199 protein-coding genes, 1 pseudogene and 1 riboswitch (1 of these 201 cut by a window edge) are annotated in these 230,686 nt (G+C 54.6%); of the genes and pseudogenes, 95 read left to right on the top strand and 105 right to left on the bottom strand.

What is annotated here, in order from left to right:
• The first annotated feature begins 183 nt into the window (after positions 1–183).
• Together narX and narL are read left to right on the top strand one after the other, a co-directional pair.
• The gene (narX, locus tag CKO_RS05590) at positions 184–1,980 is read left to right on the top strand and encodes a nitrate/nitrite two-component system sensor histidine kinase NarX (protein WP_012132180.1); all 1,797 of its coding nucleotides are present in this window, start codon (positions 184–186) and stop codon (positions 1,978–1,980) included.
• A complete protein-coding gene (gene narL, locus CKO_RS05585) occupies positions 1,973–2,623 on the top strand; it encodes a two-component system response regulator NarL (protein ID WP_012132179.1) in 651 nt (216 codons plus the stop codon). Before narX ends, narL begins: the two co-directional genes overlap by 8 nt.
• Here the strand turns inward: narL and CKO_RS05580 are convergent, their stop codons facing one another.
• From CKO_RS05580 to nasR, 7 genes are all read right to left on the bottom strand, one after another.
• Entirely contained in the window at positions 2,624–4,030 is a 1,407-nt protein-coding gene (locus tag CKO_RS05580; RefSeq protein ID WP_024130295.1) for a YchO/YchP family invasin, read from the bottom strand. It abuts the gene before it with no gap.
• 94 nt (positions 4,031–4,124) lie between these two features.
• The gene (locus CKO_RS05575; protein WP_012132177.1) at positions 4,125–6,737 is read right to left on the bottom strand and encodes a nitrate reductase; all 2,613 of its coding nucleotides are present in this window, start codon (positions 6,735–6,737) and stop codon (positions 4,125–4,127) included.
• Positions 6,734–10,801 (bottom strand): nitrite reductase large subunit NirB, encoded by a 4,068-nt coding sequence (gene nirB / locus CKO_RS05570; RefSeq protein WP_012132176.1) that lies wholly within the window; start codon positions 10,799–10,801, stop codon positions 6,734–6,736. The genes CKO_RS05575 and nirB overlap by 4 nt, the downstream gene beginning before the upstream one ends.
• A 9-nt stretch (positions 10,802–10,810) precedes the next feature.
• Positions 10,811–11,599: an ABC transporter ATP-binding protein gene (locus CKO_RS05565; protein ID WP_012132175.1), complete on the bottom strand. Its 789-nt coding sequence runs from the start codon at positions 11,597–11,599 to the stop codon at positions 10,811–10,813.
• Positions 11,600–11,609: 10 nt separating this feature from the next.
• A complete protein-coding gene (gene ntrB / locus CKO_RS05560) occupies positions 11,610–12,491 on the bottom strand; it encodes a nitrate ABC transporter permease (protein ID WP_012132174.1) in 882 nt (293 codons plus the stop codon).
• A 1-nt stretch (position 12,492) separates the two neighbouring features.
• Complete coding sequence (locus CKO_RS05555) at positions 12,493–13,752, bottom strand: CmpA/NrtA family ABC transporter substrate-binding protein (RefSeq protein WP_024130293.1); 1,260 nt, start codon at positions 13,750–13,752, stop codon at positions 12,493–12,495.
• Positions 13,753–13,993: 241 nt separating this feature from the next.
• Positions 13,994–15,190, bottom strand: coding sequence for a nitrate regulatory protein NasR (nasR, locus tag CKO_RS05550; RefSeq protein ID WP_012132172.1), 1,197 nt, complete (start codon positions 15,188–15,190; stop codon positions 13,994–13,996).
• A 73-nt stretch (positions 15,191–15,263) separates the two neighbouring features.
• Here nasR and CKO_RS05545 point away from each other — a divergent pair, with 73 nt between their 5' ends.
• From CKO_RS05545 to CKO_RS05535, 3 genes are all read left to right on the top strand, one after another.
• Complete coding sequence (locus CKO_RS05545) at positions 15,264–15,617, top strand: DsrE/DsrF/TusD sulfur relay family protein (RefSeq protein ID WP_012132171.1); 354 nt, start codon at positions 15,264–15,266, stop codon at positions 15,615–15,617.
• Positions 15,618–15,777: 160 nt separating this feature from the next.
• Entirely contained in the window at positions 15,778–17,562 is a 1,785-nt protein-coding gene (locus CKO_RS05540) for a methyl-accepting chemotaxis protein (protein ID WP_012132170.1), read from the top strand.
• A 210-nt stretch (positions 17,563–17,772) separates the two neighbouring features.
• Positions 17,773–18,018 (top strand): DUF1883 domain-containing protein, encoded by a 246-nt coding sequence (locus CKO_RS05535; protein ID WP_012132167.1) that lies wholly within the window; start codon positions 17,773–17,775, stop codon positions 18,016–18,018.
• A 30-nt stretch (positions 18,019–18,048) separates the two neighbouring features.
• Here CKO_RS05535 and CKO_RS05530 read toward each other — a convergent pair whose 3' ends face one another.
• Both CKO_RS05530 and chaB read right to left on the bottom strand, forming a co-directional pair.
• Complete coding sequence (locus CKO_RS05530; protein ID WP_048902386.1) at positions 18,049–18,744, bottom strand: gamma-glutamylcyclotransferase; 696 nt, start codon at positions 18,742–18,744, stop codon at positions 18,049–18,051.
• A 168-nt stretch (positions 18,745–18,912) separates the two neighbouring features.
• Entirely contained in the window at positions 18,913–19,143 is a 231-nt protein-coding gene (gene chaB / locus CKO_RS05525) for a putative cation transport regulator ChaB (protein WP_012132165.1), read from the bottom strand.
• A 271-nt stretch (positions 19,144–19,414) separates the two neighbouring features.
• On the opposite strand from chaB, the gene chaA reads away from it, so the two are divergent.
• The gene (chaA, locus tag CKO_RS05520; RefSeq protein WP_012132163.1) at positions 19,415–20,515 is read left to right on the top strand and encodes a sodium-potassium/proton antiporter ChaA; all 1,101 of its coding nucleotides are present in this window, start codon (positions 19,415–19,417) and stop codon (positions 20,513–20,515) included.
• Positions 20,516–20,620: 105 nt separating this feature from the next.
• Here the strand turns inward: chaA and kdsA are convergent, their stop codons facing one another.
• The 6 genes from kdsA to hemA are packed head-to-tail and all read right to left on the bottom strand — an operon-like array spanning position 20,621 to position 25,925.
• Positions 20,621–21,475: a 3-deoxy-8-phosphooctulonate synthase gene (gene kdsA / locus CKO_RS05515; protein WP_012132162.1), complete on the bottom strand. Its 855-nt coding sequence runs from the start codon at positions 21,473–21,475 to the stop codon at positions 20,621–20,623.
• Between the two features lie 35 nt (positions 21,476–21,510).
• On the bottom strand, positions 21,511–22,320 hold the full coding sequence (gene sirB1, locus CKO_RS05510; RefSeq protein ID WP_012132161.1) for an invasion regulator SirB1: 810 nt from the start codon (positions 22,318–22,320) through the stop codon (positions 21,511–21,513).
• Between the two features lie 3 nt (positions 22,321–22,323).
• Positions 22,324–22,716: an invasion regulator SirB2 gene (gene sirB2 / locus CKO_RS05505; protein WP_012132160.1), complete on the bottom strand. Its 393-nt coding sequence runs from the start codon at positions 22,714–22,716 to the stop codon at positions 22,324–22,326.
• Positions 22,713–23,546: a peptide chain release factor N(5)-glutamine methyltransferase gene (gene prmC, locus CKO_RS05500; protein ID WP_012132159.1), complete on the bottom strand. Its 834-nt coding sequence runs from the start codon at positions 23,544–23,546 to the stop codon at positions 22,713–22,715. The genes sirB2 and prmC overlap by 4 nt, the downstream gene beginning before the upstream one ends.
• Positions 23,546–24,628: a peptide chain release factor 1 gene (gene prfA / locus CKO_RS05495; RefSeq protein ID WP_012132158.1), complete on the bottom strand. Its 1,083-nt coding sequence runs from the start codon at positions 24,626–24,628 to the stop codon at positions 23,546–23,548. The genes prmC and prfA overlap by 1 nt, the downstream gene beginning before the upstream one ends.
• Positions 24,629–24,668: 40 nt before the next feature.
• Positions 24,669–25,925: a glutamyl-tRNA reductase gene (gene hemA, locus CKO_RS05490; protein ID WP_012132157.1), complete on the bottom strand. Its 1,257-nt coding sequence runs from the start codon at positions 25,923–25,925 to the stop codon at positions 24,669–24,671.
• A gap of 262 nt (positions 25,926–26,187) precedes the next feature.
• Here hemA and lolB point away from each other — a divergent pair, with 262 nt between their 5' ends.
• The 12 genes from lolB (at position 26,188) to CKO_RS05430 (ending at position 37,899) form a co-directional block, all read left to right on the top strand.
• Positions 26,188–26,811, top strand: coding sequence for a lipoprotein insertase outer membrane protein LolB (lolB, locus tag CKO_RS05485; RefSeq protein WP_012132156.1), 624 nt, complete (start codon positions 26,188–26,190; stop codon positions 26,809–26,811).
• On the top strand, positions 26,808–27,659 hold the full coding sequence (gene ispE, locus CKO_RS05480; RefSeq protein ID WP_012132155.1) for a 4-(cytidine 5'-diphospho)-2-C-methyl-D-erythritol kinase: 852 nt from the start codon (positions 26,808–26,810) through the stop codon (positions 27,657–27,659). Before lolB ends, ispE begins: the two co-directional genes overlap by 4 nt.
• A gap of 150 nt (positions 27,660–27,809) precedes the next feature.
• Positions 27,810–28,757 carry a ribose-phosphate diphosphokinase gene (prs, locus tag CKO_RS05475; protein ID WP_001518537.1) on the top strand — a complete coding sequence of 316 codons (948 nt, stop codon included), beginning with the start codon at positions 27,810–27,812 and terminating at the stop codon, positions 28,755–28,757.
• 124 nt (positions 28,758–28,881) lie between these two features.
• Positions 28,882–30,561: a C4-dicarboxylic acid transporter DauA gene (dauA, locus tag CKO_RS05470; protein WP_024130291.1), complete on the top strand. Its 1,680-nt coding sequence runs from the start codon at positions 28,882–28,884 to the stop codon at positions 30,559–30,561.
• 113 nt (positions 30,562–30,674) lie between these two features.
• Positions 30,675–31,235: a GNAT family N-acetyltransferase gene (locus CKO_RS05465; protein WP_012132153.1), complete on the top strand. Its 561-nt coding sequence runs from the start codon at positions 30,675–30,677 to the stop codon at positions 31,233–31,235.
• 200 nt (positions 31,236–31,435) lie between these two features.
• Positions 31,436–31,661: riboswitch (cobalamin riboswitch) on the top strand.
• A 199-nt stretch (positions 31,662–31,860) separates the two neighbouring features.
• Positions 31,861–32,910: an ABC transporter substrate-binding protein gene (locus CKO_RS05460; protein WP_024130290.1), complete on the top strand. Its 1,050-nt coding sequence runs from the start codon at positions 31,861–31,863 to the stop codon at positions 32,908–32,910.
• 66 nt (positions 32,911–32,976) lie between these two features.
• A complete protein-coding gene (locus CKO_RS05455; protein WP_024130289.1) occupies positions 32,977–34,041 on the top strand; it encodes a FecCD family ABC transporter permease in 1,065 nt (354 codons plus the stop codon).
• Positions 34,038–34,859 (top strand): ABC transporter ATP-binding protein, encoded by an 822-nt coding sequence (locus tag CKO_RS05450; protein ID WP_012132149.1) that lies wholly within the window; start codon positions 34,038–34,040, stop codon positions 34,857–34,859. Before CKO_RS05455 ends, CKO_RS05450 begins: the two co-directional genes overlap by 4 nt.
• 18 nt (positions 34,860–34,877) lie before the next feature.
• Positions 34,878–35,318, top strand: coding sequence for a pseudoazurin (locus tag CKO_RS05445; RefSeq protein WP_012132148.1), 441 nt, complete (start codon positions 34,878–34,880; stop codon positions 35,316–35,318).
• 31 nt (positions 35,319–35,349) lie between these two features.
• A complete protein-coding gene (petA, locus tag CKO_RS05440) occupies positions 35,350–35,901 on the top strand; it encodes a ubiquinol-cytochrome c reductase iron-sulfur subunit (RefSeq protein WP_012132147.1) in 552 nt (183 codons plus the stop codon).
• A 1-nt stretch (position 35,902) separates the two neighbouring features.
• On the top strand, positions 35,903–37,075 hold the full coding sequence (locus CKO_RS05435) for a cytochrome b (protein WP_012132146.1): 1,173 nt from the start codon (positions 35,903–35,905) through the stop codon (positions 37,073–37,075).
• Positions 37,076–37,080: 5 nt separating this feature from the next.
• Entirely contained in the window at positions 37,081–37,899 is an 819-nt protein-coding gene (locus tag CKO_RS05430) for a cytochrome c1 (protein ID WP_012132145.1), read from the top strand.
• Between the two features lie 50 nt (positions 37,900–37,949).
• Here the strand turns inward: CKO_RS05430 and ychH are convergent, their stop codons facing one another.
• Positions 37,950–38,228: a stress-induced protein YchH gene (gene ychH, locus CKO_RS05425; protein WP_012132144.1), complete on the bottom strand. Its 279-nt coding sequence runs from the start codon at positions 38,226–38,228 to the stop codon at positions 37,950–37,952.
• Between the two features lie 275 nt (positions 38,229–38,503).
• Between ychH and pth the strand changes: the two genes are divergently transcribed.
• Both pth and ychF read left to right on the top strand, forming a co-directional pair.
• Positions 38,504–39,088 carry an aminoacyl-tRNA hydrolase gene (gene pth / locus CKO_RS05420; protein ID WP_012132143.1) on the top strand — a complete coding sequence of 195 codons (585 nt, stop codon included), beginning with the start codon at positions 38,504–38,506 and terminating at the stop codon, positions 39,086–39,088.
• A 116-nt stretch (positions 39,089–39,204) separates the two neighbouring features.
• Complete coding sequence (gene ychF, locus CKO_RS05415) at positions 39,205–40,296, top strand: redox-regulated ATPase YchF (protein WP_012132142.1); 1,092 nt, start codon at positions 39,205–39,207, stop codon at positions 40,294–40,296.
• A gap of 259 nt (positions 40,297–40,555) precedes the next feature.
• Here ychF and CKO_RS05410 read toward each other — a convergent pair whose 3' ends face one another.
• The gene (locus CKO_RS05410; protein ID WP_012132141.1) at positions 40,556–41,536 is read right to left on the bottom strand and encodes a Shedu immune nuclease family protein; all 981 of its coding nucleotides are present in this window, start codon (positions 41,534–41,536) and stop codon (positions 40,556–40,558) included.
• Positions 41,537–41,893: 357 nt separating this feature from the next.
• Here CKO_RS05410 and CKO_RS05405 point away from each other — a divergent pair, with 357 nt between their 5' ends.
• A complete protein-coding gene (locus CKO_RS05405) occupies positions 41,894–42,811 on the top strand; it encodes a hypothetical protein (RefSeq protein ID WP_012132139.1) in 918 nt (305 codons plus the stop codon).
• 303 nt (positions 42,812–43,114) lie between these two features.
• Here CKO_RS05405 and ybtS read toward each other — a convergent pair whose 3' ends face one another.
• Genes ybtS through ybtP form a run of 4 tightly spaced genes read right to left on the bottom strand, consistent with a single transcriptional unit; the run spans position 43,115 to position 49,233 of the window.
• Positions 43,115–44,431: a yersiniabactin biosynthesis salicylate synthase Irp9/YbtS gene (gene ybtS / locus CKO_RS05400; RefSeq protein ID WP_012132137.1), complete on the bottom strand. Its 1,317-nt coding sequence runs from the start codon at positions 44,429–44,431 to the stop codon at positions 43,115–43,117.
• 27 nt (positions 44,432–44,458) lie between these two features.
• Positions 44,459–45,739 (bottom strand): yersiniabactin-associated zinc MFS transporter YbtX, encoded by a 1,281-nt coding sequence (gene ybtX, locus CKO_RS05395; protein WP_001286279.1) that lies wholly within the window; start codon positions 45,737–45,739, stop codon positions 44,459–44,461.
• The gene (gene ybtQ, locus CKO_RS05390; RefSeq protein WP_012131848.1) at positions 45,732–47,534 is read right to left on the bottom strand and encodes a yersiniabactin ABC transporter ATP-binding/permease protein YbtQ; all 1,803 of its coding nucleotides are present in this window, start codon (positions 47,532–47,534) and stop codon (positions 45,732–45,734) included. The genes ybtX and ybtQ overlap by 8 nt, the downstream gene beginning before the upstream one ends.
• A complete protein-coding gene (gene ybtP / locus CKO_RS05385) occupies positions 47,521–49,233 on the bottom strand; it encodes a yersiniabactin ABC transporter ATP-binding/permease protein YbtP (protein ID WP_001327262.1) in 1,713 nt (570 codons plus the stop codon). Before ybtP ends, ybtQ begins: the two co-directional genes overlap by 14 nt.
• A 256-nt stretch (positions 49,234–49,489) precedes the next feature.
• On the opposite strand from ybtP, the gene ybtA reads away from it, so the two are divergent.
• From ybtA to fyuA, 7 genes are all read left to right on the top strand, one after another.
• Positions 49,490–50,449: a yersiniabactin transcriptional regulator YbtA gene (ybtA, locus tag CKO_RS05380; protein ID WP_012131847.1), complete on the top strand. Its 960-nt coding sequence runs from the start codon at positions 49,490–49,492 to the stop codon at positions 50,447–50,449.
• Positions 50,450–50,639: 190 nt separating this feature from the next.
• Entirely contained in the window at positions 50,640–56,747 is a 6,108-nt protein-coding gene (irp2, locus tag CKO_RS05375) for a yersiniabactin non-ribosomal peptide synthetase HMWP2 (RefSeq protein WP_012132136.1), read from the top strand.
• Positions 56,748–56,834: 87 nt separating this feature from the next.
• Positions 56,835–66,326: a yersiniabactin polyketide synthase HMWP1 gene (gene irp1 / locus CKO_RS05370; protein ID WP_012131844.1), complete on the top strand. Its 9,492-nt coding sequence runs from the start codon at positions 56,835–56,837 to the stop codon at positions 66,324–66,326.
• Entirely contained in the window at positions 66,323–67,423 is a 1,101-nt protein-coding gene (gene ybtU, locus CKO_RS05365; protein WP_012132135.1) for a yersiniabactin biosynthesis oxidoreductase YbtU, read from the top strand. Before irp1 ends, ybtU begins: the two co-directional genes overlap by 4 nt.
• On the top strand, positions 67,420–68,223 hold the full coding sequence (gene ybtT / locus CKO_RS05360) for a yersiniabactin biosynthesis thioesterase YbtT (protein WP_024130222.1): 804 nt from the start codon (positions 67,420–67,422) through the stop codon (positions 68,221–68,223). Before ybtU ends, ybtT begins: the two co-directional genes overlap by 4 nt.
• Positions 68,224–68,226: 3 nt before the next feature.
• Positions 68,227–69,804 (top strand): yersiniabactin biosynthesis salycil-AMP ligase YbtE, encoded by a 1,578-nt coding sequence (gene ybtE / locus CKO_RS05355; RefSeq protein ID WP_012131841.1) that lies wholly within the window; start codon positions 68,227–68,229, stop codon positions 69,802–69,804.
• A gap of 130 nt (positions 69,805–69,934) precedes the next feature.
• Positions 69,935–71,956: a siderophore yersiniabactin receptor FyuA gene (fyuA, locus tag CKO_RS05350; RefSeq protein WP_012131840.1), complete on the top strand. Its 2,022-nt coding sequence runs from the start codon at positions 69,935–69,937 to the stop codon at positions 71,954–71,956.
• A 162-nt stretch (positions 71,957–72,118) separates the two neighbouring features.
• Here the strand turns inward: fyuA and CKO_RS05345 are convergent, their stop codons facing one another.
• From CKO_RS05345 to CKO_RS05325, 5 genes are all read right to left on the bottom strand, one after another.
• Positions 72,119–72,595, bottom strand: a complete 477-nt coding sequence (locus CKO_RS05345; RefSeq protein WP_024130286.1) for a GNAT family N-acetyltransferase — start codon at positions 72,593–72,595, stop codon at positions 72,119–72,121.
• 332 nt (positions 72,596–72,927) lie between these two features.
• Positions 72,928–73,596: an epoxyqueuosine reductase QueH gene (locus CKO_RS05340; protein WP_024130285.1), complete on the bottom strand. Its 669-nt coding sequence runs from the start codon at positions 73,594–73,596 to the stop codon at positions 72,928–72,930.
• 347 nt (positions 73,597–73,943) lie between these two features.
• Entirely contained in the window at positions 73,944–74,477 is a 534-nt protein-coding gene (locus CKO_RS05335) for a GNAT family N-acetyltransferase (RefSeq protein ID WP_024130284.1), read from the bottom strand.
• Between the two features lie 200 nt (positions 74,478–74,677).
• Positions 74,678–75,157: a GNAT family N-acetyltransferase gene (locus CKO_RS05330; RefSeq protein ID WP_024130283.1), complete on the bottom strand. Its 480-nt coding sequence runs from the start codon at positions 75,155–75,157 to the stop codon at positions 74,678–74,680.
• Positions 75,158–75,376: 219 nt separating this feature from the next.
• Positions 75,377–76,168 (bottom strand): PhzF family phenazine biosynthesis protein, encoded by a 792-nt coding sequence (locus CKO_RS05325; protein ID WP_012132129.1) that lies wholly within the window; start codon positions 76,166–76,168, stop codon positions 75,377–75,379.
• Between the two features lie 249 nt (positions 76,169–76,417).
• On the opposite strand from CKO_RS05325, the gene CKO_RS05320 reads away from it, so the two are divergent.
• Together CKO_RS05320 and CKO_RS05315 are read left to right on the top strand one after the other, a co-directional pair.
• The gene (locus tag CKO_RS05320) at positions 76,418–77,371 is read left to right on the top strand and encodes an NAD-dependent epimerase/dehydratase family protein (RefSeq protein ID WP_012132128.1); all 954 of its coding nucleotides are present in this window, start codon (positions 76,418–76,420) and stop codon (positions 77,369–77,371) included.
• Between the two features lie 56 nt (positions 77,372–77,427).
• Positions 77,428–78,405: an NAD(P)H-quinone oxidoreductase gene (locus CKO_RS05315; protein ID WP_012132127.1), complete on the top strand. Its 978-nt coding sequence runs from the start codon at positions 77,428–77,430 to the stop codon at positions 78,403–78,405.
• Between the two features lie 40 nt (positions 78,406–78,445).
• Here the strand turns inward: CKO_RS05315 and CKO_RS05310 are convergent, their stop codons facing one another.
• Complete coding sequence (locus CKO_RS05310; RefSeq protein WP_024130282.1) at positions 78,446–79,525, bottom strand: saccharopine dehydrogenase family protein; 1,080 nt, start codon at positions 79,523–79,525, stop codon at positions 78,446–78,448.
• Between the two features lie 325 nt (positions 79,526–79,850).
• Between CKO_RS05310 and CKO_RS05305 the strand changes: the two genes are divergently transcribed.
• On the top strand, positions 79,851–80,768 hold the full coding sequence (locus CKO_RS05305; protein WP_024130281.1) for a bestrophin family protein: 918 nt from the start codon (positions 79,851–79,853) through the stop codon (positions 80,766–80,768).
• A 12-nt stretch (positions 80,769–80,780) separates the two neighbouring features.
• Here CKO_RS05305 and moaA read toward each other — a convergent pair whose 3' ends face one another.
• The 4 genes from moaA to CKO_RS05290 form a co-directional block, all read right to left on the bottom strand.
• Positions 80,781–81,767 (bottom strand): GTP 3',8-cyclase MoaA, encoded by a 987-nt coding sequence (moaA, locus tag CKO_RS05300; protein WP_012132124.1) that lies wholly within the window; start codon positions 81,765–81,767, stop codon positions 80,781–80,783.
• A 73-nt stretch (positions 81,768–81,840) separates the two neighbouring features.
• Positions 81,841–82,014 carry a DUF2474 domain-containing protein gene (locus tag CKO_RS22270; RefSeq protein ID WP_012132122.1) on the bottom strand — a complete coding sequence of 58 codons (174 nt, stop codon included), beginning with the start codon at positions 82,012–82,014 and terminating at the stop codon, positions 81,841–81,843.
• On the bottom strand, positions 82,014–83,024 hold the full coding sequence (gene cydB / locus CKO_RS05295; protein WP_012132120.1) for a cytochrome d ubiquinol oxidase subunit II: 1,011 nt from the start codon (positions 83,022–83,024) through the stop codon (positions 82,014–82,016). The genes CKO_RS22270 and cydB overlap by 1 nt, the downstream gene beginning before the upstream one ends.
• 1 nt (position 83,025) lies before the next feature.
• A complete protein-coding gene (locus CKO_RS05290; RefSeq protein ID WP_012132119.1) occupies positions 83,026–84,432 on the bottom strand; it encodes a cytochrome ubiquinol oxidase subunit I in 1,407 nt (468 codons plus the stop codon).
• Positions 84,433–84,993: 561 nt separating this feature from the next.
• On the opposite strand from CKO_RS05290, the gene CKO_RS05285 reads away from it, so the two are divergent.
• Positions 84,994–87,282 (top strand): FdhF/YdeP family oxidoreductase, encoded by a 2,289-nt coding sequence (locus CKO_RS05285; protein ID WP_012132117.1) that lies wholly within the window; start codon positions 84,994–84,996, stop codon positions 87,280–87,282.
• Between the two features lie 201 nt (positions 87,283–87,483).
• Positions 87,484–88,386, top strand: a complete 903-nt coding sequence (locus tag CKO_RS05280; protein WP_024130280.1) for a LysR family transcriptional regulator — start codon at positions 87,484–87,486, stop codon at positions 88,384–88,386.
• Positions 88,387–88,417: 31 nt separating this feature from the next.
• Here the strand turns inward: CKO_RS05280 and CKO_RS05275 are convergent, their stop codons facing one another.
• Genes CKO_RS05275 through CKO_RS05250 form a run of 6 tightly spaced genes read right to left on the bottom strand, consistent with a single transcriptional unit; the run spans position 88,418 to position 94,360 of the window.
• On the bottom strand, positions 88,418–89,071 hold the full coding sequence (locus CKO_RS05275; RefSeq protein WP_012132114.1) for a helix-turn-helix transcriptional regulator: 654 nt from the start codon (positions 89,069–89,071) through the stop codon (positions 88,418–88,420).
• Positions 89,072–89,094: 23 nt separating this feature from the next.
• On the bottom strand, positions 89,095–89,613 hold the full coding sequence (locus CKO_RS05270; RefSeq protein ID WP_012132113.1) for a fimbrial protein: 519 nt from the start codon (positions 89,611–89,613) through the stop codon (positions 89,095–89,097).
• Positions 89,614–89,627: 14 nt separating this feature from the next.
• The gene (locus CKO_RS05265) at positions 89,628–90,560 is read right to left on the bottom strand and encodes a fimbrial protein (protein WP_012132112.1); all 933 of its coding nucleotides are present in this window, start codon (positions 90,558–90,560) and stop codon (positions 89,628–89,630) included.
• 29 nt (positions 90,561–90,589) lie between these two features.
• Complete coding sequence (locus CKO_RS05260) at positions 90,590–93,076, bottom strand: fimbria/pilus outer membrane usher protein (RefSeq protein ID WP_012132111.1); 2,487 nt, start codon at positions 93,074–93,076, stop codon at positions 90,590–90,592.
• Positions 93,077–93,101: 25 nt separating this feature from the next.
• Complete coding sequence (locus CKO_RS05255) at positions 93,102–93,779, bottom strand: fimbrial biogenesis chaperone (protein WP_012132110.1); 678 nt, start codon at positions 93,777–93,779, stop codon at positions 93,102–93,104.
• Between the two features lie 50 nt (positions 93,780–93,829).
• Positions 93,830–94,360, bottom strand: coding sequence for a fimbrial protein (locus CKO_RS05250; RefSeq protein WP_024130278.1), 531 nt, complete (start codon positions 94,358–94,360; stop codon positions 93,830–93,832).
• A gap of 377 nt (positions 94,361–94,737) precedes the next feature.
• On the opposite strand from CKO_RS05250, the gene CKO_RS05245 reads away from it, so the two are divergent.
• The 12 genes from CKO_RS05245 (at position 94,738) to CKO_RS05190 (ending at position 108,043) form a co-directional block, all read left to right on the top strand.
• Positions 94,738–95,400: a winged helix-turn-helix transcriptional regulator gene (locus tag CKO_RS05245; RefSeq protein ID WP_024130277.1), complete on the top strand. Its 663-nt coding sequence runs from the start codon at positions 94,738–94,740 to the stop codon at positions 95,398–95,400.
• 72 nt (positions 95,401–95,472) lie between these two features.
• Positions 95,473–96,105: a winged helix-turn-helix transcriptional regulator gene (locus CKO_RS05240; protein WP_012132105.1), complete on the top strand. Its 633-nt coding sequence runs from the start codon at positions 95,473–95,475 to the stop codon at positions 96,103–96,105.
• A gap of 242 nt (positions 96,106–96,347) precedes the next feature.
• A complete protein-coding gene (gene dhaK / locus CKO_RS05235; RefSeq protein WP_024130276.1) occupies positions 96,348–97,418 on the top strand; it encodes a dihydroxyacetone kinase subunit DhaK in 1,071 nt (356 codons plus the stop codon).
• Positions 97,419–97,429: 11 nt separating this feature from the next.
• Entirely contained in the window at positions 97,430–98,062 is a 633-nt protein-coding gene (gene dhaL, locus CKO_RS05230) for a dihydroxyacetone kinase subunit DhaL (protein ID WP_012132103.1), read from the top strand.
• Between the two features lie 10 nt (positions 98,063–98,072).
• Positions 98,073–99,506: a dihydroxyacetone kinase phosphoryl donor subunit DhaM gene (gene dhaM / locus CKO_RS05225; RefSeq protein WP_012132102.1), complete on the top strand. Its 1,434-nt coding sequence runs from the start codon at positions 98,073–98,075 to the stop codon at positions 99,504–99,506.
• Between the two features lie 187 nt (positions 99,507–99,693).
• Positions 99,694–101,406, top strand: a complete 1,713-nt coding sequence (locus tag CKO_RS05220; protein WP_012132101.1) for an alpha,alpha-trehalase — start codon at positions 99,694–99,696, stop codon at positions 101,404–101,406.
• A gap of 203 nt (positions 101,407–101,609) precedes the next feature.
• The gene (locus CKO_RS05215; protein ID WP_024130275.1) at positions 101,610–102,632 is read left to right on the top strand and encodes an ABC transporter substrate-binding protein; all 1,023 of its coding nucleotides are present in this window, start codon (positions 101,610–101,612) and stop codon (positions 102,630–102,632) included.
• Positions 102,633–102,658: 26 nt separating this feature from the next.
• Complete coding sequence (locus CKO_RS05210) at positions 102,659–103,618, top strand: FecCD family ABC transporter permease (protein WP_369701201.1); 960 nt, start codon at positions 102,659–102,661, stop codon at positions 103,616–103,618.
• Positions 103,615–104,373 (top strand): ABC transporter ATP-binding protein, encoded by a 759-nt coding sequence (locus CKO_RS05205; protein ID WP_012132098.1) that lies wholly within the window; start codon positions 103,615–103,617, stop codon positions 104,371–104,373. Before CKO_RS05210 ends, CKO_RS05205 begins: the two co-directional genes overlap by 4 nt.
• 9 nt (positions 104,374–104,382) lie before the next feature.
• The gene (locus CKO_RS05200) at positions 104,383–105,195 is read left to right on the top strand and encodes a class I SAM-dependent methyltransferase (RefSeq protein ID WP_012132097.1); all 813 of its coding nucleotides are present in this window, start codon (positions 104,383–104,385) and stop codon (positions 105,193–105,195) included.
• Positions 105,192–106,049 (top strand): ModD protein, encoded by an 858-nt coding sequence (modD, locus tag CKO_RS05195; protein ID WP_012132096.1) that lies wholly within the window; start codon positions 105,192–105,194, stop codon positions 106,047–106,049. Before CKO_RS05200 ends, modD begins: the two co-directional genes overlap by 4 nt.
• A gap of 23 nt (positions 106,050–106,072) precedes the next feature.
• On the top strand, positions 106,073–108,043 hold the full coding sequence (locus tag CKO_RS05190; RefSeq protein ID WP_012132095.1) for a TonB-dependent receptor plug domain-containing protein: 1,971 nt from the start codon (positions 106,073–106,075) through the stop codon (positions 108,041–108,043).
• Positions 108,044–108,098: 55 nt separating this feature from the next.
• Here CKO_RS05190 and CKO_RS05185 read toward each other — a convergent pair whose 3' ends face one another.
• Together CKO_RS05185 and CKO_RS05180 are read right to left on the bottom strand one after the other, a co-directional pair.
• Complete coding sequence (locus CKO_RS05185) at positions 108,099–110,213, bottom strand: TonB-dependent siderophore receptor (RefSeq protein WP_012132094.1); 2,115 nt, start codon at positions 110,211–110,213, stop codon at positions 108,099–108,101.
• A 276-nt stretch (positions 110,214–110,489) separates the two neighbouring features.
• On the bottom strand, positions 110,490–110,744 hold the full coding sequence (locus CKO_RS05180; protein ID WP_012132092.1) for a GlsB/YeaQ/YmgE family stress response membrane protein: 255 nt from the start codon (positions 110,742–110,744) through the stop codon (positions 110,490–110,492).
• Positions 110,745–110,947: 203 nt separating this feature from the next.
• Here CKO_RS05180 and ycgR point away from each other — a divergent pair, with 203 nt between their 5' ends.
• Positions 110,948–111,682: a flagellar brake protein YcgR gene (gene ycgR / locus CKO_RS05175; RefSeq protein WP_012132091.1), complete on the top strand. Its 735-nt coding sequence runs from the start codon at positions 110,948–110,950 to the stop codon at positions 111,680–111,682.
• 12 nt (positions 111,683–111,694) lie between these two features.
• Here the strand turns inward: ycgR and emtA are convergent, their stop codons facing one another.
• On the bottom strand, positions 111,695–112,306 hold the full coding sequence (gene emtA, locus CKO_RS05170; protein WP_012132090.1) for a membrane-bound lytic murein transglycosylase EmtA: 612 nt from the start codon (positions 112,304–112,306) through the stop codon (positions 111,695–111,697).
• A gap of 100 nt (positions 112,307–112,406) precedes the next feature.
• Here emtA and ldcA point away from each other — a divergent pair, with 100 nt between their 5' ends.
• Both ldcA and CKO_RS05160 read left to right on the top strand, forming a co-directional pair.
• Positions 112,407–113,321: a muramoyltetrapeptide carboxypeptidase gene (gene ldcA, locus CKO_RS05165; RefSeq protein WP_012132089.1), complete on the top strand. Its 915-nt coding sequence runs from the start codon at positions 112,407–112,409 to the stop codon at positions 113,319–113,321.
• A gap of 96 nt (positions 113,322–113,417) precedes the next feature.
• Positions 113,418–115,151 (top strand): potassium/proton antiporter, encoded by a 1,734-nt coding sequence (locus CKO_RS05160; RefSeq protein ID WP_024130274.1) that lies wholly within the window; start codon positions 113,418–113,420, stop codon positions 115,149–115,151.
• Here CKO_RS05160 and CKO_RS23785 read toward each other — a convergent pair.
• The 3 genes and pseudogenes from CKO_RS23785 to CKO_RS05150 form a co-directional block, all read right to left on the bottom strand.
• A pseudogene (locus CKO_RS23785) lies at positions 115,092–115,229 on the bottom strand (hypothetical protein); the annotation flags it as partial. The gene CKO_RS05160 and the pseudogene CKO_RS23785 sit on opposite strands and share 60 nt — an antisense overlap.
• 27 nt (positions 115,230–115,256) lie before the next feature.
• Positions 115,257–116,327 (bottom strand): catabolic alanine racemase DadX, encoded by a 1,071-nt coding sequence (gene dadX / locus CKO_RS05155; RefSeq protein ID WP_012132086.1) that lies wholly within the window; start codon positions 116,325–116,327, stop codon positions 115,257–115,259.
• A 12-nt stretch (positions 116,328–116,339) separates the two neighbouring features.
• Complete coding sequence (locus CKO_RS05150) at positions 116,340–117,638, bottom strand: D-amino acid dehydrogenase (protein ID WP_012132085.1); 1,299 nt, start codon at positions 117,636–117,638, stop codon at positions 116,340–116,342.
• A 322-nt stretch (positions 117,639–117,960) separates the two neighbouring features.
• Here CKO_RS05150 and CKO_RS05145 point away from each other — a divergent pair, with 322 nt between their 5' ends.
• Positions 117,961–119,493 carry a SpoVR family protein gene (locus tag CKO_RS05145; protein WP_024130273.1) on the top strand — a complete coding sequence of 511 codons (1,533 nt, stop codon included), beginning with the start codon at positions 117,961–117,963 and terminating at the stop codon, positions 119,491–119,493.
• 351 nt (positions 119,494–119,844) lie between these two features.
• Here CKO_RS05145 and fadR read toward each other — a convergent pair whose 3' ends face one another.
• Positions 119,845–120,564, bottom strand: a complete 720-nt coding sequence (gene fadR, locus CKO_RS05140) for a fatty acid metabolism transcriptional regulator FadR (RefSeq protein ID WP_024130272.1) — start codon at positions 120,562–120,564, stop codon at positions 119,845–119,847.
• Between the two features lie 222 nt (positions 120,565–120,786).
• On the opposite strand from fadR, the gene nhaB reads away from it, so the two are divergent.
• The 3 genes from nhaB to CKO_RS05125 all read left to right on the top strand — a co-directional run bounded on the left by nhaB (position 120,787) and on the right by CKO_RS05125 (position 123,454).
• Positions 120,787–122,331 (top strand): Na(+)/H(+) antiporter NhaB, encoded by a 1,545-nt coding sequence (gene nhaB, locus CKO_RS05135; protein WP_012132080.1) that lies wholly within the window; start codon positions 120,787–120,789, stop codon positions 122,329–122,331.
• 141 nt (positions 122,332–122,472) lie between these two features.
• Complete coding sequence (dsbB, locus tag CKO_RS05130; RefSeq protein ID WP_024130271.1) at positions 122,473–123,003, top strand: disulfide bond formation protein DsbB; 531 nt, start codon at positions 122,473–122,475, stop codon at positions 123,001–123,003.
• A 109-nt stretch (positions 123,004–123,112) separates the two neighbouring features.
• Positions 123,113–123,454, top strand: coding sequence for a TehB family protein (locus CKO_RS05125; protein ID WP_012132078.1), 342 nt, complete (start codon positions 123,113–123,115; stop codon positions 123,452–123,454).
• Between the two features lie 26 nt (positions 123,455–123,480).
• Here CKO_RS05125 and CKO_RS05120 read toward each other — a convergent pair whose 3' ends face one another.
• The 3 genes from CKO_RS05120 to CKO_RS05110 all read right to left on the bottom strand — a co-directional run bounded on the left by CKO_RS05120 (position 123,481) and on the right by CKO_RS05110 (position 125,043).
• A complete protein-coding gene (locus CKO_RS05120; RefSeq protein WP_047464034.1) occupies positions 123,481–123,927 on the bottom strand; it encodes a YcgN family cysteine cluster protein in 447 nt (148 codons plus the stop codon).
• A gap of 92 nt (positions 123,928–124,019) precedes the next feature.
• The gene (locus tag CKO_RS05115; protein WP_012132076.1) at positions 124,020–124,679 is read right to left on the bottom strand and encodes a fumarylacetoacetate hydrolase family protein; all 660 of its coding nucleotides are present in this window, start codon (positions 124,677–124,679) and stop codon (positions 124,020–124,022) included.
• A gap of 70 nt (positions 124,680–124,749) precedes the next feature.
• On the bottom strand, positions 124,750–125,043 hold the full coding sequence (locus CKO_RS05110) for a YcgL domain-containing protein (RefSeq protein WP_024130270.1): 294 nt from the start codon (positions 125,041–125,043) through the stop codon (positions 124,750–124,752).
• A gap of 125 nt (positions 125,044–125,168) precedes the next feature.
• Between CKO_RS05110 and minC the strand changes: the two genes are divergently transcribed.
• The 3 genes from minC to minE are packed head-to-tail and all read left to right on the top strand — an operon-like array spanning position 125,169 to position 126,982.
• Positions 125,169–125,876 carry a septum site-determining protein MinC gene (gene minC / locus CKO_RS05105; RefSeq protein ID WP_024130269.1) on the top strand — a complete coding sequence of 236 codons (708 nt, stop codon included), beginning with the start codon at positions 125,169–125,171 and terminating at the stop codon, positions 125,874–125,876.
• Between the two features lie 23 nt (positions 125,877–125,899).
• The gene (minD, locus tag CKO_RS05100; RefSeq protein WP_012132073.1) at positions 125,900–126,712 is read left to right on the top strand and encodes a septum site-determining protein MinD; all 813 of its coding nucleotides are present in this window, start codon (positions 125,900–125,902) and stop codon (positions 126,710–126,712) included.
• A 3-nt stretch (positions 126,713–126,715) separates the two neighbouring features.
• Positions 126,716–126,982 (top strand): cell division topological specificity factor MinE, encoded by a 267-nt coding sequence (minE, locus tag CKO_RS05095; RefSeq protein ID WP_003859937.1) that lies wholly within the window; start codon positions 126,716–126,718, stop codon positions 126,980–126,982.
• Between the two features lie 88 nt (positions 126,983–127,070).
• Here minE and CKO_RS05090 read toward each other — a convergent pair whose 3' ends face one another.
• A complete protein-coding gene (locus CKO_RS05090; RefSeq protein ID WP_012132072.1) occupies positions 127,071–127,988 on the bottom strand; it encodes a LysR substrate-binding domain-containing protein in 918 nt (305 codons plus the stop codon).
• A 103-nt stretch (positions 127,989–128,091) separates the two neighbouring features.
• Between CKO_RS05090 and CKO_RS05085 the strand changes: the two genes are divergently transcribed.
• Positions 128,092–129,174 carry a tartrate dehydrogenase gene (locus tag CKO_RS05085; RefSeq protein WP_012132071.1) on the top strand — a complete coding sequence of 361 codons (1,083 nt, stop codon included), beginning with the start codon at positions 128,092–128,094 and terminating at the stop codon, positions 129,172–129,174.
• A 34-nt stretch (positions 129,175–129,208) separates the two neighbouring features.
• On the opposite strand, the gene rnd is transcribed toward CKO_RS05085, so the two are convergent.
• From rnd to yoaA, 5 genes are all read right to left on the bottom strand, one after another.
• Positions 129,209–130,336 carry a ribonuclease D gene (gene rnd / locus CKO_RS05080; protein WP_080516651.1) on the bottom strand — a complete coding sequence of 376 codons (1,128 nt, stop codon included), beginning with the start codon at positions 130,334–130,336 and terminating at the stop codon, positions 129,209–129,211.
• A gap of 69 nt (positions 130,337–130,405) precedes the next feature.
• Entirely contained in the window at positions 130,406–132,091 is a 1,686-nt protein-coding gene (gene fadD / locus CKO_RS05075) for a long-chain-fatty-acid--CoA ligase FadD (RefSeq protein ID WP_024130268.1), read from the bottom strand.
• A 204-nt stretch (positions 132,092–132,295) separates the two neighbouring features.
• On the bottom strand, positions 132,296–132,877 hold the full coding sequence (locus tag CKO_RS05070) for a Slp family lipoprotein (protein ID WP_012132068.1): 582 nt from the start codon (positions 132,875–132,877) through the stop codon (positions 132,296–132,298).
• 99 nt (positions 132,878–132,976) lie between these two features.
• Positions 132,977–133,672 (bottom strand): tRNA (adenosine(37)-N6)-threonylcarbamoyltransferase complex dimerization subunit type 1 TsaB, encoded by a 696-nt coding sequence (gene tsaB / locus CKO_RS05065; RefSeq protein WP_012132067.1) that lies wholly within the window; start codon positions 133,670–133,672, stop codon positions 132,977–132,979.
• A 57-nt stretch (positions 133,673–133,729) separates the two neighbouring features.
• Entirely contained in the window at positions 133,730–135,640 is a 1,911-nt protein-coding gene (gene yoaA, locus CKO_RS05060; protein ID WP_012132066.1) for a DNA repair helicase YoaA, read from the bottom strand.
• A 129-nt stretch (positions 135,641–135,769) separates the two neighbouring features.
• Here yoaA and CKO_RS05055 point away from each other — a divergent pair, with 129 nt between their 5' ends.
• On the top strand, positions 135,770–136,114 hold the full coding sequence (locus CKO_RS05055) for a RidA family protein (protein ID WP_012132064.1): 345 nt from the start codon (positions 135,770–135,772) through the stop codon (positions 136,112–136,114).
• A 7-nt stretch (positions 136,115–136,121) separates the two neighbouring features.
• Here the strand turns inward: CKO_RS05055 and CKO_RS05050 are convergent, their stop codons facing one another.
• On the bottom strand, positions 136,122–136,301 hold the full coding sequence (locus CKO_RS05050; RefSeq protein WP_012132063.1) for a YoaH family protein: 180 nt from the start codon (positions 136,299–136,301) through the stop codon (positions 136,122–136,124).
• Positions 136,302–136,373: 72 nt separating this feature from the next.
• On the opposite strand from CKO_RS05050, the gene pabB reads away from it, so the two are divergent.
• From pabB to CKO_RS05030, 4 genes are all read left to right on the top strand, one after another.
• Positions 136,374–137,735 carry an aminodeoxychorismate synthase component 1 gene (pabB, locus tag CKO_RS05045; RefSeq protein WP_012132062.1) on the top strand — a complete coding sequence of 454 codons (1,362 nt, stop codon included), beginning with the start codon at positions 136,374–136,376 and terminating at the stop codon, positions 137,733–137,735.
• Positions 137,736–137,738: 3 nt separating this feature from the next.
• Positions 137,739–138,317: a CoA pyrophosphatase gene (locus tag CKO_RS05040; protein ID WP_012132061.1), complete on the top strand. Its 579-nt coding sequence runs from the start codon at positions 137,739–137,741 to the stop codon at positions 138,315–138,317.
• 184 nt (positions 138,318–138,501) lie between these two features.
• A complete protein-coding gene (sdaA, locus tag CKO_RS05035) occupies positions 138,502–139,866 on the top strand; it encodes an L-serine ammonia-lyase (protein ID WP_024130267.1) in 1,365 nt (454 codons plus the stop codon).
• 139 nt (positions 139,867–140,005) lie between these two features.
• On the top strand, positions 140,006–141,604 hold the full coding sequence (locus tag CKO_RS05030; protein WP_012132058.1) for an EAL domain-containing protein: 1,599 nt from the start codon (positions 140,006–140,008) through the stop codon (positions 141,602–141,604).
• Positions 141,605–141,630: 26 nt separating this feature from the next.
• On the opposite strand, the gene yoaE is transcribed toward CKO_RS05030, so the two are convergent.
• Complete coding sequence (gene yoaE, locus CKO_RS05025; RefSeq protein WP_012132057.1) at positions 141,631–143,190, bottom strand: CNNM family cation transport protein YoaE; 1,560 nt, start codon at positions 143,188–143,190, stop codon at positions 141,631–141,633.
• Positions 143,178–143,318, bottom strand: coding sequence for a protein YoaL (locus CKO_RS23780; protein WP_371320444.1), 141 nt, complete (start codon positions 143,316–143,318; stop codon positions 143,178–143,180). The genes yoaE and CKO_RS23780 overlap by 13 nt, the downstream gene beginning before the upstream one ends.
• Before the next feature lie 315 nt (positions 143,319–143,633).
• On the opposite strand from CKO_RS23780, the gene manX reads away from it, so the two are divergent.
• The 5 genes from manX to mntP all read left to right on the top strand — a co-directional run bounded on the left by manX (position 143,634) and on the right by mntP (position 147,824).
• A complete protein-coding gene (gene manX / locus CKO_RS05015) occupies positions 143,634–144,599 on the top strand; it encodes a PTS mannose transporter subunit IIAB (protein WP_012132055.1) in 966 nt (321 codons plus the stop codon).
• A 58-nt stretch (positions 144,600–144,657) separates the two neighbouring features.
• Positions 144,658–145,458 carry a PTS mannose transporter subunit IIC gene (gene manY / locus CKO_RS05010; RefSeq protein ID WP_012132054.1) on the top strand — a complete coding sequence of 267 codons (801 nt, stop codon included), beginning with the start codon at positions 144,658–144,660 and terminating at the stop codon, positions 145,456–145,458.
• A 12-nt stretch (positions 145,459–145,470) separates the two neighbouring features.
• Positions 145,471–146,322, top strand: a complete 852-nt coding sequence (gene manZ, locus CKO_RS05005) for a PTS mannose transporter subunit IID (protein ID WP_012132053.1) — start codon at positions 145,471–145,473, stop codon at positions 146,320–146,322.
• 55 nt (positions 146,323–146,377) lie between these two features.
• The gene (locus tag CKO_RS05000; protein WP_012132052.1) at positions 146,378–146,836 is read left to right on the top strand and encodes a DUF986 family protein; all 459 of its coding nucleotides are present in this window, start codon (positions 146,378–146,380) and stop codon (positions 146,834–146,836) included.
• A 421-nt stretch (positions 146,837–147,257) separates the two neighbouring features.
• A complete protein-coding gene (mntP, locus tag CKO_RS04995) occupies positions 147,258–147,824 on the top strand; it encodes a manganese efflux pump MntP (protein ID WP_012132050.1) in 567 nt (188 codons plus the stop codon).
• Here the strand turns inward: mntP and rlmA are convergent.
• The 6 genes from rlmA to mgrB form a co-directional block, all read right to left on the bottom strand.
• Positions 147,821–148,630 carry a 23S rRNA (guanine(745)-N(1))-methyltransferase gene (gene rlmA / locus CKO_RS04990; RefSeq protein WP_012132049.1) on the bottom strand — a complete coding sequence of 270 codons (810 nt, stop codon included), beginning with the start codon at positions 148,628–148,630 and terminating at the stop codon, positions 147,821–147,823. The genes mntP and rlmA overlap by 4 nt on opposite strands.
• A gap of 63 nt (positions 148,631–148,693) precedes the next feature.
• Complete coding sequence (gene ftsI, locus CKO_RS04985; protein ID WP_012132048.1) at positions 148,694–150,439, bottom strand: peptidoglycan glycosyltransferase FtsI; 1,746 nt, start codon at positions 150,437–150,439, stop codon at positions 148,694–148,696.
• Positions 150,440–150,658: 219 nt separating this feature from the next.
• Complete coding sequence (gene cspE / locus CKO_RS04980) at positions 150,659–150,868, bottom strand: transcription antiterminator/RNA stability regulator CspE (protein ID WP_001062678.1); 210 nt, start codon at positions 150,866–150,868, stop codon at positions 150,659–150,661.
• A gap of 12 nt (positions 150,869–150,880) precedes the next feature.
• A complete protein-coding gene (locus CKO_RS04975; RefSeq protein WP_001537930.1) occupies positions 150,881–151,024 on the bottom strand; it encodes a DUF2627 domain-containing protein in 144 nt (47 codons plus the stop codon).
• Positions 151,025–151,687: 663 nt separating this feature from the next.
• Positions 151,688–151,975: a YebO family protein gene (locus CKO_RS04970; RefSeq protein WP_012132046.1), complete on the bottom strand. Its 288-nt coding sequence runs from the start codon at positions 151,973–151,975 to the stop codon at positions 151,688–151,690.
• A 74-nt stretch (positions 151,976–152,049) separates the two neighbouring features.
• Entirely contained in the window at positions 152,050–152,193 is a 144-nt protein-coding gene (mgrB, locus tag CKO_RS04965) for a PhoP/PhoQ regulatory lipoprotein MgrB (RefSeq protein ID WP_024130265.1), read from the bottom strand.
• A 158-nt stretch (positions 152,194–152,351) separates the two neighbouring features.
• Between mgrB and CKO_RS04960 the strand changes: the two genes are divergently transcribed.
• A complete protein-coding gene (locus CKO_RS04960; protein ID WP_024130264.1) occupies positions 152,352–152,591 on the top strand; it encodes a YobH family protein in 240 nt (79 codons plus the stop codon).
• A 170-nt stretch (positions 152,592–152,761) separates the two neighbouring features.
• Here CKO_RS04960 and kdgR read toward each other — a convergent pair whose 3' ends face one another.
• Positions 152,762–153,553, bottom strand: coding sequence for a DNA-binding transcriptional regulator KdgR (gene kdgR, locus CKO_RS04955; protein ID WP_012132042.1), 792 nt, complete (start codon positions 153,551–153,553; stop codon positions 152,762–152,764).
• Positions 153,554–153,730: 177 nt separating this feature from the next.
• Between kdgR and CKO_RS04950 the strand changes: the two genes are divergently transcribed.
• Entirely contained in the window at positions 153,731–155,104 is a 1,374-nt protein-coding gene (locus tag CKO_RS04950; protein ID WP_012132040.1) for an MFS transporter, read from the top strand.
• A gap of 51 nt (positions 155,105–155,155) precedes the next feature.
• Here CKO_RS04950 and htpX read toward each other — a convergent pair whose 3' ends face one another.
• The 4 genes from htpX to CKO_RS04930 all read right to left on the bottom strand — a co-directional run bounded on the left by htpX (position 155,156) and on the right by CKO_RS04930 (position 159,578).
• A complete protein-coding gene (gene htpX / locus CKO_RS04945; RefSeq protein WP_012132039.1) occupies positions 155,156–156,037 on the bottom strand; it encodes a protease HtpX in 882 nt (293 codons plus the stop codon).
• A 191-nt stretch (positions 156,038–156,228) separates the two neighbouring features.
• Complete coding sequence (gene prc, locus CKO_RS04940; protein ID WP_012132038.1) at positions 156,229–158,277, bottom strand: carboxy terminal-processing peptidase; 2,049 nt, start codon at positions 158,275–158,277, stop codon at positions 156,229–156,231.
• Between the two features lie 19 nt (positions 158,278–158,296).
• Positions 158,297–158,983 (bottom strand): RNA chaperone ProQ, encoded by a 687-nt coding sequence (gene proQ, locus CKO_RS04935; RefSeq protein WP_012132037.1) that lies wholly within the window; start codon positions 158,981–158,983, stop codon positions 158,297–158,299.
• A gap of 97 nt (positions 158,984–159,080) precedes the next feature.
• A complete protein-coding gene (locus CKO_RS04930; RefSeq protein WP_012132036.1) occupies positions 159,081–159,578 on the bottom strand; it encodes a GAF domain-containing protein in 498 nt (165 codons plus the stop codon).
• Positions 159,579–159,707: 129 nt separating this feature from the next.
• Here CKO_RS04930 and yebS point away from each other — a divergent pair, with 129 nt between their 5' ends.
• The 5 genes from yebS to CKO_RS04905 all read left to right on the top strand — a co-directional run bounded on the left by yebS (position 159,708) and on the right by CKO_RS04905 (position 165,756).
• Positions 159,708–160,991 carry a membrane integrity lipid transport subunit YebS gene (gene yebS, locus CKO_RS04925; RefSeq protein WP_024130263.1) on the top strand — a complete coding sequence of 428 codons (1,284 nt, stop codon included), beginning with the start codon at positions 159,708–159,710 and terminating at the stop codon, positions 160,989–160,991.
• Positions 160,960–163,593, top strand: a complete 2,634-nt coding sequence (locus CKO_RS04920) for a PqiB family protein (RefSeq protein WP_012132034.1) — start codon at positions 160,960–160,962, stop codon at positions 163,591–163,593. The genes yebS and CKO_RS04920 overlap by 32 nt, the downstream gene beginning before the upstream one ends.
• A 76-nt stretch (positions 163,594–163,669) precedes the next feature.
• Positions 163,670–165,109 (top strand): 16S rRNA (cytosine(1407)-C(5))-methyltransferase RsmF, encoded by a 1,440-nt coding sequence (gene rsmF, locus CKO_RS04915; RefSeq protein ID WP_012132033.1) that lies wholly within the window; start codon positions 163,670–163,672, stop codon positions 165,107–165,109.
• A 116-nt stretch (positions 165,110–165,225) separates the two neighbouring features.
• Positions 165,226–165,462, top strand: coding sequence for a YebV family protein (locus tag CKO_RS04910; protein ID WP_024130262.1), 237 nt, complete (start codon positions 165,226–165,228; stop codon positions 165,460–165,462).
• A 102-nt stretch (positions 165,463–165,564) separates the two neighbouring features.
• Entirely contained in the window at positions 165,565–165,756 is a 192-nt protein-coding gene (locus CKO_RS04905; RefSeq protein ID WP_012132031.1) for a YdfD/YebW family protein, read from the top strand.
• On the opposite strand, the gene pphA is transcribed toward CKO_RS04905, so the two are convergent.
• Entirely contained in the window at positions 165,757–166,419 is a 663-nt protein-coding gene (pphA, locus tag CKO_RS04900; RefSeq protein ID WP_024130261.1) for a protein-serine/threonine phosphatase, read from the bottom strand.
• Positions 166,420–166,666: 247 nt separating this feature from the next.
• Here pphA and CKO_RS04895 point away from each other — a divergent pair, with 247 nt between their 5' ends.
• On the top strand, positions 166,667–168,754 hold the full coding sequence (locus tag CKO_RS04895) for a TonB-dependent receptor (RefSeq protein ID WP_024130260.1): 2,088 nt from the start codon (positions 166,667–166,669) through the stop codon (positions 168,752–168,754).
• Positions 168,755–169,123: 369 nt separating this feature from the next.
• Positions 169,124–169,315, top strand: coding sequence for a YlcI/YnfO family protein (locus CKO_RS04890; RefSeq protein WP_012132027.1), 192 nt, complete (start codon positions 169,124–169,126; stop codon positions 169,313–169,315).
• 666 nt (positions 169,316–169,981) lie between these two features.
• Here the strand turns inward: CKO_RS04890 and CKO_RS04885 are convergent.
• From CKO_RS04885 to yobA, 3 genes are read right to left on the bottom strand one after another with little or no spacing between them, the layout of a single operon-like run.
• Positions 169,982–170,320 carry a YebY family protein gene (locus CKO_RS04885; protein ID WP_012132024.1) on the bottom strand — a complete coding sequence of 113 codons (339 nt, stop codon included), beginning with the start codon at positions 170,318–170,320 and terminating at the stop codon, positions 169,982–169,984.
• A 16-nt stretch (positions 170,321–170,336) separates the two neighbouring features.
• Complete coding sequence (copD, locus tag CKO_RS04880) at positions 170,337–171,212, bottom strand: copper homeostasis membrane protein CopD (RefSeq protein WP_080516649.1); 876 nt, start codon at positions 171,210–171,212, stop codon at positions 170,337–170,339.
• Positions 171,212–171,586, bottom strand: coding sequence for a CopC domain-containing protein YobA (yobA, locus tag CKO_RS04875; protein ID WP_012132022.1), 375 nt, complete (start codon positions 171,584–171,586; stop codon positions 171,212–171,214). Before yobA ends, copD begins: the two co-directional genes overlap by 1 nt.
• Positions 171,587–171,726: 140 nt before the next feature.
• On the opposite strand from yobA, the gene CKO_RS04870 reads away from it, so the two are divergent.
• From CKO_RS04870 to exoX, 3 genes are all read left to right on the top strand, one after another.
• Positions 171,727–171,957: a DNA polymerase III subunit theta gene (locus tag CKO_RS04870; RefSeq protein WP_024130259.1), complete on the top strand. Its 231-nt coding sequence runs from the start codon at positions 171,727–171,729 to the stop codon at positions 171,955–171,957.
• A gap of 105 nt (positions 171,958–172,062) precedes the next feature.
• Positions 172,063–172,719 carry a carbon-nitrogen hydrolase family protein gene (locus tag CKO_RS04865; RefSeq protein WP_024130258.1) on the top strand — a complete coding sequence of 219 codons (657 nt, stop codon included), beginning with the start codon at positions 172,063–172,065 and terminating at the stop codon, positions 172,717–172,719.
• Positions 172,720–172,742: 23 nt separating this feature from the next.
• A complete protein-coding gene (exoX, locus tag CKO_RS04860; protein ID WP_012132019.1) occupies positions 172,743–173,405 on the top strand; it encodes an exodeoxyribonuclease X in 663 nt (220 codons plus the stop codon).
• Here the strand turns inward: exoX and ptrB are convergent.
• From ptrB to yebG, 4 genes are all read right to left on the bottom strand, one after another.
• Entirely contained in the window at positions 173,387–175,462 is a 2,076-nt protein-coding gene (gene ptrB, locus CKO_RS04855) for an oligopeptidase B (protein ID WP_012132018.1), read from the bottom strand. The two genes, exoX and ptrB, sit on opposite strands and share 19 nt — an antisense overlap.
• An 87-nt stretch (positions 175,463–175,549) precedes the next feature.
• Positions 175,550–176,209, bottom strand: coding sequence for a tellurite resistance TerB family protein (locus CKO_RS04850; protein WP_012132017.1), 660 nt, complete (start codon positions 176,207–176,209; stop codon positions 175,550–175,552).
• A 93-nt stretch (positions 176,210–176,302) separates the two neighbouring features.
• On the bottom strand, positions 176,303–176,659 hold the full coding sequence (gene yebF, locus CKO_RS04845; RefSeq protein ID WP_024130257.1) for a protein YebF: 357 nt from the start codon (positions 176,657–176,659) through the stop codon (positions 176,303–176,305).
• A 121-nt stretch (positions 176,660–176,780) separates the two neighbouring features.
• Positions 176,781–177,071, bottom strand: coding sequence for a DNA damage-inducible protein YebG (yebG, locus tag CKO_RS04840; RefSeq protein ID WP_012132015.1), 291 nt, complete (start codon positions 177,069–177,071; stop codon positions 176,781–176,783).
• Between the two features lie 132 nt (positions 177,072–177,203).
• Here yebG and purT point away from each other — a divergent pair, with 132 nt between their 5' ends.
• Positions 177,204–178,382 carry a formate-dependent phosphoribosylglycinamide formyltransferase gene (purT, locus tag CKO_RS04835; protein WP_012132014.1) on the top strand — a complete coding sequence of 393 codons (1,179 nt, stop codon included), beginning with the start codon at positions 177,204–177,206 and terminating at the stop codon, positions 178,380–178,382.
• Between the two features lie 87 nt (positions 178,383–178,469).
• On the opposite strand, the gene kdgA is transcribed toward purT, so the two are convergent.
• From kdgA to zwf, 3 genes are all read right to left on the bottom strand, one after another.
• Entirely contained in the window at positions 178,470–179,111 is a 642-nt protein-coding gene (gene kdgA / locus CKO_RS04830) for a bifunctional 4-hydroxy-2-oxoglutarate aldolase/2-dehydro-3-deoxy-phosphogluconate aldolase (RefSeq protein WP_012132013.1), read from the bottom strand.
• A gap of 37 nt (positions 179,112–179,148) precedes the next feature.
• Entirely contained in the window at positions 179,149–180,960 is a 1,812-nt protein-coding gene (gene edd / locus CKO_RS04825) for a phosphogluconate dehydratase (RefSeq protein WP_012132012.1), read from the bottom strand.
• A 233-nt stretch (positions 180,961–181,193) separates the two neighbouring features.
• On the bottom strand, positions 181,194–182,669 hold the full coding sequence (zwf, locus tag CKO_RS04820) for a glucose-6-phosphate dehydrogenase (protein WP_012132010.1): 1,476 nt from the start codon (positions 182,667–182,669) through the stop codon (positions 181,194–181,196).
• 357 nt (positions 182,670–183,026) lie between these two features.
• Between zwf and hexR the strand changes: the two genes are divergently transcribed.
• Together hexR and pyk are read left to right on the top strand one after the other, a co-directional pair.
• Entirely contained in the window at positions 183,027–183,896 is an 870-nt protein-coding gene (gene hexR, locus CKO_RS04815; RefSeq protein WP_012132008.1) for a DNA-binding transcriptional regulator HexR, read from the top strand.
• 123 nt (positions 183,897–184,019) lie between these two features.
• Complete coding sequence (pyk, locus tag CKO_RS04810) at positions 184,020–185,462, top strand: pyruvate kinase (protein ID WP_012132007.1); 1,443 nt, start codon at positions 184,020–184,022, stop codon at positions 185,460–185,462.
• An 84-nt stretch (positions 185,463–185,546) separates the two neighbouring features.
• On the opposite strand, the gene lpxM is transcribed toward pyk, so the two are convergent.
• From lpxM to znuA, 3 genes are all read right to left on the bottom strand, one after another.
• Positions 185,547–186,518 carry a lauroyl-Kdo(2)-lipid IV(A) myristoyltransferase gene (gene lpxM, locus CKO_RS04805; protein WP_024130256.1) on the bottom strand — a complete coding sequence of 324 codons (972 nt, stop codon included), beginning with the start codon at positions 186,516–186,518 and terminating at the stop codon, positions 185,547–185,549.
• 119 nt (positions 186,519–186,637) lie between these two features.
• Positions 186,638–187,957: a murein DD-endopeptidase MepM gene (gene mepM / locus CKO_RS04800; protein ID WP_024130255.1), complete on the bottom strand. Its 1,320-nt coding sequence runs from the start codon at positions 187,955–187,957 to the stop codon at positions 186,638–186,640.
• A gap of 15 nt (positions 187,958–187,972) precedes the next feature.
• Complete coding sequence (znuA, locus tag CKO_RS04795; RefSeq protein WP_024130254.1) at positions 187,973–188,908, bottom strand: zinc ABC transporter substrate-binding protein ZnuA; 936 nt, start codon at positions 188,906–188,908, stop codon at positions 187,973–187,975.
• Between the two features lie 78 nt (positions 188,909–188,986).
• Between znuA and znuC the strand changes: the two genes are divergently transcribed.
• Complete coding sequence (gene znuC, locus CKO_RS04790; RefSeq protein WP_012132002.1) at positions 188,987–189,742, top strand: zinc ABC transporter ATP-binding protein ZnuC; 756 nt, start codon at positions 188,987–188,989, stop codon at positions 189,740–189,742.
• Positions 189,739–190,524 (top strand): zinc ABC transporter permease subunit ZnuB, encoded by a 786-nt coding sequence (gene znuB, locus CKO_RS04785; protein ID WP_012132001.1) that lies wholly within the window; start codon positions 189,739–189,741, stop codon positions 190,522–190,524. Before znuC ends, znuB begins: the two co-directional genes overlap by 4 nt.
• A gap of 93 nt (positions 190,525–190,617) precedes the next feature.
• Here the strand turns inward: znuB and ruvB are convergent, their stop codons facing one another.
• The 6 genes from ruvB to aspS form a co-directional block, all read right to left on the bottom strand.
• Complete coding sequence (gene ruvB / locus CKO_RS04780; protein ID WP_012131998.1) at positions 190,618–191,628, bottom strand: Holliday junction branch migration DNA helicase RuvB; 1,011 nt, start codon at positions 191,626–191,628, stop codon at positions 190,618–190,620.
• Between the two features lie 8 nt (positions 191,629–191,636).
• A complete protein-coding gene (gene ruvA / locus CKO_RS04775) occupies positions 191,637–192,248 on the bottom strand; it encodes a Holliday junction branch migration protein RuvA (protein ID WP_012131997.1) in 612 nt (203 codons plus the stop codon).
• Positions 192,249–192,328: 80 nt separating this feature from the next.
• Positions 192,329–192,850 carry a crossover junction endodeoxyribonuclease RuvC gene (ruvC, locus tag CKO_RS04770; protein ID WP_012131995.1) on the bottom strand — a complete coding sequence of 174 codons (522 nt, stop codon included), beginning with the start codon at positions 192,848–192,850 and terminating at the stop codon, positions 192,329–192,331.
• 37 nt (positions 192,851–192,887) lie between these two features.
• Positions 192,888–193,628, bottom strand: coding sequence for a YebC/PmpR family DNA-binding transcriptional regulator (locus tag CKO_RS04765; protein WP_012131994.1), 741 nt, complete (start codon positions 193,626–193,628; stop codon positions 192,888–192,890).
• A 28-nt stretch (positions 193,629–193,656) separates the two neighbouring features.
• Complete coding sequence (gene nudB / locus CKO_RS04760) at positions 193,657–194,100, bottom strand: dihydroneopterin triphosphate diphosphatase (RefSeq protein WP_012131993.1); 444 nt, start codon at positions 194,098–194,100, stop codon at positions 193,657–193,659.
• A 1-nt stretch (position 194,101) separates the two neighbouring features.
• A complete protein-coding gene (gene aspS, locus CKO_RS04755) occupies positions 194,102–195,874 on the bottom strand; it encodes an aspartate--tRNA ligase (protein ID WP_012131992.1) in 1,773 nt (590 codons plus the stop codon).
• Positions 195,875–196,139: 265 nt separating this feature from the next.
• Here aspS and CKO_RS04750 point away from each other — a divergent pair, with 265 nt between their 5' ends.
• From CKO_RS04750 to cmoB, 5 genes are read left to right on the top strand one after another with little or no spacing between them, the layout of a single operon-like run.
• Positions 196,140–196,706 carry a hydrolase gene (locus CKO_RS04750; RefSeq protein ID WP_012131991.1) on the top strand — a complete coding sequence of 189 codons (567 nt, stop codon included), beginning with the start codon at positions 196,140–196,142 and terminating at the stop codon, positions 196,704–196,706.
• Positions 196,703–197,521: a DUF72 domain-containing protein gene (locus CKO_RS04745; protein ID WP_012131990.1), complete on the top strand. Its 819-nt coding sequence runs from the start codon at positions 196,703–196,705 to the stop codon at positions 197,519–197,521. Before CKO_RS04750 ends, CKO_RS04745 begins: the two co-directional genes overlap by 4 nt.
• A 51-nt stretch (positions 197,522–197,572) precedes the next feature.
• Positions 197,573–197,968: an MAPEG family protein gene (locus tag CKO_RS04740; protein ID WP_012131989.1), complete on the top strand. Its 396-nt coding sequence runs from the start codon at positions 197,573–197,575 to the stop codon at positions 197,966–197,968.
• A 40-nt stretch (positions 197,969–198,008) separates the two neighbouring features.
• The gene (gene cmoA / locus CKO_RS04735; RefSeq protein ID WP_012131988.1) at positions 198,009–198,752 is read left to right on the top strand and encodes a carboxy-S-adenosyl-L-methionine synthase CmoA; all 744 of its coding nucleotides are present in this window, start codon (positions 198,009–198,011) and stop codon (positions 198,750–198,752) included.
• On the top strand, positions 198,749–199,717 hold the full coding sequence (cmoB, locus tag CKO_RS04730; protein WP_012131987.1) for a tRNA 5-methoxyuridine(34)/uridine 5-oxyacetic acid(34) synthase CmoB: 969 nt from the start codon (positions 198,749–198,751) through the stop codon (positions 199,715–199,717). The genes cmoA and cmoB overlap by 4 nt, the downstream gene beginning before the upstream one ends.
• A 165-nt stretch (positions 199,718–199,882) precedes the next feature.
• Here the strand turns inward: cmoB and cutC are convergent, their stop codons facing one another.
• The gene (gene cutC / locus CKO_RS04725; RefSeq protein WP_012131985.1) at positions 199,883–200,629 is read right to left on the bottom strand and encodes a copper homeostasis protein CutC; all 747 of its coding nucleotides are present in this window, start codon (positions 200,627–200,629) and stop codon (positions 199,883–199,885) included.
• Positions 200,630–200,662: 33 nt separating this feature from the next.
• Entirely contained in the window at positions 200,663–201,232 is a 570-nt protein-coding gene (locus tag CKO_RS04720) for a VOC family protein (protein WP_012131984.1), read from the bottom strand.
• 238 nt (positions 201,233–201,470) lie between these two features.
• Here CKO_RS04720 and argS point away from each other — a divergent pair, with 238 nt between their 5' ends.
• Positions 201,471–203,204: an arginine--tRNA ligase gene (argS, locus tag CKO_RS04715; RefSeq protein ID WP_012131982.1), complete on the top strand. Its 1,734-nt coding sequence runs from the start codon at positions 201,471–201,473 to the stop codon at positions 203,202–203,204.
• Between the two features lie 285 nt (positions 203,205–203,489).
• Positions 203,490–205,331 (top strand): penicillin-binding protein 2, encoded by a 1,842-nt coding sequence (gene mrdA, locus CKO_RS04710; protein WP_012131980.1) that lies wholly within the window; start codon positions 203,490–203,492, stop codon positions 205,329–205,331.
• Positions 205,332–205,426: 95 nt separating this feature from the next.
• Here mrdA and bglB read toward each other — a convergent pair whose 3' ends face one another.
• From bglB to flhB, 5 genes are all read right to left on the bottom strand, one after another.
• Entirely contained in the window at positions 205,427–206,566 is a 1,140-nt protein-coding gene (gene bglB, locus CKO_RS04705) for a beta-galactosidase BglB (protein ID WP_012131979.1), read from the bottom strand.
• A 4-nt stretch (positions 206,567–206,570) separates the two neighbouring features.
• Complete coding sequence (locus tag CKO_RS04700; RefSeq protein ID WP_012131978.1) at positions 206,571–208,154, bottom strand: MFS transporter; 1,584 nt, start codon at positions 208,152–208,154, stop codon at positions 206,571–206,573.
• A 262-nt stretch (positions 208,155–208,416) separates the two neighbouring features.
• Entirely contained in the window at positions 208,417–208,809 is a 393-nt protein-coding gene (gene flhE / locus CKO_RS04695) for a flagellar protein FlhE (RefSeq protein WP_012131977.1), read from the bottom strand.
• Entirely contained in the window at positions 208,809–210,887 is a 2,079-nt protein-coding gene (gene flhA / locus CKO_RS04690; RefSeq protein WP_012131976.1) for a flagellar biosynthesis protein FlhA, read from the bottom strand. The genes flhE and flhA overlap by 1 nt, the downstream gene beginning before the upstream one ends.
• A complete protein-coding gene (gene flhB, locus CKO_RS04685) occupies positions 210,880–212,031 on the bottom strand; it encodes a flagellar biosynthesis protein FlhB (protein WP_012131975.1) in 1,152 nt (383 codons plus the stop codon). The genes flhA and flhB overlap by 8 nt, the downstream gene beginning before the upstream one ends.
• 510 nt (positions 212,032–212,541) lie before the next feature.
• On the opposite strand from flhB, the gene CKO_RS04680 reads away from it, so the two are divergent.
• From CKO_RS04680 to CKO_RS04665, 4 genes are all read left to right on the top strand, one after another.
• On the top strand, positions 212,542–213,117 hold the full coding sequence (locus tag CKO_RS04680) for a fimbrial protein (protein ID WP_012131973.1): 576 nt from the start codon (positions 212,542–212,544) through the stop codon (positions 213,115–213,117).
• A gap of 149 nt (positions 213,118–213,266) precedes the next feature.
• The gene (locus CKO_RS04675; RefSeq protein WP_012131972.1) at positions 213,267–213,959 is read left to right on the top strand and encodes a fimbrial biogenesis chaperone; all 693 of its coding nucleotides are present in this window, start codon (positions 213,267–213,269) and stop codon (positions 213,957–213,959) included.
• Between the two features lie 8 nt (positions 213,960–213,967).
• Positions 213,968–216,511 carry a fimbria/pilus outer membrane usher protein gene (locus CKO_RS04670; RefSeq protein WP_048902384.1) on the top strand — a complete coding sequence of 848 codons (2,544 nt, stop codon included), beginning with the start codon at positions 213,968–213,970 and terminating at the stop codon, positions 216,509–216,511.
• Positions 216,501–217,658 (top strand): fimbrial protein, encoded by a 1,158-nt coding sequence (locus CKO_RS04665; protein WP_024130251.1) that lies wholly within the window; start codon positions 216,501–216,503, stop codon positions 217,656–217,658. The genes CKO_RS04670 and CKO_RS04665 overlap by 11 nt, the downstream gene beginning before the upstream one ends.
• A 44-nt stretch (positions 217,659–217,702) precedes the next feature.
• Here CKO_RS04665 and cheZ read toward each other — a convergent pair whose 3' ends face one another.
• The 6 genes from cheZ to tar are packed head-to-tail and all read right to left on the bottom strand — an operon-like array spanning position 217,703 to position 223,998.
• Entirely contained in the window at positions 217,703–218,347 is a 645-nt protein-coding gene (gene cheZ, locus CKO_RS04660) for a protein phosphatase CheZ (protein ID WP_012131968.1), read from the bottom strand.
• A gap of 10 nt (positions 218,348–218,357) precedes the next feature.
• The gene (cheY, locus tag CKO_RS04655) at positions 218,358–218,747 is read right to left on the bottom strand and encodes a chemotaxis response regulator CheY (protein WP_012131967.1); all 390 of its coding nucleotides are present in this window, start codon (positions 218,745–218,747) and stop codon (positions 218,358–218,360) included.
• 16 nt (positions 218,748–218,763) lie between these two features.
• Positions 218,764–219,813: a protein-glutamate methylesterase/protein glutamine deamidase gene (gene cheB / locus CKO_RS04650; RefSeq protein ID WP_012131966.1), complete on the bottom strand. Its 1,050-nt coding sequence runs from the start codon at positions 219,811–219,813 to the stop codon at positions 218,764–218,766.
• The gene (cheR, locus tag CKO_RS04645) at positions 219,810–220,676 is read right to left on the bottom strand and encodes a protein-glutamate O-methyltransferase CheR (protein ID WP_024130250.1); all 867 of its coding nucleotides are present in this window, start codon (positions 220,674–220,676) and stop codon (positions 219,810–219,812) included. The genes cheB and cheR overlap by 4 nt, the downstream gene beginning before the upstream one ends.
• A gap of 19 nt (positions 220,677–220,695) precedes the next feature.
• On the bottom strand, positions 220,696–222,297 hold the full coding sequence (gene tap, locus CKO_RS04640; protein ID WP_048902383.1) for a methyl-accepting chemotaxis protein IV: 1,602 nt from the start codon (positions 222,295–222,297) through the stop codon (positions 220,696–220,698).
• 42 nt (positions 222,298–222,339) lie between these two features.
• Positions 222,340–223,998, bottom strand: coding sequence for a methyl-accepting chemotaxis protein II (gene tar / locus CKO_RS04635; RefSeq protein ID WP_012131963.1), 1,659 nt, complete (start codon positions 223,996–223,998; stop codon positions 222,340–222,342).
• Between the two features lie 404 nt (positions 223,999–224,402).
• On the opposite strand from tar, the gene CKO_RS04630 reads away from it, so the two are divergent.
• Positions 224,403–225,671, top strand: coding sequence for a dicarboxylate/amino acid:cation symporter (locus CKO_RS04630; protein WP_012131961.1), 1,269 nt, complete (start codon positions 224,403–224,405; stop codon positions 225,669–225,671).
• Between the two features lie 158 nt (positions 225,672–225,829).
• Here the strand turns inward: CKO_RS04630 and cheW are convergent, their stop codons facing one another.
• The 5 genes from cheW to flhC form a co-directional block, all read right to left on the bottom strand.
• The gene (gene cheW, locus CKO_RS04625; RefSeq protein ID WP_024130249.1) at positions 225,830–226,333 is read right to left on the bottom strand and encodes a chemotaxis protein CheW; all 504 of its coding nucleotides are present in this window, start codon (positions 226,331–226,333) and stop codon (positions 225,830–225,832) included.
• A gap of 21 nt (positions 226,334–226,354) precedes the next feature.
• Positions 226,355–228,388: a chemotaxis protein CheA gene (cheA, locus tag CKO_RS04620; RefSeq protein WP_024130248.1), complete on the bottom strand. Its 2,034-nt coding sequence runs from the start codon at positions 228,386–228,388 to the stop codon at positions 226,355–226,357.
• Positions 228,389–228,392: 4 nt separating this feature from the next.
• Complete coding sequence (motB, locus tag CKO_RS04615; RefSeq protein ID WP_012131957.1) at positions 228,393–229,319, bottom strand: flagellar motor protein MotB; 927 nt, start codon at positions 229,317–229,319, stop codon at positions 228,393–228,395.
• Positions 229,316–230,206 (bottom strand): flagellar motor stator protein MotA, encoded by an 891-nt coding sequence (gene motA, locus CKO_RS04610; protein ID WP_024130247.1) that lies wholly within the window; start codon positions 230,204–230,206, stop codon positions 229,316–229,318. Before motA ends, motB begins: the two co-directional genes overlap by 4 nt.
• A 123-nt stretch (positions 230,207–230,329) precedes the next feature.
• Positions 230,330–230,686: the 3' portion of a flagellar transcriptional regulator FlhC gene (gene flhC, locus CKO_RS04605; protein WP_024130246.1), read on the bottom strand. Its footprint extends 222 nt past the window's final position; only the last 357 of its 579 coding nucleotides appear in the window; its start codon lies off the right edge, out of view; the stop codon is at positions 230,330–230,332.

The raw sequence follows: 230,686 nt of genomic DNA, 5'->3' as shown, positions 1-230,686 counted from the left end.
CCCCCCGGCTTCGCGATCCCCTCCCACCACCAGCAATTAAGAGGTAACTCGTTATAGGTATGGGTATACTCCAGGGTATGGCTGAGAATAACGTCACTGTCGAAACGCCCCTCGGTGAGCATCCCGGCAGAATCGTCATTCATTAAGGTTTCCTGAGCAGGAAGCCTGAAGGAAGAAGTCTACATGTTTAAACGTTGTCTCTCTCCACTCACGCTGGTCAACCAACTGGCGCTTATTGTTCTCCTGTCCACCGCTATCGGTGTGGCGGGCATGGCTATCTCTGGCTGGCTGGTTCAGGGCGTACAAGGCAGCGCCCATGCGATCAACAAGGCCGGTTCGCTGCGTATGCAGAGCTATCGTCTGCTGGCAGCAGTGCCGCTGAGCGCCCACGACCAAAAGCTGCTGGATGAGATGAAACAGACGGCGTTCAGCCCTGAACTGACCCGCGCTGCGGAACGCGACGGGCAACAAGAGCAGCTTCGCGCGCTACAGGACTACTGGCATACGGAACTGGCGCCAGGGCTGCAACGCGCGCAGGACAGAAACGCCGTTGCCGGCGATGTTATGCGTTTTGTCACCGGTCTGGATCGGTTAGTCACCGCCTTTGATCACACGACCGAGCTGCGCATTGAGCGCGTGGTGATGGTGCATCGGTTAATGGCCATCTTTATGGCGCTGCTGTTCGTCTTTACGATCATCTGGCTACGAGCGCGCCTGCTGCAACCGTGGAAACAACTGCTTTCGATGGCGCGAGCCGTCAGCCAGCGCGACTTCACCCAGCGGGCGCATATCAGCGGGCGCAATGAGATGGCGATGTTAGGCTCAGCGCTCAACAACATGTCAGAAGAGCTGGCCGAAAGTTACGCCGTACTGGAACAACGCGTGCAGGAAAAGACAGCCGGGCTGGAGCATAAAAACCAGATCCTCTCATTCCTGTGGCAGGCCAACCGCCGCCTGCATTCCCAGGTGCCGCTGTGCGAGCGCCTCTCCCCGGTGCTGAACGGCCTGCAAAACCTGACGCTGCTGCACGATATTGAACTGCGGGTTTATGACCTGGAAGATGAAGATAATCATCAGGAGTTCACCTGCCAGTCCGACAGCAGTTGTGATGACAAAGGGTGCCACCTCTGCCCGCGCGGCGCGCTGCCCGCGATCAACGGCGGCACCACGCTGAAATGGCGACTTACCGATGCCCATACGCAATACGGCATTCTGCTGGCGACGCTGCCGCACGGGCGCCATCTGAGTCACGATCAGCAGCAGATGATTGATACGCTAGTCGAGCAATTGACCGCTACGCTGGCGCTGGACAGAAATCAGGGACGCCAGCAACAGTTGATTGTGATGGAAGAGCGTGCCACCATTGCCCGCGAACTTCATGATTCTATTGCACAATCGCTCTCCTGCATGAAGATGCAGGTCAGCTGTCTGCAAATGCAGGGCGCGACGTTGCCGGAAAGCAGCCGCGAGTTGCTCAGCCAGATCCGCAACGAACTGAATACCTCCTGGGTACAGCTACGTGAACTGTTGACCACCTTCCGGTTACAGTTGACCGAACCCGGCCTGCGGCCTGCGCTGGAGGCGAGCTGTCAGGAATATAGCGCCCGATTTGGTTTTACGGTGAAGCTGGATTATCAGCTCCCGCCGCGACGGGTGCCGTCGCATCAGGCTATCCACCTGTTGCAAATTGCCCGCGAAGCGTTAAGTAACGCCCTCAAGCATTCCCATGCCGATGAGGTGGCCGTCGCCGTGGTGCAAAATGGCAATCAGGTCAAACTGACAGTAAAAGACAACGGCTGCGGCGTACCAGAAAACGCCGAGCGCAGTAACCATTATGGCATGATTATTATGCGTGACCGCGCGCAGAGCCTGCGTGGCGATTGTCGTGTACGCCGTCGTGAGACGGGCGGTACGGAAGTTGCTGTCACCTTTATTCCCGAAACAAACTTCACAGAAGTCCAAGGAGATACCCATGAGTAATCAGGAACCGGCTACCATCCTGCTGATCGACGATCATCCGATGTTACGGACCGGTGTTAAACAGCTTGTCAGCATGGCGCCCGATATTAGCGTGATCGGCGAAGCCAGTAATGGCGAGCAGGGTATTGAGCTGGCAGAGTCTCTTGATCCCGATCTGATCCTGCTGGATCTGAACATGCCGGGCATGAACGGTCTGGAAACCCTGGATAAGCTGCGTGAGAAATCACTGTCAGGCCGTATCGTGGTATTCAGCGTGTCCAATCATGAAGAAGACGTGGTGACGGCGCTGAAGCGCGGCGCAGACGGCTATCTGTTAAAAGATATGGAGCCGGAAGATCTGCTGAAAGCCTTACAGCAAGCGGCCGCTGGCGAAATGGTGCTGAGCGAAGCGTTAACGCCGGTTCTGGCCGCCAGCCTGCGGGCAAACCGCGCGACCTCTGACCGCGACGTGACCCAACTGACGCCGCGCGAACGCGATATCCTGAAGCTGATCGCCCAGGGGCTGCCGAATAAAATGATCGCCCGCCGCCTGGATATCACCGAGAGTACGGTCAAAGTGCATGTGAAACATATGCTGAAGAAGATGAAGCTGAAGTCACGCGTCGAAGCGGCGGTATGGGTGCATCAGGAACGCATCTTCTGATTACTCCTCCGGGAGCAGCTTCCAGCGCGGATCGTTATCGGGCATCGCCATAAACGGTTCAGTCAGTGATAGCGTGATCTCATTGGAGGAGACACGCTGGCCCTGCTCATCTTCAACAACGACCGACAGCCGCCAGCGATTTGTCGCCCCTTCGCTGCTGTCCCAGGCCGGCATGATAATGGTCCAGCCCTCTGCGCTGTCCGCCTTCGCTCCTGCCGTCAGACTCAGCGCCTGCGTATCGCCCTGCCATGTTACATGACGAACGCCATGCCGACTGCGAATCTGCACCTTCAGCGGCACCGTCTCGCCAGGCTGGAGATCCCACGGCGGCGTCGCCAGAAAAACAGTGAGCGTTTTACGCTGACGGTACTCCATCGTCGGGAGATTATTGCGCTGTGGGTTGTCATAGCGACTGCCGCGCAACGACTGACTCTCCGCCACCTCGCTGGCCGACAGCTGTTTGTTCAGCGGCACGCCAAAACGGTAGTTCAGGTTCAACCCCAGATTATTCTGGCTCACCCCGCTCTCGCCCTGTTTATGTTGCGCCGTCACCGTCACCAGCGGCACCGGCGTGTAATTAAGCCCCAGTTTTACCGCTACCGGATTATGGTATCCCGTGCCTGAGTCGAACAGATCCACCCGTTCGCCGAAATACTGTTCCACGCTGACGCTGGTGTTGAGGTGTTGATAAAACGGCATACGCATCTGCGCAGTAACATCGTAGCCGCGCGCCATACGCTGCTCTAAGGCGGTGGTCTGTTCATGCCAGGAAGCGAAAGGCTGGTAGTAATTGGCGGATAATCGCAGGTATTCGCCCCACGCTTCCGCGCCAAATCCTGCCCGTTGCAGATTTTCATCCAGCAGGTTGTCATAAAAAGTGTTGTACCCTAACAGCCAGCCGTCGCGCGCCCAGCGTTGGCCGATGCCGACATTACTGACCAGGCCATCGTCCTGCTGAGTCAGCCCGAGTTGACTCCAGGTCAGATACCGCGTGTTGTCCTGCCAGGGAATAAACCAGCCCCCACGACTACCGGTAAAGCTCCCTTCGTTATCAATCCTGAGATCGACACTCGCATTCCCCCAGGGCGAAAGCCAGGACTCCAGTTGATGATTCACCTGTTCACTCACGGCGTCCCGCACCTGGCCAAACGCAAACTGACGCGCCTGCTCGCCGGTATCCAGCCCATTGTCGGTCATGCTCGCTTCGCCAAAGGCTTTCACCATCTCAGCAAACTGTTTTTCACCTTCGTGTGACTCAGGCGTCATGCCCAAATCAGGCAAACCATCCTGGTTGTTATCGAAGGGATTTTCCGCCTGTTGAATAAACGAGGATTGCGCGCTGGCAGTACCGCCTGCCAGCAGCAAGAGTATGCAAAGGGAAAGAGGGCGATAAACAATACGGCTCAAATTGTCAGCTGCTTTTACATTAAACGAATGAAATCTCACACTTAACTAAAACCATAACGTTTCCATCCGCGTTTTGCAGCCCTTTATCGCATTTTCAGGAGAATCCCAGGCTTCCGGCGGATGCCGTTTGCGCCAGCAGCGCTTTCAGCTCCGGTACACATGAGCCGCAGTTGGTGCCGCAGCGTAATGTTTTGCCCAGCGCCTGAACGGAGTCGCACCCTTGTGCGATAGCCTGCTGAATAGCACACTCCCCCACGCTAAAGCAGCTACAGATAATGCGTCCCTGGTCGGGCATCCCGCCGCCCGGTTTGCCACTCAACAGGCCATGCCGTTCAGGGGCGTTTTCCGGCGGATGGCGGAACGCGGCAATCACCGCCGCATCGTCTGTTTCGGGTTTTATCGCATCTGACCAGAACCCCAGCATTAATTGTCCCGCCTGCCAGGCCAGAATATTCAGCCCCTGCGGCGTCTGCGCGGTCTGCAATTGCCAGTGCTGTTCGCGGCACATCGCCAGCAACCAGTCGCGATCGTCACGATCGCTTGCGAGAGTGAAACGCGCCACGCCTTCCGCCGCTTTACGCCACCAGTGAACAAAAGGAGGAAAGGTTATCTCTTCGCGGATGAACAGCTCCCCCTGCCAGCGCGGCTGCCACGGCGTGATGCGTACCGCCGTTTGTTTACTCTCCGGCTGCCCTGATTGAGGATCGCAGACGGGCGCGACCAGCGCATTCACCCTTCCCTGCCGGGCAAAGCGATTATTCCAGTGCATCGGCGTAAACGCCGTCCCTTCCCGCAAGCCGGCCTGAATCACCACTCTGGCGACCATTACCCCACGCGAAGAGCTGATACGGCCAAATGCGCCATCCACCAGGTGGAAACGGGCGGCATCGGACGGTGAAACCTCAACAATCGGTTCGCTAATGTGCTGCATAAGCCGAACCACCGTTCCGGTTCGGGTCATGGTGTGCCACTGATCGCGCAGGCGACCGCTGTTTAAAATAAGCGGATAGAGCGCGTCACAGCGCGTTCTCATGCCCTCCGGTTCAACGGGCACCAGCCGCAGACGCTTATTGCGATGCCAGCCGCGAGCCAGGTCCAGCGCTCCGTGGTGACGGCTGACTGGCCAGCGGACAGGCGCCATTTCATCCCACGCCGCGCGGTTCAGATCCGCCAGCGCGCCAATATCAAACGCGCGGTCGCCGTCATTCTCAAACCCCGACAGCGCAGCGTGTTCCCGAAAGACATCCCACGCATCCTGCCAGGCGAATGCCTCGCCAAAGCCAAGTTGTTTTGCCATCTGCGCGACAATCCACCAGTCTGCTCTGGCCTCGCCGGGGGCGGTTAAAAATGCGCGCTGACGCGAGATGCGCCGTTCAGAGTTGGTGACGGTGCCGTTTTTCTCCCCCCAGGCCAGCGCCGGAAACCGGATATGCGCCAGTCGACTGGTATCGGTATCGGCCACCACCTCCGAGACAATGACCAACGGGCAGGCAGACAGCGCCTGACAGACGGCATGAGTGTCCGGCAGCGATACCGCCGGATTCGTGCCCATGATCCACACCGCCTTCACCTCGCCGCGCGCGATAGCGTCGAACAGATCCACCGCCATCAGCCCTGGCGTCTGCGCCAGCCGCTCCGTGCCCCAGAAACGGGCAACCCGCGACAGATCCTGCGGCTCAAAATTCATGTGCGCCGCCAGCTGTGTCGCCAGCCCGCCGACTTCACGCCCTCCCATCGCATTTGGCTGTCCGGTCAGCGAAAAAGGCCCGCAGCCTTCCCGCCCGTATTTACCGCTGGCAAGGTGTACATTAATGATCGCGTTACATTTATCACTGCCGCTGGCGGACTGGTTAATCCCCATCGTGTAAAGGGTGATTGCGCGCGGCGCGGTCAGAAAGCCATCATAAAACCGGCGGATTTCCGCGGGTTCCAGACCACAAAATTGCGCGACTCGCTCAACAGGCCAGCGGCTGGCGCGGGCAAACGCCGCCTGCGCATCATCAAAATCGACGTCATATTCGCCGCTTGTCGCGATGGCGTGCAGCAGCCCGACAAACAGCCCGCCATCGCTGCCGGGCGTCAGGGCAAGGTGCATATCCGCAATATCACAGGTGGCGGTGCGCCGGGGATCAATCACCACCACTTTCATGGACGGGTTCTCTTTTCGCGCCTGCACCAGGCGCTGATAGAGCACCGGATGCGTCCACGCCGCGTTCGAGCCGACCAGAATCACCAGATCGCTGCGCTCTATATCTTCGTAGCTGCATGGCACCACATCCGCGCCAAACGCGCGTTTGTAGCCCGTAACGGCTGACGACATGCACAGGCGCGAATTGGTATCGATATTGGCCGCACCGATGAATCCCTTCATCAGCTTATTCGCCGCATAGTAGTCTTCCGTCAGCAGTTGTCCCGAGGCGTAGAAAGCCACCGACGCAGGGCCATATTGCGCGATGATACTGCGCAGGCGCTCGCCCGCCGTGTTCAGCGCCTGCTGCCAGCTTACCGTTTCACCGTTAACCTGCGGATGTAATAACCGTCCGGTCAGGCCGGTGGTTTCCCCCAGCGCGGCGCCTTTCACACACAGTCGCCCAAAATTGGCCGGGTGATCGGGATCGCCCTGAACCGTGACGCCCTGTTCGCTGACGCGGGCGATCACTCCACAGCCGACGCCGCAGTAAGGGCACGTTGTCCGGGTTTCATTCATGACGCCTCCGCGCGCAGCAGTAGTGCCTGATTCCCGACCCATACCTTGCCCGCTTCGACTTTCACCGGCCAGGCGCGCACAACGGGCTCACCGCTGTCATACTGCCGACCATCGCGCAGGCGAATACGCTGTTTGTAGAGCGGCGAAATGACAACGGGCTCACCGCCGGCATCCCCCAGAATTCCCCGGGAAAGCACGTTTGCGTCGCTGCCGGGTTCATGGTTATCAAGGGCGTAAATCGTCTGACCAAAGCGGAACAGCGCAATTTGCAGGTTGCCTAAACGGGCGCCAATGCCCGCCTGCTCGGGGATCTCCTCCAGTTGACAAACCTCCTGCCAGGGTTTTGTCGGCAGGATGGTTCTCGCTGGCGCCGCCGGTTTCGCCAGCTGCGGTTGCCCACGTAGCATCTGGCGCGCTACGGCTTCATCCGGTTCGTCGCCGTTCACGCTGGCGCGGAACAGCGCCAGACGCTGCGGATCGTTCAGCGTGGTTTGCCATTCACACTGGTATGTTTCCACAATCCGCGCCATCTCCTGTTCAAGCTCGTCGCCGATACCCAGGCTGTCGTGTATAACCACCTCGCGCAGATAGTCGATGCCCCCTTCAAGATTATCCATCCAGGTGCTGGTGCGTTGCAGGCGATCGGCGGTACGGATATAGAACATCAGGAAGCGATCCACGAATTTAATCAGCGTGGCGTCATCCAGATCGCTGGCGAACAGATCCGCATGACGCGGCTTCATACCGCCGTTTCCGCAGACATACAGGTTCCAGCCCTTATCGGTGGCGATCACGCCAACGTCTTTCCCCTGCGCTTCGGCACACTCGCGAGTACAGCCGGAGACCGCCATTTTGATTTTGTGCGGGGCGCGCAGTCCCTTGTAGCGGTTCTCCAGCGTGACGGCCAGACCGGTTGAATCCTGAACGCCATAGCGACACCAGGTTGATCCGACGCAGGATTTCACCGTGCGCAACGACTTCCCGTAGGCGTGCCCGGTTTCAAAACCGGCGGTAACCAGATCGCGCCAGATATCCGGCAGTTGTTCGAGGCGCGCGCCAAACAAGTCGATACGCTGCCCGCCGGTAATTTTGCTGTAGAGCTGATAACGTTTGGCGATTTCGCCAATGGCGATCAGCCCATCCGGCGTCACCTCGCCTGCCGCCATACGCGGTACGACGGAATACGAACCGTCTTTCTGGATATTGGCAAAATAACGATCGTTGGTGTCCTGCAACGGCAGATGCGCAGGTTTTAGCAGATACTCATTCCAGCAGGAGGCCAGCACCGAGCCCACCAGCGGTTTGCAAATCTCACAACCATGCCCGCGACCATAGCGGCTAATCAGTTGCTCAAAGGTGTGGATGCGGTTCACCCGCACCAGGTGGTAAATCTCCTGTCGCGAGTACGCAAAGTGTTCGCAGATATCCTTTTTAACCTCCACGCCCTGTGCCGCCAGTTGGAACTCCATCACCTGTTTCACCAGCGCGCTGCACCCACCGCAGCCGGTTGCCGCTTTGGTGCATTGCTTGATTGCGCCCATCTCCGTTGCGCCCGCGCTGACCGCCTGGCAAATGTCTGCCTTGCTGACGTTATGACAAGAGCATATTTGTGCGCTGTCCGGTAATGCCGCAACGCCCAACGCTTTCGGCGCGCTGCCCGCCAGTGCAGGTAAAATCAGCGATTCCGGCTGCCCAGGCAGCGCCATACCGTTAAGCATCATTTGCAATAACGTGGCGTAATCCGCCGCATCACCCACCAGCACGCCGCCCAGCAGTGTCTTGCCGTCCGCGCTGACCACAATTTTTTTGTAGATTTGCTCCGGGCCATGCGTCCACTGATAGCTTTGCGCGCCTGGCGTGCGCCCCTGCGCATCGCCGAACGAGGCCACATCCACTCCCAGCAATTTGAGTTTGGTGCTCATATCCGCCCCGCTGAACGCCGCATCTTCACCGGCCAGCTGCGCTGCCGCCACGCGCGCCATCTGGTAGCCCGGCGCAACCAGCCCAAACACCCTGCCGTCCCAGAGCGCACATTCACCGATGGCAAAAACATCCGCGTCAGAGGTCAGACAGTGGTTATCAATACACACCCCGCCGCGTTCTCCGATACGAAGTCCGGCGCCGCGCGCCAGCGCATCCTGCGGGCGAATACCGGCAGAAAACACCACCATATCCGTCTCCAGACGCTCACTATCCGTAAACACCAACTGTAACCCTTGCGGGGTGGAGACAATTTCCGCAGTGGATTTCGAGGTATGCACGCTCACGCCCAGCGCCTCGATTTTTTCGCGCAGCATCGCCGCGCCAGCGTTATCAAGCTGAACCGCCATTAACGATGGCGCGAACTCGACAACATGCGTCTCCAGCCCTAATTGCCGCAAGGCGTTCGCCGCCTCCAGCCCCAACAGCCCGCCGCCAATCACCACCCCACGGCGAGAGTGTTTTGCCTTCGCGGCAATCGCATCCAGATCGTCCAGCGTGCGATAGACGAAACACGCCGCTGAATCACCGCCTTTCACCGGCGGAACAAAGGGATATGATCCGGTTGCCAGCACCAGTTTATCCCAGTGCGTTTCATGTCCGCTGGCGGTGCGAATAACGCGGGCATCCCGATCGATCGCCGTAACGCATTGCGACAACCGCAGCTCAATACCGTGGCGGGCAAAAAAATCGCCTTCCACCAGCGAGAGCGATTCTGCGCTGCGCCCGGCGAAATACTCCGACAGATGAACGCGGTCATAGGCGGCATAACGCTCTTCGCCAAAGACCACAATCTGATAGTCAAGATGCAAATTGCGGCTAACGCATTGCTCAAGAAAATGGTGGCCAACCATACCGTGTCCAACAACAGCCAACGTGGGTTTTGTCATAGTCACCTGTCCTGCAGCCGCAGGCTGCGTATCAAATCTGTCGAATAACCAGTCAGGATTCGCCGACGCAGCCTGCGCCAGCAAATCAGTCAACGGCGCGGCGCTGCGGCAATCGCCCATCAGCAGCACCCCCTGTAACCGTCCATTGCGGATCAGCAGACGACGGTAATGGCCGCTCAGCGGGTCAAATGTGCGCAGCAGGTCATCACCCGCCGTGGCGTTTACCTCCCCGGCGCTGAACAGATCGATACCCGTCACCTTCAGACGCGTACCGCTGTCCTGCCAGTGAAAATCAGCGCCGGGGGTTCCCGCCAGGCGGGCCGCCAGCACCTCCGCGTGCGCCAGACAGGGCGCGACCAGCCCCCAGGTCTGCCCGTCGATTTCACAGCACTCGCCTATCGCGCTGATCCCCGCCACCGCCGTGCGCAGTTGCCCGTCCACCACAATTCCACGCTGACAGAGCACCCCGCTTGCCTGCGCCAGCGCCGTATTGGGTTTTACGCCAGTGGCAATCACCACGCGCGTTGCAGACAGCACGCAACCGTTCGTCAACGTGACGTCATCAGGCGTAATCCTGTCGATACCGGACGACAGCACGCAGTCAATCCCGCGTGCGTTAAGGTGTTCCGCCAGCAGTTCCCCGGCCTGCTCATCAAGCTGTTGCTCCATGAACCGATTGCCGCGATGAATTAACGTGACATTGTCACCTTTTAGTCGCAGCGCGGCAGCCGCCTCGACGCCAAGCACACCGCCGCCCAGCACGGCAACCGGCCCGCAGCCATGCAGGATGCTGTCCACATCGTTAATCGTGCGAAAAGCATGCACATGGGGTAAATTAGCGCCGGGGATCGGCGGAATAAACGGAACCGAGCCGGTGGCAAACACCAGCGCATCCCACGCCAGCGTTCGACCGGTGGTGGTGGCGGTACGCGCTATCGCGTCAACGGCGATGACGGTTTCCCCCGTCAGCACCGTGACGCCGTGGCGCTGATACCACTCAGGCGGATGCAGCAGCGTCTGCGCAAAGCGCTTTTCGCCGCCCAGTACGGGCGAAAGCTGAATGCGGTTATACGCATGCTGCGGTTCTTCCCCCACCACGGTTATCGTGAAGGCCTGCGGCGCCTGCGCCAACAGCGCCTCCACCAGACGGGTGGCAGCCATTCCATTGCCGATAATGACCAGTCGCTGCGTCATACCGCCTCCCTACGCCGCCTTCGGCTGCTTTTCGTAGAGGAAGTGAAGAATCTGCTGGCGCAGCTGGTGGTATCGGCTGTCGTCAGCCAGCTGCACGCGATTACGCGGGCGAGGAAGCGTGACGGGCAAAATGTCGCCTACCGTCGCCGCCGGGCCGTTGGTCATCATCAGCACGCGATCGGAGAGCAGCACCGCTTCATCCACATCGTGGGTAATCAGCACAATGGTGGTATTGAGCGACTGCTGGATTTGCATCACCGTGTCCTGCAAGTGCGCGCGCGTCAGGGCGTCCAGCGCGCCAAACGGTTCATCCATCAGCAGCACTTTGGGTTTCATCGCCAGCGCCCGGGCGATGCCGACGCGCTGCTTCATCCCCCCGGACACTTCTCCCGGATGCTTGTGCATGGCGTGCCCCATTTGCACCCGTTCAAGATTGTGTTCAATCCATTCCCGACGCTCTGTTTTCCCCATCGTGCGGCGAAAGACCCGATCAACCGCCAGCGCAACGTTATCGAAGCAGGTCAGCCACGGCAGCAGCGAGTGATTCTGAAAGACCACAGCTCTTTCCGGCCCCGGCCCGGCGATTTCCCGGTTGTCGCAAATAAGCCCCCCGTCGGTAGGGAGCGTAATTCCGGCAATCAGATTCAACAGCGTCGATTTCCCGCAGCCGGAATGCCCAATAAGGCTGACGGTTTCACCTTCATGAATGTCGAAAGAGACGTTTTGCAACGCCAGAAATTCGCCGCTGGCGGTAGAAAAACGCTGACTGACGGCCTGTACCTGAATTAACGGTTTCATGGTGTTCCCCTTATTTTTCCTGCCAGCTAAAACGACGCGCCACCAGCATTAAGCCCTGCTCCAGCAGCAGGCCAACCACGCCGATGATGACGATAGCGATGAGAATGTTTTCCACATTGAGGTTGTTCCACTCGTTCCAGATCCAAAAGCCAATGCCGAGACCGCCGGTGAGCATTTCCGCCGCCACAATCACCAGCCAGGCGATGCCGATAGACAGGCGTACGCCGGTCAGCACCGCAGGCAGAACCGCCGGAAAGAGAATACGGCGCATCACCGTCCATTCCGGGAGTTGCAGGACACGGGCAACGTTAAGGTAATCCTGTGGGATGCGGCGCACGCCTTCGGCGGTGTTGATCACCATCGGCCAGATAGAGCAGATAAAAATAGTCCAGCTTGATGCCGGTTCCGCTTTCTGAAACAGCAGCAAGCCAATTGGCAACCAGGCCAGCGGGCTGACCGGTCGCAGCAGCGCGATCAGCGGGGTAAACATGCGCGAGAAAAAGGTGAACCGGCCGATCAGGAAGCCAAGCGGGATACCCACCAGCGCCGCCAGCCCAAAACCAATCGCCACACGCTGTAGCGACGCCAGCACATTCCAGCCAATCCCCATATCATTAGGCCCACCGTTATAAAACGGGTCGGCAAACAGCGTCAGCGCGGAATCAAGGGTGCTGAGCGGCGTCGGGAAGCCTTTGCTGTTAATGGCCGCCAGTTGCCAGCCCACCACCAGCAGCGCCAGCCCCAGCAATGCGGGAACGGTCCGCTGCGCCAGTGTTCGCATCAGATGCGACAGCGGCGGATTACGCCTGCGCACCGTAACGGGCGGCAGCGTAATCACTTCACCGGCGGCGGGTTCAGGGATGCGTCTTTGCGCGTTTTGTACTGTTTTCATGTCAGGCCCCTTGATGATGGAGAGTGAAACTGTTGGCGTAACGTTCGGGGTCCCGCCCGGTCCATACGGAACCATCTATGAGGGTGCTGGTGCGTAACAGCTGAGAAGGCGGCGTGATGCCGCCTACCGCTGCGGCGGCGTCCCGCCAGATGTCCGTGCGGTTAATCCGGGCGGCGATGGCGTTATAATCCGGCGCGTCCTTGAGCAGCCCCCAGCGACGAAACTGCGTCAGGAACCACATCCCGTCGGAATGCCACGGAAAACTCACTTCCGCATCGTGATAAAAACGAATGGCGTGCGCGTCCTGCCAGCGATGCCCTGCGCCGTTGTCGTACTCGCCCAACATACGTCCGGTCAGGTACTGCTCTTTGGTGTTAAGCCAGGCGCGACGGGCCAGTATTTGTGCGGTTTCGCGTCGGTTTTCCACTGAGGCGTCGATCCAGCGCGCCGCCTCCAGTACCGCGCTGACCAGCGCTCTGGCGGTGTTTGGATGCTGTTCAACCCAGTCACGGCGCGTTCCCAGGATTTTTTCCGGGTGATCGGGCCAGATGGCCTGCGAGGTTGCGGCAGTAAAACCAATGCGATCATTAATCGCACGGGCATTCCACGGTTCACCGACGCAAAAGCCCACCATGTTGCCAATACGCATGTTCATCACCATTTGCGGCGGCGGCACGACGACCATTCGGACATCAGAGAACGGGTTAATCCCCGCGCTAGCCAGCCAGTAATAGAGCCACATCGCATGCGTTCCGGTCGGAAAGGTATGCGCAAAGGTGTAAGTGCCGGGCGCTTGTCCGGCGATCATGTTTTTCAATCCGCCAGCGTCGGTAATGCCTTTCTCCTGAAGCGCCGTCGACAGCGTGATTGCCTGCCCGTTCTGATTTAGCGTCATCAGGTTCGCCATCGGCTGCGGCTTACTGGCAATACCAAGCTCAAGACCATAGAGCAGGCCATACAGCACATGCGCCGCGTCCAGTTCGCCGGAAACGAGTTTGTCGCGCACCGCCGCCCAACTGGCCTCTTTGGTCGGCACAAGGGTAATGCCGTATTTCTTATCAAACCCTTTCAACGCGGCGATGATCAGCGGCGCGCAGTCAGTGAGCGGAATAAAACCTACTCTGACGGTTTCAAGTTCGGGTTTGTCCGACCCTGCCGCCCACACGGACTGCATCAAACCGGGTACCAGCAGCGCCCCGCCCATCGCGGCCCCTGCCTGCAATAATCGACGTCGCGTCAATGAAACAGACCTGCCACCCATACATGCTCCCCATTGCAAAAAAAAAAGCGCCCGGCAATGCCGAAGCATTGCAGGACGCCTTTATCCCAAACGCGCGCAAACCGTCGTTGGTTTGCCGCTAAACTGTTTTCAGAACTCTTTTACCATTTCAGTCCTGCAATTCAGATGCCAACATCAACATGCCCCTATTCCGCCGCTTTTCAGGCGGTACGCGAACGCGCTTGCACCCGAATCTGGCACACGATGCCCAGCCGTTGTGCAGCTACCCTTTGGTTGTCACCTGCCAGAGCGATTTCACCGTGAGCAGCGCACGCGCGATGTCCACCATCCGCTGGTTCTTATCCATCGCCATTTTGCGCAGCGACTGCCAGGCCTGCTCTTCAGACAGATTCTGGTGATGCATCAGCACATATTTGGCCTTATCAATAACCTTTCGCTCCTCCAGCGCATCCTGTAGTGACGCCAGTTGCCCGCTAAGCTGCTCCAGCTCCCGCGCCTGTTGCCGCACAACCAGCAGCAACTGCTTATCCCGGCGCAATGAGAACGTATCGTCGGTGGCATCATCCAGCCAGCTGGCGAGCGGCAACGTTGTCTCATCCTGCGCCAGACGGCGCTCCACCGCAGACATTAACTCGGCGATCAGCATCTCCTCGATGCTGCGCAGTTGCTCCAGCCGTTGCGTCTGGAGCGTGAACCAGCGTAAAGCGCTTTCGCCCTTATCGGGCGCAGGCTGGCGCGTACAGGCCAGGCGGCGCCACTGTTCGATAGCGGCTTCCGCTTCGCACTGCTGGCGAAATGCGTGAACCACCGTCGGAGACGCCAGCGATATAAAGGTGTCAAAGCAGAGCTGCTGTCCGTCAATGCGATCCACCAGCTCCTGTCGCATCTCGTGGCTGAACGCCCCTTGCGTAAACCCTATCGCCCCCAGCGCCCGCTCCTGCCCCACCAGCTCCTTACCCTGCATAAAGCTGTACAGCGCGACCATCCCTCCGGCGATGTGGGGATGGTCGATGTTGTCGTTAAGCTGCGGCACAATGCTTAGCAGGTGGCGCAGCGTGCGGCTGTACTGATCCATCGCCTGTGGCGCATCGCTATGCCGTCCACTGACCGCTTCGCGCAGCTGCGGCAACTGCTCCAGACACCAGACAGCCCCGGCGATGCGATGACAGAGCGCGCTGTTCGCCATCGGCCTCATCTCCTGCAACAGGGACTGCAACCGGGCGTGTTCTTCGTCCACCAGCGCGCGGCTGGCGCGTATCTCCGGCCCATAAAGTTGCCCTGCGGAACACAACCAGATGTTGGATGCGCCGCGTTCGCACTGTAGCATATGCACCAGATGGCTAATCCGGGACACCAGCTTCCCTGACTGCGCCAGTTGGCGAAGCTGCGTATTCTCAAGCTGGCGCGCATAATGAAACCATTGGGTGGCGCCGGGGCGGCTTTCCATATTCGTCATCATCGTTGCTCTCCCGGGTAACAGGTCTACCCGTACTACAAGCAATATCCATGCCCCCCTGACAACAGGAGTCAAAATGCAAAAGATAGTGATCGTCGCAAACGGTGCGGCATACGGTAGCGAAGCGTTATTTAACAGCCTGCGTCTGGCCATTGCGCTACGTGAACAGGCCGGCGACCTCGACCTGCGTTTATTTTTAATGTCGGATGCCGTCACCGCAGGATTACGCGGACAGAAGCCTGCGGAAGGTTACAATATCCAGCAAATGCTGGAGATCCTGACCGCGCAGGACGTCCCGGTGAAACTGTGTAAAACCTGTACCGACGGGCGGGGAATCACCACATTGCCGCTCATTGACGGCGTGGAAGTCGGTACGCTGGTCGAACTGGCCCAGTGGACGCTGGCGGCGGATAAAGTTCTGACCTTCTGATCCCTGGCGCGGGAATTGCCCCTGGTTTCCGCGCACCTTCATTAGCGCTTAACGCGCGTTTAGCCCTGCTGATACTATTTTCTTATGGACGCGGTTGCAGCCTCAAGATTCGCCGCCCGGTAGCCGATAGGATTTCCAATACCACACTGAAGGAAATACTATGTTCAGCTCAATTCGCGCCCGTATTATTGCGGCGACAACGGGATGTCTGGTTGTCGCCCTCCTCCTTAACACGCTGATTAACCTTCAGGTAACGCGTCTCGATAACCGACAAGCGCAGCAGGATACGCTCACCAGTACCAGCGCCAGCCACAGTCTGGCGATTGCCGACTGGGTTAGCGGTAAAATGAATATGATTTCCTCGTTGCAGCAGGCGGCGCTAACCGACGATCCGGTGCCGGTATTTCGTCAAATGGCGCTGGGCGGCGGCTTTACGAATATTTATGTCGGGTATGCCAGCAAAACAGCAAAATTCTCCGACCCGGCAGGCATACCGCCAGATTTTGATCCGACGTCACGTCCCTGGTATCAACAGGTTGTCAGCGCTGACGCTGCCGTCGTTACGGCCCCCTATGTTGATGCCGGAACCGGCAAGCTGGTGGTAACGTTCGCCGTTCCGGTGAAAGAGAATGGCGAACTGAAAGCGGTGGTCGCCGGTGATGTCGCGATGGATGCCGTCGTAGCGAATGTACACGGTATTCGACCGACGCCCGCCAGCAGCGGTATGTTGCTCGACCAAAACGGAACGCTCATCGCCGCCAACGATCCGGCGCTGACGATGAAACCTTTCGCGCAGGTCGTCAGCGGCGTGGATTTCAATCAGGTAAAAAGCGGACACCCTGTTCAGGCGCTGATCGGCGAGAGCAGTAAAACGCTGCTGGCGACGCCGGTGCAAGGAACCCACTGGTGGCTGGTCGTGGCGTTAGACGAAAAAGAGGCGACCTCCGGTATGCTGGCGCTGCTGAAGGCGTCCACCCTGTCTCTGCTGCTGTTGGTTCTCGCGGGCGGCGCAGTGATGCACCTTCTGGTGGCTCGCCTGATGAAGCGTCTGTCCACGATCCGCGACGCGATGCATGCCATTGCCAACGGGACGAACGATTTGTCTCAGCGTTTGCCGGACAGCGGCACAGACGAGGTCGCGCAAATCGCCAGGGCGTTTAACGGTTTTAGCGATAAGTTGTCCGTGGTGATGGTACAGCTACGCGATGCCAGCGCCTCGGTGAAAATGGCCGCGCAGGAGATTGCCGCCGGTAACCGCGACCTTTCAGGCCGTACCGAGCAGGCCGCCTCCAGCCTGCGTGAAACCGCCAGCGCCGTTGAGCAAATCACCGCATCGGTCGCCCAGTCCACGGAATCTGCCGCCGAAGCCAACGATCAGGCGCAAAAAGCCTCACAGGCCGCCACGCGCGGCGGCGATGTGGTCTCGCAGGCAATCACGACAATGCAATCTATTGAAGGGGCATCGGCGAAAATCGGCGATATCACCAGCGTGATCGACGGCATTGCGTTCCAGACCAATATTCTGGCGCTGAATGCTTCGGTCGAAGCCGCCCGGGCGGGAGAGCAAGGCCGCGGGTTTGCCGTTGTCGCGGGTGAAGTGCGCAACCTTGCCAGCCGCAGCGCACAGGCGGCAAAAGAGATTAAATCTCTGATCGACTCCACAACTACCAGCGTCGCGACAGGTTCACGTTATGTTCATCTGGCCGGAGAAAGTATGCAGGAGATCCTGTCCAGCATCGGCCATGTCTCCGGCATCATGCATGAAATCAGCATCGCCACCAGTGAACAGATGAAAGGCATTCAGGAAATAAATCACTCCGTGAACCACCTTGATCGCATGGTGCAACAGAACGCTGAACTGGTGGTGCAGTCTGCCGCCGCCGCAGGCGCCTTGCAGAGCCAGGCAGGCGAGCTGGCTGAAACTGCCGGGCATTTCCGAATTTAATCTTATAAGGGCGTGTTTTTGTCGAAAGTTACCACGCCCTTTCAATGATTTTCAGGCATTTTGTCATTTTTGTTTAATGGTTATGCCATTTTTTGATCAAAATCAGCATCCGTGAGCTCACCCTTTGGTGTTATGCAGTGAGTGAAATGTGAACAACATCACGCAGCACTTCCGCAAGGGAGTACGTTGTTTTCAAGAACGGGGTGAAAAATGGCATTAGTGAAAGCAAGTTTGAAATTGTTTGGTGGGGATACGGTGATAGTGCGTTGTTCTGAACGCTGCCACATCCATTTAATGAGCGAGAAAAAACACGTCAAAGACACGCAGACCGATATTTTAAGCGTGCAGAACCGTGATAATGCCTGGCTGACCGTACCGTACACCGGTGTCTGGAACGTGCTGATCGACAGCCACAGCCAGTCACTGGAACACTCCATCAGTTATATCGCAGCCTGATGTTTTTGCCCCTGGATTCAGGGGCAACGCTCAGGCAAATCCGGGGTTGAATCCCCTTTCCGGCTGATTCTCGCCTAACAAGCCTCTGACTTTCGCCACCAGATCGTTCAGACAATCGTCCCGCATCCCCAGTCTGGCAAGCTCCTGTTCCAGCGAGAACAGATATTGCGCGTTGGTGCCCAACGGCCCACTGGCGGCAGCGATCAGCGGCGCGATAATCTGAGCGCGAGTATCCGACTCATACAGCGGGTGTCGCGGGTCCATAATAAACACCAGCGCATTGACCGTCCGGCCATCATCCAGCGCCAGCTGGCACCAGGTGGGAAGATAGCAGCCGGTAATCATTTCCCGCTTCCACAGCAGCGTCAGCTCCTGCTCCAGCGCGTTCTCCGGCAGTTTATAAGCCACGCCAGTAGTTCGCCCGCCCTCTTTCAGCGCCAGCATCCGTCCGGGCTGGCACGCCGTTCCACGCCCTGCCGTCAGACGCAGACAAAACGCCCGGTGCCAGCCGACCAGCGTACCGGTACAGGACTCGTCAAATTCTAACACCGGATTCCACATCAACGATCCATAACCGAAGATCCACACCGGCCCATCATCGGGCCTACAGGCAAGCGTCGCCGCCAGTGAAGCGGCCCGTTGTTCTGCTGACCAAAGTAGTGATTCTTCAATAGCGCCAAACGCCGTTTTACAATCGGCATTCAGTAAAAAATCACGCGTTAACACCTTACACCTCCGCCACTGCAAACTTCCCTGCAACACTTTTTTGACGCCTTCCGGGCATTTTAACTGCTCATTTTGAAACCACTAACAGGACAATATGCAATTCAATCGCCGCTTGCAAGGCAACAGACGCTCAACGCGCATCATTTGCCTGGTCTGGTATGAAGACGATCAGCGCTTTTTATGCCACTTATCATCATCCCCTTTTTGGTAATCATTTTTGACGGCAGCCCAGGCAACCTTATGCGCGGTCTCCTCCCGGCTGGCGTCGTCACGTCTGTCCGCTTTATCTTTATATTGTTCCCAGGCGCTATTAAACGCCTCTTTATAGATATCCTGCGCGTGCGCAGGCAGCACATTCTGAACGCTTTCCGGCAAATCGCTTTTCGTTTTATAAGGCATTGCTGACTCCTCTTTTTGCTGTAAACCTTTAGTGTGGTCAACAATGTTTTGTCTCGCCAGTCGGGTGCTATTTTACTTTTTATTTGTCACTAACCCACTGTTATTCATATACTCTCTAAACAAGACGTACTTTTTTATTCACTCTGCGGGGGAAAATAGCCCATGCCGTAAAATTACGTAAAAACACAATGATGAAGCCGCGATTTCTGTTATTTTTTACAATCTTTAATACATTTATAATTAAAAACACCTGCGGAGATGGAGAATCATAATGACACACGCACATGAGGCGGTGAAAACCCGCCACAAGGAGACCTCGCTTATTTTCCCGGTTCTGGCACTGGTGGTGCTGTTCTTATGGGGAAGCAGTCAGTCACTACCAGTGGTCATCGGTATTAATATACTTGCCCTTATTGGTATTTTAAGCAGCGCTTTCAGCGTTGTCCGCCATGCGGATGTATTAGCGCACCGACTCGGCGAACCTTACGGTTCCCTTATCTTAAGTCTTTCTGTCGTTATTCTGGAAGTGAGTTTAATTTCCGCATTGATGGCCACCGGCGACGCCGCGCCAACACTGATGCGCGATACGCTCTATTCAATCATCATGATTGTAACTGGCGGACTGGTCGGTTTTTCTCTGCTGCTTGGCGGTCGTAAATTCGCCACGCAATATATGAACCTGTTTGGCATTAAACAGTATTTAATTGCCCTGTTTCCGCTGGCGATTATCGTGCTGGTCTTCCCTATGGCGTTGCCAGGGGCGAATTTTACTACGGCTCAGGCGCTGTTAGTGGCGCTTATTTCCGCCGCGATGTACGGCGTTTTCCTGCTGATTCAGACGAAAACGCACCAGAGTTTATTCGTTTACGAGCATGAAGATGAAAGTGATGACGATGACCCGCACCACGGCAAACCGTCCGCGCACAGCAACATCTGGCACGCTGTATGGCTGATCGTACATCTGATTGCCGTTATCGCCGTGACGAAAATGAACGCCAATCCGCTGGAGACACTGTTAACCGAACTGAATGCGCCAGTGGCATTTACCGGTTTCCTCGTGGCCTTGCTGATCCTCTCCCCTGAAGGGCTGGGCGCGCTGAAAGCGGTGTTGAATAACCAGGTACAGCGAGCCATGAACCTGTTCTTTGGTTCGGTACTGGCAACCATCTCCCTGACCGTACCGGTGGTGACGCTGATTGCATGGGCTACCGGAAATGACCTGCTCTTCGGTTTGGGCGCCCCGGAGATGGTGGTAATGGTGGCCTCGCTGGTGCTGTGCCACATTTCTTTCTCGACCGGGCGAACCAATGTGTTGAACGGCGCGGCGCATCTGGCTCTGTTTATCGCTTACCTGATGACCATTTTTGCCTGACGGACAAAAAAGCCCGGTAGCGTTTACGCTTTCCGGGCTTACGAAACCGCGTTTATTGTAGGCCGGATACGGCGTCAGACGCCCTCCGGCACACATCATCCCCGCTTAGTGTTCGGTATCCAGCTCGCCGAAGCTTTTCACCAGATCGTCAATCGCTTTAATTTGTTTCAGGAACGGTTCCAGCTTCGCTAACGGCAGCGCGGACGGACCGTCACATTTCGCATGCTCCGGGTCCGGGTGCGCTTCAATGAACAAACCGGCCAGACCTACCGCCATACCGGCGCGCGCCAGTTCGGTAACCTGCGCGCGACGACCGCCGGACGCGGCGCCAAACGGGTCGCGGCACTGCAACGCATGGGTGACGTCGAAAATAACAGGCGAGTTACCGGAAACTTTCTTCATCACGCTAAAGCCCAGCATATCAACAACCAGGTTGTCGTAGCCGAAGTTCGCACCGCGATCGCACAGGATCACTTTATCGTTGCCGCCTTCGTGGAATTTGTCCACGATATTGCCCATCTGACCGGGGCTGACGAACTGCGGTTTTTTCACGTTAATGACCGCGCCGGTTTTTGCCATCGCTTCCACCAGGTCGGTCTGGCGAGCGAGGAATGCCGGAAGCTGAATGACATCCACCACGTCGGCGACAGGCTGCGCCTGACTGGCTTCATGAACGTCGGTGATCACTTTCACGCCAAACGTTTGTTTCAGTTCCTGGAAAATCTTCATCCCTTCTTCCAGACCCGGGCCACGGTAAGAGTGAATAGAGGAACGGTTGGCTTTATCAAAAGAGGCTTTGAACACATAAGGAATACCCAGCTTCTGGGTCACGGTTACGTAGTGTTCACAGATACGCATCGCCAGATCGCGTGATTCCAGCACGTTCATACCGCCAAACAGCACGAATGGCAGGTCATTTGCCACGTTGATGTCGCCAATGCTAACCACTTTTTGTTTCATAAGATCGCCTTAACCATGGGTAAAATGTCGATTAATTAATGCAAAACAATTTGCTTGTGCGCAATGGTATTAATCTGCGCACGAATCATTTCGCTGATCGGGTCTTCTGGACACTGTTCAACAAAATAACTTAAATCCGTCAACGCAACATGTTCACACTCCAGTTGCGCATAAATCAGCCCCCGGTCGCGGATCTCGTAAGGGTCTTCCGGGTTAAATTGCAGTAACGCTTCGCTGGCGCGCAACGCCAGTTCCATTTGCCGCTCTTCCATCAAGGAAGATTTCAGCGTATCCAGCAATTTGCGAATGACCTCAGCGTTATCCGCCTCATCCAGATCTTCGTTAAACAGTTCAGCGACCGGGCTAATATTGCCCTTCAGCCAGACTTCCAGCGTATGCTCATCGAGCGTTTCGCCGTTAAATGGGTTGATCAGCCACATTTCCCCCTCCAGCGATTCAATACGCAGAATCAACTGGGTCGGGAAAATGACCGGCACCAATGGGAGACCCAGCCGGTGAGCCAGCCACAATAAGATTGCGCCTAACGATACCGCGCTCCCCTGGCGGTTTTTCAGAACCTGATCGAGCCACAATGCATCAGAAAGACGGTAGACGCCGTGGGTATCTCTGAACCCCCACTCGCCATAAAAAAGTGCCAGCAATTTTTCCAGTTGCTCATCCTGAGACAGGAGCTGGCTAATTTCTTCATGCGCCAGACTGGCCAGACGTTCCAGTTCGTCATAGACCGCTTGCGTCGGAAAATCCAGGCGGATCGATTCCGATGCCAGGATCATCCCATCGCACAGTGGCGCTTTATTAAATTCGAAATCAGCTAACGACCTCATGACTTACCCCAGTAACGGTATTTTTGTGGTGGCGAGTTTAATGATGATGTACAGCACCACCAGCGCCAGCGGGAAGGCGATAACGCGCGCCTGCTGACTGCGCGCCTGACGATAATCAAGCGCAATAAAACCCAAAACGATGTAGATGATAACGCCAAACAACTTCTCAGTCAGCCATGTCCCCTGTTCGGTGAATGGCAGGATGTGCGTTTTTATGATCAATCCCGCTCCGCTAAGCAGCAAAACGGTGTCAATAATCGGCGGGACAACCCGCGTCCAGCGTGCGGATGCCAGCGCATGGCGGGTATAGCGCCACCAGAAACGCAGCACGAACAGGCTAACGGAAAGCGTAACGCTGGTCAGATGGATGCCCAGCAGCAGCGTAAATGTATTCATGGCGCGATCCGCCCAAGCGTGATTCGTTCGTTGTCGCCATAATCACGGCAGGTCTCAACCTGAACGTACCCTGCCTGCGCCAACGCGGTTCTGACCGCCACTCCTTGCTGCCAGCCGTGCTCCAGCAACAGATACCCCCCCGGCGCCAGCGCATGGCGCGCCTGCGCGATAATGTGCGTGATATCCGCCATGCCGTTATCGTCTGCGACCAGCGCCGACAGCGGTTCAAAACGCACATCGCCCTGTGCGAGATGGGGGTCATGCGCATCAATATATGGAGGGTTGCTGACGATCATGTCAAATTGCTGCCCCGGCAACGCCGCGAACCAGTCGCTTTGCAGTATGCGAACATTGTGAATCGCCAGATGTTGCGCATTACGGCCAGCCAGCGCCACGGCGTCCGGCATACGGTCTACCGCCGTGACCTCGCAGTCCGGTCGCTCTGTCGCCAGCGCCAGCGCAATCGCGCCGGTTCCGGTGCCGAGGTCGAGAATCCGACACGGCGAATCAGGCAGACGTGCCAGCGCCTGTTCGACCAGACATTCGGTGTCCGGGCGCGGAATCAGCGTGGCGGGCGAGACAAACAGCGGCAGTGACCAGAACTCGCGTATGCCAGTCAGGTGTGCGACCGGTTCGCCGCGCTGACGACGCGCCAGCAACTGCGCCAGTTGCTCACGCTGCGTGTCGGTCAGCGCCGTTTCGCCAAATGCCAGAATAAAGGTGCGCGCCTTACCGGTAACGTGGCCCAGCAAAATCTCGGCATCACGTCGGGGGCTTTCACTCTCCTGTAAGCGGCTTATCGCCTCACGCAACCAGTGCTGGTAATCCATTATTCCTGCTCGGACAACGCCGCCAGTTGGTCGGCCTGGTGTTCCTGAACAATCGGCTCAATGAGCATGTCCAGTTTCCCCTCCATCGCCTCATCCAGACGGTAGAGGGTCAGGTTAATACGATGATCCGTCACGCGACCCTGCGGGAAGTTATAGGTACGGTTGCGATCGCTGCGGTCGCCGCTGCCTAACAGGTTACGCCGGGTTGAGGCTTCAGCCTGCTGACGCTTCGCCGTTTCTGCGGCGTGGATGCGCGCCCCAAGCACCGACAGCGCCTTCGCTTTGTTTTTATGCTGTGAACGTTCGTCCTGGCACTCCACCACGATACCGGTCGGTAAGTGCGTAATACGAATTGCAGAGTCGGTGGTGTTAACGTGCTGACCGCCCGCGCCCGAAGAGCGGAAGGTGTCGATACGTAAATCAGCCGGGTTAATATCCGGCAGTTCGGCCTCCGGCAGTTCCGGCATAACGGCGACGGTACAGGCGGACGTGTGGATACGCCCCTGCGATTCGGTCGCCGGGACGCGCTGAACGCGATGGCCGCCGGACTCAAACTTGAGTCGCCCGTAAACGCCATCGCCGCTGATTTTGGCGATGATCTCTTTATAGCCGCCATGCTCGCCTTCACTGGCGCTCATGATCTCTACCCGCCAGCGACGCGCTTCCGCGTAACGGCTGTACATGCGGAACAGATCGCCTGCGAACAGCGCGGCTTCATCGCCGCCCGTTCCGGCGCGCACTTCGAGGAAAGCGTTACGTTCGTCATCGGGATCTTTTGGCAGCAGCAGAACCTGCAACTGTTGCTCCAGTTGTTCACCTTTTTCTTTGGCTTCGCGCAGTTCATCCTGCGCCATCTCGCGCATTTCAGGATCGTCGAGCATCATCTGTGCCGTTTCGATATCATCCTGAACCTGTTGCCAGTCCGTAAAACAGCGAGAAACATCGCTTAATTGCGCATACTCACGCGACAGCGCGCGAAAGCGTTCCTGGTCTGCGATGGTTCCCGCATCACCCAACAGCGCCTGAACTTCTTCATGGCGTTCGTGCAGGGCTTCCAGTTTGGCAACGATAGAAGGCTTCATAGGCGTAAATGCACCCTGTAAAAAATAGATTGGTGTGCTGCTACTCCAGCCCGAGGCTGTCGCGCAGAATATTCAGGCGTTCGTCATCCCCGTCACGGGCGGCCTGTTGAAGAGATTTAGTTGGCGCATGGATCAGGCGGTTGGTCAGTTTCCATGCCAGATCCTGCAAAATGGCTTGCGCGTCGCCGCCCTGTTCAAGGGCTGCCAACGCTTTAACTGTCAGTTCATCGCGTACGTGCTCTGATTGACTACGGTATTCGCGGATGGTCTCGCTGGCGCTTTGCGAGCGCAGCCAAGCCATAAATTCGCTGGCTTCCTGCGCGACAATCGTTTCGGCCTCCACTGCCGCCGCTTTACGCTGCGCCAGGTTATGCGAAATGATGCTTTGCAGGTCATCAACGCTGTACAGATAGGCATTCGCCAGTTTACCGACTTCCGGCTCCACGTCGCGCGGCACGGCAATGTCCACCAACAGCATCGGCTGGTTACGACGGCTTTTTAATGCGCGCTCCACCATCCCTTTGCCGATAATCGGCAGCGGACTGGCGGTTGAGCTGATAATAATATCGGCTTCCCGCAGACGTTCGTCGATGTCGCTCAACGAAATAACCTCAGCTCCCACTTCATCTGCCAGCACTTGCGCGCGTTCGCGGGTGCGGTTGGCGATGATCATTTTTTGTACTTTATGTTCACGCAGATGGCGCGCGACCAGTTCAATGGTTTCACCCGCCCCGACCAGCAACACCGTCACCGTGGAGAGGGATTCGAAAATTTGACGCGCCAGCGTACAGGCAGCAAAAGCAACGGACACGGCGCTGGCGCCGATGTCTGTTTCGGTGCGTACGCGTTTGGCGACGGAAAACGATTTCTGGAACATGCGTTCCAGCGCGCTGGCATGCAGATGGCCTTTTTGCGAATCCGCAAACGCTTTTTTCACCTGACCGAGAATTTGCGGTTCGCCCAGCACCAGCGAGTCCAGCCCGCTGGCGACGCGCATCAGGTGGCTGACGGCGTCGTTGTCCTGGTGCCAGTAGAGGCTATTGCGCAGGTCGTCTTCATTGAGATTATGGTAATCACATAACCAACGAATCAGCGCCTCTTGCAGGTTATCCTGTTCTTCAACGCTGAGATACAGCTCCGTGCGGTTGCACGTCGACAACACCACACCGCCCTGCACCATCGGCTGCGCAAGCAGGCTGTCCAACGCCTGATCGAGCGTATCTGGCGAAAACGTTACGCGTTCTCGCAGCGATACAGGTGCCGTTTTATGGTTAATACCGAGCGCTAAAAGGGTCATGTGTGCGGGAATAGTACCAGCGTTGATAAGGTTAGACTGGGTGCATCATACAGGATGCTCGTGGTCAATAAAAGAGACAGCCTCCTTTTGGAGTAATAGCTTACTGTTTAAATTAAGATAACGTGAACGTAGACGATGTACCCGGTCAGCGCTAGCATTAAGGGTTATAACTGCAACCAACCGACGGGTTCAGTTTGTCGGCCTGATAAGCATAGCGCCATCAGGCAATTATCGCACCGTATTACAAGGATTCGTCATCACTATGACCCTGCCTGATTTTCGCCTGATCCGCCTGCTCCCGCTGGCTAGCCTGGTCCTCACCGCCTGTACGATCAATGCGCCGAAAGGTCCTGGCAAAAGTCCCGACTCCCCTCAGTGGCGTCAGCATCAGCAGGACGTGCGCAAGTTGAATCAGTATCAGACGCGTGGCGCGTTTGCTTATATCTCCGACGATCAGAAAGTGTATGCCCGCTTCTTCTGGCAGCAAACCGGTCAGGATCGCTACCGTCTGCTGTTGACCAATCCGCTGGGCAGTACCGAACTGGAGCTGAACGCCCAGCCGGGCAATGTGCAACTGGTCGATAATAAAGGGCAGCGTTACACCGCCGACGACGCCGAAGAGATGATCGGCAAGCTGACCGGAATGCCCATTCCGCTTAACAGCTTACGCCAGTGGATCCTCGGTCTGCCGGGCGACGCCACCGATTACACCCTCGACGACCAGTACCGCCTGAGCGAAGTGAACTACCACCAGGACGGTAAAAACTGGAAAGTGGTATACAGCGGATACGACAGTAAAACGCAGCCCGCCATGCCGGCAAATATGGAACTCTCTGACGGCAGTCAGCGCATCAAACTGAAGATGGATAACTGGATTGTAAAATGATGACCCACTGGCCATCTCCGGCAAAACTGAATCTGTTTTTATACATCACCGGACAGCGTGCGGACGGTTATCACACATTGCAAACGCTGTTCCAGTTTCTTGATTACGGCGACACGATCGGCATTACGCCACGCGGCGACGGCGAAATTCATCTTTTGACGCCTGTCGAGGGCGTCGAAAATGACGACAATCTGATCGTCCGCGCGGCGCGGTTGCTGATGAAGACAGCGTCCGCCCACGGGCGTTTGCCCGCAGGCAGCGGCGCGGATATCAGCATCGAGAAACGTTTGCCCATGGGCGGCGGTCTGGGTGGCGGCTCGTCCAATGCGGCGACCGTTCTGGTGGCGCTGAATCATCTCTGGCAGTGCGGATTATCGGTCGATGAACTGGCGGAAACAGGCTTAACGCTGGGCGCGGACGTCCCGGTGTTTGTCCGTGGACATGCGGCCTTCGCCGAGGGCGTGGGTGAAATCCTGACGCCGGTAGACCCGCCGGAGAAGTGGTATCTGGTGGCCCACCCTGGGGTAAGCATCCCCACGCCGGTTATTTTCAAGGACCCCGAATTACCGCGCAACACGCCAAAAAGGTCAATAGAAACGTTATTAAAATGTGAATTCGGCAATGATTGCGAGGTTATCGCAAGAAAACGTTTTCGCGAGGTTGATGCGGCGCTTTCCTGGCTGTTAGAATACGCGCCGTCGCGCCTGACTGGTACAGGGGCCTGTGTCTTTGCTGAATTCGATACAGAATCCGCTGCTCGTCAGGTGCTTAAGCAAGCCCCGGAATGGCTCAATGCGTTTGTGGCGAAGGGTGTCAACCTCTCTCCATTGCAAAAAGCCATGCTTTAAGCCGGGCAAGCTGAGTTTCGGTGACAACGTCACCCTGTTCCAGACGTTGCATCGCGCTCTTTAATACACCGCCTGGATAGGATATTGCCTGGCCCGCACAGTTTTCGGCAGATTCTATCCACCAATGGACGCATGCCTGAGGTTCTTCTCGTGCCTGATATGAAGCTTTTTGCTGGTAACGCCACCCCGGAACTAGCACAACGTATTGCCAACCGCCTGTACACTTCTCTCGGCGACGCCGCTGTAGGTCGCTTTAGCGACGGCGAAGTCAGCGTACAAATTAACGAAAATGTACGCGGTGGTGATATTTTCATCATCCAGTCCACTTGTGCCCCTACTAACGACAACCTGATGGAATTGGTTGTTATGGTCGATGCGCTGCGCCGTGCTTCCGCAGGCCGTATCACCGCCGTTATCCCTTACTTTGGCTATGCGCGTCAGGACCGTCGTGTACGTTCCGCTCGTGTACCGATTACCGCAAAAGTCGTCGCTGACTTCTTGTCCAGCGTTGGCGTTGACCGCGTTCTCACCGTTGACCTGCATGCTGAACAGATCCAGGGCTTCTTTGACGTTCCGGTTGATAACGTATTCGGTAGCCCAATTCTGTTAGAAGATATGCTGCAACTGAACCTGGATAACCCGATTGTGGTTTCTCCAGATATCGGTGGCGTTGTGCGTGCCCGCGCTATCGCTAAGCTGCTGAACGATACCGATATGGCGATCATCGACAAACGTCGTCCGCGCGCTAACGTTTCTCAGGTGATGCACATCATCGGTGACGTTGCCGGCCGCGACTGCGTACTGGTTGATGATATGATCGATACCGGTGGTACGCTGTGCAAAGCAGCAGAAGCACTGAAAGAACGTGGTGCCAAACGCGTATTCGCCTACGCGACTCACCCGATTTTCTCAGGCAATGCGGCAAACAACCTGCGCAATTCGGTGATTGATGAAGTCGTTGTCTGTGACACCATTCCACTGACCGACGAAATTAAAGCACTGCCGAACGTGCGCACGTTGACACTGTCGGGTATGCTGGCCGAAGCGATTCGTCGTATCAGCAACGAAGAATCCATTTCAGCTATGTTCGAACACTAATCGAACCCGGCTAAAAAACCCGCTGCGGCGGGTTTTTTTGTCTGTAACTCTTATTTGTATGACCAATGCCTCCTTCACCTGCCATTTAGTTGACAGATGATGCGCTCATGGATGAAACATTATTGTGAACAGAATATTTTCCTCACATGTGATGCCTTTCCGCGCCCTCATCGACGCTTGCTGGAAAGAAAAATATACCGCCTCACGGTTCACCCGTGATGTGATTGCCGGGGTAACCGTCGGGATCATCGCTATCCCGCTGGCGATGGCGCTGGCAATTGGCAGTGGTGTTGCACCGCAGTACGGTCTTTATACGTCCGCTGTGGCGGGGATTGTTATTGCCTTAACCGGCGGGTCACGCTTCAGCGTCTCCGGCCCGACCGCCGCATTTGTCGTTATTCTCTACCCGGTATCGCAACAATTCGGGCTGGCAGGTCTGCTGGTCGCCACCCTCATGTCCGGGGTGTTCCTGATCCTCTTCGGCCTCGCGCGTTTTGGCCGTCTGATCGAATACATTCCCGTATCGGTCACGTTAGGTTTTACATCAGGGATCGGCATCACCATCGGGACAATGCAGATTAAAGATTTTCTCGGTCTGCAAATGGCCCATGTGCCGGAGCATTACCTACAAAAAGTCGGGGCGCTGGTTATGGCGTTGCCGACCATTAATCCGGGCGATGCCGCTATTGGCGTGGTGACACTCGGTATGCTGATTTTCTGGCCGCGTCTGGGGATTCGTCTGCCGGGCCATCTTCCGGCGCTGCTGGCGGGCTGCGCCGTTATGGCCGTGGTTAATCTGCTGGGTGGCCATGTGGCGACGATTGGTTCACAGTTCCACTATGTGCTGGCCGATGGTTCGCAGGGCAACGGCATTCCTCAGCTGCTGCCGCAGCTGGTGCTGCCGTGGAATCTCCCGGATTCAGATTTCACGCTAAGCTGGGATTCATTGCGGGCGTTATTGCCAGCCGCTTTCTCGATGGCGATGCTGGGGGCGATTGAATCCCTGCTGTGCGCGGTCGTGCTCGACGGCATGACGGGCACCAAACACAAAGCAAACAGCGAACTGATCGGCCAGGGGCTGGGGAATATCGTGGCGCCGTTCTTTGGCGGGATCACCGCGACGGCGGCGATCGCCCGTTCTGCGGCAAACGTGCGCGCAGGCGCGACCTCGCCCATTTCCGCCGTTATCCACGCAATTCTGGTCATCCTCGCCCTCCTCGCGTTGGCTCCCCTGTTGTCATGGCTGCCGCTTTCCGCCATGGCCGCGCTGCTGCTGATGGTTGCGTGGAACATGAGTGAAGCCCACAAGGTGGTCGATTTACTGCGACATGCGCCCAAAGATGACATCATCGTGATGATGATGTGTATGTCGCTGACGGTGCTCTTCGATATGGTGATTGCGATCAGCGTCGGGATTGTCCTGGCTTCCCTGCTGTTTATGCGCCGTATTGCCCGTATGACGCGCCTCGCGGCGGTAAACATCACGGTTCCCGATGATGTGCTGGTATTACGCGTTATCGGGCCGCTCTTTTTCGCCGCCGCGGAAGGGTTATTTACCGACCTCGAATCACGCATTGAGGGTAAACGCATTGTGGTGCTGAAGTGGGACGCCGTTCCGGTACTGGATGCCGGTGGTCTGGACGCCTTCCAGCGCTTTGTGAAGCGTTTGCCGGAAGGTTGTGAACTGCGCGTCAGTAACGTGGAATTCCAGCCGCTGCGTACCATGGCCCGCGCCGGTATCAAACCCATTCCGGGTCGTCTGGCATTCTTCCCGAACAAAGATGCCGCGCTGGCGGATATCTAATCCCGACTGCCGGTCTGTATCTCAACAGACCGGCAAGTTTTCTTATTGAAAACTGGTTTTCTGCGTCTGGCTTGTTATTATCGTTTTCCTGATATTTGTTAGCGATAACCGATATGAAACCAACCTCTCCGTTTGTTTTTCGTGAAATAACGCGGGACGATATTCCTGCCGTACAGTCCTTTATTATTCGGCATCTTAATCTTTATTTTAATGCCGGAAGAGCATTACCCACTGCGAGTGACGACGTATTCGACCTCCAGGGAAATTATCTTGAGCGGGAAAGAAACCAATTGTTCGGCGTCTGGAATGAACAACAGCAGATAATTGGGACGCTGGCGATATGTCAGTACGATGACAGAATAGAGATGTTGCACGGTCGTTATAATTTACCGGAGACAGCTGAGATTTGTCGCTGCTATGTCGATCAGCATTATCGCAGGCAAGGTATTGGCAGCCAACTGGTCTCGCTGGCTGAACAATTTTGCGAGCAGCAACACTATAAAATATTATATTTGCACACCCATCATTTTTTACCCGGCGGGTATCAATTCTGGCGGCGAAATCTGTTTAACGTCTTCATGGATGTGGGCGACGAGTGGCAGATCGTGCATATGGAAAAACCGTGTAAATATATTGTTACCAGCGACAATATTGATAACATTCACTGTTTATAATAACGCCTTCTTTCTCATCGCGATTAATTGATCAACGTCAATCAATTCTCATTTGCCTTTCCGTTATTACTTGCGGTTGCAATAATCACCACTCCAACAAAAACACAACCATTTGAATTTAAATTAATTAATATAAAAATCACCATAAAGTATGATGTTTTTGTTCTTTTTTCATACGGTTGACGAGGTTATTGATTGCCGATACAGTCGCCAGTGACAGTATTCATAACACAGCCGTTGTTTTGAAAGGAATATGGTGCGGATTATTTTAATCTCATTCCATAGCTGCCCCCGCAACTGTAGGCGGATACCGAATATCTGCGTGTGGTTATTGTAACCACCGGTCACTGTAAAGATTTGCTTTATGGGAAGGCCGATATTCTGATTACCGTGAGCCAGGAGACCTGCTGTCAGGGTTGTACACATTGAGTGGACGGGATGGTCCATGGGATGATTTATTTGGCATAAATACCATTATGAATTGATGAGCCTATTCCTGCTGAGATTTTGCATTCTCATAATTTCATCATTCAATGTCATCTATCGTCATGTACCTGTCCCGATATATGGAACCAAATAAACCATGACCAGACGTTCAGATTCTGGCATGTACAGGACGATAACAATGTACGCAGACTTTACTTTACCTCATAAAAAATACCTTCTGGCTGTGGCTGGCGCAGCGTTATTATTCACATCAGGATTGACTCATGCGGCAAAAACAGTCTATCCGTTGACGATTAAAAACTGCGGCCGTGATATTACCTTCAATAAAGCCCCGGAACGCGTTGCCACGGTCGGGCAAAACAGCACTGAAATTCTTTATTCCCTGGGACTGGCCGAGCGCGTTGTCGGCACATCGCTGTGGTTCGGCCCCGTCCCGGATGCTTACAAAGCGGCAAATGAAAAAGTGGCCGTGATTGCGCAGAACATCCCCAGCTTTGAAGGCATTATTGCCAAAAAACCGGATTTGGTCGCCAGTCAGTTTGAATGGCAAATTGGGCCTGCCGGAACCGTCGCCTCTTACGAGCAGTTTAGCGAGTTGAACGTGCCGGTATATACCGCGCCTGCGGACTGCGCTAAAGACAACGAAGACGGTGGCGACGGTGTACGTAAAGGCATGTTTGATATTGCTATGGTTTATCAGGAAGTCTCCGATCTGGCGAAAATTTTTGACGTGCAGGACAAAGGCGATGAATTGATCGCCAGTCTGAAGGCCCGTGAAGCTGCCGCCAAAGACAAAATTGCCGGAATGGATAAAAACGTCTCCGCCGTATTCTGGTTTTCCAGCGCCGATCTGCAACTGGACCCCTATGTGGCCGGGAAATTTGGCCCTGCCGCATGGATCGCCCAGACGCTGGGGGTGAAAAATGTGATTGATTCTGCTGAAGAGTGGCCAACCGTTGGCTGGGAAACCATCGCGAAAGCCAGCCCGTCCGTCATTGTTCTCGGTGAAATGAGCCGTCGTCGTTTCCCGGCAGATGACTGGCAGGTCAAACTGGAATATCTCAAGTCCGACCCCGTGACTAAACTCATCCCCGCCGTGAAGGAGAACCATCTGCCGGTGGTGGATGTGCAAACAATGAACGCCGGCATCAGAACGATAGATGGCGTCGAGAAACTCGCAGATGCGTTGGTTGAATACGGTCTGGCACATCCGAAAACGGCTCAATAATCTTTATGTCGCGCTATGTCTTACCGGGCATAGCGCGCCTCTGGTATTCAGAATTGCAGGTAGATGATGAGCGAAACTCGCAGGACGCGTCGCGCTGTCGGCCAGTTAACGATAAGAATCGGGGGACACGCCCTTTGGGTCAGCGTGCTGATGTGCTGCGTTCTATTGGCGGGGATCTCCATTGGCGAGACGTTTATCCCCTGGCAGCATGTTATCCATACGCTTTCTAACCAGTTCTTTGATACGCGCTATGCCGTTGATGCGCTGGATGCGGGCATTATCTGGAACTATCGCCTGACGCGGGCGTTGGTTTCTGCCTGTTGTGGCGCGTGTCTGGCGGTTTCCGGCGTCGTATTGCAGTCATTGCTACGAAACGCGCTGGCAGAGCCTTATCTACTGGGGATCTCTGCCGGCGCCTCGACCGGCGCTGTTCTGATCGCCTTAACAGGGCTTGGCGCTGGGATCGTCAGCATGTCGCTCGGGGCTTTTATTGGGGCGTTAACGGCTTTTCTTTTCGTGGCGTTACTGGCGATCGCCGCCGGGGGGAGACAGGGAAGCGCCACCACGCAAATCATCCTGGCCGGGATCGCCAGTTCACAGTTATTTAATGCCCTCACCTCGCTAATCATCACTCGCTCAGCGAATGCAGAACAGGCTCGTGGGATTATGTTCTGGCTGCTGGGCAATCTGAGCGGCGTTCGCTGGCCAGATGTCGTTTTGGCCGTCCCTACCGCGCTGGTCGGTGTGGCGTTATGTTTTTGTTACGCCCGTCATCTGGATGCGTTTTCGTTTGGCGCAGAGTCCGCAGCGTCACTTGGCATCCCGGTAAAACGCACGCGCGGAGTCCTGATTGCCGCCGTTACCGGTATGACGGCAATTATGGTCTCCATTGTCGGGGCGATTGGTTTTGTCGGCCTGGTGATCCCCCATGCCGCCCGCCTGCTGGTGGGTAATCAACACCATCGATTGCTGCCGGTCAGCGCCATGATCGGCGCCATTTTTCTCATTATCGCCGACGTAATCTCCAGAACATTACTTCCCGGGCAGGTGTTACCCATCGGGGTGATTACGGCGCTTGTAGGCGCACCTGCGTTTTCCATCATTTTGATCAGAGGAAACCAGACAAAATGACGGTAAATTCTGCTCTCACCGCTCCACGCTATCCTTCTGCAACAGTCCGAAGCCTGGTGCAGGCGCAGCAACTGTACTGGGAAGTGAAAGGCAAAGCCATCGTCAGCGACGTCTCTTTTCACGTCGCGCCCGGTGAGTTTGTCGGCATTATCGGCCCCAATGGCTCAGGCAAAACATCACTGATCTCATTGCTTGCCGGTTTACTGAAACCCTCGTCAGGCAGCGTAACGCTGGAGAATAAAAATATTCGCCATTACTCACGCCGCCATTTAGCGCAAAAAGTGGCGCTGGTGGAACAACAAGCGGAAACCAGTGAACGTCTCACCGCATTGCAGGCTGTCTCTCTGGGGCGCACCCCGTGGTTGAGTCTGCTCTCGCCCTGGTCTAAACAAGATGACGATATTGTCCAGACCATGCTGGAGAAGGTAGATCTACAGCGCGTACAAAATCGCTGCTGGAATACCTTTTCTGGCGGGGAAAAACAGCGTTTGCATATCGCCCGGGCCCTGGCGCAGCAGCCGAAAGTGCTGCTGATGGATGAACCCACGAACCATCTCGACATTCAACATCAGATAGGCCTGCTTAATCTGGTGAAACGCCAGAAGCTCACCGTCATTGCGGCTCTGCACGACCTGAACCATGCCGCCATGTTCTGCGACCGCATTCTCGTAATGAAAGCGGGTCAACTGGCAATGCAGGGCAGCCCTGCAACCATTTTTACGCCTGAAAACCTCAGCCAGTGGTTTGGCATTAATGCCATCGTTGAGCAGGCGCCGGATGGATTGAGTTGCTTCATCCGCTACCAACGACCGGAATAAACACCTAAGGGAGAACCCATGAAATTGATTAAGCAAAGCCTGAGCATGTTATGTCTGTTAGCGCTGACCACCACGGCTTTCGCTCAGACCCACGAAGTGCTGATGAAAAACAGAGGCGCGGGCGGCCCGATGGTATATGAACCTGATTATCTGGCGATTCAGCCAGGCGACACCGTGAAGTTTATTCGCAAGCATAAGAGCCATAACGCTGCGTCAATCGCAGAGCTTTCGCCAGCAGGCTACCCCGGATTTGTCGGCAAGATTGATGAGGAAATTGAGGTCAAGTACGACAAACCTGGATTTTACGGTATTAAATGCACCCCGCATTACGCGCAAGGGATGGTGATGCTCATTAAAGTGGGTGATGCAACCCTGCCTGACAGCTATCGAACCTTTAAGGCGCCGGGGATCGCGGATAAGCGTTTCCAGGACATTTATACACGCATTGAGAAACAGTAATCCAGATACGCGAAAATGGTGGGGGCGCACGGTGGCGGATAAAAAACAGGGCAATGAAGATGTTCAGGTACAGCGGCGAGAATGCCTGTGTAAACTCACAAAATTTGTCGGGGCTGCGGGTGTCACCGCCGCCGTCTGGCCGCTCATCTCCGCACTGGGGCCGGATGATAAAACCGTAGCGGAAAACGAACCTGTCGATGTCTCTCTCGCCGGGGTTGCCGTCGGTCAGACGGTGAAAAGAGTCTGGCAGGGAAAGCTTATCCTTATTCATCACCGTACCCCGGAGGAAATTCGCTCAGCGCAGCAGGCGGATGTCCATCGTTTTATCGATCCGCAGGCTGACGGCGAACGTATCAAGACAGAGTATCCGCAGTGGCTGGTCATTCAAGGTTACTGCCCCCACGCAGGCTGTGTGCCCAATGCCAAACCCGGTGGGCAAGGCTGGGTATGCCCTTGTCATGGCTCGGAGTTTGACACTTCAGGGCGCGTCACGCGGGGGCCCGCTACGGCGAATCTCGCAATCCCCGATTACGCGTTTCATCCCGATGGCCTGACGGTGCGTATCGGCGCGAAGGAAGTCTGAAATGGCGGCAGAACATCTATCCATACCCCGACGAGAGCGAGTGTGGCGTATTCCCTTCCCTCGTACGGTCGCAGGCGTCTGGGTTTTTGCCGTCGGGATCATTCTGCTGGTGATGCTCGGAGTACAAATCCTTTCTGGTCTCGTTCTGGCGATGTTTTATGTACCCACGGAAGGGCTGGCCTTTGATTCAATCATTCATATTATGCGATCCGTGAGACACGGCGAACTGGTGCGCAACGCGCATTCTATTGGCGCATCGCTATTTTTCTTCGCCTGTTACCTGCACATCTTCCGCGCCATGTATTACAACGTGTACCGAAAGCCTTATCTCAAAATGTGGATGATAAGCGTGACGTTATACGTGTTACTGATGATCACCGCATTTCTGGGATATAGCCTGATTTGGGGGCAAAAAAGCTACTGGGCCGCCACCGTTATTACCGGATTCACTCGTGCGATCCCGTGGGTGGGAGATACGTTGTATTCGTTTTTAGTCGGCGGGTATGCTCCAGGAACACCCACATTAGGCCGGTTTTATGTGCTTCATTTTATTATCCCCTTCGTCATTGTCGGGGGAACGATATGGCATATCCGCACCGTACAGTCCGCATTTGCGCAGGCAATGAAAAAGACATTTACGCAGAGCGAGTCCCGGAAACTGTTTTTCGATTATAAAATCACCGACAGTGATGCCATCAAGCTCACTCTTTTCATGATGCTGTTCGCCTGGTTTTTATTCTTTGCCCCGCACTATCTCAGCAGCGCCGATAATTTTATCCCGGCAGATCCCACCGTAACGCCCGCTGTCGTGGCGCCTGAGTGGTATTTTTTGCCGTTCTTTTCCATTTTGCGCTGCTTCCCAAACGAACTTCTCGGGATAGTCGCCATGTGTGCTTCAGTGCTGATTTTTTATTTTCTCCCCTGGCTCGACACTTCACGCGCCCGCTTTCGCAATTACAGCAAGCTCGTTAAATGTGGTTTTTGGCTCTGGGTTGCTAATGCATTCTTTTTAGGATGGCTGGGTTCAAAAGCGCTGGTCGGCCCCGACCTGCCTGACGGTTTCAGTAATGAAGAGGGCTGGATACGCGCGGCATCGCAACTTTCAACGCTGGTTTACTTCGGATGGTTTGTCATCGTACTGCCCTGCCGACGTTTTCTGGAAAAGCAGGATTAACCGCCATGAAGGGATTAGTAAGATATAGCGTTTTATGGCTGTGCATTCTGGGCGCCAGCGCTGTCTGTGCGCAAGAGACGCCACCTCGCCAGGCGTGGAGTTTTAGCGGCATAACGGGCCACTATGATAAAGAACAACTGCGGCGCGGTTTACAGGTCTACGAAGAGAAATGCCGCGCCTGCCACGGGATGGTTCATCTTAATTTTCGCACCCTGACAAAGCCAGGCGGACCCGAACTCTCGCTCACAGAGGCAAAGCGTCTTGCCAGCGGCTACGTCTTTCCCGACATTCAGGATGATGGTCAACCCGGCGAGCGGGAAGGCAATCTCAATGATACGTTTGTCTCGCCCTACCTTAACGATCAGGAAGCAAGATATCTTAATAATGGCGCCCTTCCCGTCGATTTAACCTATATCGTTCGCGCCAGAACGTACGACCGGGGGTTCCCGCAATTTCTGTTCGATGCCTTCTTGCCCTATACCGATCAGGGGGCGGATTACGTCTATGCCTTGTTGACCGGTTATCTGCCTGACGACCCGGAAATGAAGGCAAACCGATACGCTCCCGGCGGCATAATTAACATGCCGAAGCCGTTGTCTGATGGGGAGATCAACAGGTCAGAAAAGGACGATATACCAGAAACCGAAGAGCAGTACGCGCGGGACGTTACGGCTTTTCTGGCATGGGCTGCCGATCCGGCGCTTGAACAGCGAAAGCATCAGGGCCATTACGTAATGAGTTATCTGGTCATTATGCTGGCATTGCTGCTGATTTTGCGCCGATTAAAGAGACGCTCGTCAGAAAAAACGAGTGAGAATGGTTAAGACAATGACCAGTCAGTCCAAGCTGACTGGTCTTAAACCGACGCGATACCTTAGCTGTGACGGCGATTGTCGTTACGGCGGCAACGTTTGTCGTAGTGGCGAACCCACCAGTAACGATCGCTCACCTGTTCATGCCCACCAACGCGGGCGCCTGCCAGCCAGAGAATGGCACCGACAAAGATGCTCAGCACCGCACCATGTGCAAAAAATTGTGGCAGGTTAAACTGCGGTAACTGGTTTAAAATAGAATAACCAACACCAACCACCATGACCACTAACCCCAACCCCATGAGCACGTTACCGAGTAACGAAGCGTTTTTGCGTTTCATATGTCACCTCCGGAACTTTTGGGTTGTTTCAGGGAATACCCCTAATCCTTATGTGTAAAGTATAGACAACACTGTGCTCTATGAGTGCGTGGGCGATCACAATTACAACCTGTTATTCAACAAAACTTTACAAATAACCCTCTGAACAGCTTGACTTTCCAATAGTTCAAACAGGCAATTATTCAGCTTCCGGCGCAATCCACGCTGTTTTTTGTCAAGCGCGGCCGCAGACAGTAAACTACGCGCCAGTTATAGACACACTCAGGACAAAAAACGTGACGATTAAATTGATTGTCGGCCTGGCGAACCCCGGCGCAGAATACGCGGCGACACGCCATAATGCGGGCGCATGGTACGTCGATTTACTGGCAGAGCGACTACGCGCGCCTCTGCGTGAAGAGCCGAAATTCTTCGGTTACACCTCCAGAGTGACCCTCGAAGGGGAAGATGTTCGCCTGCTGGTGCCGACCACGTTTATGAATCTGAGCGGTAAAGCCGTCGGCGCGATGGCCAGTTTTTACCGCATCATGCCCGATGAGATTCTGGTTGCCCACGACGAACTGGATCTCCCCCCTGGCGTCGCGAAATTTAAGTTAGGCGGCGGACACGGTGGTCATAATGGCCTGAAAGATATCATCAACAAACTGGGTAATAACCCTAACTTTCATCGCTTACGTGTCGGAATTGGTCATCCGGGCGATAAAAATAAAGTTGTCGGTTTTGTTCTGGGTAAACCGCCAGTGTCGGAACAAAAGTTAATTGACGACGCCATTGACGAAGCGGCACGTTGTACTGAAGTCTGGTTCAAAGAAGGGTTAACCAAAGCGACGAACCGATTACATGCCTTTAAAGCACAATAAGCAGTGATGTGCGGCATTTTTGCCGCGCGCTGTGTATAATAGGCAAAGTTGTTTACTTTTCTACAATCTGTTTTCTGCAACAGGTTGATTATCAAGATATTAAGGTGATTTAAATCATGGGATTCAAATGCGGTATCGTTGGTTTGCCCAACGTCGGGAAATCCACCCTGTTCAACGCCCTGACTAAAGCCGGTATTGAAGCGGCAAACTTCCCGTTCTGCACCATCGAGCCAAATACCGGTGTAGTGCCGATGCCCGATCCGCGTCTGGACAAACTGGCTGAGATTGTCAAGCCGCAGCGCATTCTCCCTACCACCATGGAGTTCGTCGACATTGCCGGTCTGGTAAAAGGCGCGTCGAAAGGCGAAGGCCTGGGTAACCAGTTCCTGACAAACATCCGTGAAACCGAAGCGATTGGTCACGTAGTACGCTGCTTTGAAAACGACAACATCATCCACGTTGCGGGGAAAGTAAACCCGGCGGAAGATATTGACGTTATCAACACCGAGCTGGCGCTGTCCGACCTTGATACCTGTGAACGCGCCATTCACCGCGTGCAGAAGAAAGCCAAAGGCGGCGATAAGGACGCGAAAGCTGAGCTGGCCGCGCTGGAAAAATGCCTGCCGCACCTGGAAAACGCCGGCATGCTGCGCTCACTGGATCTGACAGACGAAGATAAAGCGGCGATCCGCTATCTGAGCTTCCTGACGCTGAAGCCGACCATGTATATCGCTAACGTCAACGAAGATGGCTTCGAAAATAACCCGTACCTGGATCAGGTTCGCGCCATTGCCGATGCAGAAGGCTCTGTCGTGGTTCCGGTTTGTGCCGCTATCGAGGCCGACATCGCAGAACTCGACGATGCTGACCGTGACGAGTTTATGGCTGAGCTGGGTATTGAAGAACCGGGTCTCAACCGCGTAATTCGCGCTGGCTACAAGCTGCTGAATCTGCAAACTTATTTTACCGCTGGTGTGAAAGAAGTACGCGCGTGGACGATTCCTGTCGGCGCAACCGCACCGCAGGCTGCGGGTAAAATTCACACCGATTTTGAGAAAGGCTTTATTCGTGCACAGACCATCGCTTTCGACGACTTCATCACGTACAAAGGTGAACAAGGCGCGAAAGAAGCCGGTAAGATGCGTGCGGAAGGCAAAGACTACATCGTTAAAGACGGCGATGTGATGAACTTCTTGTTCAACGTCTAATTGTTGCCTTATGAGGTTTCAATAAACCTCGTAAAGTCCACAAAAACCCATAAAATCCACGCAATTGCGTGGATTTTTTATTTAAAGCGTATCCGTTGATATCATGGAAGCGCGATCGGAACTGAGTATAGCGGTGGTATAATCTGAATAGCCACCCATTTTGTAGACGCCTTAAGTGGTTGTAGTTATAAATTATCCTTTGTATGAGGCTTCTTGTCCGCAATGACAGGCGGAAGTCGGCTAAAAACGATATTACATGTTATTTGATCATATCCAGAATGTCTTGAGCCTTTTGAAATAGCTCGTCATAAGTGACAATCTCAACGTTTGTCATACTATTTCTGAATAGCTCAAATGATTTGTATTGACTATTATTTTTAAGCTCCGACTCAAGTGTACCAATAACAATTAAGCATTTAGGATTGAATGCCGAAAATGAATCACCTCCGTTACCTTCACTTAGTTTGAAATATTCCTTCATTAATTGGTCTTTATAATTTAACACCTGAACAAACGCCCCAGATAGTTCTTCGCTAATTGAATAGGCATTAGTTCTATATCTTCTCCCCAGTAATATCGTCTTTGGGGTCTTTATTTCGACCAATACTATATTTCCAGTCAGCCTGCTTGCGTAGATAAAGTCGACAAGATTACCACCCGAATTGTTTATTGATTTTCCACCAACATAGCATTTACTGCCTAACTGAAACATACTTTGTGGAAATATCTGTGATAATACAGCAGGACATTTTTGTAGAAGAGTTTGCCAGAATTCCTCGGATGCATTTTCACGATTTACTTTCCAGACACCTATTGCTTCCTCTAAAGAGATTTCGACCTGCTCATCCAGCTTGACCTCTGCTACACACTTAGAGGCAGACACTATTTCTGATATTTTATTTAAATGTTCTTTCCTGGCCTTTCTTAGCCACTCAGCCGAATATATTTCCGGCTGCCTGTCAATAATCGCATGATGATTCGGGCACAACAGAAGATAGTTTTCTGTTTGAAGTAGTTGGTCTGCATTTGTAGAAGGGTTGTATCTTGGCCCGTGAGAGTGAATGGCTTCAATCGAAGCTATTTCCCCAATAAATGATGAGTCCTGAAGCATGAGGTTTTGATCACAACCTGGAAACGAGCATCGATAGCCGCTCAATATAGCTACCTGCCGCTTCACGCTAGCGGAGAGATAACGTCTTACCTTTCTCTCAAAGGTTACTTTTTCCGCCTCAAATTCCATTAGCACAACCTCAACTTTAGCAGTGTATTTTATTTATCCTGACGCGCATCTTGCAGATGCGTACAGCATATTCGAGTATCTTTACCTGCATCATACGATTTTGTCAGTAGATTTCCACTCACCGTTTTTGAGTGAAGATTCTCCGCAATGAGCGACAACATCTGGTCGCCAGCTGCGCTCAGCCGCTGTCGACTCATCATTGCCCTTTGCACTAAACATAAATCTGCCCGAAATGGGTGTTCATGAACGGAAGCTTTACTCATCATTGACCAATAGGAAAAAGTTGATCAACCAAGTAACACAGGTAAGATATATCTAATCCGAATCATTAAGAAGCACTATGCAAGTGAGGGTCCTATGGGGATTCCAGGAAATTATTACCTTAAGGGTTATATAGATGACTCCAGGTCAGGCTACATCGAGACGCTCTTTCAGGCAACATTCTCTGGCACAGAAGAAGTTGTTGCATCCTGCCCCCTTTTACCCGAAGAAGTTTTTCTCTTGGTCGAACGGCTTTACTGGACCTCGATTGATGGCGACACGATTTATAAAAACGATGACAGCGGTACTAAATTAATTCTAAAATATCCTTTTTCACGATTTTGGGATGTTATTACAAATAACTTTGCTATAGCACAATATTCTGAGCATTACGGGCTTTCTTTTCAGCTAAATTTGAGAGAGAAACTCAATCTCGATAACCTGCGATTCCCTCATTTCATCCGCATCACACTGCCGGGAAACTCGATTGGTGACGAATTTAACAAAATAAAAACACGCCCTCATCATGCTGGTATTGATCATTTCGAATGCCGCTCAGATATAATTTCTCATGCTACATATGTAGAAGGAATGTTGTACAAAATAATAATTAATAGTGGACTGTCAGTAACCGGGTCCATTGATGAAATGACATTTAATGAGAAAATAGTATTTTGCAGAAATAACAAGCTACTCAAGATGAAACTTATTAATATAGTCTGGCTTTTGAAAAATTTAAGAAATGAGGCAGCCCATCAATTTTCCTTTGAAATTGATGACTCTTCAGAAAGTCATCTAGAAATAAAACCCGTCAGCGAAAAACTGTTAGTCGGGATAAAAGAGTTTGTTAAAACCTGCGAGAAGCGATATGGTTTGACAGCAGCTAAGATACATCGCTTTGATAATAGCTTTCGAATGCTTGCGGGAGAGCTAAATGAAGCAGCTAACCTTACCCAGGTCATTACTCTGGGAAAGCAGTTCCCGGTCGAACTATCTAGTTATTTTTACGGATAATGGAAACTACAAATTATCAACGCTAGCAGAGAATTCAGAACCGAGTATGAGTCAATCTAAGATATCCGGCCATCCCCGTTGATAATGGTTAGCGAACTCCCTTCAATGTTGGCATGGTTAAATGTTCGCTCAAGGGAATTGTGGTTTTCAGGGATCTGAGCTTTTGACCCATAACGTATCTTCGTGAAAGAGTCACCTTTCACGAATAACAAAAATCCACGCCAAAGCGTGGATTTTTTTCATAACGCTGCACTTCACATTAATAACCAGCCGCTGACTGCCTGGACGGGCAATCTCACCCGACTACCCCTGCTCTGCCGCTATTAAATAGGGCGCAATGCTCGCTAATTTCTCCCGGGTTTCCGTCAGTTCGCGTTCCGGCGTAGATTGCGCGATGATTCCCGCCCCCGCCTGTATCCAGCTGCGCTGGCTGTCCTGAAATACGGAACGCAGGACCAGCGCCGCATCGAAGCGCGTATCGTCCAGCAGCAGAATTGCGCCGGAATAAAGCTCTCGCGGCGTATTCTCAATTTGCATAATCGCGTTCAGAGCAGCGTTTTTAGGGATGCCTGAGGCGGTAATCGACGGAAACAATACAGTAAACGCATCCCAGGCATCCTTGTTTTCCGCAAGCTGACCGCTCACGCCAGACCCCAGATGCTGAACGCTGCCGCGCTGGCGAACCGACATTAAATCTTCAACCACCACGCTGCCCGGCTGGCAAACGGCCTCCAGTTCAGCAATAGCTTCTTTGACAGAAAGGATATGCTCAAGCACCTCTTTACTGTCGTGCAGCAGTTCTGCCTCTTTCGCCTTATTATGCTCCGGGTTTCCCATGCGATCGCGGGTGCCCGCAAGCGGTTCAGTGACCACTTTATTGCCCGTCACTGACATCACCAGTTCCGGGCTAAAGCCCAGCGCTTCGCGTCCTTCCTGACGGAACATAAACGAGCGCACAGGCGTGTTTGCCTGCCGACCGTATAACAGCGTGGCAGGCATATCAATCCGCGATGGCAGGGGAATGGCGCGCGAGACAATCACTTTGACATACTCGCCACGGCGGATCTCCGCAACGGCGCGTACAACCTGTTGTTTATACGCCTCACCATTGAGGGCGGTATCCACCGCCAGTGGTGCGTTCTGCGTCGTTGTACCGGCCTCTTTTACCCACTCGCACAGACGTCGGCACCCGTCGGCGGAGTCCGCATAAACGGTGACATTTCCCTTTTCAAAAATAAGTTCTTCACGGGGAACGGTTAACGTCAGCAGCGGCCACTCCCCGGCGTTAAAGGCAATCCCCCGCGCATGCGCCGCAAAGTTGAACCCGACCTGTCCATATACCCGACGTCCTTTCACCTGAGGATGCGCCATAAAACGACGCGCGCAGTCGGCAATGGAATCCACCGCCCATTTTTGCTCCCCGGCATCATCAATAAATGTCGCCTGCGTTCCATCGGCATTAATGTGCAACCGTGCCTGGCACCCTTTGCCTAAATACCAACAGGGTTGACGCTCATAGACATAACACTCTTCTTCTGCGAACTGGCGTAAAACGCCAGAAATCGTCGGCAGCCATTGTTCCTCTGGTAACGCCAGGTGTAAAAATTCACTGATTTTCATCCCTTACCTCTCTGTGTTATTCCCGGATCAATCAATTGCGCTTGTCATCAGTTCTCTTGCCGAATGCAGCCGGATATAAGCAACCCACGCCGCCAGCAACGTGAATACCCCGGCAAACAGGAAGCAGGCCGCATAGCCAAAATGTTGAGCAACAACGCCGCCGATAACACCAGCCAGGATGGCGATTGCCGCGTCAGTACATTGAAAGAGGGTGAAGTCGACACCGGCCTGCAAAGGCGATGAAAGCGACATCAGCGTGGCGTAAAGACAGACCAGCGCGCAGGCCAGCGAAATGGACTGGACAATGACCAGACACTGGAGAATCGGCAGCAACAGATGACCCGGCGCCATCATGAACGTCATCACCACCGCCAGCAGCGCGATCCCCTGGACGCCATAAGCCGTCAACAGCGCTCTGCCGGGTGAGGTGTATTTCATCAGTAATCCGCCGGCCAGCGTTCCTGCTATGCCCGCTGCAATATTGCCGCCGCTGAACAGCGCGCCCAACGCAGACATGCTCAACCCATGATCCAACAACAGCGGCGCCAGAAGAGGCAGCACAAACCGCATGCCTGAATTCAGCATTAATACCAGCAGTAAGCCCAGGCGCGCCTGCTTCCTCCTTAGCGCATAACCTAACGCCGGAACATGCGGGATAGGCGCTGTTCGCGTCGGCTCCGTAATGCGCCACAGCGGGAATGACAGCGCCATAATCAGCATCGCCATCATCAGCATGGCGACAGGCCAGCCGGATGCTGCCGACAACATCAGGAACACCCCGCCGCCGCACATCATTCCCAGATAGCTGCCGCCGACCTGCACGCTGTTTCCCCAGCCGTAACCCGCGCGAGTCAGTTGATCGACGCAAAAGCCGTCGCTGGCGATATCAATGGTGGAAGCGACCGTGCCTGCCACCATAAACAGAACAAATAACGCGACGATTTGCGTATCGGGAAATCCTCCTTCTCGCCCAAACCAGCCAATCGCTGCGGCAATCATCAGGATCGCCGCTAGCGCGACCTGACCACGCAGGATTAACATCCGCGAACGGCGTTCCTGGCTACCGGGCGGAAGCCGCCAGCGTTCGATCCACGGCGCCCAAATAAACTTCAGCGCCCAGGGCAGCATGAACAGGGTTGTCGCACCGGCAAGCGCCAGCGATCCGCCAGCAGCGCGCACCAGCGCGGGTAAGGACTGCATAGACAGCGCCGATACCAGACTCTGCGTCACATAGACGCCGGCAATAGCAAAAATCACCCGCCCGGTCGTCAACGTCAGCGGTTTCACATTCGACTGAACATCACTCATGCACCCACTCTCCAGACGCGGAAACCCCGTCGTCGCGCCACACGCGCGCGGCCATTTGCGCCTGCCACAGCGCCTGATAACGTCCATGATGTGAGAGCAATTGCGCATGAGTACCCTGCTCAACCACCTGTCCCTCTTCTATCACCAGAATGTTTCCGGCCCCGGCGATGGTGGATAAACGGTGAGCGATGATAATCACCGTCCGGTTGTGAACCAGGTTATCGATCGCTTTTTGCACCGCCAGCTCGCTTTCAATATCCAGCGCGGCAGTCGGTTCATCGAGAATGACGACCGGCGCGTTTTTCAATAACGCTCTGGCAATGGAAATCCGCTGGCGCTCGCCGCCCGATAGCTGGCCGCCCATCTCTCCCATTGGCGTCAGCCAGCCTTGCGGAAGACGGGAAATAAACTCAAGGCACTGCGCCGCGCGGGCGGCCTCTTCTACCTCCTGCCGCGTCGCCTGTGGGCGCGCGATACGGATATTCGCCAGCAGCGTGTCATCAAACAGCCAGACATCCTGGAAAACAACAGAAATCAGGCTATTGAGCTGTTCCGGCGTCAGGCGGCGAATATCGACGCCGCCAATAGAAATCTGCCCTTGCTGCGGATCGGCATAGCGCATTAACAGTTTGGTGACCGTAGTTTTGCCTGCGCCGGAGGCACCCACCAGCGCGCTCATACTGGCTGCCGGGAACGTCAAAGAAACATGATTAAGCGCGTGGCCGTCGCCTTCTTCGTAGCGATAGCTGACGTTGTCAAAGCGGATATCGTAACGTTCCGGCATCTCGCTTTGCTCTGCGACGGGAAGCGGTGCTATCGCCATAAACTGCTCAATCCGTTGCAGGGCGCTGGCGATCAGTTCCACAACCGAGGTGTAGCTGATAAACATCGCCATCGGTTCTGCGAAGCGCATAATCATCGCGACGGCGGCAATCAAAAAGGCGAGGTTCAGAGTGCCCGTCACTACCCAGACGATCCCGGATAACACCACCACCTGTAGGCCCAACTCCACGACGCTGGCGATCAGCATCGTCGCGCCAGCGCCCTGACGGTGAGTGCGGGTCTGTAAGTTTTCCAGCGCATTGAAATGCGCCAGCAGCGCCCGGCTTTTATCGGCATCGCTGCCGCAGGTGCGCAATACCATCATCCCCTGAGCAAATTCAACGATATCGCCGCTCAGACGCTGGTGCGCTTCCCCCAGCGTCTGCATTTGTCGCCGCATCGCCGGGCGGCGCCAGTAATAAAACGGCACCAGCAGAGGGAAGATCAGCAACATCACCAGCCCCAGCCGCCAGTCTATCCACAATGTCGCCAGCGACGCCGTCAGCGGCGTGACAATGGTGAGCAGCAAAATATTGGCTATCGCAATAACATAATTGAGGTTTTCATCCACGCTGCCCAGCAGCAAGGCGTTCATTTCACCCGCCCTGCCGCGCTGGAGCTTCTCCAGCGGCACGCGGCGTAACTGCTCGCCAAGTCGCAGGCGCAACTCATGGGTGGCCTGCGCCAGATGACCACGGTATTCAAAGCCCAGGCCATACCAGCGTAGCACCAGCGTCACAATTGCGGCGACGCTGAAGGCCATAGCCCAGTTAAGAAGTTGCGGCGCGTCTCCCCGTAACAGCGCATCAATGATCGGATAAAGACAGGCAAAGGCGATCCCCTGCATGAATGCCGCCAGCAACAGCGCCAGCATACTGCGTCGCAGCATCCTGGCCTGACTGCCAACGCTGGAGATAAGCTGGCGCCAGTTGACGCGCCAGGCCAGGTTATCCGCAGGATTATTGTCTTTCATTTTCCACCACCTCTTCCTGTGTTCCACCCGGCACCCAATGCTGCGCCTGCTGATAGTGTTGCCAGAGCCGTTGATACAGGCCGCCCTGCGCCAACAGTTGCGTATGGTTCCCCATTTCCCTGAGCTGTCCGTCGGAAAACAGCAATATCACATCGGCCTGAGTCACCATTGAGAGACGATGCGCGACCATGATGACCGTCCGGCCACGCATGGCCGCCGCGAGCGCCTTGATAAGCGCCGCTTCGTTTTCCGGGTCAGCAAACGCCGTCGCCTCATCGAGCACCAGGATGGGGCGATCCTGCAAAAGCGCCCGGGCGATAGTAATGCGCTGCCGCTGGCCGCCGGAGAGAAATACCCCACGTTCCCCGACTCGTGTGTTGTAACCTTCTGGCAGAGCGCTAATAAAATCATGGGCCTGCGCCACTCTGGCCGCCGCTATTACCGCCTCCAGCGGCGTATCCGGCGCGCCCAGACGAATGTTATTGGCTATCGTGTCGGCAAAAAGGAAGTTGTCCTGAAACACAAACGAGAGTTGCTTCATCAGGGTGTCCGTCTGCATATCACGCAGATCCACGCCTCCAATACGGATATGGCCTTTGTCCGGGTCGGCGTAACGCAGCAGCAAGCGCGCCACGGTGCTTTTTCCGGCGCCGCTTGGCCCGACCAGCGCCACAATTTGCCCGGCAGGCACATGAAAGCTCACCTCCTGCAACGCGGCGCCAGTACGCGCTTGCGGATAATGAAAGCTCACCTGCTCAAAGGTAATGCTCGCCTCTTGCGGCTGCTGGTCAGACTGCGGCAGCGATAACTCCGGCATCGCGAGAACCTGATAAATACGCTGAATGCTTAAACGCGTTTGCGCGACCAGGTTATTGAGCATCATCATTGGCATTACGGCTTCGGCCATTCCGCTGCCCAGCAGTAAAACGGCCACCCACGCGATAAAATCGAAACTGCCATAGTGCAGCAGGCCGTATCCCGACCAGATCAGGACAAACAGGGTCGGGAGAGGATTCAGAATCGAGAAGGAAAAACGCGCTGAAAAACCGGCTTTGCGATACCAGGTTTTGAGCACATCGACCCACTCTTCAAGGGCGCGTTGATAGCGCAAAAAACTGGTGCTGCCGCTATCAAACGTTCTCACCACGGGCATGGCCTGCACGAACTCAATCACCGCCGCGCTGACCTGCTCGCGCGCCTTATGATAACGCTGAGCCATATCTTCCGAACGCTGGCGGGCGAGCACGAGAACAACCGATCCAAACGCCAGTACCCCCAGCGTCGCGATTGCCAGCCGCCAGTCCAGCCAGAACAAGATAACGATTGTCGCCAGCGGCATGATGATCGCGCGGGCATAGAGCGGCGTGCTGTCGGCCACAAAAATATGTAACGACTTCACGTCATCCAGCATCACTTTCGCCACTGACCCGCTGCCCATTTGCTGTAACACGCCAGGCGGAAGCTGCAATGCTTTACGGGCTAACCTGCTGCGCAGAATGTTCTCCAGATGAAAAGCCGCGTAATGAGAGGTGTTGAACGCCTGTAAGCGCAGAACAAAAGTTAAGACCACGCAGCCGATCACGCCGCCCAGCGGCCAGGCCGGAATAGCGTCAGGCGTCGCGCGAATGTCACGCAGGCTCCACGCCAGAAAAAGGAGCGCCCCCAGGCTGGTTAATGCCGCCAGCCCCGCCAGCGCCATAGCTAAAATAACCTTCCTGCGAACCGGTGTAATCACCTGCCAGAGAGGAAATCGGGACAGCGATTCAGTATTGGATGATTGAGATGACATGGGAGTAACTGAATTTCCTGATGAATTTTTACGGACGCCAAAAACGACAATTCAGGGTGGCGTTCTGAGAATTAATGTGAATAATAACCATTATCAATAACTCATCTACCCCATTCGGTTCTATTTATACCCGCATTGGTCTAAGCCACAGGGAGATAACCAGGTCATGACGGAGTCACCGCAAACGCAATCTGAAATCTCTATTCACCAGTTGGTGGTCGGGAAACCTGCAAACGATGGCAATATTCCTGCTCAGTGTGAACTGCTGCGCTGTTCGTTGCAGGAAGGTATGGATATTTTGCTCTGGAGGGGCCATTTTGCGCGGCCTGAGACGTTGCAGCTACACGACGATCTGGGCAGGATTAACTTCTCGTACATCCTGGAAGGCACTTCGCGCTTTGCGATTCAGGGACTCCGGCGCCACACCGACTGGGAGCTTGCGCGCAATCGCCATTACATTACCCATACGCCAGACTGTCGCGGCAGCGCCTCCTATTGTGGCCGATTCGAGAGCATTACCCTCTCCTTCAGCCCTGAAACCCTCGCGCTGTGGGTGCCGGATATTAGCGCGGTCATTAAGAATAAGATCGACTCCCACTGCTGTTGCCAGCAGCAGCGTTGTAATGCTGAAACCCACTTAACGGCTCAGGCCTTGCGTCACGCGCTGATGCGCATGCACGGCGGCTTCAGTCATGAACAAAAGCCGTCGACGCTATGGTTGCAGGGGCAAAGTCTGGTCATGCTCAGTCTGGTGCTGGATGAACATCGCGAAGACGCCAGTTGCCTCTCCTGCCACTTCAACCCGATGGAACGCCAGAAACTGCTGCGGGCGAAGGATCTGCTGCTGGCTGATCTGACGCAAGCGCCGGGCGTCGCGGAGCTGGCCAGAGAGTCCGGTCTGAGCGTTCTCAAAATTAAGCGAGGCTTCCGCGTTCTGTTCAACAACAGCGTCTATGGCCTGTTTCAGGCTGAACGAATGCAGGAAGCCAGAAGACGCCTGGCCAACGGCAATACCTCCGTCATGACGGTGGCGGCCGATCTGGGCTATGCCAACGCCAGCCATTTCTCTGCCGCCTTCCAGAAACAGTTTGGCGTAACCCCTTCGACCTTTAAACGCGTGATGTAACCGGGGTCGCGCCCCCCTAAACTCCTCCCTGACAGAGGCCCGGATACCCCATCCGGGCCTCTGTTCTTTCCGCCTGTTACCAACCCGAAAGGGGCATAAATAAACCCGTTTCGGGTAGCATCCAATTGTTAATAATTATTATTCTCATATGAGCAATGCTTTTCGGTAAGACGTGCCATCAGGAGGAAGAATGATTTCTGGCGCACCATCTCAGGATTCGCTGTTACCGGACAACCGCCACGCGGCTGATTACCAACAATTACGCGAGCGGCTCATACAGGAACTGAATTTAACGCCGCAGCAGTTACATGAAGAGAGCAACCTGATCCAGGCCGGCCTGGATTCCATAAGATTGATGAGATGGTTACACTGGTTTCGTAAAAATGGCTACCGCCTTACCCTTCGCGAGCTGTATGCCGCCCCCACGCTGGCGGCATGGAACCAGTTAATGCTCAGCCGGTCGCCTGAGAACGCGGAAGAAGAAACGCCGCCCGACGAATCATCCTGGCCGAACATGACCGAAAGTACCCCCTTCCCATTGACGCCAGTACAGCACGCCTACCTGACGGGCCGCATGCCGGGGCAGAAGCTTGGCGGCGTGGGTTGCCACCTGTATCAGGAGTTTGAAGGCCATTGTCTGACGGCGTCGCAGTTGGAGCAGGCCATCACGACCTTGCTGCAACGCCACCCAATGCTGCATATCGCCTTTCGCCCCGACGGGCAGCAGGTCTGGCTACCGCAACCTTACTGGAACGGCGTCACCGTTCATGATTTACGCCATAACGACGCTGAAAGCCGCCAGGCCTATCTGGACGCACTGCGCCAGCGCCTGAGCCACCGTCTTTTACGCGTGGAAATCGGCGAAACGTTTGATTTTCAGCTGACGCTCTTGCCGGACAATCACCACCGCCTCCATGTCAATATTGACCTGCTGATTATGGATGCCTCCAGCTTTACGCTTTTCTTCGATGAGCTTAACGCCCTGCTGGCCGGAGAATCGCTGCCGGCTATCGACACCCGCTATGATTTCCGCTCGTATTTGCTGCACCAGCAGAAGATCAATCAACCACTGAGAGACGACGCGCGCGCTTACTGGCTGGCGAAAGCATCGACGCTTCCCCCCGCGCCCGTCTTGCCGCTGGCCTGCGAACCCGCCACGCTACGTGAAGTCCGTAATACCCGACGCCGCATGATTGTCCCGGCAACACGCTGGCACGCCTTTAGCAACCGGGCCGGCGAGTATGGCGTGACGCCGACAATGGCGCTGGCGACCTGTTTTTCTGCCGTGCTGGCTCGCTGGGGCGGCCTGACGCGTCTGCTGCTTAACATCACCTTATTCGACCGCCAGCCGCTGCACCCGGCGGTTGGCGCGATGCTTGCCGACTTCACCAATATTCTTCTGCTGGATACCGCCTGCGATGGCGATACCGTCAGCAACCTGGCGCGTAAAAACCAGCTCACGTTTACGGAGGACTGGGAGCATCGCCACTGGTCCGGCGTCGAATTACTCCGTGAACTCAAACGCCAGCAGCGCTACCCCCACGGCGCCCCGGTGGTATTTACCAGCAATCTGGGGCGTTCTCTCTACAGCAGCCGCGCAGAATCGCCGTTGGGCGAGCCGGAATGGGGCATCTCGCAAACGCCGCAGGTCTGGATAGATCATCTGGCGTTCGAGCATCACGGCGAGGTCTGGCTACAATGGGACAGCAACGACGCGCTGTTCCCTCCGGCGTTAGTCGAAACATTGTTCGACGCCTACTGCCAGTTGATTAACCAACTCTGCGATGACGAAAGCGCCTGGCAAAAGCCGTTCGCAGATATGATGCCCGCCAGCCAGCGCGCGATACGCGAACGGGTCAACGCCACCGGCGCCCCCATTCCCGAAGGCTTGCTGCATGAAGGCATTTTCCGTATCGCTCTGCAACAGCCGCAGGCGCTGGCGGTAACGGACATGCGTTATCAGTGGAATTATCATGAGCTGACAGACTATGCCCGCCGTTGCGCGGGCAGGTTAATCGAGTGCGGGGTTCAGCCCGGCGATAATGTGGCTATCACGATGTCGAAAGGCGCAGGACAACTTGTTGCGGTTCTGGCCGTCCTGCTGGCCGGGGCGGTTTACGTTCCGGTTTCGCTGGATCAGCCTGCCGCACGGCGCGAGAAAATCTACGCTGACGCCAGCGTCCGGCTGGTGCTCATTTGTCAGCACGACGCCAGCGCCGGGTCAGACGATATTCCCGTCCTTGCCTGGCAGCAGGCCATTGAGGCGGAGCCGATCGCCAACCCGGTAGTACGCGCCCCCACGCAACCGGCCTACATTATCTACACCTCCGGCTCTACCGGTACGCCGAAAGGGGTAGTCATTTCTCACCGGGGAGCGCTTAACACCTGTTGCGATATCAATACCCGCTATCAGGTTGGCCCGCATGACAGGGTGCTGGCCCTCTCCGCCCTACATTTTGATTTATCGGTTTACGACATTTTTGGCGTACTGCGCGCGGGCGGCGCGCTGGTGATGGTGATGGAAAATCAACGGCGCGATCCTCACGCATGGTGTGAGCTGATCCAGCGCCATCAGGTCACGCTCTGGAACAGCGTCCCGGCGCTGTTCGATATGCTGCTGACCTGGTGTGAAGGTTTCGCCGACGCCACGCCGGAAAACCTGCGCGCAGTGATGCTTTCCGGCGACTGGATCGGGCTTGACCTCCCCGCCCGTTATCGGGCCTTCCGGCCACAAGGACAATTTATCGCGATGGGCGGCGCCACCGAGGCGTCTATCTGGTCTAACGCCTGCGAAATTCACGACGTCCCCGCCCACTGGCGTTCCATCCCTTACGGTTTTCCGCTAACCAACCAACGCTACCGGGTGGTGGATGAACAGGGCCGGGACTGCCCTGACTGGGTGCCGGGTGAATTATGGATTGGCGGCATTGGGGTCGCGGAAGGCTATTTCAACGATCCCCTGCGTAGCGAGCAGCAATTTTTGACGCTCCCGGACGAGCGCTGGTATCGCACCGGCGATCTCGGCTGCTACTGGCCAGATGGCACAATCGAGTTCCTCGGTCGTCGCGACAAGCAGGTCAAAGTCGGAGGATATCGCATCGAGCTGGGCGAAATCGAAAGCGCGCTCAGCCAGCTGGCGGGGGTGAAACAAGCAACCGTTCTGGCGATCGGCGAAAAAGAAAAAACGCTGGCGGCATACGTTGTTCCTCAAGGCGAGGCTTTTTGCATTACCGATCATCGGAACCCGGCACTGCCGCAGGCGTGGCACACGCTTGCGGGAACGTTGCCCTGTTGCGCCATCTCGCCAGAGATCTCCGCAGAACAGGTAGCCGATTTCCTTCAGCATCGCCTGCTAAAACTGAAGCCGGGTCACACCGCTGGCGCCGATCCTCTCCCCCTGATGAACTCACTCGCTATCCAGCCGCGCTGGCAGGCCGTGGTGGAACGCTGGTTAGCATTTCTGGTGACACAACGGCGACTGAAGCCCGCTGCTGAAGGTTATCAGGTCTGCGCTGGTGAAGAACGCGAGGATGAGCACCCGCACTTCAGCGGACATGATTTAACGTTATCGCAAATTCTTCGCGGTGCCCGTAACGAACTGTCGTTACTGAACGACGCGCAGTGGTCGCCGGAAAGCCTGGCCTTTAACCATCCGGCCAGCGCCCCGTATATTCAGGAACTGGCGACAATTTGCCAACAGCTTGCACAGCGCTTACAGCGCCCGATACGCCTGCTTGAGGTGGGAACCCGCACTGGCCGCGCCGCAGAATCGCTGTTAGCACAGCTCAACGCCGGACAGATTGAGTATGTCGGGCTTGAGCAGAGCCAGGAGATGCTGCTGAGCGCCCGGCAGAGGCTCGCCCCCTGGCCTGGCGCCCGTCTGTCCCTCTGGAATGCAGACACGCTGGCGGCGCACGCTCACTCGGCGGACATTATCTGGCTTAATAACGCCCTGCATCGTCTGCTGCCGGAAGATCCCGGGCTCCTTGCGACATTACAACAGCTTGCCGTTCCCGGCGCGCTGCTCTACGTGATGGAGTTTCGCCAGTTAACGCCGTCCGCCCTGCTCAGCACGCTCCTGTTAACCAATGGGCAGCCGGAGGCCTTGCTGCATAACAGCGCCGACTGGGCGGCATTATTTAGCGCGGCCGCCTTCAACTGTCAGCATGGCGATGAGGTCGCGGGGTTACAACGCTTCCTCGTACAATGTCCTGACAGGCAGGTGCGCCGCGATCCCCGTCAACTTCAGGCCGCCCTCGCTGGACGTCTGCCGGGGTGGATGGTGCCGCAACGGATCGTCTTCCTCGACGCCTTACCGCTGACGGCTAATGGGAAAATTGACTACCAGGCGCTGAAGCGTCGTCATACCCCTGAAGCGGAAAACCCGGCCGAAGCGGATTTACCCCAGGGCGACATTGAAAAACAGGTTGCCGCCCTCTGGCAGCAACTCTTATCAACTGGCAATGTCACCAGAGAAACCGACTTCTTCCAGCAAGGCGGCGATAGCCTGCTGGCGACCCGTCTGACCGGGCAACTTCATCAGGCAGGTTATGAAGCGCAATTAAGCGACCTGTTTAATCATCCCCGGCTGGCGGATTTTGCCGCCACGCTGCGGAAAACCGACGTCCCGGTCGAACAACCATTCGTCCACTCCCCTGAAGATCGCTACCAGCCCTTTGCGCTTACCGACGTGCAGCAGGCTTACCTGGTGGGGCGTCAGCCGGGCTTTGCCCTGGGCGGCGTCGGCTCACATTTCTTTGTTGAATTTGAAATTGCCGATCTGGACCTCACCCGGCTGGAGACGGTCTGGAACCGATTAATCGCCCGCCACGATATGCTGCGCGCCATCGTGCGTGATGGACAGCAACAGGTGCTCGAACAGACGCCCCCCTGGGTGATACCCGCACACACCCTCCATACGCCTGAAGAGGCGTTGCGGGTGCGCGAAAAACTGGCGCATCAGGTACTCAACCCCGAAGTGTGGCCGGTATTCGATCTCCAGGTCGGATACGTGGACGGGATGCCTGCCCGCCTGTGGCTGTGTCTGGATAACCTGTTGCTTGACGGTCTGAGCATGCAGATCCTGCTGGCGGAGCTGGAGCACGGCTACCGCTACCCGCAACAGCTGCTTCCGCCGCTGCCCGTCACCTTCAGGGATTATCTGCAACAACCCTCGCTACAGTCGCCCAATCCAGATTCTCTGGCATGGTGGCAGGCGCAGCTTGATGATATTCCTCCGGCGCCTGCGTTGCCGCTGCGCTGCTTGCCTCAGGAGGTTGAAACACCGCGCTTCGCCCGCCTGAACGGCGCGCTGGACAGCACGCGCTGGCATCGGCTGAAAAAACGGGCGGCTGACGCCCATCTCACCCCGTCGGCCGTACTGTTGTCGGTGTGGTCAACGGTTCTCTCTGCATGGAGTGCACAGCCTGAGTTCACGCTTAACCTTACGCTTTTCGACAGGCGACCGCTGCACCCGCAAATCAACCAGATTCTGGGCGATTTCACCTCGCTGATGCTGCTGAGCTGGCATCCCGGCGAAAGCTGGCTGCACAGCGCGCAGTCACTACAGCAGCGGCTGAGCCAGAACCTCAACCACCGCGATGTGTCAGCCATCCGCGTGATGCGTCAACTGGCGCAACAGCAAAACGTGCCTGCCGTTCCGATGCCCGTCGTCTTTACCAGCGCGCTGGGCTTTGAGCAGGATAACTTCCTCGCCCGGCGTAATCTGCTCAAACCGGTCTGGGGCATCTCCCAGACGCCGCAGGTCTGGCTCGATCACCAGATTTATGAATCCGAAGGCGAACTGCGCTTTAACTGGGATTTTGTCGCCGCGCTGTTTCCTGCCGGGCAGGTGGAGCGCCAGTTTGAACAGTATTGCGCATTGCTAAACCGAATGGCCGAGGATGAAAGCGGCTGGCAACTGCCGCTCGCCGCGCTGGTGCCTCCCGTTAAACACGCAGGGCAATGCGCAGAGCGCTCACCGCGCGTATGCCCTGAGCAATCTCAGCCACACATTGCGGCGGACGAGAGCACCGTCAGCCTGATTTGCGACGCCTTCCGCGAGGTGGTTGGCGAGTCTGTCACGCCCGCAGAAAACTTCTTTGAGGCGGGCGCAACGTCGCTGAATCTGGTGCAACTGCACGTTTTGTTACAACGTCACGAATTTTCCACCCTGACGTTGCTTGACCTCTTCACCCACCCTTCTCCTGCTGCCCTGGCCGATTATCTGGCCGGCGTCGCCACGGTGGAGAAAACAAAACGACCTCGCCCTGTTCGCCGTCGTCAGCGGCGGATATAGCGCGAAGCAAACTGATTTTCCCCGGAACGCCATCGCGAACGCATGGCGTTCCATTGACTTTGTGAATCTTAGGAAACGGGACCGATTATGGATAACTTGCGCTTCTCTTCTGCGCCGACAGCAGATTCCATTGATGCATCGATCGCTCAACACTACCCGGACTGCGAACCTGTCGCGGTTATCGGCTACGCCTGCCATTTTCCTGAATCGCCGGATGGCGAAACGTTCTGGCAAAATCTGCTGGAAGGTCGTGAATGCAGCCGACGCTTTACGCGCGAAGAGCTTCTGGCCGTCGGTCTGGATGCCGCCATCATTGACGATCCTCATTATGTCAATATCGGTACGGTGTTAGACAACGCCGACTGCTTCGACGCCACCCTGTTTGGCTATTCGCGACAGGAAGCGGAGTCGATGGACCCGCAGCAGCGCCTGTTTTTGCAGGCGGTCTGGCATGCGCTGGAACATGCCGGTTATGCCCCCGGCGCCGTCCCCCATAAGACCGGCGTTTTCGCCTCTTCCCGGATGAGTACCTACCCCGGTCGCGAAGCATTGAACGTGACAGAAGTCGCGCAGGTAAAAGGTCTGCAATCTCTGATGGGCAATGATAAAGACTATATTGCCACCCGCGCCGCGTACAAACTCAACCTGCACGGCCCGGCGTTATCGGTACAGACCGCCTGCTCCAGCTCGCTGGTTGCCGTGCATCTGGCCTGTGAAAGCCTGCGCGCAGGCGAATCCGATATGGCGGTTGCCGGCGGCGTGGCGCTCTCTTTCCCCCAGCAGGCAGGCTACCGCTACCAGCCCGGAATGATTTTCTCTCCTGATGGTCACTGTCGTCCCTTTGACGCCTCGGCTGAGGGCACCTGGGCCGGTAACGGTCTCGGCTGCGTGGTGCTGCGTCGCCTGAGAGACGCGCTGCTGTCAGGCGATCCGATTATCTCGGTGATCCTCTCCAGCGCGGTCAACAACGACGGCAACAGAAAGGTCGGCTATACCGCCCCTTCCGTCGCAGGGCAACAGGCAGTCATCGAAGAGGCGTTAATGCTGGCGGCCATCGACGACAGGCAGGTAGGTTACATTGAAACCCACGGCACCGGCACACCGCTGGGCGACGCGATTGAAATTGAAGCGTTACGCAACGTCTATGCGCCTCGCCCGCAGGATCAGCGCTGTGCGCTCGGTTCCGTGAAAAGTAACATGGGCCATCTGGATACCGCGGCGGGCATTGCCGGACTGCTGAAAACCGTTCTGGCAGTCAATCGCGGGCAAATTCCTCCCTTACTGAATTTTCACACCCCCAACCCGGCGCTGAAACTTGAAGAGAGCCCCTTTACCATACCGGTGTCGGCACAGGCATGGCAGGACGAAATGCGCTATGCGGGCGTCTCCTCCTTTGGTATTGGCGGCACCAACTGCCATATGATCGTCGCCTCGCTGCCCGACGCGCTCAACGCGCGCCTCCCCAATACGGATAGCGGCAGAAAAAGTACCGCGCTGCTGCTCAGCGCCGCCAGCGACAGCGCGTTGCGGCGGCTGGCGACGGATTATGCCGGGGCGCTGAGAGAGAATGCGGATGCCAGCTCTCTGGCCTTCACAGCCCTGCACGCGCGCCGTCTCGATCTCCCCTTCCGCCTGGCGGCGCCATTAAACCGTGAAACCGCCGAGGCGCTCAGCGCCTGGGCCGGTGAGAAATCGGGGGCGCTGGTTTACAGCGGCCACGGCGCCAGCGGCAAGCAGGTGTGGCTGTTTACCGGCCAGGGCTCGCACTGGCGCACTATGGGTCAAACGATGTACCAGCACTCAACGGCGTTTGCCGACACGCTGGATCGCTGTTTTTCCGCCTGTAGCGAAATGCTCACGCCGTCACTGCGCGAAGCGATGTTTAACCCCGATTCGGCGCAACTGGACAATATGGCCTGGGCGCAGCCGGCGATTGTCGCGTTTGAAATCGCGATGGCGGCGCACTGGCGTGCTGAAGGACTGAAGCCAGACTTCGCCATTGGGCATTCCGTCGGTGAATTTGCCGCTGCTGTTGTCTGCGGACACTATACGATTGAACAGGTCATGCCACTGGTTTGTCGGCGCGGCGCGCTAATGCAGCAGTGCGCAAGCGGCGCGATGGTGGCGGTATTTGCAGACGAAGACACGCTGATGCCGCTGGCTCGCCAGTTTGAGCTGGATCTCGCCGCCAATAACGGTACGCAACATACGGTATTTTCCGGGCCGGAAGCCCGTCTCGCAGTATTTTGCGCCACGCTCTCGCAGCATGACATTAACTATCGTCGCCTGAGCGTAACCGGTGCGGCGCACTCCGCTTTACTGGAGCCGATACTCGATCGGTTCCAGGACGCCTGCGCGGGACTGCACGCGGAGCCGGGGCAAATACCGATTATTTCCACGCTCACCGCCGACGTCATTGATGAGTCAACGCTCAACCAGGCGGATTACTGGCGCCGACACATGCGCCAGCCGGTGCGTTTTATCCAGAGTATTCAGGTGGCGCATCAGCTCGGCGCCCGCGTTTTTCTGGAGATGGGGCCCGATGCCCAGTTGGTTGCTTGCGGGCAGCGCGAATACCGCGATAACGCATACTGGATAGCCAGCGCCCGGCGTAACAAAGAGGCGAGCGATGTCCTCAATCAGGCCCTGCTCCAGCTTTACGCTGCCGGCGTCGCCCTACCGTGGGCCGACCTGCTGGCGGGCGATGGACAACGTATCGCTGCGCCATGTTATCCGTTTGATACTGAGCGTTACTGGAAAGAGCGCGTCTCCCCGGCCTGCGAGCCTGCCGACGCAGCGCTGTCTGCCGGGCTGGAGGTGGCGAGTCGCGCCGCGACAGCGCTCGATCTCCCTCGCCTGGAAGCGCTTAAACAGTGCGCCACGCGACTGCACGCCATCTACGTCGATCAACTGGTACAACGCTGTACCGGCGATGCCATTGAGAACGGCGTGGACGCCATGACCATCATGCGCCGTGGACGTCTGCTGCCCCGCTACCAGCAGCTACTCCAGCGCCTGCTGAATAACTGCGTGGTCGACGGCGATTACCGCTGCACCGACGGGCGATACGTCCGCGCCCGCCCCATTGAACATCAACAGCGGGAATCACTGCTGACGGAACTTGCCGGTTATTGTGAAGGTTTTCAGGCTATTCCCGACACCATCGCCCGTGCCGGCGATCGGTTATATGAAATGATGAGCGGCGCGGAAGAACCGGTGGCGATTATCTTCCCGCAAAGCGCCTCCGACGGCGTGGAAGTGCTGTATCAGGAATTCAGCTTTGGCCGCTATTTCAACCAAATCGCCGCCGGGGTATTACGCGGCATTGTCCAGACGCGTCAGCCCCGCCAGCCGTTGCGTATTCTTGAAGTTGGCGGCGGAACCGGCGGCACCACCGCGTGGCTGCTGCCGGAACTTAACGGCGTTCCGGCACTGGAGTACCATTTCACCGATATCTCGGCGCTGTTCACCCGCCGCGCCCAGCAGAAATTCGCCGACTATGATTTTGTGAAGTATAGCGAGCTGGATCTCGAAAAAGAGGCGCAGTCTCAGGGCTTCCAGGCACAGTCTTACGATCTTATCGTGGCGGCGAACGTGATTCACGCCACCCGCCATATTGGTCGCACGCTCGATAATCTGCGCCCCCTGCTCAAGCCGGGCGGGCGCCTGCTGATGCGCGAAATCACCCAGCCAATGCGTCTGTTTGACTTCGTTTTCGGCCCGCTGGTTCTTCCGCTACAGGATCTCGACGCCCGCGAAGGTGAGTTATTCCTCACCACCGCTCAGTGGCAGCAACAGTGCCGCCACGCCGGATTCAGCAAAGTGGCGTGGCTACCGCAGGATGGCAGCCCAACCGCCGGGATGAGCGAACATATCATTCTCGCCACGCTGCCCGGTCAGGCGGTTAGCGCCGTAACATTCACCGCGCCATCAGAACCCGTGTTGGGGCAGGCGCTGACGGATAACGGTGATTATCTCGCCGACTGGTCTGATTGCGCAGGTCAGCCTGAACGGTTTAACGCCCGCTGGCAGGAGGCCTGGCGTCTGCTCTCACAGCGTCATGGCGACGCTCTGCCTGTGGAACCGCCCCCCGTCGCCGCCCCGGAGTGGCTGGAGGAGGTTCGCTTAAGCTGGCAAAACGAAGCCTTTTCCCGCGGTCAGATGCGCGTTGAAGCCCGTCATCCTGATGGCGAGTGGCTGCCGCTATCGCCCACCGCGCCTCTTCCTGCGCCGCAGACGCATTATCAATGGCGCTGGACGCCCCTCAACGTCGCCAGCGTTGACCATCCGCTTACCTTCAGCTTTAGCACCGGTACGCTTGCGCGCAGCGACGAGCTGGCGCAATACGGCATCATTCACGATCCGCACGCCTCTTCGCGACTGATGATTGTTGAGGAGAGCGAGGATACGCTGGCCTTAGCGGAGAAAGTGATAGCGGCGCTCACCGCCAGCGCAGCCGGATTGATTGTGGTCACCCGCCGCGCGTGGCGAGTCGAGGAAAATGAGGCACTCTCTGCGTCCCATCACGCGCTATGGGCCTTGCTTCGCGTCGCGGCCAACGAACAGCCGGAACGGTTGATTGCCGCCATCGATCTCGCCGAAAACACCCCGTGGGAAACGCTGCATCAAGGGTTGAGCGCAGTCTCACTATCACAGCGCTGGCTCGCCGCACGGGGTGACACCCTCTGGCTCCCTTCACTGGCGCCCAATACGGGATGCGCCGCTGAATTACCGGCAAACGTGTTTATCGGCGATAACCGCTGGCATCTGGTGACCGGTGCGTTTGGCGGATTAGGCCGCCTTGCCGTGAACTGGCTCAGAGAAAAAGGGGCGCGACGCATCGCCCTGCTGGCGCCGCGCGTGGATGAGTCATGGCTACGCGACGTGGAGGGCGGGCAGACGCGCGTCTGCCGTTGTGATGTGGGCGATGCCGGGCAACTGGCCACGGTTCTTGACGATCTGGCGGCCAACGGCGGCATTGCCGGAGCGATTCATGCCGCTGGCGTATTGGCTGACGCGCCGTTGCAGGAGCTTGACGACCACCAGCTGGCTGCCGTTTTCGCGGTAAAAGCGCAGGCGGCAAACCAGCTGTTGCAAACCCTGCGCAACCACGACGGACGCTATCTTATTCTCTACTCTTCCGCTGCCGCCACCCTCGGCGCGCCGGGTCAGAGCGCCCATGCGCTGGCCTGCGGCTACCTGGACGGGCTGGCCCAGCAGTTTTCCACCCTTGATGCGCCGAAAACGCTCTCTGTCGCCTGGGGCGCATGGGGAGAAAGCGGTCGGGCGGCCACGCCGGAAATGCTGGTGACGCTCGCCAGCCGAGGTATGGGCGCGTTAAGCGATGCCGAAGGCTGCTGGCACCTGGAACAGGCGGTGATGCGCGGCGCCCCGTGGCGACTGGCGATGCGCGTTTTTACCGACAAAATGCCCCCGTTACAACAGGCTCTGTTTAACATCAGCGCCACAGAAAAAGCCGCAACGCCGGTCATTCCTCCTGCTGATGACAACGCCTTTAACGGCAGCCTGAGCGATGAAACGGCGGTGATGGCATGGCTGAAAAAGCGGATTGCGGTTCAGCTAAGGCTGAGCGATCCGGCGTCACTGCGTCCAAACCAGGATCTGTTGCAACTCGGCATGGACTCGCTGCTCTTCCTTGAACTCAGTAGCGATATTCAGCACTACCTGGGTGTACGCATCAATGCGGAACGGGCGTGGCAGGATCTGTCTCCTCATGGACTCACGCAGCTTATCTGTTCTAAGCCAGAGACGACGCCTGCCGCTTCGCAGCCGGAAGTGTTGCGGCACGACGCCGACGAGCGTTATGCGCCCTTCCCTTTGACGCCCATTCAGCACGCCTACTGGCTGGGGCGAACCCACCTCATTGGCTATGGCGGCGTCGCCTGTCACGTCCTGTTTGAGTGGGATAAACGCCACGATGAGTTCGATCTCGCCATACTGGAGAAAGCATGGAACCAGCTTATCGCACGCCACGATATGTTGCGCATGGTGGTTGATGCCGACGGGCAGCAGCGAGTCCTGGCGACAACGCCGGAGTATCACATCCAGCGTGACGATCTGCGCGCGCTTTCCCCGGAAGAACAGCGTATAGCGCTGGAAAAACGGCGGCATGAACTGAGCTATCGCGTTTTGCCTGCCGACCAGTGGCCTCTTTTTGAGCTGGTGGTCAGCGAAATCGACGATTGCCATTACCGCCTGCACATGAACCTCGACCTTTTGCAGTTCGATGTGCAGAGTTTTAAAGTCATGATGGACGATCTGGCGCAGGTCTGGCGCGGTGAAACGCTGGCGCCGCTCGCTATTACCTTCCGTGATTATGTGATGGCTGAACAGGCGCGCCGACAGACATCGGCATGGCACGATGCCTGGGATTACTGGCAGGAAAAACTGCCGCAACTGCCCTTAGCGCCAGAGCTGCCGGTGGTTGAGACACCCCCGGAAACGCCACACTTCACCACCTTCAAATCGACGATCGGCAAGACAGAATGGCAGGCCGTGAAACAGCGCTGGCAGCAGCAAGGCGTCACACCGTCTGCCGCACTGCTCACGCTGTTTGCCGCCACCCTTGAGCGCTGGAGCCGCACCACGGCATTTACGCTGAACCTGACGTTCTTCAATCGCCAGCCGATCCATCCGCAAATCAACCAGTTGATTGGTGATTTTACCTCCGTCACGCTGGTTGATTTTAACTTCTCAACGCCGGTGACGTTGCAAGAGCAGATGCAACAGACCCAACAGCGCCTCTGGCAAAACATGGCGCACAGTGAAATGAACGGTGTTGAGGTGATCCGTGAGCTGGGCCGCCTGCGCGGGTCACAACGTCAACCGCTAATGCCGGTGGTGTTTACCAGTATGCTGGGGATGACGCTGGAAGGCATGACTATCGATCAGGCGATGAGCCATCTGTTCGGCGAACCCTGCTATGTGTTCACGCAAACGCCGCAGGTCTGGCTGGATCATCAGGTCATGGAGAGCGACGGCGAGTTGATGTTTAGCTGGTACTGCATGGACAACGTGCTGGAACCCGGCGCTGCCGAGGCGATGTTTAATGACTATTGCGCCATCCTGCAAGCCGTCATCGCCGCCCCTGAAAGCCTGAAGACTCTCGCCAGCGGCATCGCCGGGCACATTCCCCGCCGACGCTGGCCGCTGAACGCACAGACGGACTACGACCTGCGGGATATTGAGCAGGCGACGCTCGAATACCCCGGCATCCGGCAGACCAGAGCGGAAATGACCGAACAGGGCGCGTTGACGCTGGATATCGTGATGGCCGACGATCCGTCGCCATCAGCGGCGACGCCTGATGAGCACGAACTTACCCAACTGGCGCTGCCGTTGCCTGAGCAGGCGCAGCTTGATGAGCTGGAGGCGACCTGGCGCTGGCTGGAGGCGCGTGCGCTACAGGGGATCGCGGCCACGCTAAATCGTCACGGCCTGTTTACCACGCCGGAGATCGCCCATCGCTTTAGCGCAATAGTACAGGCGCTGTCCGCGCAAGCGTCTCACCAGCGTCTGCTGCGCCAGTGGCTACAGTGTCTGACGGAAAGAGCGTGGTTAATCCGCGAAGGTGAAAGCTGGCGCTGCCGCGTTCCGCTCAGCGAGATTCCTGAGCCTCAGGAAGCGTGCCCGCCAAGCCAATGGAGCCAGGCGCTGGCGCAGTATCTGGAAACCTGCATCGCCCGGCACGACGCCCTCTTCTCCGGGCAGTGTTCTCCGCTGGAATTGCTGTTCAACGAGCAGCATCGCGTTACCGACGCGCTGTATCGCGACAACCCCGCCAGCGCCTGTCTGAATCGCTATACCGCGCAGATTGCCGCCTTGTGCAGCGCAGAACGGATTCTGGAGGTTGGCGCCGGAACCGCAGCCACTACCGCGCCGGTGCTGAAGGCCACGCGGAACACGCGGCAGTCGTACCACTTCACGGACGTCTCCGCGCAGTTCCTCAATGACGCCAGAGCCCGTTTCCATGATGAATCGCGGGTGTCTTATGCCTTGTTCGACATCAACCAGCCGCTGGATTTCACCGCCCACCCGGAGGCGGGTTACGACCTGATCGTTGCCGTCAATGTGCTCCACGACGCCAGCCATGTCGTCCAGACGTTGCGCAGATTAAAACTGTTGCTGAAAGCCGGCGGACGTTTGCTGATCGTTGAAGCGACGGAGCGAAACAGCGTATTCCAGCTGGCGAGCGTGGGCTTTATTGAGGGATTAAGCGGATACCGCGATTTCCGCCGCCGGGATGAGAAACCGATGCTCACCCGCTCCGCATGGCAGGAGGTTCTCGTTCAGGCCGGGTTTGCAAACGAGCTGGCGTGGCCCGCGCAGGAATCGTCGCCGCTGCGCCAGCATCTGCTGGTGGCGCGTTCGCCTGGCGTAAATCGCCCGGATAAAAAAGCCGTGAGCCACTATTTACAGCAGCGCTTTGGCACCGGTCTGCCCATTTTACAGATCCGGCAAAGAGAAGCGTTATTTACGCCGCTGCATGCCCCGTCTGATGCGCCGACTGAGCCAGCCAAACCTACGCCAGTTGCCGGGGGGAATCCGGCGCTGGAAAAACAGGTGGCTGAACTCTGGCAATCGCTGCTGTCTCGCCCCGTGGCAAGGCATCACGACTTTTTCGAACTGGGCGGCGACAGCCTGATGGCGACAAGGATGGTCGCGCAGCTAAACCGGAGAGGGATTGCCAGGGCTAACCTTCAGGATCTGTTCAGCCATTCGACGCTGAGCGACTTCTGCGCCCATCTACAGGCGGCTACGTCAGGAGAGGACAACCCGATACCCCTTTGCCAGGGCGACGGCGACGAAACCCTGTTCGTCTTCCACGCTTCAGACGGCGATATCAGCGCCTGGCTGCCGCTCGCCAGCGCGTTGAACAGGCGCGTTTTCGGCCTGCAAGCAAAATCGCCGCAGCGCTTTGCCACGCTCGACCAGATGATCGATGAGTATGTCGGGTGCATCCGTCGTCAGCAGCCTCACGGCCCTTATGTGCTGGCGGGTTGGTCGTATGGCGCGTTTCTTGCGGCGGGCACCGCACAGCGCCTGTACGCCAAAGGCGAGCAGGTTCGGATCGCGTTAATCGATCCCGTGTGCCGACAGGATTTCTGTTGCGAAAACCGGGCGGCCCTGCTGCGCCTGTTAGCCGAAGGACAAACGCCTCTGGCGCTGCCCGAACATTTCGACCAGCAGACGCCCGACAGCCAGCTTGCCGACTTTATCAGCCTCGCTAAAACGGCCGGTATGGTGTCGCAAAACCTGACGCTGCAAGCGGCAGAAACGTGGCTCGATAACATCGCGCATCTGCTGCGTTTACTGACTGAGCATACGCCGGGCGAAAGCGTTCCGGTCCCCTGTCTCATGGTGTATGCCGCCGGGAGACCCGCACGCTGGACGCCAGCAGAAACCGAGTGGCAGGGCTGGATAAACAACGCCGACGACGCTGTGATTGAAGCCAGCCACTGGCAAATCATGATGGAAGCCCCCCACGTTCAGGCTTGTGCGCAACACATTACGCGCTGGCTTTGCGCAACCTCAACGCAACCGGAGAACACGTTATGATGCCGTCCGCCTCCCCAAAACAACGCGTACTGATTGTGGGCGCCAAATTTGGCGAAATGTACCTGAATGCCTTTATGCAGCCCCCGGAGGGGCTGGAACTGGTCGGCCTGCTGGCGCAGGGAAGCGCCCGCTCAAGAGAGCTGGCCCACGCGTTTGGCATTCCGCTGTATACCTCGCCGGAACAGATAACCGGGATGCCGGATATCGCCTGTATTGTCGTGCGTTCGACCGTCGCCGGAGGAACCGGTACGCAGCTTGCCAGACACTTTCTGGCGCGCGGCGTACACGTTATTCAGGAGCATCCCCTCCACCCGGATGACATCAGTTCCTTACAAACGCTGGCGCAGGAACAGGGCTGCTGCTATTGGGTAAACACGTTTTATCCGCATACGCGCGCGGGACGCACATGGCTTCGCGATGCGCAGCAGCTGCGTCGCTGCCTGGCTAAGACGCCGCCGGTAGTCCACGCCACCACCAGCCGACAGTTGCTCTACTCCACGCTGGATTTGTTGTTGCTGGCTCTGGGCGTTGATGCCGCCGCCGTGGAGTGCGACGTGGTTGGCAGCTTTAGCGATTTTCACTGCCTGAGACTCTTCTGGCCGGAGGGAGAAGCCTGCCTGCTGCTTCAGCGCTATCTCGATCCTGACGATCCAGATATGCATAGCCTTATCATGCACCGCCTGCTGCTGGGCTGGCCGGAAGGTCATCTTTCGCTGGAGGCGAGCTACGGCCCCGTCATCTGGTCATCCAGCCTGTTTGTCGCAGACCATCAGGAGAACGCCCACAGTCTCTACCGCAGACCGGAGATCCTGCGCGATCCGCCGGGTCTGACGCGCAGCGCGGCGCCCCTGAGCTGGCGTGACTGCTGCGAAACCGTCGGGCCGGAGGGCGTCAACTGGTTGCTACACCAGTTGCGCAGCCATCTGGCGGGCGAACATCCACCAGCGGCCTGCCAAAGCGTACATCAGATCGCGTTATCACGTTTATGGCAGCAGATTTTACGTAAGACCGGCAATGCGGAGATCAGACGCCTGACGCCGCCGCACCACGACCGGTTAGCCGGTTTCTACAACGATGATGATAAGGAGGCGCTGTGACGCAATCTGCAATGTGCATCCCGCTGTGGCCCGCCCGGAACGGCAATACTGCGCATCTGGTCATGTGCCCTTTCGCTGGCGGCAGCAGTAGCGCGTTTCGCCACTGGCGAGACAATCAAATGGCGAACAGCGCGCTTTCTCTGGTGACCTGGCCGGGGCGCGATCGCCTTCGCCATCTGGAACCGCTCAGAAGCATTACACAACTGGCGGCACTGCTGGCGAACGAACTGGAAGCGTCCGTATCGCCTGACACGCCGCTTTTACTCGCCGGGCACAGCATGGGAGCGCAGGTGGCGTTTGAAACCTGCCGACTTCTGGAGCAACGGGGGCATGCGCCGCAAGGACTGATTATTTCCGGGTGCCATGCCCCGCATCTGCATTCTGAACGCCAGCTCAGCCATCGCGATGATGCCGACTTTATCGCTGAACTGATAGACATTGGCGGATGTTCTCCTGAACTGCGGGAAAACCAGGAATTAATGTCGCTGTTTCTTCCTCTTCTGCGCGCTGATTTTTACGCCACCGAGAGCTATCACTACGACTCGCCCGACGTCTGTCCGCCGCTGCGCACGCCAGCGCTGTTATTGTGCGGCAGCCACGATCGCGAAGCCTCCTGGCAGCAGGTTGATGCCTGGCGTCAGTGGCTGAGCCACGTTACAGACCCGGTGGTGATTGACGGCGATCATTTCTATCCCATTCAACAAGCCCGGTCCTTTTTTACGCAGATTGTCCGCCATTTTCCCCACGCATTTTCTGCAATGACCGCGTTGCAAAAACAGCCCAGCACTTCAGAAAGGTGACGCATGAATTCTTCCTTTGAATCTCTGATTGAACAGTATCCCTTACCCATTGCCGAACAGTTGCGCCACTGGGCGGCCCGTTATGCCTCGCGAATTGCCGTCGTTGATGCAAAGGGGTCGTTAACCTACAGCGCGCTTGATGCACAAGTTGACGAACTTGCCGCAGGTCTGTCATCACTGGGTTTGCGTTCGGGGGAGCATGTAATTGTGCAGCTTCCCAACGACAACGCGTTTGTTACCCTGCTGTTCGCCTTGTTAAGACTGGGCGTTATCCCCGTGCTGGCGATGCCCTCGCAACGGGCGCTGGATATCGACGCGCTGATTGAGCTGGCGCAACCCGTCGCTTACGTTATTCACGGGGAAAACCACGCAGAGCTGGCCCGACAGATGGCGCACAAACACGCCTGCCTGCGTCATGTTCTGGTCGCTGGAGAGACCGTGAGCGACGATTTTACGCCGCTCTTCTCCCTTCACGGTGAGCGGCAGGCGTGGCCGCAGCCTGATGTTTCCGCCACCGCGTTGCTGCTGCTTTCAGGCGGCACAACCGGCACGCCCAAACTCATCCCGCGCCGACATGCCGACTATAGCTATAACTTCAGCGCTTCTGCTGAACTGTGCGGCATCAGCCAACAGAGCGTGTATCTCGCCGTCCTCCCGGTGGCGCATAACTTTCCGCTGGCCTGCCCCGGCATTCTGGGAACGCTTGCCTGCGGCGGAAAAGTGGTGCTGACCGACAGCGCCAGCTGTGATGAGGTGATGCCTTTAATCGCGCAGGAAAGAGTGACTCACGTCGCCCTGGTTCCGGCGCTGGCGCAATTATGGGTGCAGGCCAGGGAGTGGGAAGACAGCGACCTTTCGTCGCTGCGCGTCATTCAGGCAGGCGGCGCCCGGCTCGACCCGACGCTTGCTGAGCAGGTTATCGCCACCTTTGACTGTACCCTGCAACAGGTTTTCGGTATGGCGGAAGGCCTGCTCTGTTTTACCCGGCTGGACGATCCGCATACCACTATTCTCCACAGCCAGGGGCGCCCGTTGTCCCCTCTGGATGAAATCCGCATCGTTGATCAAGACGAGAACGACGTCGCACCGGGCGAAACCGGGCAATTGTTAACGCGCGGCCCTTATACCATCTCGGGCTATTACCGCGCCCCTGCTCACAACGCGCAGGCCTTTACTGCGCAAGGGTTTTACCGCACTGGCGATAATGTCAGGCTGGATGAGGCGGGGAACCTGCACGTTGAGGGGCGCATAAAAGAGCAGATCAACCGCGCCGGAGAAAAAATAGCCGCTGCTGAAGTGGAATCGGCACTGCTGCGTTTAGCGGAAGTGCAAGATTGCGCGGTGGTCGCCGCGCCGGACACGCTGCTTGGCGAGCGGATTTGCGCGTTTATCATCGCGCAGCAGATGCCAACTGACTACCAACAACTGCGTCAACAACTGACCCGTATGGGACTCAGCGCGTGGAAAATTCCTGACCAAATCGAGTATCTGGACCACTGGCCGCTCACCGCCGTCGGCAAGATAGACAAAAAACGCCTGACGGCTCTCGCCGTCGACCGTTATCGCCATTCTGTCCAATAAGCGCAAACCGACCCGAAACAGGTTGAAATAAACCCGTTTCGGGTAGCACCACTATTAGAAATAGTTATCATTTTCAATTCACCATTGTCGGTATTTTTGGCGTTTCGCCGTCTTACAGGGACTCACAACAATGAAAATGACACGGCTTTATCCTCTGGCCTTGGGGGGATTATTGCTCCCCGCCATTGCTAATGCCCAGACTTCACAGCAAGACGAAAGCACGCTGGTGGTTACCGCCAGTAAACAATCTTCCCGCTCGGCATCAGCCAACAATGTCTCGTCTACCGTTGTCAGCGCGCCGGAATTAAGCGACGCCGGCGTCACCGCCAGCGACAAACTCCCCAGAGTGTTGCCCGGGCTCAATATTGAAAATAGCGGCAACATGCTTTTTTCGACGATCTCGCTACGCGGCGTCTCTTCGGCGCAGGACTTCTATAACCCCGCCGTCACCCTGTATGTCGATGGCGTCCCTCAGCTTTCCACCAACACCATCCAGGCGCTTACCGATGTGCAAAGCGTGGAGTTGCTGCGTGGCCCACAGGGAACGTTATATGGCAAAAGCGCTCAGGGCGGGATCATCAACATCGTCACCCAGCAGCCGGACAGCACGCCGCGCGGCTATATTGAAGGCGGCGTCAGCAGCCGCGACAGTTATCGAAGTAAGTTCAACCTGAGCGGCCCCATTCAGGATGGCCTGCTGTACGGCAGCGTCACCCTGTTACGCCAGGTTGATGACGGCGACATGATTAACCCCGCGACGGGAAGCGATGATTTAGGCGGCACCCGCGCCAGCATAGGGAATGTGAAACTGCGTCTGGCGCCGGACGACCAGCCCTGGGAAATGGGCTTTGCCGCCTCACGCGAATGTACCCGCGCCACCCAGGACGCCTATGTGGGATGGAATGATATTAAGGGCCGTAAGCTCTCACTTAGCGATGGTTCACCAGACCCGTACATGCGGCGCTGCACTGACAGCCAGACCCTGAGTGGGAAATACACCACCGATGACTGGGTTTTCAACCTGATCAGCGCCTGGCAACAACAGCATTATTCACGGACCTACCCTGTCGGCACATTACTCGTTAATCTGCCGCAACGCTGGAATCAGGATGTCCAGGAGCTGCGCGCCGCAACCCTGGGCGATGCGCGTACCGTTGATATGGTGTTTGGCCTCTATCGGCAGAACACGCGCGAGCAAATGCAGGCAACTTACGACATGCCTACCATGCGTTATCTGACCAGCGCCGGCTATACCACCGCTGAAACGCTGGCCGCATACAGTGACCTGACCTGGCATTTAACCGATCGTTTTGACATCGGTGGCGGCGTTCGCTTCTCACATGATAAGGCCAGTACGCAATATCACGGCAACCTGGCCGGAAACCCATTTGGCGATGATGGAAAAAGCGACGACGATCAGGTACTCGGACAGCTATCCGCAGGCTATATGCTGACCGACGACTGGAGAGTGTATACCCGTGTAGCCCAGGGATATAAACCTTCCGGGTACAACATCATTCCTACCGCAGGTCTTTCTGCCAAACCGTTCGTCGCCGAGAAGTCCATCAACTATGAACTTGGCACCCGCTACGAAACCGCTGACGTCACCCTGCAAGCCGCGACGTTTTATACCCACACCAAAGACATGCAGCTTTACTCTGGCCCGGTCGGGATGCAGACATTAAGCAATGCGGGTAAAGCCGACGCCACCGGCGTTGAGCTTGAAGCGAAGTGGCGGTTTGCGCCAGGCTGGTCATGGGATATCAATGGCAACGTGATCCGTTCCGAATTCACCAATGACAGTGAGTTGTATCACGGTAACCGGGTGCCGTTCGTACCACGTTATGGCGCGGGAAGCAGCGTGAACGGCGTGATTGATACGCGCTATGGCGCACTGATGCCCCGACTGGCGGTTAATCTGGTCGGGCCGCATTATTTCGATGGCGACAACCAGTTGCGGCAAGGCACCTATGCCACCCTGGACAGCAGCCTGGGCTGGCAGGCGACTGAACGGATGAACATTTCCGTCTATGTCGATAACCTGTTCGACCGTCGTTACCGTACCTATGGCTACATGAACGGCAGCAGCGCCGTCGCGCAGGTCAATATGGGGCGCACCGTCGGTATCAATACGCGAATTGATTTCTTCTGATCCTTTAAATAAACAGGGATGCCGTCACGGCATCCCTGATGCGCTTATCCCGCCCAGGGCAGCTCAGACTTGAGCTGCCAGTTTCAAATCTGGCTGTTGGCTGTGAGTGAGGAGCAGACATGGTTTTGAAGATGTTACTGGCTTTTATTTAGTGTCAGTGTCTCAGTCCGTAATAGGTTTGCTCATATTGATACCCGTAACCCTGAATCCGCTGGTTTCATAGACATGCCGGGCGCGAGCATTATCACCTGCAACACGCAATCTGATCTCTTTAAAGCCCTTCGCTTGCAGATACTCTTCAAAAGCACGTAGAGATTGTTTGCCAAGCCCCAACCCCTGACTGGAGTTGAAAATATGAAAATCGTAGATAAAAACAGTGTGCTTAGTCGAGTCTGGTTTGTACCAGAGATAACCTACATGGTTGTTAGCCTTGTCCGACTGAGCAACAATACACATTAATACTTGCCCATGAGTATTAACTCCATCGGGAAGCATTTCCGAAATTTCCTGCTTCGCTCTGGCAAGAGAATCACGAAGGGATGCCCCGTAGTTTGATTCGATCTCATATGCATAATCATTAACAAAATATTCGAGATAAGCAGGATACTCATCTTTTGTCATCATTCGGAAAGAAATCACACCTGTCCCCTCACCCTTATCATGCTGAAAATATGAATATATTAATGACGATGCAGTCCTCTATCGTCAATCGTATTCACTTCTAAATACGCGTTCAGGCCAGGTGATTAACATAAAAAGGGTATTAATGTCCGCTCCTGGCACACAGCGGACACGTTAACTGGGCTAAAAGTCCGCTGTGAGCGAATAGCAGCCAATGGTTTCGAAGATGGTGCTGGCTTTTATTTAGTGTCAGTGTCCTTACGTTACAAGAATGAATGCAATATATGGGATAAACGCCGTGGTTGTGCCAATGTTTACAGAAGCCCACATGCGAATGTGGGCTTCTGGTATTACTGTTCTTCGCCTTCCTTACCGTAGTAAAGTTTACCGAGTTTGATGAGCGGCCTGCCCTGCGATTTACGGTGCATATTAGTATCACGCAGTGAATAGACGCAGCCACAATACTCCTGCTGGTAAAACTGCTCGCGTTTGCTGATCTCAATCATGCGCGATGACCCGCCCTGCTTACGCCAGTTGTAATCCCAGTATGCCATTCCCGGATAATGCGCAGCAGCGCGTTGTCCGCAGTCGTTAATCTGCTGCATATTCTTCCAGCGGGAAATCCCGAGTGAGCTGCTGATCACGCTGAACCCATGTTCCGCGGCATACAGCGCGGTGCGTTCAAAGCGCATATCAAAGCACATGGTACACCGAACACCGCGCTCAGGCTCCCACTCCATCCCTTTCGCACGCTCGAACCAGTTGTCGGTGTCGTAATCCGCATCAACAAAAGGCACGCCGTGTTTTTCGGCAAAACGGATATTCTCCTCCTTACGGATGAGGTACTCCTTTTGCGGATGAATATTAGGGTTATAAAAGAAAATTGTGTAATCAATGCCCGAGGCCTGAATCGCCTCCATGACTTCCCCCGAACAGGGCGCACAGCACGAGTGCAGCAGTAGCTTGTCTGCGCCGTTCGGCAGCGTCAGTTGCGGGCGTTTAAAATCAGCGTTCTTCATAAATGGATGCTTTGGCAATAGTGAAACTTTCAGGAATTTTAGCATTCACATCGGCGATAACGAAATTAAGAAGTCGCTGTTGTCGTTGAACAAAGGTTTGCTGAGAAGCATCTGAAACGGTCGACAAAATCTGACCGCGATTTGAGAGCTGGTCAGAACAATTAAACTTCCGCTCCTGGCACACAGCGGACAAGTGCGAAGGTCTACTATGAGCGAGAAGCAGGCATTGACGATGCCCCTGGTACAACATATATGTCGGTTGACTCAAATGCCATTCTGAAATGAATGTATGTGTAGAACCTCGCTGCAACATTTCCAGAATTGGGCATGTTTTGCCGTTTCATTTTTCAGTAACTAAATTCTTCTCTCAACAATCCAAATACCCAATCATCATGCCAGCAACCATGCAGGAAATAGTTTTTTCTTAGAGTTCCCTCCTGCTGAAATCCGACTTTATGCAATATTCTCCGCGATACATTGTTGCCAGCTGTTACCGTAGCAGTGAGCTTACGATACCCATGCTCATCGAAAGCAAAGCGGGCAATATCTTTTAACGATTCTGTACCAAAACCTTTGCCGTGAAATTCTGATGCCAGGATAAACCCCACTTCCGCGATGCCCTCACCACGATTAATAAAGCCAGTTACACCAATTGGTATATCTGTATCCTTTCGACTCATTATCATACATAACCAGTGTTCACTGCCTTTATGCCAGGGCTGTAGACGGCTTTCAAAAGACTGGGTTCTAATCTCGTCATCAGTACGTGAATCACTAATAAAATGCATCACATGACGATCCGGATTTAATGCCAAAAAAAATGGCCAGTCTGTATGCTGGAGACAGCGATAATTGAGACTGACAGAAGAGATATGATGCATTAGATTTAATCACCTTTTTAGAGAGAGGAGTTAACAACTTTATCATTCACACCTGAATGATCAACTTTGACTGGCGCACGTATAAAGTATACAACTTCCCCTCCTGGCACGCAGCGGCTGGGCTGAGTGGTCGTCACGTCTACAGTGAGCAAGGAGCAGAATTTTTTTGAAAAAATATGGCACCATTCTCTCTGCATTAGTCATGACAATTTATCTTTCTCACATAAAACTAATGTCATAAAACGGCTATTTGGGTCAGACTGATAATCAGCAAACGGCTCGCAGTTAACGAAACCGTGCTTGATATAAAGTTGATGGCAAGCGGAAAACCCTGGCTGTGTTCCGGTTTCTAAACTTAAACGTCGTAGGCCTTTGATATGCGCAACCTGCAAGATATGCTGTAAAAGCTGATTCGCTACGCCACGACGCAAAAAATTTGGCGCGGTACGCATTGATTTCAGCTCACCATGTTCATCATCCAGTATTTTCAGCGCGCCAATTCCTGCGAGTTGTACCCCTTCCCATGCTGACCAAAATATCACAGCTGGGTCACGCAGTTTTCGAATATCTAAAGCATGGCTGCTTTCTGGTGGGGACTGCTCCAGCATGCCGGAAATATGATAGGCCACTAACGCTTGCACTGCTGGATGGGAGAGATCGTCAGTTTTGATAGTGAACAAGACTTTTCCAAAAAAATTGATTACATATTTGTAACATACAAGCAAGCGGCAGTATCTTTGTCTAATATCTATTTCTTATGGCACTGACCTGCACTCCGCTGATTAATACGCCGTTGCATTAGCAACGTCCCCTCCTGGCACAACACAGTCAGTCTAAAGCGCCGTCAGGTCTGCCATAATCGTACCTGAAAGCCCATTCCGAACCGCATTCTGGACGTTCTAGCGCAACAGTACCTTACCCAGCAGATAAGTTGTTGCCTGTCCGCCGATGTGGACTCGATCCCCCACTCGCTGGCAGCGTAAATCCCCGCCACGTTCGGCGCCCTGGTGCGCCAGCATTTGTGTTTTTTTCAGTTTTTCAGCCCAGTACGGAATTAGCATGCTATGTGCTGAACCTGTAACGGGGTCTTCCGCTACGGCTTCTCCCGGGCAAAAGAAACGGCTGACAAAATCGTATTTCTCTTCGCCGGGCGCGGTTATGCAAACCATTTTTCCCAGAGGGAGCATGGCATTAATGTTCGGGCGTAGCGCTTCTACCTGCCGTTGATTATCCAGCACGACCATGTAATCACGCGCCACGCGCACTTCTTTGTATTCTGTGATGCCCAACGTTTCCAGCAATAAGGACGGCGGCACGACGGGCTCGGTTTCCCAGGCTGGAAAATCAAGCGTCAACCACTCGCCGCTGCGTGCTACTGTCAATGGGCCAACAAACCGGGTATCAAAATGGATAGTCGCGCCCGGGTAATCAAGATGTTCAAAGATGACGTGCGCGGCAGCAAGTGTGGCATGCCCACACAGATTTATTTCCCCTTGAGTGGTAAACCAGCGCAACTCGAAGCCGTTTTCATTTGGGACAAAAAAAGCCGTTTCTGACTGGTTATGCTGTTTGGACATTTTCAATAATGTCTCATCAGGCAACCACTCGGTGAGCGGACACACGGCTGCGGCATTGCCGCCAAAAGTAGCCGTGCTAAAGGCATCAACCATGTAAAAATCAATTTGTTGCATAGCGCAAACCTCGAATCATTCTTTGAGCCCCCCCACTCTACCATGCCTCGACAACGCGCAATCTCGTATTTTTCATCGTTTGATGTTCGGCTTCGGCGCCATTCCGTTGCTGGCGCTGTATCCCAATACCAGACGACATTTAAACAACGTCGCAACACCCCATTGACCTTCAAGTGAACTTTAAACTTATACTTTGAAAAAGGCCAATGGGCCGGGACACCCATCTGACATTGTCGAAGAGGAAGTGAGATGCAAACGATTCTGGGGGCAAGCGGACAGATTGCCCGGGAACTTGCTCGCGAGTTAACGCATTCTTACAGTGCTGAACTGAGGCTTGTAAGCCGCAATCCACAGAAGGTAAATGGCAGCGATAGCCTTATGCCCGCTGATTTACTGGATGCCCGTCAGACACTGGAAGCGGTTAAAGGAAGCCGCATTGTCTATTTTGCGGCGGGTCTGCCGCCGGATGCCGACCTCTGGGAACAGCAGTTTCCGGTAATGCTGCAAAACGCGCTGAACGCGTGTCGGACAGTGGGGGCAAGTTTTGTTTATTTTGACAATACTTATATGTACCCGCAGGACAGCAGATTGCAGACCGAGGAAACGCCGTTCCTGCCGTCAGGGCGCAAAGGGCGGGTTCGAGCCCTGATGGCAAACAAAGTGCTGGAGGAGATGCGTCGGGGCGACATCCCTGTGCTTATCGGGCGCGCGCCCGAGTTTTATGGGCCGGGGAAAACCCAGAGTTTTACCAATGCCTTAATTTTAGACAGACTTAAAGCAGGGAAAAAACCACGCGTGCCATTACGTGACGACACGTTACGTACGCTCATATGGACCCCCGATGCCAGTCGGGCTTTAGCGCGTCTTGGCAACACCCCTGATGCCTTCGGTCAGACGTGGCACCTGCCCTGTTGCGATGAACGGCTCACCTATGCGCAGTTCGTTTCTCTGGCCTGTAACGTGTTCGGGAAAGAAACGTCATGGTCTGTCCTGAGCAAATTCGCCTTGTTCGCCGCCGGTATCTTTTCCAAAGGCCCACGGGAACTCCGGGAACTCCTGCCCCGCTATCAACATGATAACCTGTTTGATTCATCAAAATTTAAGCGGCGATTCCCGGACTTTCAGATAACAACGTACCGTCAGGGACTGGAAACCCTTTACCGTGAATGGAAAGCGTCGCTCACCGTAAAGAAAGACCAATAAACAGCCACGCGGGTGGTATCGCTAATCAACCCCTGACATTAAACAGGTAGAATCAGATGAAACTCATTGAGATAACAGAAGCTGGCGGCCCTGAAGTTCTGAAGGTAAGCCAGGGAAAAATGCCGGAATGTGGCGAGAACGATGTCCTGATCTCAGTTAAAGCGGCCGGCGTGAATCGCCCGGATATTATGCAGAGAGAGGGAAAATATCCCATGCCAGAAGGTGTTACGCCGGTTCCCGGACTGGAAGTCGCGGGTATCGTACACTCAATCGGGAAAAACGTTGCTCACTTTTCAGTTGGCGATCGCGTCTGTGCGCTCACCAATGGCGGGGGATATGCAGAATTTTGCGCCGTTCCGGCAGGTCAGGTATTGCCTGCCCCACAAAATTTAAGTTTTACAGAAGCAGCAGCGCTCCCGGAAACATTCTTTACGGTATGGGCCAATCTTTTTTCGTTGGGAAAAGTGAAAAAAGAGGATGTTGTTTTGATCCACGGTGGCGCAAGCGGCATAGGGACGACCGCGCTGGCGTTGTGTAATGCCATGAATATTAAAGCGTTCAGCACCGTCGGAAGTGACGATAAAATTCCGTTTCTGCAACAATATGGGGAAATCATTAACTACAGAACCCATGATTTTGAAGAAGAAATCCTCAGCAGAACCGACGGAAAAGGCGTTGATGTTATTCTTGATATTGTCGGAGCCGCTTATTTTAACAAGAACCTTCGCCTTCTTAAAAAGGACGGTCGGCTCGTACTGATTGGATTTATGGGGGGCAGGATGGTTAAGGAATTTGATATCCAGGAACTGATCCTTAAAAGAGCGGTGGTAACCGGTTCAACGATGAGGAGCCGGGACGCTGCTGAAAAGGAAGAAATCGCCCAACAGCTCATACAAAAAGTATGGCCTTTAATCGAAGCCGGAAAGTGTAAACCCGTCATTCACCAGATAGTTAAATTTGAGGATGTCCGTCAGGCACATACGTTACTGGATGCCGGAACTCATATCGGTAAAGTTATCCTTACCCTTGAATAAGCGCAAAGGGCGGGAGCATCCCCTGTCCCGCCCTGAGCAATTATACAATCCTCAGCGGGCCAGCCCCTGGTAACCGGGTTATCAGATTTGCGCCCATTAACGTGGCCGGCGTGTAGGCCCCTCCTGCAATCCGGTTCATCATCAGGTGCTCAACCACCGCTAACGCCCCCATAATGGTCAGGGTATAACCATTCGGTGTACGGATACGGGCAGTTTTTTTGTCGCCACGGGCGTTGATGGCCTCTCCCCACACAAAAGAGGGCGTCTGTTCACGTTTCATTTCTCCGGGGCCTTTCACCGTTCGGGATATATAAGCCTTGAGGAGCTTCTGCACCCATGCCAGTCGCAGCAATGGTCTGATGTAGTTTGCTCTCCGGGCCTGGGAAATCATGCGCGTCGAACCCGGCACAAAGACCTGAATGTCTGGAATACCTGTCGTGTAATACGCCGTGGACACGTCCCCCCAGGGGATTGTCATCGCGTCCTTCTCGCCATCGCCGAAGTCAATACGGCGAACTTCATAAGCAAGCGGCACGGTAATGATCTTCCCTCCTCGCCGAATTTTTCCGCCCTGCGCCAGCCCCTCGATCGCCGTTTTCGCCGTACCCGGAGAAAAAACAGAGCGTGAATCGAATCCCAGGTTAAGGCGGATCGCATCCGGCAGGGCCTCCTTCAGGGCGGCCGCCACGCAGTCCGTAGGAATAACGTCAAACCCGACGCCGGGGCACAATACAACACTGGCATCCCGGGCACGGGTATTCAGCAGTTGTGCCGCTTCGAACACGCCTATCTCCCCTGTAATATCAAGATAATGGGTTCGGGTTTGCAGGCAGGCCTCCATCAAAGGCGCCGCAGTAGCGGAGAACGGCCCCGCACAATTTAATACCAGAGCACACCCTTCGAGCTGTCTGAGCAGTTCAGCCGGATTATCAAGGGCGAAGGCGTGAGCCTCAAGCCCGAGATTGCAAGCCAGAGAGTCTATCGTTTCTTGCCTGCGCCCCGCCAGAACTGGCCTGAATCCTCGCCGTACGGCCTCACGGGCAATCATTTCTCCGGTATAACCGTTCGCGCCATAGATCATCCAGCGCGGAAATTCTGGATGGGAATGTTGCTCATTCATTGCATTAACCCCTTTAATAAATAAATTGCCCGGCTTACGTCACAGCATAACCTTAAAGTTAACTTCAAGGTCAATATACCCGTCATACTTCACGTGGCATGTACATTGGTTGCGCCGTAACGGTGACAGTTCAAATCTGAGCCAGGAGGTATAACGTAATGATTAAATTCACCAGCGAATGATAAAGCCAATACCATTACTTTTATTCCGCCTTATTTTTATTCGTCATTGATTGTCAGACGGCAAAATAACGATTAAAATAGTTTCTATCGCATTCACCCTTCGTTGAATCCTTCTCATTACATCTTCAGAGAAATCGTCAGTCATGATTATCAGACCAGAGCAACATTGGTTTTTTCGATTATTTGATTGGCATGGCTCGGTATTGTCAAAAATAACATTTCGGTTATTTTTAAACCTTGTCATGTCAGCTATCGCAATTATCATTTATCAATGGTATGAGCAACTGGGCATCCACTTAACCGTTGCCCCTTTTAGCCTGCTGGGGATCGCAATCGCTATCTTTCTCGGCTTTCGCAACAGCGCCAGCTACAGCCGTTTCGTTGAGGCACGGGGACTATGGGGAACCTTACTGATTGCCGAGCGTTCCATCATCCGTCAGTTAAAAAATTTGTTGCCGAATGACGTTGAGCTACATAAAAGAATTTCAGGTTATCTGATTGCCCTTTGCTGGAGCCTGAAACATGAATTACGCAAAACCGACGCCGGATATGATATGTACCGAATTCTGCCCCGACATATTCTTACCCAGGTCATGTTCAGCCCGATGAAAACCAACCGGATATTATTATTGATCGGCGATGAAATGGCAGCATTGCGTGAACAAGGCAAGCTGAGCGATATTACATTCGGCCTCATCGATAATAAAATAGATGAAATCGCCCACGTTATTGGCGGCTGTGAGCGAATTGCAAATACCCCGGTGCCGTTTGCTTATACATTAATACTCCAGCGAACCGTTTATCTTTTTTGTACCCTTCTTCCTTTTGCGCTGGTTGGCGACCTGCATTACATGACGCCATTCGTATCCGTTTTTATTTCCTATACCTTTTTATCCTGGGATTCCCTGGCGGAAGAACTTGAAGATCCCTTTGGCACATCGGCTAACGATTTACCGCTCAACGCGATTTGCAACACCATTGAGCGCAATCTGAAAGAGATGACCGGGCAACAGCCCCTGCCGGAGCCACATCAGCCCGATCGCTACTTCAATCTGACCTGAGTCCATTGCCCGCTATCCACCAATGTATGACAGGTTTTGCGTAATGCCGGTGTTCCCCTGATGTAAAAAATGCGTCTGTTTTTTATGCGTCAGCGCATCGGCAATACGCATCTTAAGGGCATCCTGCTGCGTATCGTCTTGCAGCACGTCTCGTAAATCGACCCCGCCATCACCAAAAAGACATAAATGCAGTTTGCCGATGGAAGAGACGCGCAGCCGGTTGCAACTGGCGCAGAACGTTTTTTCATAGGGCATGATCAGGCCGATTTCGCCTGCAAAGTCCGGGTGGCAAAAGACCTGTGCCGGGCCATCGCTGCGCTGGCGAATCTGGCGCACCCAGCCGCGTCGCAGCAGTTCATCACGCAGCACCACGCCCGAAATATGATGGCGTTGAAACAGCTCGCTGCCCTCACCCGTTTCCATCAGTTCGATAAAGCGCAACTGAATGCGGCGAGGCTTAATCCAGGCCAGAAACGTGTCCAGTTGATGATGATTCACATCGCGCATCAGAACCGTATTCACCTTGACCTTTTCAAAACCGGCGGCAAACGCCGCATCAATACCGTTCATCACTTCCTGAAATTTATCCTGCCCGGTGATGGCATAAAACTGGCGAGCGTCCAGACTGTCCACGCTGACGTTGATGGCGGTTAATCCGGCCTCACGCCAGCGTGCGACGTCACGCGCCAGGCGATAGCCATTGGTCGTTATCGCAATCTGGCGAATCGCCGCATTTTCACGCACCGCCGCGATAATATCGATAAAGTCGCGGCGTAAGGAGGGTTCCCCGCCGGTAAGACGGACTTTTTCCGTACCCAGCGCGGAGAACGCGCGGGTGACGCGGCGAACTTCATCCACCGACAAGAATGACTTGTTGCTCACGCCGCCGGGTTTGTACCCGTCCGGCAGACAGTAGGTACAACGAAAATTGCACACATCGGTAACGGACAGACGTAAATAGGTGAATTTACGCTGCCATGAGTCCATAAGCGGTTGCATAGATAACCTCGGGAGACAACGAACAGGCAGGCCACATCACGCTGATGTGGCCTGAGACAGGAAGTAAGACGTGTTAGTGGGTTTTCATCCCCGCCGCCAGCATCAGCAGCTTAAACCCGGATGCGACGACGGCCAGCGCCATAACGCTTGCCGCCCAGATGATGACCATCCAGCCCACCCTTTTCCACCAGACGCGTGGGGCGGTATCCGCAGGTTTAGCGTGCTCTGTGTCTGATAGTGAAGCCATTAATGATACCCCTCATCAGGATTAATTTTTCCGCGAAAGACGTAGTAACTCCAGCAGGTGTACATCAGAATTACCGGGATAATCAGTAGCCCCCCCACCAGCATAAAGCCCTGGCTTTGCGGCGGTGACGCGGCCTGCCAGATAGAGATCGACGGCGGAATGATATTGGGCCAGATGCTGATGCCCAGCCCGCTGAATCCCAGGAAAATCAGTCCAAGGGTCAGCATAAACGGCCCATAGCTCGCTTTGCGGTTATAGGCGGAACGCACAATTCCCCAGCAGCAAACCAGCACTAACAGCGGGACAGGCGCAAACCAGATGATCTCTGGCAGGCTGAACCAGCGTTGAGCAATTGCCGGATGCGTCAACGGCGTCCACAGGCTGATAATGACGATGATCGCCAGCAGCAGCAGCGTCAGGATAATCGCCTTCTCCGACATGCTTCGGTGCAGCGGGCCTTCCGTTTTCATGATAAGCCAGGTGCAGCCCAGTAACGCATAGGCCACCACCAGCCCCATGCCGCAGAACAGCGGGAAAGGCGCCAGCCAGTCCATCGTCGAGCCGCTGAACGCCCGTCCGGTTACCTGCAAGCCGTTAACCAGCGTTCCCACGGCGACGCCCTGGCTGAAGGTTGCCAGCACAGAACCGCCGATAAAGGCTTTATCCCAAAGCGGACGGTGTTCCGGCGTCGCTTTAAAGCGAAATTCAAACGCCACGCCCCGGAAAATCAGCCCCAGCAGCATGGCGGTTAGCGGCACGCTGAGCGCATCGACAATCACCGCATAAGCCAACGGAAACGCGCCATATAACGCCGCGCCGCCCAGCACCATCCAGGTTTCATTGCCATCCCAGACGGGGGCCACGGTATTCATCATCATGTCGCGCTCTTTCTCGTTCTTATTGAACGGAAAAAGAATGCCGATCCCCAGATCAAAGCCGTCCATCACGATGTACATCAACGTTGCGAAGACAATGATGACGAACCAGATTATTGACAGGTCGATGCCCATTTTATTCTCCCCTGCGTGTGTTCATGGGTTCGCTCACCGCCGATAACGGACGCGCTGGCGTACCCCCCTGAGCGATATCATGCGCATGTTCGCGCACTGGCCCCTTTTTGATCAGCCGCACCAGGTAGAGGTAGCCCACCCCAAAGACGGACGAATAGACGAGGATGAACGCCAGCAGGCTGACGGACATGTGCATGTCGCCGTGTGCGGAAACAGCATCACGCGTGCGCTGCAAACCGTAGACCACCCACGGCTGGCGGCCAATCTCGGTGGTAAACCAGCCCGCCAGAATAGCGATTAATCCTGATGGCCCCATGCAGAATACGAACCACAGGAAAGGACGACACTGATACAACCGGCCACGCCAGCGCAGCCACGCGCTCGCCACCCCGGTCAGGATCATCAGCATCCCCAGCCCCGCCATTATCCTGAACGACCAGAAAATGATGGTTGAGTTTGGGCGATCCTCTTTCGGGAACGACTTCAGCGCGGGCACTTGTTTGTCGAGGCTGTGCGTCAGAATCAGGCTTCCCAGATAAGGGATTTCAAGGCTGTACTTCGTTTTTTCCGCATCCATATCCGGTACGCCAAACAGAACCAACGGCGTGGCTTCGCCTGGCGGGTTTTCCCAGTGCCCTTCAATCGCCGCAATTTTCGCCGGCTGATGTTCCAGCGTATTGAGACCGTGCGCATCGCCGATCACCGCCTGAACCGGTGCGACAAACAGCGCCATCCACAACGCCATCGAAAACATCTTTCTGATCGCGGGCGTGTCGTTTCCTTTCAGCAAATGCCAGGCCGCCGAGGCGCCGACGAAGAACGCGCTCGCCAGAAACGCCGCCGTGGACATATGCAATAAACGGTACGGGAACGACGGGTTAAAGACGATGGCCATCCAGTCCACCGGCACGACAACGCCATCCTCAATCGCGTAACCCTGCGGCGTTTGCATCCAGCTATTGGAAGAGAGGATCCAGAACGTTGAAAACAAGGTTCCCAGCGCAACCATACAGGTCGCGAAGAAATGCAGTCCCGGCCCGACGCGCTTCCAGCCGAACAGCATCACGCCCAGAAAGCCCGCCTCAAGGAAGAATGCCGTCAGAACTTCATACGTCAGCAACGGACCGGTGATACTTCCGGCAAATTGTGAAAAGCCGCTCCAGTTAGTCCCGAACTGGTAAGCCATGACCAGGCCTGAGACCACCCCCATCCCAAAATTGACGGCAAAGATCTTTGACCAAAAATGATAAAGGTCGCGATACGTTTCATTTTTGGTTTTGAGCCATAGCCCTTCAAGGACGGCGAGAAAACTTGCCAGGCCAATTGTTATTGCGGGAAAAAGAATGTGAAAAGATACGGTAAAGGCAAATTGTATCCTCGCAAGGTGAAAAGCATCTATTCCAAACATAATTCCCCCCACGGAGTCGACATTGACTGATTTATTTTGTACAACGCTTTCATTTCCAGCCTTTTTCTTTGATTAATAGCGATTTTCTGAATATTTCAGAGCAGGTGAATCTAATAATTTTCGGCGTGTTTAATTAGTCTCAAACAATTATTCAAAAAGTTCAAATAGGTTAAATTTAATAAGTGATAGATAACATTTATTATGATAATGATAAAATCCTGTTATAATTTCTTTAAATCGACAGCGCAGACGCCGCATAATCCGGGCAAACCCCGCGAATTAACTGGGTTCCACCATCTGTTATATAAAGTTTTATATAACGAATAATAAAAGATGTTGCTGTTATCTCCCGGATAGAGACAACTGTTTGTATTTATTAACCATCACCATTACCCATTTTTTAAATAAGGTTAATGGCTTTTCAAATGGATATTTGTCCGGCTGGCTTTTATTTATATAACGCGCAGCCGCTAAACGTAATTGTTAAATACACTGGAATAACCCTACCTGTTATGTAGCTATTTCAGGATGCCAATGTGACCAGAATAGTCAGGAGTTCATATGAATAAGAAAAGACGTTCAGTTCCCGGAGTCAGACACTATGACGGTCCTGCTGGCGGCTGGGGCGCGTTAAAAGCAACGGCCATTGCCGTTCGTACACAAATGGACGCGCTTGAAGCACCCGTTACCCTGTTACGCACAAATCAGCCAGACGGCTTTGACTGCCCAGGATGCGCATGGCCGGATAAAGAACATAAATCAACGTTTCAGTTTTGCGAAAACGGTGCGAAGGCCGTCACGTGGGAAGCGACAAGCAAGCGCGTCACACCGGCGTTTCTGGCCAAAAATACCGTCAGCGCGCTGCTGAAGAAAACAGATTTCGAACTTGAAGGGTATGGTCGCCTGACTCATCCGCTGGCCTATCACAAAGAAAGCGACACATTTCGCCCTGTCGAATGGGAACAGGCCTTTGCCCGCATCGGCGAAGTGCTTCGCGGTCTCTCCCCTGAACAGGTGGAATTTTACACGTCCGGTCGCGCCTCCAACGAAGCGGCATATCTGTTCCAGCTTTTTGCGCGCGAATACGGCAGCAACAATTTTCCCGACTGTTCCAATATGTGCCACGAAGCCACCAGCGTAGGCCTGCCTCGTTCAATTGGCATCGGTAAAGGAACCGTATCGCTGGATGATTTTGAAAAGACGGAACTGGTGATCGCTATCGGCCATAACCCAGGGACAAACCATCCCCGTATGATGGGGACGCTGCACGAGCTTGCACGCCGCGACGTGCCGATTATCGTCTTTAACCCGCTGCGTGAAAGAGCGCTGGAACGCTTTGCCGACCCGCAGAGCATCATCGAAATGGCGACCTACAGCTCAACCGACATTGCCTCAACCTATTTCCAGGTCAGGGCTGGCGGTGATGCCGCCGCGCTGAAAGGCATTGCCAAACATGTGTTGCAGCTGGAAGCCGAGCGTGGCGATGTTCTGGATCGCGAGTTTATCGCCGCCCATACGCTGGGCTTTGACGATTTTGCCGCAGATATTGCCGCAACCTCCTGGGAATCCATTGAGCGCGAATCAGGTTTAAACCGTGAGCAACTGGAAAAAGTCGCGGAAGCCTACGCCAGGTCCAACGCCACCATCATCACCTACGGCATGGGCATTACCCAGCATAACAAAGGGACGGCGAACGTGCGTCTGATTGCCGACCTGCTGTTAATGCGCGGCAATATTGGCAAACCCGGCGCAGGTATTTGCCCGCTTCGCGGCCACTCCAACGTTCAGGGGAACCGCACCGTCGGCATTACCGAGAAACCGGCGCCAGAATTCCTCGAACGGTTGAGCGATGTTTTCGGGTTTGTTCCCCCGTCGAAACACGGACACGACGCCGTACAGGCGACGCAGGCCATGATCGACGGGCGCGCCAGGGCGCTGATCTGCCTGGGCGGTAACTTTGCCGTGGCAATGCCCGATCACGAACAGGGGTTCCCGGCAATGCACGGGCTGGACTTGAGCGTCCACATCGGCACCAAACTGAACCGAACGCATCTGCTGGTCGGGAAAGAGACGTTCATCTTTCCCTGCCTCGGACGCACCGAACTGGATATTCAGCGCACCGGCAGACAATCCATCACGGTAGAAGATTCTATGTCGATGGTGCATGCCTCCTCCGGCAAACTAAAACCGGCGTCGCCGTTATTGCGTTCGGAGCCTGCCATTATTGCCGGAATGGCGAAAGCCACGCTGACAAACAGCAAAATCGGCTGGATGGAGCTGGTTGCTGATTACGATCTCATCCGCGAACTGATTGAACAAACCATTCCCGGTTTCGACAATTACAACGATCGTATCCGGGTGCCTGGCGGTTTCCGTATGCCGCTGCCGCCGACCGAACGCGTCTGGCCGACATCGACGGGCAAAGCTATGTTCTCCGTATTCCACGGCGTTAACGAGAACGTGACCGGCGAAGGTGAAAATACGCTGCGTCTGATTACCCTGCGAAGTCACGATCAGTACAACACCACCATTTACGCGATGGACGATCGTTATCGCGGCGTATTTGGCCGTCGTGACATTATCTTTATGAACGAAGGCGATATGGAGCAGTTAGGGCTTGAACATGGCGATCGCGTCGATATCCGAACGGCCCTGCCTGACAGCGATCTCTGCCTGGAAGATATCACCGTCGTGGCCTACAGCATTGCGGCAGGTTCTGTCGGCGCCTATTATCCTGAGGCCAATGTTCTGGTTCCGCTCAATTATATTGATAAAGAGAGCGGTACGCCTTCTTATAAATCCGTACCGGTAAATATCACCTTGCGCTCAAAAGAAATTCGCGCGCTGTAAAATTCGCCCCTTATTCATGACGTTCTGCTGAATAAGGGGATTTATTTTTCAGCCACTGACGCGCAGAAACGGTATTGTTACGCCGCAATTCGGTTACAAAATTTATACATTCATGCAATAATGTGAACCCATGTCGTAGCGCAAACGGCTGCCGGAGCCTCTTCTTTGCCCCCAACAGACCGTCTGCCGAAGAGATGAATGATGGACATAAAACAACTCAAATATTTAATCGCGCTGGATCAGACCCGTCACTTTGGTAAGGCCGCATCGCAGTGTAATATCACGCAACCCACCCTCTCCATGCGCATTCGCAATCTGGAGGAGGAGCTTGGTCTGGTGCTTATCGTTCGCGGGCAACGCTTTGAAGGCTTTACCCCGGAAGGCGAACGTATTCTGGCATGGGCAAAATCCCTGCTGGCCGCGCACGATGGCTTACAGGCCGAGGCCGCGCTCTGCAAAGGACAGGTTGTCGGCGTGCTCCGTCTGGGTATGGTGCCGCTCGCCAGCGTCGATCCTATGCTGTTTATTCGCGAATTAACCCCCAAATACCCGGAACTGCAATTTAGTCTCTATTCCATGACCTCGGAGCAAATTGCCGAAGGCGTAAACAGCAACCAGCTGGAGCTGGGAATATGTTATCTGAATAACATTGATGTCAGTCCGTTTGATGTTATCCCGTTAGCGAAAACCCGGATGGGTCTGCTGCACGACACGCGCCATTTCAAAATAGAAAATGAGAGCCTCTCCTGGAACGATCTCATTAATTTCCCGCTGGGTTTTCTGACCAAAGGTATGCATTACAGAGAGCACATGGATATGAGTTTTAAATCAGCCGGAATCTCGCCTAAGCATATTTTCGAAAGCGATTCAACATTCCAGATTATTCAGGCCGTACAGCGTGGCATATGTTGCGCCATTATGCCGCTCAATAATGGGCTGGAGAATTTAAACAGTAATTTCCATATTACGCCGGTCGTCAATTCCAACATTGAAGCCCCTGTCGGCCTGATCATGCGTAAGCAAGCGCCGGTTTCTTCGCTCGCGCTGCGCTGCTTTACGGACGCGCGCGACATCTACGCCGCCCACAACCCACAGCATTCGTAATACCCGCAACCCGCGCCTTTGCGTGGATTGCTTACACAAGCCATCCATCGTCATCATTGCAGGATTCGCACATGCCGTTTCTGTGCCGGTTTTTTTCCTTTACGGCATTTAAAAACAGTAATAATTCACGATCGGTTCTTAAGCGGAATTTCGTCATTAACGCGTTTCGATGCGCCAGCACCGTTTTCTGACCGATCGCCATTTTGTAAGCAATCTGCTTTGACGTCATCCCCGCATAAAGAAAGGCAGCGAGCTGGTTTTGTTGCCCGGTAAGCGTCTTATGCGGGCAATACCCGCAGTGGTGTACGGCATGGGGCGTTTTTGCCTGCTGTAAAGAAAACCAATGCTGCTTAATCACTCTACTGATCTTACTGACGCTTGCATTGAGCGGAATAAACACGATGTTTTCTATACATGAGGGAATTTCTCCTCGCGCGGGAATATGTTTTTTATCCACCAGGCCAATCATCAGGCGTGGCGCACGAAATCGCATTTCAGCATGACAAATATACTGTTCACCGGGGTGCAGCATCAGAATTAAGATATCGGCACAGGCGGCGTTTGCGTAGTCATAGTCGTTAAAGGTGAGCGTGGTCCGATTCAGGTTCGGTGGAAATATTTCGCACAATAACGCGCGCAATCCGTATTGATAAAAACGATCCTGACATCTGATGACAATATTCATGTATACGCGGCTCCGGGTAATAATTACTGATAGCTCAATGAAACCGTCACAACCGAATCAATGGTTCCCGGTGAGACCTGCCCTTGTTCACTGTAGAGCCGGGCGCGTAAATTCCAGGTGTAACGCTGTGCGACAATTTCACTGGTCAGAACCTGACCGTTGCCCAGCGGTCGACCGTCCGCCGCCTGCAACTGTATCGCGACAGGGGTAGCGGTTCCCAGATTGCGATACATATCATCGCGATGCATGTCATCAGCGTTGCCGTTAAACTGAATCATCACGCCGGTTGTGCCTTCCGGGCAATGTTCAATGCTGAAATCAAAACTGACCCACGGCGTCGTTGACCCTGCGGTATACATTGATGAAGCCGTTACCGGACTCCCCGCCGTTAAATCAACGGTTTTAGTGATGCTGTCGCTGCTCACCTGACACGGCGCGGCTTTCACATTCCCTTTGATGTTTAATGCGATCGGATCGCCCTGACCCCATACCTGACCAGTAAGCAGCATCAGGGCCAGCAGCCAGCGTTTTCTTCCAGGCATACTTTTTCCTTGGGTTATTGGTAGGTAATATTCAACGTGGCGGTGGCATTCGCGCTGCCCGGCTTCACCTGGCTTTTGGTCTGGTAATAACGCGCCACCAGCGGAAATGTCTCCTGCCCGCCTGCGGATTTTTTCAATACGATGCGGTTATTCAGTTGCAGCGGCACATCGTTATAAACTATCTGGACTCCCACGCCGTCTGCCGTTTCGGGGCTACCCTGCCCGGTCAGCGCCAGAACGCTGGTGTCAGCCGGCGCGTCAGGGTTTTGCGTTCCCGCCAGTTCAACATTGATATTCGCTCCCGGATCGCAGTTCAGCCCCAGATTTTGCGTATCGCTGTGCGACAGCACGGCTCCGGGCTGGCCGGTGAACTCGGCGGCATTAATATCACCGAGCTGAAAATTAAGAATCTGGCTGGAAAACGAACATGCGAGCGCCGTCACCTGGGTATCGGCGCCCATTGAAATCTGCATAAAAGAATGATTCGGCGTACCAAACCATCCCTGTGTAATCACTCCCGGCGTCAAATATCCCGATTGGATCGTTGCTGTTTTAATCAGCATCACGTCATAGTTACCGAGGTTATAGATATAGCTGGCGCCATTTGATGGCAGCACAAAATCCCCTGCGGGAATGGATAGCCTGATTCCCACCCCTTTCAGATTGGTGTTGTAAACATGATTTATCGGCGAAGGCGTCGCTGACAGGTAATTGATCGCATAAGCACCGTTACAATAGACGGCACCGCCAGGCGCCGTGACCAACAGTTTGGCATACCCGGAGACCCTGGCGCGGGCGATTTCTGCCCCTACCGGCGCATCTCGCTGCACGACAATATTCCCCATTGAGACGGTATTAAATAATGTCGTATTCACGGTACAGTCATCGGCAACGCTGAACCCTGAAAAAAGCATCAGTAAACTGAATAAGAGATAAGTTCGTTTCATTGTCAGATTCTCACACGAGGTCAGCCCACTTAGCGGCAAAGAGAGCCGGTCACGCTAACGCCGCTGTAGTTCTCGGCTGCGGTTAATGAATAATTTGCCGTGCAGCGCTGCTCGCCGTCACGTCCCCAGACCACATTCAGCGTCCCTTCCGGCGGCATGCCGCTTAAATAGACCTGCCCCTCGTCACCAACAATAAATTGTTGTTCTTGCGCGCCTTTTAACGTCACCATCGCCCCAAATAGCACCGTCGAACCGTGGGGCCTGGTCAACGTCAACAGCACGCGCAGCCCAACATTAGCGACATAGTCCGCCCTCACGACCGCGCCACGGGTTGGCACAACGGTTTTGTTGGTGAGCGCCAGCTCAACATCGTCCGCAACGGATGCCGTATCCAGGCCGATATCATTTTTGCGATACGGTGAAACATTGGCGGAAACGGTGTAGCCACGAAAATCAGTTCGTACGCCGCTCTGGTTTTTAATCCCGACCCCCGATGCGCCTGGCGCGCCAATCAGCACGTTGGTTTCCCCCAGAGGCTGAGAGAACGTTACGCCATCGGCATATGCCAGCACGCCCCCCGCGAGAGCGTAATTCACGCGCTGCGAGTGGCGATCGTAACGATACCCCCCGCTAACATCGGCGTAAGTACCCTTATAATCCGCGCTCAGACTACCGGTATACCCCACGTCATCCGTACCGTAACCTTGCTGAATATTCCAGTTCAGCGCGTTTCCAGCCAGCGCCGTTCCACTCAGCCCTGTGCTATGAGTCGCGCCCTTCCCGCTGCTGGCATTCATGCCATAACTGGCCCAGGTATTGCTCATAAAGCGATCCAGCGGAATGCTGATATTCAGCGCCAGCTGTTGGTCTTTATCATAACGATCGCCGCTGCCGTTTTTACTCAGCGTCCAGGCGACGCTATAGCTCACGCCGTTCCAGGCATTGTGATACCCCACGCTCCACGACTGCATCGGTTTTCCGGTATGCCAGTAGTCCTCCTGTACCGCGCTTAACGCCAACGATCCGCCGCCTGCGCCCAGGGACTGGTTGACGTTGGCTTCCATACGGTTACGTCGTTTCGTTATCTGCCCGGAACTACCGCCATACGTATCGAAAGTGTCCTGCATACCGTAGTAACCGCGCGTTGAATATCGGTAACCCGCAATCGAAAAGTTTGTTCCTGTCGCGATGCTATTTTTGCTATAGCGCACACGCCAGGATTGCCCCTGAGTCTTGCTGCCATCAGCGGGTTGCGCCCATGACTGGATTACGTCGGCAGAAAGCGCGCCAATCGTTCCCAGATTTTTACCGACGCCGGACGCTATAGCCCGATAGTTACGGGAAGTCTGGACGCCGCCATAAAGCGTGAAACCGCCCGGCAAACCATAAATCGCGGTTCCCTGGCCGAAATCGGTTTGTTCCACACGACTGTCGCTGGAGCGATAGCGCCCGCCGGTTAACGCATATTTGAACCGGCCTTCACGCTGTAACACCGGTAATGATGCGAACGGGACGGTGAAGTGCTGCTCACTGCCATCCGCCTCTTTAACCGTGACCTCCAGATCACCGGCGCCTCCCGTGGGGAACATGTCGGTAATGTCAAACGCGCCAGGGGCCACGTAACTTTGGTAGATTTGGTAGCCATTTTGCCGGATGACGATCTGCGCATTGGTGCGGGCAATACCGCGCACCACGGGCGCATACCCCTTCAGCGAATCGGGCAGCATGTCGTCATCCGACGCAAGCTGGCCGCCACGAAACGGTATACTGTCAAAAACATCCGCAGGAGAGGCGCTGTCTCCCAGCACCAGTTGCGCTTTCAGCGGGACGATATTGCGCTGGACATAGGTATAAATCGAATCCCAGTCCTCATCGCCCTGACCGCTGCGCCGCCAGGTGGTGTAATTGCGCAAACGCCACGGGCCGATATTTATTCCGGGGCGCAAATTAGCGTACTGACTATTACTGTTATCACCGCTCAGACTGTAGTTAAGCATCGCGGCGGTAATGCCCTCATCCCAGAGTTCCGGCGCGACATCCCCCCGCGCTCTGGCAGATAACGCCGCCTGCGGAATACTTAACAACAGCTTTTGCGTCGAAAACTGGAACTCACTTGAAGCCTGTGGAATAGCGGACAGATCGGCGCAATCCCCTTTGCCCTGCACACCCGGATACTGCGCGATGTTAACGCCATAGCGTTGCAACATTTCCCCTGACAGGCAGGGCTCAAGCGCATCCTCACCAGAAGGCGTTGGTGTTTTATTGAATGCGATATCCTGCGTGTCCAGAAACTGCCCGTTGAGGATAATATCGACATGGTAAGTGCCCTGCGCCTGCCCTCCCATTTCAAAACCAGAAAGATCGATATTCTCGCTACCGGATGGTATATGCTCCAGTAGCGCCGGATTAAAGTAATCCCGACCCAGAACCTCATTCAGCACGCTGAATATTCCCAGGGAGATAAACAATACAAGCCTGGCCGGATACGGATTAATTATATATTTGGCTATCATCATTAACGTAATTCCGACCCGTCGCGACTTAAACAGAACCGCTGTACTCCTCGCTGATTCCACCGTAATCATTAATAATCCTGAATTTCACGCTTCCGCCATTTCCGCCCGAAGGCAGTGCAAAACGGGCGGTACTCCCCGGCGCCACAAACGTTACATTGTCAACTTTCTTACCGGATACGGTAATTTCATTGAAATTAACGTAATAAGGCGTGGGGTTATTTACCTGAATAAACGCCCCGCTCCGGCTCCAGCTTAACTTTCCGAGCTGCGCTTCAGGCGTTGACTTGCTCAGCAACGCAGGCCGATAAATCAGTTTTATTCGTGTTTTAACCGCAATCTGTAACGTATTATCCTTACGTTGGGCCGACGGTATCGATTTAATATTCAGCCAAAACAGGGACTCTTTATCCTCAGGCAGATTTCCCGCCCGAATAATACGCATTACGTTTTGCTGCCCGTTATCAAGTCGGTAAAGCGGCGGTGTAATAATAAAAGGGGCTTTGCCCTTACCGTCATTTTGCGTTTCGATCCACGACTGAATTAAATACGGAATATTATCGGGATTACTGACGCTTAATGACGCTTCTTTTTTACCGCCATCGTAAATAACCCGTGTTCCGCCAATGGAAACACCAGCATTCACACTGGAAACGCCGATAACAAACAGCGCCAACGCGGTGGCGCAAACACGTAATACTTTCATGGTAAACCTCTGAGAGGGCCGGTTATCGGCCCCCCAACAACATATGCTCGTCAGTTATAGTTAACGGTGAAGTTTGCTACGGCATTCACGACGCCCGGCACAACAGGCACGCTGGTGGCGACATAGGCGGCGTAGAAATCCAGTTGGTTGTCAACCATATCTAACAGTGAATAGGAATAGCCATTGATCTGATTAAGGCCTAAAGGCGCTCTGTCTGCCGTCATCAGTCGAATGGCCACCCCGCTTGCCGAACCGGGATCTGCGGACAGCGCTAACAGATCGGTATTACCCGAATGATTAACGCCATCAAACTTCACCCGCGCGGACGTGACGGAAGAGGGGCAGTTAATCAGACGCAAGGTAAATTTGGTCGTTGACGCTTCATCCCCTGCGTTGGTAAACGCTGTTTTATAGACACTTCCCATATCAACGGTCATCGTATTATTGGCGCCAATATCTACGGTACAGGCGGTATCAAGAACCTGACCCACAAATTTGACCGTGCCGTCATACGCTATCGCATGTGATATTGACAAAATGGCCGCAGCGGAAAGCGCCATCGCTATCATATTTTTTTTCATCATCGCTATCCTTAACACCTGTTTATTTATCGCGTTACGACATAATGTCCATACATTTTCTGCTCTGGAAATAGGCTGCCGGGAAACGCTTATTTTTGGCTATCATCGTAAAGACAAGGAGATAAATAACATGCGATTTCCCCTTCAGCATTCCGGGCCGCATCACGTCAGCGGTTTGAATCCTGAATCAAGGCGCGATGTCAATTAAGTTCTCCTTAATTTAAATTTTCATATAAATGCACATATTTGCTCAAGTGATTTTTTGGTGTAATTTTACACCTTGTTCTGGATTCACTTATTTTTAGTCTGTCACCATAATTATTAGCTCAAGCAAGGCGTTACGCTATTACAGAGACTATTATATGGGAGGACAGATCATGCCTGAAACCAAAATAGCTATTGAATCAAGTATGTATAAGGCTCTGCCTCTGAAGCCAATTGAACATGTAGAAAAACTGATTGCGCACCTGAAGCCACACGCAAACACACGAGAAACAAAATGCAGACAAATTATTAACAACGAAAATAATAGACCACATCAATGTTATTTATTGCTGAAGGGAACCATTGGGGTTTTCAGAGCACGGGACGGCTTCATGCTTAACTCAGAAGTCGCCCCCTTTATTTTTGGCCTCAGCAATCAACTGGTTGATGCTGAATATTTGCTGATGCGCAGTGAGGAGTGTTCTGAGATCGCCTTTATTCCACTGGAGAAAGTTAACGACGTTATAGCAAATGAGAATCTTTGGGAAAGTCTGGCGAAGGTGCTTATCTACACCGCCGGTCGGGTGTACGACCACTGTACGCGCATTTCAGCGCCGACATCCTATGATATTATTCGCGCTCAGTTGTATGAATTAATGCGCGAGTCTAATGAATTCAGGCAAAATATAACTGCCGCAAATTATATTCAGTCAAGAACATTTCTGTCGCGCAGCAGCGTGATGAAGATACTGGCCGATTTAAAAAAAGGCGGCTACATCGTGACCGATCGTGGTGTTCTGAAGCAAATTCAGCAGAATATTCCCCTGAAATACTAGCTATGCTCAACACGCATTAACGCAGAGCCACTAAAATAGAATGACAATGACAGTGACCGGATAACACCTACCATGCCCCTGGATTCTTCCTTTAATCAACTGAAGCAGCCTTCGCCCTATGCAATTGCGCTGCTCAACGCACTCACGTCAGAACAGGATTTCAAACGGTACCCTCGCGGAAGTCGCTTTGTCTTCGTCCAGGGGGGCGAGCACCAGTGCCTGTTTTTCCGCACGGGCGTCGTAAGCATTGAGAACATCGAAAATAGTCTGTTGCTGGGGATAGCTTCTGCCCCGGTCTCCCTGGGGTTCACCAGCGCCCTGTCGGATAAACTGCTGATTCGCGCGCTCGAAGAGTGCGAAGCGGCGACAATTCCCCTGGATGACGTGATGGAAACCATTGAGCGCAAGCACCTGTGGGAGATCATGGCAAAGCATATGATCATCGTCACCAATAAATTGTTTATCCAGAATGAAATGGCAACAGCGCCGACCGCTTACGATCTGCTGTGCTACCAGTTGCAGGCGCTAAGCCAGGAGCCGGAAAGCATCCGCTCTCAGATGGCGGCCTACCAGTATATTCTTGAACGTACCCGCCTTTCGCGCAGCAGCGTGATGAAAATGCTGTCAGCGCTGAAAAAAGGCGGCTATATCGAACTGGAACAGGGCAAATTAATCGCAATTAATCACCTCCCTTCTCGTTTCTAACCCCCCGTTTTTTACGCTTAAAGCGGCGGCATTCGTTGGTCGGGATCGCAATTCTGACGATTACCTCGCCTTTGCGTTCCATAATGAAACATGATTAAGCATAAATGTTCCGTTGATGAAACATGTTATGGCCGAATTTTCTTTTCCGCTCACTGTTGCACAATAAGGCTATCGGCAGTGAGTGGTAGCCGTGTCATGGTACACAACCGATACCCCTACAGCAGAAGATGCGGAGCAAAATAATGAAAAAGCTGATTAACCGTGTAGAAGAGGTACTGAACGAACAACTCGCTGGTCTGGCAAAAGCGTACCCGACGCTGACGCTGCACCAGGACCCGGTCTACGTTACCCGGTCAGATGCGCCAGTGGCAGGAAAAGTGGCGCTGCTTTCCGGCGGCGGCAGCGGGCATGAGCCCATGCACTGCGGCTATATTGGGCCAGGCATGCTCTCCGGCGCCTGCCCGGGCGAAATTTTTACCTCGCCGACGCCAGACAAAATGTTTGAGTGCGCCATGCACATTGACGGCGGCGAAGGCGTCTTACTGATCATTAAGAATTACACCGGCGACATCCTGAATTTTGAAACCGCCACGGAGCTGCTGCACGACAGCGGCGTAAAAGTCACCACCGTCGTGGTGGATGATGATGTAGCGGTCAAAGACAGCCTTTATACCGCCGGTCGTCGCGGCGTCGCCAATACGGTATTAATTGAAAAACTGGTGGGCGCGGCCGCAGAACGCGGTGACATGCTGGAAGCCTGCGCGGAGCTTGGCCGTAAGCTGAATAATCAGGGGCATTCAATCGGCATCGCGCTCAATGCCTGTACCGTGCCTGCGGCGGGCAAACCGTCCTTCACATTGCAGGATAACGAAATGGAGTTTGGCGTGGGAATTCACGGCGAACCCGGCATTGACCGTCGCCCCTTCTCTTCTCTCGATCAAACTGTCGATGAAATGTTTGACACGCTACTGGAAAACGGCGCATACAGCCGCACGCTGCGTCACTGGGATCATCATCAGGGAAGCTGGCAGGAAGATAAGCAGAGCAAACAGCCGTTGCAGCGTGGCGATCGCGTCATTGCGCTGGTCAACAACCTCGGCGCCACGCCGCTGTCTGAACTGTTCGGCGTCTATAACCGGCTTGAAAGCCGCTGTCAGGAAACCGGCATTACCATTGAACGCAACCTGATCGGCTCTTACTGCACCTCTCTGGATATGACCGGCTTTTCCATCACCCTGCTAAAAGTGGACGATGAAACGCTCGCGCTCTGGGATGCGCCGGTTCACACGCCTGCGCTCAACTGGGGCAAATAAGGAGATTATGTATGTCACTCAACAGAACACACATTGTTAACTGGCTCTACCGCTGCGGTGAGATTTTCACCAAAGAGAGTGATTATCTGACGGGTCTGGACAGAGAGATTGGCGATGCCGACCACGGGCTGAATATGCATCGCGGCTTCAGTAAAGTCGTCGAAAAATTACCCGCGATTGCGGATAAAGACATCGGCTTCATTCTGAAGAACACAGGGATGGTGCTGCTCTCCAGCGTCGGCGGCGCCAGTGGCCCGCTGTTCGGCACGTTCTTCATTCGCGCCGCCCAGGTGACACAGGCGCACCAGAGCCTGACGCTCGACGAGCTGTACCAGATGATGCGGGAAGGCGCAGAAGGCGTGACCAGCCGAGGTAAAGCAGAGCCTGGCGATAAAACCATGTGTGACGTCTGGGGGCCGGTTGTGGAGTCGCTGCGCCAGTCATGCGAACAGCACCTGTCGGTACAGGCGGCGCTGGATGCCGCCAGCGCCCAGGCCGAAGCGGCGGCGCAGAGCACCATCACCATGCAGGCCCGCAAAGGGCGCGCCAGCTATCTTGGCGAGCGCAGCATCGGCCATCAGGACCCGGGCGCAACCTCCGTGATGTTCATGATGCAAATGCTGGCGGCAGCGGCAAAAGAGTAAGGATAACGCGATGGTAAACCTGGTCATTGTTTCGCACAGCGCCCTGCTGGGTGAAGGCGTCGGGCAGTTAGCCCGGCAGATGTTAATCGGCGATGGTTGTAAACTCGCGATTGCAGCCGGTATCGACGACCCACAAAATCCGATTGGCACCGATCCGCTCAAGGTGATGGAAGCCATCGAATCCGTGGCTGATGCGGACCATATCCTGGTCATGATGGATATGGGCAGCGCATTATTGAGCGCCGAAACCGCCCTGGATTTGCTCGACCCGGCGATTGCGGCGAAAGTCCGCTTATGCGCGGCGCCGCTGGTAGAAGGCACGCTGGCGGCGACGGTCAGCGCGGCAATGGGCGCCGGTATTGATAAAGTCATCAATGACGCCATGAGCGCGCTGGATGCCAAGCGTGAACAACTGGGTTTACCGTCACCCACTCAAACCGGGGGCGTCGCCACAAAACCAGCATTTCAGGATAACGACGCCCACTCCATTTCTGTTGTGGTGAAAAATCCAAACGGGCTGCATGTTCGTCCGGCATCGCGCCTGGTCTCCACGTTGTCGGGGTTTCGGGCCGACATGCTACTGGAGAAAAATGGCAAATGCGTGACGCCGGACAGCCTGAATCAGATAGCGTTATTACAGGTGCGCTGCAACGATACTCTGCGCCTGATCGCCAAAGGAGAACAGGCCGACGAGGCGCTGGCGGCATTCAAACAGCTGGCGGCGGAAAACTTTGGCGAGTCCGTGGAGGAGACGCCAGCCAGCAGCACGGCGCGTCAGCTCCCCGCGCGGGTCTCCGGCGTGGTGTTCTGCTATTCCCCCGCTGCACCGGACGTCGCGAATCCGACGACCGTCAATTTGCCGGAAGAGCAGCAGCGCCTGCAAACGGCGATTCGTCAGACGCTGGACGATCTCAACGCGCTGACCACGCTGGCGGAAGATAAATACTCCGCCGATCTGGCGGCGATTTTTTCCGGGCATCACACGCTGCTGGATGACCCCGAGCTGTACGAGATGGCGTGTGAAGTGATGCGTGATAAACCGTGTCGGGCGGAAACGGCGTGGCGCAGCGTGCTGGACGATCTCCGCGATCAGTACCGACAGCTCGACGACGCCTATTTGCAGGCCCGCTATATCGATATCGACGATATTCTCCATCGGACGCTGAGGCACCTGAGCGGAATAAACGCGCGCTTGCCGGTATTCACGCGCCCGACTATCGTGGCGGCGGAAAATATCTTCCCGTCCACCGTGTTGCAGTTCGACCCACAGACGGTTAAAGGGATCTGCCTGAGCGCAGGCAGCAATGAATCACATTCGGCAATCATCGCCCGTGAAATGGGGATCGGCTGGCTTTGTCAGCAAGGGGAAGCGGTATATGCCCTGAGCACCGGCGAGTCGATTACGCTGGATCTCGCGGCACAGCGCATTCTCTTTTCTGACTGACCGCTCTCCCATCGCGCGTCCTCTTCTGAGGGCGCGCTGTCGCATTCCCACGCTTCAACCGGCGATAACGGGAAATGTTTACCAGTTCCCAAAATAGCGGTTCGATCACGCGCACATGGCAATCCTGGACTAAGGTTTTGTCATGGTTCATGCCGCTGACTGCGGCACGCCGTTAAGGAGAATATTGATGATAACACCTGCGCTTCGCCATTCCGGCACGCTCTCTTTCGCCATAAAACTGACCGTTGCAAGCACCCTGCTGACATTCGCGTCGCTCTCGGCGCATGCTGAGGAACAGCCGGCCAGTCCTCCGCAGCCCCCGGATATTCTGCTGGGGCCGCTGTTTAATGACGTGCAGAGCGTCAAACTGTTCCCCGATCAGAAAACGTTCGCCGATGCCGTGCCTAACAGCGATCCGCTGATGATCCTCGCGGATTACCGGATGCAACGAAACCAGTCAGGCTTCGATTTGCGTCACTTTGTTGATGTGAACTTTACGCTGCCCAAAGAAGGGGAAAAATACGTTCCGCCGGAAGGACAGTCGCTGCGTGAACATATTGACGGCCTGTGGCCCGTGTTGACCCGCACAACGGAGAGCGCCGGAAAATGGGATTCGTTATTGCCGCTGCCGGAACCGTATGTGGTGCCTGGCGGACGTTTCCGGGAAGTCTATTATTGGGATAGCTATTTTACCATGCTGGGACTTGCCGAAAGCGATCACTGGGATAAGGTCGCCGATATGGTGGCGAATTTCGGCTATGAGCTGGATTCCTGGGGGCATATCCCCAACGGCAACCGTACCTACTATCTGAGCCGCTCGCAGCCGCCTTTCTTCGCATTTATGGTGGAATTGCTGGCGCAGCATGAGGGCGACGACGCCCTGAAAAAATACCTGCCGCAGTTGCAAAAAGAGTATGCCTACTGGATGGAGGGCGTGGAGAATCTCCAGCCCGGCGAGCAGAATAAGCGCGTGGTGAAACTGGATGACGGCACCGTCCTGAACCGCTACTGGGATGACCGGGACACGCCGCGACCGGAGTCGTGGATGGAAGATATCACCACCGCGAAGAGCAACCCGAACCGCCCGGCAACCGAGATTTATCGCGACCTGCGATCTGCCGCCGCATCGGGCTGGGATTTCAGCTCGCGCTGGATGGACGACCCGAATCAGCTGAGCACCATTCGCACCACCAGCATCGTCCCTGTCGATCTCAACGCCCTGCTGTATAAACTGGAGAAAATGCTGGCGCGCGCCAGCAAAGCGGCAGGCGATGACGCCAACGCAAACCAGTATGAAGCGCTCGCCAGCGCCCGTCAGAAAGGCATTGAAACGCACCTGTGGAACAATCAGGAAGGCTGGTATGCCGACTACGATCTGAAAAGCAAAAAGGTGCGTAACCAACTGACGGCGGCCACGCTGTTCCCGCTGTATGTCAACGCGGCGGCGAAAGATCGCGCCAGCAAAGTGGCTGCCGCGACCCAGGCGCACCTGTTGCAGCCTGGCGGACTGTCCACCACCTCGGTGAAAAGCGGGCAGCAATGGGACGCCCCCAATGGCTGGGCGCCATTACAGTGGGTGGCGACCGAAGGGTTGCAGAATTACGGGCAGGACAACGTCGCGATGGATGTCACCTGGCGCTTCCTCACTAACGTTCAGCATACCTACGACCGCGAACAAAAGCTGGTTGAGAAATATGACGTCAGCAGTACGGGAACCGGCGGCGGCGGTGGAGAATACCCTCTTCAGGATGGTTTCGGCTGGACCAACGGCGTGACGTTAAAAATGCTCGACCTGATCTGTCCAAAAGAGAAACCGTGCGACAGCGTACCGGCCACTCGCCCCGCAGCGCCAGGCGCTTCCCAGCCTGCGCCGCAAAAACAGGTTGAAACCACGCCGTAATGTGACCCGACCATCATGCTGACAAAAATCCGCGCGCCGTCGCGGATTTTTCTTCCTGGCAATGCCGCGCGTTCAGCTCTGCCCCTCATAGCTCTTAAGGGTTAGCCCCCCTTTTCATCGGTGAGAATTTGATACTGAACAAGTTTTTTAACGTTATATATGTAAACATATAGCGATTTTTTAACCATTTCAGGATGAAAACAATGCTGCTCACAAGACGGAGATTCGCTCAGGCGATGGCCTCTGCGCTGCTGTTTCGCCACCTCCCTGGCATTGCGCAGACACCGCTGACGTTTGCTATTGGCCGCCCGCCGGAAGGCAATATTATTCGCCGCGTGGTGAGCGCTGGTGCGCCCGCCGATGTGTTACTGCTGGCCGTCGCGCCGGAAAAGCTGGTGGGTTTCTCCTCTTTTGATTTCTCGCGCCAGGCGGCGATTCCCTTCCCCGAGTCCATTCGGGCGTTGCCCAAACTGGGCAGGCTGGCGGGGCGCGCCAGCACGTTGTCTCTGGAAGGACTGCTGGCCCTGCATCCCGATCTGGTAGTGGATTGCGGCAACGCCGATGAAACCTGGCTTTCGCAGGCGCGCCAGGTCAGCGCTCAGACCCGGATTCCGTGGCTGCTGATTAACGGTGAACTGCGGCAAACGCCGGAACAACTGCAAGCCGCGGGACAAGCGCTGGGAATGGAGGCGCGTACTGCCGCTCAGGCGGCGCTGGCTCAGCGCTTCATTGCGCAAGCGCTCGCGTTTTCCCACACGCCTGCTGCCGGTATTCGTTTTTATGCGGCGCGGGGCGCCCGAGGTCTGGAGACGGGATTACAGGGATCGCTGCATACGGAAGCGGCAGAGTTGCTGGGATTACACAACGTAGCGCGAATCCCAGGACGAAGCGGACTGGCCCAGGTCTCTATGGAAAACTTACTCACCTGGCAGCCCGACATCATTCTGGTACAGGATGCCGCCACGGCGCACTACCTGCGTCACGACCCCGTCTGGCAAGGCGTTAAGGCGGTTGCGGACAAACGCATTCTTTTCCTGAGCGGCCTGCCGTTTGGCTGGCTGGATGCGCCGCCGGGCATTAACCGTTTACTCGGGCTGCGCCGGTTGCATGCCTGGCTGGACCCGAACGTTAATCAACATTTTAAAGACGATATGGTGCGTTATGCGCGCCTGTTCTGGCATACGTCGCTGACTGACGAACAGTATCAACAGTGGGCGATCATCTGATGAGAACGACCACCCTTTCTGTCCTGATGCTGGGGATTGCCCTTCTCTGTATTGCCTTTGCCACTGTATCGGGCGCTTATCACCTCGATGCCCGGCAGGTGCTGGCGATGATCTTCAGCCATGACACGGTGCCGACACAGGATCAAATCGTGTTCTGGCAGATCCGCCTCCCCCGCATTCTCGCCGCGCTGCTGCTGGGCGCTGCGCTGGCGGGCGCGGGCACGACGTATCAGGGGATGTTTCGCAACCCGCTGGTCTCCCCGGATATTCTCGGCGTTGCCGCCGGAGCGGGTTTAGGCGCATGTACGGCGATTTTGCTGGGCCTGCCGATTTTGTTTATCCAGCTCTACGCGTTCGGCGGCGGTCTGCTGGTGGTTGCTGGCGTCTGGCTGATTACCCGCCGGGTGACGCGTCACGACCCCGTATTAACCCTTGTGCTGGTGGGTATCGCGCTCGGTACGCTGTGCGGCGCGGGAATTTCCCTGATAAAAACGCTGGCCGATCCCTATACCCAGTTGCCCTCCATCACCTTCTGGTTACTCGGCGGGCTCTCTACCATCACGCTGCATGATCTTTGCTTCTCGGCGCCGCTGATTCTGTTCGGCGCCATCCCTTTGCTGCTACTGCGCTGGCGTATGAATTTACTGACGCTTTCAGATGATGAAGCCCGTTCCCTGGGCATCAACGTTACCCGCCTTCGGCTCGCGCTGATTGTCTGCGCGACGCTCATCACCGCCAGCACGGTGGCGATTGCCGGGATTATCGGCTGGATAGGCTTAGTCGTGCCGCATATCGGCAGGTTGCTCACCGGCAATAACCACCAGCAGTTGCTTCCTGTCTCAATGGGCGCCGGCGCCATTTTACTGCTGCTGACCGACACACTCGCGCGCGCAATCAGCAGTACGGAGATTCCACTCGGTATCCTCACCGCATTTATCGGCGCCCCTTTCTTTTTGCTGCTTCTGCTGCGCGGAGGACGCCAATGACACGACTGACGGTTCACCACGCCAACCTGGGATACGCTCGACGCCCGGTTTTGCGCGACGTCTCTTTTACCGTACCGGCGGGAGAAATTTGCTGTTTACTCGGCGCAAACGGCAGCGGCAAGACCACGCTGATGCGCACCATTCTTGGCGTTCTCCCCTTGATCAGCGGCGACATCCTGCTTGATGGCGTGGCGGTGCAGCGTTTTTCAGACCGGGAGCGCGCCAGCGCCATTGCCTGGGTGCCACAGGCGCACGACGGCGCGTTCGCCTTCACCGCTCTGGATATGGTGATGATGGGGCTGACGCCGAAAATGGCGGCATTCGCCGTTCCCGGCGCCAGGGAGCGAGAAATTGCCCACCAGCAGCTCGCCGCGCTTGAAATCGTCCATCTGGCGCACCGACGCTGGAACACCCTGAGCGGCGGAGAGCGTCAACTGGTGCTGATCGCCCGCGCTCTGGCGCAACGCCCTCGCCTGCTACTGCTGGATGAACCCGCCTCCAGCCTCGACTTTGGCCACCAGATCCGCCTGCTCGACACGCTGGTGACACTGAAAAAAACGGGGATGGCGCTACTGATGTCAACCCATCATCCGCTCCATGCCAGGGCGATAGCCGACAGCGTCGTGCGCGTGGAGTCCGACGGCCAGGTATCGCAAGGCGCGCCAGAGCGCCAGCTTGCTGCCGACAATCTGGCCGCGCTTTATCGGGTCTCGCCCACACAAATCCACCGCCATCTTTTTGGCGATCAGCAATAAGGGACAGCCATGCTCATTGATGACATTGATTTTGCAGACCTCTACCGCCAGCAGCTGTTGCAGGCGAAACGAACGGAAAAAACGCCCGACCATTGGGATAAACGGGCAGAGAAAATGGCAGAAAACTGCGCGTCGCCGACGGACACCTACCTGCAACAGTTGATGGAGAAAATGGATTTGCAGGGCGTGAACTCGCTGTTTGATATGGGCTGTGGCCCGGGCACCGTCTCGCTGGCGTTAGCGGGCAAAATACCGCATATCTGCGGCGTGGATTACAGCCCCGGAATGCTGCGAGTTGCCGCCCGTCGCGCGACAGAGCAACGGGCAACCCATGTTCACTGGGTGCAACGCGCCTGGGAAGAGGACTGGAGCGATCTCCCGCGCTGCGATATCGCCGTTGCCTCCCGCTCAACGCTCGTTGCGGATATGCGCCAGGCGATGACAAAACTCAACAACCAGGCGCGGCTGCGCGTCTATACCACGCACCTGGTCAGTTCCTCTTTTGTTTCCCCCACTATCCAGCGCGCGTTGGGTCGCGAGGTTATCGAGCTGCCTAACTATATTTATGCCCTCAATGTCCTGTACCAGATGGGGATCTGTGCCCATGTCGATTTTATCCGTGGGCAGAACTGCCAGCAGGACAACAGCACCTGGGAACGCTTTGCTGAAAACGTTCGCTGGAGCATGGGCGACATCAGCGATGAAGAGCGTGAACGTCTGTACCGCTGGTATCAACAGCAGGATGCCAGCGCCCTTGCCCCGGCCAGCCGGGACTGGGCGCTGATCTGGTGGGACAGCATTCCACAAAAGGCGCTGAAATGATCTACTTCTCACACGCACAAACGGACGCATTGCTGCTGGAGGATATTCAGGGAGGCGACCTGACCACGCGCGCTCTGGGCATCGGCAATCTGCCAGGCCGCATGACCTTCCGCCATCGCCAGGGCGGCTGCGTGAGCGGCATTGCCGTGGCCAGACAAATGTTGCAGTCGCTGGGGCTGACCGTCCTGGAGCAGATGAACGACGGCGAGCGCGCCGCAGCCGGTCAACAATTGATCAGCGTCAGCGGGAATGCGGCGGCGCTGCACCAGGGCTGGAAGGCCGTACAAAACGTACTGGAGTGGAGTTGCGGCGTTTCACACTATCTCGACAGCATGCTTCACATCCTGCATAGCCGTTACCCCGACGGGCAAATAGCCTGCACGCGTAAAGCCATTCCCGGCACCCGGCTGTTAGCCGCACAGGCGGTGCTCGCCGCAGGCGGAATCATTCACCGCGCCGGGTGCGCGGAAACCGTGCTGCTGTTTGCAAATCACCGCCGCTTTCTCGCCCCCGGTAACGACTGGGCCGGGGCCATTTCGCAGTTGCGCCGTCATGCCCCGGAAAAAAAGATCGTCGTCGAAGCAGACACCCCAGAGGAAGCCCTTGAAGCGCTCCGCGCTGGCCCCGACGTTTTGCAACTCGACAAATTTACCCCACATCAGGCGGCGGAGGTGGCCCGGACGGCGCCTTCACTGGCTCCCCATTGCACGCTGGCGCTGACTGGCGGCATCAACCTCGCCACTCTGGCGAGTTATCTCGACTGTGGTATCAGGCTCTTTATTACATCCGCACCGTACTACGCACCACCGATGGATATCAACGTCATCCTGAACCCGGACGAAAGTGACATATAACATTGATAAATGGAATAAAAACAATGAAATTCACTCAGAGTTGTCTTTACACGGCATTATCGGTAGCTTTTGCGCATAATGCGTTTGCTGGGCAAGAAAGCGACACCATGACCGTCTGGTCGAGCCCCGCCTCTGCGGCGACCACCACGGTGCTTGGTCAACAAACCATGCAGGATCTGGATAAGCAGAATGTGGCGCAGGCATTAAGCGTCATCCCCGGCGTGGCGTTGCAAAAATCAGGCAACCGCAACGAACAGCAGGTCAAAGTTCGCGGTTTTGACAGCCGCCAGGTTCCGATCTTTTTCGACGGCGTGCCGGTTTACATCCCTTACGACGGCAACCTCGACTTAGGGCGCTTCCTCACCTCGGACATTGCCTCCGTTGAGGTGTCCAAAGGCTACTCATCGCTGTTGCAAGGCCCTAACCAGATGGGCGGCGCGATCAACATCACCACCAAAAAACCGACAAAACCTCTCGAAGGGAGCATCGGTTATCGCCAGGGATGGAGCCGGAGCAAAGATAACGCCCACGATATGCACGCCTCGTTTGGCGCCAGTAATGAGCTGGGTTATCTGCAAGTCAGCGGTAGCCAGTTGAAGCAGGATTTCCTGGGTCTGCCGCACGGGGTGGACAACGCCATTGCAGGCAGCAACGGGAAGATGATCAACTCGTCGGCAGATGATAAACGGGGCATTGTTAAGTTGGGCTTCACGCCGCGCGAAAATGACGAGTACACCCTGACCTATATCAACCAGGACGGTGAAAAAGACAACCCGCCATACGCAGGCACCAGCAGCCAGAAGTCGCGCTACTGGCAGTGGCCGCAATACGATAAAGAGAGTTATTACTATCAGGGCACCACGCATCTGGGCGATCGCTTTACGCTGAAAAGCCGGCTTTATCGCGACACCTTTGAAAACACGCTGATGATGTACAACTCCCTTGCCGACCTGAAAAACAAGAAAGGCAGCTATAGCCACTATTCTGATTACAGCGATGGCGCAGGGTTACAACTCGCCGCCGAAATGCGTGAAAACGATCTGCTCTCGTTCGCCGTTAACTGGAAAGATGACGTCCACCGTGAAAAAGGCGCGCCGCATGCGGCATACGATCGCTATGAAGACCGTACCTGGTCGTTAGCCAGCGAATACCAGTGGGCCGCAGCCGATAATGTGGATGTCGTGGCCGGTATTAGCTATGACTGGCGTGACAGTCTGGAAGGGATGAAACACGAAAAAGACGGCAGCGTAACCCACTACGACGACAACAACCAGTCGGCGTTTAACTGGCAGGTCATGACCAAATACCACTTCGCAAACGAGGACACGCTGGCGCTCTCTTACTCTGACCGGACGCGTTTCCCGACGCTCAAAGAGCGGTATACCACGTCGAAACCGGCGTATAACCAGGTGGCTATCGTCAACCCGCAGTTAAAACCCGAACGCGCCCGCAGCGTGGATCTGACCTGGAACGGTTCGCTGACCCGCGACTGGGGATTCGAGGTCAGCGTGTACTATAACCGTGTGACCGACGCAATCCTGTCGCACAACATTGATGCCGATACGATCCAGAACCGCAATAGCGGCCGGGTGGATTACACCGGTCTGGATGCCGGAATCAAAGGCAATGTGTCTGAAATGCTGGATGTCGGGCTGAGCTATGGGCTGATCCACGCGGACGTCAAGCGTGATGAAATCGGTGAAATCACCGATTTGCCAACGCAGACGCTCACCGCATGGATGACGCTCAAGCCGTGGGAACCGCTGAGTGTTACGCTGTCAGAAGAAGCGCGTTCCTCCAGCTACAGCAATTCAGACGGTTCACAGAAAGCGGGCGGATTTGCCATTACCCATATCCGCGCGGATTATGCGGTGGGCTACGGTTTTAGCGTCAACGCGTCCGTGAACAACCTGTTCGATACGAAGTATGCCTACAGCGAAGGGTTTATCGAGGAAGGCCGTAATTTCTGGGCCGGGGTGGAATATAAGTTCTGATTGTTCCGCCGAATGAAAACGAACCCGGCCTGCGCAATTGCAGGCCGGGTTGCTATCAGAAGCTGTAGCTGGCGCCAACCTGAACGGTGCGGTCGCGACCAATCCAGCAGTTGTTGTCGTCGTAACAGCTAAACGTCTCTTTGTTGGTAATATTCTGCGCACTGGCCTTCAGCGTCACCCCGCTCAACGATGGGATCGCCTCTCCCAGACGGTAAGAGACGGCCATATCATACTGCGTCGTGCCGCCGAGTTTGCCTTTGTCGTTAGCTGGCGAGATCTCCATCGGCCCGGTATAACGGACGCCCGCGCCAACGTTCAGCCCGCGCAGCGGCGTATTATCAAAGGTGTAATCGCCCCACAGGTTAAACGCGTTTTCCGGCACCTGAGTCGGACGTTTGCCTTCATACGTTTCATCTTCCGTGTTGATCGCATGGGTATAGGCATAGTTGGCGATCAGCGTGACGTTATCCGCCGGACGGCTGACAATCGACAGTTCGGCCCCTTTTGACTCAATCTCGCCGGTCTGGCGGTAATCCCAGGTTGGCGTGGCGGAAAGCACATTTTTCTGGCGGATATTAAACACCGATGCGGTAAAGGTGGTCGCGTATTCCGCCAGCAGGTATTTCACCCCGCCCTCAACCTGCTTGCTGGTGGTCGGCTTCACCTCTTTCGAGGTCAGTGTCCCTTGCGGCGAGATCGGCTTAAAGCCTTCGGAATAACTGATAAATGGAGAGATCCCATTTTCAAACGCATATAACGCACCGAAACGTTTGGTGACGCGATCCTGTGAAATCCAGGTTTTATCGCCGTTTTGCAGATAGTCGGTCGTGGCGGAACGATAGTCATCGTAACGCACGCTCGCCAGCAGGTTCAGGCCGCCAAACGCAATCTGATCCTGAAGATAATAACCATTCTGCTGATAAGAGAGACGGTTATTCTGCGCAGTACTCAGCCCTAAATCGTCGGTATGAATCTGACGATAGTTCGGGTGGCGCATGTCGATCCCCGGCGTGCTGCTGGCATAGCGGTAGAAGTAATGGCTGTCGAGCTTCTGGTAATCGAAGCCTGCCAGCAGATGGTGTTGCCAGTCGCCTGACACTACCGTTTTCGTAACCTGGTTGTCGATGTTAAAACTTTTCAGGTCTTCATCGGTCGTGTAGGCAAACCGGTTCAACTCCCAGACCGGATTCCCCGTATTTCCGGTGGAGTAGACGCTGCGCTGGTGGGTATCCACATCAAAGTAGCGCGCTTTCTGATTGAAGCCCCAGCCGCTGTCAAACTGGTGTTCAAAGCTGTAACCCAGCATCCATTGACGCTGCTTAAAGCCGCTCCACTCATCTCCGGCAAAATCACGGCGCCCCGCATACTCTGAACGCAGATAAGAAATGGGCAGCGGGTTGGAAGGCGACAGCGACGGTGTATTCTGCGCCAGCGCATCAATCGTCAGACGCGTTTTGTTGTCCGGTTGCCAGGTAACGGACGGGGCAACCAGATAGTTTTCATAGCGGGAGGTATGCGGTTGATCATCCCCTTCCGTCGCTTTGCCGAGTAAACGGTAGTTCCAGTCGCTGTCGCTGATTTGCCCGGTTGAATCCAGATAACCCTCTTTCAGATTACGGGTGCCGGTGTTGAAGCCCACTTCCGTTTTCTGTTCCGCCTGCGGTTTTTTACTCTGGATGTTTACCAGTCCACCCGGCGAGCCATTGCCGTACAGCACCGAGGCCGGGCCTTTCAGAATATCCACGCTTTCAATCAGCAGCGGATCAATACGCGCTTTGGTATTCCCGGTCACGTTGTACGGCAGTTGCAGGCCGTTGTAATACTCCTGATCCACCGTAAAACCGCGAATCTTATATTCACTCATATAGGAGGTATTACCGCGAACTTCCGTTGACACGCCCGGCGCGTAGCGCAGAATTTCATTCACCGAGTTGGCGTGGCGTTGCTCAATCTCCTGCCTGTCGATGGTGTTGATCACCTGCGGCGTTTTGCTTTCCGGCACGGCGGATTTGGTGGCGCTGTTGGTCCAGGCCGGAAGAAGGCTCTCCTGCCCGGCGGCGGTGACCACAATGGTCGACTCTTTTGCCTCTTCAGCATAAGACGGGACAGTCAGGGCTAAGGTGATACATCCAGAGAGCGCGCGTAATGTGAAACGATGAGTTGTTTTCATGAGCAAATTATTATATGTGAAATGGAATGACAATTATTCTCATTTTTATTCACAAATCAAGCCAGCTTTCGCCGTTAATCCGGCCAGGCGTTGCTCAGGAATACAGATTGTTCTGACGTCTGTTGAATCCCCGTAAACGTGCCGGGAAGACGCCTCCCCTGACACGTTCACGACTGATAATGCGCCAGAGCGATAATGGGCATCAAGTGAACGGAAAACACGCCAGGGTAGCATGTCGCCGATTTACGCCCTCATCCCCACATCCGCTCTGTTCATTTAATTGCGCCGCAGAAGGCGAAAAACGCCGAGCACAACAATCGCCCCGACGACGGCCACCAGGAAACTGTGAAGATTGAACCCGCTGATGCTGCCGCCGATACCAAACATGGTTGCCAGCCAGCCGCCGACAACCGCACCAACGATACCGAGAATACAGGTCAGTATAAAACCACCGCCATCGCGACCCGGCATAATCAGCTTAGCGATAACACCTGCAATCAGACCAAAAATAATCCAGGCAATAATTCCCATATTCAGGCCCTCTTTCCAGTGAAAGCATGCGCAAGACGTTCTTGCGCCAGTCCCTTAAGTATAGGCAAATCAACCGGCCATGCTTTTCATCCTGCGACGTTATGCGCTGGCGTTGATAAAAATTTCACCCATTTGTCTTAAGTTCCGTCATGCCATGCCGATAACCAAACGATAATCTGTCAGGCATCCAGGAGTCATTACGCGTGAGTCACTACAGTGAGCAGTTCCTGAAGCAAAACCCGTTGGCGGTATTAGGCGTACTCAAAGATTTAAACAAGAGCCAGGCGCCGCTACGCATCTCCTGGGCCGGGGGGCAGTTCATCAGTAAGATTCTGGACGTTAACGCGGAAAAACTGGTGATGGATTTCGGCAGCCAGGACTATGAAAACATCGCCGTTCAGCGCGCCAGACAGATAACCATTACCGCAGAAACGCAGGGCGCGAAAGTGGAGTTCACGCTGGATCAGCTCACCAGTGGCGAATACCGGCAGCTTCCGGCATTTATTACCGCGCTGCCGCCCGAGCTGTGGTTCGTTCAGCGCCGGGAGTATTTCCGTATTTCCGCGCCTTTACATCCCCCCTACTACTGCCAGGCGAAAATGCCGGACGACAACACGCTACGTTTTCGCTTGTTCGATCTCTCGCTGGGCGGCATGGGCGCATTGCTGGAAGCGACAAAACCCGCCGGATTAACCGAAGGCATGCGCTTTTCGCAAATTGAGCTGAACATGGGGCAATGGGGCGTTTTCCACTTTGACGCCCAGCTTATTTCCATCAGCGAACGCAGAGTGATTGACGGTAAAAATGAGACGATTACCACTCCCCGCCTGAGCTTTCGTTTTCTCAACGTCAGCCCGGCGGTGGAGCGGGAATTACAGCGGATTATTTTCTCTCTTGAACGGGAAGCGCGGGAAAAATCCAATAAGGTGCGTGAATAACCCCCGTGCGGGTTACATCGCATCCAGCGCTTGCTGGAGTTTCCAGATATAACGCGGCGCCTGTGGCGCAGGATGATTTTTGGCAACGTGCTCGAAAAACTCATCCGCGCTCAGATCGTTGATTTTCTCAATCGCTTTTTTGCGATCGGAAGAGAACGTGCGCAGCAGCGCGCCCGCGCCATTGGCATAAGAGACCACCAGCGCGTACTGCATCACCTGCGGATCGTTAATACCGGCCAGCGACCCGTGTTCCAGAATACTCAGGTACGCCGTCCCCATCGAGATATTCCGCTCCGGGTTTTTCAGTTCGCTGGTCGACGGTTCGCCGCTCCAGCCCATATGACGATAAACATCGCGCCCGGACGTCGAGGCCTTCAGTTGCATTAACCCAACCGCCCCGGATTTACTGACCACCGTCGGATTACCGCCCGATTCAATCGCGATGATCGCGGTAATCAGACGCGGGCTGACGCCCCAGGCTTCCCCGGCTTTTTCACTTATCGGCATCCACTGCATTGCCCGTTTAACCGGGACTTCGGCGTTCCAGGGCGGATTCTTGTAATCCTGCTTTGAACTACAGCCCGCCAGCAATACAACCAAAAAAGCAAACCATCTCAATTTCACGTCATCTATCCTTATAGCCGGAATTCGCCGCTGCGAGTGACAACGACATGCTCAATCGGCATGATATACATTTGGTTTTAGATGTCAGCAAGGAATTGCCATGTCCCTGTTTCACTTAATCGCCCCATCGGGTTACTGCATCAATCAGCAAGCGGCTTTACGCGGCGTACAACGGCTGATCGAATCCGGCCACCAGGTGGATAACGCCGCCGTCATTGGCCGCCGTGACCAGCGTTTTGCCGGTTCAGACGCCGAGCGTCTGGCGGATGTTAACGGCCTCGCCCGCCTGATGACGCCCGATACCATTGTGATGCCGGTTCGCGGCGGTTACGGCGCCAGTCGTCTGCTGGAGAGCATTGACTGGCAGGCGCTCATCGCACGGCAGCAGGCGAACCCGCTGCTGATCTGCGGCCACAGCGATTTTACGGTGATTCAGTCCGCCCTGCTGGCGCTGGGCAAGGTGATAACGTTTAGCGGCCCCATGCTGGCGGCGAATTTCGGCGCGGAGGAGATGAACACCTTCACCGAGCGCCATTTCTGGCGGGCCTTGTGCAACGCGCAGTTCACGGTGGAGTGGCAAGGTAACGGCCCGACATGTGAGACGGGAGGCACGCTGTGGGGCGGCAATCTGGCCATGCTGGTCTCCCTTATCGGCACCCCGTGGATGCCCGCCATTGAAAATGGCGTACTGGTGCTGGAGGATATTAACGAGCATCCTTTCCGCGTTGAGCGAATGCTTCTGCAACTGTATCACGCGGGGATTCTGGCCCGGCAGAACGCGCTGATATTGGGCAGTTTCAGCGGTAGCGCGCCGAATGATTACGATGCCGGTTACGATCTTGACGCGGTTTACGCGTTTCTGCGTTCCCGTCTCTCCATCCCCGTCGTGACCGGTCTGGATTTCGGTCATGAGCAACGTACCGTTACGCTGCCGCTCGGCGCCCACGCGGTGCTAAAAAATGGCGAAAATGGCAGCCAACTCACACTCTCCGGCCATCCTGTCCTCAAATCATAAAAAAAGCCGTCGCCTGGGCTAAGTAAAACGCTGTTTCTGTCGTTATTATGTTAGGGTTTATTATTAGAAACAGCGTAATTCAGGAGTAACATAACGTTGGATGCCGCAGCCATTATTAGTCTTTTCATTTTAGGTTCAGTCCTCGTAACCTGTAGTATCTTATTAAGTTCATTCTCATCTCGTCTTGGCATCCCTATTCTGGTTATCTTTCTCGCGATTGGCATGCTCGCGGGTGTTGATGGCGTTGGCGGTATCCCGTTTGACAATTATCCTTTCGCGTACATGGTGAGTAACCTCGCGCTGGCAATTATTCTGCTGGATGGCGGGATGCGTACCCAGGCCAGCTCCTTTCGCGTCGCCCTGGGCCCGGCGCTCTCGCTCGCGACGGTAGGGGTACTGATTACCTCCGGTCTCACCGGCATGATGGCCGCCTGGCTCTTTCATTTGGATCTCATTGAAGGGCTGCTGATTGGCGCCATCGTCGGTTCAACGGATGCGGCTGCCGTTTTTTCTCTGCTGGGCGGTAAAGGGCTTAACGAACGCGTCGGTTCGACGCTGGAAATCGAATCCGGGAGTAACGACCCGATGGCGGTTTTCCTGACCATCACACTGATAGAGATGATTCAGAAACATGAGACCGGCCTGAGCTGGCTTTTCGTGCTCGATATCATCCAGCAGTTTGGACTGGGGATCATGCTGGGGTTAGGCGGCGGATATCTGCTTCAGCAAATGATTAACCGGATTGCCTTGCCCACCGGGTTATATCCGCTGCTGGCGCTGAGCGGGGGAATTCTCGTTTTCGCCGTGACCACCGCGCTGGAAGGCAGCGGCATTCTGGCCGTTTACCTGTGTGGATTCCTGCTGGGCAACCGCCCTATCCGCAACCGGTTTGGCATCCTGCAAAACTTTGACGGCCTGGCCTGGCTGGCGCAAATCGCCATGTTCCTCGTGCTGGGACTGCTCGTTACGCCATCCGATCTGCTGCCTATCGCCGTTCCGGCGCTGGTGCTGTCGGTCTGGATGATTCTGGTGGCTCGCCCGCTCTCCGTTTTCGCGGGCCTGCTGCCGTTTCGGGGCTTTAATCTGCGTGAGCGGATCTTCATCAGTTGGGTGGGGCTGCGTGGCGCCGTGCCTATCATCCTGGCGGTTTTCCCGATGATGGCCGGGCTGGAGAATGCCCGACTGTTTTTTAATGTCGCATTCTTTGTGGTGCTGATATCGCTGCTGTTCCAGGGAACGTCCCTGACCTGGGCGGCCAAAAAAGCCAAAGTGGTGGTGCCTCCCGTCGGCTGGCCGGTTTCGCGTATCGGGCTGGATATTCACCCGGAAAACCCCTGGGAGCAGTTTGTCTACCAGTTGAGTGAAGATAAGTGGTGCGTCGGCGCCGCGCTGCGCGATCTGCACATGCCGCAGGAGACCCGCATCGCCGCCCTGTTTCGCGACAACGTGCTGTTCCACCCGACCGGAAGCACCCGTTTACGCGAAGGCGACGTTCTGTGCGTTATTGGACGTGAACGCGACCTTCCGGCGCTGGGCAAACTGTTCAGCCAGTCGCCGCCGGTCGCGCTGGATCAGCGCTTTTTCGGCGATTTTATTCTCGAAGCCAATGCGAAGTTTGCTGACGTCGCCCTGATTTACGGTCTGGACGAAGGAACGGAATATCGCGATAAACAGCAGACGCTGGGGGAAATCGTACAGCAGTTGCTGGGTGCCGCGCCGGTTGTGGGCGACCAGGTGGAGTTTGCCGGCATGATCTGGACGGTCGCAGAGAAAGAAGACAACGCCGTGCGTAAGGTCGGGGTTCGCGTCGCGGGGGATGAAATGGAATAATGGAAACGCTGCCGGATAGCGGCGTTGACACGCCTTATCCGGCCTACACTCTGTCTTCTGTAGGCCGGATAAGCACAGGCGCCATCCTACGGCGCCACAAAAAAGTTACGCCGTCACAACCGGAACACGCGGCGCCAGCGCGCACATCAGTTCATACCCCACCGTTCCCGCCGCAGAGGCGACATCATCAATCTTGATCTCTTTCCCCCACAGTTCCACAGACGTACCGATACCCGCCTGCGGGCACGGCGTCAGGTCCACCGCCAGCATATCCATCGACACGGTGCCAACCGTTCCGGTACGCACACCGTCCACCAGCACTGGCGTGCCGTTTGGCGCATGACGGGGATAACCATCCGCGTAGCCCGCCGCCACAATCCCGATGCGCTGCTCCTGGGTCGCGGTATAGCGTCCGCCATACCCGACCCGATCGCCCGCTTTCAGCGTCTGTACGCCAATAATCTGGCTGCTCAGGGTCATAACCGGTTTCAGCCCGGTATTGGCGATATCCCGCCACTGCCCTGACGGCGATGCGCCATACAGAATAATTCCGGGGCGCACCCAGTCAAAATGGGCTTCAGGATGCCACAGCGTAGCCGCTGAATTCGACAGCGAGCGACGGCATTCAAGCCCTTCCGTCGCATGGGCGATTTTCGTCATCGCCTGGTCGATCCCTTCCGGGTGCTCAGCATCGGCAAAGTGCGACATTAACGTCATTTCGCCCACATTCGGCAGCGCCCGCAGTTGCTGCCAGACGGTCTGTACCCGCTCGGGTAAAAAACCCAGCCGGTTCATGCCGCTATTCACTTTGAGATAAACATCCAGCGGCGCGTTCAGGCGCGCGTTTTGCAACACTTTGAGCTGCCAGTTGCTGTGTATGCAGGTCGTCAGACGGTATGTGTCATATATGGCCAGCTCGTCGGCATGGAAGAACCCTTCCAGCATTAAGATCGGCCCTTTCCATCCCCGCTCTCGTAGCGTAATCGCCTCTTCGAGATTGAGCATGGCAAAGCCGTCGGTCGCCCCCAACGCCGTCCAGATACGCTCGATACCATGTCCGTAGGCATTGGCTTTCACCACCGACCAGACGCGAGCGTCCGGGGCGGCCTGGCGCACAATGCCAAGATTTTGTTTCATCGCCTGCAGGTCAAGGCTGGCCAGTATAGGGCGGGTCATCTCGCTTCCTTATTAGTTATGCGCGCCATGAAGATGCCGGGGTCGTGACGGCGTAAAGCCAGGACTGTACCGCGCTACGCTCAGGTCGTCATAAGGAATAGCAGGTGTACGACCTGAAAGAATATCGCTCAATAATTGCCCTGAACCGCAGGCCATTGTCCAGCCCAGCGTCCCATGCCCGGTGTTCAGCCACAGGTTTTTGAAGCGCGTCCGTCCGATCACTGGCGTACCATCCGGGGTCATTGGCCGCAGCCCGGTCCAGAACGTGGCTTGTTCCACATGCCCTCCGCGCGGGAAGAGATCGCGTACGACCATCTCCAGCGTTTCACGACGCGGTTGTAATAATTCAGTGTTAAAGCCGACAATTTCCGCCATTCCCCCCACGCGAATGCGCTTATCAAAACGGGTAATGGCGATTTTGTAGGTTTCATCAAGGATAGTCGAAACTGGCGCGCCATCGTCCTGTGCGACCGGAATCGTCAGCGAATAACCTTTAAGCGGATAGACCGGAATATCGACGATCCCTTTGAGCATCGCCGTCGAGTAAGAGCCAAACGCCATCACGTAAGCATCGGCTTTGATGATGTCATCCCCGCACTTCACGCCGTAAATTTGTTCACCTTCGTACAGCAGTTTTTCCACCGGCGTGTTGAAGCGAAACGTCACGCCCGCCTGTTCCGCCATCTGCGCCAGGCGCTGAGTGAACAGCTGGCAATCTCCGGTTTCATCATTGGGTAGACGCAGGCCGCCGGTCAGTTTGTGCGCCACTTCCGCCAGCGCAGGTTCAACCTCCGCCAGACGGCTGGATTCCAGTAGCTGATACGGTACGCCGGCATCTTCCAGAACGGCGATATCGCGGGTGGCGTTCTCATACTGTTGCGCGGTACGGAATAACTGCAATGTTCCGCCCTGACGCCCTTCATACTGAATGCCGGTTGAGGCGCGCAGCGCTTTCAGGCAATCACGGCTGTACTCCGCCAGACGTACCATGCGCCCTTTGTTCTCCATGTAATGGCGGGTGTCGCAGTTACGCAACATTTGCCACATCCACTTCAACTGAAACTGCGTCCCGTCCAGGCGAACAGCCAGCGGCGCATGGCGCTGGAACATCCACTTGATGGCCTTCAGCGGCACACCCGGCGCCGCCCACGGCGCGGCATAGCCCGGAGAAATTTGTCCGGCGTTCGCCGCGCTGGTTTCCAGCGCCGGGCCAGGTTCACGATCGATGACGGTGACGTCATGCCCAGCCTGACACAGATACCAGGCGCTGGTTACGCCAACGACGCCACTTCCCAGTATGACAACTCGCATAGCCACTCCGTTAACAGTAAAAGAACAATCTTCTAATTACATCTTGATAACTCAGTTGAAAATATTATTCAACATATGGCTTTTTTATGGTGACGCACCTCACATCTGCCTCTGTTGTCAGGGATCTCTCTGCTTTGGCATCTCCTGCTGTGCGTCATTTTTATCCAGCATAAAATATCGCAGCCATGCCAGTTTCTGGCGTGCCGGCGCTGCGAAATCGCAAAGAAAAATTTTCTTCATCAGCACGTTTTTTAACACGGTGTTCTATGCTTGAAATGAGGTGCTCCAGACAGAGAGTGCCGCCAACAATGAGGGTGCGCGAATGGCTACGATTGATTCCATGAACAAGGACAGCACACGTTTGAGCGATGGACCCGACTGGACGTTTGATCTGCTGGATGTCTATCTGGCGGAGATTGACCGCGTCGCGAAACTCTACAAACTGGATACCTATCCGCACCAAATCGAGGTGATCACCTCTGAGCAGATGATGGATGCCTATTCCAGCGTCGGGATGCCGATCAACTATCCTCACTGGTCGTTTGGCAAAAAATTCATTGAAACCGAACGCCTGTATAAGCACGGTCAGCAAGGGCTGGCCTATGAAATCGTCATTAACTCCAACCCGTGTATCGCTTATCTGATGGAAGAGAACACCATTACTATGCAGGCGCTGGTGATGGCGCACGCGTGCTATGGGCATAACTCTTTCTTCAAGAATAACTACCTGTTCCGCAGTTGGACCGACGCCAGTTCGATTGTCGATTACCTGATCTTTGCCCGTAATTACATTACCGAATGCGAAGAACGCTATGGCGTGGACGAAGTTGAAAAGCTGCTGGATTCCTGCCATGCGCTGATGAACTATGGCGTCGATCGCTACAAACGCCCGCAAAAAATTTCATTGCAGGAGGAGAAAGCCCGGCAGAAAAGTCGCGAAGAGTATCTGCAAAGCCAGGTGAATATGCTGTGGCGTACTCTGCCGAAGAAAGAGGAAGAGAAAGCCGTCGCCGAAACGCGGCGTTACCCGTCTGAACCGCAGGAAAACCTGCTCTACTTTATGGAAAAGAACGCGCCGTTGCTGGAGTCATGGCAGCGCGAGATCCTGCGCATCGTGCGCAAGGTCAGCCAGTATTTCTATCCGCAAAAACAGACGCAGGTGATGAACGAAGGCTGGGCGACGTTCTGGCACTACACCATCCTGAATCATCTTTACGATGAAGGTAAAGTGACCGAGCGCTTTATGCTGGAGTTTTTACACAGCCACACCAATGTGGTGTTCCAGCCGCCGTACAACAGCCCGTGGTATAGCGGAATTAACCCTTATGCGCTTGGCTTCGCGATGTTCCAGGACATCAAACGCATTTGCCAGTCGCCAACGGAAGAAGACAAATACTGGTTCCCGGATATCGCCGGTTCAGACTGGCTGGAAACCCTGCATTTCGCGATGCGTGATTTTAAAGACGAGAGCTTTATCAGCCAGTTCCTGTCGCCGAAAGTGATGCGTGATTTCCGTTTCTTTACCGTGCTGGACGATGACCGGCACAACTATCTGGAAATTTCGGCCATTCACAATGAGGAAGGTTATCGCGAGATCCGTAATCGGCTTTCGTCACAGTACAACCTGAGCAATCTGGAGCCGAATATTCAGATCTGGAATGTGGATTTACGCGGCGATCGCTCTTTGACGCTACGCTATATTCCTCACAACCGCGCGCCGCTGGACAAGGGACGTAAAGAGGTGCTGAAACATGTGCATCGCCTGTGGGGGTTTGATGTCATGCTGGAGCAGCAGAATGAGGATGGCAGCGTTGAACTGCTGGAGCGGTGCCCGCCGAGAATGAACAGCCTGTAGTTTAATTGCCGGATGGCGGTGTAAACACCTTATCCGGCCTACAAACAGCACATCACCGTAGGCCGAATAAACAAAGCGCCATCCGGCGCAAACAAACAGCACACCACCGTAGGCCGGATAAGCGAAGCGCCATCCGGCACAAACAATCAGCACACCACCGCAGGCCGGATAAGCGAAGCGCCATCCGGCACAAACAATCAGCACACCACCGCAGACCGGATAAGCGAAGCGCCATCCGGCACAAACAAACAGCACATCACCGCAGGCCGGATAAGCGAAGCGCCATCCGGCGCGAACAAACAGCACACCACCGTAGGCCGGATAAGCGAAGCGCCATCCGGCGTATAACGATTAGCGGCCCTGAATGGCCAAATCGCCTGGCAAATTCTTCTGCATACGATGCCAAATCTCACCGCTGTCATGACCGTAACGGCGTACCGTTTCGTACACCTGGTCATGCGCGCCCTGTTCGCAAAGCGATGACAGCTTATGGTAGAAACCGAGCGCCAGGCTCCGGGCTTCCGGGTTGGCGAAATAGTGACGACCAATGCGGGTATACAGCCCTTTCATCCCGTTCAGGATCAGACCGTAAATCGGATTACCGGAGGCAAACGCCAGACCGCGGAAAATGTTGTAATCCAGCTCCGCGAACGCATCGGCGTAGTCGGCCACTTCATTCGCCGTCGCCAGTACCTCCTGCGCCTTATCAGGATGCTGACGAAACGCGGTGCGGATAAAAATCGTGGAGATATTGGTTCGCACCGACAGCAGATTATCAATCAGCTGCGGCACGCTTTCATGATCAAGACGCGCGAGCGTTTCAAGAATATTCAGCCCGGACGTTTCCCAGAAATTGTTCACCTTTGTCGGTTTGCCGTGTTGAATCGTCAACCAGCCGTCTCGCGCCAGGCGCTGCAATACTTCGCGTAACGTGGTGCGCGTCACTCCGATAAGTTCGGAGAGTTCACGTTCGGCAGGCAAAATAGTGCCAGGTGGGAAGCGGTTATTCCAGATACTTTCAATGATGTACTCTTCCGCGAAACCCGCCGGGCTCTGCGCCTTAATGACCATAGTGAGATTTCCATTACACAGCAAAACATAGTTACACTCATCATACCAGACGGGTTTCATGGCTGATAGCGGACAGGATGAAGAAAAAGGGGATCAAGGCTTCATTTTCTGGATAACGCCACGCCATCACGTTAAGGACTTGCCTGCTTTTACCCTGGCCGCTAAGCTTTGCGCCTAAACATAAAAACATGATTCTCACATTTACAGGTAAGGGAAACTGCCATGGAACTCTCCTGGGGTCGCGCATTCTGGCGCAACTTTCTGGGCCAGTCGCCTGACTGGTATAAACTTGCATTAATCGCTTTTTTAATTGCTAATCCACTGATTTTCTTCATCAACCCATTTGTAGCGGGCTGGCTGCTGGTCGCTGAATTTATTTTCACGCTGGCGATGGCGCTGAAGTGCTATCCCCTGCTGCCCGGCGGATTACTGGCGATTGAAGCGGTCATCATTGGGATGACCAGCGCAGCGCATGTGCGTGAAGAGGTTGCCGCCAACCTCGAAGTGCTGCTGCTGCTGATGTTCATGGTCGCAGGCATCTACTTTATGAAGCAGTTGCTGCTGTTCATTTTTACCCGCCTGCTGCTTAGCATTCGTTCCAAGATGCTGCTGTCGCTCGCATTTTGTATGGCTGCCGCCTTCCTGTCCGCTTTCCTTGATGCCCTGACCGTTGTCGCGGTGGTCATCAGCGTCGCGGTCGGCTTTTATGGCATTTATCATCGCGTCGCCTCTGCGCGCGGCGAAGAGAACGATCTCCAGGATGACGACCACCTCGACCAAAACAGTAAAGCGGTGCTGGAGCAGTTTCGCGGTTTCTTGCGCAGCCTGATGATGCACGCGGGCGTAGGCACCGCGCTGGGCGGCGTAATGACGATGGTTGGCGAACCGCAGAACCTGATTATCGCCAAAGCGGCGGGCTGGCATTTCGGCGATTTCTTCCTGCGCATGTCGCCGGTGACGGTTCCGGTGCTAATTTGCGGGCTGTTCACCTGCGTGCTGGTCGAGAAACTGCGCTGGTTTGGCTATGGTGAAACGCTGCCGGAGAAAGTGCGTCATATTTTGCAGGAGTTCGACGATCAAAGCCGTCAACGTCGTACACGCCAGGACAAACTCAATCTGTTTGTGCAGGCGATTATCGGCGTCTGGCTGGTGACGGCGCTGGCGCTGCATCTGGCGGAAGTGGGCTTGATTGGTCTGTCGGTCATTATTCTGGCCACGTCACTCACCGGCGTCACCGATGAACACGCGATTGGCAAAGCATTTACTGAGTCCTTGCCGTTTACCGCGCTGTTGACGGTTTTCTTCTCCATCGTGGCGGTCATTATCGATCAGCATCTTTTCGCCCCGATCATCCAGTTCGTTTTACAGGCTTCCGAACATGCGCAGTTAACGCTGTTCTACCTTTTCAATGGCCTGCTGTCGTCCATTTCCGATAACGTGTTCGTCGGGACGATTTACATCAATGAGGCCAAAGCGGCTATGGAAAGCGGCGCAATCAGCATGAAACAGTACGAACTGCTGGCAGTGGCGATCAACACCGGCACCAATTTGCCATCCGTGGCGACGCCAAACGGCCAGGCGGCATTTTTATTCCTGCTCACCTCTGCGCTGGCGCCGCTGATTCGTCTCTCTTATGGCCGTATGGTCTGGATGGCGTTGCCATACACGCTGGTGCTCACCCTCGTTGGTTTACTCTGCGTCGAGTTTACCCTCACCCCCATCACGGAGTGGATGACGCAATCTGGCTGGTTAGCTACATTCTCATAACATCAAACCGGGCAAATCACTGCCCGGTTTGACTTTTTGCATGATAATTATCCGATTATACTTTATTTCATTTCCCACTACTGGCGCATAAATTGAATTGGTTTACACTGCGGTGTCTACGCATGTTGCAGGGAAATAATTATGTTGCGATTTTTAAACCAGTGCTCACGGGGTCGGGGCGCGTGGTTACTGATGGCGTTAACTGCCTTTGCGCTCGAAATGGTAGCGCTGTGGTTCCAGCACGTCATGCTGCTCAAACCTTGCGTGCTATGTATTTACGAACGTAGCGCGTTATTCGGCGTGATGGGCGCGGGTCTGGTTGGCGCTGTCGCCCCTAAAACGCCGCTGCGTTATGTGGCGATAGCGATCTGGATTTACAGCGCCTGGCGCGGGTTGCAGTTGGCTTATGAACACACGATGATCCAGCTTCATCCTTCGCCGTTCATGACCTGTGATTTTGCTGCGCGCTTCCCGACGTGGCTGCCGCTGGATAAATGGCTGCCGCAGGTCTTCCTGGCTTCCGGCGACTGCGCCGAGCGTCAGTGGTCGTTTTTAACCCTGGAGATGCCGCAGTGGCTGTTGGGGATTTTTGCGGCGTATCTGGCGATCGCGATCCTGGTGTTGATTGCTCAACCGTTTAAGCCGAAAAGACGCGATCTCTTTAGTCGATAACAGAACGCTCCTTCGGGAGCGTTTTTTTTCGCCTGACGGCGTTGCTTCCGGGCATCTATAAGATGTATATTAAATACATCTTATAGATGCCCCCACAAGGAGACGCCTTATGTCCCATTTACGCATCCCGGCAAACTGGAAAATTAAACGTTCCACTCCCTTCTTCACCAAAGAGAATGTGCCAGCCGCACTGCTCTCCCACCATAACACCGCTGCGGGTGTCTTTGGGCAACTCTGCGTGATGGAAGGCACGGTCACTTACTACGGTTTCGCTAACGAAGATGCCAAAGAACCTGAACTCAAAGTGGTCATTAACGCCGGTCAGTTTGCGACCAGCCCGCCGCAATACTGGCACCGCATCGAATTAAGCGACGATGCGCAATTCAATATCAATTTCTGGGTTGAAGACGACAACCACAGCGATGAAATGTATCAGGCGAAAAAAGCGTAATTAACGCTTGCTGAACAATGGGCGGTTCAGTCCGCCCATGAAGGTTTGTTTAAGATGTGATCCTGCCAGTCCCGCACTTCAGATTCTTTCACCGCAATATGGCGCACGGAAATACGCTCGCCGTGCATCGCCGCTTTCGACCCGGTCAACAACGGATGCCAGCCCGGCAGCCCCTTTCCTTCCGCTAACAAGCGGTAGGCGCAGGTCATCGGCAACCATTCAAAGGTTGGCAGATTATCGCGGGTGAGTTTAATGCAGTCTGGCTCGTACTCGAACCGACGTTCATAGTTACGACACTGGCAGGTTTTGATATTCAACTGACGACACGCCACGTTGGTGAAATAGATTTCGTCGGTGTCTTCATCCATCAGTTTGTGCAGGCAACACTGGCCGCATCCATCACACAACGACTCCCACTCGGCATCGGTCATGTCATCCAGGGTTTTACTTTGCCAGAAAGGTATGTCGCTCATCAGGGTATCCGCCATTGCTGTAAAGCTGCACCTTATAACCAGTCTGGCACGCTGATGCAAGTTTTGCCGCCCGAAAAGGCGGCAAGCAGAGATTACAGGACGCGCGTCGTCAGCGTTTGACCGTTAAAACTGACTTCCAGCTCGTCGCCGCTTTGCAACGGGCCAACACCTTCCGGTGTGCCGGTCAGGATCACGTCTCCCGCTTTGAGCGTGAAGAAACGGCTCATGTAGGCGACGAGCGGCACGATGTGGTGGATCATCTCCGCCGTCGAGCCTTGCTGACGGATTTCGCCGTTCACTTTCAACCCGAGCGCAGTATTTTGCGGATCGCCATGAAATTCCGAAACCGGAATAAAACCTGACAGCGGGCAGGAATTATCAAACCCTTTTGCTTTTTCCCAGGGCTGACCGGCTTTTTTCATTTTGCCCTGAATATCCCGCAGCGTCAGATCGAGCGCCACGCCATAACCGGCAATCGCCTTGCGGACATGCTCTTCCGTCGCCTGGCGCAGAGTTGAGCCAATCAATATCGCCAGTTCGACTTCATGGTGAACGGCGCCCATGTCCGTTGGAATCGCCAGCGGCTGGCGCAGATCGCACAGCGCCGTTTCCGGTTTAATAAAAAGAACGGGTTCATCCGGCGTTGCGCTACCCATCTCCTTAATATGCTTTGCGTAGTTACTGCCTACACAAACCACTTTACTTACCGGGTAATCAAGCAGAGCACCTTGCCAGTTGTGATGTTGATACATTATTTTCCCCTAACGTAATCGTGGATTTCAGGAACTGCATCGACAGGGCGTTCGCATTGCCGGATACAGTTTAACTTTTAGCGTCTGGTTTATTTTCGCCCGGCGCAGAAAGATGTTGTTTGAGTAAATCTTCCGGCGGTGGCGGCAGTTGTAAATAATACCCCTGGTCGGTTAACGCTTGTTTTACTTTCTCCAGGTCGGCATTCACTAATTTCTTACGCCCATCCAACGGCAGAATCATTGCCAGCGTTGGCTGCCCGAATCCCTTCATCAGATCTTCAGGAACCCGTGAGAAATCGTCTTTTTTTTCGACGTATAAATAGGTCTGGTCGCGTTTGCTACTTCGATAGATCACACAAAACATACTTTTACTCTGAATTAACGGGATGGTGACTTGCCTCAATATAATACTGACTATAACATGCCTTCTAGTCTTCGGAATATCGCCCCGCATTGGGGATGATAAATAGCAAATTGAGTAAGGCCAGGATGTCAAACACGCCAATCGAGCTTAAAGGCAGTAGCTTCACCTTATCAGTGGTTCATTTGCACGAAGCTGAACCCAAGGTTATTCGTCAGGCGTTGGAAGACAAAATCGCTCAGGCACCTGCTTTTTTAAAACATGCTCCCGTGGTCATTAACGTCAGCGGCCTTGAAAGTCCAGTAAACTGGCCTGCGCTGCAAGAGGTGGTGACGTCTACCGGTCTGCGTATTATCGGCGTTAGCGGCTGCAAAGACGCGGCGCTAAAAGCGGAAATTGACGAGATGGGTCTTCCTTTACTGACTGAAGGTAAAGAGAAAGTCGCTCGTTCCGCCCCGGTTGAAGTCCCGGCACCGAGCGCGCCGCCGCAAAATGTTACCCCCATCACAAAAACGCGATTAATTGACGTACCGGTTCGTTCCGGTCAGCGCATTTATGCTCCACAATGTGATCTAATTGTTACAAGTCACGTCAGCGCTGGCGCAGAGTTAATCGCAGACGGTAATATCCACGTTTATGGCATGATGCGGGGTCGCGCGCTGGCAGGCGCCAGCGGCGATCGGGAAGCGCAAATTTTTTGTACCCATCTGACGGCAGAACTGGTGTCTATCGCAGGTGTTTATTGGCTGAGTGATAAAATCCCGGCAGAATTTTATGGCAAAGCGGCGCGTCTGCGGTTAGCAGATAACGCTTTGGCAGTTCAACCGTTGAATTGATCCCTTTTTAACAAGGAATTTCTATGGCACGCATTATTGTAGTTACTTCGGGTAAAGGGGGCGTTGGCAAGACCACCTCCAGCGCGGCCATCGCTACTGGTTTGGCCCAGAAGGGAAAGAAAACTGTCGTTATCGATTTCGATATCGGTCTGCGTAACCTCGACCTGATCATGGGATGTGAGCGTCGTGTCGTTTACGATTTCGTGAACGTGATTCAGGGCGATGCGACGCTAAACCAGGCGTTAATCAAAGATAAGCGCACTGAAAATCTCTTTATTCTTCCGGCATCGCAAACCCGCGATAAAGACGCGCTGACCCGTGAGGGCGTAGCAAAAGTTCTCGATGACCTGAAAGCAATGGATTTCGACTTTATCGTCTGCGACTCTCCGGCGGGCATTGAAACCGGCGCGCTGATGGCGCTCTATTTTGCCGATGAAGCGATTATCACCACGAACCCGGAAGTCTCCTCAGTACGTGACTCTGACCGTATTCTGGGCATTCTGGCGTCAAAATCTCGTCGTGCTGAAAACGGCGAAGACCCGATTAAAGAGCATCTGCTGCTGACGCGTTACAACCCAGGCCGCGTTAACAGAGGCGATATGCTCAGTATGGAAGACGTGCTGGAAATCCTGCGCATCAAACTCGTGGGGGTTATCCCGGAAGATCAGTCAGTCCTGCGCGCATCCAACCAGGGAGAGCCGGTTATTCTCGACATCACTGCTGATGCGGGTAAAGCCTATGCAGATACCGTAGAACGTCTGTTGGGAGAAGAACGTCCTTTCCGCTTCATTGAAGAAGAGAAGAAAGGTTTCCTCAAACGCCTGTTCGGAGGATAAGTTATGGCATTACTGGATTTTTTTCTCTCGCGGAAAAAGAGTACAGCCAACATCGCTAAAGAGCGACTGCAAATCATTGTTGCGGAGCGCCGTCGCAGCGACGCCGAGCCGCATTATTTACCGCAGTTGAGAAAAGATATTCTCGAAGTCATCTGCAAGTATGTGCAAATTGATCCAGAAATGGTCACCGTACAGCTTGAGCAAAAAGACGGCGATATTTCAATTCTCGAGCTTAACGTGACATTACCGGAAGCCGAAGAGTCCAGATAATCTCTTTTCGGATAACGCAACGCGATAAAAAGGCAGAGTATTCTGCCTTTTATTTGCTGCTGTGCCATAAACAGTAACGCGGCGGTGCTTATTCCAGGCTGAACTTCGGGTAACGCTCCTGAAAATAGCGGCGCAGAAATTCAACCGTAATGCGAATTTTTGCCGACGAGGAAAGACGGGAAGCAGAGACCGCCCAGATATTGGCAGGCTGATAATACTCCGGCAGAACCTGTACCAGATGGCCGCTGGCAATGTTATCGCAGACATCCCACCACGACCGCAACGCAATGCCCTGCCCGTCCAGACACCATTGATGCACAATTTCACCGTGGTTGGAGGACAGTGACCCTGTCACTTTAATCGAATATTCCCGTTCTTTTGTGCGTAACTGCCAGATTCCAAAGGGATGGTCACGCTCTTTAATCACCAGACACGGAAAGGCTGCCAGATCGCTGAGCTGCTTCGGCGTGCCGTGCTGCTCCAGAAACGCCGGTGATGCGCATAAAATACGGTAATTGGTTCCAAGCTTATGCGCGATTAAATTAGAGGCAATCTCATCACCAATACGAATATCAAGATCGACCCCTTCATTCACCAGATCTACCAGCCGGTCCTCAACGTCAAACCGCAACTCCAGCTGTGGATACTGCTTCGCCAGCGCCGACAGCGCTGGCGCAACAATCCGCCGACCGAAGCCAAAACTGCTGATAATACGCAGCATACCTTGTGGGACTTGCCGCACGTCAGACAGCTCATCCATCATCTGATCCACATCCTGCAAAATGCGCTGCGCCCATTCGTAAATACGCTCGCCCTCTTCCGTGATCGTCACCCGCCGGGTCGTTCGGTGGAGCAGCACCACGTTCAGCGTCTGCTCCAGCAACGCCACCCGTTTGCTGATAAACGCCGGTGAAACGCCCAGCTCTTCCGCAACCGCGCTAAAACCCGCACGCCGGGCAACCCGCATAAAGACGCGTAAATCATTCAGGAGAGGCAGATTATTCATGATCTGTGTTTTATGTTTCACCAGTTGGAAGGATTAACTCTCAATCAGTCAATTATAGGATAAGGGGTAAGTCAATTTTGACTGCTGATAAGTGAGAGCTGGTATGAAGAAAACCTGTCGTATTGCCGCTATTCCCGGAGACGGTATTGGTAAAGAAGTCCTGCCTGAAGGTATTCGCGTATTGCAGACCGCCGCTGAACGCTGGGATCTCTCGCTCAGCTTTGAGCCGATTGAGTGGGCCAGCTGCGAATATTATGCACATCACGGTACGATGATGCCTGACGACTGGCATGCGCAGCTAAAATCGTTTGATGCGATCTATTTCGGCGCCGTCGGCTGGCCGGATACCGTCCCGGACCATGTTTCATTGTGGGGATCGCTGCTGAAATTCCGTCGCGAATTTGACCAGTACGTTAACCTGCGTCCGGTACGTCTGTTTCCCGGCGTTCCCTGCCCGCTGGCCGGAAAAAAAGCGGGAGATATTGATTTCTACGTCGTGCGCGAGAACACCGAAGGGGAATACTCCTCGCTGGGCGGGCGCGTTAATGCCGGAACCGAGCACGAAGTGGTGATTCAGGAGTCGGTATTTACCCGGCGCGGAGTGGATCGCATTCTGCGCTACGCCTTTGAGCTGGCGCAAAGCCGACCGCGCAAAACGCTGACGTCCGCCACCAAATCCAACGGCCTGGCCATCAGTATGCCTTTCTGGGATGAACGCGTTGAAGCCATGGCGCAGCACTACCCGGAGATTCGTTGGGATAAGCAGCATATCGACATTCTGTGCGCCCGCTTTGTCATGCAGCCGGAGCGCTTTGACGTGGTTGTCGCCTCAAATCTGTTTGGCGATATACTGTCCGATCTTGGCCCGGCCTGTACCGGCACCATCGGCATTGCGCCTTCCGCAAACCTGAACCCGGAACGCACATTCCCGTCGCTGTTTGAACCGGTACACGGCTCTGCGCCGGATATATACGGTAAGAATATCGCCAACCCTGTTGCCACCATCTGGGCGGGCGCCATGATGCTGGATTTCCTCGGCAATGGCGATACGCGCTACCGGGAGGCACATGACGGTATTCTCGCGGCCATTGAGCAGGTTATCGCTAACGGCCCGAAAACACCGGATCTGAAAGGCGCCGCCTCCACCCGGCAGATGGCGGAGGCGATCTGTCAGGCGCTGCGCTAATGACGGAGCGGCCGGATAGCGGCCATCATCCGTATTACAGCGGATATTCCTGCAACAGATTCCGCAGTTTTTCCGCCATCAGTTCCGCACGCCAGCCGGAGATAAGTTCCGGCTGCGTGGCCTGCGGTTTTAACTTCCAGTGCCAGTTAAGCAACTGGTTGATTTGCCGACGCGACGCCAGCAATTCCGCACTGACGTTGTGCGTCGCGCTAACGTCTGCCACCAGCGCTTTGATGGCTTTAAACGCCTTGCGATAGCCTGGCATATCCATCAGGTTCAGCAAGGGTTCCGGCAGCATCTCTTCCGGCAGCGCCTGCGCCTTCTCCACTAACGCGATCAGCGTCTTACCGTGAAAACGAATTTCGCTGCCAGAAAGCCCCAGGCTGTCCAGTTCGCCCAGACTCCCCGGCATATAGCGCGCCACTGCCCACAGGTGCTCTTCGCGCACCACAAAGTTGACCGCCAGATCGCGCTCACGCGCCTTGCGCAGCCGCCAGTCGGCCAGCAGTTGCAGGCAGGCCAGTTGACGGGTACGCAACTGCCACGCATTGGTGATGTCACGCCAGGCATCTTCCGGCGCCAGAATTTCCTGACGACGTTGCTGCATCAGACGGCACTCATCCAGCGCCGCAGGCAGCCAGCCGGATGCTTCGGTTTCGACCATCAGTTTTTTGGTGATCGGTAACAAATACCAGACGTCCGCCGCCGCATACTCGCACTGGCGTTCGGTTAACGGTCTTGCCAGCCAGTCGGTACGGGACTCGCTTTTATCCAGCGCGACGCCCGTAAACTCCTCGACCATCGCGGCAAAACCCCAGGACAAGGGGCGGCCGCAAAATGCGGCAAGGATCTGCGTGTCGATCAGCGGTTGCGGCAGCTCCCCGAAGGTATTGAGAAAAACCTCCAGATCTTCGCTGCCCGCATGCAAAAATTTGGTTATCGCGGTATCACGCAACACGGCGCGCAGAGGCGACCAGTCGGTAATGCCGTGAGGATCAATCAGGGCGACATGCTCGCCATCAAACAGCTGGATAAGCCCAAGTTGCGGGTAATAGGTACGCGTACGGACAAACTCCGTATCAAGGGCAATCGCCGGAAATGCCCGAACCGCTTCACATAACGTCGCCAGCGCGTCGTCCGTAGTGATCATTTGGTAATTCAAATCATATTCTCTTTAGTTTGCGCCAAAAAAAACGCCGGCTTAACCGGCGTCTGGCGACTTGCTTAAAGCTCAGGCTTTATTGTCTACTTTGCCACGCGCTTCGTCACGTAATTCTCGTCGTAAAATTTTTCCGACGTTCGATTTAGGCAGTTCGTCGCGAAACTCCACCAGCTTCGGCACTTTATACCCCGTCAACTGGCGACGACAGAAGGTAATCAATGCCTCGTCGGTCAACGCCGGGTCTTTCTTCACGACAAAGATTTTCACGCTTTCACCGCTGCTGCCCGAAGGCACGCCGACTGCCGCCACTTCCTGAACGCCAGGATGCTGCATCACCACGTCTTCAATTTCATTAGGATAGACGTTAAAGCCGGAAACCAGAATCATATCTTTTTTGCGATCGACGATGCGCAAGAACCCTTCGTCATCAATCACCGCGATATCCCCCGTGTAAAGCCAGCCGTCTTTGACGATTTCATCCGTCGCGTCCGGGCGCTGCCAGTATCCCAGCATCACCTGCGGCCCCTTCACGCACAGCTCGCCAGGCTCGCCTGTCGGCACCTCGTTGCCCTCGTCATCCACCAGTTTTACATCGGTAGAGGGAACGGGCAGCCCGATACTGCCGCTGTGATAATCGATATCATGCGGGTTCACGCTGACCAACGGCGCGCACTCGGTCAGACCGTAGCCTTCAAGCAAATATTGTCCGGTCAGTTTCACCCAACGTTCTGCAACCGCATGCTGTACCGGCATACCGCCGCCAGCAGAAAGGTGCAGCGTAGAGAAGTCCAGTTGCTGGAATTCTTTGTTGTTCAGCAAGGCGTTAAACAGGGTGTTAACGCCGGTCATCGCGGTAAACGGATATTTCGCCAGCTCTTTCACCATGCCCGGAATGTCGCGCGGGTTAGTGATGAGCAGGTTTTGCCCGCCCAGTTCAATAAACAGCAGGCAGTTCATGGTCAACGCAAAAATGTGATACAGCGGCAACGCCGTCACCACCAGCTCTTTCCCCTCATGCAGCAACGGCCCGTAGGTGCCTTTTACCTGCTCCAGGTTTGCCAGCATGTTGCGGTGCGTCAGCATCGCGCCTTTCGCTACGCCGGTTGTACCGCCCGTGTATTGCAGGAACGCCAGATCGTCGGTGACCAGCTCAGGCTTCACGTACTGCATCCGATAACCTGCGTGTAGCGCGCGGCGAAAAGAGATCGCATCCGGCAGGTGATATTTCGGCACCAGACGCTTAATGTATTTCACGACAAAGTTAACCAGCGTACCTTTCGCGGTAGAAAGCTGGTCGCCCATGCGCGTCAGAATTACGTGCTGTACGGACGTTTTATCGACCACTTTTTCCAGCGTGTGGGCAAAGTTAGAGACGATCACGATAGCCGCCGCTCCGCTGTCATTGAGCTGATGCTCAAGCTCACGCGGCGTATACAGCGGGTTGACATTCACGACGATCATCCCGGCGCGCAAAATACCAAACAGCGCGACCGGGTATTGCAGCAGATTCGGCATCATTAGCGCGACGCGGTCGCCTTTTTTGAGGCCCAGTCCTTCCTGCAAATAGGCCGCGAATGCCCGGCTGCGCTCTTCCAGTTTGCGGAAGGTCATCACCTCCCCCATATTGACGAACGCAGGCTGGTCGGCGTAACGCACGACGGCATGTTCAAATAATTCAACCAGGGATTGATAACGGTCAGGATTGATCTCCGCCGGGACATCAGCGGGATATCGGTTAAGCCAAACCTTCTTCAAAGCATCACCTCTAAAATGAGTGTTCGTCGTCATCGCAACCCCAGTTAATAAACAAGTCGTTAACATAATATTAACTCAGCGTACCAGTTTATTAATCACTCAACGAAAAGGTTGCGAAGCGCGTCACTATTTATTTTTCTTATGTCCGTATTAATGCAGAAACAGCGGACCAGCCGCTGTTTCTTTTACTGATAAAACAAGGGGTTATTCAGTTACGATCGTTTGAACCTGTGCGGGGCCTGGGTTATACCATCCCCAACCGCCATAGCCGTACGGCCAGCCTCGTCCACCGTAGAACCAGGGATCGATCGGCTGTGGCGGCATGATGATCTGCTGAGTAAGGTGCCAGCGTTTATAGCCCGTTGCCTGCATCAGCATAAACTTATACGGCGTACTGCCGACCTTACCGTCCACCGTGCCGGTAATCGGCCCGACGACCGTCACCAGTTGCCCACGGAAGTCTACCGGGTCAAGGAAGCCGTTCACGTCGGCATAAATCCGCCCTCGCGAAGCCTCACCGAGGATCGGACGCGCGCCGTTATCAAGCGGCACGCTGGCGATTTCCAGCCGCGTTTTTCCCTGCTGGTTTTGCACATCCACCACTTTACCGCCAAAACGCGCTTCCTGGCCGACGTACAGCTGCGGCGCATTCATAACCCGCACCAGATCCTGCTGCGGCGTGGGACTGGAACCTTTGATGGCATCCGGGACGGTAACGCAGCCACTCAACGTTAACGCGACCACTCCCGCCAGAATTCCTTTCATTACCTGTTGTTGAACCGCCATAGTGCGACTCCTTTTTTCTCAGCACATATTCTCGTCATACTTCAAACTACCTGTGTGTAACAGCTACGTTCAAATTATTCAGGGTGATAATACTGAGATTCATTCTTTGCCCGGAAGTTTCTTCCACGCGACGTTGTTACGTAAATAAACCGGTTCGGCCTGTTCAACCGCGACGGTTTTCCCCGCTGCCAGCATCTGACTGGCGAGAGGCAGCATATCCTCCGCCGCCGGAAGCAGAACGTCGCCATCGCGCAAAGCCAGACCGCTGTCTTTACCCAGATCAGGCCATGCAGGCCAGCCTGTGCCAACAGTAGCCCACTCCCCGGAAAGCTGCTTCAACCGTTCGCTAACCAGCCTGGGATTTAACACGGCCTCGGTCTCTTCCCCGTGCCAGACGCCATTTTCATCACGCTGGTATTCCGCCCAGTAGACTTCACCCATACGTGCGTCAATCGCCGCCAGCACGCGCGTCGCGCCGCTTTTACGCCAGGCGCCCTGCGCCATTGTCGCCAGCGTTGAAACGCCAGTCATCGGCAGGTTCGCGCCCAGCGCCAGCCCCTGCGCAATGCCAATGCCAATACGCACGCCGGTAAAACTGCCGGGGCCGCGACCAAACGCCAGCGCGTCGATATCGGTAAGCGTAATGCTGTTGGCGGCCAGGATATCCTGCACCATCGGCAAAATACGTTGGGTATGTTCTCGTGGGCAAAGCTCAAAATGAGCGTTGATATTACCGTCATTCCACAGGGCAACGGAACACGCTTCTGTGGCGGTATCGATAGCCAGAATTCGCATGGGTCTTCGTGCTTAAATCAATAAAATGGCGCGCATCTTACCATACTCCGTAACAAATTACTCGGCCGTTGGTATGGCGAGAAATCTGACGGCGCGGGCGATGTCCCGGGTGCGCGGCGTGGGCGGCAGGCTCGCCAGGAAGGTGGCGCCATACGGTCGCATCACCAGCCGGTTATCACAAATCACCAACACCCCACGATCGTCGGAATCGCGAATCAGACGCCCCACCCCTTGTTTCAGCGTGATGACCGCGTCGGGTAGCTGCACTTCATCAAACGGATCGCCGCCGCGCAGACGACAATCCTCCATCCGCGCTTTCAGCAAGGGATCGTCAGGAGAGGTAAAAGGTAATTTATCGATAATCACCAGCGACAGCGTATCGCCGCGCACATCCACCCCTTCCCAGAAGCTGCTGGTTGCGACCAGTAGCGCATTACCGGCGCTGACGAACTGTTGCAGCAGTTGACCTTTGCTGGTTTCGCCCTGCAACAGGACGGGCAGCGTCATGGTGGCGCGGAACTGTTCCGCCAGATCGCGCATCATGGCATGCGACGTACACAGCATAAAGCAGCGGCCATTGTTGGCTTCGATGATCGGTCTTAACATTGCCGCCAGCTGTCGGGCAGAGCCCGGCTGGTTGGTCTGCGGCAGGTTACGCGGCACGCACAACAGCGCCTGGCGGGTATAGTCGAACGGACTGGGCAACAGCATCGATTCGGCCTGTTCAATGCCCAGCCGCGCCGTAAAGTGATGGAGATCGTCGTTCACCGACAACGTGGCAGAGGTAAAAATCCAGCTGCCGGGTTTCTGCGCCATCACCTCTTTGAATTTATCCGCGACCGTAAGCGGAGTGAGCGCCAGCGTGAAATGGCGCGACGTGCATTCGTACCAGTAGCTGTACCCTGGCTGGTTGATCTCTTTTAAGCGTTTCAGCCGCGCGCGATACAAGGTCGCACGCTCGAAAGCGGCATCCAACAATGCGGAACGCCCCAGAGACAGTTTTGCCACGTCGTAGCAAAGCTCAAGCGTATCGTCGAGCAGCAATAGCGCGCGCTGTACCCGTGGGTCGGCCAGCAGCTCACGTAAATTTCCGCGATAGCCCGGCTCGCCCAGTTGCAGGCGAAAATCCTGCGCGCTCTGCGCCAGTCGGTCGGCGCATTTCTGCAACTGCTGGGTGTCTTTCAATTCCGTGCGGTAGGCGATGGTAAAATCTTTCGCCAGGTCGAGGAGCTGTCGGCTGGAGAGCGACTGGCCGAAATACTGGCTGGCGATATCAGGAAGCTGGTGGGCCTCATCGAAGATCATCACCTCCGCCTCCGGGATCAGTTCGCCAAACCCACTCTCTTTGACCACCATATCCGCGAGGAAAAGATGGTGGTTGACGATAACCACATCGGCGTCCATCGCCTTTTTACGCGCTTTAACCACAAAACAGTCTTTATACAGCGGGCAGTCGCTGCCCAGACAGTTGTCATTGGTGCTGGTGACCAGCGGCCACGCCTGCGAGTCTTCCGCTACGCTGACGCAGGTACTGATGTCGCCGTCTTCGGTTTGATTCGACCACGAACGCAGCAAAATCACATCGCTTAAAATTTGTACCGGCAAATCGCCGCCCGCCAGCGCTTGCTGTTCGAGACGTTCCAGACAAAGATAGTTAGAGCGCCCTTTCAACAACGCCAGTTTACCGGTGAATTTGAGGGCGTTTGAGACGGTGGGAAGATCGCGACTGTAGAGCTGATCCTGCAATGCTTTCGATCCCGTCGAGATGATCACTTTTTTTCCGGCGCGTAACGCCGGCGCGAGGTAGGCATAAGTTTTGCCTGTCCCTGTCCCGGCTTCGACAACAAGCGGTTGTGATTTTTCAATAGCATGCGTGACGGCAACGGCCATCTGCCGCTGTGGTTCGCGCGGTTTAAATCCCGGTATCGCTTTAGCCAACTGACCGTCTGCTGCAAAATCGTCCGTCACACTACCCCCTGTTGATTTGAACAGGGATTATGTCAGGACGCCGTCGCTTACGCCAGTTGAAGAGGTGACGGCAACGCAACATTATGGCAGTCTTGCCGCGTCGAACGGAAAGTTAACGAGGAATGATTTATGACTATCATACGTATTGATGCCGAAGATCGTTGGTCTGATGTAGTAATCCATAACAACACGCTTTATTACACCGGTGTGCCGGAAAACCTCGACGCCGATGCGTTTGAACAGACCGCCAACACGCTGGCGCAAATTGATGCGGCGCTGGAAAAACAGGGCACCCGTAAGTCACGTATTCTTGATGCCACTATTTTCCTGGCCGATAAAAGCGATTTTGCCGCCATGAACAAAGCCTGGGACGCGTGGGTCGTTGCCGGTCACGCGCCGGTACGCTGCACGGTGCAAGCCGGGCTGATGAACCCGAAATACAGAGTTGAGATCAAGATTATCGCCGCAGTGTAACGCGACGTTATTCGTCCTCATCCTCAAAACGCGCCACGATCCGCTCGCCGGTGTGGGTGGCGCGCAGTTCATCCGCCACCTGCGCGATTGCCTGTCCGCTGCTCATTCCTTGCGACATCAGTTCCTGAATGCGCTCTACCGCTTTTTGTTGCTGCTCGTGGCTGAGTGAAGGTAAACCTGCAAACATTGTTAACTCCTGCTAAATTGTCTGCGCTAATTATTTCATGCTACCCGGCACATAGCCAGTAGACCAGGACCGATGAAGACATTATCACCCGCTGTTATTATTTTACCGTGGCGCCCGGACGCCGCCGAGTACTATTTTGCCCCGCTGAGCCATCAGCCCTGGGCCATGCTGCTGCATTCCGGTCATGCTGAACATCCGCATAATCGTTTTGATATTCTGGTGGCCGACCCCGTGGCAACGCTGTCAACACACGGCGAAGAGACCCGCGTGCGCGATAAACATGGCACGACCACGACCGCCGACGATCCCATGACCGTGTTGCAGGCGGCGCTGGCATCTGCGGGCATCCAGCCGCCATATGACCCCAATCTGCCGTTTCAGGGCGGCGCGCTGGGGCTGTTAGGTTACGACCTTGGCCGCCGTTTTGAATCCCTGCCCACGCTCGCACAGCGCGATATCACCCTGCCGGATATGGCGATCGGCATTTACGACTGGGCCTTAGTCGTCGATCATCGCAGACAGACCGTCTCTCTGTTGAGCCATACCGACGTTCACGCTCGCCTTGAGTGGCTGGCGCGTCAGCAGACGCCGGTGCGAAAACCCTTCGCGTTGACCTCCGCATGGCAATCAAACATGACCCGCGCACAGTACGGTGAAAAATTCCGCCAGGTGCAGAGCTGGCTGCACAGCGGCGACTGTTATCAGGTTAACCTCGCCCAGCGTTTTCAGGCTGACTATCAGGGAGACGAATGGCTGGCCTTCGTGCGGCTTAATCACGCTAACCGCGCCCCGTTCAGCGCGTTTTTGCGCCTGGAGGACGGTGCGATTCTGAGCCTTTCTCCCGAGCGCTTTATTCAGTCCGAAGAGGGGCACATTCAGACTCGCCCAATCAAAGGCACCCTTCCCCGGCTGGACGACCCGCAGGCGGATCGCCAGCAGGTGCTAACGCTCGCGATGTCGGCAAAAGACCGCGCAGAAAACCTGATGATTGTCGATTTGATGCGTAACGACGTCGGCCGCGTTGCCGTTCCGGGGTCGGTCAAGGTTCCCGAGCTGTTTGTGGTTGAACCCTTCCCGGCAGTACATCATCTTGTCAGTACCATTACCGCCCGTTTGCCCGATAATTTACATGCCACCGATTTGCTGCGCGCCGCTTTTCCCGGCGGTTCAATTACCGGCGCGCCAAAAGTCCGGGCGATGGAGATCATTGACGCGCTGGAGCCGCACAGACGCAACGCCTGGTGCGGCAGCATCGGCTACCTGAGTTTTTGCGGCAACATGGACACCAGCATCACGATCCGCACGCTTACCGCTGTAGACGGGCATCTCTATTGCTCTGCGGGCGGCGGCATCGTAGCGGACAGCCAGGAGGACGCGGAATATCAGGAGACGTTTGATAAAGTGAATCGAATTTTGCAGCAACTGGAGAACTGAGTCGTGGAAAACAGCAGCCTGACCCTTGATGATTTTTTATCACGCTTTCAACTTTTGCGCCCGCAGGTGAATGGTGAGACGTTAAACCGTCGTCAGGCTGCCGTGCTGATCCCGGTGGTTCGCCGCGCCCGGCCGGGTCTATTGCTGACTCAGCGTTCAGCGCGCCTGCGCAAACACGCCGGTCAGGTCGCGTTCCCCGGCGGCGCCGTTGACAGCAGCGATGCGTCGCTGATTGCCGCTGCGCTGCGTGAAGCGCAGGAAGAGGTGGCAATCCCGCCGGAATCCGTCGAAGTGATTGGCGTGCTGCCGCCCGTAGACAGCGTCACGGGTTTTCAGGTTACGCCGGTGGTCGGCATTATTCCCCCGAATCTGCATTATCACGCCAGCGAAGATGAGGTGGCCTCTGTCTTTGAGATGCCGCTTTCAGAAGCTCTGCGTCTGGGGCGTTATCATCCGCTGGATATTTATCGACGCGGCGATTCACATCGCGTATGGCTTTCGTGGTATGAGCATTATTTCGTCTGGGGAATGACCGCCGGAATAATTCGTGAGCTGGCGCTGCAAATTGGCGTGAGACCCTGACTATACTTATCTTTACACGCGCAGAACACAACTTGAGATTCCCGTCCCAACATTAGTAAATACGTGGTTATCCATTAGTTTAATTCATGTGAATAGTTAAGCCGATCGCCGCGTTCCCTCTTACACTATGCGCAGTTATTACATCGTAACCGGGAAGCCCGGTCACCCTGTCAGGAGTATTATCGTGATTAGTCTATTCGACATGTTTAAGGTGGGGATTGGTCCCTCATCCTCCCATACTGTAGGGCCTATGAAGGCGGGTAAACAGTTCGTCGATGACCTGGTCGAAAAAGGATTACTGGATAGCGTTACTCGTGTCGCCGTCGACGTGTATGGTTCACTGTCGCTCACGGGTAAAGGTCACCACACCGATATCGCCATTATTATGGGTCTGGCGGGTAACGAACCTGCCACCGTGGATATTGACAGCATCCCTGGTTTTATTCGCGACGTTGAAGCGCGCGGTCGCCTGTTACTGGCGCAGGGCCAGCACGAAGTGGATTTTCCCCAGGATAACGGGATGCGTTTTCACAATGGCAACCTGCCATTGCATGAAAATGGAATGCAGATCCACGCGTACAATGGCGAAACCGTCATTTATAGCAAAACGTATTATTCCATCGGCGGCGGCTTTATTGTCGATGAAGAGCATTTTGGTCAGGACGCCGCCAATGAGGTCAGCGTCCCTTATCCGTTTAAATCGGCGACCGAAATGCTGGAATATTGCAACAGCACCGGTCTGTCGCTCTCCGGGATGGTGATGCAGAACGAACTGGCGCTGCACAGCAAAAAGGAAATCGAAGAGTATTTCGCCAACGTCTGGCAGACCATGCAGGCGTGTATCGATCGCGGGATGAATACCGAAGGGGTTCTGCCGGGGCCGCTGCGCGTTCCGCGTCGTGCTTCCGCACTGCGTCGCATGCTGGTTTCCAGCGACAAACTGTCCAGCGACCCGATGAACGTCATTGACTGGGTCAACATGTTTGCGCTGGCGGTAAACGAAGAAAACGCCGCGGGCGGGCGTGTCGTTACGGCGCCGACCAACGGCGCTTGCGGGATCGTGCCTGCGGTGCTGGCTTACTATGACCACTTCATTGAACCCGTCAGCCCGGATATCTACACCCGTTACTTCCTGGCCGCTGGCGCTATCGGCGCGCTGTACAAGATGAACGCCTCGATTTCCGGCGCCGAAGTCGGCTGCCAGGGGGAAGTCGGCGTCGCCTGCTCAATGGCGGCGGCAGGACTGGCGGAGCTGCTTGGGGCCAGCCCGGAGCAGGTGTGCGTCGCCGCGGAAATCGGCATGGAGCACAACCTGGGGCTGACCTGTGACCCGGTTGCCGGTCAGGTTCAGGTGCCGTGTATCGAGCGTAACGCGATTGCTTCGGTAAAAGCGATCAACGCGGCGCGTATGGCAATGCGCCGTACCAGCGCCCCGCGCGTCTCGCTGGATAAAGTCATTGAGACCATGTACGAAACCGGCAAGGACATGAACGCGAAATACCGCGAAACATCACGCGGCGGACTGGCGATTAAAGTCCAGTGTGATTGACAAAACATAGCCTGCCACTTCGCCCATCTCCCACTGATGGGCGAATTTTTCTCATCAATCTCGTCTGCGGTAAATTTCCCCACTACACTTGCTGTGTTGCAATTGGCTTTTGTGACCAACGGCTTATCAGGCGGCCCGCATGCAAACAGCACAACGGATCATTAAAAATTATCGCCGCAATCGTTTCATCGTCTGCACGGTCTGTGCGCTGATCACGCTTATCCTCACATTGAGTGTCCGATTTATTTCGGAGCGAAATATAAATCAGCATCGCACCGAAACGTTCGCCGCTCACGCCGTAGAGACGCTGGATGAAGTGCTCCGCCCTCTACAGGCAGGGCGCGATCTCCTGCTGCCCCTGGTAGGACAACCCTGCCCGGCCGCGCATTTTCCCCTGCGTAAGCAGGTCGCCAGACTGCAAACCGTGCGTTCCATTGGTCTGGTTCAGAACGGTATTCTCTACTGCTCCAGTATCTTTGGCTCACGCGACGTGCCGATTCACCAGCTACAACCCGATCTGCCTGCGCCAAATAACCTGTTGCTGCTGTCTACCGATCAGTCCCTGCTCAAAGACAGCCCGATTCTGATTCAGTGGTATCCGTCATCGCCTGATGGCAAAAACGGGCTCTTTGAGATCGTCAATATTGATCTTCTGGCGATGATGCTGCTTGAACCGCAACAGCCGCAGATCGCCAGCGCAAGCCTGACGGTCGGCAACCGCCACTTGCTCTATGGTCAGGGGGTGGTGGAGGCGCTACCCGCCCTGAACGGTGAAAAACGTTATCAGCGCGCGTCCCAGCACTTCCCCTTCACCATCAGCGTGACGGGGCCCGGCGCTGGCGAGCTGGCGCTACGCCACCTGCCGACGCAGCTGCCGCTGGCGGTGATGCTGAGTTTACTGGTGGGATACCTTGCCTGGCTGGCAACGGCCAGCAGAATGAGTTTTTCATGGGAGATCAATCTCGCCCTTGCCGCCCGTGAATTTGAACTGTTTTGCCAGCCGCTGTTAAATGCCCGTACGCAGCAATGCGTGGGGGTTGAGATCCTGCTGCGCTGGAATAACCCGCGACAGGGATGGATTTCTCCCGATGTTTTTATCCCTATCGCCGAAGAACACAACCTGATCGCTCCCCTTACCCGCTATGTCATTGCGGAAACCATTCGGCAGCGGCATTTTTTCCCGATGAACAGCCAGTTCCATATCGGCATCAACGTTGCGGCCAGCCATTTTCGTCATGGCATGCTATTAAAAGATCTCAATCATTACTGGTTCAGCGCCCATCCTGTTCAGCAACTTGTGCTTGAGCTGACGGAACGGGATGCCTTACTGGACGTCGATTATCGGCTGATGCGTGAACTTCACCGCAAAGGGGTGAAGCTCGCCATTGATGACTTTGGCACCGGCAACAGCTCGCTGTCATGGCTGGAGAAATTGCGCCCGGACGTGCTGAAGATCGACAAATCATTTACTGCGGCGATCGGTACTGATGCGGTGAACTCCACGGTGACCGATATCATCATCGCGCTGGGGCAAAGACTGAATATTGAACTGGTGGCGGAAGGCGTTGAAACGCGAGAGCAGGCGCAATATTTGCGGGGACACGGCGTTCAGGCGTTGCAGGGATTTCTGTTCGCAAGGCCTATGCCGCTTCACGATTTTCCTCAGTGGCTGGCGGGCAGCGCACCGCCGCCCGCCCGGCATAACGGACACATGACGCCCGTTATGCCGTTTCGTTAGATCCCGGTTTTACCGGGGAACGGCGCTTATTCGTCTTCGTAGTGAGCAGGTTGTTCTTTAACAATACGAACCAAATCAACACGGTAGTCGTTCGCTTCGACAATCGTGATATGAAGCGGCGCAACGTCGATAACATCGCCCACCTGCGGGATATGACCGTTTACGGCGATAACCAATCCAGCGACGGTGGCGATGTCTTCCTCGTCGTTCACCAGGTTATCGACATCCAGCGCCTGTTGCAGGGCATGCAGATCCGTTCCCCCCTTCACCAGCCAGCCGCCCGCTTCGGTAATGATCTCTGGCGTTTCGTCGGCATCCGGGAACTCACCGGCAATCGCTTCCAGCACGTCCAGCGGCGTAACCAGCCCCTGCACGACGCCAAACTCATTGGTGACGATGACGAAGCTGCCGCGAGCGCGACGCAGGACGCCCAGCAGATTAATCGGGTCCAGCGTTTCCGGGACGACAATCGCTGGTGATTCTGAAGCAATCGCGGCCACATCCACGCCCTCTTCCAGCGCCACCAGCAGTTCTTTCGCACGAACAATACCGATGATCTCATCCAGTTCGCCGCGACACACCGGGAACAGGCTGTGCGGAGAAGAGAGTAACTGTTCGCGGATTTCATCCACGCTCAGGTCAGCATCCACCCAGCTGATTTCACCGCGAGGCGTCATGATGCCGCGCAGCGAACGGGACGCCAGGGTCAGCACGCCGTTGATCATATAACGCTCTTCTTCAGCAAACGCGCCTTCAGGTACAGGCACCGTCGCCGGGCTGTCAGACTCGTGCTGCGCGCTCGCCTGACGTTTACCGCCCATCAGTCGCAGGATGGCGTCTGCGGTGCGTGCACGTAGCGGTAACGTTGACTGATGGCGAATAAAGTTACGACGCGCAATCTGGTTGAACAATTCGATGACGATTGAGAAACCGATAGCAGCGTACAGATACCCTTTCGGAATATGGAAGCCAAAACCTTCCGCCACCAGGCTCAGACCGATCATCAACAGGAAGCTCAGACAGAGCACTACAACCGTCGGATGCTGGTTGACGAAACGGGTAAGCGGCTTAGACGCCAGCAGCATCACCGCCATCGCAATCACCACGGCAGCCATCATCACCGGCAGATGGTTAACCATACCCACGGCGGTAATTACCGCGTCAAGGGAGAAGACGGCATCAAGGATAACGATCTGCGTTACCACGACCCAGAAACTCGCATAGCCTTTGCCGTGCCCCGAGTCATGCTCACGGTTTTCCAGGCGCTCATGCAGCTCCGTCGTGGCCTTAAACAGGAGGAAGAGACCCCCGATGAGCATGATCAGATCGCGCCCTGAGAAGGTGAGATCCCAGACGGTAAAGAGTGGTTTCGTTAAGGTCACCATCCACGAAATGATGGACAGCAGGACCAGACGCATCACCAGCGCCAGCGACAAACCGATAAGACGCGCCTTATCACGCTGCTTTGGCGGCAGCTTGTCAGCCAGAATCGCGATAAAGACCAGGTTATCAATACCCAGAACAATTTCGAGGATAACAAGCGTGAGCAAACCCGCCCAGATTGAGGGGTCCATTAAGAATTCCATGACAAGCTCCTGCTTAAGGAATAGCGAACAGGCGAGAAAGCAATATGCGAATTAAGGTTGCGGCCAAAAGAGCCAGACAGACAGGCCTGATACGGCCTCAAAGTGAAATGACGTCGGTGACGATCCATACGGCGGGCTACTGCCCTATACTCCTTACTAATTAAACGGAAGCTAAACATAACAGAGACAATGTCTTTTTGGCAAAGATTTACCTTCCTTTGCAATGAGATGTTACAGGGATATTTTACACTACGAAATTTCTCTGATGTGAAAGCTAAATTGCGGATCTTCATCACATAAAATATTTTTTTCGCTATCTAAAATAATTCCCGGAAATAACTGTTTTTTCATTATAACCCTTATCTGAATCGATTCGAGTGCGGACGGCGATTCAAAATACATCTGTCACGTTGATGTGTTAACGATAATAAAGGAGGTAGCAAGTGACCATTGCTATTGTTATAGGCACACATGGTTGGGCTGCAGAGCAGTTACTTAAAACAGCAGAAATGCTGTTAGGCGAGCAGGAAAACGTCGGCTGGATCGATTTCGTTCCAGGCGAAAATGCCGAAACGCTGATTGAAAAGTACAACGCTCAGTTGGCAAAACTCGATACCAGCAAAGGCGTGCTGTTTCTCGTTGATACATGGGGAGGCAGTCCATTTAATGCTGCCAGCCGTATTGTCGTCGACAAAGAGCACTATGAAGTCATTGCTGGCGTCAATATTCCGATGCTGGTGGAAACGTTCATGGCCCGCGATGACAATCCGAGCTTTGACGAATTAGTCGCTCTGGCGGTAGAAACCGGTCGTGAAGGCGTGAAAGCGCTGAAAGCGAAACCGGTTGAAAAACCCGCTCCGGCGCCGGTTGCTGCGCCAAAAGCGGCGGCGCCCGCTAAACCAATGGGACCCAACGATTACATGGTAATCGGTCTCGCCCGTATCGATGACCGTTTGATTCACGGCCAGGTCGCCACCCGCTGGACCAAAGAGACCAACGTCACCCGCATCATCGTCGTGAGTGATGAAGTTGCGGCGGACACCGTACGTAAAACGCTGTTAACACAGGTGGCACCTCCGGGCGTAACGGCGCATGTGGTAGACGTTGCCAAGATGATTCGTGTCTACAACAACCCGAAATACGCAGGCGAACGTGTGATGCTGCTGTTCACCAACCCTACCGATGTGGAACGTATCGTTGAAGGCGGCGTGAAAGTGACTTCCGTAAACATTGGCGGTATGGCTTTCCGTCAGGGTAAAACGCAGGTTAATAACGCCGTTTCCGTCGACGAGACCGATATCGACGCCTTTAAAAAGCTCAACGAACGCGGTATCGAGCTTGAGGTTCGTAAAGTTTCCACCGATCAGAAACTGAAAATGATGGATTTGATTGCCAAAGTGGCGAAATAACCACCCGGCATTTAATTAGCATTCACACTTAAGTCTGTATAGCAATAGGAGAAGTACAATGGAGATTACCACTCTTCAGATTGTGCTGGTGTTCATCGTCGCATGTATCGCGGGTATGGAGTCGGTACTTGATGAATTTCAGTTCCACCGTCCATTGGTGGCCTGTACGCTAATCGGTGCCGTTCTTGGGGACATGAAAACCGGTATTATCATCGGTGGTACCCTGGAAATGATCGCGCTTGGCTGGATGAACATCGGTGCTGCCGTTGCGCCTGATGCCGCGCTGGCTTCCATTATTTCAACCGTGCTGGTTATCGCCGGTCATCAAGGCATTGGCGCAGGTATCGCGCTGGCGATTCCACTGGCGGCCGCAGGTCAGGTGCTGACCATCATCGTACGTACCATCACCGTGGCATTCCAGCACGCGGCGGATAAAGCGGCCGATAGCGGCAACCTGACGGCACTGTCCTGGATCCACGTATCCTCCCTGTTCCTACAGGCAATGCGTATCGCGATTCCGGCGGTTATCGTGGCGATTTCTGTCGGCACCAGTGAAGTTCAGGGCATGTTGAATGCGATCCCGGAAGTCGTGACCAGCGGTCTGAACATCGCCGGCGGCATGATCGTGGTTGTCGGTTACGCAATGGTCATCAACATGATGCGCGCGGGCTATCTGATGCCGTTCTTCTACCTCGGCTTCGTCACTGCGGCATTCACTAACTTCAACCTGGTTGCTCTGGGCGTAATTGGCGCGGTAATGGCCATCCTCTACATCCAGCTGAGCCCGAAATATAACCGCGTAGCCGGTGCGCCAGCTCAGGCTGCTGGTAACAACGATCTCGATAACGAACTGGACTAACAGGTGAACGAAATGGTTGATATGACTAAAACTACCACTGAGAAAAAACTCACTCCGAGTGATATTCGTGGCGTGTTCATCCGTTCTAACCTGTTCCAGGGGTCATGGAACTTCGAACGTATGCAGGCGCTGGGCTTCTGCTTCTCCATGGTGCCGGCGATCAAACGCCTGTACCCGGAAAACAACGACGCGCGTAAACAGGCGATCAGACGTCACCTGGAGTTCTTCAACACCCATCCTTACGTTGCCGCTCCGGTACTGGGCGTTACGCTGGCGATGGAAGAACAGCGCGCCAACGGCGCGGAGATCGACGATGGTGCCATCAACGGTATCAAAGTTGGTCTGATGGGGCCGCTGGCAGGCGTGGGCGACCCGATCTTCTGGGGTACGGTTCGTCCGGTATTCGCCGCGCTGGGCGCGGGTATCGCGATGAGCGGCAGCCTGCTGGGACCGTTGCTGTTCTTCATTCTGTTTAACCTGGTGCGTCTGGCGACCCGTTACTACGGCGTGGCTTACGGCTACCGTAAAGGCGTCGATATCGTTAAGGATATGGGCGGCGGCTTCCTGCAAAAACTGACTGAGGGGGCGTCAATCCTCGGCCTGTTTGTCATGGGGGCGCTGGTTAACAAGTGGACGCACGTCAATATTCCGCTGGTGGTATCACGCATCACTGACCAGACGGGTAAAGAAAACGTCACCACCGTGCAGACCATTCTCGATCAGTTGATGCCGGGTCTGGTTCCGCTGCTGCTGACCTTCGCCTGTATGTGGCTGTTGCGTAAGAAAGTAAACCCGCTGTGGATCATCGTTGGCTTCTTCGTCATCGGTATCGCCGGTTACGCTTGCGGCCTGCTGGGTCTGTAATTCTGTTGTACACTACCGGGGCCCTTTGGCCCCGGTTTTTTTATCTGGAGGATTAATGACTGTCACGGACCTGGTGCTGGTTCTTTTTATTGTCGCGTTACTGGCTTACGCCATTTACGATCAGTTCATCATGCCCCGCCGTAACGGCCCCACTCTGCTTGCAGTGCCTCTGCTGCGTCGTGGTCGTGTTGATAGCGTTATCTTCGTCGGCCTGGTCGCCATTCTTATCTACAACAACGTTACCAGTCACGGCGCGCAAATTACCACATGGTTATTATGTGCACTGGCGCTGATGGGGTTTTATATTTTTTGGGTTCGCGCCCCCAGGATCATCTTCAAACAGAAAGGTTTTTTCTTCGCCAATGTCTGGATAGAATATAACCGTATTAAAGAGATGAATTTATCGGAAGATGGCGTACTGGTGATGCAATTAGAACAACGGCGCCTGCTTATTCGCGTACGAAATATCGACGATCTGGAAAGAATATATAAGCTTCTTGTTTCATCTCAATGAGTTACAGATATAGCCTGAACTATGTTTTAAGTATATTCGCGATCAAAAAAACATAGCTAAGGCTATATTCATCCCGCCTGATTTGTTATTTATTTTAACGTTTTATTGATAATTAAATCTAAATGAAAATCGTTTTCAATTAGAAGTCAAATAATATTTCTCCATTGTTGTTTTATATTCTCAAAATATGTTAATGTTGCGCCGTCATTTGGGGAGTAGCCGATTTCCAGACTCAGGAAATGTACGTGTCAACATACTCGTTGAAAAACGTGGCGCGTACGGACTGATATCACTCTATTTTCAGTCAGGCGAGACCATATGCACATCAACTGCTATGCATAGCTTATGAACGCCATGTTCGGGTATGCATGTTCGCTGGGGGCAGTGATGTGTTTTATGGAACCCCGGTCAGGACGCTGTTATGAATATCACCGCAACTGTTCTTCTCGCTTTCGGCATGTCAATGGATGCTTTCGCGGCATCGATTGGTAAAGGCGCCACGCTACACAAACCTAAATTCTCCGAAGCCCTGCGCACCGGCCTTATTTTCGGCGCGGTTGAAACGCTCACCCCGCTGATCGGCTGGGGGCTGGGTATGCTGGCCAGCAAATTCGTGCTGGAATGGAATCACTGGGTTGCGTTCATCCTGCTGGTGTTTCTGGGGATTCGTATGATTATCGAAGGCGTTCGTGGCGGTAATGACGAAGATGACGAGCCGTTACGCCGCCACAGTTTTTGGCTGCTGGTCACTACCGCTATCGCCACCAGCCTGGATGCAATGGCCGTTGGCGTCGGTCTGGCATTCTTGCAGGTGAACATTATTGCGACCGCGCTGGCTATCGGCTGTGCCACGTTAATCATGTCCACGCTGGGCATCATGGTGGGGCGCTTTATCGGCCCGCTGCTCGGCAAACGGGCGGAAATTCTTGGCGGGGCTGTACTTATCGGTATCGGCGCCCAGATCCTCTGGACACACTTCCACGGTTAACGCTCACGTTGCCAGATGTGAAGGCTGAAATCCGTCTGGCAATCAAACTGCTGGCAAGCCGCCAGCCGCTCCCATACGTCAGGTTTTGCACGCCAGGCGAAAGGCGTCATCTGGAGCAACGCAACGGCCTCATTACCGCGCAACCGCATCTCATACCCTAACGCCATGCTTTGCTGCAACGTAAACCCTTCAAGCTGCTCAGTATGCGGGGCATGTAAGCGCACTTCATCATAGATCAGCCCTTTTAGCGCCATCAGATGGCGCGGCCCCGGCGTAGCGGTGATTACCCAACCACCCGGTTTTACCACTCGCGCTAACTCTTCAGCCTTACAGGGGGCATAAATCCTGACAATCGCATCCATAGACGCGTCGGCGAAAGGCAGACGATGGCTTGACGCCACACAAAACGTCACCTGCGGATAACGTTTCGCCGCCGCTTTAATGGCGACTTTCGCGACATCCAGACCAAATGTGGTGCCTGACGCCAGCGTTTCGGCGAAGGCATGTGTGTAATACCCTTCACCGCAGCCGATATCCAGAATCGACGTTGCATTCTCGTCCAGCCGTTCGGCAAGTATCCTGACGATGGCATCGCGCAACGGCTGATAATGCCCGGCATCAAGGAATGCCCGACGCGCCTGCATCATTTCGGCGCTGTCGCCCGGGTCCCGTGACCGTTTATGCTGCACGGGCAACAGGTTGACGTATCCCTCTTTCGCCACATCAAACTGATGCCGTTGTGGGCAGATAAAACTGTTTTTCACCTGCGCAAGTGGCTGATGACAAAGGGGACAAGAAAACGACATGACAACTCCGGCCGGTAATTTTAGGGCGCAAGTGTAACGCGAATTGCGCCCTGGGAAAATAACTTACAGCGAGGGGGACGACAGGCGGTTGCCGTGCATCACTAACAGGTGGTCGGAGTCGGCGGGCATACCGTCCGGTTTAACGTTTTCCAGGCGCAGAACATCGCCCATAATCTGGCTGAACACCGGCGCCGACACCGCGCCGCCATAGTAAGAGCCGTTTTGCGGATTGTTAATCACAACCACCAGCGCAAACTGCGGATCGCTGGCCGGAGCCACGCCCGCCGTATAGGCCACGTATTTATCGACATACTTACCGTCATCGCCGATTTTCTTCGCCGTACCGGTTTTTACCGCCACGCGATAATCTCTGACTGCGGCTTTGGTTCCTCCCCCGCCGGGGAGCGCGACGCTCTCCATCATATGCTCAACCTGATGCACCAGTTCGGCGGGCATCACACGCGTCCCCACAACGGGCGGATCAATACGCGTAATGGAAAGCGGTCGGTAGATACCAAAACTGCCGATGGTGGCATATACGTGCGCCAGCTGGAGCGGCGTCACCATCAGACCGTACCCGAAGGCAAACGTCGCCCGATCCAGATCGCTCCAGTAACGACGCTGCGGCAGTAAGCCGCTGCTCTCCCCGGTGAGCCCCAGTCCCGTAGACTGCCCAAAGCCAAAGCCTTTATACGTATCCAGCAGTCGTTGAACCGGCATAGCGAGCGAGAGACGCGACACGCCGGTATCACTCGATTTTTGCAGGATTCCGGTCAAACTCAGCTCCGGGTAATACCCCACGTCACGAATCCGGTGGCCGTCAAGATTAAACGGATGCGTATCAATCACGCTGTCGGGCTGGACAATGCCCTGCTGAAGCGCCGTCATGATCACCAGCGGCTTGACCGTGGAACCCGGTTCAAAGGTATCGCTGATGGCACGGTTGCGAAAATCATCCAGCACGGCGCCTTCCCGGTTATTCGGATTAAAGTCCGGGAAGCTTGCCATCGACAGAATTTCCCCCGTCGCGATGTTGACCAGTACCGCCGCGCCGGACTCCGCTTTGTTCCAGGTGACGGCGTTATCCAGCGCATCCTCCGTCACTGTCTGTAGACGTTCATCAATACTGAGCTGAAGCTCATGCGCTGGCACAGGATTTGTTTCGGTTATGTTCTCGATAACATGACCAAACTTATCTTTGCGAACAAGGCGGGAACCGGGTTTCCCCGTCAGTTGGGCATTAAAACTTTTCTCAATCCCCTCAATCCCCTGCCCGTCAATGTTGGTAAAGCCAATCAGGTTGGCTGCCACATGCCCTGCCGGATAAAAACGCCGGGACTCTTCACGCAGGTTAATGCCAGGAAGATTGAGCTTATCGATCCATTCGGCCTGCTGCGGCGAAATCTGGCGCGCCAGATAGATAAACCGCCCGGTAGGATTGCTGTTTACCCGCTCAGCCAGCGTAGCCAGTGAAAGATGCAGCGTCTGCGCCAGCGCCTGCCAGCGTTGGTTATACCCCACGCCACCTTTACTGACGATCGTCTTCGGGTCGGCCCAGACCGCATTGACCGGCACGCTAACGGCTAACGGACGCCCTTCTCTGTCGGTAATCATGCCGCGTGGCGACGCCGTGGTAACCTCACGTAACGAACGCCTGTCCTCCTGTTTAACCAGATTTGTCGGCGTGATGATCTGTAACCACGCCACGCGTCCCAGCAATAACCCCATGCTCAGCAAAATCGCCACGCACAGCAGTACAAAACGGATGGGAGCAAAATTACGCACGGCGCCGTCGCTTTTCTTTTTCACCTGGTCTCCAGCAAGGTCGTTTTTCAGGTGATTGATTTAACGGGAATTGACGAGGGAAAGCGGGAAAAACAATGCTACGAACATCGCGGCTTTGCAACAAAGCGCTAACAGAAGTGTATTCAGAAATATTTTGAAGGAACCTGAATTAAAAAGCCCCGCACTGGCGAGGCTTTATATCTGAGGTTGATGCGCCTTGGCGCTTCAAATCAGTGGTGTCGATCAGATAGCTGTTACGTTAACAGCAGCCGGACCTTTCTGGCCGTCCTGAATTTCGAACTCAACGTTCTGGCCTTCAGCCAGGGTTTTGAAGCCGTTACCCTGGATAGCGGAGAAGTGTACGAACACATCTTTGCTGCCATCAGCCGGAGTAATGAAGCCAAAACCTTTAGACTCGTTGAACCACTTAACTTGACCTTTAATCTTTGCCATTTGCAAAATTCCTTAGAGTGTTTTCTTCGCCCGCAGGCATAACATAGATAAAACTGAGACATTACTGCTTGAGGCACTAATATAAGGTTCGGCAGAGAAGCGGTATTCAACGTCAACGTGTTTACTCAGGACTTCTTTACTGAAAATGCCACACATAAACAGAACTGTACCTCGTTTAACCCAAAACGTGTTATCACATACAACGTTAATTATGGCAAGCCATTTTTAAACGTGTCTCGATCAGTCGCACAAATCCAGAGAGATATCAAAGATCAACTGCACAGTTATGCGGCACAGTTCCCGACGATATATTCTCGCTTCTCCAGGCGCCTTTCGACAGGCTTACGCCCGTACAGCGGCTTTTCTACCATAGCTCAATAACTTCGGTTGTTCCAGGTCATGCGTTGATCTTATCGATACGGTAAACAGATATCACTTTTTATGCTTTGTAATGCATAAATTGTCACAACGCAAAAAAACCAATATTGTTTAAAAATGCGAAGTATTCGACCATTTTTCATCCGTTTCACTGATAGCCAATACGTGCTTTGGTTGTGCACCAAAATAATGAAAGAATGATGACAATGCACAAAAAAAGTGAGAGAAACGTTTCGCTATTAATAAAAACGATCGCTATCACAAAAGCGACATAATCACATTATTAGCGTATGGATAAATATATTTAAGGAGAGATTAAGTTAAAGCATTAAATGATCAATGAAATAACAGACCTGGTATACACAGGGTTACATTAATGAAAACAGGATGGGCCTGCCTGAAGGAATGGCTGGCAGACGCGCATCCTGTCTCTGCTTGTCGTTACCGTTCAGCGACCAGACGGATGATATCGTCATCCTCTTCCTGAGGTTTCGCTTCAGACTCGGCCTCAGCGACTTTTTCAGGCTCGTTAGCTTCGCACAGACGGCGTAGCAAGGCATTTTGCCGCTTTTGCTGATCCAGCAGCGCTTCAAGCAGCTCAATCTGCTCATTTGTTCTTGAACTTGCCCGGTTCACAAAAAACCACAGGACCAGCCCGACAATCAGAACCACCACCGATACAATCAAAGACGTAAAAGTCAGTACGCCAGAATTCAGAACTTCGTTCATGTTACCACCTCAATGTAGACGCCGTATTTTACCACTGCTACACGGGAAGGTAATCAACTGTTGTAAAAATGCTATCACCAGGGGATAAATTTATTGATGGCACAAATTCCGTTGAAAAATTGTACATCCTGATCGCACATTATGTTGAACACCTGCGCCCACAGCAGCAGACATACCAACGCAACAATAATCAGGATTACCCACCGAAACTTTTTCACTCCGCTCTCCGCATCCACATCTTATGCCATCAAATTACCACGCGTTATCTAAACCGGAACTAACTGGAGCGACATTATATACTTTTAGGAATGATACACTTGTTTCAGTGGGCGTTCAGGCTACCCTTATTCTAACCAAAAAAAGAAAAGAGGTAGTAATGCGTTTGATCATTCGCGCGATTGTTTTGATTGCTCTGGTATGGATTGGTTTATTGCTCAGTGGCTATGGGGTTCTGATTGGCAGCAAGGAGAACGCCGCCGGTCTGGGTCTGCAATGTCAATATCTGACCGCTCGCGGCACCAGTACAGCGCAATATGTCCATACTGACAGCGGCATCATTGGTCTGTCAGACTGTCCTGTATTCAGAAAAAGCGCCGTGGTGGTCGATAACGGCTAATCTGGCATCACATCCATTCATCTGCATAAATATCAGGCATAACGTGGTTATGCCTTTTTAATGCGTTTTTTAGCGGGAGAAACCACTCTCCCGCCCCTTTTCAGGGCAATAAAAAAGCCAGCAGGTATCTTCTACCGGCTGGCTTCTGAACGGCTCAGGGCGCGCTCACCTCAGAATGGATAGTCGTTGTAACCCATCTGCTCAGAGATTTTACGCGCTGCCGTGTGCAGCATAGCGACATACTCATGCAGACGTTCTTCGGAGAAACGCAGCGTCGGGAACGAAATGCTCAGACCGGCGATCACCACGCCAAAACGGTCGAACACCGGCACGCCAATGCAGCGCAGGCCTTCTTCCTGCTCTTCGTTATCTTCGCCGTACCCCTGCTCGCGCACCTGATCCAGCATCGGCAGTAACGCCTCGGTGCTGGTAATCGTGCGCGCGGTGCTACGTTTGTACTCCACGCCATCCAGTATCTGTTTGACTTCATCGCGGTCGCGCCATGCCAGCAGCACTTTACCGATTGCGGTGCTGTACAGCGGGTTACGGCGGCCAATGCGGGAATACATGCGCAAATTGTACATGGAGTCGATTTTATGAATGTAGACAATGCTGTCTTCATCCAGCGCACCGAGGTGAATTGTCTCTTTGGTCAGACGGGAAATTTCACGCATCTGAATATCAGCGCTACGGATCAGATCAACGTTTTGCAGCGCACGGGCGCCCAGCTCAAACAATTTCAGGGTCAGCGAATATTTTTCAGATTCACCTTCCTGCGCGACATAACCCAGCGTTTTCATCGTTTGTAAAAAGCGATAAACGGTGCTTTTTGACATCATGACACGTTGCGACAGCTCGGTGATCCCTATTTCGCGCTCTTCACCCAGCGCTTGCAGAATGCCAAAAACCTTCAGCACAGAAGAAACAGAATCAGGTTGTTTATCCAGATCTGCGATAGCCATTTATCACCTCATTGCGAGTGTTTTATAAAAATCAGAACCGGTTTTTATTATAATTTCACGTCATGGCGGTCGCAATCCATCTTTGCTTACTTAGTTACAAATCTGCGACATAACCCCGCGATATCAATGCTAAAATCATTACTCTGATCATAATCCCCCGAAAGACATTGACTCTCTATGGACAAAATCCAGGCCGATGGCCTGCCATTACCCCAGCGTTACGGCGCCATTTTAACCATCATTATTGGTATCTCGATGGCCGTGCTGGATGGCGCAATCGCGAATGTCGCGCTCCCTACCATTGCAACCGATCTCCAGGCGTCCGCCGCCCGATCGATCTGGGTTGTTAACGCTTACCAAATCGCGATCGTGGTTTCTCTCTTATCGCTCTCGTTTCTGGGGGACATGTTCGGCTATCGACGCATCTATAAATACGGCCTGGTCATTTTCCTGTTTTCGTCGCTGTTCTGCGCGCTGTCGGACTCCCTGGAAATGCTGACGCTTGCGCGCGTCGCGCAGGGGTTTGGCGGCGCCGCGCTGATGAGCGTGAACACGGCGCTGATCCGACTTATCTATCCGCAACGCCACCTTGGGCGCGGAATGGGCATCAACTCCTTCATCGTCGCCGTGTCTTCGGCTGCGGGGCCGACCATTGCGGCAGCAATCCTGTCGATAGCGTCATGGAAATGGCTGTTCCTGATTAACGTTCCGTTAGGCATTATCGCATTGCTGTTGGCTATGCGTTTCTTACCCCCAAACAGCGCTCGTAGCGCCAAACCGCGCTTCGACTTGCCCAGCGCAGTGATGAACGCCTTAACCTTCGGCTTGCTGATCACCGCTCTCAGCGGATTCGCACAGGGGCAACCTTTAACGCTGATTGGCGCAGAACTGGCGGTTATGCTTGTCGTCGGTTTCTTCTTCATTCGCCGCCAGCTCTCACTCCCGGTGCCTTTGTTACCGATTGACTTACTGCGTATTCCGCTCTTTTCTCTGTCGATCTGCACCAGTATTTGCTCTTTCTGCGCGCAGATGCTGGCGATGGTTTCCCTTCCCTTTTATCTGCAAACGGTATTGGGGCGTAGCGAAGTCGAGACCGGGTTATTGCTGACGCCCTGGCCGCTGGCGACAATGGTGATGGCGCCGCTGGCGGGCTATTTAATTGAACGGGTTCATGCCGGGCTGCTGGGCGCGTCAGGACTGATAATTATGGCCACAGGACTTTTTGCGCTGATGCTGCTGCCAGCCTCGCCGTCAGATATCAGTATCATCTGGCCGATGATCCTTTGCGGAGCCGGTTTTGGCTTATTCCAGTCGCCCAATAACCACACGATTATCACCTCTGCGCCACGCGATCGCAGCGGAGGGGCCAGCGGGATGCTGGGCACGGCGCGTCTTCTGGGCCAGAGTACCGGCGCAGCGCTGGTTGCGCTCATGTTGAATCAGTTTGCGGACAACGGTACGCATATTTCCCTGATGACGGCGGGCATCCTGGCGACCGTAGCCGCCATTATCAGCGGTTTGCGCATCACTCAACCCCACTCCGTGGCGTAAAAAAAAAGCGCATCATCTGATGCGCTTTTTTAGAATGCCAGGCATACCGCCTTACTTCAGGTACTCGCCGCTACGCAGCGCTTCAATACGCTTATCCAGCGGCGGGTGAGTCATGAACAACTCGCTCAGTGACTTCGACTTGCCGTTGATACAGAACGCCATCATGCTGTTGGCTTCCTGCGGCTCATAGCTGGTTTTCAGGCGCTGCAACGCGGCAATCATCTTTTCACGGCCGACAAGCTTCGCAGAACCGGCGTCCGCATGGAATTCACGGTGACGTGAGAACCACATGGTGATAATGCTCGCCAGTATCCCGAACACCAGTTCAAGAACCATCGCCACCGCGAAATAGATCATTGGGTTGCCGTTGCTGCTTTCACCCTCATCACGGTTTCCACCGAGGAAGCCCGCGGCGATCTGCGCGATAATACGCGAGATGAAGATCACAAAGGTGTTCACAACCCCCTGAATCAGCGTCATGGTGACCATATCGCCATTAGCGATGTGACTGATCTCATGCGCAATAACGGCTTCGGCTTCATCCGGGCTCATGTTTTGCAGCAAGCCGGTACTCACCGCAACCAGCGACGCATCACGGCGCGCGCCGGTCGCAAACGCGTTGATATCCGGCGCATGATAGATAGCCACCTGCGGCATAGCGATTCCGGCCTGACGCGCCTGCGTCGCCACCGTGTTCATCAGCCAGCGTTCTCTTTCATTACGCGGTTGCTCAATGACTTCCCCACCCACGGACTTTAACGCCATCCATTTGGACATCAGCAGCGAAATGAAGGAACCACCAAAACCAAACAGCAGCGCCATAATCAGCAAGCCTTGTACGCTGCTTGACTGTATCCCTGTCAGGCTCAGCACCAGCCCGAAAACGACCATCACGGCCAGGTTCGTCAGCAGGAAGAGCGCGATTCGCATCATAATTTTCTTTTAACCTCAACTTAACAAAACGCACTATGCGATACCCACATCGTATGGGTCTTGTGGCTATTTTCAAGCATCTGCGGGCTGTAAGTCACCAGAAAGACACAACTTTACATTTTGTTGCATAAGACTGACGGCTTAATGCGCTTGTTAAAAAAACAGGCACAATTTCTTGTGCCTGCTTGACGCTATTTGCTGGTTGCGGGTTGCTCCGCGGGCTTCTCTTTCTCAAGATGCGCCAGATCCAGCGCTATCCGTACCGTTTCATCCAGATACGGATCCGGCTCTTTATAATCCTTCGGCAGATCGTCCAGTTTCTTCAGAAGCGGCTTGCCTTCACGTTTAAACCGATCGTTGATACGCGCCAGACGCAGGGCATCGTCTTCGTTATTCTCTTTTTCGCGCTGGGCGAAATTGAGAGAAGCGATATTGCGCTTATCTTTCATCGCGTTAAAGCGGGCAATGTCCTTCAGGATGTACTGGAACTCAGGATCGTTCGCGATGCGCGCGTTATGCTCTTTCAGCAGTTCCGGGCCAAACGGCGTTAAATCATCTGACTTCACGTACGTTGCCGCATCAATGCTGTCCCACGGCAAGGCGTTGTCTTCAAACTTCTCACCGGTTTCCGTCTCTTCATTCCCCGTCGGCATGACGATATCCGGCGTGACGCCTTTACGCTGCGTGCTGCCGCCGTTAACACGGTAGAATTTCTGAATGGTGTACTGCACGGAACCCAGCGCAGGCCATTCAGGACGCAGCATCTGATCATAAATACGGTTCAGGGAGCGGTACTGCTGTACGGTGCCTTTACCGAAAGTCGGTTCACCGACAATCAATGCGCGACCGTAATCCTGCATCGCCGCGGCAAAAATCTCCGACGCGGATGCGCTGAAGCGATCGACCAGTACCACCAGCGGGCCTTTGTAATACACCACGCCATCGGTATCGGCGTCTTCACGCACTTTACCGTTGTTGTCACGAACCTGAACAACCGGGCCAGACGGGATAAACAGACCGGACAGCGAAACCGCTTCGGTCAGCGCGCCGCCGCCGTTGGTGCGCAGATCGATAACAATGCTGCTCACGTTCTGTTTTTCCAGTTTCTGTAGCTGGACTTTGACGTCATCCGTCAGCCCCACATAGAACCCCGGAATATCCAGCACGCCGACTTTCTCTTTACCGACCGTTTTCACCGTCATTTTAACAGCGCGGTCTTCAAGACGAATGCGTTCGCGCGTCAGCGTAATGGTTCGCGTTTTCGTGCCCTTACCGGCAGGCAGAATTTCAAGACGAACTTTGCTGCCTTTTGGCCCTTTGATCAGCGCCACCACGTCATCAAGACGCCAGCCAATCACATCAACCATTCCTTTCCCCGTCTGGCCTACGCCTACAATGCGATCGCCTACGCTTATCGCCTTGCTTTTTGCCGCCGGGCCGCCGGCAACCATCGAGTTGATGACCGTGTAGTCATCGTCCATTTGCAGAACCGCGCCGATACCTTCCAGAGACAGGCTCATTTCAGTATTGAACTGTTCGGTATTTCGCGGAGAAAGGTAGTTAGTATGCGGGTCGATTTCGCGCGCAAATGCGGTCATCGCCAGTGAGAACACGTCTTCACTGTTGGTTTGCGCCAGACGGCGAATCGCAGATTTGTAACGACGCGTCAGCGTTTCGCGAATTTCTTTATCGTTCTTGCCCGTCAGCTTCAGGCTAAGTTCGTCGAATTTCACCTTGCCATCCCACAACGCGTTCAGCTCAGCCTCATTTTTCGGCCAGGGCGCTTTGCTGCGGTCAAGGTTAAACGTGTCGTTACCGGTGAAATCCATCGGGCGTTCCAGCACGCTTAACGCGTACTGATAACGTTCGAAACGGCGTTTTTGCGCCAGGTTATAGAGGTCATAGAAGACATCCAGTTTACCTGTACGCAGCTCATCGCCGAGGACAGTTTTGCTTTTCGCAAACTGCTCCACATCACTCGCCAGCAGCACATTGTGGCTGTAGTCGAGCAGATTAAGATAGCGATCGAAAATCTTTGCCGAAAACGCCTGATCCAGATTGAACTGACGATAGTGGGAACGTGTAAAACGCGAAGTCACGCGCTCACTCACGGTCGCATGCTGCGTTTCTTCCTTCAGAACGGGAATTTGATCGGCGCGCGTAATGTCATCGACGGCGAAGGACTGGCCTGCTATTGCAAGCAAGCCAGCTAACGCGGTAAGCCTAAAAAAAGTGTTCATGCCAGGCCTGGCCTCCGTTTCAGAACACCAGGTGTTCTGCGCGTACAATCAAAGACATACCCGAATTCAGCTGCACACGGACGCCATCTTTGGTGACTTCTAATACGGTGGCATCCATCGCATTGTTGCCTGCTTTCACCTTCAGTGACTGCCCTACCGTCAGCGCTGAAATATCAGACACCGGGGTATGCTGTTCTTCGCGTGGTGCGCGTGGTGCTTTAGCCGCCGGTTTTTCAGCGCGAGGAGTACGCGGAGTCGTCTCTTTACGACGTGGCGCAGGACGCGGTTTACGCTCACGGCGCGGAGCGTCTTCTTTTTCGCCTGCCGCAGCGGCAGCTTCGCGTTTTTTCGCCTGCTGTTCCGCACGTTGCGCCTGGACGCGTGCTTTCGCTTCTTCAAGCTGCTTACGCGCATGTTCAACGTGCTGCTCATCCAGCTCACCGCAAGGGTTGCCGTCGAGATCAACACGCGTTGCGCCCGGCTTAACGCCGTACAGGTAACGCCAGCTTGAAGTATAAAGACGTAAAGCGGAACGAAGTTGTGTCTTGCTGAGGTTCATTTCGCCCTCAACACGCTCTACCAGATCCTGAAAAATGCCAATTTTCAGCGGGCGCGCTTCGCCTTCCGCACTAAAACACTGTGGAAAACGTTCGGCCAGAAACGCGATAACTTCTTTACTGCTATTCAACTTAGGTTGATTTTCCATGAAATTTCCTGATTACAACGGACGTAGCCAACAAGCCGCAGGCATGAACAGGCGTCATTATAATGACGCCATCAGTAATTGCTACGTTATCCGTTGATTATCCTGCAACGGTCGCAAAGAATTTTTTGTAATCCGTCGTTGCAAGCACGGTTTCAAGCCGCGCGACAAGCTCACGCAGGCCTTGCTCATCCTCTTCGGTAAAGCGGCCAAATACCGTGCTATCAATGTCCAGCACGCCGATTATCTGATTGTCTACCGTCAGAGGCAGCACAATTTCAGCATTGCTGGCGCTATCGCAGGCGATGTGTCCGTCAAACGCATGAACGTCCTCGATGCGCTGCACCTGGTTCTGCGCGACCGCCGTACCACAGACGCCGCGTCCAACCGGGATCCGCACACAGGCGAGTTTCCCCTGGAACGGCCCCAGCACCAGCGTGTCGTTTTCCAGCAGATAGAACCCCGCCCAGTTGACGCCCGAAAGGCGCTCAAACAGCAGCGCGCTGGTATTTGCCAGGGTAGCGAGAAAACTGGTTTCACCTGCCATTACTGCCTGAAAGTCGCGGTTAAGATCCGCGTATAGCTCTGTTTTGCTCATTATATAGTCACTTAGTTGTCTTACTCTAAAACTACAGCCTATTAAAATAAGCATTAAATGCGTTAATGCTCAAGATCATTCCCGTCATGAGTTAAGATTACATTAATCTAACACTTTGATTCACGATACATGGCCCTGAACACCCCGCGACTCACGCCAACAAAGAGAATAACGGTCTGGTCTATCAGTGAAGCGTTGCCCCGCGCCCATTATCAGCGCTGCCCCCAATGCGACATGCTGTTTAGCCTGCCGAAAATGCAATCGCACCAGAGCGCATATTGCCCGCGTTGCCAGGCCAAAATTCGCGATGGACGTGACTGGTCGCTGACGCGTCTGGCGGCGCTGGCCGTTACGATGCTGCTGCTGATGCCCTTTGCCTGGGGCGAACCACTATTGCGTATCTGGCTGTTAGGGGTGCGTATTGACGCCAACGTGATGCAGGGCATCTGGCAGATGACCAGGCAAGGCGATCCGCTTACGGCCGCCATGGTGCTCTTTTGCGTGGCGGGCGCGCCGTTAATTCTGGTCACCGCCATTGCTTATCTATGGTTCGGTAATATTCTCGGCATGAATCTGCGTCCGGTATTGCTGATGCTGGAGAGGCTCAAAGAGTGGGTGATGCTCGACATTTATCTGGTCGGCATTGGGGTCGCCTCGATCAAAGTGCAGGATTACGCCTTCCTGCAACCCGGCCTGGGGCTTTACGCCTTTGTGGCGCTGGTGATCCTCAGTATTCTGACGCTGTCGCATCTCAATGTGGAGCAACTCTGGGAGCGCTTTTATCCACAACGCCCCGCCCGACGCCCGGACGAAAAACTTCGCGTCTGTCTCGGATGCCACTTCACCGGTTATCCTGACTCACGGGGACGTTGCCCCCGTTGTCATATCCCGCTGCGCCTGCGCAGAAATCAGAGCATACAGAAATGCTGGGCGGCGCTGCTGGCCTCTGTCGTCCTGCTGCTACCCGCAAACCTGATGCCGATATCCATTATTTACGTGAATGGCGGGCGTCAGGAGGACACGATTTTATCGGGCATTATGTCGCTGGCGAACAGCAATATCGCCGTGGCGGCCGTGGTCTTTATCGCCAGTATTCTGGTGCCATTTACCAAAGTTATTGTGATGTTTACACTGCTGCTCAGCATCCATTTCAAATGTGAGCAAGGGCTGCGTACGCGCATCCTGCTGCTGCGGATGGTGACCTGGATCGGCCGTTGGTCCATGCTGGATCTCTTTGTTATTTCGTTAACGATGTCGCTGATTAATCGCGATCAGATACTCGCTTTTACTATGGGACCGGCTGCGTTTTATTTCGGCGCAGCGGTAATATTGACTATTCTTGCAGTGGAATGGCTGGATAGCCGCTTACTTTGGGATGCACATGAGTCAGGAAACGCCTGCTTCGCCGACTGAAGCGCAGATAAAAACAAAACGTCGTATTTCCCCTTTTTGGCTGCTGCCGTTTATCGCATTGATGATCGCAGGCTGGCTGATTTGGGGAAGTTATGAAGATCGCGGCAACACCGTGACGATCGACTTTATGTCGGCGGATGGCATTGTTCCGGGCCGGACGCCTGTGCGCTATCAGGGCGTTGAAGTAGGTACGGTACAGGACATCAGCCTGAGTAAAGACCTGCGCAAGATAGAAGTGCGCGTCAGCATTAAGTCAAACATGAAAGATGCCTTGCGCGAGGAGACCCAGTTCTGGCTGGTGACGCCAAAAGCGTCGCTGGCGGGCGTTTCGGGTCTGGACGCGCTGGTCGGCGGGAACTATATCGGCATGATGCCCGGCAAAGGAGCCGAGAAAGATCACTTTGTCGCGCTTGATACCCAGCCAAAATACCGTCTGGACAACGGCGACCTGATGATCCATCTTCACGCGCCTGACCTCGGCTCTCTTAACAGCGGGTCGCTGGTCTATTTCCGCAAAATTCCGGTGGGTCGGGTATATGACTATGCCATCAATCCCAACAAACAGGGCGTCACCATTGACGTACTGATTGAGCGTCGGTTCACAAACCTGGTGAAAAAAGGCAGCCGTTTCTGGAATGTCTCCGGCGTCAATGCGGATGTCAGCCTTAGCGGCGCGAAGGTGAAGCTGGAGAGTCTGGCGGCGCTGGTAAATGGCGCAATCGCGTTTGACTCGCCCGACGATTCGCAGCCTGCAACCGCAGATGACGCATTTGGCCTCTACGAAGATTTAGCCCATAGCCAGCGCGGCGTCATCGTCAAACTTGAACTTCCCAACGGCGACGGCCTGAAAGCCGACTCCACGCCGCTGATGTATCAGGGGCTTGAAGTGGGCGAGCTCACCAAATTAACGCTCAACCCCGGCGGGAAAGTCACGGGCGAAATGACGGTTGACCCCAGCGTGGTAACACTCCTGCGTGATAAGACGCGTATTGAGCTGCGCAGTCCAAAGCTGTCGCTGAGCGATGCCAGTATCAGTTCGCTTTTGACCGGCAAAACGTTTGAACTGGTGCCAGGCGAAGGCGAACCTCGCAGTGAATTCGTCGTGGTGCCTGGCGAAGAAGCCCTGCTCCATGAACCAAATGCGCTGACGTTAACCCTGACCGCCCCGGAAAGCTACGGTATTGACGCCGGTCAACCGCTGGTTCTGCATGGCGTGCAGGTGGGCCAGGTCATTGAACGTAAGTTATCCAGTAAAGGCGTTGCGTTCACGGTGGCTATCGATCCGCAACATCGCGCCCTGATTCAGGGTGACAGCAAATTTGTCGTCAACAGTCGCGTGGATATCAAAGTCGGTCTCGACGGCGTGGAGTTTCTCGGCGCCAGCGCCAGCGAGTGGGTGAGCGGCGGCATTCGTATTTTGCCCGGCACAAAAGGCGAAATGAAATCCAGCTACCCGCTGTACGCCAATCTGGAAAAGGCCGTGGAAAACAGCCTCAGCGACCTCCCCACGACCACGGTGAGCCTCACTGCTGAAACGCTCCCGGATGTACAAACGGGGTCAGTGGTGCTGTACCGTAAGTTTGAGGTAGGTGAAGTGATCACCGTGCGCCCACGCGCTAACGCCTTTGATATCGATCTGCATATCAAACCGGAATACCGCAACCTGTTAACCAGCAACAGCGTATTCTGGGCGGAAGGCGGGGCGAAGGTACAGCTTAACGGCAGCGGCCTGACCGTGCAGGCCTCTCCCCTGTCGCGTGCGCTGAAAGGCGCTATCAGTTTCGATAACCTGAGCGGCGCAAGCGCCAGCCAGCGTAAAGGCGACAAACGAATACTCTACGCCTCGGAAACCGCCGCCCGCGCGGTGGGTGGGCAAATCACCCTGCACGCCTTTGACGCCGGTAAACTCGCGGCGGGTATGCCGATTCGTTATCTCGGCATCGACATCGGCCAGATCCAGACGCTGGAGCTGATTACCGCGCGCAATGAGGTTCAGGCGAAAGCGGTGCTCTACCCGGAGTATGTCCAGACCTTTGCCCGAAGCGGTACGCGTTTCTCGGTGATCACGCCGCAAATCTCCGCCGCGGGCGTTGAGCATCTCGATACGATTTTGCAGCCCTACATTAACGTGGAGCCCGGACGCGGCAACCCGCGTCGTGATTTCGAATTGCAGGAAGCAACCATTTCCGACTCGCGCTATCTCGATGGTCTGAGCATCGTCGTGGAGGCTCCTGAGGCAGGTTCGCTGAACATCGGCACGCCAGTGCTGTTCAGAGGTATCGAAGTGGGCACGGTAACGGGCATGACGTTAGGTTCGCTGTCTGACCGCGTGATGATTGCCATGCGCATCAGCCAGCGTTATCAGCATCTGGTGCGTAATAACTCCGTCTTCTGGCTGGCCTCCGGCTACAGTCTGGACTTTGGCCTGACCGGCGGCGTGGTGAAAACCGGCACCTTCAATCAATTCATTCGCGGTGGCATCGCGTTTGCAACCCCGCCAGGGACGCCGCTGGCGCCGAAAGCACAGGCGGGTAAACACTTCCTGCTGCTGGAAAGCGAACCGAAAGAGTGGCGCGAATGGGGCACCGCCCTGCCACGTTAACTCCCCCGCTCCGGCGTGCTCGCGCCGGAGCATTTATGCTACACTGCGCGCCTGTTTTATTGCCGGTGGTACCCAAGTGGCTCAACACGCTGTTTATTTCCCTGATGCCTTTCTGACGCAAATGCGCGAAGCAATGCCTTCGACACTCTCTTTTGACGATTTCCTCGCCGCCTGCCAGCGCCCGTTACGTCGCAGCATTCGCGTGAATACGCTAAAAATTTCTGTGACCGACTTTCTTGCCCTGACGGCGCCCTATGGCTGGTCGCTGACGCCTGTTCCCTGGTGCGAGGAAGGTTTCTGGATCGAACGCGATGATGAAGAGTCGTTGCCGCTGGGCAGCACCGCCGAACATCTGAGCGGCCTGTTTTATATTCAGGAAGCCAGCTCAATGTTGCCGGTCGCCGCGCTGTTTGCTGAAGGGAATACGCCGGAACGCATTATGGATGTTGCTGCCGCGCCGGGTTCGAAAACCACCCAGATCGCCGCGCGGATGAATAATCAGGGCGCCATTCTGGCGAATGAATTCTCCGCCAGCCGGGTCAAAGTGCTGCACGCCAACATCAGCCGCTGTGGGATCAGTAATGTTGCCCTGACCCATTTTGATGGCCGCGTCTTCGGCGCCGCGCTCCCGGAGACATTCGACGCTATCTTGCTGGACGCGCCCTGTTCAGGTGAAGGCGTGGTGCGCAAAGATCCCGACGCGCTTAAAAACTGGTCTGTCGAAAGCAACCTGGATATTGCTGCCACACAGCGGGAACTAATCGACAGCGCATTTCACGCGCTGCGCCCTGGCGGTACGCTGGTCTACTCCACCTGCACGCTAAATCGCGAGGAGAATGAGTCCGTCTGCTTGTGGCTGAAAGAGACCTACCCGGAAGCGGTTGAATTTTTGCCTTTAGGCGATCTGTTCCCGGGGGCGGAGCGCGCGCTGACGGCAGAGGGCTTCTTACACGTTTTCCCGCAGATTTACGACTGCGAAGGTTTCTTTGTCGCCCGTTTGCGTAAAACCGCAGCCATTCCCCCGCTTCCCGCGCCTGGCTATAAGGTCGGCAAGTTTCCGTTCGCGCCGATGAAGGGGCGTGAGGCGACGCAAATCACTCAGGCGGCTAACGCCAGTGGACTTCAGTGGGGAGAAAACCTGCACCTCTGGCAGCGAGATAAAGAGGTGTGGTTATTCCCGGCAGAGATTGAAGCGCTGATCGGAAAAGTCCGCTTTTCCCGCCTGGGCATAAAACTGGCGGAAAGCCATAATAAAGGTTATCGCTGGCAGCATGAAGCGGTGATCGCCCTCGCCGATCCACATCATGCCAACGCATTCGAGCTGTCTCATCAGGAGGCAGAAGAGTGGTATCGGGGGCGGGATGTTTACCCGCAAACCGCGCCGTCTGCCGATGATGTGCTGGTCACGTTCCAGCATCAGCCCATTGGTCTGGCGAAACGGATTGGTTCCCGGTTGAAGAACAGTTATCCACGCGAACTGGTTCGCGATGGCAAACTCTTTACTGGTAACGACTGAAAGCGGTCAAAAATAGCGCACTTTTTTACTGGCGCTTTTGCTGAAGTTGGCTACGCTGAAATTTGGGCGATCAAACTGGTCGTACCACAATCAGCGAACTAACGGAGAGCACGATGATGAAAACCAGTGTGCGCATTGGCGCTTTTGAAATCGACGATGCCGAGTTACATGGCGAATCGCCGGGGGACCGAACGTTAAGCATTCCCTGTAAATCCGATCCAGATTTATGTATGCAACTGGATGCCTGGGATGATGAAACCAGCATTCCCGCCATTTTAAACGGAGAGCACTCTGTTCTATTCCGCACCCGTTACGATCGTAAGTCCGATGCCTGGGTCATGCGTCTTGCCTGACTCAAAAAGAACCCGTCGCCAGACGGGTTATTTATTTCGCCCTTTCCCCCTTGCGACAACCTCTCCTACACTATCGATACGGCAGGACAATTTGAGGATGGAATGTTCGCACTGGTACTTTTTGTTTGCTACCTGGACGGCGGCTGTGAGGACATTGTGGTGGATATCTACAATACTGAACAGCAGTGCCTGTATTCGATGGACGACCAGCGGATTCGTCACGGCGGCTGTTTTCCGGTCGAAGACTTTATTGACGGCTTCTGGCTACCCGCTCGCCAGTACAGTGATTTTTAATTACTGAAGTTGAACCAACGTTAGTTCCCCGCCAAATACCGCGCCGGTATCAATATAGTGCAAATTATCGATATCAACGCGATGACGCAGCGGCGTATGACCAAACCAGAAGTGATCGGCCCCGGCAATGCCGTTTACCTGACCCGCATGCCGCTCGCTCAACCGGGAACGACGCCATAGCACCTGGTGTAAATCCACCTCTTTTTGCCAGGCATAGACCTGATGCGGATAATCAGCATGCGCCACAACATGCATGCCGTTCTGGCAGTGCAATTCCAGAATCCAGGGTAAATGCTGACAGTCGTCGAGCGCCTTTCTCGCCAGGCGCTGCTGGTTTGCCGACAATGCGGCATACCAGTCGCCGCCGTTCATAAACCATAACGACAACTGCGAGGCGGCCAGCGCGTCTAACGCCATCTGCTCGTGATTCCCTCTGACGGCGACCACCCACCGTTTGTGCAGAAGTTCCAGACACCGCAAGCTGTCAGGCCCACGGTCGATCACATCCCCCACCGACACCAGCAGATCCTGCCACGGATCAAACCGACACTGTCGTAGTTTCTCCATCAACTGCGAAAAACAGCCGTGGAGGTCGCCGACAATCCAGACATGCCGCCACTGACTCCCCTCAATTTTCTGATAGACGTTTTCCGGTTGTTTCATTGGTTCACCATCAGTAAAAATGAACCTGACATACTTAACCATAGCAGGAAATCTTCAGTCGCAGGCCGCCTCTCCTGAGACCATTAATTATTTTTATAGCAATAATTTAACCTGCAATAATTCTTGTTGATTTCAATAAAATCATATAAATGCCAACTTATGTAAAAGTGTAATGATAATTATTTTTATTATCATTTTCATGCATTATCTTATTGACTTTGATTTTTTTAACAAAGGAAGTTCGATAATGCGTATTAAACCTCTCGCTTCACTTGTCTTATCTTGTCTGGGCGCCACAAGTTTTAATGTTTTTGCAGAAGATGTCATGGTCGTCACCGCATCGGGATACGAGAAAAAAATCACCAATGCGGCAGCCAGTGTTTCTGTTATTTCACAACAAGAATTACAGACCAATAAATATAATGATCTTGGCGATGCTCTCAGGGCCGTTGAGGGAGTGGACGTTGAAAGCAGTACCGGAAAAACAGGGGGGCTTGAAATAAGTATTCGTGGGATGCCTGCCAGTTATACCCTTATTCTTATTGACGGTATTCGTCAGAATGGAACATCGGATGTAACACCGAATGGCTTTTCTGCAATGAATACCAGTTTTATGCCCCCACTTTCAGCCATTGAACGTATAGAGGTTATACGCGGGCCCATGTCTACGCTTTATGGGTCAGACGCCATTGGCGGCGTGGTGAATATTATTACCAAAAAAAGCACCGATAAGTGGAGCACGGCCATTAATACGGGAGTGAACCTACAGGAAAGTAATAAGTGGGGAAACAGCACAACCGCAAATTTCTGGTCAAGCGGTCCCCTGATTCCTGGCTCGCTGGATATGCAGGTTCGTGGAAGCACAACCCAGCGACAAGGCTCCAGCATTACATCACTGAGCGACACCGCAGAAACACGCGTTCCTTATCCCACTGAGTCGCAAAACTACAACATCGGCGCGAGATTTGACTGGAAAGCCAGCGCAAACAATACGCTATGGATGGATCTCGACACATCCCGACAGCGTTATGATAACAGCGACGGTCAGCTTGGTAGCCTCACGGGCGGATATGATAAAACGCTCCGCTATGAGCGCAATAAAGTGACGTTAGGACATGACACCGCCTTAACGTTTGGTACATGGAAATCGTCTCTTAACTGGAATGAGACAGAAAATAAAGGACGGCAGCTGGTTTCCTCCGCTCTGACGCCCGATCAAGCCTGGAGAGCGGGTGACGATCGTGAACTGAAAAATACCAATGTTATTCTCAACTCGGTGCTTCTCACACCGCTGGGAGAATCACATTTACTGACGGTGGGTGGCGAATACTGGGACGCACGAATGAAAGATGGCGTCGTTCTGGCCAGTTCAGGTGAAAAGTTCCATCAAAAAAGCTGGGCGACTTACCTTGAAGATGAGTGGCATATCCTGGATTCTCTGGCGTTTACCGTAGGGAGTCGCTATGAACATAACGACGTATTCGGCGGTCATTTCAGTCCTCGTGGCTATCTGGTCTGGGATATGACAGATGAATGGACGCTCAAAGGGGGAATCACAACCGGTTATAAAGCGCCTTCTCTTAGCCAGTTACATAATGGCATCAGCGGCGTTTCTGGTCAGGGAACAATCAATACCGTCGGTAATCCAGATTTAAAACCTGAAGAAAGCACCAGTTATGAAACCGGACTTTATTACGATAATGGCAATGGATTCAATGCCAATATAACCGGATTCTACACTGAATATCGCAATAAAATTGTTTCTTATTCGATTGATGACAATACCAGTAGCTATACCAATAGCGGAAAAGCGCGTACCGATGGTGTCGAATTTGCAACATCGTTCCCGCTCTGGTTGGATAATTTGAGTCTGTCGCTCAACTATACCTATACTCAGAGCAAACAGAAAGATGGAGATAATAAAGGCGCACCACTCAGCTATACACCAAAACATATGGCAAATGCCCGCGTTAACTGGCAGACGACAGATGATTTAAATACCTGGCTAAGCGCCCGCTATCGCGGTAAAGCGCCCCGCTTTACTCAGACCTATGACAATCTCAGTGCGGTACAGCAGAAAGTGTATGATGACAAAGGCGCAAATCTAAAAGCATGGACAGTGCTGGATATGGGGTTATCTTATAAACTGACTAAAGATTTAACCCTCAATACCGCCGTCAATAACGTACTGGATAAAGACTTTAGCGACGTCAAATTATATCAGTCTGGCCGTTCCAGCACCTATGCCGGTGATTATTTCCAGACAGCGCAGTCAACGACCGGATACGTTATTCCAGGTCGCAACTACTGGATGTCTTTAAACTATCAGTTCTAATAATACAGCAAGCGTCCATACACTCCGTATGCGGCGCTTGCTTATCTTTTTGTGAGTATAAACAGCCCAAAAACACACGGATATTAATTAATAAATATCTACCCTCACAATATGAATTACCCAATAAAATCAATCTGATTATCGTTATCGCACATCTTGAAAAGATTCAAGACATTAAAAAATAGAGAATAGTCACTGAACAACCCCACTCTTCAATGTGGTATCACTGAGGCATTCTTTGTTGCGACGCAATTCACAACCAGGAAACCTCGCCGTCATCACCGTTGATTTCATTGATGTAAATCAATTCCCTTCATGCGTAGTTACGCGAAAGTAACAGTGATGTGAATTAGTTGCGAGAAGCACCTTATGTCGATAAAAAACTTTACAGGCAAAACAGTGATAAAAAACATCCGTTTTTCATACAGTTTGCTGAAACAAATAGAGCAAGTGATGGCGAAGGAAAAAACCAGCAATTTTTCTGCATGGGTAAAAGAAGCATGTCGTGAAAAAGCCCTGAATTCCAGTACGCCCAAAGACGTAAATAGAAACAAAAATTAACTCTTTATAGCTACGACCAAAATGAAAAGATGCTTATTTATTAGTAAATACACCTTTATCCTGATATCTATTGGGAATGTTATCTATTTCATTTTGAATTATCACGCATTAGACGCGGTACTGATCATACTGTTTTATGTCGCTCTGATTTTTACCCCCGTCATCCTCATCCTGCACGCCTTCTGTGCACAGCATGAGTAACTCATCGAGCATGATTCATAAACGTTCATCCATGTAAACCTGGCTTCACACGACACTCTGACGCACAAAAATTAACATACCAATCAAAAAACCCTGGACGCACTCGGTACAGAGTATGTTATGGTTTGGACAGGATATGGAAAATTCGAGTAACTTTCGTGTGGTTTCGGGTTAGTATCTGAAAACACACTTCAAAACAAACAGATAAAAAGAGACCGAATACGATTCCTGTATTCGGTCCAGGGAAATGGCTCTTGGGAGAGAGCCGTGCGCTAAAAGTTGGCATTAATGCAGGCTAAGTCGCCTTGCCCTTTAAGAATAGATGACGACGCCAGGTTTTCCAGTCCACGACGAAAGTGGCCGGTAAAAAACGACCGTTGTCAGCCGCAACAACGAAAAAACCGCAAGTTCCTCTGCATGAGGCTTGCGGTTTTTTATTGGAAATCAGAAAGATACTTCTGGTAATTAGCAGAGCTTTTCCGCACGTTCAATAAACGGCGCCAGGCTCATTTTTTCACCCGGTTTTGCCGGATCGTCAATCTGAATGACGGTGATAGCCTGCGCGTTGGTTTTGCCGCTTGCAACTTGCTGCTCTGCAACATCGTTCAGCGGGTATTGCACCAGCGTGCTCGGGTTGATGACATACAGGGCATGGCCCGGTCGGCAGGTCAGCATCACCTCTTCGCGGTTAAACGCCCACTTGTCTTTACCCACTTCAAAGCGGCTCACGGTGATAACCTGAGGCGCCGCCAGCGCAGCGCCTGAACTTGCCAACAATAGCAGAGAGAGAATCATTTTTTTCATGAGTTTTGCCAGTCCATCAGAAGGGTTCCAGGGTTGCGAACAGGCTGACAATCGCCAGCACAACGGCTCCAATTCCCCATTCAATCTGAGTCATCCAGATAAACCAGAGATTCGCGCGGCGATTTTCCTGCCGCATACGTGGTACGAGAACATACCGGTTCGTTAGCGCAATTGCCACCATTAGCAGGACAAGGACACATTTTAACAAAAGAAACTGCCCGTACGCGGTATGCCAGGGGGCGGAAAACCCCGTAATAAAAAGCACATTTGCGATGCCGGTGCACAATACGCCCGCGACAAACAGATGACCATAGCGGGAGAAACGCATCATTGTTTCGATGGCCTGTTGTCGCCAGCGACCTTGCGCCATGCGCATACAGTAGATAACCGGCAGCAGGCCGCCAAACCAGGCCGCAGCGCACACCAGATGAGTCGCATGGTTAATCTGCTGTACCGCGCCCACCACGCCATCATTCAGCGTGGCGTGGCCAACGCCTGCCAGTAACATAAACTGGGCAATCATCAGGATGAACAGCAGACGCGGTAAATTTCTCGGCACAACCAGCGTCATGACCAACGTGACAAGCGCGAGAATAATCTGCCACAGCCATACGCCGCCAAATTGAGTCTGTAAAACCGCGCCCCATATCGAAACCGAGATCACGTCCTGCCAGCCCGCCCCCATTAGTCCACCCTGGATCGCCAGCATCAGCGTCGTGCTGACAAAGCTCCACACGGCAGCGTGCTGTTGCAGGCGCAGAAAGCGGCGCGTCATCAGGCGACGAACAGAAACCGGCGCCAGCCACGCGCCATATAACGCGCAGCCAAACACCAGCATCATGGCGCTAAAATGGATAAAGCGAAGCGCTACCCAGGTAAACGTCAGCATGATTACTTCACGCTAAAGGTGTATTGCCCTTTTGTCTTATGACCGTCAACCGACACCACATGCCAGTTAACCGTATAGGTTCCGGGATTAAGCGTCTGATCCAGAGGAATAATGAGCTGTTTCGCATCCTGCTCATTGCGCTTCGCAGGCCGCGTTTTGATGCTTTCCTGCTTTGGCCCGGTCAGCGTCGCCCCGCTGAAGCCAGGCTCAATGCCTTCGGAGAAATTCAGCGTCAATGCCTGCGGCGCGGCAGTCACCTCAGCGTCAGCCGCCGGGTATTGATGCGTCAGATGCGCATGTGCCCAGGCCGCAGGCGCCGCCAGCGTTGAGGCGAGGAAAAGGAGAGCATAGCGCAAAGAAGGTGCAGTAGAAGCCATATCAATTATTCCTTTTTGTTATGTCTGATTTACAGAGAATAACCTTCTATAATGGTCGAGTCGAGAATCATCATTTCCGGCTTGCCATTGAGGCGCACTCTTAGTAACTTTTGCGCGCCATTGATGATAAGGAGAAGCGTATGCAAACGAACCTGGCTCAACTTGAACAAGCTGACATGGATAAGATCAACGTTGACCTGGCCGCAGCCGGTGTGGCGTTTAAAGAGCGTTACAATATGCCCGTCGTGGCAGAAGTCGTTGAACGTGAACAGCCAGAACACCTGCGCGAATGGTTTCGTGAACGTCTGATTGCCCACCGTCTGGCGTCGGTTTCCCTGTCACGCTTACCTTACGAACCGAAAGTTAAATAAACTTATATAGCGTTACACTTCCTTACATATGAGTTGCTACAGTATAAGTACATTCTTAAACTAAGATTTGAGGATGATTGTAGACACTATGAAAAGGAAATCATTATGTCACACTGGAAAATCGCGGCGGCGCAGTATGAACCACCTCGCGCCACGCTGGCAGAACATGTCGCGCACCATCTGCAATTTGTTGAGATTGCTGCCAGCCAGCAATGCGAACTCCTGGTATTCCCTTCCCTGTCGTTAACCGGATGCAACGATACGGCGCAGGCGCTCCCTGTCCCGCCCGATGAGTCCTTATTACAGCCGCTTGCTTATGCGGCATCCGCGTACCGCATGACGATTATCGCCGGGCTGCCGGTTGAGCATAACGGCCAGTTAGTCAGAGGCATTGCCATTTTCGCCCCCTGGGTGACATCGCCGCTGATCTTTCATCAAAGCCACGGCGCCTGCGTGGCCCGCCACCGGAAAACGATAAGCGTGATGGATGAGCAGCCGGAAGGCATTGATATCGATCCCGCCTTTTCGTTATTCACCACCAGCCAGTGCGTCAGCGAACATGATTTATTTACCTCCACCTCCCGGCTGCAACGGTTTTCGCATCGCTTTGCCATTGCCGTGTTGATGGCAAACGCCGGAGGCAGCAGCGCGCTATGGGATGAAAGCGGCCAGCTCATTGTCCGCGCGGACAGCGGTTCTCTGTTGTTAACAGGTCAGCATACGACACGGGGTTGGCAAGGCGATATCATTCCATTACGCTAGGTGTTTTCGGTCGGGAGCACCCCATGTTGCGAGTTATAGATACGGAAACCTGCGGACTACAGGGCGGGATTGTTGAGATTGCCTCTGTCGATGTGGTGGCGGGGAGAATTGTCAATCCAATGAGCCATCTGGTTCGTCCTGACCGCCCCATCAGCCCGCAGGCGATGGCGATTCACCGTATCAGTGAATCGATGGTTGCCGATAAACCCTGGATCGAAGATATCATTCCGCTCTATCACGGAAGCGAATGGTATGTCGCGCATAACGCCAGTTTCGACCGGCGTGTGCTGCCAGAGATGCCGGGAGAGTGGATTTGTACCATGAAGCTGTCCCGCCGGTTATGGCCGGGGATCAAATACAGCAACATGGCGCTCTACAAATCCCGTAAGCTAAGCGTGCAAACACCGCCCGGCCTTCATCATCACCGCGCATTGTATGACTGCTATATCACGGCGGCATTGCTGATCGATATTATGAACACGTCAGGCTGGACGGCGGAACAAATGGTCGACATTACCGGACGCCCGGCTCTGTTAACGACATTTACGTTTGGCAAATATCGCGGCAAAGCCGTTTCTGAAGTCGCCGAGCGCGATCCGGGCTATCTGCGCTGGTTATTTAATAACCTTGACAACATGAGCCCGGAGCTGCGTTTAACGCTTAAACACTATCTGAGCGACGCCTGAGCGCCTGCCTGCCCTGGCAACGTGCCCTGAGCGAGGCCAATCAGAAAAGCGAATTCCAGCGCCACTCCCTCATACGCTTTAAAACGCCCGGACTTCCCGCCATGCCCGGAATCCATATCCGTACACAGCAACAGCAGGTGGTCATCCGTTTTCAGTTCGCGCAGTTTAGCGACCCATTTGGCGGGTTCCCAGTATTGCACCTGCGAATCATGTAACCCGGTGGTAACCAGAAGATGCGGATAGTCCTGTGCGGTGACGTTGTCGTACGGACTGTAGCTTTTCATATACGCGTAGTATTCCGCATCCTGCGGATTTCCCCACTCTTCGAACTCTCCCGTGGTTAAAGGGATAGACTCATCAAGCATTGTCGTCAGGACGTCAACAAACGGCACCTGCGCGATGACGCCATGAAAAAGTTCAGGACGTTCGTTAATCGCGACGCCCATCAACATGCCGCCCGCGCTGCCGCCCATGCCATAGCAAAATGAAGGCGAGCCGTAGCCCAGTTTCAGCAACGCGTCGCAGGCATCAAGATAGTCATTAAACGTATTTTTCTTTTTCAGAAACTTACCGTCTTCATACCACTGATGACCTAACTCACCGCCGCCGCGAACATGCACGATGGCGTAAACAAACCCGCGATCCAGCAAACTTAACCGACTGCTGCTGAAATCGGCATCCATGCTGGCGCCATAGGAACCGTAGCCGTAGACAAGCAGCGGATTTTGCCCCTTGCGGAAATGTTTTCGATGGTAAACCAGCGAAACCGGAACCTCTACACCATCCCGGGCGACAATCCACAGGTGCTCGCTCTGATAATTCGCAGCGTCAAATCCCGGCACATCCGTTTGTTTGAGCACGCGCCGCTCGCCGGTATCCATATCCAGCTCAAACAAGGTGTCAGGCGTCGTCATCGATGAATAACCATAACGCAAGCGGGACGTTTCCGGTTCAGGGTTATAGGCAAGCCATGTGACGTAGGCCGGATCGTCGAACGCAATCCCCGTTACTTCACGCGTTTTACGGTTAATCTGCCGCAGGCTGGTCAAACCACGCTGGCGTTCTTCCACCACCAGCCAGTCGGTAAAAAGGGTAAACCCTTCCAGCATGATGCTCTCGCGCGGCGCAATCAGCTCTTCCCAGGCGTTTTCATCACGTACCCGGCTGCGATACAGACCAAAGTTTTTTCCGTGGCGATTGGAACGCAGATAAAACTTATGCTGGTAATGATCGAGACTGTATTCATGATCTTTACGCCGCGGTAAAAACGAGAAGGGTTCCGCATCGGCCAGTTCAGCATCCAGCAACAGCACTTCACTGGTGGTCGCACTGGCGAGATGGATCACCACATAATGCTGAGAGGTGGTTTTGTGCAAACTGACGTAAAAAGCGTCGTCCTTTTCTTCATAGACCAGTTGATCCTGCGTGGCCGGCGTACCCACGGTATGGCGCCATACCTGGTAAGGCAGCAACGTGGTGCTGTGTTTACGCACGTAGTAAAGCGTCAGCGAATCATTCGCCCAGACAAACTCTGGCGCCACGTTATCCAGCAGTTCCGGGTACCAGTTACCGCTTTCAAGATTACGAAAACGCAGCCCATACTGACGACGGGAAAGATAATCTTCCGCCAGCGCCATGATGGTGTTGTCCGGCGTAATGGCCATTCCACCGAGAGTATAAAACTCGCTGTGGGCCGCTCGCTGATTCGCATCCAGCAATAAATCCCACGCATCCGACTCTTCACTTCGCGCCGGCTGGCGTTGGTAAATAGCATATTCACACCCTGGCTCATAAATTTGCCGGTAGCGATAACCATTTTTGACGTAAGGTGCGGAAACATCTCTGGGCGGAATGCGATCGATAATCTCTTTCAGCACGCGCTCCTGTAACGCCTGCTGTGACGCCATGACCTGATGTCCATAGGCGTTTTCCTGATGCAGATAGTCAAGGACATCAGGCTGCGAGCGGGAGTCGTCTCGCAGCCAATAATAGTTATCGACACGGGTGTCGCCATGCAGCGTCATGGTGTGCGGAATACGGGTGGCTTTTGGTAGCATGTCTTTGTTCTTTTGTCTTTAAACACCCTATAAGGGTGGCAAAAGTCACGCACGATGCAAGCGAAACATGCTATGCAGGGGATTACGTTAGCCTGGCAGAGCCTGTTTTTGCTGTTGCAGATCCTGCTCGATGCCATCCCGCACATCCTGAGGAATTTTCAGCGCATCGCCCAACGCATTCAGATAACTGCGCTCCATAAAATGGTCGATATCAATGGCGGCACAGCTCAGAAAGTAGATTTCCAGCGCCTCTTCCTCATTACGGATGCCTTGCGCCAGACGCTGCGGCTCGAGTGGCTGTTCAATCGCCTGTTCGATAAGCACACGTCCCTGCTCTTCCACCCCGGCTTCACGCAACTGGCGTTCGATGGCTGCACGCTCCTGGCTATCGATATGCCCGTCGCTTTTCGCCGCAAACACCAGGGCGAGGATCAACCGCTCGGTTCGTTGGTCCAGCGGCGTACTCTGCGCGCCGAATTGCGGCTCATCCTGATGCGCAGCACGAACCCTCTCTTTGTATTTGTTCCATAAGACGGTGCCTGCCACCGCGCCGCCGCCAACCAACAGGGCGCTGGTGCCATATTTAGTCAGTAACTTACGGGAAGATTTATTGGCGACCAGTAAACCGGCCAGACCGCCTAACGCGCCGGGAACCAGCAGTTTACTCAGCCCTTGTTCGCCTGAAGAAGATGCAGAGGCTCCGTTTTGCCCGAGAAGAGATTGTAATTGGTTTAGCCAATTAGCCATTTTGCCCCTCAAATACAAACGATGAATCGTCAAAGCGTACTTGAGGGGATGTCAGGAAGTGTCTAATTCAGCAAAAGATGCGCAAATTTGCCATTAGCGGGGCTGGTATTCCGCGGTTCCGGCTTTGCAATCAACCTTTACCAGATAATGAAGATCGGCACTTTTCCCGCGAACAGTCAGAGGAACCATCCAGTTACCCTCTTTGCCGGTAATATCCTGAGTGTTGACCCACACTACCGGATTCGCCTGTCCGACCTTTTTTTGGTCATCAGCCCAACGTACGATACGGTTTTGTTGATAATCGCGCTTTACGCTGGCGGCGATCCCATCAGCGTTCAGCCCTTCACAGGTCGGGAATTTCACCGATTTGCTGGCCGTATCGGCAGCGAAGACCGATACGCTGGCGGACAACAACAGCAGGCTCAACAGCGCTCCTCTTTTTTTATTCATACTTTTTCTCCTTATATCTCCTTCGTCTTTCAGGCTGCATGTTTGCAACGCGAAATCCACGGGCATAGCACAATGATTCAGGAAAAAGCATGGTACAAAACGTCAGGAGCGCAAGTCAGACTCAGGCCGCTTGCGTGTCATCCTCCGTCGTCGCATCGCTTTTAACCACCTGCGGCGACGGCAATTTGCCGGTTTTCAGGATCGTGCTCAATACGTCTTTTTGTTCAGCCAGCCACAGAGAAAGCGCTTCGCGCTGTTCGTCTTCCATCGCTACCGGAGACTGCTCAAGCCATGTGTCGAGCAGGTCTGCCGTATCAAGCATTTTGTCATACGCATCGGCGTCCTTTTTGCTGGTAAACGACATTTTTTCCTCACCTTCCCGAATGACCACGTATTTAACTTCAACCGCCATTTTTGCAGCCTCTCAATTACCTGTAATTATGTACAGCATATTACTTTTCAGTAATGAAATCAACCTGGCAATAAAGACAGACGCAAACGTTTTCGTATATACTGCGCCCAGTTAAATCAGGGGATATATTTTATGACGTTATTAGGCACCGCGCTGCGTCCGGCGGCTACGCGCGTAATGTTATTGGGTTCAGGCGAACTGGGAAAAGAAGTGGCGATCGAATGCCAACGCCTGGGTGTGGAAGTTATCGCGGTGGATCGCTACCCGGATGCGCCAGCGATGCACGTCGCCCACCGCTCACACGTCATCAATATGCTGGATGGCGAAGCGCTGCGCCGCGTGGTTGAACGCGAAAAGCCGCATTTCATTGTGCCGGAAATTGAAGCTATCGCGACGGACATGCTGGTAGAACTGGAGCAGGAAGGACTGAATGTGGTGCCTTGCGCCCGGGCGACGCAACTGACGATGAACCGTGAAGGCATCCGTCGTCTGGCGGCAGAAGAGCTGGCGTTGCCGACCTCTTCTTTCCGTTTTGCCGACAGCGAAGAACGCTTTCGCGAGGCGGTGGCAGAGATCGGTTTTCCCTGCATCGTGAAGCCGGTGATGAGTTCTTCCGGTAAAGGACAGAGTTTCATCCGCAGCGCCGACCAACTGTCGCAGGCATGGGAATATGCCCAACAGGGCGGCCGCGCTGGCGCAGGGCGCGTAATTGTCGAAGGCGTGGTTAAATTCGATTTTGAAATCACTCTGCTGACCGTCAGCGCCATAGACGGCGTCCATTTTTGCGCCCCTGTCGGCCATCGTCAGGAAGACGGCGATTATCGTGAATCCTGGCAACCGCAGCAGATGAGCGATCTGGCGCTGGCGCGCGCGCAGGAGATCGCCCGCAAGGTTGTTCTGGCGTTAGGCGGCTATGGGTTATTTGGCGTCGAGCTTTTTGTCTGCGGCGATGAGGTGGTCTTTAGCGAAGTCTCCCCGCGACCGCATGATACCGGCATGGTGACGTTGATTTCGCAAGATCTGTCAGAGTTTGCCCTGCACGTTCGCGCTTTCCTCGGCCTGCCCGTGGGCGAAATTCGTCAGTATGGCCCTGCCGCGTCCGCCGTTATTTTACCGACGCTCACCAGCCAGAATGTAACGTTTGATAATGTACAAGCGGCCGTCGGAGCGGGTTTACAGGTGCGGTTCTTCGGCAAGCCGGACATCGACGGAACTCGTCGGTTAGGCGTCGCGCTGGCGACAGCGGAACGCGTCGAAGAGGCCGTTGAGCGTGCAAAACACGCGGCGGCGCAGGTGAACGTCGCGGGGTAAAAAAATGCCGGATGGCGCTGCGCTTATCCGGCCTACAACCCTATAAAACGTAGGCCCGGTAAGCGTCGGCGCCACCGGGCATTTGGCTTACTGTTTCGCGCCTTCTACCGCTTCGCGAGCCAGTTTCGTGATGCGATCGTAGTCCCCCGCTTCCAGCGCGTCAGCCGGAACCAGCCAGGAACCCCCGATACACAGAACGCTTTTCAGCGCCAGGTAGTCACGGTAGTTCGCCGGAGAGATACCGCCAGTCGGGCAGAAGCGTACCTGAGAGAACGGACCTGCGATCGCCTGCAACGCTTTGGTGCCGCCGTTAGCTTCCGCCGGGAAGAATTTGAACTCTTTCAGGCCGTAGTCCATACCCAGCATCAGTTCGGAAACAGTGCTGATACCTGGAATCAGCGGAATGGTGCCTTCGGTCGCCGCTTTCAGCAGAGGCTCCGTCAGGCCCGGGCTGATAGCAAACTGCGCGCCCGCTTCCGTCACTTCCGCCAGCTGTTGCGCGTTCAGAACCGTACCCGCACCGATGATCGCTTCCGGCACTTCTTTCGCGATAGCACGGATGGCATCCATCGCACACGCGGTACGTAAAGTCACTTCCAGAACGCGCACACCGCCTGCAACCAGCGCTTTTGCCATCGGCACCGCGTGTTCCAGTTTGTTCACCACGATCACCGGCACAACCGGGCCTGTGGTCAGGATTGCTTCTGCACTTGTTTTCCAGTTTTTCATCAGAGTTTTCTCTCGCCTGAGTACAAAATTTGTCGTCTTAAAACGTCATACAGGTTGCGCCCTGCTCGGCGCCGGACAGTTTTTCACGCAACGCGCTGAACATCTCACGGCCTGTACCGATGCGCGATGCGCTCAGGTCAGGAATGTGAGGCTGGCGAGCGGCAAGTTCCGCATCATCAACCAGCAGCGTCAGTTCGCCTGTCTGTCCATTCACACGAATAATGTCGCCATCGCGTACTTTCGCCAGCAGCCCGCCATCATAGGCTTCCGGGGTTACATGGATTGCTGAAGGCACTTTACCTGAAGCACCGGAAAGCCGTCCATCGGTAACTAACGCAATTTTGAAACAACGGTCCAATAATACACCAAGTGGCGGCATGAGTTTATGTAATTCTGGCATTCCGTTCGCTTTTGGTCCCTGATGGCGCACAACCACCACGCAATCGCGGTCAAGCAGACCCGCTTCAAAAGCCGGTAAAACATCATGCTGACTTTCAAAAACAACCGCTGGCGCTTCAATAATTTGATTTTCAACCGGCACCGCAGACGTTTTCATGACCGCGCGGCCAAGGTTGCCGCTCAGCACTTTCGTTCCGCCGTGGTGGGAGAACGGCTTATCAAAGGTGGCAATCACATTGCTGTCCAGGGATTTCGCCCCCCCTTCGCGCCAGTCCAGTTCGCCGTTGTTCAGCCACGGTTCGAAGGTATAGCGAGACAGACCAAAACCCGCCACGGTATTCACATCTTCATGCAGCAGTCCCGCATTCAGCAGTTCACGCATCAGTGCCGGTACGCCGCCTGCCGCCTGGAAGTGGTTAATATCTGCCGGGCCATTCGGATACAGACGCGCCATCAACGGTACGATTTCCGACAGATCGGAGAAGTCATCCCAGTTAATCAGAATGCCTGCCGCCCGCGCCATCGCGACGAGGTGCATGGTGTGGTTGGTTGAACCGCCGGTTGCCAGCAGCGCCACAATGCCGTTCACGACCACTTTTTCATCAATCATCTTACCGATCGGCATCCATTCGTTGCCGTTACCGGTCAGGCGCGTCACCTGGCGCGCGGCGGCAGCGGTCAGCGCTTCACGCAACGGCGCGTCCGGGTGAACAAAGGATGAGCCGGGCAACTGCATCCCCATGAACTCCACCACCATCTGGTTGGTGTTGGCGGTGCCGTAGAACGTACAGGTGCCTGGCGCGTGGTAAGAGGCCGCCTCAGATTCCAGCAGCGCCATGCGATCGACCTTCCCTTCCGCATATAACTGGCGGATACGCACTTTTTCTTTATTAGGCAGACCGCTTGCCATCGGGCCGGAAGGCACGAAAACAGACGGCAGGTGGCCAAATGACAGCGCCGCCATCGCCAGACCGGGGACGATTTTGTCACACACGCCAAGGAACAGCGCGCCATCAAACATATTGTGAGACAGCCCCACCGCCGCCGACATTGCGATCACTTCGCGGCTCAGCAGAGAAAGCTCCATACCGTCCTGCCCCTGCGTCACACCATCACACATCGCAGGAACGCCGCCGGCGACCTGGCCTACCGCATTCGCAGAATGCAGCGCTTTGCGGATGATCTCTGGATAGTGCTCATACGGCTGATGAGCGGAAAGCATGTCGTTGTAAGAAGTGATGATCCCGATATTGTTACGCAACATGCTCTTCAGTGACGCTTTGTCGTCAGGCTGGCAGGCGGCAAAGCCGTGCGCCAGGTTACCGCATGCCAGCTGCGAGCGATGAACAGTGGATGTTCTCGCTTGTTCAATACGGGCGAGGTAGGCAGAACGTGTCTCACGCGAGCGTTCGACAATGCGTTTTGTTACGCGTAACAAATCTGGATTCATAGAGGCTCCTGAAATTTATTTGTCTGTGCCGCCGATTAACAAAGAGTTTCAGTAAGGTTAAATATTGCTGAATCGCTTGTTATATGGCGCACTGGGGCAAAATCACTTCCGGCAGTGTAATAAAAAAAGCCCCGCGGGTGAATCCACGCGAGGCTTAAAAGTGCAAAAATTGTTCTACAATCTGTGTTAGATCATGTTACCGGTAAAATAACACCTATGGGCTAGATGGAATTTTACTCAAACTCATTCCAGGAACGGCCATCACGGGTGATCATCGCCACCGAAGCGACCGGCCCCCAGGTCCCCGCCTGATACGGTTTTGGCGCATCATTATCCATTTCCCAGGCTTCAGTGATGGAGTCCACCCACTTCCAGGCTTCTTCAACTTCATCACGACGCACGAACAGCGCCTGAATACCGCGCATGGTTTCCAGCAACAGACGCTCGTAAGCATCCGCTAGATGCGTTTGATTGAAGGTTTCGGAGTAGCTCAGATCCAGCTTGGTGATCTGCAAATTGTGTTTGTGATCCAGACCCGGCACTTTGTTAAGCACCTGGATATCCACACCTTCATCAGGTTGCAGACGGATGGTCAGCTTGTTCTGCGGCAGATCCTGCCAGGATTCTTTGAACAGGTTCAACTCAGGCGTCTTGAAGTAGACGACAACCTCAGAGCATTTGGTCGGCAGACGTTTACCGGTGCGCAGGTAGAACGGTACGCCCGCCCAGCGCCAGTTGTCGATGTCCACGCGAATCGCCACAAAGGTCTCGGTGTTGCTGCTCTTGTTCGCTCCCTCTTCTTCGAGGTAGCCCGGCACTTTTTTGCCCTGAGCAAAACCGGTGGTGTATTGCCCGCGAACCGTTTTCTCGCGCACGTTCGAGCGATCGATGCGGCGCAGCGACTTCAGCACTTTCACTTTCTCATCGCGGATGCTGTCGGCCGTCAGATCGGACGGCGGCGACATCGCAATCATGCACAGAATTTGCAGCAGGTGGTTCTGGATCATGTCGCGCATCTGGCCCGCCTGGTCGAAGTAGCCCCAGCGACCTTCAATACCCACCTCTTCCGCAACGGTAATTTCCACATGATCAATCGTGCGGTTGTCCCAGTTATTCACGAACAGCGAGTTGGCAAAACGCAGCGCCAGCAGGTTAAGAACGGTCTCTTTGCCCAGATAGTGGTCGATACGGTAAACCTGGCACTCTTCAAAGTACTCGCCTACCTGATCGTTGATTTCACGCGAGGTCGCCAGCGAGGTGCCCAGCGGTTTTTCCATTACCACACGAGCCGGTTTAGCGTTCAGCTTCGCTTCACCCAGACCTTTACAGATGGCGCCAAAGGTGCTCGGCGGCATCGCAAAATAGTTAATGGTGGTGCGCGATTTTTGATCCAGCATGGCCCCCAGACGACCGAACGCCTCAGTGTCATTAACGTCCAGATTGCAAAAATCCAGACGGCCGCTCAGGGTATCCCACAAGCCTTCATCAATCTTTTCTTTCATGAAAGTTTCGAGCGCTTCGCGAACCACTTTGGTATAGGCATCTTTGTCCCAGTCCGCGCGACCCACCCCGATAATACGGGTATCCGGGTTAATCTGACCGGCTTTCTCCAGTTGATACAGGGAAGGCAGCAATTTTCGGCGCGCCAGGTCGCCTTTCGCGCCGAAAATGACCAGGTCACATGCCTGGGCTGTTTGCGTTACCGCCATGTCATTCTCCTCAGTTAAATATCCCGGTGCTTTTGCCAGGGTATAGTTGTAATTTTATTACAATGCACTGTACTGCTTTTACGTGAATCCCGAAACTGTAAACGCTTATCCACCCGTGCGATTCGGGCGTTCTTCGGTTTTCCCGCGGTAAATAGCCGTAAAACAGATAAAAAAATTGTCGTTTTCGTACATGTAACAGACAGCTAAAATCAGACACCGATCATGTAATGAAAAAAAACAACAACTATTCTATCCATTTTGCCCCCTTCCCGGATGCTCAGGGGTAATATCTAACAAAATCGCATCTCGATTTCTCACATCATTGAAATCGTTATTAACTGTGAGCTTTTCTACATCATGAATATGCTAGAAAAAATCCAGTCTCAACTGGAACATTTGAGCAAGTCAGAACGTAAAGTAGCCGATGTTATCGTTGCCTCCCCCGACCGCGCGATTCATTCAAGTATTGCTACTCTGGCCCAGGAAGCGAACGTCAGTGAGCCTACCGTGAACCGTTTTTGCCGCAGCATGGATACGCGCGGCTTCCCTGATTTTAAACTGCATCTGGCACAAAGTCTGGCGAATGGTACCCCTTATGTTAATCGCAATGTGGATGAAGATGACAGCGTTGAGTCCTATACGGGGAAAATCTTCGAGTCTGCGATGGCCAGTCTGGACCACGTTCGCCAGTCGCTGGATAAATCTGCGATAAACCGTGCCGTCGATTTGCTCACCCAGGCGAAGAAAATCGCCTTTTTTGGCCTGGGTTCCTCTGCGGCCGTGGCGCACGACGCCATGAACAAGTTTTTTCGCTTCAACGTGCCGGTGATCTACTCCGACGACATTGTCCTGCAACGTATGAGTTGTATGAATTGTAGCGATGATGACGTGGTCGTGCTCATTTCCCACACCGGCCGAACCAAAAGTCTGGTGGAACTGGCGCAGCTGGCGCGCGAAAACGATGCGATGGTGATTGCGCTAACCTCTGCCGGAACGCCGCTGGCACGAGAAGCAACGCTGGCAATTACCCTTGATGTGCCGGAAGATACTGACATTTATATGCCCATGATCTCTCGACTTGCTCAACTGACCGTGATAGATGTGCTGGCAACAGGATTTACTTTGCGTCGTGGGGCAAAATTCAGAGATAACTTGAAGCGTGTCAAGGAAGCGCTCAAGGAATCGCGTTTTGATAAAGAATTACTCATCAAGAGTAATGACAGCTAAAAGCAATAACAATGTTCTATCCTTTTCGTCATTCGGATACGTTCATTTTTAACCGTTAAGGTCTCAGAACGACCGGATCAATGTTCACGCAACACCAAGTTGTTTCAGTCAACGGAGTATTACATGTCCAGAAGGCTTCGCAGAACCAAAATCGTTACCACGTTAGGCCCGGCAACTGACCGCGATAACAACCTTGAAAAGATTATCGCTGCTGGCGCGAACGTCGTACGTATGAACTTCTCTCACGGCACGCCGGAAGATCACAAAGTGCGCGCGGATAAAGTTCGTGAGATTGCCGCCAAACTGGGGCGTCATGTGGCGATTCTGGGTGACCTCCAGGGGCCAAAAATTCGTGTATCCACCTTTAAAGAAGGCAAAGTTTTCCTCAATATCGGCGATAAATTCCTTCTTGATGCCAACCTGGGCAAAGGCGAAGGCGACAAAGATAAAGTCGGTATTGATTATAAAGGTCTGCCTGCTGACGTCGTGCCTGGCGACATCCTGCTGCTTGATGATGGTCGCGTACAGCTAAAAGTGCTGGAAGTTCAGGGCATGAAAGTCTTCACCGAAGTGACCGTCGGCGGCCCGCTCTCTAACAATAAAGGGATCAACAAGCTGGGCGGCGGTCTCTCCGCCGAAGCGCTGACCGAGAAAGATAAAGCGGATATCGTTACCGCAGCGCAGATCGGCGTGGATTATCTGGCGGTCTCCTTCCCGCGCTGCGGCGAAGATCTGAATTATGCGCGTCGCCTGGCGCGCGATGCAGGTTGCGACGCCAAAATCGTCGCGAAAGTAGAGCGCGCGGAAGCCGTCTGCGACCAGAACGCAATGGACGACATTATTCTTGCATCAGACGTGGTGATGGTTGCGCGTGGCGACCTCGGCGTTGAGATTGGCGATCCTGAACTGGTCGGGATTCAAAAAGCGCTGATTCGCCGCGCTCGTCAGTTGAATCGTGCGGTGATTACCGCCACGCAGATGATGGAATCGATGATCACCAACCCAATGCCGACCCGCGCGGAAGTGATGGACGTGGCGAACGCCGTGCTGGACGGCACCGACGCCGTCATGCTGTCGGCAGAAACGGCGGCAGGACAATACCCGGCAGAAACCGTTGCGGCAATGGCGCGCGTTTGCCTGGGCGCAGAAAAGATCCCGAGCATCAATGTCTCTAAACACCGTCTGGATGTCCAGTTCGACAACGTTGAAGAAGCGATCGCAATGTCCGCCATGTATGCAGCGAACCACCTGAAAGGGGTAACGGCGATTATCTCCATGACCGAATCCGGTCGTACGGCGCTGATGACTTCGCGTATCAGTTCCGGCCTGCCGATTTTCGCCATGTCCCGCCATGAACGCACGCTGAACCTGACCTCTCTTTACCGTGGCGTTACGCCGGTTCACTTTGACAGCGCGGCGGACGGCGTTGTTGCGGCAAGCGAAGCAGTTAACCTGCTGCGCGATAAAGGCTATCTGGTTTCGGGCGATCTGGTTATCGTGACCCAGGGCGACGTGATGAGCACCATCGGCTCCACCAATACCACGCGTATCCTAACCGTCGAGTAATCGTTGGTGATGAGCCTGATGGCGCTTCGCTTATCAGGCTTACAGGCCGGGTAACAAAAAAGCCTCTCTGACGAGAGGCTTTTTTTATTTGATGGGATACCACTCTTTGCGCTTATACGGCTGAATTTCACCCGGTTTGCGGGTTTTGAGCAGTTTCAGAATCCAGGTATATTGCTCAGGATGCGGTCTGACAAAAATCTCCACCTCTTCATTCATCCGTCTGGCGATAGTGTGGTCATCCGCAGTCAGAAGATCGTCCATCGGCGGTCGCACCTGGATGGTCAGACGGTGCGTTTTACCATCATAAACCGGGAAAAGCGGCACCACGCGAGCACGACACACCTTCATTAACCGGCCAATGGCTGGCAGCGTCGCTTTGTAGGTCGCGAAGAAATCAACAAACTCACTGTGTTCCGGGCCATGATCCTGATCCGGCAGATAGTATCCCCAGTAGCCCTGACGGACAGACTGGATAAACGGCTTGATACCATCATTGCGCGCATGCAGACGACCGCCAAAACGACGACGAACCGTGTTCCAGACATAGTCAAATACCGGGTTGCCCTGGTTATGGAACATCGCCGCCATTTTCTGCCCCTGGGACGCCATCAGCATCGCGGGAATATCCACGCCCCACCCGTGCGGCACCAGAAAGATCACCTTTTCATTATTCCGCCGCAGCTCATCAATGATCTCCAGCCCCTGCCAGTCGACGCGCTTTTGCAGTTTTTCAGGCCCACGAATCGCCAGTTCGGCCATCATGGTCATCGCCTGTGGCGCGGTCGCAAACATTCTGTCGACAATAGCTTCACGCTCTGCTTCGCTGTACTCAGGAAAACACAGAGATAAGTTGATCAGCGCGCGACGCCGGGCGCTTTTCCCCAGACGTCCGGCAAAACGTCCCAGCTTCGCCAGTAAAGGATCGCGAAACGACGCGGGCGTTAATGCAATACCCGCCATTGCGGCCACGCCCAGCCAGGCCCCCCAATAGCGTGGATGACGAAAAGATTTCTCAAACTCAGGGATGTACTCAATGTTATTTTTTTTCGTTTCCATGCTTTTCCAGTGTTTGATGCCACGAAAAGTAAATCTGTTGATAGTGTAGCGGCGCGCTGTGCGCCACACAAAATAAAAAAGCCGGTACGCATCGCGTACCGGCTCCATAAGCGTATTTATTAATCGAAGCGCAACTGCGGCAGGACTTCTTTAACCTGCGCCAGATAAGCACGGCGGTCAGAACCTGTCAGCCCTTCGGTACGCGGCAGTTTTGCCGTCAGCGGGTTAACAGCCTGCTGGTTAATCCAGACTTCATAGTGCAGATGCGGCCCGGTAGAACGCCCGGTATTGCCTGACAGCGCGATACGATCGCCACGTTTCACTTTCTGCCCAGGTTTCACCAGCAGCTTACGCAGGTGCATATAACGCGTGGTGTAAGTACGGCCGTGACGGATAGCGACATAATAACCTGCCGCGCCGCTGCGTTTCGCTACCACGACCTCGCCGTCACCGACCGACAGCACGGGCGTACCTTGCGGCATCGCAAAATCGACGCCTTTATGCGGCGCAACGCGACCGGTCACCGGGTTCAGACGACGCGGATTAAAGTTTGACGAAATGCGGAACTGCTTCGCCGTCGGGAAGCGCAGGAATCCTTTCGCAAGCCCTGTACCGTTTCGGTCATAGAACTTACCGTCCTCCGCGCGAATCGCGTAATAATCTTTTCCATCTGAACGCAGACGCACACCCAGAAGCTGGCTCTGTTCACGTTTGCCATCCAGCATTTCACGCGACATCAACACAGAGAACTCATCGCCTTTTTTCAGCTTACGGAAGTCCATCTGCCACTGCATCGCTTTAATGACGGCGCTGACTTCTGCGCTGGTCAAACCGGCGTCTTTCGCACTGGCGACAAAGCTTCCACCAACTGTGCCTTTCATCAGGCTATTGACCCAGTCGCCCTGCTGCATTTCGCTGCTCATTTTGAAACCCGTTCCGCTACGATCGTAGGTACGCGTTTCGCGGCGTGAGACTTCCCAGGTCAGACGTTGCAAATCGCCGTCCGGCGTCAACGTCCAGGAGATCTGCTGGCCGATTTTCAGATTACGGAGTTCCTTATCCGCAGCGGCCAGTCGGCTGATATCGCCCATATCAATGCCATACTGATTCAAAATGCTGCTCAGCGTATCGCCGGTGGAGACAACATATTCATGCACGCCCACTTCGCCAGACGTTTTGTCGTCCAGCTCATCCTGTGGGATCGCTTCATCTTCCTGCGCCGCCTGATCAATCGGTTCGCTGGCCTCAGGCAGCAGCGAACGAATTTCACTCTTTTCCAGTTCGATGGTTTTGACGATGGGCGCAGAGTCAGGGTGGTAAACGTAAGGCCGCCATACCGCGACGGCCAGTGTCAGAACAGTAAGCGACCCCAGCATAACGCGGTGGGGTCGGGGCAGATTATTAAATGCCAGGGCGACAGAGCGGGCTATCTGTTGCACGTATTCACTTCCTCATTAATCTCCTTTCAGGCAGCTCGCATACTGGTTGGCTAATTGATTCAGAAACGCTGAATAGCTTGTTTTACCCAGTTTAATGTTCGTTCCGAGGGGATCCAACGTTCCCATTCGAACGGATGTCCCTCTCGCAACGGCTTCAACGACCGCTGGCCTGAACTGTGGCTCAGCAAAAACGCAGGTTGCTTTTTGCTCAACCAACTGTGTTCTTATTTCATGTAAACGCTGCGCACCAGGTTGAATCTCAGGGTTCACGGTAAAGTGACCAAGCGGAGTTAGCCCATAATGTTTTTCGTAGTAGCCGTAGGCGTCATGAAAAACGAAGTACCCTTTCCCCTTGAGCGGTGCGAGCTCGTTACCTACCTGCTTATCGGTTGCGGCTAATTGTGCCTCAAAATCCTTCAGGTTGGCGTCAAGTTTGGCTCGACTTTGCGGCATAAGTTCCACTAATTTTTCATGGATTGCAACCGCTGAAGCCCGCGCTATCTCTGGGGAAAGCCAAAGATGCATGTTGTAATCACCATGATGGTGATGTGCGTCACCTTTTTCACCGTGCTCATGCCCGTGATCGTGATCGTCATCAGCGCCTTTCATGAGTAGCGGTTTCACGTCGGCGAGCTGCGCAATCGTTACCTGTTTTCCGTCAGGAATGTTCTTTACTGACTTTTCCATGAACGCTTCCATCTCAGGGCCGATCCAGACAACTAAGTCCGCGCCCTGTAAGCGTTTTACGTCAGACGGACGCAGTGAATAATCATGCTCAGACGCCCCATCCGGCAATAAAACCTGGGTGTCCGTGACGCCATCGGCAATGGCGGAAGCGATGAAACCTAAGGGCTTGAGAGAGGCGACAACGGCGGCATTTGCGGCCTGTGTTGCACCACCCCATAGCGCAGCGGATAATGCTGCGAAAAGAAGCGTATTTTTATGTAACATAATGCGACTAATCATCGTAATGAATGTGAGAAATGTGATATTATAACATTCTATGACTTCTGCAAGCCTAAAATTGACATGACGACTTTGGTTTCACTGGAAAATGTTTCGGTCTCTTTCGGTCAACGCCGCGTCCTTTCTGACGTGTCGCTTGAACTCAGACCAGGAAAAATTTTGACGCTTCTCGGCCCAAACGGCGCCGGGAAGTCTACGCTGGTACGCGTAGTATTAGGGCTGGTAGCGCCTGATGAAGGGCTGATCAAGCGCAACGGGCAGCTGCGTATTGGCTACGTCCCGCAAAAACTGTATCTCGACACCACGCTGCCGCTGACGGTAAGCCGCTTTTTACGATTACGCCCCGGTACGCAAAAAACCGACATTCTTCCGGCCCTGAAACGCGTTCAGGCCGGACACCTCATTGACGCCCCCATGCAAAAGCTGTCCGGCGGTGAAACCCAGCGCGTTTTGTTAGCCCGCGCGCTGCTGAATCAACCACAGCTGCTGGTACTGGATGAGCCGACTCAGGGCGTGGATGTCAATGGTCAGGTCGCCCTGTACGATCTCATTGACCAGCTGCGGCGCGAGCTGGATTGCGCGGTGCTGATGGTCTCGCACGACCTGCATCTGGTGATGGCGAAAACGGATGAAGTGCTGTGTCTGAATCACCATATCTGTTGCTCCGGCACCCCTGAAATCGTTTCCATGCATCCTGAATTCATCTCTATGTTCGGGCCGCGCGGCGCAGAACAGTTGGGAATTTACCGTCATCATCATAATCATCGCCACGATTTACAAGGTCGTATCGTACTGCGCCGGGGAAATGGACACTCATGATTGAACTGTTATTGCCTGGCTGGTTAGCCGGGATCATGCTGGCCTGCGCCGCTGGCCCGCTGGGCTCGTTCGTGGTCTGGCGTCGAATGTCCTATTTTGGCGATACGCTGGCGCACGCCTCGCTGCTGGGAGTCGCTTTTGGGTTGCTGCTGGACATCAACCCGTTCTATGCGGTGATTGCCGTTACGCTGATGCTGGCAGCCGGTCTGGTGTGGCTGGAGAAACGCCCTCACCTCGCTATCGACACGCTTCTCGGCATTATGGCGCACAGTGCCCTGTCGTTAGGTCTTGTGGTCGTCAGCCTGATGTCCAACATTCGCGTGGACTTGATGGCTTATCTGTTTGGCGACCTGTTGGCCGTGACGCCGGAAGACCTGATTTTCATAGCCATCGGCGTGGTTATCGTGCTGGCGATCCTCTTCTGGCAGTGGCGTAATCTGCTGTCGATGACCATTAGCCCGGATCTGGCTTTTGTCGATGGCGTGAAGTTACAGCGCGTTAAGCTCCTGCTGATGCTGGTCACCGCATTGACTATCGGCGTGGCGATGAAGTTCGTTGGCGCGTTGATCATCACCTCATTGCTGATTATTCCTGCCGCCACGGCGCGTCGCTTTGCCCGCACCCCGGAGCAGATGGCGGGTGTCGCAGTAGGAATGGGTATGATAGCGGTTACAGGCGGTCTGACGTTTTCTGCGTTTTACGACACCCCGGCAGGCCCGTCAGTGGTGCTGTGTGCCGCGCTGCTGTTTATTTTCAGTATGATGAAGAAGCAGGCGAGCTAAGCGTGTGTTTCCCGGTGGCGCTCCGCTTACCGGGCCCACGTTCACAGGCAGGCCGGATAAGGCGCAGCCGCCATCCGGCCTAACGCACATAAATTAAGGCATTTCCGGCGGCGTTATTCCAAAATGATTCCACGCCCGCACCGTCGCCATTCGCCCGCGCGGGGTTCGTTGCAAAAAGCCCTGCTGAATCAAATACGGTTCCAGTACGTCCTCAATCGTTTCACGCTCTTCGCCAATGGCTGCGGCCAGGTTATCGAGACCGACGGGGCCGCCAAAGAATTTATCAATTACGGCCAGCAGCAGCTTGCGGTCCATATAGTCAAACCCTTCCGCATCGACATTCAGCATATCCAGCGCCTGAGCGGCGATATCCGCAGAGATGGCGCCGTTATGTTTCACTTCGGCAAAATCACGTACGCGACGCAACAGGCGGTTGGCGATACGCGGCGTACCGCGAGCGCGGCGGGCAACCTCCAGCGCACCTTCATCGCTCATTTCCAGCCCCATAAACCGCGCGCTGCGCCCGACGATGTGTTGCAGGTCAGGCACCTGATAGAACTCCAGCCGCTGAACAATGCCGAAACGGTCACGCAGCGGAGACGTCAATGACCCGGCTCGCGTGGTGGCGCCAATCAGCGTAAAAGGCGGCAGATCGATTTTTATCGAACGCGCAGCAGGCCCTTCGCCAATCATGATGTCCAGCTGATAATCTTCCATCGCCGGATACAGCACCTCTTCCACCACCGGTGATAAACGGTGGATCTCATCGATAAACAGCACATCATGAGGTTCAAGGTTGGTCAGCATCGCCGCCAGATCGCCCGCCTTTTCCAGCACCGGGCCAGACGTGGTGCGCAGGTTCACGCCCATTTCATTGGCGACAATGTTAGCCAGCGTCGTTTTCCCCAGCCCCGGCGGGCCAAAGATCAGCAGGTGATCGAGCGCGTCGCCGCGCAGCTTTGCCGCCTGGATAAAGATCTCCATTTGCGAACGCACCTGAGGCTGACCAATGTACTCTTCCAGCAACTTCGGGCGAATGGCGCGATCGGCAACCTCTTCCACCTGGGTTCCACCTGCTGAAATCAGGCGATCTGCTTCTATCATCCTTTACCTCATAACGCGGCGCGGAGTGCTTCGCGAATCAATGTTTCACTGCTGGCGTCAGGGCGGGCAATTTTGCTCACCATGCGGCTGGCTTCCTGTGGTTTATAGCCCAGCGCCACCAGCGCAGCAACCGCTTCTTGCTCCGCATCATCCGTTGCCGGACTTGCCGGAGAGGTCAGCACCAGGTCGGCGGCCGGCGTAAAGAGGTCACCGTGCAGGCCTTTGAAGCGATCTTTCATTTCAACGATCAGGCGTTCTGCGGTTTTTTTACCAATACCCGGCAGTTTCACCAACGCGGCGGGCTCCTCGCGCTCAACGGCATTCACAAACTGCTGAGCCGACATCCCGGAGAGGATCGCCAGCGCGAGTTTCGGCCCGACGCCGTTCGTTTTGATCAGTTCTTTAAACAGGGTTCGCTCCTGTTTATTGTTAAACCCGTACAGCAATTGCGCATCTTCACGCACCACAAAATGGGTGAATACGGTCGCTTCTTTTCCAGATTCCGGGAGCTCATAAAAACAGGTCATCGGCATATGGACTTCATAGCCTACGCCGCCCACCTCAAGTAATACCAGCGGGGGTTGTTTTTCCAGAATAATGCCTCTGAGTCTGCCTATCACATTGCGCTCCTGCGTTGGGGCCGAAAAAGTAAAGTGGTATCATAAAAAAAGGCTGGATAGATATCCAGCCTCATTTGTCATTATCGTAGCCGCCCACGCGCCAGATTGAGCCGCGAGTCACTCATTTGCATCGCATTCTGGCTAACGTGGCAATGGGTGATGGCGATAGCCAGCGCATCCGCCGCATCCGCCTGGGGATTTGCCGGGAGTTTCAGCAACGTGCGCACCATGTGCTGTACCTGGCTTTTCTCCGCGCTGCCGATCCCGACAACGGTTTGCTTCACCTGACGGGCGGCATACTCAAACACCGGAAGATCCTGGTTTACCGCCGCGACAATCGCCACGCCGCGCGCCTGACCCAGCTTAAGCGCGGAGTCCGCGTTCTTCGCCATAAACACCTGTTCAATCGCGAAATAGTCCGGCTGGAACTGGGTGATGATTTCCGTCACGCCCGCATAAATCAGCTTCAGACGAGACGGTAAATCATCCACTTTCGTGCGGATACATCCGCTGCCCAGGTAAGTCAGTTGCCTGCCCACCTGACGAATCACGCCATAACCCGTGACGCGTGAACCCGGGTCGATACCGAGAATAATAGACATCACGCGCCTCCGATTAGAACGGAATTAAACCACGTCATTATAACGTAGCCGCAACCTCATCAGAGATCTCACCGTTATGGTAAACTTCCTGCACGTCGTCGCAGTCTTCCAGCATATCGATCAGACGCATCAGTTTCGGCGCGGTTTCCGCATCCATATCCGCTTTGGTGGACGGGATCATGGACACTTCAGCGTTGTCCGCTTTCAGACCCGCAGCTTCCAGCGCGTCGCGCACTTTGCCCATCTCTTCCCATGCGGTGTAGACGTCAATCGCGCCGTCATCAAAGGTCACAACGTCTTCCGCACCGGCTTCCAGCGCGGCTTCCATGATGGTGTCTTCGTCGCCCTGTTCGAAGGAGATCACCCCTTTTTTGCTGAACAGGTAAGCTACGGAACCGTCAGTACCCAGGTTGCCGCCGCATTTGCTGAAAGCGTGACGCACTTCCGCAACGGTACGGTTACGGTTGTCAGACAGGCACTCAACCATCACAGCCGTGCCGCCAGGACCGTAACCTTCATAGATGATGGTTTCCATGTTCGCATCATCATCGCCGCCGACGCCACGCGCAATCGCACGATTCAGCGTATCGCGGGTCATGTTGTTCGACAGCGCTTTATCGACTGCCGCACGCAGACGCGGGTTAGCGTCCGGGTCACCGCCGCCCAGTTTGGCCGCCGTCACCAGCTCACGAATGATTTTGGTGAAAATTTTACCGCGTTTAGCATCCTGCGCTGCTTTACGGTGTCTGGTGTTGGCCCATTTACTATGACCTGCCATAAATAATATCTCCAAAAAGCGCGCCTTCTCAGGCGACGTTAATTACAAACTCTTCAATCGCCTGCCGGTTACTCCACGACTTGGTTAACTGCGCGGCTTCATCCGCATTAACCCAACGATAGGTCAGATGTTCGGTGAACACGATCTCTCGTTCAGAGGGAAGTGCCAGGCAAAACCAGGATTCAGTATTACGCTCAATTCCCGGCGCGTAGCGATGACGTAAATGTGAAAAAATCTCAAATTCCACCGTGCGCTGACAGTCAATTAAGGTCAGTTGCTCTGCTGCAACATCTATTGTGACCTCTTCCTTTACTTCGCGCATAGCGGCTTGCGACGCGGTTTCGCCCTCTTCCAGACTGCCAGTAACCGACTGCCAGAAATCAGGATCGTCGCGTCGCTGTAACATCAGCACTCTCCCGGTGTCCTTTGCATAAATCACGACTAACACCGAGACAGGCTGTTTGTATGCCATATCAGTTATTCTCGGCCTTCTTAACGACATCAATACCCAGCTCAGCCAGCGCTGCCGGGTTCGCGAAACTTGGCGCTTCGGTCATCAGACAGGCAGCGGCAGTCGTTTTCGGGAAGGCGATAACGTCACGGATATTGTCGGTGCCGGTCAGCAGCATAGTCAGACGATCCAGACCAAACGCCAGACCCGCATGCGGCGGCGTACCGTATTTCAGCGCATCCAACAGGAAGCCGAATTTCTCGCGCTGTTCCTGTTCATTAATACCCAGAATACCAAACACGGTCTGCTGCATGTCGCCACTGTGGATACGCACGGAACCACCACCGACTTCATAACCGTTGATCACCATATCGTAGGCGTTAGCAACCGCGTTTTCCGGCGCGGCTTTCAGCTCGGCGGCGGTCAGGTCTTTTGGTGAGGTGAACGGATGGTGCATCGCCGTCAGGCCGCCTTCGCCGTCATCTTCAAACATCGGGAAGTCGATAACCCACAGCGGCGCCCATTTGGCTTCGTCGGTCAGGTTCAGATCTTTACCCACTTTCAGACGCAGCGCACCCAGCGCATCGGCAACCACTTTTTTGTTGTCGGCGCCGAAGAAAATCATATCGCCGTCCTGCGCAGCGGTACGATCCAGAATCGCTTCCACGATTTCCGCGTTAAGGAACTTCGCCACCGGGCTGTTGATGCCTTCCAGACCTTTCGCGCGTTCGGTGACTTTAATATAAGCCAGCCCTTTCGCGCCGTAGATCTTAATGAAATTGCCGTAGTCGTCGATCTGCTTACGGCTTAAGCTTGCGCCACCCGGCACGCGCAGGGCCGCTACGCGACCTTTCGGATCGTTAGCCGGGCCGGCAAAGACGGCGAATTCTACAGATTTCAGCAGGTCGGCAACGTCCACCAGCTCCATCGGGTTACGCAGGTCCGGTTTATCGGAACCGTAACGGCGCTCGGCTTCGGCGAAGGTCATGATCGGGAAGTCGCCCAGATCCACGCCTTTCACTTCCTGCCACAGATGGCGTACCAGCGCTTCCATCACTTCACGCACCTGCGGCGCGGTCATGAAGGAGGTCTCGACGTCGATCTGGGTAAATTCAGGCTGACGGTCAGCACGTAAATCTTCATCACGGAAGCATTTTACGATCTGATAGTAGCGGTCAAAACCGGACATCATCAGCAGCTGTTTGAACAACTGCGGAGACTGCGGCAGCGCGTAGAATTTACCTTTATGGACGCGCGAAGGCACCAGGTAGTCACGCGCGCCTTCCGGCGTCGCTTTGGTCAACATCGGGGTTTCGATGTCGAGGAAGCCGTGGTCGTCCATAAAACGACGCACCAGGCTGGTGATTTTGGCACGGGTTTTCAGGCGTTGAGCCATTTCCGGGCGACGCAGATCCAGATAACGGTATTTCAGACGCGCTTCTTCAGTATTGACGTGATTAGAGTCAAGCGGCAGAGAATCTGCACGGTTGATGATCGTCAAATCGGACGCCAGCACTTCGATTTCGCCCGTCGCCATGTCGGCGTTGACGTTTTTCTCGTCACGCGCACGCACGGTGCCGGTCACCTGGATGCAGAACTCATTACGCAGTTCAGAAGCCAGCTTTAACGCATCCGCACGATCCGGATCAAAGAAGACCTGTACGATACCTTCGCGGTCGCGCATATCGATAAAGATCAGGCTACCAAGATCACGACGACGGTTGACCCAACCACACAGAGTCACCTGCTGCCCCACGTGGGACAGACGTAGCTGTCCGCAATATTCTGTACGCATGAGATATCCCTTAACTTAGCCGCTGGCGGATTGTTGCCTGCTTTACAGGCGACGTTGTCGCAGCTTTAGCTGAATGTCACAACTGAATGAAAAAAGGCGGCTATTATACTGGAAATTCTGCCGCACGATAAGTCCGATACTGACTGTACGCGTGTTTGCTACGCGGTTATTGCGTATTCTCACAAAAATTAACAATATTTGTCGTCACTTTCCTTCGGGAACGCGCTTAAGGTGTAGCGGAATCATCTATTTTACAGGAGTCATCATGCTGGAACTGAACGCCGCAACCACTGCCCTGGTCGTTATTGATTTACAGGAAGGGATCTTACCTTTCGCTGGCGGCCCCCATGCGGCAAGCGATGTTGTCGCCCGCGCAGCGAAACTGGCCGCAAAATTTAGGGCAAACGGCTCGCCGGTGGTGATGGTTCGCGTCGGCTGGTCCGACGATTATGCCGACGCGTTAAAGCAACCCGTCGATGCCCGGGCGCCAGCCAACGCGCTGCCGGAAAACTGGTGGCGTTATCCGGCGGCGCTCGGTAAAGGCGACAGTGACCTGGAAGTCACCAAGCGTCAATGGGGCGCGTTCTATGGCACCGATCTTGAGTTACAATTACGCCGCCGGGGAGTCGACACCATCGTGCTGTGCGGCATCTCCACCAATATCGGCGTAGAATCCACCGCGCGTAACGCCTGGGAGCTGGGTTTTGGTCTGGTGATCGCCGAAGACGCCTGTAGCGCCGCCAGCACGGAACAGCATCAAAGCAGCATGACACATATTTTTCCGCGTATCGCCAGAGTGCGCAGCGTGGAGGAGATCCTTAACGCGTTATGATCTACATCGGATTACCGCAATGGTCGCATCCTAAATGGGTGCGTCTGGGTATCACCAGTCTTGAAGAGTATGCCCGCCACTTTAACTGTGTGGAGGGCAACACCACCCTGTATGCGCTGCCGAAAGCAGAAATTGTCGAACGCTGGCATGCGCAAACAACGGACGATTTTCGCTTCTGCTTTAAGTTCCCCGCAACGATTTCGCATCAGGCCGCGCTGCGTAACTGCGACGATCTTGTGCAGGAATTTTTTACCCGCATATCGCCGCTGGAGGCAAGAATTGGTCAGTACTGGCTGCAACTCCCCGCGACGTTTTCACCGCGCGACCTCCCTGCGCTCTGGCGCTTTCTTGACGCGTTGCCAAAGGCATTCACCTATGGCGTCGAAGTGCGCCATCCCGTGTTTTTCGCCAAAGGCGAGGAAGAACAACAGCTCAATCGCGGCCTGGTTGAACGCGAGGTGAATCGGGTGATCCTCGACAGCCGCCCGGTACATGCCGCGCATCCTCATAACCAGGCCATTCGCGAAGCGCAACGCAAAAAACCTAAAGTGCCGGTCCATGCCATCGTGACCGCGAAGCATCCGTTGATCAGGTTCATCGGCAGCGACAATATGGTGCAAAATCAGACATTTTTTGCCGACTGGCTGGCGAAACTCCCGCTGTGGGAAACGACCTCTACGCCGTATCTTTTTCTACACACGCCAGATATCGCGCAGGCTCCCGAGTTAGTGAATACATTATGGGGAGATTTACGCGCGGCCTTGCCCGGCATTGGAACCGCACCGTCTATTCCACAGCAATCTTCTCTTTTCTGAAATTGCCACCTATCATAGACAGTGCCATCAGGCATTTTAAAGGGAGTTTGTATGGTAAGCGCGCTATATACCGTATTAGGTGCGTTGTTGTTGATGAAGTTCTCTTTTGATGTTGTCCGACTACGGATGCTGTATCGCGTTGCCTACGGTGACGGCGGTTTTAGCGAACTGCAAAGCGCCATCCGCATTCACGGTAATGCGGTGGAATATATTCCTATCGCTGTCGCGCTGCTGCTGTTTATGGAAATGAACGGCGCCGAAACATGGATGGTGCATATCTGCGGGATTATTTTAATCGCTGGTCGGCTGATGCATTATTACGGTTTCCACCACCGTCTGTTTCGCTGGCGGCGTTCCGGGATGAGTGCGACCTGGTGCGCCTTGTTGCTGATGGTGCTGGCGAATCTTTGGTATATGCCCTGGGAGTTGGTTTTCTCCTTGCATTAGCGCACAATACGCCACTTTATTTTTCCCGGATTTTTACGTTATGTCTCACCGCGACACGCTTTTTTCTGCGCCTATCGCCAGTCTGGGCGACTGGACCTTTGATGAACGGGTAGCTGAAGTCTTCCCGGATATGATCCAGCGCTCTGTTCCCGGCTATTCCAATATCATCTCCATGATTGGCATGCTGGCCGAACGCTTCGTACAACCCAATACGCAGGTCTACGATTTAGGCTGTTCACTGGGCGCTGCGACGCTCTCGGTGCGTCGTAATATTCATCATGCCAACTGTAAAATCATCGCCGTCGACAACTCCCCGGCGATGATTGAACGCTGCCGCCGTCATATCGACGCTTACAAAGCCCCGACCCCGGTTGAGATTGTGGAAGGCGATATTCGCGACATCAGCATCGAGAACGCCTCAATGGTGGTGCTGAATTTTACCCTGCAATTCCTTGAGCCGCTTGAACGCCAGGCCTTGCTGGATAAGATTTATCAGGGTCTGAATCCGGGCGGCGCGCTGGTGCTGTCGGAAAAGTTCAGCTTTAAAGACACAACGGTTGGCGAATTGCTGTTCAATATGCACCATGACTTTAAACGCGCCAACGGCTACAGCGAACTGGAGATCAGCCAGAAGCGCAGTATGCTGGAAAACGTCATGCTGACCGACTCGGTTGAAACCCACAAAGCGCGTCTGCATCAGGCCGGTTTCGAGCATAGCGAACTGTGGTTCCAGTGCTTCAACTTTGGTTCGCTGGTGGCGCTGAAGTCCGGGGTGCCCGCATGATCGAGTTCGGTAACTTTTATCAGCTGATTGCCAAAAGCCCGCTTTCTCACTGGCTGGAAACCCTGCCTGCGCAAATCGCGACCTGGCAGCGCGATCAGCATGGCCTGTTTAAGCAGTGGTCGAACGCGGTGGAGTTCCTGCCGGAATTAACGCCGTACCGTCTGGATTTATTGCACAGCGTCACTGCCGAAAGCGAAACGCCGTTGAGCGAAGGCCAGCTTAAGCGTATCGACACCCTGCTGCGAAACCTGATGCCGTGGCGTAAAGGCCCGTTCTCTCTGTATGGCATCAATATTGATACCGAATGGCGTTCCGACTGGAAATGGGATCGCGTTTTGCCGCACCTGTCCGATCTGACCGGCCGCACCATTCTGGATGTCGGCTGCGGCAGCGGATATCACATGTGGCGCATGATTGGCGCGGGCGCGCATCTTGCCGTGGGAATCGACCCGACGCAGTTGTTCCTGTGTCAGTTTGAAGCGGTACGAAAATTGTTGGGCAACGACCAGCGCGCGCATCTGTTGCCGCTGGGCATCGAGCAGCTTCCGGCGCTGAATACGTTTGATACCGTCTTTTCAATGGGCGTGCTTTACCACCGTCGTTCTCCGCTGGAACATCTCTGGCAGTTGAAAGATCAACTGGTGAAAGACGGCGAACTGGTGCTGGAAACCCTGGTGGTGGAAGGCGATGAAAACACCGTGCTGGTGCCAGGCGACCGCTATGCGCAGATGCGCAACGTCTACTTTATCCCTTCCGCGCTGGCGCTGAAAAACTGGCTGGAGAAATGTGGTTTTGTCGATGTGCGGATTGCCGATGTCTGCGTGACCTCCACCGAGGAGCAGCGTCGCACCGGGTGGATGGTCACCGAGTCGCTGGCTGATTTCCTCGATCCGAATGACCACAGTAAAACCGTCGAAGGTTATCCTGCCCCGCTGCGCGCGGTGCTGATTGCGCGCAAACCGTAATTGATTGCCCGGTGGCACTACGCTTACCGGGCCTACAAATCCCGTAGGCCTGATAAGGCACAGCCGCCATCAGGCATAAAAAGCGCAAAAAAAGGCCCCTGTTGAAATGGCAGGGGCCTGGTACGAGCAAGCATCATATTGGGCGACATGATGCAACGGTAAAAATCAATTGGCCTGATGGCGCACAATGACTCCTTTCATTTCAGCAACCGCCGCCCCGTCTACCGCATAGCGCGAATACTCGTCCGCTTGTGCGTCAGTTGACATGGACAATCCATGATTGCGATAACGCATTGGTGAGGCTTGCCACGCTCCTGCGGAGCTGTGCACTTCCTGCACCCCGGCATCAAGGAAACGTTGCAGATTCTCTGAACGAACCCCTGCTCCGGCCATAATGATTGGAGCATCGCCCTGCGCAATAAGTTCCATAATTATTGGCAAACCGTGCACCGCATCTGATTTTTGCCCTGAAGTGAGCACTCTGGCGACACCCAAATCCGCGAGATTCTTCAGTGCATTGAATGGATTAGCGCACATATCAAACGCGCGATGAAAAGTGACGGCCAGCGGCCCGGCGGCGGCCATTATTTTCTCCATTCGCGCGAGATCCACATTGCCATCGACATCCAGCACGCCAGTAACCAGACCGGGAAATCCCAGTTCTCTGACAGTACGCACATCCTCAAGCATTGCGGCAAATTCACCATCGGTATAACAGAAGTCGCCGCCGCGAGGACGAATAATGGGATGCACCGCAATCGCAACATGCTGGCGAACCGTGCGCAGCACACCCAACGACGGCGTCAGTCCCCCCTCTTTCGGCGCCGCGCACAATTCAATGCGATCCGCGCCATTTTGCTGCGCGGTGAGCGCACATTCCATGCTGTAACAACAGATCTCCAGTAACGCCATGTTCACTCCTTTTTAGCGTTTTCGCGCGTCACGTCAGTCGGCTGACTGTTCGCTTGCCACAATGGCCTCAATTGACCAGGGATGAAATTTAATGGTCACCTTGCCGTCGGTCACGGCCAGCGTCGGGTTCGGCAGACGCTCGCGCGCCCCTTTCGGCGAACTGGTTTTCACGACAATGCCCGGCTGGCTCAGCCCCTCGTCGGACAACAGCGCCAGCGCCCGCGCGTTCAGGCTCTCCGGCTCGCCCGAGAGGACAATTTCGATATGCTCCCAGCCTTCATGCGGGTAGCGTTTTTCACCCGGCCACGGCAATTCAACAATCGAAAACCGCCAGTGTTCGACGCAAACAGGCTCATGTAATTTGAACAGGCAGATCGGCCTGCCGTTGATGATATTTTCCGACAGCAGCGCGCCGCACTGTTCAAATCCGCGACGCCAGCGCTCAGCGGTCGCATTCTGGTGGCAGCGCAAAGAAATGTGATCGGCTTCAAGCGGTGCGAAATCCAGACCGAGGCGAGTGGAAAGTTCTCTGAACGCCAGAGTGAATCGCGGTAAATCTGCGGAAATATCATGCAGTTCGTCAATAGTCTGCCAGTTCGCCATAATCAAAACTCTTATCGGTGTACAAAGTCGCTAATTTACTCTGTTGTGCATCGCCAACCAACCGCTGATTTCTTTGAATATAAAATGAATGCTTATGCATAATTTTATTGCGCATATTTCCAGCGATACGGCGCGCGCGCAATGCTGACGCCAACGGGCATTTGCAGTATACTCCCGCCCTAAATTCTTAAACTGGCGCGGACTCAGTTAATCCGCGTCTTACACGTAAGGTATTCCGGTGAATATTCAGGCTCTTCTCTCAGAAAAAGTTAGTCAGGCCATGATTGTTGCAGGCGCGCCTGCAAATTGCGAACCGCAGGTTCGTCAGTCAGCAAAAGTACAGTTCGGCGACTATCAGGCCAACGGCATGATGGCAGTTGCTAAAAAACTGGGTATGGCGCCGCGACAACTTGCAGAGCAGGTGCTGACTCATCTGGATCTCAACGGCATCGCCAGCAAGGTTGAAATCGCAGGTCCTGGCTTTATCAATATTTTCCTCGATCCGGCATTTCTTGCAGAACATGTTCAACAGGCGCTGGCTTCTGAGCGTCTGGGCGTGGCTAAGCCTGCGAAACAGACCGTGGTTATCGACTACTCCGCGCCTAACGTCGCGAAAGAGATGCATGTCGGCCACCTGCGCTCCACCATCATCGGCGATGCCGCCGTGCGCACGCTGGAGTTCCTCGGCCATCACGTTATCCGCGCTAACCACGTCGGCGACTGGGGAACACAGTTCGGTATGCTTATTGCCTGGCTGGAAAAACAGCAGCAGGAAAACGCAGGTGAAATGGCGCTGGCCGACCTCGAAGGTTTCTACCGTGATGCGAAAAAACATTACGATGAAGACGAAGCGTTCGCCGAGCGCGCGCGTAACTACGTGGTGAAACTACAGGGCGGCGACCCGTACTTCCTCGACATGTGGCGCAAGCTGGTCGACATCACCATGACGCAGAACCAGATCACCTACAATCGCCTGAACGTTACGTTAACCCGTGACGATGTGATGGGTGAAAGCCTGTATAACCCGATGCTGCCTGGCATCGTCGCCGACCTGAAAGCTCAGGGTCTGGCGGTTGAAAGCGAAGGCGCAACCGTTGTTTTCCTTGATGAATATAAAAACAAGGAAGGCGAACCGATGGGCGTGATCATTCAGAAGAAAGATGGCGGCTATCTCTACACCACCACCGACATCGCCTGCGCGAAATACCGCTATGAAACGCTGCATGCGGATCGCGTGCTGTACTACATCGACTCCCGCCAGCATCAGCACCTGATGCAAGCATGGACCATCGTACGCAAGGCCGGTTACGTGCCGGATTCCGTACCGCTGGAACACCATATGTTCGGCATGATGCTCGGTAAAGACGGCAAGCCGTTCAAAACCCGCGCGGGCGGTACGGTGAAGCTGGCCGATCTGCTGGATGAAGCGCTGGAACGCGCACGCCGTCTGGTGGCCGAGAAGAACCCGGATATGCCTGCCGACGAGCTGGAAAAACTGGCCAACGCGGTTGGTATTGGCGCAGTGAAATATGCGGATCTCTCCAAAAACCGCACTACTGACTACATCTTCGACTGGGACAACATGCTGGCGTTCGAAGGCAACACCGCGCCATATATGCAGTATGCCTATACCCGCGTGCTGTCCGTGTTCCGTAAAGCGGAGATTGACGAGAGCGCCCTGTCCAGCGCGCCGGTCGTTATCCGTGAAGATCGTGAAGCCCAACTGGCTGCGCGCCTGTTGCAGTTCGAAGAAACGCTGACCGTGGTCGCGCGTGAAGGTACGCCGCATGTGATGTGCGCCTACCTGTATGACATTGCCGGTTTGTTCTCTGGCTTCTACGAGCACTGCCCGATCCTCAGCGCGGAAAACGAAGAGGTTCGTAACAGCCGTCTGAAACTGGCGCAACTGACCGCGAAAACGCTGAAACTGGGTCTGGATACGCTGGGTATTGAGACCGTAGAACGGATGTAATCACATCGAGTGATGTGAAAACCCGCGCTATGTCGCGGGTTTTTTATTTTCCCGAATGACCGCCCTCGTAGGCCTGATAAGCGAAGCGCCATCAGGCGGTAGGGCGCACCTTGCCGGATGGCGGCGTAAACGCCTTATCCAGCCTACGAGAAACGGCTACGTTAACTGTAATTTGTAACGACTCACAAGGAATGACACATTTCCGTAGAGAGATGGAACATCTTTTGTCTGTCATGCCGGTGACGCCTCCGTATTATTAGGCGGCGAATTTATCGGGTGTGGACAATGACGTTTAAAGATTTTGCTGCGGAAGAAAAACTCTTTCTGAGACGCGTGATAGTGGCCTTTGGCCTGGTGGTTGTCTGCTTTGGCGTCCTGATTGTCAATCTCTACGATTTACAAATCCGTCAGCATCAGTATTACACGACCCGTTCAAACGAAAATGACATCAAAATGCTGCCCGTCGCCCCGACGCGCGGCATCATCTACGATCGCAACGGTATTCCGCTGGTGCGTAATATCACCTGGTATGATATTTCCGTCACCCCATACAAAATTGCCGACATGGACGCGCTGTTACGTCAGCTTACCCCTCTCGTGGATCTCACGCCTGATGATATTGCGGCCTTTCACCATGCGTTGAAGTCAGGCAGCCGCTATCGCCCGGTGGTATTGAAAAACGCGCTGTCGGACGTCGAAATTGCCCGCTTTTCCGTTAACCAGTTCCATTTCAACGGCGTGACGATCAACAGTTATGAAGACCGTCAGTACCCCTACGGCGCGGAGCTGGCGCATGTGCTCGGTTACGTGTCGAAGATTAACGACAGCGACCTGAAAGCGCTGGATGAGAAAGGTCTGGCTGAGAACTATGCCGCCGATCACAACATCGGTAAGCAGGGCATTGAACGCTATTACGAAAATGATCTGCACGGCAAAACGGGCTACCGGGAGGTCGAAGTGGATAACCACGGACGCATCGTGCGCCTGTTAAAAAATGTCCCGCCCGTTGCCGGCAAAGACATCCACCTGACGCTGGATTTACATCTACAGGAATATATAGAAAGCCTGCTTGCCGGTCAGCGCGCGGCAGTGCTGGTCGAAGATCCCCACGACGGTTCAGTGCTGGCGATGGTCTCCACGCCCAGCTATGACCCAAACCCGTTTGTGAAGGGCATCAGCCATCAGGATTACGGCAGGTTACTGCATGATAAAGATCTGCCGTTGATTAACCGCGTCACCCAGGGGCTGTACCCGCCCGCCTCCACGGTGAAACCTTATATCGCGATGTCTGCGCTGTTAAACGGCGTTATCACGCCGCAAACCACCTTCTTCGGCGCGCCGACCTGGACGCTCCCCGGCACGCAACGTCATTACCGCGACTGGAAAAAAACCGGCCACGGTATGCTGGATGTCACCAAAGCGATTGAAGAATCCGCCGACACCTTTTTCTATCAGGTTGCCTGGATGATGGGGATCGATCGCATTAACACCATGCTCGGTCAATTTGGTTACGGCAAGCCCACCGGTATCGATCTGGATGAAGAGTATAACGGCCTGCTGCCCAGCCGCGAGTGGAAAGAGAGAGTACATAAAAAAGCCTGGTATCAGGGGGATACGATTTCAGTCGGTATCGGCCAGGGGTACTGGATTGCCACGCCGATCCAGATGGTGAAAGCGATGGTAGCGCTGATCAACAACGGGAAAGTGATCGCCCCTCACCTGCTTCAGAGTGAAGTGTCCGGCAAGACCGTCATGCCCTGGCAGGCGCCTCAGACGGAAACGCAGATTGCCGATGCCGCCTCGCCTTATTGGGGGCTGGTGCGACAGGCGATGTTTGGTATGGCGAATGCGCCGAACGGCACCGGTTATAAATTCTTCCACACCGCGCCCTACGGTATTGCGGCCAAAAGCGGCACTTCGCAAGTGTTCAGTCTGAAAGAGAACCAGACCTATAATGCGAAAATGATCCCCATCCGTCTGCGCGACCATGTGTTTTACACCGCTTTCGCGCCGTATAAAAACCCGAAAGTCGCGGTGGCGTTGATTCTGGAAAACGGCGGCAGCGACGGCGTGACCGCCGCGCCGGTGATGCGGCAAATCATGGATCACCTTTTTGCGCCGCAATAACAGCACATGCCGGATGGCGGCGTAAACGCCTTATCCGGCCTACAAACTGCGTCGAACCGTAGGCCCGATAAGCGCAGCGCCATCGGGCGTCCCTCTCAAAAATACTTACGCAAATACTCTGTCAGACACAGTATCGCCATTGCCTGCCCGTACGGCATCGATGTCAGCGGAATGTCGCGATAGAAATCCAGATCGTGCCCCATTCCCGTGCCAAAGGACGTTTGCAGCAGCTCGCCTTCCGGCGAAATGTGTTTCACGATACCGCGAATCGCGTTTTCAGCCGTCTGCGCATATTCCGCCCCAACATAGCGTTTACGCACCGCTTTCAGAATGCCGTAGGCGAACCCCGCCGTTGCCGAGGCCTCCAGATAGGAATCAGGATCGTCCAGCAGGGTATGCCATAGCCCACTCTCATCCTGACAATTTGCCAACGCGGCGATCTGCGCGTTCAGAACCTGAATCAGATAGCGGCGAACCGCGTTCTTCTCCGGCAAATCGACCAGTTCCAGGAAATCTGGAATCACGATGGTAAGCCAACTGTTACCCCGCGCCCAGCGAGCCCTGGCAAAGTTATGATGTCCATCATAGCTCCAGCCGTGGAACCACAGACCGGTCTCTTTATCCATCAGATTCTGTACGTGCAGCAGGAACTGATAAATCGCCTCTTCCACATACTCCGGGCGGTTGAGCAGTTTGCCAATCTTCGCCAGCGGCATCACCGTCATCATCAGCGTGTCATCCCACATCTGCTGATGGTTTTCTTCCGCCAGCGTCATGTGCTGCATACCGCCATGATCGGTGCGCGGCATCTCATTCATCGCCCACTCCGCCCAGGACTCAAGCCAGGGCAGATACGCCGGATTACGCGTCTCTTCATAGCGATACGCCAGTGTCAAAAACGGCGCCATCGTGTTAACGTTTTTAGTGGTCGCGCCTTCGGCAAAACGCTCGGCAAACCAGTTGTCGATAATGTCGCGCATTTTCTCATCACCGGTCTGTTGATAATACTGATGCATACCGTACAGACCGACGCCATGCGTCCACTCCCATCCTGCCCAGCCTTTGGTATCAATCACCCGGCCATCGTCCAGGCGCAGCAGAAATTGTCCGCTCTCATCCCTGATATTGACCAGATTGTTCGTCACCGTCTGAATCAAGGCTTGCAGCGCTTCCCGGGAGATAAATCGCTCCGGCTGACGTAATAATGGGCTGTGTTTGACGGGCCAAACTTTCATATCCTTAACCTCTGTTCAATGTCGAATTCAGCGCAGCGCCCTGTTGAAGCGAAGGCGCCGCAGGTTTATTACGGTTCAGATAACCAATATTGTTGTTACCCCACAGTGATTCATACGGCATACCGGAGAGCATCTCGACGGTCGCACGCGCCTGCGGCGTGATGGCTTCCGGCATCACCCGGCCCGACTCACGCATTTTGGCGGTCTCTTCACGCAGGGTGCCGTGCGTTTGCAAATTCAGTTTGAAACGCAAAGAAACCAGAAAACCAAAGGCCAGCACGGACAGCGTGCCGCAGCTCAGAATCAGCAGAATGGTATGGCTGACCGCTTCAGGCTGTATGCTCTGCCCTGAGACAAAACCAGACATCTGCATCACAATCCCGACCAGCATGACGGCCCCGGCCTGAGAGGCTTTACGGGTCAGCGTCATGATGCCCGCGAAGATCCCTTCCCGCCGTTGACCGGTAATCACCTCATCAACATCGGCAATATAGGTGTAGGTATTCCACGGCACATAGTTGATCCCGCCGCGACCAAGCCCCGCCAGCGCTGAAATCAGCAGCAGCAGCGAATAAACATCGCTTAAGCCCGCATAATAAAGAACGGCATAAGAGAGAGAACTCAGACCAAAGAGCACCACGACCATCCGGTATGACGGCGCAGGCCCGAAGCGAATGCACAGCGGGATCATGGCAATCACCGCAATGAACTGGAAGATAGCCATCGTACCGAGCAGATTCGACGCCAGTGAGGCTTCCTGCATCAGGACAAAAACAACATACCAGGTAAAGACGGCGTTAAAGACGTCCTGTGCGATATATCCCCCAAGATACATCCCCAGATGCTGGCGGAAAATCTTGATGCGCAGCGTCGAGCTCAGCTCAACAAACAAACGGCTCATACTCTGGCTGAACGTCAGGCTTTTCTTCTCTTCTTCCGCGCGCAGCGCCGCCTCCGTCCACTCTTCGCGCGGGCGCTCCCAGGTAAAGAACCACACAAAAGTCAGCATCAGCGCGCACAGCACCGAGAACACCAGGCTGGCATAGAAAAAAGAAACGGGGTTGTCTTTACCAAAGGCAGTCAGCAGGATACCCGGCAGGAACGAGGCCAGAATCGCAGACATCTGCGCCATTGAGATACGCGCCCCGGAGAACCGGGTCTTCTGTTTGAAGTCATCGGTCATTTCCGGCACCAGCGTCTCGTAAGGGACAAGAATCATGGTGTAGACAATGTCGAACAGCAGATAAGTCAGCAGGTAGTACCAGAATCCCATATCGCCAACCCACATGAGCGAGTAGCTAAAGACGCATGGAATACCAAGCAGAATAAAGAATTTACGACGGCCAAAGCGTCTGCCGAACCAGGTCGACCCGAAGTTATCGGTCAGAAAGCCCATCAGCGGGCTGACGACCGCATCCAGAACCCTCGCGGCAGCGAAAATGAATGTCGCCTCAATCGGCGTAAGGCCACAGAAGGTCGTGTAGAAATAGAGTAACCATGCGGCGGTTAATGCAGTGGTTCCTGCGCCCAGAAAATCGCCCGAACCATAGGCTAAATAATTCGCCAATCCAATTTTACGTGTTTTCATGCCGTTAACCCTGCAAATTGTTGGGAGACCCCCGGCATATTGGCTTCGCCAAAGGGAGTTTTTACACGGCCACAGTAAAAGCTAACAGGAAGTGAAACCTTTTCATTTTTGCCACGCCATCAGACGAGATGGCAAAAATACAAAGAGTCTGGCAACGCGCGTCACCGATTTATAAAACAGCGTTTCTATTGAATCAAAAGATGGGGTCAAAATTGTGAGGCAGCCAGCACGTTGTCTGCTGGCTGCTGTTGGCGCGGGGGAGTTAACGATAGTTTACAATCACCTGATTACGCTGCACTTTTAATGCGGGAATCAGTCGCCCGCCGCCCGGCACCTCCCACACGAAGCGCAACGGTTCAGCGGCAGGCACATTCGCGAACCCGTGGGTGGTTCCGCTCTGTCCGTCCAGCTCCACGCAACGGGACTGTGAACACAAACGCGCCCGAAGCCCCGCCGGCGTCGGGCCATTCAGTTCATAGCGCCAGGCGACCAGCGTCATTAAACCGGACACCGGCTGGCCTGACGACAATGGAGCAGACGACGCCGACACCCCACGATGGTTCAGGGTAATGCCGATACTGCTGGCCTGCCACGCCCCTTCTCCGGCGGCCTGTACCGCCAGCGGAAATAACAATAAACCGAGTAATTTACGCATTATTTCCCTCCAATTGTCGCCGTCATACGGATGTTGCGATTATCAGAAAGCTCCATGTTCGACAACACCACCAGCTGCGGCAAACTCCGGCGTAAAAAGCGCGACAGCAGCGGGCGTAGCGCGTGGTTCACCAGCAGAACCGGCGGCGCGCCCAGCATTTCCTGACGGGACAGCGCCTCCTGGGTTTGCGCCAGCAAGCGATCGGCCAGCCCCGGTTCAAGGCCGCCACCACCCTGTAACGCCTGCAACAGCAGGCGCTCCAGCGGAGTATCCAGCCCAATCACCTGCACTTCGTCATTGCCCGGGAACCACTGCTGCGTAATCGCCCTGCCCAGCGCCACACGCACCACGGCGGTTAATTCATGCGGATCGCTCTGCAACGGCGCATGTTCCGCCAGCGTTTCCAGAATTGTGCGCATATCACGGATCGGCACTTTTTCATCCAGCAGGTTCTGCAACACTTTATGCAGGGTCGTGAGCGTTACAACGCCAGGCACCAAATCTTCCGTCAGCTTTGGCATCTCTTGTGATACGCGATCCAGCAGTTGCTGCGCCTCCTGGCGACCAAACAACTCTGCGGCAAACTGACCAATCAAGTGGTTAAGATGCGTCGCCACGACGGTACTGGCTTCCACCACGGTGAAGCCCTGAATCTGCGCCTGCTCTTTCAGCGCGCTTTCGATCCAGATGGCGTCCAGGCCAAAAGCGGGATCAACCGTCTGTTCGCCCGGCAGCGTTCCCGCCGCCGTGCCAGGGTTAATCGCCAGCCAGCGCCCCGGATAGGCGTCGCCGCTGCCAATTTCTACCCCTTTCATCAGAATGCGATAGCGCGCTGGCTGTAAGTCCATATTGTCGCGAATGTGTACCACCGGCGGCAGGAAGCCCATATCCTGGGCAAACTTTTTACGAATACTGCGGATTCGCCCGAGCAGTTCGCCGTCCTGCTGGAAATCCACCATCGGGATCAGGCGGTAGCCCACCTCCATGCCCAGCGAATCTTCAAGTTGTACATCGTTCCAGGTGGCTTCAACTACTGAATTATTTTCCGGCATCTTGACGGCCTGCGGCTCTGCCGGTGGTTTTTGTTCACGCCCGCGCAGCCACCAGGCAAGGCCCAATAGCGCCGCCGTAAACATCAGGAACACCAGGTTTGGCATCCCCGGCACCAGACCAAGCAGGCCGAGAACCGATGCGCTGAGCAGCATCACGCTCGGGTTGCTGAACAGTTGCCCCACCATCTGTTCGCCCACATCCTGGTCGGTGCTCACGCGGGTGACGATAACGCCCGCCGCCGTAGAGATCACCAGCGCCGGGATTTGCGCCACCAGGCCGTCGCCGATCGTCAGCAGGGTGTAACTTTCCGCCGCGTGCCCCATGTCCATCCCGTGTTGCAGAACCCCCACCAGCAGGCCGCCCACGATGTTAATGACCATGATTAAGATACCGGCGATGGCATCCCCGCGCACAAACTTACTCGCACCGTCCATTGACCCGTAGAAATCCGCTTCCTGCGTCACTTCAGCACGACGTTTTTTCGCTTCATCTTCGCCAATCAGACCAGCGTTCAGGTCGGCGTCGATCGCCATCTGTTTACCGGGCATCCCGTCCAGCACAAAACGCGCGCCCACTTCCGCGATACGCCCGGCGCCCTTGGTGATAACCATAAAGTTGATGATGACGAGAATGACGAACACCACGATACCGATCGCAAAGTTGCCGCCGACCAGGAAGTGACCAAACGCCTCGACCACCTTCCCCGCCGCCGCTGCGCCGGTATGCCCTTCCATCAGGATGATACGGGTTGACGCCACGTTCAGCGCCAGGCGCAACAGCGTGGTGAAAAGCAATATTGTCGGGAATGCGGCAAATTCCAGCGTGCGCTGGGTGAACATCGCCACCAACAGCACCATGATCGACAGCGCGATATTAAAGGTGAACAGCAGGTCGAGGATGAAGGCGGGCAGCGGCAGCACCATCATCGACAAAATCAGCAGGATGAGGATCGGCCCGGCAAGAATTTGCCATTGCGTGGATTTCAGGTTGCTGGGCAGGCGCAGCATCGCGACCAGATTAGCCATCAGTATTCTTCTCGTTCATAAAATCCAGTGCTTCAGGCACAGGAAGATTTTCAGGTTGTGGAGGACGTTGCCCACCGGCAAGACGCCAGCGTTTGAGCTGCCATACCCATGCCAGCACTTCTGCCACTGCGGCATAGAGCTGGCCGGGGATTTGCTGACCAATTTCAGCATGCCGATACAAGGCGCGCGCCAGCGGGGGCGCTTCTAAGGTCGGCACCCGATGTTCCGCGCCGATTTCGCGAATGCGCAGCGCCACCAGTCCCGCGCCTTTGGCGACCACTTTTGGCGCACTCATTTTGTTTTCGTCGTACTGCAACGCAACCGAGTAATGCGTCGGGTTAGTCACGATAACATCCGCTTTGGGCACATCTTCCATCATGCGCCGCTGCGCAGCCGCACGCTGCATCTGGCGAATTTTCCCTTTGATGTGCGGATCGCCTTCACTCTCTTTAAATTCATCGCGAATATCTTTACGCGACATCCGCAGTTTCTTCAGGTGGCTGAAGATCTGGAAGACGACGTCAAACGCCACCATCGGAATCACGCCCAGTACAACCAGAAGCGCGCACAGCCCGACTAAATCAAGCGCGTTGCCCATCGCCGTAACCGGAGATTCCGCCATCAGGCGCATCATCTCCGGCCAGTGATGCCAGAGATAAAATCCAGCCACGCTTCCCACCAGCGTCGATTTCAGGATTGCTTTCAGCAGTTCCGCGCCGGTCTGGGCGGAGAACATGCGTTTAATCCCCGATAGCGGATTCAGTTTTGAAAATTTGGGTTGCAGTGATTTACCGCTGAAAATCAGGCCGCCGAGCATGACCGGCGAGATCAGCGCGACCAGCACAACGCCGGTGATGAGCGGCAGCAACGCAATCATCGCCTCTTTAATCAGCAAAATAATCTGCCCGAGGATCAAATTGGGGTCGTTCACCATGCTGTGATCGAAACGCAGCCCAGCCGACAACATCCCCGCCAGGCGACGCGCCAGCGACTCACCGCCGATCCAGATAATGCAAACGCCCACCAGCAAAATCAGCAGTGAGGTCAACTCCTTCGATCGGGGGACTTGCCCTTCCTCCCGCGCTTTTTCAAGTCGGTGGGGTGTGGGGGCTTCTGTTTTGTCGTCGTCGCTCTCTTCTGCCACTGCATACGCCTGCTGCCATTACGTTGCATCGATCATGCCAGAACACGCCGCAGTCAATAGGCGGAATAGCCCCCATAACGCCCTCTTTTTGTCTTGTTTGTCAGCAAGCGGATTTTCTCTGCCGGTCAGGCGTCTTATTTTCGGAATAAGGGAAGTGGGTTCACATTTCATTGACATAAAATACAATGAGCATTTATATAAACCTGTATTACGGAGGTTAATTTCGCCTTCTGCCATCAAGATTAAAGAAGTCTTTAAAATATATTACCTGGTTTTCATTTCTTCAATTTATCTTTTCACCAGAGAAAAAATACTTTATTACAATATTTATGCACAGAAAGCAGGCGACACTGACGGTATAATAGCCTTCATTGATTCACAGAATATATTTTAAATTCACACATATAGATATAATTTAATATTGACCCCGTTTTCTATTTGCAATAAATTCACCCCATCTGAAACTGAACAATTTCATATCATGGATATCACCGTTAAGGAACTACAGTTATGAACGCAAGAGGACATATTATATCAGGCGCACTGCTGGCACTGGCGTCAACGGGAACCTTCGCCGCCGAACTGAATGCCGGTACGATTCACTTCACAGGACAAATTATCGAACCCAGTTGTGAGATTCAGGGCGATGATGGAACGAACAGCACCGTGCCATTAGGTACTTACCCCACCTCGCTTTTTTCCACTCCAGGAACAGAATCAACGCTTGCCCCCTTTTCCATTGTATTAGTGGATTGCCCACTTAAAAGCGATGGTCTGCCCGCCGTTCAGTTAACGTTTAACGGGACAACCGCCCTGACAGGTTCTTCGACATTACTAGATGTCAGTAAAATCACTACCGCCGGAGATACGGCGGCAACAGGGGTCGGTATTGCCGTTAGCCCGGAAAATAAAGACACGCAACTCATTACAATGGATGGTGGAGAAGGACAGGTGTTTATCGAATTACCCACTCTGACGGGCGACTCTGTTCAGGCGAATTTCAATGCCCGTTATAAATCATTCGCGCAAACCGTCACTGCGGGCCCGGCCGATGCGGACATGACCGTAAATATACTTTATCGTTAATAACCTGACTTTACTCATTGATAAAATCCATAGCATCTTCTGGCATTAACAGATTTATTTCAGGAAGGCGAATCTGATAATAGTCCGAAAATGGACCCGGACTATTATCTCCCCCGCTTTTATATGTCCACTTAATATAAGTTAAGGTTATGCGTACTGTATCTCAGGTTTTATTATGCCTCCCTGTAATATTAACATCATTTAGCCATGCCGCTGGAATTCAGGTTGGCCGCACGCGCATTATCTATGACGCAGGAAAAAAAGAGGTCGCCCTTCCGCTGGTCAATAAAGAGAAGGAACTGCCGTGGCTGATCCAGTCATGGTCTGATACCGGCGACGGTAAAACGCGTGGGCCTTTTATTGTCACGCCGCCACTGTTCCGTCTTGACCCGCAGAAAGAACAAAGCCTGCGTATTGCCTGGAATGGAACCGCGCTTCCCACAGACCGGGAATCCCTGTTCTACATGAATGTGCGCACAATTCCCGGTACGGCCAAAGAAGACGATGATAAAAACGTGTTGCGTCTGATTTACAAAACGCGTCTGAAATTGTTCTGGCGTCCGAAGGGCTTGCAAGGTACGCCCACCGAGACCTGCAAGAACCTGCATTTTGTTCGTCGCGGCGAAATGTTAACGGTGGTCAATGAAGGCGCGTTTCACAGCATCTTTGACAGTCTGCTGCTCGGCAACACCAGACTTGAGAAAGCCGATATGGTCACTCCCAGGTCCAGCGTGCAAATCCCGGTGCCGAAAAGCGCCTCGGGAAACACCGTTAGCTGGCGTTGCATTACGGATTACGGCAACGCCTCTGACAAATATACTGTCACTCTGGCTCGGGATTAAACCACCTTATGGCTTTTGGCCCACCTCTTTTACGTCAGCGTCTCACCCCACTGGTGCGTTGCCTTGGCGGTATGTTGCTGGTCTCTTCCTGTGTCGCGAACGCGCGCGAGTATCGCTTTTCGCCTTCTGCGCTGGAGGGGAATATGCTGACGCAGCAGGATATCGATCTTTCCTTATTTTCTAAATCCAGTGCGCAATTGCCCGGCGTTTACGCTTCCCGGGTCATGATTAACGATGTGCGCCTGGATGATGCGGATATCACCTACCTCGGCACGCCTGGCGGCGAACTGACGCCGCAGCTCACGCCGGATATGCTAAGAAAATGGGGCGTGGCGGTCGATAAATATCCTGAATTAGCCGCACTCAATGCGGCGAAGCCACTGCCTGAACCGTTGAGCGCGTATATCCCACAGGCGCTGGCAACGCTCGATTTCTCCGTTATGACGCTGCGCCTTAGCATCCCGCAGGCCGCCATTGCCGGTACGGGTAAAGGCTATATTGATCCGTCACGCTGGGATGACGGCGTCCCCGTCGCCTTTGTCGACTACGCCTTTTCCGGTTCACAAAACCAGGACGACACGCAAAACAACACCACTAACCAGTACCTGAATATGCGCAGCGGCACCAATATTGGCGGCTGGCGGCTGCGCAATTACGCCACCTGGAGCGACACTGACGGCAGCCATCACTGGGAAACCATCAACACCTATTTGCAGCACGATATTGACGCCCTGAAAGCGCAGTTTACCGGGGGAGAAAGCAACACCCGGGGCGACGTTTTTGACAGTCTGCAATACCGTGGCGTCAATATCGCCTCTGATGAAGAGATGCTGCCTTACAGCCAGCGCGGCTACGCGCCGGTGATTCGCGGCATCGCCAGCTCCAACGCCGAAGTGTCGGTACGTCAGAACGGTTATCTCATCTATCAGCAAAACGTCGCGCCCGGCGCATTTGAAATTAACGACCTTTATTCCACGACCAACAGCGGCGATCTGGAAGTCACGGTAAAAGAGGCCGATGGCACAGAGCGCCACTTTACCCAGCCTTATTCCAGCGTCGCCGTGATGCAGCGTCCTGGGCATATGAAATATGAAGTTACTGCGGGTCGCTATCGCGCAGACAGCGGAAGCGAACAAAATGAACCGGACTTCGTGCAGGGTAGCCTCATTTATGGCCTGAACAATAGCGTCACGCTGTTCGGCGGCGTAACCGCCGCGCAGGATTATCAGGCGATGAACAGCGGAGCTGGCCTCTCCCTTGGCATCGTCGGGTCGCTTTCCGCCGATGTGACGCTGGCGAAAACCCGGCTTGATGATGACACTCAGCACACCGGCCAGTCTTATCGCCTGCTCTACTCCGGGAAAATTGACACCACGGAGACGAACTTTACGCTGGCCAGCTATCGCTACTCTACCCGTGGTTATTACAGTTTCGCCGACGCGAATCAAAAGTACGACGATCATGAAGATGATCTGCTGTTTCGCTTTAACAAACGCAACCGGATTCAGGCCAGCATAAGCCAGAACGTGTCCGGCGCCAGCCTTTACCTGAACGGTTATCAGCAGGATTACTGGGGCACCGCCTACAAAGAGCGCAGTATTTCGGCGGGCCTGAATACCACGATTAAAAATATCAGCATCCACCTTGCTTATACCTACAGCAAAAGCAACGGCGAAGAGAGCGACCAGATGATCGCCTTCGGCTTCAGCGTGCCGTTAAGTCAGTGGCTACCGGGGGCCTGGAGCAGCTATAACATCAGCAATAACAAGCATGGCTACACCCAGCAAAATATCGGGTTAAACGGTACGCTGCTGGACGATGAACGCCTGAATTACGCCTTCCAGCAGAGCCATTCCAACCATGACGGCGCAGACACCAGCAGCGTATACGGTAGCTATCGCTCACAATATGCCAACCTCAATGCGGGTTACTACACCTCCTCTGACGATACGCAGCGCTTGAGTTACGGCGTCAGCGGTGCGATTGTCGCCCATCCACACGGCGTCACGCTGGCTCAGCCTTTAGGCAGTCAGTTTGCTATCGTCAACGCCAACGGCGCATCGGGCGTACGCTTCCAAAACCAGCGCGGCATTCAGACTGACTGGCAAGGCAACGCCATCATCCCGTCATTAAGCCCCTATCAGGAAAACCGGATTCGCGTCGACACCAGCAGCCTGCCGGAGGACGTTGATACCAGTGAAACCGCCGTGACGGTGATTCCTTCGCGCAATGCCGCTGTTTCCGCCGCTTTTGATGCGCATGTCGGCTATCGCACGCTCATAAAATTAACCCGCCCGAATGGCATGACGGTGCCTTTTGGCGCGATGGCGACGGTCGACGCCCTCGCCATCAGCGGCATCGTGGATGATACGGGCACGCTCTACCTGGCCGGGGTCGCCGACGACGTTCAGTTAAGCGTCAAATGGGGAAATTCACAGGTTCAACAATGCACAGCCCACATAACGCTGAATCGCGAACACCACGCGGTCAGCCCGACCGGCATCCATTACCTCAGCGCGATTTGTCAGCAGGAACCGCAAAATGTTAAGTAAAATGGGAAAATACGCACGTCTTTCATTGTCCGCAGCAGGTCTTTGCCTGATGGCGTCCGCAACAGCCCAGGCCGCGACCATTCTGCGTGACTGCTTTACCGCGCCACAGTATTACAGCGTCACGTTCAGCAACGAAATCAACGCAAACGACAACACGGCCAACAATATTGTTAAATTTGATGAGCATATTGTCGGGAACGGCGTTGAAATGGCGGCAAACTGCACATGCCCTGGCAATGTGTTTGAATCAACGGCAATAATGGAATTGACGCTGGCCGGAAGCCCGCTTAATGCCGGTATCGCCGGGTACGGTTATCTGACTGAAAACATAGATATTGATGTTGCAGGTTATAGCGATGCCGTTAATTCTCTGGACGGTACCGGCCTGATTCAGATCAGCATTAACCAGTATCCGACGCCGGTGTCGTCGATGGGGAAAGTGATCGAGTCAATGAAACCCACCGAAGGTTCCGCCAGCGTCTGTAGCGACAGCACCCATCCTGGCGCGCCCGCCCCCGCGAAGCGAACGTTCAGATGGAATGTTATCGCCGCCACGTTTTATATCAAAAAGCCCATTCTCGGTATCGAAGTCATTCCCCCAACGATACTCGTGCAAAACTACGCCTGTCTCTATTTTGACTCAGGAAGCTGCGACGCTGGCAGCGCACAGCACGTATCAAATATCTGGCTGAGTGGCTCACTCTCTGCCCCGCTGAGCTGTACGATTAATGCCGGAAGCACCATTGAGGTTGATCTGGGGAAAATTGTGAGTAAACAGTTTGTCACCAGGGGTCAGCCTCCCGAAGGCTACGCCCTGAAAAACGTTGATATCTCTTACCACTGCGACGGCAACGCCGTGGGAAATACCGACAGAATCAAGCTAACGCTCAGCGCCGACCAGGGGGTTGTAGACAGCAGCGATCCCCTGATAGCCAAAATGCTCGGCAGAGACGACCTGGGAGTGAGAATCTTTAATGAGGACAACCAAAATGTTGCGCTGGACGGCACCTTTGAATTTCCGGTGACGATGGATGAGCAAGGTAACGGCGCGGTACGCATCAAAGCCGCACCGGTGAGCACGACCAGCGCAACGCCAGCGCCCGGCGAATTTGAGGGCAATGTGACGGTAAAAATGGATCTGCGCTAAACGTTCCTCAGGTTGTCGGCACAACCTGAGGATACCTTACCGCATCAGAACCCGAGACTATCCAGCAGGTCATCCACCTGATCCTGGCTAGCGACAACGCCGGCTTTGGTGGTGTCGACCTGTGGGCCATTGAGCAGGCTTTCATTCTCGCGTTTCGGACGTGAATTTTGCTCAGGGATGTTTTCCAGCAATACCATCAGCAGCTGGCGTTCGATCTCCTGGATCACATCCATCATGCGCTTGATAACCTGACCGGTGAGATCCTGGAAATCTTGCGCCATCATGATGTCCAGCAGTTGCGCATTGGTGAAGCTGGTATGCCCCGGCACATCACCGAGGAATTTACGCGTATCCGTAACCAGTTCGCGGGCGTCGGCGAGTTCAATCGGGTTTTCGAACCACTCATCCCAGCGTTTGGTCAGCGCTTTGGCGCCCTTCTCCATTTCATCCTGGTGTGGCTGAGAGGCTTCAACGCTGTTCAGCGCACGTTCCGCCGCCTGCGCCGTCATCTGTACAACATAGTCCAGACGATCGCGCGCGTCAGGAATTGCTTCCGCCGCTTCTGCTATCGCCTGATCCAGCCCCAGTTCACGCAGGCTGTCACGCAGCATTCGGGTCAGACTGCCGATGCGCGCAATGATGTCCCCTGCTGAATGCTCATCAACAGGTTTAATTTGTGGTTGCATCATACTCAGACCCTCACATGCCCAGTTTCTCAAAGATTTTGTTGAGTTTCTCTTCCAGCGTCGCCGCAGTGAACGGTTTCACCACATAGCCGCTGGCACCCGCCTGCGCAGCCGCGATAATGTTCTCTTTCTTCGCTTCTGCGGTCACCATCAGCACCGGCAATGACGCCATTGCGCCATCAGCGCGAATCGTTTTCAGCAGTTCCAGACCGTCCATGTTGGGCATGTTCCAGTCAGAAATTACGAAGTCAAAGCCGCTTGCCTGCAATTTGTTCAGTGCGTCAACGCCATCTTCGGCCTCTTCGACGTTATTGAAACCCAGCTCTTTTAGCAGGTTGCGCACGATGCGACGCATGGTGGAAAAGTCATCCACAACCAGAAATCTGAGCTCTTTGTCCGCCATAAAAAAATACTCCTCGTTAAATACGTATTGCCTGTCCGGCACTGATTTTCGCCAGCATCTGCTGGCTTACCTGGCTAAGATCGACCACTTCGCTCACGCCACCCATATTGATGGCCTCGCGCGGCATGCCGAACACCACACAACTTGCTTCGTTTTGCGCGATAGTCCAGGCGCCAGCCTGGTGCATCGCTAACATTCCGGCCGCGCCATCGTTGCCCATACCGGTAAGGATGACCCCTACCGCATTGCGCCCCGCATGTTTCGCGACCGAATGAAACAGCACATCCACTGACGGGCGATGGCGGTTAACCGGCGGCCCGTCATGAATTTTGATTTGATAGTTCGCCCCGCTGCGCGTCAGTTCCATATGCTTGTCGCCGGGGGCGATGTAGGCATGGCCAGGCAACACGCGTTCGCCGTCTTCCGCCTCTTTCACGCTAATCTGGCAGAGCTTATTTAACCGCTCGGCAAACGAACGGGTAAAACCGGGCGGCATATGCTGGGTGATGATCACCGCCGGACTGGAAAGCGGCAGCGGTTGCAGCACATGACGTATGGCCTCGGTTCCCCCCGTCGAGGCACCAATCGCGATCAGTTTTTCAGAACTGAGCAGCGGCCCCGCTTTTAGCGTCACAGGCGCAGCCATCGGCTTATGCGCCGCCAGGCGAGCGCGTGACGCGGTGCGGACTTTCTCTGCGATCATCTCGCTGTACGCCAGCATCCCCTCGCGAATGCCCAACTGAGGCTTGGTGACAAAATCAATCGCCCCCAGTTCCAGCGCACGCAGTGTCACCTCTGAACCTTTCCCGGTCAGAGAGGAGACCATAACCACCGGCATCGGACGCAGGCGCATCAGTTTCTCAAGAAAATCGAGACCGTCCATGCGCGGCATTTCCACATCCAGCGTCAGCACATCGGGGTTATATTTTTTGATTAAATCCCTGGCAACCAGCGGATCGGGCGCCGTCGCCACCATTTCCATATCGCTATGGCTGTTAATAATTTCGGTCATGATTTGGCGCATCAGCGCTGAATCGTCAACCGACAACACCCTGATTTTACTCATGCTTTGTCCTTACTTAGCGCATACACCGTCTGTCCGCGCAGGCTAAAGTCGCGCACGAGGTTGCTAAAGTTTTCTGAGTGACCCGCAAACAGCAGTCCGTCAGGCTTAAGGAGTGGAACAAAACGACGCAGAATGTCCTGCTGCGTTGTTTTATCAAAATAGATCATGACGTTACGGCAAAATATCGCGTCGAATGGCCCAGGAACGTTGTACTGTTTATCCAGCAGGTTGATGGTGGAAAACTCAACGTAATTAGCCAGTTCCTGTCGCACGCGCACCAGCCCTTCATGCGGGCCTGTACCGCGCATGAAATAACGCTGCAACTGTTGTGGCGACAGCGTTTTCAACTCGTCCTGACGGTAAATCCCGCTTCTCGCCTTTTCCAGTACTTCGGTGTCGATATCGCTGGCGAAAACTTTCCAGCGCCCCGGCGCCATCCCTAAGGCATCCGCCAGCGTAATGGCGATGCTGTAGGGTTCCTCTCCGGTAGAGGCCGCCGCGCTCCACACACGGTATTCCCCGTTGCGGCGACGCGCGTGATCCGCCAGTACCGGGAAGTGATGCGCTTCACGGAAGAAGGCCGTCAGGTTAGTGGTCAATGAGTTAATAAAAGCCTGCCACTCAGCGCTGTTCTGGTTGGCTTCCAGCATGCTGAGATAACGGCCGAAATCATCCAGCCCCAGCGTTCTCAGGCGACGAACCAGGCGGTTGTAAACCATATCCCGCTTGTGGTCCGCCAGCACGATTCCCGCGCGCTGGTAGATTAATTGACATATCCGACGAAAATGCGCGTCAGACAGCGCGAGGCGCTGTGTCATCTGTAACAATAATGACGTTTGCCCGGTGGGCAGCGATGATGTCATAGCGCCTTCTCAATCACATTCAGGATACAACGGGTACCGCTTGCGGCGGCGCCGACTCTTGTTGTGTTACGACTTGCTCTTCAAGCTTAAATACCGCGACACGGGCAGAGAGATGGTCTGCCTGGTTCGCTAACTGATCGGTGGCGGCGGCAGCTTCTTCGACAAGCGCGGCGTTTTGTTGCGTCACCTGATCCATCTGGCTGACGGCTTGCGCCACCTGCTCAATTCCTCTGCGCTGTTCATCGGAGGCCGAGGCGATTTCGCCCATAATGTCGTTCACCTGGGTTACCGAACTGACGATCTCCGTCATGGTATTCGCGGCGGTGTCCACCAGTTGCGATCCCTGATGCACACGGTTTACGGACTCCTCAATCAATCCTTTAATCTCTTTGGCCGCCTGCGCGCTGCGGCTCGCCAGGTTACGCACTTCGCCTGCGACAACGGCAAAACCGCGCCCCTGCTCACCGGCCCGCGCCGCTTCGACCGCCGCATTCAGCGCCAGAATATTGGTCTGAAACGCAATGCTGTCGATAACGCCGATGATGTCGCCAATTTTCTGCGAACTGGCGGCAATATCCTGCATTGTGCTGGCCATACGCGAAGCCTGGTCGCCGCCTTTTTTCGCGGTATCCGCCGCGCTTTTCGCCAGACCGGAGGCCTGACGGGCGTTATCGGCGTTCTGCCCGACCGTTGCCGTTAGCTGCTCCATACTGGCTGCGGTTTGCGCCAGCGACGCCGCCTGCTGTTCGGTACGCGACGACAGATCGTTATTGCCCATCGCGATTTCCGAAATGCCGGTATGCATCGCTAAACTGCCCTGCCGCACGTCGCTGACCGTTTCGCGCAGCGCCTGCTGCATGGCCTTCAGGCTGGCGAAAATAGCGGAAATCTCGTTGCGCCCATACACGGCGATCGGCCGCGCCAGGTTTCCGTCCGCAATGCTGTCAAAATGGCTGCCGATAATCGCCAACGGCTGAACAATCATTTTGCGTGACCAGAACAGCGCCCCGGTGGTTAATAACGCGGCGACGACCACCATCGTGATAAAAATGATCGCCGAGCGGTGATAATTGTCTTTTCCCTGTTCGCTGGCCGTCTCCAGAACACGGTTAATATCCTGCTGCCAGGTCGTGACGTTGGCGTCAAAGGCGTCCTGCGATGCCTGTACCGGCGCGGTCAGAAAATCCGACAGCTGGTTGCTTTCAAGCCAGGTGGCCTGATGCTCCAGATCGCTATACCACTGCGTATAACTTTTTTCCGTGGCGGCCTGTAACGCTTTCCCCTCTTCCGTACTCGCCTCTGTCGCCATAAAACCTTTAAACACAACGCCGGACTGCGCCAGGCTTTCCCGGGCGGTGGTCATCAGCTGTTTGATATCCTCGGGTGGATAGCTCAGCGCGGTTAACGTCCCGGCTTTATTCAGCGCGGTACTGGCCTGTAATAAAACGGCGCGTGTTTGCGCCAATGCTGCACGTTGCTGATTACTCTGCTCGACCTGGTTCAGACTCTGAAAACCATCGCGAAATGCCCAAAAGGACAAGCCATTACTGCCAATCTGCAAAACACCGCAGAGGATCAAGATTAAAAACAGCGTGGTCGAGATTCGAATACGATTAAACATCAACGCTCCCATTAGGCGGCAAAGGCCACGATTAAAAGACGATCAAAATGTTTCCCAGTGAGTATCTTGTTCAGTTGCAAGCTGGCGTGGTTGCGCTGTACGCGGCGCCGCTGCGGTTGTATTCAGGTCTGTTTTTACGGTTAATGGACGAGATGCCAGACGAAACGCGGATACCGCCATCGTTAAACGGCTGGCCTGCTCTTCAAGCGCGGCCGCTGCGGCCGCCGACTCCTGCACCAGCGAGGCGTTCTGCTGCGTGACGCGATCCATCTCAGAGACGGCCAGCGCCACCTGATCGATCCCGCGGCTTTGCTCATCGGAAGCCGACGCGATTTCACCCATGATGTCCGTCACGCGGGTCACGGCGTTGACAATGTCTCTCATCGTTTCACCGGCGCTTTCCACCAGTACGGAGCCGGTATCCACCCGCGAAACGGAATCTTCAATGAGCGCTTTGATCTCTTTCGCCGCCTGCGCGCTGCGGCTTGCCAGGTTACGCACTTCCCCTGCCACCACCGCAAACCCGCGCCCTTGCTCCCCGGCGCGCGCGGCTTCAACCGCAGCGTTCAGCGCCAGAATATTGGTCTGGAATGCAATGCCGTCGATAACGCTGATGATGTCGGCGATTTTCTTCGAGCTGTCGGCAATTTCATGCATGGTGTTGACCACGCCATCCACCACTTTCCCACCGTGTTGCGCAGTGTCGGAGGCGCTTTGCGCCAGGTGCGACGCCTGACGGGCGTTGTCGGCATTCTGTTTCACCGTCGCGGTGAGCTGTTCCATGCTGGCAGCCGTTTCTTCCAGCGCCGACGCCTGCTGCTCGGTGCGGGAGGAAAGATCGGTGTTGCCCGTAGCGATTTCGCTGGTGCCGGAATAGATGGCGTCAGACCCTTCACGTACCTGAGTCACCGTCTCAATCAGCGAACGCTGCATATGATCAACGGTTCCCGCCAGTTCACCGATCTCATTGCGCCCGGAGACGGTCAGCGTATTGGTCAGGTTACCGCTGGCGATGTCACGAATATGGGCAATCACTCGCGCCAGCGGATTCAGCAAGGTATGACGAATGCCGTACCACACCACAACCAGAATCAGCACCAGGACAACCGCCAGAATACCCAATTGCCACTGGGCAAAATGGTAGTCACGCGCGCTCTCATCAAACGCCTTGCTGTACAGTTTTTCGCTCACGCCAGCGTATTTGCCCAGCGCTTCGCCAAGTGCGTTCTGCATCCCCTGGGTTGGCTGCGCGAAGTAGGCATCCATGTTGCCGTTTTCGAGGAACTGAACCAGTTCCGCCAGCGCCGCATGGTATTGCTGGTATTTTTCATCCACATTGCCGCTGGCTTCCGCCATCTCCGGCAGCGGATTGATATTTTTGAAGTTGGCATAATGCGTTGCCGCCTGCTCCAGCGTGCTTTTGGCGTTTTTCAGCAGGTCGTTTTTCGCGCTGCTCTGCTGATTAGAGGCATCCATCATCATGCGGGCCGAAGAACGGCTCAGGTTAATACGCGTTTGCAGCATGAGATCCCATGTCGAGGTCAGTTCGCTCTGCTGCTGGCGTAAATCATTTGAAATAACAAAACTTTGCTGGTTCTGCTGTAATGACGAAAACAACAGACCACCGGAAACAAGCTGTAGCAGTGCGAAAACCCCCAGCACCATCATCAGCATTGTGACAACGCGGATACGGTTAAACATAAGGCACCTTCCTGAAAACGAGTTATCAACGTTATCGGCACCAGAGAAGAGAACTTTACATTTGCGAAAAGGAAATAGAAGCAGGAAGCGCCGATCGACGGATCGCGGCTGGCGGTTTTGGGGCGGCAACCAGACATTGACAGAAAAACATCATTATTATCATTATATTAACATTCATCACCCTCCTGGACAGTTTGCATTTTGCCGACAAAAACGATTCTTATGTGACTCCGATCACATAAGCACAGCCGTCAGAACACAACAAAATGAATAAATAATAAAAAATAGTTGTATCCCCCTGCGCTTTAATTCAATTTATATGATGAATATTTCAGTGCGACTCAATAAATAAAACAAAAGCGTTACTGACAACAACATGTTAAATCCAGCCAGAGGGCTTTTCAGTGGCAAGTGCAAACAAACTCACGTTATTTATCGTGATCTTCATGCTGGCAGGCATCCTGTCAGGCGCGGTGATTCACTCTTACGCGTCACAGGAGGCGATCGCCGCCTGGTCCGATAACATCACGCTCCTCACCGATATTTTCTTACGGCTCATTAAAATGGTGATTGCCCCGCTGGTTTTCAGCACGCTGACCGTGGGCATCATGCGTCTGGGGGAAACCGCCACTATCGGCCGCGTTGGCGGTAAAGCGATGGTCTGGTTTATCAGTTCTTCCGTGTTGTCCATTCTGGTGGGGCTGTTTATCGTGACGATTGAGCATCCGGGCAGCGGTCTGAATCTGGCAATTCCGGCAGAATCGGTCGACACCGGGCTTGCGGTGGGTGGTATGAGCTTAAAAGGATTCCTGTCGCACACCATTCCGACCAGCATTGCCGGGGCGATGGCCAATAACGAAATTTTGCAGATCGTCGTGTTTTCCATGTTCTTCGGTATTGGCGGCGCGTCGCTTGGCGAGAAATTCAACGCGCCGCTGGTCGCCGCCCTGGATGTGGTTTCACATATTATGCTGAAGGTGACCGGCTACGTGATGTACGTTGCGCCGTTGGCCATTTTTGCCGCGATCTCCTCGGTGATCGCCACTCAGGGGCTGGGGATTCTGCTTAACTACGCGTCGTTTATCGGCGGCTACTATGTGGCGATTCTGCTGACCTGCCTGGTGCTGTTGGCCGTGGGCTATATAGTGCTGAAAAAAGAGGTGTTCCGGTTAGTCAGCATGTTGAAAGATCCGGTGCTGGTCGCCTTTACTACCAGCAGCTCTGAAGCCGCTTACCCGAAAACGCTGGAACAACTGACGAAGTTTGGCTGCTCACGTAACATCGTGTCGTTTGTGCTGCCTATTGGTTACTCCTTTAACCTCGTCGGCTCAATGGTGTACTGCTCTTTCGCGTCGATGTTTATCGCGCAGGCTTATAATATTCATCTCTCTTTTGCGGAAATTACGGTGCTGATGCTGACGCTGATGCTGGCGTCAAAAGGAATTGCAGGCGTGCCGCGTTCTGCGCTGGTGGTGCTGGCCGCCACGATTCCGAGCTTCAATATTCCGGTGGCGGGCATTTTGTTGCTGATGGGGATTGACCATTTTCTTGATATGGGACGTTCCGCCATTAACGTGTTAGGAAACGGGATTGCCACCGCGATGCTGGCGCAGAATGAAGGTTTGCTGGAAGAGGACGCGGAAGAACGCGTTCCGCAGCAGTTAGTGGGGTAATGTATTTGCCGGATGGCGGTGTAAACACCTTATCCGGCCTACATACAGTGATGAGTCATGTGTAGGCCGGATAAGCAAAGCGCCATCCGGCACAAACAGAGCGCGCCTCACCCGTAGGCCGGATAAGCGAAGCGTCATCCGGCACAGGCAGTCAACGGTTATGCAACGTGGGAAGCGGCGATATCAAGCAGCGCCATCTCATCGCTGTTCAGCAGTTTCTCAATGTTCACCAGGATCAACATACGTTCGCCAAGCGCGCCCAGACCGGTCAGATATTCCGTAGACAGGGTAACGGCAAACTCCGGCGCCGGGCGAATTTGCTCCGCCGTCAGCGACAGCACGTCAGACACGCCGTCCACCACAATCCCTACCACGCGTTGTCCCAGATTCAACACGATGACCACCGTGTTATCGTTATACTCAACGTCGCCCTGGCAAAACTTCACGCGCAGATCGACAATCGGCACAATCACGCCGCGCAGGTTCGTCACCCCTTTAATAAAAGAAGGCGTGTTAGCGATGCGCGTGACCTGATCGTAGCCACGGATCTCCTGCACTTTCAGGATGTCGATACCGTACTCTTCATCTCCCAGTGTAAATACCAGGAATTCCTGACCTGACGGCTCGCCGGCCAGTTTGGTTACATTACTCATACCGGTCATATAATTACCTTTCTCAATCAATCAGGCGGCTGTGATCGCCATACGTTGTTCACGGTTTAAACCCTGCAATGCGGAGACATCAACGATCAGCGCCACGCTGCCGTCGCCCAGAATCGTCGCCGCAGAAATGCCTGGCACCTTGCGATAGTTGCTTTCCAGGTTTTTCACTACCACCTGGTGCTGTCCAATAAGCTGATCAACCAGCAGTGCGTAACGGCGACCGCCGCTTTGCAGGATCACCACAATGCCCTGCGTGGCTTCAGTTTTGGCGCCAACGACATCAAAGACTTTCCACAGTTCCACCAGCGGCAGATACTCGCCGCGCACTTCCAGTACGCGCTCGCCTCCGGCCAGCGGGTGCAGATCGTCTTCACGCGGTTGCAGCGATTCCATTACCGCATTCAGCGGCAGAATGAACACTTCGCCCGCCACGCGGACGGACATCCCGTCCAGAATAGCCAGCGTCAGCGGCAGCAGAATGCGAATGGTGGTGCCCGTCCCCTGCTTCGACTGGATTTCAACGTGGCCGCCCATCTCCTGGATGTTACGTTTCACCACGTCCATGCCCACGCCGCGACCGGAAACATCCGTCACCTGCTCGGCGGTGGAGAAGCCCGGCGCAAAAATCAACATGCCCACTTCTTCATCGGTCATGTTTTCGTTGACCGCCATCCCCTGAGAGACAGCTTTCGCCAGAATGCGCTCGCGATTCAGCCCCGCGCCGTCATCGGTCACTTCAATGCAGATATTGCCGCCCTGGTGTTCAGCGGAGAGGATCAGATTACCGATCGCATTCTTCCCGGCTTCAAGGCGTGTTTCCGGCATCTCGATACCGTGATCGAGGCTGTTGCGCACCAGGTGGGTTAATGGATCGATAATGCGTTCAATCAGACTTTTATCCAGTTCCGTCGAGCTGCCAACGAGGGTCAGTTCGACCTGTTTGCCCAGTTTACCCGCCAGGTCGCGCACCAGACGCGGGAAGCGGCTGAAGACGTACTCCATCGGCATCATACGAATCGACATCACCGACTCTTGCAGATCGCGGGCGTTACGTTGTAACTGACCCATGCTGGTGATGAGATCGCCATGATTAACCGGGTCCAGTTCATTAGAACGCTGGGCCAGCATTGACTGAGTAATCACCAGTTCGCCGACCAGGTTGATCAACTGGTCTACTTTCTCAACCGCCACGCGAATACTGGTTGACTCTCGCTCACGGGCCGGCTTTTCACGCTCGGCGCGCCCGGACTGCGGTTCGCTGGCGGCGGCTTTGGCAACAGGAACCACTGCGGTCGGTTGCGGCGTAGTTGCCACAGCAACAGGCTCCTCGACCTGCGCGACCGGGGCTGAGGAGACCGTCTCAAAGGCTATCTGATCGGCTTCAATCACAAAGCAGAGCACCGCAATGATGTCATCTTCCGCAATCGTGCCGTCGAGGGTCGCGGACAGCGAATCCTCGCCTTTCACCACATCCGTTAAGGTGGCCAGGTTGCCCAACTCTTCTTCAAGCAGATCGACTTCATTGGCTTTCAGGCGCGAAAGAACCACGCGCAGTTTGCTCTCTTCCGCGCTGTTTTCCTGTGCGACTGTCTCTTCCTGTATCGCCGTACCGTCGACGACGCTCAGTTTGGCAGCGTTAACCACCGCCGGAGCGGTTTCCCCTTTCGCCTCGAGCGCTAACTGACGTAACGCGTTGCAGATATATTCGAAGCTTGCGGCATCCGGCTCTTCCGAGCTTTTATAGGCGTCGAGCTGTTCCTGCATAATATCTTTCGTTTCCAAAAACAGGTTGATAATGTCGGTATTGAGCTGCATCTCACCGCGCCGGGCTTCATCCAGCAGGTTTTCCATCAAGTGGGTTGTTTCCTGCAAAACGGTAAAGCCGAAAGTACCTGCGCCGCCTTTAATGGAGTGCGCCGCACGAAAAATGGCATTCAGTTGCTCAGAGTCCGGGGCTTCAGGCGCCAAATCAAGCAGGTGCTGCTCCATGTCAGCCAACAGCTCGTCAGCTTCATCAAAAAATGTCTGATAAAAATCGCTAATATCCATGCTCACGCTATCACCTCGGATTGGCTGGTGGCGATGTGGGAACGCTTACCGGCGGGAGTGCCGCTGGCTGTTGTAAGACACTTACCGGCTCATTCTGGCTTTCAGCGTTTTCATGCAAAATGGCCTCTTCTGCCTGCTTGTTCAACACCAGCAGACTTATACGGCGGTTGATGGCGTCATCAGGACCGCGATCGCTCAGACGCATCGTGGCGGCCATGCCTACCACCCGTAATACTTTTCCATCATCCAGACCGCCAACCACCAGCTCGCGACGCGAGGCATTGGCGCGGTCGGCCGACAATTCCCAGTTGCTGTATCCCCGTTCGCCGCTGGCGTACGGGAAATCATCCGTATGACCGGAAAGGCTGATGCGGTTAGGAATACCGTTCAACACCGGCGCAATACCACGCAGAATGTCACGCATGTAAGGTTCAACCTCTGCGCTGCCCGTCTTAAACATCGGGCGATTCTGGCTGTCGATAATCTGAATGCGCAGCCCTTCCTGAACCAGGTCAATCTTCAGGTGCGGCCGCAATGCGCGCAATTTGGGATCGGACTCAATCAGCTGATCCAGGTCGCCGCGCAATTTGCTCAGACGGCTCTGCTCCATACGCTTTTTCAGTTCATCAATATTGGGTTGCTTGTTCACTTCACCCTGCTGCTGGGTGTAGTCCTCGCCGCCGCCGGGGATCGGACTTTCACTGTTCGCGATGCGATGTCCGCCCGTTATCGCTGTTGCCAGCGGCGTACGGAAATATTCGGCAATTTGAATCAATTCTTTAGGACTGGAGATAGAAATCAGCCACATGACGAGGAAAAAAGCCATCATCGCCGTCATAAAGTCGGCGTAAGCAATTTTCCAGGAGCCATGCGCCCCGCCGTGACCCTTATGTTTCCGCCGTTTTACGACGATAATTGGATGGGGCTGATTCTTCATGCTTCCTCGGTCGTCGTCTGCTGCTGGTTCGGGTTTCTCACTGCGCGTACGTGCTCTTCCAGTTCAATGAACGAAGGACGTTCGCTGGAATACAATGTTTTACGACCAAATTCGACGGCGATCGGCGGCGCATAACCGTTCAGGTTAGAAAGCAGTGTGATTTTTACGCACTGCATCATTTTGGTGGTTTCAGCGCTCTTTTGACGCAGCACGCTGGCGAGTGGCGAGATAAACCCATAGGCCAATAAAATCCCGAGGAATGTCCCCACCATCGCATGGGCGATCAGCGCCCCCAGTTCAGCCGCCGGACGATCGGCGGAAGCCAGCGCATGGACAACCCCCATGACCGCCGCAACGATACCAAATGCCGGTAATGAATCGCCCATCAGCGCCAGGCTGTTGGCAGGAACTTCCGCCTCGCTTTCGTGGGTTTCAATTTCCTCATCCATCAGCGCCTCAATTTCAAAGGTATTCATGTTGCCGCTGATGATCAGGCGCAGATAATCGACGATAAAATCAAGCATGACCGCGTCGGCCAGAATACGCGGATAGCTGGCAAAAATTTCACTCTCTTTCGGGTTTTCAATGTCACGTTCCAGCGAGAACATCCCCTGCTGACGCGATTTGGCCATCAGGCGATAGAGCAACGCCAGCAAATCCATGTACATCGCTTTTGTGTATTTCGAACGACGAAACAGTAACGGGAGCGCCTTTAACGTCCCTTTGATCGCTTTGCCGTTGTTACCGACAATGAATGCCCCGATCCCCGCACCACCGATGATGACGAATTCAGCCGGTTGATAGAGTGCTCCAAGGTGTCCGCCGGTCATCATGTAACCACCGAAAACTGTACCGAGAACTACCAGGTAACCTAATAAGATAAGCACGACATCATCCTTCCGCTGTTGACTAAAACAGGATGTACAGTCGGGCGAATAACACGTCGGCAAGGCAAAAAAAGCAGCGGTAATTACTTACCGCTGCTGGAGTGTTTGTCCACACCGTATCGGTTAAACAGCCTGTTCGATCTGTTCATCCAGCAGTTGTGGAATAATATCGGCAGCATTTTGGGAAAGTTTACGTCTTTTTACTGCGCGGGACGGCGGCTGGCACAAACTACAGGCAAAACTCCCCGCAGGCTGATGCGCATGGGTAATAAAATTCCCGCCACAGCAATTACAGGTCGATAATTCAAGCAGCCCGCTTTCCACGAAACGCACCAGCGTCCATGCGCGTGTTAACGCCAACAATGGCCCGTCTTCCGCCTGCGGGCACTGTTCCAGATACAGACGGTACGCTTTAATGACCGCATCCACGCCGCTGCACAGACCGGTTTTGAGTAAGAACTGCCAGGCGTTGCAAAACAT

This window comes from Citrobacter koseri ATCC BAA-895 (assembly GCF_000018045.1).
GTDB lineage: Bacteria > Pseudomonadota > Gammaproteobacteria > Enterobacterales > Enterobacteriaceae > Citrobacter_B > Citrobacter_B koseri.
Note: the sequence above shows the minus strand (reverse complement) of the source record. Positions and strands in the feature narration are given on the sequence as shown.

Excerpts from the sequence above, each read along its gene's own strand:
- narX (WP_012132180.1), top strand. The coding sequence starts at position 184 with ATGTTTAAACGTTGTCTCTCTCCACTCACGCTGGTCAACCAACTGGCG.
- narL (WP_012132179.1), top strand. The coding sequence starts at position 1,973 with ATGAGTAATCAGGAACCGGCTACCATCCTGCTGATCGACGATCATCCG.
- CKO_RS05575 (WP_012132177.1), bottom strand. The coding sequence starts at position 6,737 with ATGAATGAAACCCGGACAACGTGCCCTTACTGCGGCGTCGGCTGTGGA.
- nirB (WP_012132176.1), bottom strand. The coding sequence starts at position 10,801 with ATGACGCAGCGACTGGTCATTATCGGCAATGGAATGGCTGCCACCCGT.
- CKO_RS05565 (WP_012132175.1), bottom strand. The coding sequence starts at position 11,599 with ATGAAACCGTTAATTCAGGTACAGGCCGTCAGTCAGCGTTTTTCTACC.
- ntrB (WP_012132174.1), bottom strand. The coding sequence starts at position 12,491 with ATGAAAACAGTACAAAACGCGCAAAGACGCATCCCTGAACCCGCCGCC.
- CKO_RS05555 (WP_024130293.1), bottom strand. The coding sequence starts at position 13,752 with ATGGGTGGCAGGTCTGTTTCATTGACGCGACGTCGATTATTGCAGGCA.
- nasR (WP_012132172.1), bottom strand. The coding sequence starts at position 15,190 with ATGATGACGAATATGGAAAGCCGCCCCGGCGCCACCCAATGGTTTCAT.
- CKO_RS05545 (WP_012132171.1), top strand. The coding sequence starts at position 15,264 with ATGCAAAAGATAGTGATCGTCGCAAACGGTGCGGCATACGGTAGCGAA.
- CKO_RS05540 (WP_012132170.1), top strand. The coding sequence starts at position 15,778 with ATGTTCAGCTCAATTCGCGCCCGTATTATTGCGGCGACAACGGGATGT.
- CKO_RS05535 (WP_012132167.1), top strand. The coding sequence starts at position 17,773 with ATGGCATTAGTGAAAGCAAGTTTGAAATTGTTTGGTGGGGATACGGTG.
- chaB (WP_012132165.1), bottom strand. The coding sequence starts at position 19,143 with ATGCCTTATAAAACGAAAAGCGATTTGCCGGAAAGCGTTCAGAATGTG.
- chaA (WP_012132163.1), top strand. The coding sequence starts at position 19,415 with ATGACACACGCACATGAGGCGGTGAAAACCCGCCACAAGGAGACCTCG.
- kdsA (WP_012132162.1), bottom strand. The coding sequence starts at position 21,475 with ATGAAACAAAAAGTGGTTAGCATTGGCGACATCAACGTGGCAAATGAC.
- sirB1 (WP_012132161.1), bottom strand. The coding sequence starts at position 22,320 with ATGAGGTCGTTAGCTGATTTCGAATTTAATAAAGCGCCACTGTGCGAT.
- sirB2 (WP_012132160.1), bottom strand. The coding sequence starts at position 22,716 with ATGAATACATTTACGCTGCTGCTGGGCATCCATCTGACCAGCGTTACG.
- prmC (WP_012132159.1), bottom strand. The coding sequence starts at position 23,546 with ATGGATTACCAGCACTGGTTGCGTGAGGCGATAAGCCGCTTACAGGAG.
- prfA (WP_012132158.1), bottom strand. The coding sequence starts at position 24,628 with ATGAAGCCTTCTATCGTTGCCAAACTGGAAGCCCTGCACGAACGCCAT.
- hemA (WP_012132157.1), bottom strand. The coding sequence starts at position 25,925 with ATGACCCTTTTAGCGCTCGGTATTAACCATAAAACGGCACCTGTATCG.
- lolB (WP_012132156.1), top strand. The coding sequence starts at position 26,188 with ATGACCCTGCCTGATTTTCGCCTGATCCGCCTGCTCCCGCTGGCTAGC.
- ispE (WP_012132155.1), top strand. The coding sequence starts at position 26,808 with ATGATGACCCACTGGCCATCTCCGGCAAAACTGAATCTGTTTTTATAC.
- CKO_RS05465 (WP_012132153.1), top strand. The coding sequence starts at position 30,675 with ATGAAACCAACCTCTCCGTTTGTTTTTCGTGAAATAACGCGGGACGAT.
- CKO_RS05460 (WP_024130290.1), top strand. The coding sequence starts at position 31,861 with ATGTACGCAGACTTTACTTTACCTCATAAAAAATACCTTCTGGCTGTG.
- CKO_RS05455 (WP_024130289.1), top strand. The coding sequence starts at position 32,977 with ATGAGCGAAACTCGCAGGACGCGTCGCGCTGTCGGCCAGTTAACGATA.
- CKO_RS05450 (WP_012132149.1), top strand. The coding sequence starts at position 34,038 with ATGACGGTAAATTCTGCTCTCACCGCTCCACGCTATCCTTCTGCAACA.
- CKO_RS05445 (WP_012132148.1), top strand. The coding sequence starts at position 34,878 with ATGAAATTGATTAAGCAAAGCCTGAGCATGTTATGTCTGTTAGCGCTG.
- CKO_RS05435 (WP_012132146.1), top strand. The coding sequence starts at position 35,903 with ATGGCGGCAGAACATCTATCCATACCCCGACGAGAGCGAGTGTGGCGT.
- CKO_RS05430 (WP_012132145.1), top strand. The coding sequence starts at position 37,081 with ATGAAGGGATTAGTAAGATATAGCGTTTTATGGCTGTGCATTCTGGGC.
- ychH (WP_012132144.1), bottom strand. The coding sequence starts at position 38,228 with ATGAAACGCAAAAACGCTTCGTTACTCGGTAACGTGCTCATGGGGTTG.
- ychF (WP_012132142.1), top strand. The coding sequence starts at position 39,205 with ATGGGATTCAAATGCGGTATCGTTGGTTTGCCCAACGTCGGGAAATCC.
- CKO_RS05410 (WP_012132141.1), bottom strand. The coding sequence starts at position 41,536 with ATGGAATTTGAGGCGGAAAAAGTAACCTTTGAGAGAAAGGTAAGACGT.
- CKO_RS05405 (WP_012132139.1), top strand. The coding sequence starts at position 41,894 with ATGGGGATTCCAGGAAATTATTACCTTAAGGGTTATATAGATGACTCC.
- ybtS (WP_012132137.1), bottom strand. The coding sequence starts at position 44,431 with ATGAAAATCAGTGAATTTTTACACCTGGCGTTACCAGAGGAACAATGG.
- ybtX (WP_001286279.1), bottom strand. The coding sequence starts at position 45,739 with ATGAGTGATGTTCAGTCGAATGTGAAACCGCTGACGTTGACGACCGGG.
- ybtQ (WP_012131848.1), bottom strand. The coding sequence starts at position 47,534 with ATGAAAGACAATAATCCTGCGGATAACCTGGCCTGGCGCGTCAACTGG.
- ybtP (WP_001327262.1), bottom strand. The coding sequence starts at position 49,233 with ATGGCGCTGGCGGGGCTGGCGGCATTAACCAGCCTGGGGGCGCTCCTT.
- ybtA (WP_012131847.1), top strand. The coding sequence starts at position 49,490 with ATGACGGAGTCACCGCAAACGCAATCTGAAATCTCTATTCACCAGTTG.
- irp2 (WP_012132136.1), top strand. The coding sequence starts at position 50,640 with ATGATTTCTGGCGCACCATCTCAGGATTCGCTGTTACCGGACAACCGC.
- irp1 (WP_012131844.1), top strand. The coding sequence starts at position 56,835 with ATGGATAACTTGCGCTTCTCTTCTGCGCCGACAGCAGATTCCATTGAT.
- ybtU (WP_012132135.1), top strand. The coding sequence starts at position 66,323 with ATGATGCCGTCCGCCTCCCCAAAACAACGCGTACTGATTGTGGGCGCC.
- ybtE (WP_012131841.1), top strand. The coding sequence starts at position 68,227 with ATGAATTCTTCCTTTGAATCTCTGATTGAACAGTATCCCTTACCCATT.
- fyuA (WP_012131840.1), top strand. The coding sequence starts at position 69,935 with ATGAAAATGACACGGCTTTATCCTCTGGCCTTGGGGGGATTATTGCTC.
- CKO_RS05340 (WP_024130285.1), bottom strand. The coding sequence starts at position 73,596 with ATGAAGAACGCTGATTTTAAACGCCCGCAACTGACGCTGCCGAACGGC.
- CKO_RS05335 (WP_024130284.1), bottom strand. The coding sequence starts at position 74,477 with ATGCATCATATCTCTTCTGTCAGTCTCAATTATCGCTGTCTCCAGCAT.
- CKO_RS05325 (WP_012132129.1), bottom strand. The coding sequence starts at position 76,168 with ATGCAACAAATTGATTTTTACATGGTTGATGCCTTTAGCACGGCTACT.
- CKO_RS05320 (WP_012132128.1), top strand. The coding sequence starts at position 76,418 with ATGCAAACGATTCTGGGGGCAAGCGGACAGATTGCCCGGGAACTTGCT.
- CKO_RS05315 (WP_012132127.1), top strand. The coding sequence starts at position 77,428 with ATGAAACTCATTGAGATAACAGAAGCTGGCGGCCCTGAAGTTCTGAAG.
- CKO_RS05310 (WP_024130282.1), bottom strand. The coding sequence starts at position 79,525 with ATGAATGAGCAACATTCCCATCCAGAATTTCCGCGCTGGATGATCTAT.
- CKO_RS05305 (WP_024130281.1), top strand. The coding sequence starts at position 79,851 with ATGATTATCAGACCAGAGCAACATTGGTTTTTTCGATTATTTGATTGG.
- moaA (WP_012132124.1), bottom strand. The coding sequence starts at position 81,767 with ATGCAACCGCTTATGGACTCATGGCAGCGTAAATTCACCTATTTACGT.
- CKO_RS22270 (WP_012132122.1), bottom strand. The coding sequence starts at position 82,014 with ATGGCTTCACTATCAGACACAGAGCACGCTAAACCTGCGGATACCGCC.
- cydB (WP_012132120.1), bottom strand. The coding sequence starts at position 83,024 with ATGGGCATCGACCTGTCAATAATCTGGTTCGTCATCATTGTCTTCGCA.
- CKO_RS05290 (WP_012132119.1), bottom strand. The coding sequence starts at position 84,432 with ATGTTTGGAATAGATGCTTTTCACCTTGCGAGGATACAATTTGCCTTT.
- CKO_RS05285 (WP_012132117.1), top strand. The coding sequence starts at position 84,994 with ATGAATAAGAAAAGACGTTCAGTTCCCGGAGTCAGACACTATGACGGT.
- CKO_RS05280 (WP_024130280.1), top strand. The coding sequence starts at position 87,484 with ATGGACATAAAACAACTCAAATATTTAATCGCGCTGGATCAGACCCGT.
- CKO_RS05275 (WP_012132114.1), bottom strand. The coding sequence starts at position 89,071 with ATGAATATTGTCATCAGATGTCAGGATCGTTTTTATCAATACGGATTG.
- CKO_RS05270 (WP_012132113.1), bottom strand. The coding sequence starts at position 89,613 with ATGCCTGGAAGAAAACGCTGGCTGCTGGCCCTGATGCTGCTTACTGGT.
- CKO_RS05265 (WP_012132112.1), bottom strand. The coding sequence starts at position 90,560 with ATGAAACGAACTTATCTCTTATTCAGTTTACTGATGCTTTTTTCAGGG.
- CKO_RS05260 (WP_012132111.1), bottom strand. The coding sequence starts at position 93,076 with ATGATGATAGCCAAATATATAATTAATCCGTATCCGGCCAGGCTTGTA.
- CKO_RS05255 (WP_012132110.1), bottom strand. The coding sequence starts at position 93,779 with ATGAAAGTATTACGTGTTTGCGCCACCGCGTTGGCGCTGTTTGTTATC.
- CKO_RS05250 (WP_024130278.1), bottom strand. The coding sequence starts at position 94,360 with ATGAAAAAAAATATGATAGCGATGGCGCTTTCCGCTGCGGCCATTTTG.
- CKO_RS05245 (WP_024130277.1), top strand. The coding sequence starts at position 94,738 with ATGCCTGAAACCAAAATAGCTATTGAATCAAGTATGTATAAGGCTCTG.
- CKO_RS05240 (WP_012132105.1), top strand. The coding sequence starts at position 95,473 with ATGCCCCTGGATTCTTCCTTTAATCAACTGAAGCAGCCTTCGCCCTAT.
- dhaK (WP_024130276.1), top strand. The coding sequence starts at position 96,348 with ATGAAAAAGCTGATTAACCGTGTAGAAGAGGTACTGAACGAACAACTC.
- dhaL (WP_012132103.1), top strand. The coding sequence starts at position 97,430 with ATGTCACTCAACAGAACACACATTGTTAACTGGCTCTACCGCTGCGGT.
- dhaM (WP_012132102.1), top strand. The coding sequence starts at position 98,073 with ATGGTAAACCTGGTCATTGTTTCGCACAGCGCCCTGCTGGGTGAAGGC.
- CKO_RS05220 (WP_012132101.1), top strand. The coding sequence starts at position 99,694 with ATGATAACACCTGCGCTTCGCCATTCCGGCACGCTCTCTTTCGCCATA.
- CKO_RS05215 (WP_024130275.1), top strand. The coding sequence starts at position 101,610 with ATGCTGCTCACAAGACGGAGATTCGCTCAGGCGATGGCCTCTGCGCTG.
- CKO_RS05210 (WP_369701201.1), top strand. The coding sequence starts at position 102,659 with ATGCTGGGGATTGCCCTTCTCTGTATTGCCTTTGCCACTGTATCGGGC.
- CKO_RS05205 (WP_012132098.1), top strand. The coding sequence starts at position 103,615 with ATGACACGACTGACGGTTCACCACGCCAACCTGGGATACGCTCGACGC.
- CKO_RS05200 (WP_012132097.1), top strand. The coding sequence starts at position 104,383 with ATGCTCATTGATGACATTGATTTTGCAGACCTCTACCGCCAGCAGCTG.
- modD (WP_012132096.1), top strand. The coding sequence starts at position 105,192 with ATGATCTACTTCTCACACGCACAAACGGACGCATTGCTGCTGGAGGAT.
- CKO_RS05190 (WP_012132095.1), top strand. The coding sequence starts at position 106,073 with ATGAAATTCACTCAGAGTTGTCTTTACACGGCATTATCGGTAGCTTTT.
- CKO_RS05185 (WP_012132094.1), bottom strand. The coding sequence starts at position 110,213 with ATGAAAACAACTCATCGTTTCACATTACGCGCGCTCTCTGGATGTATC.
- CKO_RS05180 (WP_012132092.1), bottom strand. The coding sequence starts at position 110,744 with ATGGGAATTATTGCCTGGATTATTTTTGGTCTGATTGCAGGTGTTATC.
- ldcA (WP_012132089.1), top strand. The coding sequence starts at position 112,407 with ATGTCCCTGTTTCACTTAATCGCCCCATCGGGTTACTGCATCAATCAG.
- dadX (WP_012132086.1), bottom strand. The coding sequence starts at position 116,327 with ATGACCCGCCCTATACTGGCCAGCCTTGACCTGCAGGCGATGAAACAA.
- CKO_RS05150 (WP_012132085.1), bottom strand. The coding sequence starts at position 117,638 with ATGCGAGTTGTCATACTGGGAAGTGGCGTCGTTGGCGTAACCAGCGCC.
- CKO_RS05145 (WP_024130273.1), top strand. The coding sequence starts at position 117,961 with ATGGCTACGATTGATTCCATGAACAAGGACAGCACACGTTTGAGCGAT.
- fadR (WP_024130272.1), bottom strand. The coding sequence starts at position 120,564 with ATGGTCATTAAGGCGCAGAGCCCGGCGGGTTTCGCGGAAGAGTACATC.
- nhaB (WP_012132080.1), top strand. The coding sequence starts at position 120,787 with ATGGAACTCTCCTGGGGTCGCGCATTCTGGCGCAACTTTCTGGGCCAG.
- dsbB (WP_024130271.1), top strand. The coding sequence starts at position 122,473 with ATGTTGCGATTTTTAAACCAGTGCTCACGGGGTCGGGGCGCGTGGTTA.
- CKO_RS05125 (WP_012132078.1), top strand. The coding sequence starts at position 123,113 with ATGTCCCATTTACGCATCCCGGCAAACTGGAAAATTAAACGTTCCACT.
- CKO_RS05120 (WP_047464034.1), bottom strand. The coding sequence starts at position 123,927 with ATGAGCGACATACCTTTCTGGCAAAGTAAAACCCTGGATGACATGACC.
- CKO_RS05115 (WP_012132076.1), bottom strand. The coding sequence starts at position 124,679 with ATGTATCAACATCACAACTGGCAAGGTGCTCTGCTTGATTACCCGGTA.
- CKO_RS05110 (WP_024130270.1), bottom strand. The coding sequence starts at position 125,043 with ATGTTTTGTGTGATCTATCGAAGTAGCAAACGCGACCAGACCTATTTA.
- minC (WP_024130269.1), top strand. The coding sequence starts at position 125,169 with ATGTCAAACACGCCAATCGAGCTTAAAGGCAGTAGCTTCACCTTATCA.
- minD (WP_012132073.1), top strand. The coding sequence starts at position 125,900 with ATGGCACGCATTATTGTAGTTACTTCGGGTAAAGGGGGCGTTGGCAAG.
- minE (WP_003859937.1), top strand. The coding sequence starts at position 126,716 with ATGGCATTACTGGATTTTTTTCTCTCGCGGAAAAAGAGTACAGCCAAC.
- CKO_RS05090 (WP_012132072.1), bottom strand. The coding sequence starts at position 127,988 with ATGAATAATCTGCCTCTCCTGAATGATTTACGCGTCTTTATGCGGGTT.
- CKO_RS05085 (WP_012132071.1), top strand. The coding sequence starts at position 128,092 with ATGAAGAAAACCTGTCGTATTGCCGCTATTCCCGGAGACGGTATTGGT.
- CKO_RS05070 (WP_012132068.1), bottom strand. The coding sequence starts at position 132,877 with ATGGCGGTTCAACAACAGGTAATGAAAGGAATTCTGGCGGGAGTGGTC.
- tsaB (WP_012132067.1), bottom strand. The coding sequence starts at position 133,672 with ATGCGAATTCTGGCTATCGATACCGCCACAGAAGCGTGTTCCGTTGCC.
- CKO_RS05055 (WP_012132064.1), top strand. The coding sequence starts at position 135,770 with ATGACTATCATACGTATTGATGCCGAAGATCGTTGGTCTGATGTAGTA.
- CKO_RS05050 (WP_012132063.1), bottom strand. The coding sequence starts at position 136,301 with ATGTTTGCAGGTTTACCTTCACTCAGCCACGAGCAGCAACAAAAAGCG.
- pabB (WP_012132062.1), top strand. The coding sequence starts at position 136,374 with ATGAAGACATTATCACCCGCTGTTATTATTTTACCGTGGCGCCCGGAC.
- CKO_RS05030 (WP_012132058.1), top strand. The coding sequence starts at position 140,006 with ATGCAAACAGCACAACGGATCATTAAAAATTATCGCCGCAATCGTTTC.
- yoaE (WP_012132057.1), bottom strand. The coding sequence starts at position 143,190 with ATGGAATTCTTAATGGACCCCTCAATCTGGGCGGGTTTGCTCACGCTT.
- CKO_RS23780 (WP_371320444.1), bottom strand. The coding sequence starts at position 143,318 with ATGGATCGTCACCGACGTCATTTCACTTTGAGGCCGTATCAGGCCTGT.
- manY (WP_012132054.1), top strand. The coding sequence starts at position 144,658 with ATGGAGATTACCACTCTTCAGATTGTGCTGGTGTTCATCGTCGCATGT.
- manZ (WP_012132053.1), top strand. The coding sequence starts at position 145,471 with ATGGTTGATATGACTAAAACTACCACTGAGAAAAAACTCACTCCGAGT.
- CKO_RS05000 (WP_012132052.1), top strand. The coding sequence starts at position 146,378 with ATGACTGTCACGGACCTGGTGCTGGTTCTTTTTATTGTCGCGTTACTG.
- mntP (WP_012132050.1), top strand. The coding sequence starts at position 147,258 with ATGAATATCACCGCAACTGTTCTTCTCGCTTTCGGCATGTCAATGGAT.
- rlmA (WP_012132049.1), bottom strand. The coding sequence starts at position 148,630 with ATGTCGTTTTCTTGTCCCCTTTGTCATCAGCCACTTGCGCAGGTGAAA.
- cspE (WP_001062678.1), bottom strand. The coding sequence starts at position 150,868 with ATGGCAAAGATTAAAGGTCAAGTTAAGTGGTTCAACGAGTCTAAAGGT.
- CKO_RS04975 (WP_001537930.1), bottom strand. The coding sequence starts at position 151,024 with ATGTGTGGCATTTTCAGTAAAGAAGTCCTGAGTAAACACGTTGACGTT.
- CKO_RS04970 (WP_012132046.1), bottom strand. The coding sequence starts at position 151,975 with ATGAACGAAGTTCTGAATTCTGGCGTACTGACTTTTACGTCTTTGATT.
- CKO_RS04960 (WP_024130264.1), top strand. The coding sequence starts at position 152,352 with ATGCGTTTGATCATTCGCGCGATTGTTTTGATTGCTCTGGTATGGATT.
- kdgR (WP_012132042.1), bottom strand. The coding sequence starts at position 153,553 with ATGGCTATCGCAGATCTGGATAAACAACCTGATTCTGTTTCTTCTGTG.
- CKO_RS04950 (WP_012132040.1), top strand. The coding sequence starts at position 153,731 with ATGGACAAAATCCAGGCCGATGGCCTGCCATTACCCCAGCGTTACGGC.
- htpX (WP_012132039.1), bottom strand. The coding sequence starts at position 156,037 with ATGATGCGAATCGCGCTCTTCCTGCTGACGAACCTGGCCGTGATGGTC.
- prc (WP_012132038.1), bottom strand. The coding sequence starts at position 158,277 with ATGAACACTTTTTTTAGGCTTACCGCGTTAGCTGGCTTGCTTGCAATA.
- proQ (WP_012132037.1), bottom strand. The coding sequence starts at position 158,983 with ATGGAAAATCAACCTAAGTTGAATAGCAGTAAAGAAGTTATCGCGTTT.
- CKO_RS04930 (WP_012132036.1), bottom strand. The coding sequence starts at position 159,578 with ATGAGCAAAACAGAGCTATACGCGGATCTTAACCGCGACTTTCAGGCA.
- yebS (WP_024130263.1), top strand. The coding sequence starts at position 159,708 with ATGGCCCTGAACACCCCGCGACTCACGCCAACAAAGAGAATAACGGTC.
- CKO_RS04920 (WP_012132034.1), top strand. The coding sequence starts at position 160,960 with ATGAGTCAGGAAACGCCTGCTTCGCCGACTGAAGCGCAGATAAAAACA.
- CKO_RS04910 (WP_024130262.1), top strand. The coding sequence starts at position 165,226 with ATGAAAACCAGTGTGCGCATTGGCGCTTTTGAAATCGACGATGCCGAG.
- CKO_RS04905 (WP_012132031.1), top strand. The coding sequence starts at position 165,565 with ATGTTCGCACTGGTACTTTTTGTTTGCTACCTGGACGGCGGCTGTGAG.
- pphA (WP_024130261.1), bottom strand. The coding sequence starts at position 166,419 with ATGAAACAACCGGAAAACGTCTATCAGAAAATTGAGGGGAGTCAGTGG.
- CKO_RS04895 (WP_024130260.1), top strand. The coding sequence starts at position 166,667 with ATGCGTATTAAACCTCTCGCTTCACTTGTCTTATCTTGTCTGGGCGCC.
- CKO_RS04890 (WP_012132027.1), top strand. The coding sequence starts at position 169,124 with ATGTCGATAAAAAACTTTACAGGCAAAACAGTGATAAAAAACATCCGT.
- CKO_RS04885 (WP_012132024.1), bottom strand. The coding sequence starts at position 170,320 with ATGAAAAAAATGATTCTCTCTCTGCTATTGTTGGCAAGTTCAGGCGCT.
- yobA (WP_012132022.1), bottom strand. The coding sequence starts at position 171,586 with ATGGCTTCTACTGCACCTTCTTTGCGCTATGCTCTCCTTTTCCTCGCC.
- CKO_RS04870 (WP_024130259.1), top strand. The coding sequence starts at position 171,727 with ATGCAAACGAACCTGGCTCAACTTGAACAAGCTGACATGGATAAGATC.
- CKO_RS04865 (WP_024130258.1), top strand. The coding sequence starts at position 172,063 with ATGTCACACTGGAAAATCGCGGCGGCGCAGTATGAACCACCTCGCGCC.
- exoX (WP_012132019.1), top strand. The coding sequence starts at position 172,743 with ATGTTGCGAGTTATAGATACGGAAACCTGCGGACTACAGGGCGGGATT.
- ptrB (WP_012132018.1), bottom strand. The coding sequence starts at position 175,462 with ATGCTACCAAAAGCCACCCGTATTCCGCACACCATGACGCTGCATGGC.
- CKO_RS04850 (WP_012132017.1), bottom strand. The coding sequence starts at position 176,209 with ATGGCTAATTGGCTAAACCAATTACAATCTCTTCTCGGGCAAAACGGA.
- yebF (WP_024130257.1), bottom strand. The coding sequence starts at position 176,659 with ATGAATAAAAAAAGAGGAGCGCTGTTGAGCCTGCTGTTGTTGTCCGCC.
- yebG (WP_012132015.1), bottom strand. The coding sequence starts at position 177,071 with ATGGCGGTTGAAGTTAAATACGTGGTCATTCGGGAAGGTGAGGAAAAA.
- purT (WP_012132014.1), top strand. The coding sequence starts at position 177,204 with ATGACGTTATTAGGCACCGCGCTGCGTCCGGCGGCTACGCGCGTAATG.
- kdgA (WP_012132013.1), bottom strand. The coding sequence starts at position 179,111 with ATGAAAAACTGGAAAACAAGTGCAGAAGCAATCCTGACCACAGGCCCG.
- edd (WP_012132012.1), bottom strand. The coding sequence starts at position 180,960 with ATGAATCCAGATTTGTTACGCGTAACAAAACGCATTGTCGAACGCTCG.
- zwf (WP_012132010.1), bottom strand. The coding sequence starts at position 182,669 with ATGGCGGTAACGCAAACAGCCCAGGCATGTGACCTGGTCATTTTCGGC.
- hexR (WP_012132008.1), top strand. The coding sequence starts at position 183,027 with ATGAATATGCTAGAAAAAATCCAGTCTCAACTGGAACATTTGAGCAAG.
- pyk (WP_012132007.1), top strand. The coding sequence starts at position 184,020 with ATGTCCAGAAGGCTTCGCAGAACCAAAATCGTTACCACGTTAGGCCCG.
- lpxM (WP_024130256.1), bottom strand. The coding sequence starts at position 186,518 with ATGGAAACGAAAAAAAATAACATTGAGTACATCCCTGAGTTTGAGAAA.
- znuA (WP_024130254.1), bottom strand. The coding sequence starts at position 188,908 with ATGTTACATAAAAATACGCTTCTTTTCGCAGCATTATCCGCTGCGCTA.
- znuC (WP_012132002.1), top strand. The coding sequence starts at position 188,987 with ATGACGACTTTGGTTTCACTGGAAAATGTTTCGGTCTCTTTCGGTCAA.
- znuB (WP_012132001.1), top strand. The coding sequence starts at position 189,739 with ATGATTGAACTGTTATTGCCTGGCTGGTTAGCCGGGATCATGCTGGCC.
- ruvB (WP_012131998.1), bottom strand. The coding sequence starts at position 191,628 with ATGATAGAAGCAGATCGCCTGATTTCAGCAGGTGGAACCCAGGTGGAA.
- ruvC (WP_012131995.1), bottom strand. The coding sequence starts at position 192,850 with ATGTCTATTATTCTCGGTATCGACCCGGGTTCACGCGTCACGGGTTAT.
- CKO_RS04765 (WP_012131994.1), bottom strand. The coding sequence starts at position 193,628 with ATGGCAGGTCATAGTAAATGGGCCAACACCAGACACCGTAAAGCAGCG.
- nudB (WP_012131993.1), bottom strand. The coding sequence starts at position 194,100 with ATGGCATACAAACAGCCTGTCTCGGTGTTAGTCGTGATTTATGCAAAG.
- aspS (WP_012131992.1), bottom strand. The coding sequence starts at position 195,874 with ATGCGTACAGAATATTGCGGACAGCTACGTCTGTCCCACGTGGGGCAG.
- CKO_RS04750 (WP_012131991.1), top strand. The coding sequence starts at position 196,140 with ATGCTGGAACTGAACGCCGCAACCACTGCCCTGGTCGTTATTGATTTA.
- CKO_RS04745 (WP_012131990.1), top strand. The coding sequence starts at position 196,703 with ATGATCTACATCGGATTACCGCAATGGTCGCATCCTAAATGGGTGCGT.
- CKO_RS04740 (WP_012131989.1), top strand. The coding sequence starts at position 197,573 with ATGGTAAGCGCGCTATATACCGTATTAGGTGCGTTGTTGTTGATGAAG.
- cmoA (WP_012131988.1), top strand. The coding sequence starts at position 198,009 with ATGTCTCACCGCGACACGCTTTTTTCTGCGCCTATCGCCAGTCTGGGC.
- cmoB (WP_012131987.1), top strand. The coding sequence starts at position 198,749 with ATGATCGAGTTCGGTAACTTTTATCAGCTGATTGCCAAAAGCCCGCTT.
- cutC (WP_012131985.1), bottom strand. The coding sequence starts at position 200,629 with ATGGCGTTACTGGAGATCTGTTGTTACAGCATGGAATGTGCGCTCACC.
- CKO_RS04720 (WP_012131984.1), bottom strand. The coding sequence starts at position 201,232 with ATGGCGAACTGGCAGACTATTGACGAACTGCATGATATTTCCGCAGAT.
- mrdA (WP_012131980.1), top strand. The coding sequence starts at position 203,490 with ATGACGTTTAAAGATTTTGCTGCGGAAGAAAAACTCTTTCTGAGACGC.
- bglB (WP_012131979.1), bottom strand. The coding sequence starts at position 206,566 with ATGAAAGTTTGGCCCGTCAAACACAGCCCATTATTACGTCAGCCGGAG.
- CKO_RS04700 (WP_012131978.1), bottom strand. The coding sequence starts at position 208,154 with ATGAAAACACGTAAAATTGGATTGGCGAATTATTTAGCCTATGGTTCG.
- flhE (WP_012131977.1), bottom strand. The coding sequence starts at position 208,809 with ATGCGTAAATTACTCGGTTTATTGTTATTTCCGCTGGCGGTACAGGCC.
- flhA (WP_012131976.1), bottom strand. The coding sequence starts at position 210,887 with ATGGCTAATCTGGTCGCGATGCTGCGCCTGCCCAGCAACCTGAAATCC.
- CKO_RS04680 (WP_012131973.1), top strand. The coding sequence starts at position 212,542 with ATGAACGCAAGAGGACATATTATATCAGGCGCACTGCTGGCACTGGCG.
- CKO_RS04675 (WP_012131972.1), top strand. The coding sequence starts at position 213,267 with ATGCGTACTGTATCTCAGGTTTTATTATGCCTCCCTGTAATATTAACA.
- CKO_RS04670 (WP_048902384.1), top strand. The coding sequence starts at position 213,968 with ATGGCTTTTGGCCCACCTCTTTTACGTCAGCGTCTCACCCCACTGGTG.
- CKO_RS04665 (WP_024130251.1), top strand. The coding sequence starts at position 216,501 with ATGTTAAGTAAAATGGGAAAATACGCACGTCTTTCATTGTCCGCAGCA.
- cheZ (WP_012131968.1), bottom strand. The coding sequence starts at position 218,347 with ATGATGCAACCACAAATTAAACCTGTTGATGAGCATTCAGCAGGGGAC.
- cheY (WP_012131967.1), bottom strand. The coding sequence starts at position 218,747 with ATGGCGGACAAAGAGCTCAGATTTCTGGTTGTGGATGACTTTTCCACC.
- cheB (WP_012131966.1), bottom strand. The coding sequence starts at position 219,813 with ATGAGTAAAATCAGGGTGTTGTCGGTTGACGATTCAGCGCTGATGCGC.
- cheR (WP_024130250.1), bottom strand. The coding sequence starts at position 220,676 with ATGACATCATCGCTGCCCACCGGGCAAACGTCATTATTGTTACAGATG.
- tap (WP_048902383.1), bottom strand. The coding sequence starts at position 222,297 with ATGTTTAATCGTATTCGAATCTCGACCACGCTGTTTTTAATCTTGATC.
- tar (WP_012131963.1), bottom strand. The coding sequence starts at position 223,998 with ATGTTTAACCGTATCCGCGTTGTCACAATGCTGATGATGGTGCTGGGG.
- cheW (WP_024130249.1), bottom strand. The coding sequence starts at position 226,333 with ATGACCGGTATGAGTAATGTAACCAAACTGGCCGGCGAGCCGTCAGGT.
- motB (WP_012131957.1), bottom strand. The coding sequence starts at position 229,319 with ATGAAGAATCAGCCCCATCCAATTATCGTCGTAAAACGGCGGAAACAT.